This window comes from Streptomyces sp. NPDC051555, assembly GCF_044454405.1.
GTDB lineage: Bacteria > Actinomycetota > Actinomycetes > Streptomycetales > Streptomycetaceae > Streptomyces.
Window position 1 is genome coordinate 1 of record NZ_JBITDP010000012.1, and the last position, 224016, is coordinate 224016.

The 224016-nt window shown below is 72.4% G+C and carries 205 protein-coding genes and 2 tRNA genes; 128 read left to right on the forward strand and 79 right to left on the reverse strand.

Annotated elements, in window-relative coordinates:
* Positions 1–120: 120 nt before the first annotated feature.
* The 8 genes from ACIBEA_RS23520 to ACIBEA_RS23555 all read left to right on the forward strand — a co-directional run bounded on the left by ACIBEA_RS23520 (position 121) and on the right by ACIBEA_RS23555 (position 6910).
* The gene (locus ACIBEA_RS23520; protein ID WP_399263979.1) at positions 121–774 is read left to right on the forward strand and encodes an HAD family hydrolase; all 654 of its coding nucleotides are present in this window, start codon (positions 121–123) and stop codon (positions 772–774) included.
* Positions 775–817: 43 nt separating this feature from the next.
* A complete protein-coding gene (locus ACIBEA_RS23525; protein WP_399263981.1) occupies positions 818–2059 on the forward strand; it encodes an MFS transporter in 1242 nt (413 codons plus the stop codon).
* Positions 2031–3179, forward strand: coding sequence for an acetoin utilization protein AcuC (locus ACIBEA_RS23530; protein ID WP_399264389.1), 1149 nt, complete (start codon positions 2031–2033; stop codon positions 3177–3179). Before ACIBEA_RS23525 ends, ACIBEA_RS23530 begins: the two co-directional genes overlap by 29 nt.
* A gap of 105 nt (positions 3180–3284) precedes the next feature.
* Positions 3285–4100: a phosphatase gene (locus ACIBEA_RS23535; RefSeq protein WP_399263983.1), complete on the forward strand. Its 816-nt coding sequence runs from the start codon at positions 3285–3287 to the stop codon at positions 4098–4100.
* 141 nt (positions 4101–4241) lie between these two features.
* Positions 4242–4451 carry a helix-turn-helix domain-containing protein gene (locus ACIBEA_RS23540; RefSeq protein ID WP_008738568.1) on the forward strand — a complete coding sequence of 70 codons (210 nt, stop codon included), beginning with the start codon at positions 4242–4244 and terminating at the stop codon, positions 4449–4451.
* Positions 4452–4603: 152 nt separating this feature from the next.
* Entirely contained in the window at positions 4604–4702 is a 99-nt protein-coding gene (locus tag ACIBEA_RS23545; RefSeq protein WP_003948845.1) for a 30S ribosomal protein bS22, read from the forward strand.
* Between the two features lie 91 nt (positions 4703–4793).
* Positions 4794–5891 (forward strand): NAD-dependent epimerase/dehydratase family protein, encoded by a 1098-nt coding sequence (locus ACIBEA_RS23550; protein ID WP_399263985.1) that lies wholly within the window; start codon positions 4794–4796, stop codon positions 5889–5891.
* Positions 5891–6910, forward strand: a complete 1020-nt coding sequence (locus ACIBEA_RS23555; protein ID WP_399263987.1) for a lysophospholipid acyltransferase family protein — start codon at positions 5891–5893, stop codon at positions 6908–6910. Before ACIBEA_RS23550 ends, ACIBEA_RS23555 begins: the two co-directional genes overlap by 1 nt.
* Before the next feature lie 115 nt (positions 6911–7025).
* Here ACIBEA_RS23555 and ACIBEA_RS23560 read toward each other — a convergent pair whose 3' ends face one another.
* The 3 genes from ACIBEA_RS23560 to ACIBEA_RS23570 all read right to left on the reverse strand — a co-directional run bounded on the left by ACIBEA_RS23560 (position 7026) and on the right by ACIBEA_RS23570 (position 10650).
* Positions 7026–8237, reverse strand: a complete 1212-nt coding sequence (locus ACIBEA_RS23560; protein WP_399263989.1) for a DUF5667 domain-containing protein — start codon at positions 8235–8237, stop codon at positions 7026–7028.
* Positions 8238–8427: 190 nt separating this feature from the next.
* On the reverse strand, positions 8428–9249 hold the full coding sequence (locus ACIBEA_RS23565) for an ECF subfamily RNA polymerase sigma factor, BldN family (protein WP_399263991.1): 822 nt from the start codon (positions 9247–9249) through the stop codon (positions 8428–8430).
* Positions 9250–9633: 384 nt separating this feature from the next.
* Entirely contained in the window at positions 9634–10650 is a 1017-nt protein-coding gene (locus ACIBEA_RS23570; protein WP_399263993.1) for an HAD family hydrolase, read from the reverse strand.
* 70 nt (positions 10651–10720) lie between these two features.
* Here ACIBEA_RS23570 and ACIBEA_RS23575 point away from each other — a divergent pair, with 70 nt between their 5' ends.
* From ACIBEA_RS23575 to ACIBEA_RS23600, 6 genes are all read left to right on the forward strand, one after another.
* Positions 10721–10999, forward strand: a complete 279-nt coding sequence (locus tag ACIBEA_RS23575) for a glutaredoxin family protein (RefSeq protein WP_399263995.1) — start codon at positions 10721–10723, stop codon at positions 10997–10999.
* 273 nt (positions 11000–11272) lie between these two features.
* On the forward strand, positions 11273–12079 hold the full coding sequence (locus ACIBEA_RS23580; protein ID WP_399263997.1) for a redox-sensing transcriptional repressor Rex: 807 nt from the start codon (positions 11273–11275) through the stop codon (positions 12077–12079).
* Positions 12076–13839, forward strand: a complete 1764-nt coding sequence (locus tag ACIBEA_RS23585; protein WP_399263999.1) for a glutamyl-tRNA reductase — start codon at positions 12076–12078, stop codon at positions 13837–13839. The genes ACIBEA_RS23580 and ACIBEA_RS23585 overlap by 4 nt, the downstream gene beginning before the upstream one ends.
* Positions 13836–14804 carry a hydroxymethylbilane synthase gene (gene hemC, locus ACIBEA_RS23590; protein WP_399264001.1) on the forward strand — a complete coding sequence of 323 codons (969 nt, stop codon included), beginning with the start codon at positions 13836–13838 and terminating at the stop codon, positions 14802–14804. The genes ACIBEA_RS23585 and hemC overlap by 4 nt, the downstream gene beginning before the upstream one ends.
* Complete coding sequence (locus tag ACIBEA_RS23595; RefSeq protein WP_399264003.1) at positions 14801–16468, forward strand: uroporphyrinogen-III synthase; 1668 nt, start codon at positions 14801–14803, stop codon at positions 16466–16468. Before hemC ends, ACIBEA_RS23595 begins: the two co-directional genes overlap by 4 nt.
* Before the next feature lie 78 nt (positions 16469–16546).
* Complete coding sequence (locus ACIBEA_RS23600) at positions 16547–17776, forward strand: HEAT repeat domain-containing protein (protein ID WP_399264005.1); 1230 nt, start codon at positions 16547–16549, stop codon at positions 17774–17776.
* Here ACIBEA_RS23600 and ACIBEA_RS23605 read toward each other — a convergent pair.
* Together ACIBEA_RS23605 and ACIBEA_RS23610 are read right to left on the reverse strand one after the other, a co-directional pair.
* The gene (locus ACIBEA_RS23605) at positions 17754–17936 is read right to left on the reverse strand and encodes a DUF397 domain-containing protein (RefSeq protein ID WP_399264007.1); all 183 of its coding nucleotides are present in this window, start codon (positions 17934–17936) and stop codon (positions 17754–17756) included. The two genes, ACIBEA_RS23600 and ACIBEA_RS23605, sit on opposite strands and share 23 nt — an antisense overlap.
* Entirely contained in the window at positions 17933–18718 is a 786-nt protein-coding gene (locus tag ACIBEA_RS23610) for a helix-turn-helix transcriptional regulator (RefSeq protein ID WP_399264008.1), read from the reverse strand. The genes ACIBEA_RS23605 and ACIBEA_RS23610 overlap by 4 nt, the downstream gene beginning before the upstream one ends.
* A gap of 91 nt (positions 18719–18809) precedes the next feature.
* Here ACIBEA_RS23610 and ACIBEA_RS23615 point away from each other — a divergent pair, with 91 nt between their 5' ends.
* The 4 genes from ACIBEA_RS23615 (at position 18810) to ACIBEA_RS23630 (ending at position 21259) form a co-directional block, all read left to right on the forward strand.
* Complete coding sequence (locus tag ACIBEA_RS23615; protein ID WP_399264010.1) at positions 18810–19334, forward strand: ATP-binding protein; 525 nt, start codon at positions 18810–18812, stop codon at positions 19332–19334.
* A gap of 2 nt (positions 19335–19336) precedes the next feature.
* On the forward strand, positions 19337–20338 hold the full coding sequence (gene hemB / locus ACIBEA_RS23620; RefSeq protein WP_399264012.1) for a porphobilinogen synthase: 1002 nt from the start codon (positions 19337–19339) through the stop codon (positions 20336–20338).
* 70 nt (positions 20339–20408) lie between these two features.
* The gene (locus ACIBEA_RS23625) at positions 20409–20936 is read left to right on the forward strand and encodes a hypothetical protein (protein ID WP_399264014.1); all 528 of its coding nucleotides are present in this window, start codon (positions 20409–20411) and stop codon (positions 20934–20936) included.
* 50 nt (positions 20937–20986) lie between these two features.
* Complete coding sequence (locus ACIBEA_RS23630) at positions 20987–21259, forward strand: DUF1876 domain-containing protein (RefSeq protein ID WP_399264016.1); 273 nt, start codon at positions 20987–20989, stop codon at positions 21257–21259.
* Positions 21260–21271: 12 nt separating this feature from the next.
* Here the strand turns inward: ACIBEA_RS23630 and ACIBEA_RS23635 are convergent, their stop codons facing one another.
* A complete protein-coding gene (locus ACIBEA_RS23635) occupies positions 21272–22060 on the reverse strand; it encodes a VOC family protein (RefSeq protein WP_399264391.1) in 789 nt (262 codons plus the stop codon).
* A gap of 139 nt (positions 22061–22199) precedes the next feature.
* On the opposite strand from ACIBEA_RS23635, the gene ACIBEA_RS23640 reads away from it, so the two are divergent.
* A complete protein-coding gene (locus tag ACIBEA_RS23640) occupies positions 22200–22394 on the forward strand; it encodes a FitA-like ribbon-helix-helix domain-containing protein (protein WP_399264018.1) in 195 nt (64 codons plus the stop codon).
* Positions 22395–22508: 114 nt separating this feature from the next.
* Here the strand turns inward: ACIBEA_RS23640 and argS are convergent, their stop codons facing one another.
* Positions 22509–24287: an arginine--tRNA ligase gene (gene argS / locus ACIBEA_RS23645; RefSeq protein ID WP_399264020.1), complete on the reverse strand. Its 1779-nt coding sequence runs from the start codon at positions 24285–24287 to the stop codon at positions 22509–22511.
* 227 nt (positions 24288–24514) lie between these two features.
* Here argS and lysS point away from each other — a divergent pair, with 227 nt between their 5' ends.
* Positions 24515–26278 carry a lysine--tRNA ligase gene (lysS, locus tag ACIBEA_RS23650; RefSeq protein WP_399264022.1) on the forward strand — a complete coding sequence of 588 codons (1764 nt, stop codon included), beginning with the start codon at positions 24515–24517 and terminating at the stop codon, positions 26276–26278.
* Positions 26279–26359: 81 nt separating this feature from the next.
* Here lysS and ACIBEA_RS23655 read toward each other — a convergent pair whose 3' ends face one another.
* The 3 genes from ACIBEA_RS23655 to ACIBEA_RS23665 all read right to left on the reverse strand — a co-directional run bounded on the left by ACIBEA_RS23655 (position 26360) and on the right by ACIBEA_RS23665 (position 29808).
* Positions 26360–27772, reverse strand: a complete 1413-nt coding sequence (locus tag ACIBEA_RS23655) for a DUF2637 domain-containing protein (protein ID WP_399264023.1) — start codon at positions 27770–27772, stop codon at positions 26360–26362.
* 117 nt (positions 27773–27889) lie between these two features.
* A complete protein-coding gene (locus ACIBEA_RS23660; RefSeq protein ID WP_399264025.1) occupies positions 27890–28684 on the reverse strand; it encodes a DUF3558 family protein in 795 nt (264 codons plus the stop codon).
* A gap of 200 nt (positions 28685–28884) precedes the next feature.
* Complete coding sequence (locus ACIBEA_RS23665) at positions 28885–29808, reverse strand: DUF3558 domain-containing protein (protein ID WP_399264027.1); 924 nt, start codon at positions 29806–29808, stop codon at positions 28885–28887.
* 207 nt (positions 29809–30015) lie between these two features.
* Between ACIBEA_RS23665 and ACIBEA_RS23670 the strand changes: the two genes are divergently transcribed.
* Positions 30016–31209, forward strand: coding sequence for an RtcB family protein (locus ACIBEA_RS23670; protein WP_399264029.1), 1194 nt, complete (start codon positions 30016–30018; stop codon positions 31207–31209).
* A 151-nt stretch (positions 31210–31360) separates the two neighbouring features.
* Complete coding sequence (locus ACIBEA_RS23675; protein ID WP_399264031.1) at positions 31361–32113, forward strand: polysaccharide deacetylase family protein; 753 nt, start codon at positions 31361–31363, stop codon at positions 32111–32113.
* Between the two features lie 35 nt (positions 32114–32148).
* Here ACIBEA_RS23675 and ACIBEA_RS23680 read toward each other — a convergent pair whose 3' ends face one another.
* Both ACIBEA_RS23680 and ACIBEA_RS23685 read right to left on the reverse strand, forming a co-directional pair.
* A complete protein-coding gene (locus ACIBEA_RS23680) occupies positions 32149–32913 on the reverse strand; it encodes an SDR family NAD(P)-dependent oxidoreductase (protein WP_399264032.1) in 765 nt (254 codons plus the stop codon).
* A 70-nt stretch (positions 32914–32983) separates the two neighbouring features.
* Positions 32984–33319 (reverse strand): YnfA family protein, encoded by a 336-nt coding sequence (locus ACIBEA_RS23685; RefSeq protein ID WP_399264034.1) that lies wholly within the window; start codon positions 33317–33319, stop codon positions 32984–32986.
* A gap of 101 nt (positions 33320–33420) precedes the next feature.
* On the opposite strand from ACIBEA_RS23685, the gene ACIBEA_RS23690 reads away from it, so the two are divergent.
* Entirely contained in the window at positions 33421–33966 is a 546-nt protein-coding gene (locus tag ACIBEA_RS23690; RefSeq protein ID WP_399264036.1) for a hypothetical protein, read from the forward strand.
* A 42-nt stretch (positions 33967–34008) separates the two neighbouring features.
* Here ACIBEA_RS23690 and ACIBEA_RS23695 read toward each other — a convergent pair whose 3' ends face one another.
* The 3 genes from ACIBEA_RS23695 to ACIBEA_RS23705 are packed head-to-tail and all read right to left on the reverse strand — an operon-like array spanning position 34009 to position 36868.
* A complete protein-coding gene (locus ACIBEA_RS23695; protein ID WP_399264038.1) occupies positions 34009–35643 on the reverse strand; it encodes an FAD-dependent oxidoreductase in 1635 nt (544 codons plus the stop codon).
* Positions 35644–35674: 31 nt separating this feature from the next.
* Complete coding sequence (locus ACIBEA_RS23700; protein WP_399264040.1) at positions 35675–36412, reverse strand: Mut7-C RNAse domain-containing protein; 738 nt, start codon at positions 36410–36412, stop codon at positions 35675–35677.
* A 42-nt stretch (positions 36413–36454) separates the two neighbouring features.
* Positions 36455–36868 carry a winged helix-turn-helix transcriptional regulator gene (locus ACIBEA_RS23705; protein WP_399264042.1) on the reverse strand — a complete coding sequence of 138 codons (414 nt, stop codon included), beginning with the start codon at positions 36866–36868 and terminating at the stop codon, positions 36455–36457.
* 182 nt (positions 36869–37050) lie between these two features.
* Here ACIBEA_RS23705 and ACIBEA_RS23710 point away from each other — a divergent pair, with 182 nt between their 5' ends.
* On the forward strand, positions 37051–37959 hold the full coding sequence (locus ACIBEA_RS23710) for an NADP-dependent oxidoreductase (RefSeq protein WP_399264393.1): 909 nt from the start codon (positions 37051–37053) through the stop codon (positions 37957–37959).
* Between the two features lie 65 nt (positions 37960–38024).
* Here ACIBEA_RS23710 and ACIBEA_RS23715 read toward each other — a convergent pair whose 3' ends face one another.
* Positions 38025–38537, reverse strand: a complete 513-nt coding sequence (locus ACIBEA_RS23715) for a GNAT family N-acetyltransferase (RefSeq protein ID WP_399264044.1) — start codon at positions 38535–38537, stop codon at positions 38025–38027.
* A gap of 173 nt (positions 38538–38710) precedes the next feature.
* Positions 38711–39334 (reverse strand): hypothetical protein, encoded by a 624-nt coding sequence (locus tag ACIBEA_RS23720; protein WP_385787003.1) that lies wholly within the window; start codon positions 39332–39334, stop codon positions 38711–38713.
* 133 nt (positions 39335–39467) lie between these two features.
* Between ACIBEA_RS23720 and hemL the strand changes: the two genes are divergently transcribed.
* The 7 genes from hemL to ccsB all read left to right on the forward strand — a co-directional run bounded on the left by hemL (position 39468) and on the right by ccsB (position 47333).
* A complete protein-coding gene (hemL, locus tag ACIBEA_RS23725) occupies positions 39468–40802 on the forward strand; it encodes a glutamate-1-semialdehyde 2,1-aminomutase (RefSeq protein ID WP_399264046.1) in 1335 nt (444 codons plus the stop codon).
* Positions 40799–41479 carry a histidine phosphatase family protein gene (locus tag ACIBEA_RS23730; protein WP_385787000.1) on the forward strand — a complete coding sequence of 227 codons (681 nt, stop codon included), beginning with the start codon at positions 40799–40801 and terminating at the stop codon, positions 41477–41479. The genes hemL and ACIBEA_RS23730 overlap by 4 nt, the downstream gene beginning before the upstream one ends.
* Before the next feature lie 230 nt (positions 41480–41709).
* Positions 41710–42951 (forward strand): hypothetical protein, encoded by a 1242-nt coding sequence (locus ACIBEA_RS23735; protein WP_399264395.1) that lies wholly within the window; start codon positions 41710–41712, stop codon positions 42949–42951.
* A 132-nt stretch (positions 42952–43083) separates the two neighbouring features.
* Positions 43084–43719, forward strand: coding sequence for a TlpA family protein disulfide reductase (locus ACIBEA_RS23740; protein ID WP_399264049.1), 636 nt, complete (start codon positions 43084–43086; stop codon positions 43717–43719).
* A complete protein-coding gene (locus tag ACIBEA_RS23745; protein WP_399264051.1) occupies positions 43716–44462 on the forward strand; it encodes a cytochrome c biogenesis CcdA family protein in 747 nt (248 codons plus the stop codon). Before ACIBEA_RS23740 ends, ACIBEA_RS23745 begins: the two co-directional genes overlap by 4 nt.
* A gap of 13 nt (positions 44463–44475) precedes the next feature.
* Positions 44476–46248 carry a cytochrome c biogenesis protein ResB gene (locus ACIBEA_RS23750; protein WP_399264053.1) on the forward strand — a complete coding sequence of 591 codons (1773 nt, stop codon included), beginning with the start codon at positions 44476–44478 and terminating at the stop codon, positions 46246–46248.
* A gap of 2 nt (positions 46249–46250) precedes the next feature.
* Positions 46251–47333, forward strand: a complete 1083-nt coding sequence (gene ccsB / locus ACIBEA_RS23755; protein WP_399264397.1) for a c-type cytochrome biogenesis protein CcsB — start codon at positions 46251–46253, stop codon at positions 47331–47333.
* Between the two features lie 85 nt (positions 47334–47418).
* Here ccsB and ACIBEA_RS23760 read toward each other — a convergent pair whose 3' ends face one another.
* Complete coding sequence (locus tag ACIBEA_RS23760; protein WP_399264055.1) at positions 47419–47778, reverse strand: PLD nuclease N-terminal domain-containing protein; 360 nt, start codon at positions 47776–47778, stop codon at positions 47419–47421.
* Between the two features lie 88 nt (positions 47779–47866).
* On the opposite strand from ACIBEA_RS23760, the gene ACIBEA_RS23765 reads away from it, so the two are divergent.
* From ACIBEA_RS23765 to ACIBEA_RS23780, 4 genes are read left to right on the forward strand one after another with little or no spacing between them, the layout of a single operon-like run.
* Complete coding sequence (locus ACIBEA_RS23765) at positions 47867–49324, forward strand: menaquinone biosynthesis decarboxylase (protein WP_399264057.1); 1458 nt, start codon at positions 47867–47869, stop codon at positions 49322–49324.
* Positions 49321–49791 (forward strand): hypothetical protein, encoded by a 471-nt coding sequence (locus tag ACIBEA_RS23770; RefSeq protein WP_399264059.1) that lies wholly within the window; start codon positions 49321–49323, stop codon positions 49789–49791. The genes ACIBEA_RS23765 and ACIBEA_RS23770 overlap by 4 nt, the downstream gene beginning before the upstream one ends.
* Complete coding sequence (mqnP, locus tag ACIBEA_RS23775; RefSeq protein WP_399264061.1) at positions 49788–50711, forward strand: menaquinone biosynthesis prenyltransferase MqnP; 924 nt, start codon at positions 49788–49790, stop codon at positions 50709–50711. Before ACIBEA_RS23770 ends, mqnP begins: the two co-directional genes overlap by 4 nt.
* A gap of 21 nt (positions 50712–50732) precedes the next feature.
* The gene (locus ACIBEA_RS23780; RefSeq protein WP_399264063.1) at positions 50733–51416 is read left to right on the forward strand and encodes a UbiX family flavin prenyltransferase; all 684 of its coding nucleotides are present in this window, start codon (positions 50733–50735) and stop codon (positions 51414–51416) included.
* A gap of 16 nt (positions 51417–51432) precedes the next feature.
* On the opposite strand, the gene ACIBEA_RS23785 is transcribed toward ACIBEA_RS23780, so the two are convergent.
* The gene (locus ACIBEA_RS23785) at positions 51433–51567 is read right to left on the reverse strand and encodes a hypothetical protein (RefSeq protein WP_399264441.1); all 135 of its coding nucleotides are present in this window, start codon (positions 51565–51567) and stop codon (positions 51433–51435) included.
* A gap of 130 nt (positions 51568–51697) precedes the next feature.
* On the opposite strand from ACIBEA_RS23785, the gene ACIBEA_RS23790 reads away from it, so the two are divergent.
* The 6 genes from ACIBEA_RS23790 (at position 51698) to ACIBEA_RS23815 (ending at position 56250) form a co-directional block, all read left to right on the forward strand.
* Positions 51698–52153, forward strand: a complete 456-nt coding sequence (locus tag ACIBEA_RS23790; protein WP_399264065.1) for an Lrp/AsnC family transcriptional regulator — start codon at positions 51698–51700, stop codon at positions 52151–52153.
* 101 nt (positions 52154–52254) lie between these two features.
* Positions 52255–53418, forward strand: coding sequence for an aminofutalosine synthase MqnE (gene mqnE, locus ACIBEA_RS23795; RefSeq protein ID WP_354380388.1), 1164 nt, complete (start codon positions 52255–52257; stop codon positions 53416–53418).
* Positions 53419–53519: 101 nt separating this feature from the next.
* Positions 53520–54068 carry a GNAT family N-acetyltransferase gene (locus ACIBEA_RS23800; protein ID WP_399264067.1) on the forward strand — a complete coding sequence of 183 codons (549 nt, stop codon included), beginning with the start codon at positions 53520–53522 and terminating at the stop codon, positions 54066–54068.
* A 139-nt stretch (positions 54069–54207) separates the two neighbouring features.
* A complete protein-coding gene (locus ACIBEA_RS23805) occupies positions 54208–54516 on the forward strand; it encodes a DUF4229 domain-containing protein (protein ID WP_399264069.1) in 309 nt (102 codons plus the stop codon).
* Between the two features lie 203 nt (positions 54517–54719).
* On the forward strand, positions 54720–54797 hold the full coding sequence (locus ACIBEA_RS23810; RefSeq protein WP_330335068.1) for a putative leader peptide: 78 nt from the start codon (positions 54720–54722) through the stop codon (positions 54795–54797).
* 88 nt (positions 54798–54885) lie between these two features.
* The gene (locus tag ACIBEA_RS23815; RefSeq protein WP_399264071.1) at positions 54886–56250 is read left to right on the forward strand and encodes a dicarboxylate/amino acid:cation symporter; all 1365 of its coding nucleotides are present in this window, start codon (positions 54886–54888) and stop codon (positions 56248–56250) included.
* A gap of 72 nt (positions 56251–56322) precedes the next feature.
* On the opposite strand, the gene ACIBEA_RS23820 is transcribed toward ACIBEA_RS23815, so the two are convergent.
* Both ACIBEA_RS23820 and ACIBEA_RS23825 read right to left on the reverse strand, forming a co-directional pair.
* Entirely contained in the window at positions 56323–56514 is a 192-nt protein-coding gene (locus tag ACIBEA_RS23820) for a DUF397 domain-containing protein (protein ID WP_399264073.1), read from the reverse strand.
* Entirely contained in the window at positions 56511–57368 is an 858-nt protein-coding gene (locus tag ACIBEA_RS23825) for a helix-turn-helix domain-containing protein (RefSeq protein ID WP_399264075.1), read from the reverse strand. The genes ACIBEA_RS23820 and ACIBEA_RS23825 overlap by 4 nt, the downstream gene beginning before the upstream one ends.
* A gap of 157 nt (positions 57369–57525) precedes the next feature.
* Between ACIBEA_RS23825 and ACIBEA_RS23830 the strand changes: the two genes are divergently transcribed.
* Entirely contained in the window at positions 57526–57987 is a 462-nt protein-coding gene (locus ACIBEA_RS23830) for an ATP-binding protein (RefSeq protein WP_399264399.1), read from the forward strand.
* Positions 57988–58062: 75 nt separating this feature from the next.
* Here ACIBEA_RS23830 and ACIBEA_RS23835 read toward each other — a convergent pair whose 3' ends face one another.
* Together ACIBEA_RS23835 and ACIBEA_RS23840 are read right to left on the reverse strand one after the other, a co-directional pair.
* The gene (locus ACIBEA_RS23835) at positions 58063–58566 is read right to left on the reverse strand and encodes a nuclear transport factor 2 family protein (RefSeq protein ID WP_399264077.1); all 504 of its coding nucleotides are present in this window, start codon (positions 58564–58566) and stop codon (positions 58063–58065) included.
* 72 nt (positions 58567–58638) lie between these two features.
* Positions 58639–59715 carry a medium chain dehydrogenase/reductase family protein gene (locus ACIBEA_RS23840; protein ID WP_399264079.1) on the reverse strand — a complete coding sequence of 359 codons (1077 nt, stop codon included), beginning with the start codon at positions 59713–59715 and terminating at the stop codon, positions 58639–58641.
* A gap of 145 nt (positions 59716–59860) precedes the next feature.
* On the opposite strand from ACIBEA_RS23840, the gene ACIBEA_RS23845 reads away from it, so the two are divergent.
* Together ACIBEA_RS23845 and ACIBEA_RS23850 are read left to right on the forward strand one after the other, a co-directional pair.
* Positions 59861–60523: a TetR/AcrR family transcriptional regulator gene (locus tag ACIBEA_RS23845; RefSeq protein ID WP_399264082.1), complete on the forward strand. Its 663-nt coding sequence runs from the start codon at positions 59861–59863 to the stop codon at positions 60521–60523.
* 193 nt (positions 60524–60716) lie between these two features.
* Positions 60717–61820, forward strand: a complete 1104-nt coding sequence (locus ACIBEA_RS23850) for a helix-turn-helix domain-containing protein (RefSeq protein WP_399264083.1) — start codon at positions 60717–60719, stop codon at positions 61818–61820.
* A 9-nt stretch (positions 61821–61829) separates the two neighbouring features.
* Here the strand turns inward: ACIBEA_RS23850 and ACIBEA_RS23855 are convergent, their stop codons facing one another.
* The gene (locus ACIBEA_RS23855) at positions 61830–62780 is read right to left on the reverse strand and encodes a hypothetical protein (RefSeq protein WP_399264085.1); all 951 of its coding nucleotides are present in this window, start codon (positions 62778–62780) and stop codon (positions 61830–61832) included.
* A gap of 217 nt (positions 62781–62997) precedes the next feature.
* Here ACIBEA_RS23855 and ACIBEA_RS23860 point away from each other — a divergent pair, with 217 nt between their 5' ends.
* Entirely contained in the window at positions 62998–64863 is a 1866-nt protein-coding gene (locus ACIBEA_RS23860) for an AMP-dependent synthetase/ligase (protein ID WP_399264087.1), read from the forward strand.
* 147 nt (positions 64864–65010) lie between these two features.
* Positions 65011–66579: an alpha/beta hydrolase gene (locus ACIBEA_RS23865; RefSeq protein ID WP_399264089.1), complete on the forward strand. Its 1569-nt coding sequence runs from the start codon at positions 65011–65013 to the stop codon at positions 66577–66579.
* Positions 66580–66624: 45 nt separating this feature from the next.
* Here ACIBEA_RS23865 and ACIBEA_RS23870 read toward each other — a convergent pair whose 3' ends face one another.
* From ACIBEA_RS23870 to ACIBEA_RS23880, 3 genes are all read right to left on the reverse strand, one after another.
* On the reverse strand, positions 66625–67809 hold the full coding sequence (locus ACIBEA_RS23870; RefSeq protein WP_399264091.1) for a lipase family protein: 1185 nt from the start codon (positions 67807–67809) through the stop codon (positions 66625–66627).
* Positions 67810–67895: 86 nt separating this feature from the next.
* On the reverse strand, positions 67896–69134 hold the full coding sequence (locus ACIBEA_RS23875; RefSeq protein WP_399264093.1) for a lipase family protein: 1239 nt from the start codon (positions 69132–69134) through the stop codon (positions 67896–67898).
* Positions 69135–69237: 103 nt separating this feature from the next.
* Positions 69238–70377 (reverse strand): AraC family transcriptional regulator, encoded by a 1140-nt coding sequence (locus tag ACIBEA_RS23880; RefSeq protein WP_399264095.1) that lies wholly within the window; start codon positions 70375–70377, stop codon positions 69238–69240.
* 136 nt (positions 70378–70513) lie between these two features.
* Between ACIBEA_RS23880 and ACIBEA_RS23885 the strand changes: the two genes are divergently transcribed.
* Positions 70514–72286, forward strand: coding sequence for an AMP-dependent synthetase/ligase (locus ACIBEA_RS23885; protein ID WP_399264097.1), 1773 nt, complete (start codon positions 70514–70516; stop codon positions 72284–72286).
* Positions 72287–72324: 38 nt separating this feature from the next.
* On the forward strand, positions 72325–72963 hold the full coding sequence (locus ACIBEA_RS23890; RefSeq protein WP_399264099.1) for a DUF1707 domain-containing protein: 639 nt from the start codon (positions 72325–72327) through the stop codon (positions 72961–72963).
* Positions 72964–73214: 251 nt separating this feature from the next.
* Here the strand turns inward: ACIBEA_RS23890 and ACIBEA_RS23895 are convergent, their stop codons facing one another.
* From ACIBEA_RS23895 to ACIBEA_RS23930, 8 genes are all read right to left on the reverse strand, one after another.
* The gene (locus ACIBEA_RS23895; RefSeq protein ID WP_399264101.1) at positions 73215–73868 is read right to left on the reverse strand and encodes a contact-dependent growth inhibition system immunity protein; all 654 of its coding nucleotides are present in this window, start codon (positions 73866–73868) and stop codon (positions 73215–73217) included.
* A gap of 12 nt (positions 73869–73880) precedes the next feature.
* A complete protein-coding gene (locus tag ACIBEA_RS23900; protein WP_399264103.1) occupies positions 73881–74180 on the reverse strand; it encodes an RNase A-like domain-containing protein in 300 nt (99 codons plus the stop codon).
* 36 nt (positions 74181–74216) lie between these two features.
* Positions 74217–74831, reverse strand: a complete 615-nt coding sequence (locus ACIBEA_RS23905) for a hypothetical protein (protein WP_399264105.1) — start codon at positions 74829–74831, stop codon at positions 74217–74219.
* A 50-nt stretch (positions 74832–74881) separates the two neighbouring features.
* A complete protein-coding gene (locus ACIBEA_RS23910; RefSeq protein WP_399264401.1) occupies positions 74882–75172 on the reverse strand; it encodes an RNase A-like domain-containing protein in 291 nt (96 codons plus the stop codon).
* Complete coding sequence (locus ACIBEA_RS23915; RefSeq protein ID WP_399264107.1) at positions 75169–75540, reverse strand: WXG100 family type VII secretion target; 372 nt, start codon at positions 75538–75540, stop codon at positions 75169–75171. The genes ACIBEA_RS23910 and ACIBEA_RS23915 overlap by 4 nt, the downstream gene beginning before the upstream one ends.
* A 22-nt stretch (positions 75541–75562) precedes the next feature.
* A complete protein-coding gene (locus tag ACIBEA_RS23920; protein WP_399264109.1) occupies positions 75563–75970 on the reverse strand; it encodes a WXG100 family type VII secretion target in 408 nt (135 codons plus the stop codon).
* A gap of 133 nt (positions 75971–76103) precedes the next feature.
* On the reverse strand, positions 76104–76964 hold the full coding sequence (locus ACIBEA_RS23925; RefSeq protein WP_399264402.1) for a TIGR03619 family F420-dependent LLM class oxidoreductase: 861 nt from the start codon (positions 76962–76964) through the stop codon (positions 76104–76106).
* A 71-nt stretch (positions 76965–77035) separates the two neighbouring features.
* On the reverse strand, positions 77036–79876 hold the full coding sequence (locus ACIBEA_RS23930) for a toll/interleukin-1 receptor domain-containing protein (protein WP_399264111.1): 2841 nt from the start codon (positions 79874–79876) through the stop codon (positions 77036–77038).
* A gap of 86 nt (positions 79877–79962) precedes the next feature.
* Between ACIBEA_RS23930 and ACIBEA_RS23935 the strand changes: the two genes are divergently transcribed.
* The gene (locus ACIBEA_RS23935) at positions 79963–80586 is read left to right on the forward strand and encodes a hypothetical protein (RefSeq protein ID WP_399264113.1); all 624 of its coding nucleotides are present in this window, start codon (positions 79963–79965) and stop codon (positions 80584–80586) included.
* Here ACIBEA_RS23935 and ACIBEA_RS23940 read toward each other — a convergent pair.
* Positions 80571–81698, reverse strand: a complete 1128-nt coding sequence (locus ACIBEA_RS23940) for an ADP-ribosylglycohydrolase family protein (protein WP_399264404.1) — start codon at positions 81696–81698, stop codon at positions 80571–80573. The two genes, ACIBEA_RS23935 and ACIBEA_RS23940, sit on opposite strands and share 16 nt — an antisense overlap.
* 273 nt (positions 81699–81971) lie before the next feature.
* Between ACIBEA_RS23940 and ACIBEA_RS23945 the strand changes: the two genes are divergently transcribed.
* Complete coding sequence (locus ACIBEA_RS23945) at positions 81972–83075, forward strand: tyrosine-protein phosphatase (protein ID WP_399264115.1); 1104 nt, start codon at positions 81972–81974, stop codon at positions 83073–83075.
* A 46-nt stretch (positions 83076–83121) separates the two neighbouring features.
* Here ACIBEA_RS23945 and ACIBEA_RS23950 read toward each other — a convergent pair whose 3' ends face one another.
* The 3 genes from ACIBEA_RS23950 to ACIBEA_RS23960 form a co-directional block, all read right to left on the reverse strand.
* Positions 83122–85719, reverse strand: coding sequence for a bifunctional FO biosynthesis protein CofGH (locus ACIBEA_RS23950; protein WP_399264117.1), 2598 nt, complete (start codon positions 85717–85719; stop codon positions 83122–83124).
* A 52-nt stretch (positions 85720–85771) separates the two neighbouring features.
* Positions 85772–86554, reverse strand: coding sequence for an SDR family oxidoreductase (locus ACIBEA_RS23955; RefSeq protein ID WP_399264119.1), 783 nt, complete (start codon positions 86552–86554; stop codon positions 85772–85774).
* A 234-nt stretch (positions 86555–86788) separates the two neighbouring features.
* The gene (locus tag ACIBEA_RS23960; protein WP_399264121.1) at positions 86789–88021 is read right to left on the reverse strand and encodes a PLP-dependent aminotransferase family protein; all 1233 of its coding nucleotides are present in this window, start codon (positions 88019–88021) and stop codon (positions 86789–86791) included.
* Between the two features lie 76 nt (positions 88022–88097).
* Between ACIBEA_RS23960 and ACIBEA_RS23965 the strand changes: the two genes are divergently transcribed.
* A complete protein-coding gene (locus ACIBEA_RS23965) occupies positions 88098–88940 on the forward strand; it encodes a hypothetical protein (RefSeq protein WP_399264123.1) in 843 nt (280 codons plus the stop codon).
* Between the two features lie 212 nt (positions 88941–89152).
* On the opposite strand, the gene ACIBEA_RS23970 is transcribed toward ACIBEA_RS23965, so the two are convergent.
* From ACIBEA_RS23970 to ACIBEA_RS23980, 3 genes are all read right to left on the reverse strand, one after another.
* Complete coding sequence (locus tag ACIBEA_RS23970) at positions 89153–89365, reverse strand: DUF397 domain-containing protein (protein WP_354380417.1); 213 nt, start codon at positions 89363–89365, stop codon at positions 89153–89155.
* A gap of 208 nt (positions 89366–89573) precedes the next feature.
* Positions 89574–90458, reverse strand: a complete 885-nt coding sequence (locus ACIBEA_RS23975; protein ID WP_399264125.1) for a helix-turn-helix domain-containing protein — start codon at positions 90456–90458, stop codon at positions 89574–89576.
* 478 nt (positions 90459–90936) lie between these two features.
* Positions 90937–91683: a GPP34 family phosphoprotein gene (locus tag ACIBEA_RS23980; protein ID WP_399264127.1), complete on the reverse strand. Its 747-nt coding sequence runs from the start codon at positions 91681–91683 to the stop codon at positions 90937–90939.
* Positions 91684–91953: 270 nt separating this feature from the next.
* On the opposite strand from ACIBEA_RS23980, the gene ACIBEA_RS23985 reads away from it, so the two are divergent.
* The 7 genes from ACIBEA_RS23985 (at position 91954) to ACIBEA_RS24015 (ending at position 100510) form a co-directional block, all read left to right on the forward strand.
* The gene (locus ACIBEA_RS23985; RefSeq protein WP_399264129.1) at positions 91954–94758 is read left to right on the forward strand and encodes a hypothetical protein; all 2805 of its coding nucleotides are present in this window, start codon (positions 91954–91956) and stop codon (positions 94756–94758) included.
* A gap of 74 nt (positions 94759–94832) precedes the next feature.
* Positions 94833–96833, forward strand: coding sequence for an MFS transporter (locus tag ACIBEA_RS23990; protein ID WP_399264131.1), 2001 nt, complete (start codon positions 94833–94835; stop codon positions 96831–96833).
* Positions 96834–96970: 137 nt separating this feature from the next.
* A complete protein-coding gene (locus ACIBEA_RS23995) occupies positions 96971–97174 on the forward strand; it encodes a hypothetical protein (protein WP_399264133.1) in 204 nt (67 codons plus the stop codon).
* Positions 97175–97512: 338 nt separating this feature from the next.
* A complete protein-coding gene (locus tag ACIBEA_RS24000; protein WP_399264135.1) occupies positions 97513–97809 on the forward strand; it encodes a hypothetical protein in 297 nt (98 codons plus the stop codon).
* Between the two features lie 66 nt (positions 97810–97875).
* Positions 97876–98511 (forward strand): sortase domain-bontaining protein, encoded by a 636-nt coding sequence (locus ACIBEA_RS24005; protein WP_399264137.1) that lies wholly within the window; start codon positions 97876–97878, stop codon positions 98509–98511.
* The gene (locus tag ACIBEA_RS24010; protein WP_399264139.1) at positions 98508–99251 is read left to right on the forward strand and encodes a hypothetical protein; all 744 of its coding nucleotides are present in this window, start codon (positions 98508–98510) and stop codon (positions 99249–99251) included. Before ACIBEA_RS24005 ends, ACIBEA_RS24010 begins: the two co-directional genes overlap by 4 nt.
* Complete coding sequence (locus ACIBEA_RS24015) at positions 99251–100510, forward strand: ATP-binding protein (RefSeq protein WP_399264141.1); 1260 nt, start codon at positions 99251–99253, stop codon at positions 100508–100510. Before ACIBEA_RS24010 ends, ACIBEA_RS24015 begins: the two co-directional genes overlap by 1 nt.
* A 102-nt stretch (positions 100511–100612) precedes the next feature.
* On the opposite strand, the gene ACIBEA_RS24020 is transcribed toward ACIBEA_RS24015, so the two are convergent.
* Together ACIBEA_RS24020 and ACIBEA_RS24025 are read right to left on the reverse strand one after the other, a co-directional pair.
* A tRNA-Arg gene (locus ACIBEA_RS24020) sits at positions 100613–100685 on the reverse strand.
* Positions 100686–100781: 96 nt separating this feature from the next.
* Positions 100782–101510 carry a tyrosine-protein phosphatase gene (locus ACIBEA_RS24025; protein ID WP_399264143.1) on the reverse strand — a complete coding sequence of 243 codons (729 nt, stop codon included), beginning with the start codon at positions 101508–101510 and terminating at the stop codon, positions 100782–100784.
* A 238-nt stretch (positions 101511–101748) separates the two neighbouring features.
* Between ACIBEA_RS24025 and ACIBEA_RS24030 the strand changes: the two genes are divergently transcribed.
* Complete coding sequence (locus ACIBEA_RS24030) at positions 101749–102897, forward strand: XdhC family protein (protein WP_399264145.1); 1149 nt, start codon at positions 101749–101751, stop codon at positions 102895–102897.
* Between the two features lie 67 nt (positions 102898–102964).
* Here the strand turns inward: ACIBEA_RS24030 and ACIBEA_RS24035 are convergent, their stop codons facing one another.
* Together ACIBEA_RS24035 and ACIBEA_RS24040 are read right to left on the reverse strand one after the other, a co-directional pair.
* Complete coding sequence (locus ACIBEA_RS24035; RefSeq protein ID WP_399264147.1) at positions 102965–103975, reverse strand: zinc-binding dehydrogenase; 1011 nt, start codon at positions 103973–103975, stop codon at positions 102965–102967.
* Positions 103976–104233: 258 nt separating this feature from the next.
* The gene (locus ACIBEA_RS24040; protein ID WP_399264149.1) at positions 104234–105511 is read right to left on the reverse strand and encodes a M6 family metalloprotease domain-containing protein; all 1278 of its coding nucleotides are present in this window, start codon (positions 105509–105511) and stop codon (positions 104234–104236) included.
* Between the two features lie 357 nt (positions 105512–105868).
* On the opposite strand from ACIBEA_RS24040, the gene ACIBEA_RS24045 reads away from it, so the two are divergent.
* The 3 genes from ACIBEA_RS24045 (at position 105869) to ACIBEA_RS24055 (ending at position 109763) form a co-directional block, all read left to right on the forward strand.
* Entirely contained in the window at positions 105869–106624 is a 756-nt protein-coding gene (locus ACIBEA_RS24045) for a TetR/AcrR family transcriptional regulator (protein WP_399264406.1), read from the forward strand.
* Between the two features lie 131 nt (positions 106625–106755).
* On the forward strand, positions 106756–108288 hold the full coding sequence (locus ACIBEA_RS24050; RefSeq protein ID WP_399264151.1) for an MFS transporter: 1533 nt from the start codon (positions 106756–106758) through the stop codon (positions 108286–108288).
* Between the two features lie 488 nt (positions 108289–108776).
* Positions 108777–109763, forward strand: coding sequence for an RNA polymerase sigma factor RpoD/SigA (locus ACIBEA_RS24055; protein WP_399264153.1), 987 nt, complete (start codon positions 108777–108779; stop codon positions 109761–109763).
* 611 nt (positions 109764–110374) lie between these two features.
* On the opposite strand, the gene ACIBEA_RS24060 is transcribed toward ACIBEA_RS24055, so the two are convergent.
* A complete protein-coding gene (locus ACIBEA_RS24060; protein ID WP_399264155.1) occupies positions 110375–111322 on the reverse strand; it encodes a helix-turn-helix transcriptional regulator in 948 nt (315 codons plus the stop codon).
* A 63-nt stretch (positions 111323–111385) separates the two neighbouring features.
* On the opposite strand from ACIBEA_RS24060, the gene ACIBEA_RS24065 reads away from it, so the two are divergent.
* The 4 genes from ACIBEA_RS24065 to ACIBEA_RS24080 all read left to right on the forward strand — a co-directional run bounded on the left by ACIBEA_RS24065 (position 111386) and on the right by ACIBEA_RS24080 (position 116902).
* Positions 111386–112945: an MFS transporter gene (locus ACIBEA_RS24065; protein ID WP_399264157.1), complete on the forward strand. Its 1560-nt coding sequence runs from the start codon at positions 111386–111388 to the stop codon at positions 112943–112945.
* 134 nt (positions 112946–113079) lie between these two features.
* The gene (locus tag ACIBEA_RS24070; RefSeq protein WP_399264158.1) at positions 113080–113841 is read left to right on the forward strand and encodes a DeoR/GlpR family DNA-binding transcription regulator; all 762 of its coding nucleotides are present in this window, start codon (positions 113080–113082) and stop codon (positions 113839–113841) included.
* Complete coding sequence (gene pfkB / locus ACIBEA_RS24075) at positions 113838–114791, forward strand: 1-phosphofructokinase (protein ID WP_399264160.1); 954 nt, start codon at positions 113838–113840, stop codon at positions 114789–114791. Before ACIBEA_RS24070 ends, pfkB begins: the two co-directional genes overlap by 4 nt.
* Complete coding sequence (locus tag ACIBEA_RS24080; RefSeq protein ID WP_399264162.1) at positions 114788–116902, forward strand: fructose-specific PTS transporter subunit EIIC; 2115 nt, start codon at positions 114788–114790, stop codon at positions 116900–116902. The genes pfkB and ACIBEA_RS24080 overlap by 4 nt, the downstream gene beginning before the upstream one ends.
* 24 nt (positions 116903–116926) lie before the next feature.
* Here the strand turns inward: ACIBEA_RS24080 and ACIBEA_RS24085 are convergent, their stop codons facing one another.
* Complete coding sequence (locus ACIBEA_RS24085; RefSeq protein ID WP_399264164.1) at positions 116927–117691, reverse strand: DUF6227 family protein; 765 nt, start codon at positions 117689–117691, stop codon at positions 116927–116929.
* A gap of 192 nt (positions 117692–117883) precedes the next feature.
* On the opposite strand from ACIBEA_RS24085, the gene ACIBEA_RS24090 reads away from it, so the two are divergent.
* The gene (locus tag ACIBEA_RS24090; RefSeq protein WP_399264166.1) at positions 117884–118534 is read left to right on the forward strand and encodes a vitamin K epoxide reductase family protein; all 651 of its coding nucleotides are present in this window, start codon (positions 117884–117886) and stop codon (positions 118532–118534) included.
* A 93-nt stretch (positions 118535–118627) separates the two neighbouring features.
* Here the strand turns inward: ACIBEA_RS24090 and ACIBEA_RS24095 are convergent, their stop codons facing one another.
* Complete coding sequence (locus ACIBEA_RS24095; protein ID WP_399264408.1) at positions 118628–119035, reverse strand: rodlin; 408 nt, start codon at positions 119033–119035, stop codon at positions 118628–118630.
* 271 nt (positions 119036–119306) lie between these two features.
* Here ACIBEA_RS24095 and ACIBEA_RS24100 point away from each other — a divergent pair, with 271 nt between their 5' ends.
* Both ACIBEA_RS24100 and ACIBEA_RS24105 read left to right on the forward strand, forming a co-directional pair.
* Positions 119307–119819, forward strand: a complete 513-nt coding sequence (locus ACIBEA_RS24100; RefSeq protein WP_399264168.1) for a hypothetical protein — start codon at positions 119307–119309, stop codon at positions 119817–119819.
* A gap of 153 nt (positions 119820–119972) precedes the next feature.
* Positions 119973–120212, forward strand: a complete 240-nt coding sequence (locus tag ACIBEA_RS24105) for a chaplin (RefSeq protein WP_354380449.1) — start codon at positions 119973–119975, stop codon at positions 120210–120212.
* An 84-nt stretch (positions 120213–120296) separates the two neighbouring features.
* On the opposite strand, the gene ACIBEA_RS24110 is transcribed toward ACIBEA_RS24105, so the two are convergent.
* From ACIBEA_RS24110 to ACIBEA_RS24130, 5 genes are all read right to left on the reverse strand, one after another.
* Positions 120297–120641: a hypothetical protein gene (locus tag ACIBEA_RS24110; RefSeq protein WP_354380450.1), complete on the reverse strand. Its 345-nt coding sequence runs from the start codon at positions 120639–120641 to the stop codon at positions 120297–120299.
* 209 nt (positions 120642–120850) lie between these two features.
* The gene (locus tag ACIBEA_RS24115) at positions 120851–122089 is read right to left on the reverse strand and encodes a chaplin (protein ID WP_399264170.1); all 1239 of its coding nucleotides are present in this window, start codon (positions 122087–122089) and stop codon (positions 120851–120853) included.
* A 121-nt stretch (positions 122090–122210) separates the two neighbouring features.
* The gene (locus ACIBEA_RS24120; protein ID WP_399264172.1) at positions 122211–122444 is read right to left on the reverse strand and encodes a chaplin; all 234 of its coding nucleotides are present in this window, start codon (positions 122442–122444) and stop codon (positions 122211–122213) included.
* A 249-nt stretch (positions 122445–122693) separates the two neighbouring features.
* Positions 122694–123104 (reverse strand): rodlin, encoded by a 411-nt coding sequence (locus tag ACIBEA_RS24125; RefSeq protein WP_385779358.1) that lies wholly within the window; start codon positions 123102–123104, stop codon positions 122694–122696.
* Positions 123105–123222: 118 nt separating this feature from the next.
* Positions 123223–123477 carry a chaplin gene (locus ACIBEA_RS24130; protein ID WP_399264174.1) on the reverse strand — a complete coding sequence of 85 codons (255 nt, stop codon included), beginning with the start codon at positions 123475–123477 and terminating at the stop codon, positions 123223–123225.
* A gap of 175 nt (positions 123478–123652) precedes the next feature.
* Here ACIBEA_RS24130 and ACIBEA_RS24135 point away from each other — a divergent pair, with 175 nt between their 5' ends.
* The 9 genes from ACIBEA_RS24135 to ACIBEA_RS24175 all read left to right on the forward strand — a co-directional run bounded on the left by ACIBEA_RS24135 (position 123653) and on the right by ACIBEA_RS24175 (position 134814).
* Positions 123653–124768 (forward strand): DUF3344 domain-containing protein, encoded by a 1116-nt coding sequence (locus ACIBEA_RS24135; protein WP_399264176.1) that lies wholly within the window; start codon positions 123653–123655, stop codon positions 124766–124768.
* Between the two features lie 46 nt (positions 124769–124814).
* Positions 124815–126002 (forward strand): glycosyltransferase family 4 protein, encoded by a 1188-nt coding sequence (locus tag ACIBEA_RS24140; RefSeq protein ID WP_399264178.1) that lies wholly within the window; start codon positions 124815–124817, stop codon positions 126000–126002.
* Entirely contained in the window at positions 125999–127507 is a 1509-nt protein-coding gene (locus tag ACIBEA_RS24145; RefSeq protein ID WP_399264180.1) for an exopolysaccharide biosynthesis polyprenyl glycosylphosphotransferase, read from the forward strand. Before ACIBEA_RS24140 ends, ACIBEA_RS24145 begins: the two co-directional genes overlap by 4 nt.
* Positions 127508–127509: 2 nt before the next feature.
* Positions 127510–128868, forward strand: a complete 1359-nt coding sequence (locus tag ACIBEA_RS24150; protein ID WP_399264182.1) for an O-antigen ligase family protein — start codon at positions 127510–127512, stop codon at positions 128866–128868.
* Between the two features lie 113 nt (positions 128869–128981).
* On the forward strand, positions 128982–130898 hold the full coding sequence (gene murJ / locus ACIBEA_RS24155; RefSeq protein ID WP_399264184.1) for a murein biosynthesis integral membrane protein MurJ: 1917 nt from the start codon (positions 128982–128984) through the stop codon (positions 130896–130898).
* A complete protein-coding gene (locus tag ACIBEA_RS24160) occupies positions 130888–131670 on the forward strand; it encodes a polysaccharide deacetylase family protein (protein ID WP_399264186.1) in 783 nt (260 codons plus the stop codon). Before murJ ends, ACIBEA_RS24160 begins: the two co-directional genes overlap by 11 nt.
* The gene (locus tag ACIBEA_RS24165; RefSeq protein ID WP_399264188.1) at positions 131667–132908 is read left to right on the forward strand and encodes a glycosyltransferase; all 1242 of its coding nucleotides are present in this window, start codon (positions 131667–131669) and stop codon (positions 132906–132908) included. The genes ACIBEA_RS24160 and ACIBEA_RS24165 overlap by 4 nt, the downstream gene beginning before the upstream one ends.
* Positions 132909–132916: 8 nt before the next feature.
* A complete protein-coding gene (locus ACIBEA_RS24170) occupies positions 132917–133675 on the forward strand; it encodes a lipopolysaccharide biosynthesis protein (protein WP_399264190.1) in 759 nt (252 codons plus the stop codon).
* Complete coding sequence (locus ACIBEA_RS24175; RefSeq protein ID WP_399264192.1) at positions 133672–134814, forward strand: GNAT family N-acetyltransferase; 1143 nt, start codon at positions 133672–133674, stop codon at positions 134812–134814. Before ACIBEA_RS24170 ends, ACIBEA_RS24175 begins: the two co-directional genes overlap by 4 nt.
* Before the next feature lie 44 nt (positions 134815–134858).
* Here ACIBEA_RS24175 and ACIBEA_RS24180 read toward each other — a convergent pair whose 3' ends face one another.
* Positions 134859–136475, reverse strand: a complete 1617-nt coding sequence (locus ACIBEA_RS24180) for a glycosyl hydrolase (RefSeq protein ID WP_399264194.1) — start codon at positions 136473–136475, stop codon at positions 134859–134861.
* 318 nt (positions 136476–136793) lie between these two features.
* On the opposite strand from ACIBEA_RS24180, the gene ACIBEA_RS24185 reads away from it, so the two are divergent.
* The 4 genes from ACIBEA_RS24185 (at position 136794) to ACIBEA_RS24200 (ending at position 142197) form a co-directional block, all read left to right on the forward strand.
* Complete coding sequence (locus ACIBEA_RS24185; protein WP_399264196.1) at positions 136794–138233, forward strand: ATP-grasp domain-containing protein; 1440 nt, start codon at positions 136794–136796, stop codon at positions 138231–138233.
* Positions 138234–138369: 136 nt separating this feature from the next.
* A complete protein-coding gene (locus ACIBEA_RS24190) occupies positions 138370–139647 on the forward strand; it encodes an NAD(P)-binding domain-containing protein (protein WP_399264410.1) in 1278 nt (425 codons plus the stop codon).
* Positions 139648–139903: 256 nt separating this feature from the next.
* Entirely contained in the window at positions 139904–141970 is a 2067-nt protein-coding gene (locus tag ACIBEA_RS24195) for a SpoIIE family protein phosphatase (RefSeq protein WP_399264198.1), read from the forward strand.
* Between the two features lie 53 nt (positions 141971–142023).
* Positions 142024–142197: a hypothetical protein gene (locus ACIBEA_RS24200; RefSeq protein WP_354380465.1), complete on the forward strand. Its 174-nt coding sequence runs from the start codon at positions 142024–142026 to the stop codon at positions 142195–142197.
* A gap of 68 nt (positions 142198–142265) precedes the next feature.
* On the opposite strand, the gene ACIBEA_RS24205 is transcribed toward ACIBEA_RS24200, so the two are convergent.
* Positions 142266–142715 carry a DUF6299 family protein gene (locus tag ACIBEA_RS24205; protein ID WP_399264200.1) on the reverse strand — a complete coding sequence of 150 codons (450 nt, stop codon included), beginning with the start codon at positions 142713–142715 and terminating at the stop codon, positions 142266–142268.
* A gap of 154 nt (positions 142716–142869) precedes the next feature.
* On the opposite strand from ACIBEA_RS24205, the gene ACIBEA_RS24210 reads away from it, so the two are divergent.
* Together ACIBEA_RS24210 and ACIBEA_RS24215 are read left to right on the forward strand one after the other, a co-directional pair.
* Positions 142870–143484 carry a DUF4352 domain-containing protein gene (locus tag ACIBEA_RS24210; RefSeq protein ID WP_399264202.1) on the forward strand — a complete coding sequence of 205 codons (615 nt, stop codon included), beginning with the start codon at positions 142870–142872 and terminating at the stop codon, positions 143482–143484.
* A gap of 57 nt (positions 143485–143541) precedes the next feature.
* Entirely contained in the window at positions 143542–144048 is a 507-nt protein-coding gene (locus ACIBEA_RS24215) for a DUF5949 family protein (protein ID WP_354380468.1), read from the forward strand.
* 125 nt (positions 144049–144173) lie between these two features.
* Here the strand turns inward: ACIBEA_RS24215 and ACIBEA_RS24220 are convergent, their stop codons facing one another.
* The 3 genes from ACIBEA_RS24220 to ACIBEA_RS24230 form a co-directional block, all read right to left on the reverse strand.
* Positions 144174–145436: a cytochrome P450 gene (locus ACIBEA_RS24220; RefSeq protein WP_399264204.1), complete on the reverse strand. Its 1263-nt coding sequence runs from the start codon at positions 145434–145436 to the stop codon at positions 144174–144176.
* Positions 145437–145521: 85 nt separating this feature from the next.
* Positions 145522–146676: a low temperature requirement protein A gene (locus ACIBEA_RS24225; RefSeq protein WP_399264206.1), complete on the reverse strand. Its 1155-nt coding sequence runs from the start codon at positions 146674–146676 to the stop codon at positions 145522–145524.
* 28 nt (positions 146677–146704) lie between these two features.
* Entirely contained in the window at positions 146705–147427 is a 723-nt protein-coding gene (locus ACIBEA_RS24230) for a sirohydrochlorin chelatase (RefSeq protein WP_399264208.1), read from the reverse strand.
* 269 nt (positions 147428–147696) lie between these two features.
* Between ACIBEA_RS24230 and nirB the strand changes: the two genes are divergently transcribed.
* The 12 genes from nirB to ACIBEA_RS24290 all read left to right on the forward strand — a co-directional run bounded on the left by nirB (position 147697) and on the right by ACIBEA_RS24290 (position 163983).
* Positions 147697–150537 (forward strand): nitrite reductase large subunit NirB, encoded by a 2841-nt coding sequence (gene nirB / locus ACIBEA_RS24235; RefSeq protein WP_399264210.1) that lies wholly within the window; start codon positions 147697–147699, stop codon positions 150535–150537.
* A 231-nt stretch (positions 150538–150768) separates the two neighbouring features.
* Positions 150769–152193, forward strand: coding sequence for a NarK family nitrate/nitrite MFS transporter (locus tag ACIBEA_RS24240; RefSeq protein WP_399264212.1), 1425 nt, complete (start codon positions 150769–150771; stop codon positions 152191–152193).
* 165 nt (positions 152194–152358) lie between these two features.
* Entirely contained in the window at positions 152359–153663 is a 1305-nt protein-coding gene (locus tag ACIBEA_RS24245) for an anaerobic C4-dicarboxylate transporter family protein (RefSeq protein WP_399264412.1), read from the forward strand.
* A 207-nt stretch (positions 153664–153870) separates the two neighbouring features.
* Positions 153871–156141 (forward strand): formate C-acetyltransferase, encoded by a 2271-nt coding sequence (pflB, locus tag ACIBEA_RS24250; protein WP_399264214.1) that lies wholly within the window; start codon positions 153871–153873, stop codon positions 156139–156141.
* Between the two features lie 190 nt (positions 156142–156331).
* On the forward strand, positions 156332–157174 hold the full coding sequence (gene pflA, locus ACIBEA_RS24255) for a pyruvate formate-lyase-activating protein (RefSeq protein ID WP_399264216.1): 843 nt from the start codon (positions 156332–156334) through the stop codon (positions 157172–157174).
* A 94-nt stretch (positions 157175–157268) separates the two neighbouring features.
* Positions 157269–158384: an MFS transporter gene (locus ACIBEA_RS24260; protein WP_399264218.1), complete on the forward strand. Its 1116-nt coding sequence runs from the start codon at positions 157269–157271 to the stop codon at positions 158382–158384.
* On the forward strand, positions 158381–160681 hold the full coding sequence (locus ACIBEA_RS24265; protein ID WP_399264220.1) for a molybdopterin oxidoreductase family protein: 2301 nt from the start codon (positions 158381–158383) through the stop codon (positions 160679–160681). Before ACIBEA_RS24260 ends, ACIBEA_RS24265 begins: the two co-directional genes overlap by 4 nt.
* Before the next feature lie 7 nt (positions 160682–160688).
* Positions 160689–161288 (forward strand): 4Fe-4S dicluster domain-containing protein, encoded by a 600-nt coding sequence (locus ACIBEA_RS24270; protein WP_399264221.1) that lies wholly within the window; start codon positions 160689–160691, stop codon positions 161286–161288.
* Complete coding sequence (locus ACIBEA_RS24275; RefSeq protein WP_399264223.1) at positions 161285–161950, forward strand: Rieske (2Fe-2S) protein; 666 nt, start codon at positions 161285–161287, stop codon at positions 161948–161950. The genes ACIBEA_RS24270 and ACIBEA_RS24275 overlap by 4 nt, the downstream gene beginning before the upstream one ends.
* A complete protein-coding gene (locus ACIBEA_RS24280) occupies positions 161947–162315 on the forward strand; it encodes a hypothetical protein (RefSeq protein WP_399264225.1) in 369 nt (122 codons plus the stop codon). Before ACIBEA_RS24275 ends, ACIBEA_RS24280 begins: the two co-directional genes overlap by 4 nt.
* Before the next feature lie 2 nt (positions 162316–162317).
* Positions 162318–163745: a NarK family nitrate/nitrite MFS transporter gene (locus ACIBEA_RS24285; protein ID WP_399264227.1), complete on the forward strand. Its 1428-nt coding sequence runs from the start codon at positions 162318–162320 to the stop codon at positions 163743–163745.
* Between the two features lie 31 nt (positions 163746–163776).
* Complete coding sequence (locus tag ACIBEA_RS24290) at positions 163777–163983, forward strand: hypothetical protein (protein ID WP_354380481.1); 207 nt, start codon at positions 163777–163779, stop codon at positions 163981–163983.
* Position 163984: 1 nt separating this feature from the next.
* Here the strand turns inward: ACIBEA_RS24290 and mscL are convergent, their stop codons facing one another.
* The 6 genes from mscL to ACIBEA_RS24320 all read right to left on the reverse strand — a co-directional run bounded on the left by mscL (position 163985) and on the right by ACIBEA_RS24320 (position 170195).
* A complete protein-coding gene (gene mscL / locus ACIBEA_RS24295; RefSeq protein ID WP_399264229.1) occupies positions 163985–164485 on the reverse strand; it encodes a large conductance mechanosensitive channel protein MscL in 501 nt (166 codons plus the stop codon).
* 123 nt (positions 164486–164608) lie between these two features.
* Complete coding sequence (locus ACIBEA_RS24300; RefSeq protein WP_399264231.1) at positions 164609–165088, reverse strand: hypothetical protein; 480 nt, start codon at positions 165086–165088, stop codon at positions 164609–164611.
* 362 nt (positions 165089–165450) lie between these two features.
* A complete protein-coding gene (locus tag ACIBEA_RS24305; RefSeq protein ID WP_399264233.1) occupies positions 165451–166284 on the reverse strand; it encodes an S-methyl-5'-thioadenosine phosphorylase in 834 nt (277 codons plus the stop codon).
* A gap of 205 nt (positions 166285–166489) precedes the next feature.
* Complete coding sequence (locus tag ACIBEA_RS24310) at positions 166490–166822, reverse strand: FmdB family zinc ribbon protein (protein WP_399264235.1); 333 nt, start codon at positions 166820–166822, stop codon at positions 166490–166492.
* A 67-nt stretch (positions 166823–166889) separates the two neighbouring features.
* Positions 166890–168242 carry an MFS transporter gene (locus ACIBEA_RS24315; RefSeq protein ID WP_399264237.1) on the reverse strand — a complete coding sequence of 451 codons (1353 nt, stop codon included), beginning with the start codon at positions 168240–168242 and terminating at the stop codon, positions 166890–166892.
* Between the two features lie 396 nt (positions 168243–168638).
* Positions 168639–170195 (reverse strand): potassium/proton antiporter, encoded by a 1557-nt coding sequence (locus tag ACIBEA_RS24320; RefSeq protein WP_399264414.1) that lies wholly within the window; start codon positions 170193–170195, stop codon positions 168639–168641.
* 190 nt (positions 170196–170385) lie between these two features.
* On the opposite strand from ACIBEA_RS24320, the gene ACIBEA_RS24325 reads away from it, so the two are divergent.
* Complete coding sequence (locus tag ACIBEA_RS24325; RefSeq protein ID WP_399264239.1) at positions 170386–173271, forward strand: penicillin acylase family protein; 2886 nt, start codon at positions 170386–170388, stop codon at positions 173269–173271.
* Positions 173272–173287: 16 nt separating this feature from the next.
* On the opposite strand, the gene ACIBEA_RS24330 is transcribed toward ACIBEA_RS24325, so the two are convergent.
* Positions 173288–173893 (reverse strand): 5-formyltetrahydrofolate cyclo-ligase, encoded by a 606-nt coding sequence (locus ACIBEA_RS24330; protein ID WP_399264241.1) that lies wholly within the window; start codon positions 173891–173893, stop codon positions 173288–173290.
* A gap of 95 nt (positions 173894–173988) precedes the next feature.
* On the opposite strand from ACIBEA_RS24330, the gene galU reads away from it, so the two are divergent.
* From galU to ACIBEA_RS24365, 7 genes are all read left to right on the forward strand, one after another.
* Complete coding sequence (gene galU / locus ACIBEA_RS24335) at positions 173989–174891, forward strand: UTP--glucose-1-phosphate uridylyltransferase GalU (RefSeq protein WP_399264243.1); 903 nt, start codon at positions 173989–173991, stop codon at positions 174889–174891.
* A 4-nt stretch (positions 174892–174895) separates the two neighbouring features.
* Positions 174896–176272, forward strand: a complete 1377-nt coding sequence (gene glp / locus ACIBEA_RS24340) for a gephyrin-like molybdotransferase Glp (RefSeq protein ID WP_399264245.1) — start codon at positions 174896–174898, stop codon at positions 176270–176272.
* A 73-nt stretch (positions 176273–176345) separates the two neighbouring features.
* On the forward strand, positions 176346–176825 hold the full coding sequence (gene moaC, locus ACIBEA_RS24345; protein WP_399264247.1) for a cyclic pyranopterin monophosphate synthase MoaC: 480 nt from the start codon (positions 176346–176348) through the stop codon (positions 176823–176825).
* A 134-nt stretch (positions 176826–176959) separates the two neighbouring features.
* Positions 176960–177448: a molybdenum cofactor biosynthesis protein B gene (locus ACIBEA_RS24350; RefSeq protein WP_399264416.1), complete on the forward strand. Its 489-nt coding sequence runs from the start codon at positions 176960–176962 to the stop codon at positions 177446–177448.
* Positions 177449–177465: 17 nt separating this feature from the next.
* The gene (locus ACIBEA_RS24355) at positions 177466–178077 is read left to right on the forward strand and encodes a GNAT family N-acetyltransferase (RefSeq protein ID WP_399264249.1); all 612 of its coding nucleotides are present in this window, start codon (positions 177466–177468) and stop codon (positions 178075–178077) included.
* 195 nt (positions 178078–178272) lie between these two features.
* The gene (gene glpR / locus ACIBEA_RS24360; RefSeq protein ID WP_399264251.1) at positions 178273–179334 is read left to right on the forward strand and encodes a gephyrin-like molybdotransferase receptor GlpR; all 1062 of its coding nucleotides are present in this window, start codon (positions 178273–178275) and stop codon (positions 179332–179334) included.
* Positions 179335–179400: 66 nt separating this feature from the next.
* Positions 179401–179474: transfer RNA gene (locus ACIBEA_RS24365), tRNA-Ala, on the forward strand.
* Between the two features lie 33 nt (positions 179475–179507).
* On the opposite strand, the gene ACIBEA_RS24370 is transcribed toward ACIBEA_RS24365, so the two are convergent.
* From ACIBEA_RS24370 to ACIBEA_RS24390, 5 genes are all read right to left on the reverse strand, one after another.
* Positions 179508–180221 (reverse strand): Fic family protein, encoded by a 714-nt coding sequence (locus tag ACIBEA_RS24370; protein ID WP_399264253.1) that lies wholly within the window; start codon positions 180219–180221, stop codon positions 179508–179510.
* On the reverse strand, positions 180218–180892 hold the full coding sequence (locus ACIBEA_RS24375) for a hypothetical protein (RefSeq protein WP_399264255.1): 675 nt from the start codon (positions 180890–180892) through the stop codon (positions 180218–180220). Before ACIBEA_RS24375 ends, ACIBEA_RS24370 begins: the two co-directional genes overlap by 4 nt.
* 159 nt (positions 180893–181051) lie before the next feature.
* On the reverse strand, positions 181052–182677 hold the full coding sequence (locus tag ACIBEA_RS24380; protein ID WP_399264257.1) for a serine/threonine-protein kinase: 1626 nt from the start codon (positions 182675–182677) through the stop codon (positions 181052–181054).
* Positions 182678–182725: 48 nt separating this feature from the next.
* Positions 182726–183910 carry a cytochrome P450 gene (locus tag ACIBEA_RS24385; protein ID WP_399264259.1) on the reverse strand — a complete coding sequence of 395 codons (1185 nt, stop codon included), beginning with the start codon at positions 183908–183910 and terminating at the stop codon, positions 182726–182728.
* A gap of 44 nt (positions 183911–183954) precedes the next feature.
* The gene (locus ACIBEA_RS24390) at positions 183955–184824 is read right to left on the reverse strand and encodes a YwqG family protein (protein ID WP_399264261.1); all 870 of its coding nucleotides are present in this window, start codon (positions 184822–184824) and stop codon (positions 183955–183957) included.
* 66 nt (positions 184825–184890) lie between these two features.
* On the opposite strand from ACIBEA_RS24390, the gene ACIBEA_RS24395 reads away from it, so the two are divergent.
* Positions 184891–186267 carry a CoA transferase gene (locus tag ACIBEA_RS24395; RefSeq protein WP_399264418.1) on the forward strand — a complete coding sequence of 459 codons (1377 nt, stop codon included), beginning with the start codon at positions 184891–184893 and terminating at the stop codon, positions 186265–186267.
* 134 nt (positions 186268–186401) lie between these two features.
* Here ACIBEA_RS24395 and ACIBEA_RS24400 read toward each other — a convergent pair whose 3' ends face one another.
* Positions 186402–186899 carry a GNAT family N-acetyltransferase gene (locus ACIBEA_RS24400; protein ID WP_399264263.1) on the reverse strand — a complete coding sequence of 166 codons (498 nt, stop codon included), beginning with the start codon at positions 186897–186899 and terminating at the stop codon, positions 186402–186404.
* A gap of 84 nt (positions 186900–186983) precedes the next feature.
* On the opposite strand from ACIBEA_RS24400, the gene ACIBEA_RS24405 reads away from it, so the two are divergent.
* Positions 186984–187793, forward strand: a complete 810-nt coding sequence (locus ACIBEA_RS24405; protein ID WP_399264265.1) for an exodeoxyribonuclease III — start codon at positions 186984–186986, stop codon at positions 187791–187793.
* Here the strand turns inward: ACIBEA_RS24405 and ACIBEA_RS24410 are convergent.
* On the reverse strand, positions 187769–188434 hold the full coding sequence (locus ACIBEA_RS24410; RefSeq protein ID WP_399264420.1) for a MerR family transcriptional regulator: 666 nt from the start codon (positions 188432–188434) through the stop codon (positions 187769–187771). The two genes, ACIBEA_RS24405 and ACIBEA_RS24410, sit on opposite strands and share 25 nt — an antisense overlap.
* A 291-nt stretch (positions 188435–188725) precedes the next feature.
* Here ACIBEA_RS24410 and ACIBEA_RS24415 point away from each other — a divergent pair, with 291 nt between their 5' ends.
* Genes ACIBEA_RS24415 through ACIBEA_RS24425 form a run of 3 tightly spaced genes read left to right on the forward strand, consistent with a single transcriptional unit; the run spans position 188726 to position 192146 of the window.
* Positions 188726–190297, forward strand: a complete 1572-nt coding sequence (locus ACIBEA_RS24415) for a flavin-containing monooxygenase (protein ID WP_399264422.1) — start codon at positions 188726–188728, stop codon at positions 190295–190297.
* Positions 190294–191265, forward strand: a complete 972-nt coding sequence (locus ACIBEA_RS24420; protein WP_399264267.1) for an alpha/beta fold hydrolase — start codon at positions 190294–190296, stop codon at positions 191263–191265. The genes ACIBEA_RS24415 and ACIBEA_RS24420 overlap by 4 nt, the downstream gene beginning before the upstream one ends.
* Positions 191262–192146, forward strand: coding sequence for an SDR family oxidoreductase (locus ACIBEA_RS24425; protein WP_399264269.1), 885 nt, complete (start codon positions 191262–191264; stop codon positions 192144–192146). The genes ACIBEA_RS24420 and ACIBEA_RS24425 overlap by 4 nt, the downstream gene beginning before the upstream one ends.
* A gap of 123 nt (positions 192147–192269) precedes the next feature.
* Here the strand turns inward: ACIBEA_RS24425 and ACIBEA_RS24430 are convergent, their stop codons facing one another.
* Positions 192270–192455, reverse strand: a complete 186-nt coding sequence (locus tag ACIBEA_RS24430) for a hypothetical protein (protein WP_399264271.1) — start codon at positions 192453–192455, stop codon at positions 192270–192272.
* Between the two features lie 40 nt (positions 192456–192495).
* Positions 192496–195810 (reverse strand): S41 family peptidase, encoded by a 3315-nt coding sequence (locus tag ACIBEA_RS24435; RefSeq protein WP_399264273.1) that lies wholly within the window; start codon positions 195808–195810, stop codon positions 192496–192498.
* Between the two features lie 235 nt (positions 195811–196045).
* On the opposite strand from ACIBEA_RS24435, the gene ACIBEA_RS24440 reads away from it, so the two are divergent.
* Together ACIBEA_RS24440 and ACIBEA_RS24445 are read left to right on the forward strand one after the other, a co-directional pair.
* On the forward strand, positions 196046–196636 hold the full coding sequence (locus ACIBEA_RS24440; RefSeq protein ID WP_354380507.1) for a TetR/AcrR family transcriptional regulator: 591 nt from the start codon (positions 196046–196048) through the stop codon (positions 196634–196636).
* Positions 196637–196776: 140 nt separating this feature from the next.
* Positions 196777–198993, forward strand: coding sequence for an MMPL family transporter (locus ACIBEA_RS24445; RefSeq protein WP_399264275.1), 2217 nt, complete (start codon positions 196777–196779; stop codon positions 198991–198993).
* A gap of 117 nt (positions 198994–199110) precedes the next feature.
* Here ACIBEA_RS24445 and ACIBEA_RS24450 read toward each other — a convergent pair whose 3' ends face one another.
* Positions 199111–199518, reverse strand: coding sequence for an SsgA family sporulation/cell division regulator (locus ACIBEA_RS24450; protein WP_399264277.1), 408 nt, complete (start codon positions 199516–199518; stop codon positions 199111–199113).
* 202 nt (positions 199519–199720) lie between these two features.
* Between ACIBEA_RS24450 and ACIBEA_RS24455 the strand changes: the two genes are divergently transcribed.
* Genes ACIBEA_RS24455 through ACIBEA_RS24470 form a run of 4 tightly spaced genes read left to right on the forward strand, consistent with a single transcriptional unit; the run spans position 199721 to position 203528 of the window.
* Positions 199721–200791, forward strand: coding sequence for an energy-coupling factor ABC transporter permease (locus ACIBEA_RS24455; protein ID WP_399264279.1), 1071 nt, complete (start codon positions 199721–199723; stop codon positions 200789–200791).
* A 1-nt stretch (position 200792) separates the two neighbouring features.
* Positions 200793–201554: a cobalt ECF transporter T component CbiQ gene (gene cbiQ / locus ACIBEA_RS24460; protein ID WP_399264281.1), complete on the forward strand. Its 762-nt coding sequence runs from the start codon at positions 200793–200795 to the stop codon at positions 201552–201554.
* Positions 201542–202330 (forward strand): energy-coupling factor ABC transporter ATP-binding protein, encoded by a 789-nt coding sequence (locus ACIBEA_RS24465; protein ID WP_399264283.1) that lies wholly within the window; start codon positions 201542–201544, stop codon positions 202328–202330. Before cbiQ ends, ACIBEA_RS24465 begins: the two co-directional genes overlap by 13 nt.
* Before the next feature lie 28 nt (positions 202331–202358).
* A complete protein-coding gene (locus tag ACIBEA_RS24470; protein WP_399264285.1) occupies positions 202359–203528 on the forward strand; it encodes a serine hydrolase domain-containing protein in 1170 nt (389 codons plus the stop codon).
* Positions 203529–203924: 396 nt separating this feature from the next.
* On the opposite strand, the gene ACIBEA_RS24475 is transcribed toward ACIBEA_RS24470, so the two are convergent.
* Positions 203925–205553, reverse strand: coding sequence for a penicillin-binding transpeptidase domain-containing protein (locus ACIBEA_RS24475; protein ID WP_399264287.1), 1629 nt, complete (start codon positions 205551–205553; stop codon positions 203925–203927).
* Positions 205554–205632: 79 nt separating this feature from the next.
* Positions 205633–207414 (reverse strand): dolichyl-phosphate-mannose--protein mannosyltransferase, encoded by a 1782-nt coding sequence (locus ACIBEA_RS24480; protein ID WP_399264289.1) that lies wholly within the window; start codon positions 207412–207414, stop codon positions 205633–205635.
* Positions 207415–207523: 109 nt separating this feature from the next.
* On the opposite strand from ACIBEA_RS24480, the gene rsmI reads away from it, so the two are divergent.
* The 10 genes from rsmI to ACIBEA_RS24530 all read left to right on the forward strand — a co-directional run bounded on the left by rsmI (position 207524) and on the right by ACIBEA_RS24530 (position 220649).
* Positions 207524–208432, forward strand: coding sequence for a 16S rRNA (cytidine(1402)-2'-O)-methyltransferase (gene rsmI, locus ACIBEA_RS24485; RefSeq protein WP_399264291.1), 909 nt, complete (start codon positions 207524–207526; stop codon positions 208430–208432).
* 288 nt (positions 208433–208720) lie between these two features.
* On the forward strand, positions 208721–209095 hold the full coding sequence (locus tag ACIBEA_RS24490) for a hypothetical protein (protein WP_399264424.1): 375 nt from the start codon (positions 208721–208723) through the stop codon (positions 209093–209095).
* 376 nt (positions 209096–209471) lie between these two features.
* The gene (locus tag ACIBEA_RS24495; RefSeq protein WP_399264293.1) at positions 209472–210383 is read left to right on the forward strand and encodes a TatD family hydrolase; all 912 of its coding nucleotides are present in this window, start codon (positions 209472–209474) and stop codon (positions 210381–210383) included.
* A gap of 647 nt (positions 210384–211030) precedes the next feature.
* On the forward strand, positions 211031–212254 hold the full coding sequence (locus ACIBEA_RS24500; protein WP_399264426.1) for a ubiquitin-like domain-containing protein: 1224 nt from the start codon (positions 211031–211033) through the stop codon (positions 212252–212254).
* Positions 212255–212346: 92 nt separating this feature from the next.
* On the forward strand, positions 212347–213204 hold the full coding sequence (gene rsmA, locus ACIBEA_RS24505; protein ID WP_399264428.1) for a 16S rRNA (adenine(1518)-N(6)/adenine(1519)-N(6))-dimethyltransferase RsmA: 858 nt from the start codon (positions 212347–212349) through the stop codon (positions 213202–213204).
* Positions 213205–213224: 20 nt separating this feature from the next.
* Complete coding sequence (locus tag ACIBEA_RS24510; RefSeq protein ID WP_399264295.1) at positions 213225–214154, forward strand: 4-(cytidine 5'-diphospho)-2-C-methyl-D-erythritol kinase; 930 nt, start codon at positions 213225–213227, stop codon at positions 214152–214154.
* A gap of 162 nt (positions 214155–214316) precedes the next feature.
* Positions 214317–216116: an ABC-F family ATP-binding cassette domain-containing protein gene (locus ACIBEA_RS24515; RefSeq protein WP_399264297.1), complete on the forward strand. Its 1800-nt coding sequence runs from the start codon at positions 214317–214319 to the stop codon at positions 216114–216116.
* A gap of 154 nt (positions 216117–216270) precedes the next feature.
* Positions 216271–217953 carry a PQQ-binding-like beta-propeller repeat protein gene (locus ACIBEA_RS24520; protein ID WP_399264299.1) on the forward strand — a complete coding sequence of 561 codons (1683 nt, stop codon included), beginning with the start codon at positions 216271–216273 and terminating at the stop codon, positions 217951–217953.
* A gap of 85 nt (positions 217954–218038) precedes the next feature.
* Positions 218039–219757, forward strand: a complete 1719-nt coding sequence (locus tag ACIBEA_RS24525) for a PQQ-binding-like beta-propeller repeat protein (RefSeq protein WP_399264301.1) — start codon at positions 218039–218041, stop codon at positions 219755–219757.
* 130 nt (positions 219758–219887) lie between these two features.
* Positions 219888–220649, forward strand: a complete 762-nt coding sequence (locus ACIBEA_RS24530; protein ID WP_399264431.1) for a class I SAM-dependent methyltransferase — start codon at positions 219888–219890, stop codon at positions 220647–220649.
* Here ACIBEA_RS24530 and ACIBEA_RS24535 read toward each other — a convergent pair.
* On the reverse strand, positions 220633–221019 hold the full coding sequence (locus tag ACIBEA_RS24535; protein WP_399264302.1) for a hypothetical protein: 387 nt from the start codon (positions 221017–221019) through the stop codon (positions 220633–220635). The two genes, ACIBEA_RS24530 and ACIBEA_RS24535, sit on opposite strands and share 17 nt — an antisense overlap.
* Before the next feature lie 111 nt (positions 221020–221130).
* Between ACIBEA_RS24535 and ACIBEA_RS24540 the strand changes: the two genes are divergently transcribed.
* The 3 genes from ACIBEA_RS24540 (at position 221131) to galE (ending at position 223825) form a co-directional block, all read left to right on the forward strand.
* Positions 221131–221958 carry a helix-turn-helix domain-containing protein gene (locus tag ACIBEA_RS24540; RefSeq protein WP_399264304.1) on the forward strand — a complete coding sequence of 276 codons (828 nt, stop codon included), beginning with the start codon at positions 221131–221133 and terminating at the stop codon, positions 221956–221958.
* 135 nt (positions 221959–222093) lie between these two features.
* Positions 222094–222762: a response regulator transcription factor gene (locus ACIBEA_RS24545; protein WP_399264433.1), complete on the forward strand. Its 669-nt coding sequence runs from the start codon at positions 222094–222096 to the stop codon at positions 222760–222762.
* Positions 222763–222874: 112 nt separating this feature from the next.
* Positions 222875–223825, forward strand: coding sequence for a UDP-glucose 4-epimerase GalE (galE, locus tag ACIBEA_RS24550; RefSeq protein ID WP_354380523.1), 951 nt, complete (start codon positions 222875–222877; stop codon positions 223823–223825).
* Positions 223826–224016 lie beyond the last annotated feature (191 nt).

A 224016-nucleotide genomic window follows, 5' to 3' on the forward strand; every position in this document is an offset into this window, starting at 1 on the left:
CTGCAGGGGGGACCCTGTGGGAGAGTAGGACGCCGCCGAACAATTTTTCCGGGAAAGCCCCGCACCTTATGGTGCGGGGCTTTTCTGCGTTCCGGACCAGAAATACGTAGGGTCGGGTGCATGAGCTACGACCTCGTCATCTTCGACAACGACGGCGTGCTGGTGGACAGCGAGCCGCTCTCCAACACCATCCTCTCCGGGTACCTGACCGAGCTGGGGCACCCCACCTCCTACGAGGAGTCCCTGCGCGACTACATGGGGGCCGCGGTGCACCGGGTGCACGACACGATCCTGGAGCGGACCGGCGAGCGGCTGCCCGAGGACTTCGACGACACCCTCCACGCCCGGGTGTTCGCCGCCTTCGCGCGGGAGCTGCGGCCCGTCGCGGGCGCCGTGGAGGTCCTGGAGGAGCTCACCGCACGCGGGATCCCGTACTGCCTCGCCTCCTCCGGGAGCCACGAGCGGATCCGGGTCGGGCACCGCACCACCGGACTCGACGAGTGGTTCGAAGAAGAGTGGATCTTCAGCTCCGAGGACGTCGGCAAGGGGAAGCCCGCCCCCGACCTGTTCCTGCACGCCGCCGCGCGGATGGGCGTCGAACCCGCGCGCTGCGTCGTCGTCGAGGACAGCCCGCTCGGGGTGCGGGCGGCCCGGGCCGCCGGGATGGACGTCTTCGGCTTCACCGCGATGACCCCGGGCGATCGGCTCGCGGGCGCCACCGGCCTGTTCGGCGAGATGAAGGAACTCCCGGGGCTTCTCCAACTCGATATGTGATCGCTCTACCCACGGGTAGCACCCGCGCCTACGCTGAGCCGCCATGACAGCAGACGTGCGGCTGCGCCGTGGACGAGGGTCCCTGGGCTTCAGCTTCTTCGTGCAGGGCGTGACCTTCGCCCTGCTGGTGACCCGGATCCCCGCGATCCAGGACCAGTACGGGATATCCGACGGCCTCCTGCCCGCCTTCCTCGCCGCCGTCCCCGTCCTCGCCGGTGTGGCGAGCGTGGGGACCGAGCACCTGGTGAAGCGGGTCGCGCCCAGCACCGTACTGCGCTGGGCGCAGCCGCTCGTCCTGCTCGCGCTCCTCGGCGCCGGCGCCGGGACGCGGATGTGGCACGTCGCCCTCGCGCTCGGCGCGTTCGGGCTGGCGGTGGGCGCGCTGGACGCCTCGATGAACATGCTCGGGGTCAGCCTCCAGCAGACCTACGGCCGCAGCATCATGCTGGGCTTCCACGCCTCGTACAGTCTCGGCGGGATCGTCGGGGCGTCCGCCGCGTGGGCGGGCGCGCACTGGCACCTGTCCCTCTTCACCAGCTACCTGCCGGCCGTGGTGGTCCTGTTGCCGCTCGCCTTCGTGGGCAGCCGGTACTACGTCGACCAGCGCGCGGCCGACCGGGCGGACACCGGGCCCGCCGAGGCGGCGAAGGGATTGGGCACCGGCGGGTTCAAGCTGCTGCTGCCGCTCTGCCTGGTGATGGCCTGCGCCTACATCGGGGACTCGACCGTCTCCAACTGGGGTGCCAAGTACCTCAAGGACGTGCTCGGCAGCTCCGAGCAGCTCTCCACCGTCCCCTACAACGTGTACATGGTGATGACCCTGATCGGGCGGGCCGTCGGTGACCTCGGGGTGCGGCGCTTCGGCGCGGTGGCCGTCGTGCGCGCCGGGACCGTCATCGCCGCGGGCGGCTTCGCCGTGGTGGCCGGCGCGCCCGGGGCGTGGATCGGGATGCTCGGCTTCACCCTGCTCGGGATCGGGCTCTGCGTGATCGTGCCGCAGACCTTCGCCGCGGCGGGCCGGCTCTTCCCCACCGCCTCCGACACGGCCATCGCGCGGCTCAACATCTTCAACTACGTCGGGTTCCTGGTCGGGGCGCCGCTGGTGGGCGCGCTCGGCGACGCGTGGAGCTACCGGGGGGCCATGCTCGTCCCGATGGCGTTGGTCCTCGTCACACTCCTCTACGCCCGGTCGTTCGCCGCGGAGGGCGCCCGATACGGTGGCGGGCATGAGCGGCGAGTCGGTGACAGGGCTGTTGATGTGGGACGAGGCGGTAACGAAGTATGACTTCGGGCCCAGCCATCCGATGGATCCGGTGCGTCTGGCGCTGACCATGGGCCTGGTGCGTGCCTTCGGGCTCGACCGGGAGGTGGAGGTGCGCGCCGGCAAGGCGGCCGGTGACTCCACGCTGCGGTTGGTCCACCGAGAGGACTACGTCGCCGCGGTGCGGGAGGTCTCCGCCGACCCCGGGGTCGCCGACGGTTCGTACGGTCTGGGCACCGTGGACGATCCGGCCTTCCACGGGATGCACCAGGCCTCGGCGCTGATCGCCGGGCAGTCGGTGGCCGCGGCGGAGGCGATCTGGCGCGGGGAGGCGGCGCACGCCGTGAACTTCGCGGGCGGGCTGCACCACGCGATGCCGGGCGGGGCCGCCGGCTTCTGCGTCTACAACGACGCCGCCCTCGCGATCGCGCGGCTGCTGGAGCTGGGGGCCGAGCGGGTCGCCTATGTGGACGTGGACGTGCACCACGGGGACGGCGTGCAGGCGGCCTTCTGGGACGACCCGCGGGTGCTCACGATCTCCCTCCACGAGCATCCGCGGACCCTGTTCCCGCAGACCGGTTGGCCCGAGGAGACCGGCGGGCCCGCCGCCGAGGGATCGGCCGTGAACATCGCGCTGCCGGCCGGGACCGGGGACGAGGGGTGGCTGCGGGCCTTCCACGCCGTGGTGCCCGAGCTGCTCGCGGACTTCCGGCCGCAGGTGCTGGTGACCCAACACGGCGCCGACACGCACTTCGAGGACCCGCTCGCCCACCTCGCGGTGTCGCTGGACGCCCAGCGGGCCGTGCAGGAGGCCTGCCACGAGCTCGCCCACGCCCACGCGGACGGGCGGTGGCTCGCCCTCGGGGGAGGTGGTTACGCGATCGTGGACGTCGTACCGCGCTCCTGGACGCATCTGGTCGCGATCGCCGCGCACCGGCCGCTCGACCCGGAGTCGGCGGTCCCGGCGTCGTGGCGCGACGAGGCGTACGCGCGGACGCGGCAGTTGGCCCCGGCCCGGATGACGGACGGGCGCACGCCCGAGTGGCGGGAGTGGGAGTCGGGATACGACCCGGCGGACCGGATCGACCAGGCGGTGCTGGCGACCCGGCGGGCGGTCTTCCCGCTGCGCGGGATGCTGACCTGACCGAGCGCCCACAGGGGTGTCCGCGCAAGTGCGACATTAGGCCAACTGTGGGGGGCTTTCCGTGAAGTGATGATCCGTCGGATCGGGTGCGGCAGCATCGGAGGGGTGTTGAGCACCGGCGCCCTGCGTGCGCATCTGCTGGCCGCCCGGTTGGCCGGGCCCGTCGCCACCTCCCGTGAGGAGAGCCTGCGCAGCTACCGGCTGTTCGCCGCCCGTGATCCGCGGGCGCTGCTCGGGCTCGACCCGCGCGGGGGGTGGGCGCAGCCCGATCTGCTGCGGTTGATGGCGGACCGGTGCGGGGTCTCGGCGGATCCCGGGCACGTCAGCGGCCCGGACGTGATCGATCCCGAGCGGACGCTGGCCGGGCTGGACGCCTTCGCGGGGCGGTTGCGGGAGGCGGCGCTGACCCGGGCCCCCGTGCTGTTCGGCACCGGCCATCCGCACCGGCTCCTGGGCTTCTACGCCACATTGGCCGGTGCTTTGTCGGCGGTGGGATGTGTCGTCCTCACCCCGGCGCAGGGGGTGTCCGTGGACATTCCCACTCGCTTCGGCGTACGCACGCACCGCCTTGAGTACGTACGGGGGGTCGCGCTGGTACGGGAGCCGGGCGCGCGTCCGGTGGGGGGCGCCACCGGCGCACACAGTCATTCGCCGCTGCCGGTTCGGATCGCGCTGGGCGCCTTGGCGGAGTCCGGGGGGCCGCTTCCGGAACTGGTGGTGGGGGACCACGGTTGGGTCTGCGGGGCAGGTCAGCTGGGCTTCGCGGCCATCGGGCTGGCGGATACGGACGACCCCGCACCCTTCGTCGGGGAGGCCGAGGGGAGCGTGTGCGCCGTGGTTCCACTTGATGACGCGGTGCGCTCGGATTACTACCGTCCGCTCACCCGGTACGTGTTGGGGCGGGCGGGGCTCGCGGGCTGAGGTGTGGCCGGGACTGGTGCCTGTAGCTCCTCTTCCCCACTCGTATCACCCGCCCCTACTCTGGGGAGTGAGCGTGCGACGACGGGGCGTAACCGGAGGGGAAGCCGGTGCCCGTCATGCGCGGAAGGTCAAAGGTGTGTCATGGCTGCTGGCGAGAGGCCTCTCAGTGAGGTTCAGTTCCTGACCGTGGCGGAGGTCGCCTCGGTGATGCGAGTGTCGAAGATGACCGTGTACCGGCTGGTGCACAACGGTCATCTGCCCGCGATCCGGGTGGGCCGGTCCTTCCGGGTCCCCGAGAACGCGGTCCACGAGTACCTCCGAGAGTCCTATGTGGGGGTGGAGTCGGCCTGAGACTGAACTCCCCGGACACCCTCGGACACCCTCGGATTACGGGCTCAGAGTTCTGGCGGGTAGGCTAGGCCGACGTAGGTCGTGTGGGCCCAGACGCCCCGCACCGATCCCCGCTAGCGCGGGGATGTTCCGAGAAGTGAGCGAGGGTAGTCGTGGGCTCTGTCATTAAGAAGCGGCGCAAGCGGATGGCCAAGAAGAAGCACCGCAAGCTGCTCAAGCGCACCCGCGTGCAGCGCCGTAACAAGAAGTAAACGGCAGCTGTACGTGTTTTCCGCAGCCCCTCCACCATTCTGGTGGGGGGGCTGTGGTGCAGCCGGGGTACGACGAGGGAGGCGCTGAGCAGTGGGGAAGGTCGTGCTCGTGACCGGGGCAGCCCGGCAGCTGGGGGGCCGATTCGTACGCCGGATCCAGCGCGACCCGGAAGTCGAGCGGGTGATCGCGGTGGACGCGAACACCCCGCCGCACCGGCTGGGGTCGGCCGAGTTCGTCCGGACGGACATCCGGCAGTCGGCGATCGCCCGGGTGCTGGCCGAGTACGCCGTCGACACCGTGGTGCACCTCGCGGTCACCGGCGGCGGTGGCGTGGGCGCGGGCGGCGCGGGGAGCGCCGTGAAGGAAACGAACGTCATCGGGACGATGCAGCTCCTCGGGGCCTGCCAGAAGTCCCCGACGGTGCGGCGCCTGGTCGTGAAGTCCAGTACGAGCGTGTACGGGGCGGCTCCGCGGGACCCGGCCGTCTTCAGCGAGACCACCCAACCCAAGTCCTTGCCCGCCCTGGGCTTCGCGAAGGACGCGGTCGAGGTCGAGGGCTACGTGCGCGGCTTCGCGCGCCGCCGGCCCGACGTGGCCGTGTGCGTCCTGCGCTTCGCCAACATCCTGGGGCCCTTCGCGGATTCGGCGCTCGCCGAGTACTTCTCGATGCCGGTCATGCCGACCGTGCTCGGCTACGACCCGAGGCTCCAGTTCGTCCACGAGGACGACGTGCTCGACGTGCTGCGGCTGGCGGCGGGGGAGCCCCGGCGCGGCACCCTGAACAGCGGGACCTTCAACATCGCGGGGGACGGCGTCCTGCTGCTGTCCCAGTGCTCGCGGCGCCTGGGCCGACCCACGATCGCGCTGCCGCTGCCCGCGCTCACATGGGTGGGCTCCGCGCTGAAGGCGGTCGGGGTCACCGACTTCTCGCCGGAACAGACCAGACTGCTCACGCACGGGCGGGTCGTCGAGACCTCGCAGATGCGCGAAGTGCTGGGATTCAAGCCGATGTACACGACCGCCGAGACCTTCGCGGACTTCGCGCGGAGCCGGGGGAACGGGCTGCTGCCGCCGGAGCGGGCGGCGCGGGCCGTGGACCGGGTGGCGGGCGCGCTGAAGGTCGACGTCGCCGTGGCAGGAACCGGGTCCGGAGCCGGATCCGCGGCCGAAGAGGGAGCGCAGCGATAGTGGCGGACGCCAAGGTCATTCCGTTCGACGAGGACCGTCCGCGGCGGCGGGCCCGGCGGGTCCGGGCGGTCACCGCACCCGATGCCGGGGCGGGGCCCGTCGTGGCCGCCGGGTCCGTGGCGGCCGATCCGGACGCGGTGTCGGGCGGGGTGTCCGCCGTGCCCGCGCCGGCCGCCCCGAGCGGGTGGGAGCGGCGGCTCGCGGGCGGGCTGGCCTTCCTGCGGCGCCGGGTCACCGGTGACTACGAGGTCGACGACTTCGGGTACGACAAGGAGCTGACCGACCAGGTCCTGATGTCGGTGCTGCGGCCGGTGTACGACAAGTACTTCCGGGTCGAGGTCAAGGGCATCGAGAACATCCCGAAGGAGGGTGGCGCGCTGATCGTGGCCAACCACTCCGGGACGCTGCCGCTGGACGGCCTGATGATGCAGGTCGCGGTGCACGACCACCACCCCGCGCAGCGGCACCTGCGACTGCTGGCAGCGGACCTGGTGTTCATGCTGCCGGTGGTCAACGAGCTGGCGCGCAAGGCCGGGCACACCCTGGCGTGCGCGGAGGACGCGCAGCGGCTGCTGGAGGCCGGGGAGCTGGTCGGGGTGATGCCCGAGGGCTTCAAGGGGATAGGGAAGCCCTTCGAGGACCGCTACAAGCTCCAGCGGTTCGGGCGCGGGGGCTTCGTGTCGACCGCGTTGCGGGCGGGGACGCCGATCGTGCCGTGCTCGATCGTGGGGGCGGAGGAGATCTACCCGATGATCGGCAACGCCAAGACGGTGGCGCGGCTGCTCGGGATCCCGTACTTCCCGATCACCCCGACCTTCCCGTGGTTGGGGCCGCTGGGGGCGGTGCCGTTGCCGACGAAGTGGACGATCCAGTTCGGTGAGCCGATCGCCACGGACGGGTATCCGCCGGAGGCGGCGGAGGACCCGATGCTGATGTTCAACCTGACGGACCAGGTGCGGGAGCAGATCCAGCACACGCTGTACAAGCTGCTGGTGCAGCGGCGGTCGGTCTTCTTCTAGCGGTCTTCTCCCAGGTGCGCAGGTGCGTCCAGGCGCGTTTTTTCAGCGCGTCGTGGCACGGCGCAGCGCCGGCGGGGCGTGGTGCCCCGCCGGCGCTGCGCCGTGCCGGCCGTTGTCAGTCGGCGTTCTCGCCCTTGATGCCCAGGCCCGGCAGCAGGCCCGGGAGCAGGGGCGGGAGGGTGATCTCCGGGCGCGGGATCTCCGGTGCGACCGGTGGCAGCTGGTCGCCGTTGACCCCGGGCGGGTTGAGCAGGCCGTCGGCGCCGCCGATGAGGCCGCCCGTGCCCGCGGACGGGGAGCCCGAGGGAGACGGCGCGGGAGCCGCGGAGCCGCCGGACGGGCCGGTGCCCGTGGCCGGGGGCGCGGAGTGCTGCTTGCCGCTGGTGCCGGGCTTCGCCGGGGTGCCGGACGTGCCCGGTCCGCGGCTCTGCTCCGGTGGCTTGGGCAGCAGCCCCTGGTACGGCTCGACGTCATCGTCTATGGCCTGGAAGACCGACGTGACCTGTTCTCCCACGTCCGTGAGTTGGACCGGGAGCTTCTCGCGGAGCCTGCCCCACGCGTCGCGGTGGGAGCGGGAGAAGGACGACAGGGTCTGGATCGGACCGAGCGAGCCGTCCCGTTCGTGGGCGGACTGGAGGAGTCGGTGGCCCTCCTCCGCGTCGTGCTTCATGCCCGCGAGGGCCCGGCGGATCTCGCCCAGCACCTCGTGGTCCAGCGAGCCCGGCGACCTGCCGCGCTCCATCAGCCGACGGGCCTCCGACAAGCGGTTCGAGGCCTGGTCGAGATAGAGCTCGCCCCGGTCCGAATCGTCGTCGGCCATGCCCAGCTTGATGTCCTCCATGCCCAGTTTGACCGGGTAGAGGGAGTCACCGGGCAAGGCGTCGGTGCTGGCAGCGGCCACCCCACTGAAGGCTCCCGCGGCCACACCGACCGTGAGGCCGCCTGCTGCGATGCCCTTGGACCAGCGGGAGCGGGGCCGCAATTTCCGGAGCGAGGTCGCCCGGTGGGCGCCGCGACCGGTCCGCTGTTCGGGCACCAGAGGGTCCGAGGCGGCACCGCCCCCCGACCTCTCCTCCATCACCATGGTCTCCATGGCGGCCACGAGCTGCGCTCGTTGCACCACTTTGACGTCGGCGTCCATCTGCGGGCGTGGCATTTCGCCGAGCGCGCTCGCCAGGGCCAACAACCGGTCGCAGTCGGCAGGTTCGGCAGGTGCCTCGGACTGCTCGGCCGCCGGCTCCGGTTCCGAGGGTTCGGACGGGGTCCGATCCTCCAGGGCCTGGGCGAAGGCGTTCGCCCGCCGGTGCGGAGAAACGTTCGCGATCACTGGCGGCACCTCCTCTCGTCATGACGATCGACTCCCCGGGGTGTCCGGAAGGTTGCCTTCCTTGAGCGGATCCACCCTTTCGGGTGATCGCCTTCGGGCAGGGCATGTCCACAGGGAGCCTGCATTCCGCACAACGAGCGACGCGGCACTTGGGTTACGGACGAAGGATGATCGGACCACAGCGTCATGGTCAGCGGGCGTCGTCCGGGAGGAGTCGGGCCAGGGTCCGGACCGCCCGGTACTGCAGGGTTTTGATCGCGCCCTCGTTCTTCCCCATCACCCGGGCCGTCTCGGCGACCGAGAGGCCCTGTAGGAAGCGCAGGGTCACGCACTCCTGCTGTTGGGGATTGAGCTTCCGCACGGCCTCCAGCAGCGCCGCGTTGGAGAGGGACTCCAGGACGGAGTCCTCGGGGCTGCGCTCCACCTCGTTGGCGTCCAGCATCTCGCCGGTCGTGACTTCGAGGCGGAAGCGGCTGGACTTGAAGTGGTCCGCCACCAGGTTGCGCGCGATCGTCACGAGCCAGGCGCCGAAGTCGCGGCCCTGCCAGGTGAAGGTGGAGATGCGGCGCAGCGCGCGCAGGAAGGTCTCACTGGTGAGGTCCTCCGCGGTCGCCTTGCCGCCGACGCGGTAATAGATGTAGCGGTAGACGGTGTCGCTGTACTGGTCGTACAGCCGGCCGAAGGCATCGGCCTCACCGGCCTGGGCGCGCTCGACCAGGTCCATCATCCGGGCGCTGTCGCTGTCCGCGGTGGGACGGCGGGCGGTCGGCGTGGTCGTACCGGTGGCACTGCTTGAACCGGTTGATCCGGCGCCCGCGCGGCCGCGTCTGCCCACGGTCGCTCCGCCATCCGTCAGGGCATAGCAAGGACCTACGGGGCCGAGGCCGGCGGGAACCGAGGCGGCGAAAACGGGGACGGCGTACGCGGTGGGGACGAAGCCACGCAGGTGGTCGAAGACCGTTGCGCGCAGCGTAGCCAGGCCCGAGGCGTCAACCCCGACAGGTGGGTACACGAGACTCCCAGAGGCAGAGCTTCCATCACGTGCAGTGCGGGACCGTTCACTCGTCGTGGCGACGAATGGGCGGTGGCATGCGTTTGAGGAGAATAACGCTTCGTACAGGCAGCACTACACCTAGTTGCTCAAATCACCGGTTCCGTCGCTTCTGTTGCGTGTCCAGGGCATATTCAGTCGCACTCGGTGATCAGATATTGATCACTTCTGCACTCGGAATGGTGGCTTCCGGGGCGGCTCACGACCGAGTCGGGCATGCCGGAATGCCGCGCCCGGAGCGCGGGTAGACGGTGGGAATGCCCGTCGCGGGCCCGTGAGTCGGGCGCGCGGGACGCGGCGGACGGGCGGGACGCCCGTGGTTGCCGCAGGAGGGCCCGCTGAGGGCTACTTGCGGCGGCGGTGCAGGGCGATCGCGGCGGCCGCGCCGCCCGCGATCGCGCCGACCCCGGCGGCCGCCGGGACGCCGACCTTCACGGCCTTGCGGCCGGTGCGATAGTCGCGCAGTCGCCAGTCGTGCGCCCGGGCATGCTTGCGCAGTTTTGTATCGGGATTGATCGCATACGGATGTCCGACCAGTGACAGCATCGGAATGTCGTTGTGCGAGTCGCTGTACGCGGCGCAGTGCGCGAGGTCGAGGCCCTCGGCGGCGGCCAGCGCGCGCACGGCCTCGGCCTTGGCGGGGCCGTGCAGCGGCTCGCCCACGAGGCGGCCGGTGTAGATGCCGTCCACCGATTCGGCGACGGTCCCCAGGGCCCCGGTCAGGCCGAGCCTGCGGGCGATGATCGTGGCCGTCTCGACCGGGGCGGCCGTGACGAGCCACACCTTCTGGCCCGCGTCGAGGTGCGCCTGGGCCAGGGCGCGGGTGCCCGGCCAGATCCGCTCCGCCATGTACTCGTCGTAGATCTCCTCGCCGATCGACATCAGCTCGGAGACCCGGTGGCCCTTGACGATGGACAGCGCGGTGTCGCGGGCGTCCTGCATGTGCTCGGGGTCCTCGACCCCGGCGAGCCGGAACCACGCCTGTTGCCAGGCGAAGCGGGCCAGCTCGCGGCGGCGGAAGAACTCGCGCTTGTAGAGGCCGCGGCCGAAGTGGAAGATCGCGGCGCCCTGCATGACGGTGTTGTCGAGGTCGAAGAAGGCGGCGGCGAGCTCGTCGCCGGCGACCGGGAACTCGGGCTCGACGGGCTCCGGGGCCTCTGCGGCCTCGGTGTCCTCTGCGGCAGCGGTGTCCTGAGCGGCCACGGCGTCCTGTGGGTCCACTGAGTCCAGGGAGAAACCGATCGCGGCCGGATCATCGGCCAGCGCGGTCTTGCGGGCGGCCTCGGCAGAGGCCTCGCCGGCGAGCACGCTCCGCGCGGTGGCGGAGCGCCTACGGGGGGTGAGCCATCCCAGAGCGGCCATGACGCGAGCATAGCCACTGTGTTCGGAACTTCCCGAACCCGCCGGATTCCAGGGCGTGAACAATGGGTGCATGAGCCCTTTGCTGCGCCGCAAGGAAAAGAAGAGTCCGGCCGAGCGGATGGTCACCTTGATCGGTAAGCCCGGGTGCCATCTCTGTGACGACGCCCAGGAAGTGATCGGGAAAGTGTGCGCCGACACCGGTGCGCAATGGGAGAAGAAGGACATCTCGCAGGACGAGGAGCTGTACCGCTTGTACTGGGAGCAAATTCCGGTGGTCCTGATCGATGGCGAACAGCACACCTTCTGGAGGGTGAACCCTGACCGGCTCCGTCGGGCGTTGGAGGGCTGACCCCTTCGCCGGTTACCATCGTGGGCGATTTATGGGGTCTCGGGGGCGTATCGATGAGGGATGTGTGCGGTTTTGCCCCCTTCGGGATTTGAACGGGTTCGGCGCGGCGGTGGTTCCGCGTCGAGGTGCCCGGGGCGCGTGACCCCGGTCACTTTGCTCGGACAAATTGGACACTATCTTTGTGCACGCGTTCACAAAGACATAGCCTGCTTCCGACGGGGTGGTCCTGGGACAAGAGGCCACCTGCAGCCCCGCTCATCCCGCAGGAGCATCGTGGCAACTGGCCGAACTCACCGACCGGCGACCCGCAGCCGAGGTATTCCCGAGGCCACTGTCGCCCGGCTTCCGCTGTACTTGCGCGCCCTCACGGCGCTCTCCGAGCGCTCGGTACCCACGGTGTCCTCCGAGGAACTGGCGGCCGCCGCCGGAGTCAACTCCGCGAAGCTGCGCAAGGACTTCTCCTACCTGGGCTCCTACGGCACCCGCGGCGTCGGGTACGACGTGGAGTACCTCGTCTACCAGATCTCCCGCGAGCTCGGGCTGACCCAGGACTGGCCGGTCGTCATCGTCGGCATCGGCAACCTCGGCGCCGCCCTCGCCAACTACGGCGGCTTCGCCTCGCGCGGCTTCCGTGTGGCCGCGCTCATCGACGCCGACCCGGCCATGGCCGGGAAGCCGGTCGCGGGCATGCCGGTCCAGCACACCGACGAGCTGGAGAAGATCATTTCGGAGAACGGCGTCTCCATCGGGGTCATCGCGACCCCGGCGGGCGCCGCCCAGCAGGTCAGCGAGCGGCTGATCGCGGCCGGAGTGACCTCCATCCTGAACTTCGCGCCGACCGTGCTGTCGGTGCCCGAGGGCGTGGACGTGCGCAAGGTCGACCTCTCGATCGAGCTGCAGATCCTCGCCTTCCACGAGCAGCGCAAGGCCGGCGAGGGCGCCGCCGCGGCCGCGGCCGCCGACGAGGGTGCCGTCCCCGCTCCGCCGCAGCCCGCCGCTACCCGCGCCCCGGCCGCTCCCGCCGCCCCGGCGCGCAAGAGCGGCCCGGAGGGCGACGTACCGGCGGTGATGCCGGCATGAGTCTGCTCGTCGTAGGGCTGAGCCACCGCAGCGCGCCCGTCAGCGTGCTGGAGCGGGCCTCGCTCTCCACCGACGCCAAGGCGAAGCTGCTGCACGACACCCTGGCCGCCGAACCGGCGACCGAGGCGGCCGTGCTCGCCACGTGCAACCGGATCGAGCTGTACGCCGACGTGGACAAGTTCCACGCCGGTGTCGCCGAGCTGTCCACGCTCCTGGCGCAGCACAGCGGTGTCGCGCTGGAGGAGCTCACCCCCTATCTCTACGTGCACTACGAGGACCGGGCCGTCCACCACCTCTTCTCGGTGGCGTGCGGGCTGGACTCGATGGTCGTCGGCGAGGGCCAGATCCTCGGGCAGATCAAGGACGCGCTCGCGCTGGGGCAGGAACTGCACACCGCGGGCCGGCTGATCAACGACCTCTTCCAGCAGGCCCTGCGGGTCGGCAAGCGGGCGCACTCGGAGACCGGCATCGACCGGGCCGGGCAGTCGCTCGTCACCTTCGGGCTGGAGCAGCTGGCCGTGCGGGTGCCGGTGGCCGAGTGGGCCGTGGGCAAGCGGGCGCTGGTGATCGGTGCCGGGTCGATGTCCTCGCTCGCCGCGGCGACGCTGGCGCGGGTCGGGGTGGCGGAGATCGCCGTCGCGAACCGGACCGCTGCGCGGGCCGAGCGGTTGGTGGAGATCCTGCGGGTCGGTGGCGCCGTTGCGCGGGTCGTCGCCATGGCTGACGTGGCCGAGGAACTGACACGAGTCGACGTGGTCGTTTCCTGTACCGGGGCCACGGGGCTTGTCCTGACCGGGGACGACGTCGTCGGGGCGCTGGCCAAGGCCGAGGCCGAGGCCGGGGGTGCCCTGCGGGGCTTCCGGGGCTCCGCCCCGGACCCCGCGCCTCAAACGCCGGCGGGGCTGGATTCGGCGCAGCTGGATGTGGCTGTTCCGCAGGCCGTCGTTGGGAACGCCGAGGTCGTGGCGCGGCTCGTCGCCGCCGCCGCGGCCGGTGGGCGGATCGCCGATGCCGGGGCCGCGCGGACGTTGACCGCTGTCGCGGTGACCGAGCGGGACGGGTGTCCCGTCGGGCTCGACGCGCTCGCCGCCGATCCCGCGCGCAGCGCCGACGGGCGTTCCGCGCTCACCGGGGTCGACGCGACCGCACTCGAACTCCACGGCACCTGGGCCGACCAGGGCGAGGCCGCCGCGCAGCGCCAGCCGCGCCGCACCGGGCGGGCCCTGGACGCGCGGGTCGACGTACGGCTCGCGCTGCTCGACCTGGCGATGCCCCGCGACATCGACGCCGCCGTGCACCGGATCCCCGGCGTGCGCCTCGTCGACATCGAGTCGCTCGCCGAAGCCTCCGCCGACGCGCCGATGGCCGCCGACGTGGACGCCGTGCGCACGATCGTCGCGGACGAGGTGGCCGCCTTCGGGGCGGCCCAGCGCGCGGCGCACATCACCCCCACCGTCGTCGCCCTGCGCGCGATGGCCGCCGAAGTGGTGGCCATGGAAGTGGCGCGGCTCGACGGCCGGGTACCCGATCTCGACGAGCGGCAGCGGGCCGAAGTGACCCAGACCGTGCGCCGCGTCGTCGACAAGCTCCTCCACGCGCCGACCGTGCGCGTCAAGCAGCTCGCGAGCGAGCCCGGCGGCGCCGGGTACGCGGAGGCGCTGCGCGAACTCTTCGACCTCGACCCGCAGACGGTGGCATCCGTCAGCCGGGCTGACGCGGCCGATCCGAAGAACGACGACGACCCAGGACGGGCATCATGAACTCACGTCCCGACCAGCCGCTCCGGCTTGGGACACGGCGCAGCAAACTGGCCATGTCCCAGTCGGGACACGTCGCCGAAGCGGTCCGTGCCGTCACCGGCCGGCCCGTCGAACTCGTGGAGATCACGACGTACGGCGACGTCTCCAAGGAGCTGCTCGCGCAGATCGGCGGGACCGGTGTGTTCGTCACCGCGCTGCGCGACGCGCTGCAGCGGGGCGAGGTCGACTTCGCCGTGCACTCGCTCAAGGACCTGCCGACCACGCAGCCCGACGAGCTGGTGATCGCCGCGATGCCGCAGCGCGAGGACGCGCGCGACGCGCTCGTGGCGCGCGACGGCCTGACCTTCGAGCAGCTGCCCGACGGTGCGCGCATCGGTACCGGTTCGCCGCGCCGCATGGCCCAGCTGAACCACTACGCCCGCGCGCTGGGCAAGGTCATCGAGACCGTGCCGATCCGCGGCAACGTCGACACCCGCATCGGCTACGTGCACAGCGGCGAGCTCGACGCGGTGGTCCTGGCCGCCGCCGGGCTCAACCGGATCGGCCGCGGCGACGAGGCGACCGAGCTCCTGTCGGTCGACAACGTCCTGCCCGCCCCCGGCCAGGGGGCCCTCGCGGTCGAGTGCCTCGCGTCCGACGCGGACCTCATCGCCGCGCTCGGTGAGCTCGACGACCCGTACACGCGGGCCGCCGTCACCGCCGAGCGTTCCCTGCTCGCCGCCCTGGAGGCCGGCTGCAGCGCCCCCGTGGGCGCGCTCGCCGACCTGCTGGCCGACGGGCAGATTGTCAATGAAATGCGCCTGCGCGGCGTCGTCGGAACCCTCGACGGCTCGACGCTGGTGCAGCTGTCCACCACCGGACCCGTCCCCCACTCGTACGAAGAGGCAGTGGCCCTCGGCCGCGAACTCGCGGACGAGATGCTGGCCAAGGGCGCGGCCGGTCTGATGGGGGAGCGATCCCTGTGAACCCCTCACGTCCCACCAATCCCGCCTTCGCGGCCGTTCCGGCGCACGGACAGGTCATCTTCCTCGGTGCCGGTCCGGGCGACCCGGGCCTGTTGACCCTGCGCGCGGTCGAGGCCCTCGCGGCCGCCGACGTTCTGGTCGCGGAGCCGGAGGTGCTGGAAGTGGTCCGTACGCATGCGCGTACGGGCGTCGACACGCCTCAACTGACGGTCGCAGACGAGAAGTCGACGGCCGCCGGGGTCCCGGTCATCCGGGACGCGGCCAATATTGTCATGGAGGCCGCGCGCTCCGGCAGGCGGGTCGTCCGTGCGGTCGCGGGCGACCCCGGCCTCGACGGGAACGCCGCCGAGGAGATGCTGGCCTGCATCAACGAGGGCATCACCTTCGAGGTCGTGCCGGGCGTCGCGAACGCGGTCGGCGTGCCCGCCTACGCAGGTGTGCCGCTGCGCGGCCCGTCCGGCGCGGACGTGCGCTTCGTCGACGCGAAGAACGCCTCATCGCGCTGTTGGAGCGAGGTCGGCGCCAGCGACGGCACGGTCGTGGTCTCCGCGACCCTGGAGACCGTCGCGGCCGCCGCCGCCGAGCTGGTGAGCGCCGGGCGCAAGCCCGACACCGAGCTGACGGTCACCGTGGGCGGTACGACGACCCGCCAGCGGACCTGGACCGCGACCCTGGGCACCATCGCCCAGGTGTTCAAGCAGGGCAAGGTGCTCCCCTCGCCCGAGGGCTCCCGGCCGGTCATAGCCGTGGTCGGTGAGCACGGCGCCGCCGCGCGGCGCGAGGAGATGGCCTGGTTCGAGTCGAAGCCGCTGTTCGGCTGGCGGGTGCTCGTCCCGCGGACGAAGGAGCAGGCCGCCTCGCTCTCCGACCAGCTGCGTTCCTACGGCGCGGTGCCGCACGAGGTGCCGACCATCGCCGTGGAGCCGCCGCGCACCCCGCAGCAGATGGAGCGGGCGGTGAAGGGCCTGGTGACGGGCCGCTACGAGTGGATCGCCTTCACGAGCGTCAACGCGGTGAAGGCGGTGCGGGAGAAGTTCGAGGAGTACGGGCTCGACGCGCGCGCCTTCGCGGGCATCAAGGTCGCCGCGGTGGGCGAGCAGACCGCCGCCGCGCTGGTCGAGTTCGGTGTGAAGCCGGACCTGGTGCCGAGCGGCGAGCAGTCGGCCGCGGGCCTGCTGGAGGACTGGCCGCCCTACGACCCGGTCTTCGACCCGATCGACCGCGTCTTCCTGCCGCGCGCCGACATCGCGACCGAGACGCTGGTGGCCGGCCTGATAGAGCTGGGCTGGGAGGTCGACGACGTCACGGCCTACCGGACCGTGCGCGCGTCGCCGCCGCCGGCGGACACCCGCGAGGCGATCAAGGGCGGCGGCTTCGACGCGGTCCTCTTCACCTCGTCGAGCACCGTGCGCAACCTGGTGGGCATCGCGGGCAAGCCGCACAACGTCACCGTCATCGCCTGCATCGGTCCGGCGACCGCGAAGACGGCGGAGGAGCACGGCCTGCGGGTCGACGTCCTATCGCCCGAGCCGAGCGTCTCGAAGCTGGCGGAGGCCCTGGCCGAGTACGGCGCGGCCCGCCGCGACGCGGCGAAGGAGGCCGGCGAGGTCGTCTGCCGCCCGAGCGAGCGTCGGCCGGGGGCGCGGCGGCGTCGTACGACCTGACGGTCGTCGGTCGCGGAAGTCCTCCACTGGGGCCCGGGTGCGCACTGCGCGCCCGGGCCCCAGTGGCATGCTCAGGCCATGGATGAGCTGATCGCGGCGGTGGCGGCGTACGACTACGAGGCCGCCGGGGCGCTGGTGGCGGCCGGGGCCGACCCGGGCCGGGCGCTGCCCGACGGGACGACCCCGCTGCTGCGGGCGGTCGAGGGCGGCTCCCCGGCGGTGGTGTCGGCGCTGCTCGCCGAGGGGGCCGGGGAGCGGTTGCCGCAGGCGGAGCGGGACCGGCTGTTGGCGGCGGCCCGCCGGTGGTCGCTGGCGGGCGCGGAGGCGGAGCTGCGGCGGCTGACGGGGGCGCCGGGGCCGGTGGGCGTGCGCGCCGTCGAGGAGGAGTGGACCGACATCGAGGAGCTCACCCTCGGCGGATCGACGGTCCGGGACGGGCACCCGGGCGTGCTGACCGTGCTGGAGCAGGCGTTCGACATCGAGACGCCGTTGGCGGAACTGATCGACCGCGCGGCCCGTTACCCGGACGTGTGCCACGCGGTGTGGGCGGAGTCCCGGGCCGCGGTGAACTTCGGTGCCTACGCGCGGGGCTGGCCGGAGGTGGTGGCCTTCCGGGATCACCCGTCGCCCGGCCACCGCCTCTTCGCGGTGCACTGGTTGGCGTCCCGGGACTGGTGCGTGGACGCCGACGCGGACTCGTACCCGGAGCAGTGCCGGGTGCTGCTGGCCTGGGCGGCGGCGGAACCGGACGGGGGCGTGCTCGCCGCGCTCCTCGGTACCTTCGTGGGCGAAGAGGACCTGGACACCGAGGCGGCCGCCCTGCCCCACGCGGCCCACCCGGACGCGCGGGTGCGCCGCCAGGTGCCGTACTGCCTGCACCGGCACGTCGTTCCCCTGACACCCGTGGCCAGGACGGCCCTGCACGTCCTGGCGGGCGATCCGGACGCGGAGACGCGGTGCGCGGCGGCCGGTGTCCTCGGGCACGCGCGGGAGACGACGGCCGCGACCCGGGAACTGCTGCTCGCGCTGCTGGACGACCCCGAGTCCACCGTCCGGTTCGCCTCCGCCCTCGCGCTGGCGAGCGGGGTGCACCACGAGTCGGACGCGGTCGTGGGGGCGCTCGTGGCCCTGCTGGACGAGGAGGACCAGGAACTGCGCCTGGTGGGTGCCTACGGTCTGGCGCGGCGCGACGACCCGCGCACGCCGGAGGCGTACGAGCGGGTCGGGCCGCTGGGCCCGGAGTTCGAGGACGACTACCGGGCCGACGCGCTGTGGCGCTGGCGGGTCAGGCAGCGACCCAGCGAGTGAGGTTCGCCCAGGTGGTGGGGGTGAGGGTGATCGTGGGGCCGTCGGTGACCTTGGAGTCCCGGACGTGGACGGTGGTGTCTGCGCAGGCGGCCACTTCGAGGCAAGCGCCGCCCTCGCTGGTGCTGTAGCTGGACTTGAACCACGTCAGGGGGGTGCTCATGTCTCTCCTAGCAACCGGTCCAACAGGTCCTTTGTCTCCGCGAAGTTGAGGGCCTGTGACCGCAGCATCGCATACTTCTGAGTGAGGATGCTGACCTCGTTCGGGTCGCGCACGAGGAAGCTACCGCGCTGGGTTTCGGAGTAGGCGAGGTGCTGGAACTCGGGGGTTTCCAGCAGGATGAAGGCGCCGTCGAGGCCCGCGTGGGCGGTGATGCCGAGGGGCAACACCTGGAGCGAGACGGTCGGGCGGTCAGCGCAGGCGCGAAGGTGGCGCAGCTGCTCGCGGTAGACCTCGACGCCGCCGATGCGGTCCCGCAGGGCTGCCTCCCAGATGATGAAGCTGAGGGTCGGCGGGACCGGCCGGTCCAGGATCCGCTGGCGCTGGATCCGGTAGGCGGTCTGTAGCTCTATCTTCTGCTCGCCGACGAAGGGGACCCGGCAGCCGAGGACCGCGCGGGCGTAGCCCTCGGTCTGTAGGAGTCCAGGAACGGTCAGGGTGTCGTACCAGGACAGTGCCAGTGCCTCCCGCTCCCGCTCCATGTACTCCTCCGCCCAGGCGGGGATCATGTCGACCTCCGGCATCTTGTTCGCCGCCACCGTGAGGAGCCCCGGCAGGGCGAGGACGCGGTCCATCTTGTCGGCGACGTTCGGCATCAGGACGCGTCGGCCCTGCTCGATCGAGGCGACGGTCTCGATGTCGATGTGGAGCGCCTCGGCGAAGGCGCGTTGGGTCATCCCCGCGGCGACGCGGGCGGCGGCGACCAGTGCGCCGACCAACTTCATCGCGGTCTCGTTCGGCCGTGGCCTCTTGCGTGGTGGCATGTCTGTGAACTCCCCGTTCGGGCGCGAGAGATAGCCGTGCCTACCCGTACTCATGAAGGAGTACGGGTCGCTCACCTCCTCCACGCTAGTCACGCACCGCGACGATTTCGGCGTGATTCCGGAAATCGATGCCGCCCTGCTGCGCGAGCGGTGCTACCCCCGCAGCCGCCGAACCGTCCGCTCTGCCAGGGAGTTTGCGGAAGTGACATTGGACAGGTGGGGTGTGACATGCCGCCAGGATGACCTGTTGCTCTGCGTGAGCGAGCTGGCGACCAACGCCGTGCTGCGCGGGGTGCCACCCGGGCGCGGGTACCGGCTCAGGCTGCTGCGGTTCGGGGGGCTCGTACGGGTCGAGGTGCACGACAGCGGGGGCGGACGGCCGTGCGTGCAGGAACGGGACCTGGAGGCCGAGGGCGGGCGCGGGCTGTTGCTCGTGGCGGCGCTGGCGGACCGGTGGGGGGTCGGGGTGCGGGTGCCGGGGAAGGTGGTGTGGTGCGAGTTCGGGCTCGGGGAGGAGGCCGGTCGGGACCCCCTAGGCTGGGTCACGACTGCTGTCGATGCTCGAAGAGGCGACTGAAGATGAGCGCGTACGGATCCTTCCCCGGCTCGCGGCCCCGCAGGCTGCGCAGCACCCCCGCCATGCGGCGGATGGTCGCGGAGAACCGGCTGCACCCCTCGGACCTGATCCTGCCGGCCTTCGTCCGGGAGGGCATCAGCGAGCCCGTCGCGATCTCCGCGATGCCGGGCGTGGTCCAGCACACCCGGGACACGCTGCGGAAGGCCGCCGCGGAGGCCGTCGAGGCGGGCGTCGCGGGCATCATGCTCTTCGGCGTCCCGGCGGACGAGAAGAAGGACGCGCTCGGGACGGCGGGCACGGAGCCGGACGGCATCCTCCAGCTCGCGATCCGCGACGTGAAGGCCGAGGTCGGCGACGACCTCGTGATCATGTCGGACCTCTGCCTCGACGAGTTCACCGACCACGGTCACTGCGGGGTGCTCGACGCGCAGGGCCGGGTCGACAACGACGCGACGCTGGAGCGGTACGCCGAGATGGCGCAGGTCCAGGCCGACGCGGGCGTCCACGTGGTGGGCCCCAGCGGCATGATGGACGGGCAGGTCGGCGTGGTCCGCGACGCCCTGGACGAGACGGGCCACGAGGACGTCGCGATCCTGGCGTACACGGCGAAGTACACCTCCGCCTTCTACGGTCCCTTCCGCGAGGCCGTCGGCTCCTCGCTCCAGGGCGACCGCAAGACGTACCAGCAGGACCCGGCGAACTCCCGCGAGTCGATGCGCGAGCTGGCGCTCGACCTCGAAGAGGGCGCCGACATGGTCATGGTGAAGCCGGCGGGGCCCTACCTGGACATCCTGTACCGGGTCGCGCAGGCGGTGGACGTGCCGGTGGCGGCGTACCAGATCAGCGGCGAGTTCGCGATGATCGAGGCGGCGGCCGAGAAGGGCTGGATCGAGCGCGACCGGGCCATCCTGGAGACGCTGACCGGCATCAAGCGCGCCGGCGCCGACACGATCCTCACCTACTGGGCGACCGAGGTCGCCGGCTGGCTGCGCGAGGCGCGCTGAGCGGATCCCTGGCGCCCCGGCGCTAGATCTCGCTTTCTCAACGGGCCCGGCGCGGGCCACACTTGGACCCATGACCGGTGACGAGTCCGCCCCCGCGCCGGAGCCCTTCGAGTACCTGGAACGCGTCCAGTGGCAGGCCTTCCGCCGGGCGTGCGCCACCATGCGGCTGCACGACGCCCTCCAGCGCCGAATATGGGCCTTCCAGGCGCCGAAGGTGGAGGCGCTGGGCTGGTTCCCCGACGAGGGCGGGTCGGCGGACCTGACCCGGTACCTGTCGCGGCTGGGCGCCGAATGCGCCGTGTACGTAAGGGAGTCGACCGGGCCGTGGCCGCCGACCCGAGCCCGAACCCGGGGTGGGGGCGGGCGGCTGGTGGTGGCGGCCGCCGTCTGGCCGCGGGCGGGGCTCTCGGGGCTGCGGATAGCCGCCTACGGACGGGACCGCTCCCTGGAGGAGGTCGACACGGACGGCGTGCGGCTGGAGGACACCCACCTCGACGTGCCGTGGCTGCGGGCCTGCCTGCCGGGGCCTGATCAGCCCCCGCTGCGGGTGGTGGAGCGCTGGCGCCGGGCGGCCACGGCCCGCTTCGACTGGCTCTAGCGCGGGGCGGGGCGCAGGCTGGAGGGACAGAGCCTTGGAGGTGGTGCGTCATGTCCACGCTCGCCGGATGGCATGTGGAACTGGAATTCACCGAGGACGGCCACCGCACCAACACGGCGGCGCTGCTCAGGCTGGCCGACGGCTCGGAGGTGAAGGGGCGCGGCTACGCCATGCGACACCCCTCCGACCCGGAACAGCTGAGGGTCGGAGAGGAGATCGCGGGCGCGCGGGCGCTGATGGACATCGCGTCCCAGCTGTTGCAGAAGGCGCACGGCGAGATCGACGCGGCGACCGGCCGGCACTCCTACCCGCTCAACCACTGAGCCGCTGACCGGCTACTGCGGCATCGACGCCGTGATGACCGAGAAGGCGCCGCCCTGGGGGTCGGCGAGGACTGCCATGCGGCCCGCCGCCATGTCGAAGGCGGGGGCGAGGACGCTGCCGCCGGCGCGGACGGCGGCGGCCTGGACCTCGTCCACGTTGTCGACGTGGAAGTACGCCTGCCAGTGCGGGGGGACGCCCGGCGGGAGCGAGGACAGGTCCATCATCCCGCCGACCTCGCGGCCGTCGACCTTGAACTCGACGTACCCGTCGGCCCCCGGCATCTCGGAGACGGCGGTGGTGACGGGCAGGACGGACGAGTAGAACGCCGAGGCGGCCGCGAGGTCGGAGGTGACCAGCTCGTTCCAGATGAGCGCCCCGTGCTCGTTGACGATGCCCGCGCCGTCGAAGGTGCCGGGCTGCCACAGGCCGACGACCGCGCCCGTCGGGTCGGCGATGACCGCCATCCGGCCGAGGTCCATGACGTCCATCGGGCCCATCATGACGGTGCCGCCGCCGTCGCTGACGGACTTGAGGGTGCCGTCGATGTTGTCCGTGGACAGGTACGTCGTCCACACGGTCGGGGGCATCGGGTCGGGGACGGTGCCGTCCGGGTTCGACGCCTTCATGATGCCGGCGACGGGCTTGCCCTTGAGGGTGCAGACGGAGTAGCCGCCGGTCTCGGGCGGGCCGACCTCGCCCTGCCAGCCGAGGAGGTCGCTGTAGAAGTCGAGGGCGGCCTGCTGGTCGGGGACCATCAGGTCGATCCAACACGGGGTGCCGGGCTTGTAGGGGCCGCTCATGTCGGGCACGGATGCCTCCGGGTGGGGACTGCTCGGGGATGGACGGGCGGTCCCCTACCCACCCTGTACCGACCGAACCGGGCCGTACGGGTGAGGGTGCGTGCTGGCCGAATGCTCGCGCGGCCACCATCCTTGTCGCATGGCCACCTTGTACATCCGCGACCTGTCCGACGAGGCGCTCGCCGAGCTGAAGGTACGAGCAGCGCGTAGCCGCCAGTCTCTCCAGGCATATGTCCGGACCTTGCTGGAGGAGGAGGCGGCGACCCCGTCCGTCGAGGACGTCGTCGCGCGGATCCGCTCCCGGGTGTCGGCCGAGCTGAGTTCCGCCGGCTGAGTGCGGCACGCCGAGCCGTGGACGAAGACGGGATCGCGGTTGCGTGTCACGCGGCGTCCCACGAAACGCGACGGCCCCCGGCGCGGGTGCGTCGGGGGCCGTCGGGGTGGTGTGTCAGAGCTTCTCGGGGGTGCGGATGCCCAGGAGGGACATGCCCTTGGCGAGGGTGCTGGCGGTCAGGTCGGCCAGGAAGAGGCGGTTCTCGCCGACGGCGAGCTCCGGCTCGGGCTTGATGACCGGGCACTGCTCGTAGAAGGTGCTGAACAGGGAGGACAGCTGGTAGAGGTACGCGGCCAGCTTGTGCGGGGCGTACTCGGCGGCGGCCTCCTCGATCAGCTCGCCGAAACCGTCCAGGTGCAGGCCCAGCGCGCGCTCGGCCGGGGCCAGCTCCAGCTCCGGGTGGGCCAGCGGGCCGCGCTCGCCCGCCTTGCGCAGGATGGAGCGGATGCGGGCGTACGCGTACTGGAGGTAGACGGAGGTGTCGCCGTTGAGCGAGACCATCTGGTCCAGGTCGAACTTGTAGTCGCGCGCGGCCGAGGTGGACAGGTCCGCGTACTTCACCGCGCCGATGCCGACGTACTGGCCGTTCTCGACGATCTCGGCCTCGGTCAGGCCGACCTTCTCGGCCTTCTCGCGCACCACCGCGGTCGCCCGCTCGACGGCCTCGTCGAGGAGGTCCACCAGCCGGACGGTCTCGCCCTCACGGGTCTTGAACGGCTTGCCGTCCTTGCCGAGGACGGTGCCGAAGGCGAGCTGGACGGCCTTGGTGTCCTCGTTCAGCCAGCCGGCGCGGCGGGCCGTCTCGAAGACCATCTTGAAGTGCAGGGACTGGCGCGCGTCCACGACGTACAGCAGGGTCGACGCCTTGAGGTTGCCCACCCGGTCGCGGATCGCGGACAGGTCGGTCGCCGCGTAGCCGAAGCCGCCGTCGGACTTCTGGACGATCAGCGGGGTCGGGTTGCCGTCCGGGCCCTTGACGTCCTCGAAGAAGACGCACAGCGCGCCGTTGGAGCGGACGGCGACGCCCGACTCCTCCAGCAGGCGGCAGGTCTCCACCAGCATGTCGTTGTAACCGGACTCTCCGACCACGTCGGGGTCCTGGATGTCCATGTCCAGCTTGTTGAAGACGGAGTAGAAGTAGATCTTCGACTCGTCGACGAACCGCTGCCACAGGGCCAGGGTCTCCGGCTCGCCCGCCTGGAGGTCCACGACGCGGGCGCGGGCCCGGGTCTTGAACTCCTCGTCGGAGTCGAAGAGGGCGCGCGAGGCCTTGTAGAGGCGGTTGAGGCTGGACATCGCCTCCTCGCCGGAGATCTCCGCGCCGCCGGCCGCGGCGTCGTGGTCCAGCTCGTGCGGGTGCTCGATCAGGTACTGGATGAGCATGCCGAACTGCGTGCCCCAGTCGCCGATGTGGTGGCGCCGGACCACGCTCTCGCCGGTGAACTCCAGGATCTCGACCATCGCGGCGCCGATCACGGCGGAGCGCAGGTGGCCGACGTGCATCTCCTTGGCCACGTTCGGCTGGGCGTAGTCGATGACCGTGGTGCCCGCGGTCGGCGAGAGCGGCACGCCCAGGCGCGCGTCGGCGGCGCGGGCCGCCAGGGTCTCGACGATCGCGCGGTCGGTGAGGGTGATGTTGAGGAAGCCGGGGCCGGAGACCTCGATCTCCTTGATCAGGTCACCGGTGGGGATGCCCTCGACCACGGTCGTCGCGAGCTCGCGCGGATTGGCCTTGGCCTTCTTCGCGAGCGCCAGGATGCCGTTGGCCTGGAAGTCGGCCCGGTCGCTTCGTCGCAGCAGCGGGTCGCTCGCACCGGCGTCCGGCAGGGCGGAGGCGAGTGCGTCGGCGACGCGCTGGTTGACGGAGGAAGCGAGGGAAGGGACCGAGGCCATGAGCTGCCGTTCCTGTGAGGTCGTGCGCGAGCGTGTTCTTGGGCTTGTTCTTGGGCTTGTTCTTGGGGGTTCCGACAAGGACCGAGTATCCCATGCGGGGGCCCGGCGCTTCCCGGGATATCGGGCGGGACGCCGGGCGTGATGTCAGGGGGCGGGAGCAACCCCGGAGCGTTGTCTTCCGTCTGGGAGAATGGCCGAAGCCGGCATTCGAGATAGAAGGACGTGACGTGGCTCAGAGCGCCCAGAGCAACACCGAGACCGATTGGGTCTCCCGTTTCGCGGACGAGGTCATCGCCGAGGCGGAGCGCCGAGCCCCGGGCACGGCAACATCAGTCGCTACCGCTCCGGTCATCGTCGTCGCGTCCGGACTCTCCCCCTCCGGCCCGATCCACCTGGGCAACCTCCGCGAGGTCATGACCCCGCACCTGGTCGCGGACGAGATCCGCCGCCGGGGCTTCGAGGTCCGCCACCTGATCTCGTGGGACGACTACGACCGGTACCGCAAGGTGCCCAAGGGCATCCCCGGCGTCACCGAGGAGTCCCACGCCCAGCACATCGGCCGCCCGCTGACCGCCGTGCCCGCGCCCGAGGGTTCCGCGTACCCGAACTGGTCCGAGCACTTCAAGGCCGCCATGGTCGAGGCGCTGGCCGAGCTGGGCGTCGAGTACGACCCGATCAGCCAGACCGAGCAGTACACCGCCGGTACCTACCGCGACCAGGTGCTGTTCGCGATGAAGCACCGCGCCGACATCGACGCGATCCTCGACCAGTACCGGACCAAGCAGAAGCCGGGCGGCAAGAAGCCGCAGCAGAAGCAGGTCGACGAGGCAGAGCTGGAGGCCGCCGAGGGCTCGGGCGCCGCCGCCGAGGACGACGGCAGCGCGGACGGTACGGAGTACTTCCCGTACAAGCCGTACTGCGCCGAGTGCGGCAAGGACTTCACCAAGGTCACCGCCTACGACGACGAGAGCACCGAGCTCACCTACGTCTGCACCGAGGACGAGTTCACCGAGACGGTCAAGCTCAGCGAGTTCAACCGCGGCAAGCTGGTCTGGAAGGTCGACTGGCCGATGCGCTGGGCCTTCGAGGGCGTGGTCTTCGAGCCCTCGGGCGTCGACCACTCCTCGCCCGGCTCCTCCTTCCAGGTCGGCGGGCAGATCGTCGGGCTCTTCGGTGGCGAGCAGCCGATCGGCCCGATGTACGCGTTCGTCGGCATCAGCGGCATGGCGAAGATGTCCTCCAGCAAGGGCGGGGTCCCGACCCCGGCCGACGCGCTGAAGATCATGGAGCCGCAGCTGCTGCGCTGGCTGTACGCCCGCCGCAGGCCGAACCAGTCCTTCAAGATCGCCTTCGACCAGGAGATCCAGCGGCTCTACGACGAGTGGGACAAGCTGGAGTCCAAGGTCGCCGACGGCAGCGTGCTGCCCGCCGACGCCGCCTCGCACGCGCGCGCCGTGCGGACCGCCGCCGGTGAGCTGCCGCGCACGCCGCGGCCGCTGCCGTACCGCACGCTCGCCTCGGTCGTGGACATCACGGGCGGGCACGACGAGCAGACGGTCCGGATCCTGAACGACCTCGACCCGGCGAACCCGCTGGGCTCGCTGGACGAGGTGCGCCCGCGTCTGGACCGCGCCGAGAACTGGATCACCACCCAGGTCCCGGCCGACCAGCGCACGCTGGTGCGCGAGGAGCCCGACGCGGAGCTGCTCGGCTCGCTGGACGACGAGGGCCGGGAGTCGCTGCGGCTGCTCCTGGAGGGCCTGGACTCGCACTGGTCGCTCGACGGCCTGACCACGCTCGTCTACGGCGTGCCGAAGGTGATGGCGGGCCTGGAGCCGGACGCCAAGCCGACGCCGGAGCTGAAGGTCGCGCAGCGGACGTTCTTCGCGCTGCTCTACCGACTGCTGGTGACCCGGGAGACCGGTCCGCGCCTGCCCACGCTGCTGCTCGCGGTCGGGGCGGACCGGGTGCGCAAGCTGCTGGCGGTCTGACCGTACGTACGCACACGGAAAGGGCCCGCATCCCCCGATCGACCGGGGGATGCGGGCCCTTTCCGCGTAGCGCGTGCCGGGCTACGCGATGTGCTCGTTCTCCAGGTCGGTCTGGTAGCGCTGCTTCAGCTCGGGCATCAGCCGCTTGAGCGTGGTGGCGCTGCGCGGGTGGACGATGCCGTGGCCGTCCGAGAGGTGTATGTCGAGCTGCTCCGGGCTCGGCCAGTTGCCGTGCTCGTCGACGTAGGTGCGGAAGACCTCGTACGCCGCCTCGGCGAACTTCACCTCGTCGACCGGGCTCTCGTCCTGTGGCGAAGGCGTCGGTGCCGGTGCTGCCGTCGGTGCCGCTGCCTGGGGCTGGGGGGCCGGCTGGGGCTGCGGGGGCTGCTGCGGGTCCGCCGGGTCCTGTGCCTGGGCGTCCGGGCCGGTGGGGGGAAGGACCGGGGTGGGCTCCAGGCCCTCGACGTACTGCGGGTTGTAGCCGCCCTCGTACGCGGCCTGCGGGGCCAGCGGGGCCGCGAACCAGGCGCTGTTGTGGGCCGCGGGCATCGCCGTGGGGTCGACCGCGAAGGCCGGCGGGGCGTGCCCGGGGCCGGGCGCGGGGACAGGGCCGGCGGCGGTGCCGGGGCCTGTGCCTGTGCCGGGGCCGGTGACGGGCAGCCGCGGGCCGGGTACCGCCTGCTGCGCGGCCGTGGGCTGCGGGTGCGCGCCCGGTGCGGTGTGCGCCCGGTGCGCCTCCAGGGCCGCCGGGCCCGCCTCGGGGTCCGCGACCGCGACCGGGACGCTGACCGGGGGCAGCAGCGCGGGCTCGATGCCCGCGGCCGCCAGGCCCTCGGGGACGGTCTGGGACAGCGGGACGCCTATGCGGGCCAGGCGCAGCGGCATGAGGGCCTCGACGGGGGCCTTGCGGCGCCAGGCGCGGCCGTAGCGGGCCTGGAGGCGGGCCTGGTAGATGAGCCGGTCCTGTTCCATGCCGACCGCCTGCTCGTAGGAGCGCAGCTCCCACAGCTTCATCCGGCGCCACAGCTTGAAGGTGGGGATCGGCGAGAGCAGCCAGCGGGTGATCCGCACGCCCTCCATGTGCCGGTCCGCGGTGATGTCGGCGATCCGCCCCACCGCGTGCCGGGCCGCTTCGACGGTCACCACGAACAGGATCGGGATGACGGCGTGCATGCCGACGCCCAGCGGGTCGGGCCAGGCCGCCGCGCCGTTGAACGCGATCGTGGCGGCGGTCAGCAGCCACGCGGTCTGGCGCAGAAGCGGGAAGGGGATGCGGATCCACGTCAGGAGCAGGTCGAGCGCGAGCAGCACGCAGATGCCCATGTCGATGCCGATCGGGAACACCAGCGAGAAGCTGCCGAACCCCTTCTGCAGCGCCAGCGCGCGCACCGCGGCGTAGGAACCGGCGAAGCCGATTCCCGCGATGACGACGGCGCCGGCGACGACGACGCCGATGAGTATCCGGTGCGTACGAGTCAGCTGCATCGCGGCCACCCGCGATCCCCTCCCACTATCGAGCTATGGCAGGCACAGCGTACGGGTGACGCGATGTCCCCTGCTCCGCGCCCCCGTTCGCCCCTTCGCCCAGGTCGGTTCGCCCCTTCGGCCAGGTCAGGAGGAGACGGCCGACGCCGACGAGGACGGGGAGGCCGACTCGGAGGGCGCGTCCGAGGACGCCGGCTTCTCACCGGCGGCGGAGACCGCGTTCACGGCTTCGCGGATCGCGGCGACCGCGCTCTCCAGCAGCTTCGCCTGGTCGGGGGCGGCGGCGCCCTCGTAGGCGGCGCCGTTGTAGTCGAGGGAGACGACGACGTTCTGCGTGCGCACGATGACCGTGGTGTTGAAGAAGTCGGCGCCGTCCTTCTTGGTGGCGTAGGTGACCGAGGTGCCCTGGTCGCCGACGCCTCCCACCTGGTCGTTCTTCACGTTCTGGGCGCCTTCGACGGCCTTCGCGGTCTGGAGCTGCTTGTTGTACTGCTCCTCGGCGCGCTTGTTGCCGCTGCCCAGGGACTCGTGCGAGTCGTAGCGGACCAGGGAGACCGCGAGCCAGCGGTAGTCCGAGCCCTTGAGGCCGTTCTCGTCCAGGCCGTTCCAGGAGCAGCTGGCGCGGCTGGTCAGGTCGTTCGACTTGGTGGCGTTGCCGTTCTTGTCCTTGGCCTTCGGGACGAGGGCCTCGATGGTCTTGCTCTGGATCGTCTTGCACGGGTCGGGCAGCGTGGCGAAGGCGGCCTTCTCGGGGGCGGACGACGGCTTCGTGCTCGGCGACTTGGACGAAGCGGACGAGTCGGACTTCTTGCCCGTGTCTGCGCTCTTGCCCGAGTCGGACGAGCAGCCGGAGACGGCGAGGATCACCGGGACGGCTGCGCAGGCGATGACGCGGGTGAGGCGCGAGGCTGATCGGTGCATGATTCCTTCGTACGTTTGTGTGTCTATGGGCGCGGGGAACCGGGCAACGGTAGCCCGATCGGGGTGCGCCCTGCTGTGCCCGCGGTCACGCCGGGCTCCGGCGCGTGCGTCCCGGAGGTCTCCGGGAGCCCACCGGTCAGTCGCTGGTCAGCCGCCGATCGGCGGCTGACCAGGCACGCAGCCCTTCACCGGGTGGTGGGTCAGTCGTTGAATCGGTCGACCAGTGCCTCGGCCAACTGGTGCGCTTCGTCCTGCGTTTCCGCGCTGGAGGGGACCCCGCCGGGCAGTGCGGGCTGCACGCTGTACTCGACGGTGACGATGACGTTCGCGGTGCGGAAGACGATGCGCACGGTCCGCGACTGGGCCGCGGACCCCGCCGCGCTGAGCCGGTCCTCGACGAAGGCGGCGTCCCCGAGGCTGTCCAGGACGCGGGAGCCGAGCTCGGGCGGAGTGGGCGTGGTGGAGGGCGCGGGCGTGCCGGCGGGCGAACCGGCGGGGGCGCCGGCGGGCGGGGCCGAGGCTGCGGTGGACGGCGCGGTGGAGGGCGCGGTGGACGGTGCGGTGGACGGTGCGGTGGACGGCACCGCCGCGGCGCCGGGGTCCGGGCCGGGGGCGGGTGTCGTGCCCGGGGCGGGGCTGGTGGTCGCGCCGGGGGTCGGGTTGGTCGACGGTACGGGGGCCGGCAGGTGGGCGTCGGTCAGGCGGCGCTCGTACACCTGCTTCGCCTTGTCGTCGTCGCTGCTGGCGGCGCGGTCGTAGGAGACCACCCGCTCGAAGCCGACCGACAGCAGCCGGGTCTCCTCGGGGGTCTGCGCCTTCCAGCGGCAGCCCACGCGCCGGTCGCCGTCGTACGAGGTGTCCGCGCTCCCGGCGTAGAGCTGGTCGCGCTGCTCCGAGGTGAGCGTGGCGGCGGCCGGGAGCATGGCCTTCAGCCGCTTCGCGTCGACCGCCTTGCAGGGCGAGGGCAGGCTGCGGTACTTCCCGGGCGGCGCGGCGTCGGGCGTGGCGCCGCCCGCTTTGGAGTCGCTGGTGTCCCCGGCTCCGGCGCCGCCGGAGCACCCGGCCATCAGCGCGGTGAGCATCAGGATGCCCGGAAGGACTTGCCGTACCGCGTTGCGCTGCACGTCGTCTGGCTCCGTTCGACAGGCTTTCGACAGGCTCTGGGTGGGCCTTGGGTCAGGAAATTGCGTTGCCGCTGCTGGGCCGCGCGTGGACACAATGTCTATCGCACACGCTGGTGCTGACGCCGGTCCCATGTCGTCTTTGGGCCCTGTTGCGAGGCTTTTTGCGTATTGAGACTTTTCAGTAATTAACGGGGTGTTGGGGACGTTATGTCGTATGTAGAGGTACCCGGGGCGAAGGTCCCGATCCGGATGTGGACCGATCCGTCCACGGTCGAGGACAGTGCGATGCGGCAGCTGCACAACGTCGCGACCCTGCCCTGGATCAAGGGCCTGGCCGTCATGCCGGACGTGCACTACGGCAAGGGCGCCACCGTCGGCTCGGTGATCGCCATGAAGGACGCGGTCTGCCCGGCCGCGGTGGGCGTGGACATCGGCTGTGGCATGTCGGCGGTCCGCACCTCGCTGACGGCCAACGACCTACCCGGTGACCTGTCACGGCTGCGGTCGAAGATCGAGCAGGCGATCCCGGTCGGGGCGGGCCTGCACAAGGAGGCGGTGGATCCGGCGCGGCTGTACGGCTTCGCGGCCGACGGCTTCGACGACCTCTGGTCGCGCTTCGACTACATCGCGGACGCGGTCAAGTTCCGGCGCGAGCGCGCCGCGAAGCAGATCGGCACGCTGGGCGGTGGCAACCACTTCATCGAGTTCTGCCTCGACGAGACGGGCGCGGTCTGGCTGATGCTGCACTCCGGTTCCCGGAACATCGGCAACGAGCTGGCCGAACACCACATCGGCGTGGCCCGCGGGCTCGCGCACAACCAGGACCTGGTGGACCGCGACCTCGCGGTGTTCCTGGCGGCGACCCCGCAGATGCAGGACTACCGCAACGACCTCTTCTGGGCGCAGGAGTACGCGAAGTACAACCGCGCCGTGATGATGAGCCTGTTCAAGGAGGTCGTCCGCAAGGAGTTCCGCAAGGCGAAGGTCTCCTTCGACCACGAGATCAGCTGTCACCACAACTACGTGTCCGAAGAGCGTTACGACGGCATGGACCTGCTGGTCACGCGGAAGGGCGCGATCCGCGCGGGCAGCGGCGACTTCGGGATCATCCCGGGTTCGATGGGCACCGGCTCGTACATCGTGAAGGGCCTCGGCAACGCGAAGTCCTTCAACTCGGCCTCGCACGGCGCGGGCCGGAAGATGAGCCGGACCGCGGCGAAGAAGAAGTTCTCGGCGCGCGACCTGGCGGACCAGACCAAGGGCGTGGAGTGCCGCAAGGACTCCGGGGTCGTGGACGAGATCCCGGGCGCCTACAAGTCGATCGAGCAGGTCATCGACCAGCAGACCGATCTCGTCGCGGTCGTGGCCAAGCTCAAGCAGGTCATCTGCGTCAAGGGCTGATCGCGGCCCGTACGAAATGCTCGGGGGAGTGGAGGGGCCCGGACCGGTCAAACGGTCCGGGTCCCTCCGTATGTGCGGGTCGATCGGGGCCAACTGTTGGTGGTCGCATGGGGGTTGACGGTCAGAGTTGGTCTAGACCAAGGTGTGCGCCATGTGGAGATCTCGCGTGGTTCTCGGTGTGTTCGCTTCGCTGTCGCTCACCTTCGGGGTGGCCGGATCCGCCGTGGCGGGGGCGGGGGATCCGGCTGCTTCCGCTGCTGGTTCCGCTGCTGCTTCCGCGTCCGCGTCCGCGTCCGCTTCCGAGGTCGTGCGCGTGGGGCTGCCGCCCGTCGTCTCGCACGTACCGACCACCGACAAGGTCGTCTTCATCACCATCGACGACGGCTGGAACCACGACCCCGCCGCCGCGCGGACGCTGATCGACAAGCGGGTGCCTGTGTCCCTGTTCCTGTTGCCGGGGGCGACGTCCTACGACACCGGCTACTTCACGGACCTCATCGAGCAGGGCCGGGCCACCGTGGAGAACCACACCGTCAACCACCCGGACCTGACCACGCTCGACGCGGCCGGGAAGGACGCGGAGGTGTGCGGGGGGCGGGAGCAGCTGAGGGGGACCTTCGGACGGGCGCCGCAGCTGCTGCGACCGCCGTACGGGGCCGTCAACGACGACGTGCGGCTCGCGGCGAAGGCGTGCGGGGCGAAGGCGCTGATCACCTGGACCTACGACTTCACCACCTGGAGCCAGACCCCGCCGACCCCGCGGCTACAGGCGGGGGACATCGTGCTGCTGCACTTCACGCCCACGCTGGAGGCCGACCTGGAGCGGGCGCTGGGCGCGGCGAAGGCCGCAGGGCTGAAGCCTGCGGCCCTCCTGCCCCAGCTCAAGGCGGCCGGGCTGGCGTAGCCCCGGCGTCCGGGACCGGGGTCACGCGGCGGGTGTCACAGGTCGCGGTGGACCTTCGTGTTCGAGGCCTGGGCGCGCGGGCGGACCACCAGCAGGTCGATGTTGACGTGGCTGGGGCGGGTCACCGCCCAGGTGATGGTGTCGGCCACGTCGTCGGCGGACAGCGGGTCGGCGACGCCCGCGTACACCTTGGCCGCCTTGTCCGCGTCACCGCGGAAGCGGGTCGTGGCGAACTCCTCCGTCTTGACCATGCCCGGCGCGATCTCGATCACGCGGACCGGCTGGCCGACGATCTCCAGGCGGAGGGTCTCGGCCAGGATGCGGGCGCCGTTCTTCGCGGCGACGTAGCCTGCGCCGCCCTCGTACGTCGAGTGCCCGGCGGTCGAGGACAGGACCACGACGGTGCCGTCGCCGGAAGCGGTCAGGGCCGGGAGCAGGGCCTGGGTGACATTGAGCGTGCCGATGACGTTGACCTCGTACATCGTGCGCCAGTCGGCCGGGTCGCCGGTGGCGACCGGCTCCGCGCCGATGGCCCCGCCCGCGTTGTTGACCAGCACGTCGACGGAGGGGAACTGCTCCAGGAACGCGGCGAAGGCGTCGACGGCGGCGCGGTCCGTCACGTCCAGGGCGTGGGCGGTGGCGAGCCGGCCGGCCGCGGTGATCTCGGCGGCGAGCTGCTCGATGCGGTCCTTGCGGCGGGCGGTCAGCACGACGTGGTAGCCCGCGCCGGCGAGCTGCCGAGCGGTGGCCGCGCCGATTCCGCTGCTCGCCCCGGTGACGACTGCGATGCGGGGGGTCATGGGAGCGCTCCTCGTTCGGGTGATCGATACCCGGCCAGCATAGGCATGCGGACGGGACCCCGGGGGGCGCTCAGCGGCCGCGCGGGGCGTACATGATCAGGGCCATCCCGGCCAGGCAGACCAGGGCTCCGGCGATGTCCCAGCGGTCGGGGCGGTAGCCGTCGGCGACCACGCCCCAGGCGATGGATCCGGCCACGAAGACCCCGCCGTACGCGGCCAGTACCCGGGCGAAGTCGCCCTCGGGCTGGAGCGTGGCCACGAAGCCGTAGAGGCCGAGGGCGATGACCCCGGCGCCGATCCAGACCCAGCCCTTGTGGTCGCGCACGCCCTGCCAGACGAGCCAGGCGCCACCGATCTCCAGGACGGCGGCGAGGGCGAACAGGGACGCGGAGCGGACGATCAGCATGGGGGCAACCTTGGCACGCGCCCATCGCAGATGGCGGTGGGCGCGCCCTCGTTCGTGTGATGGTCCGACCGGCGGGGGGTGGGGGTCGTTAGCCTCCGCGCGTGGAGGTGGTGACGGTGGCGGTGTGCCGTGGCGTCGTACGAATCGTGGTGGCCCTCGGGCTGGTCCTGGCCGGGGCCGCGGCCCAGACCGGAGCCGCGCAGGCCGGGGTGGCACCGGCTGCTGGGGCGGGGGCCGAGCGGGCCGCTGCCGCTGTGCGGGTGCCCGAGGCCGACGTGTCCTACCGCGGGCGGGTGAAGCTGTCCGCGGGGCGGCTCGCCGTCTGGGTGGTCCCGGAGAACCAGGGGCCCGCCCCGCTCGCGAACACCACCCTGCGGCTGCGGTTCTCCGCGGCCCTCGCCGACGGCCAGGAGCTGGCGGAGGGCTGCGCCCGGGTCGGGCAGCGCGAGGTGATGTGCGAGACGGGGGCCCTGCCCGCGCACGGGCCTGGCCGCCACATCGGGCTGCGGCTGTGGCTGAAGGAGCGGCCGTCGGAAGTGGTGGTGCGCGTGGACACCTGGTGGAACGGCGGCGCGAACGACCGCAACCACGCCAACGACGAGCACACGGTGCTCGCCCTCGACACCGGCGACTCCTACTCCTTCTGAGGCCGCCGCTCCTTCTGGGGCCGCTTGCTCCTTCCGGGGTCGCTACTCCTTCTGGGGCCGCAGGATCCAGCGCGCGACGGCCCGGTCGATCTCGGCCGGAGTGGGGGCGGGGGCGGACCAGGCGACGTAACCGTCGGGGCGTACGAGCACGCAGGCGCTGCGTCCGGGGGTGCGCCAGGAGGCGTGGGTGAGCCCCGGCTCCGTCGCGGGTCGGGGTGCCGGGGCGGCGGATCCTTCGGTGCCGGTTGTGGTGGCGCCGGTTGTGGCGGTTGTGGTGGTGGCGCCGGTTCCGGGAGCCGTCCCGGGCGGGGTGATCAGGACGAAGGTGCCGGCGCGCAGCAACTCGTACAGCCTGCCCTCGCGCAGGACGGCGTCGGGTGCGCGACGGCCCACGGGGCGGGCGTCGCCGGGCGGCGGCGGGTAGGAGATGCCGATCCCGGAGACCATGCGGACCGCGCGGTCGCGCGCGGGGCGGATCCGTCCCAGCAGTGCGGCGCCGACGTTGCGGGCCGTGCGGCGGACCGGGGTGGTGGCCATCGTGATCCTGGTCAGGGCGCCGCTGCCGCGCAGTACGAGGCGGCCGACGGGATGCCGCTCGCCCTCGTAGCTGTCCAGCAGGGCCTCGGGGTCGGGGGCGCGTCCGAGGAGGACGGCCGTGAGCTTCCAGGAGAGGTTGGCGGCGTCCTGGAGGCCGGTGTTCATGCCCTGGCCGCCCGCGGGGGAGTGGACGTGGGCGGCGTCGCCGGCGAGGAAGACGCGGCCCACGCGGTAGTGCGGGACCTGGCGTTCGTCGGCGTGGAAGCGGGAGATCCAGCGGGGGTCGTGCATGCCGTGGTCGGTGCCGAGGGCGGTGCGCGTGATGGTGCGCAGTTCGTCGAAGTCGACGGGGTCGCCGTCCTGGGCCCGGCCGTCGCGGTGCCAGGCGATGGCCCGGTACCAGCCGTCGCCGAAGGGGACGAGGAAGGCGAAGGCCCGGCCGCTGCTGTTGACGGCGAGCTGGTCCGGCGGTTCCTCCGTCAGGCGTACGTCGGCCAGCACCATCGAGCTGACCACGGCGTGGCCGGGGAAGGGCAGGCCGAGTTCGCGGCGGACGGTGGAGCGGACGCCGTCGGCGCCGACGACGTGTCGGGCGTGCAGGGTGATCGCGGTGCCTGTGGTGTTCGTGGTGTTCGCGGGGGTGCGGAGGCTGAGGGTGACGGTGTCCTGACCCTCGGCCTGATGCAGTGCGATCAGCTCATGGTCGTACCGGAAGTCCACACCTGTGGACAACGCGCGACGCTCCAGCAGGCGTTCGGTCTCAAATTGAGGGGTGATGAGGACGAACGGGAAGCGGGTGGGGAGCGTGTCCAAGGAGAGGGTGAGTCCGCCGAAGAGGCGGAGTTGCCGGATCGGGCGGCCGGTGGCGACCAGGTCGTCGGCGAGTCCGCGCGCGTCGAGGAGTTCGAGGGTGCGGGCGTGGACGGCGAAGGCGCGCGTGAGGTTGGCGGCGGTCTGTGGGCGCCGTTCGATCAGGGCGACGGTCAGTCCGGCGGCGGCGAGATCTCCGGCGATGAGCAGACCGGTCGGACCGGCGCCGATCACCGCGACGTCCACGATGTCCATGACGTCCGCAACGTCCGCGACGGGTTCGGATTCGGGCGCGGGATCGGGCGCTGGGGCTGGGGCTTGGGATGTCATGGTGGAAGATCCTGCCCACCCCCGCCGGTCCCTACGCGGTGACGCCGCCGCCGAATTCGGCCAACGCCTCGCTGACGATCAGCTCCAGGCGGGCGTGGTGCGCGCCCCGCCAGTACACGCGCTCGCAGTCGGCGCATTGGGCGAACACGTCGTAGGAGCGCTGCGTGCCGCCCTCCAGGAGGTCGCCGACGCTGTCCTTGTCGGCCGCGCGCAGTGTTCCGTTGCAGGCGGTGCAGCGGGTCCAGGGGGTCAGCTCCGGCGCGAACCGGCCGAGGATGTCGCGCAATTGCTCGTCGGGGCTGTCGCTGTAGACGTAGGCGCCCGCCCAGATCTCGCGGCGCCGCAGCAGGCCGCGGTCGCGGGAGAGCAGGACGCGCCGCTCGGCGGCGGATCGGGTGGCCAGGGCGGGGTCGCCGATGTCCTCGTTCTCGTAGTCCGTGTCGATGCCGAGCAGGCGCATCCGACGGGCGAGCGTGCCGAGGTGGACGTCGAGGAGGAAGCGGAGCGGGGCGCCGGGGACCTCTTGCGGGCGGGGCGGACCGGAGACCTCGACGGACTCGCCGCCTCGGGGCACGTAGGAGACGGGCGCCTCGCGGCCGTCGACGAGCAGGCGGCCGACCTCGGTGAGCGGGACGCCGAAGGATTCGACGACGTGGCCCAGGCTGGAGGTTCCGTCGACCGTGGTGGGTACGCGCTCGCCGCGCCGACTGGGCGCGGTGAAGACGCGCAGCTCGGGGGCGAGGGTGAGGGTGATGTCCGGTCCGTTCACGGGGCCCAGCATGCCAGTTCGGGGCGGGGCGGCGAAGGTCAATTACGCGGGGTCGGCGGCTTCCTCGTCGTAGATCTCGCGGTGGGCGCTGACCTGGTCGAAGTGCTGCTCGGCCCAGTGCTTCACGGAGGTGAGGAGGCCGCCGAGGCTGTGGCCGAGGGGGGTGAGGCGGTAGTCGACGCGGACGGGCACGGAGGCGGTGACGGTGCGGCTGACGAGGCCGTCGCGTTCGAGGGCGCGCAGGGTCTGGGTGAGCATCTTCTGGCTGACCCCGGGGATGCGGCGGCCGAGGTCGCTGTAGCGCATGACCTCCGTCTCGTCGAGGGCGCTCAGGACGAGGCCGACCCACTTGTCGCTGATGCGGTCCAGGAGTTGGCTGGTCGGGCATTCCTTGAGGAAGGCGTCGTAGGCGTGGCGGGCCTCTTGGCGGCGGGTCTCGGCAGTGCGGGTGGCCATGGCGGGCTCACTTTCGGGTCGGGTACGCACCTTGCAGTGCGTACTTACGAAATGAAAGTACCTCTCCCTAAGTTAGTGCGCATCGGAGCGAACGAAATCGAGCGCAAGGGACGAGACCCATGAGCCAGAACCAGCACCAGACGCAGGGCCAGAAGCAGGGCCAGACGCAGGGCCGGAAGCTGATCGACGCGGCCGTCGTCACCGCCTTCGGTGGCCCGGAGCGGGTCGTGACGGCGCAGGTGCCGCTGCCGGTTCCGGGGGCCGGGCAGGTCCGGGTCCGGGTGCGGGCCGCGGGGCTCAATCCGGTGGACGCCCTGGTCCGCCTCGGGGTCTTCGGGGGCGAGGGGGAGCGGCTCGGCTTCGGGTGGGACGTGGCCGGCGAGGTCGATGCGGTCGGCGCCGGGGTGAGCGACTGGAACGTCGGTCAGCAGGTCGTCGGGCTGCACTACGGCGCGGTCAAGGAGCTCGGGACGCACGCGGAGTACGTGGTCCTCGATGAGGGCGCCCTCGCCGTCGCCCCCGAGTCCGTGGACGCGACCGCCGCCGCGGTGCTGCCGCTCAGCGGGCTCACGGCGGCCCGGGCCCTGGGCCAGTTGGGGCTGGCGGGCGGGGAGTCGGTGCTGGTCACCGGGGCGGCCGGGGTGATCGGCGGGCTGGCGGTCCAGCTCGCGGTGCACGCCGGGCTGAAGGTGACCGCGCTGGCGGCCCCGGCGGACGAGGAGCTGGTCCGGTCGCTGGGCGCCACCGACTTCGTGGCCCGGGGCACGGCCGGGGCGGATGCGGGGGTGCGGGTGGACGGGGTGCTGGATACCGCGGTGCTGGGGGAGGCCGCGCTGGACTTCGTCCGTGACGGCGGCGTCTACGTCGGGCTGCGGCCGGGCGGGGCCCCCGCTCCGGTCCGCGGGATCCGGGTCCTGGAGCAGGAGGTCGCGGCGGACGGGGCGCACCTGGCGCGGCTGGTGTCCTTGGTGGACGAGGGCGCGCTGACCCTGCGGGTGGGCGGGACCTACGCCCTGGCCGACGCGGCCGAGGCGCACGCCCGCCTCGCGGAGGGCGGCGCCCGGGGCCGGCTGGTCCTGACCGTGGCCTGAGCCCGCTCCGACGGTCGTGCCGGGCGGGCGGGCCGCGCAGGGTCAGGTGGGTGGTGCGGGTCGGGTCAGGCGGGCAGGGTGTAGCGCCAGTCGTGGCTCGGGTGGAACACGCCGGGCGGGTACTCGAAGTTGACGTCACCGAGCGACTCGAAGCCCGCCCGACGGCACACGGAGTTGGACGCGGCGTGATCCGTGCCGGGGAAGGCGTGCACGAAGCGTCGGGAGCCGTGTTCGGCGACGTACGCGAGGAGTTCGGTGATCGCCGCCACCGCGAGGCCGCGGCCCTGGTACTCGGGGAAGATCGCCCAGCCGCTCTCGTACACCTCTTCGTCGCGCCACTCGCGGGGCCAGAAGCCCACGGAACCGACGGTCTCGCCCGTCTCCGCCAGGCTGACCCGGAACATCCGTCCGGCGGCGGGTTCCCGGTCGCTCAGGGCGACGTACCGGCGCTGGCGGTCGGCCAGCTTCTCCTCGGACTCGGGTCCCCCCAAGTACTTGGTCATCTGGGGCTCGTTGGCCCGCAGCAGTAACCCGAGGTCCTCTTGGGACCAGGGGGTCAGACGCAGCGATATTTCCATGTTGAGGAGGGTACGAGGAACTCCTCCCCGCTGTCCGGGACTCGGCCCCATGTCGTGGCCGGAAGCGGTGAGAAGCGGAAGAGAGCGGAAGGGCGTCGAAGAAAGCGGAAGGGAGCCGGAGGGGGCCGAAGGAAGCGGAGCCGTCCCGGTCCCTCCCGGCCCGACGGGGTCCGTCAGGGCCAGACCAGGCAGTACGGCTGGTGGCCGGCCTCGTGCAGGCGGTGGGAGAAGTCCTGCCACTCGTGCAGCAGCTGGTAGACGTTGAAGGCGTCGCGCGGGCCGCCGCGATCGGGGACCGTGGACCAGATGAAGGCGGCCGCGCCGACGGACTCCTCGCCGATGCCGCGCAGCGGGTCGACCACCGTCATCGGGAGCTTGACCACCGCGTAGTCGGGGTGCAGGACCACGAGCTCCAGCGGCGGGACCTTGTGCAGGGGTATGCCTTCGATGCCGGTGAGGACCATCGCGGCCACCGTCTCCGGCTTGATCTTGCTGAACAGGCCGCCCATGCCGAGTTCGTCGCCGCCGAGCTGTTCCGGCCGCATCGAGATCGGGACGCGCGCCGCCGTGGCCCCGTCGGGGGCGCCGAAGTACTTGTAGGTCACTCCCATGCCGCGACCCCCCGGAACCGCGCTCGCGGGTGCTGGTACGCCGTCCACCGCGTCCGCGCCCCGGCGGCGGTGCTTGCCGCGGCGCCGGGCCTCTCGGGATGCCTCTCGGGAAGCGTCGCGGGCCTCGCGCGCACGCTCGGGCCCCAGGCCGTCCGTACCCTCGCCCGGTCCGCCACCGCGTTGCATATCTCCACCCGACTGGTCTTGCCTGCCCCGGCCCCGTGACCCCGGCCACGCGGCCTGATCATCATGGCAGTGACCTCCCCCGCGGCGGCGTGGTGAAACGCCCGTCCGCAAGTCTGTCGCGGCCTCTGAGACCATGGCTGGTGTGAGCTACCCGTATCCGTATGAAGCCCCAGTCTCGCAGAACCTGTTTGACCGCGCGTCCCTCGTGACCCCCGGCGGCGTGAACTCTCCGGTGCGTGCATTCCGCGCCGTGGGGGGAACGCCCCGGTTCATGGTGTCTGGTACCGGTCCGTACCTCACCGATGCCGATGGCCGCGAGTACGTCGACCTGGTCTGCTCGTGGGGGCCGATGATCCTCGGCCATTCCCACCCCGCCGTGATCGAGGCCGTGCAGGCCGCGGTCGCCCGCGGCACGTCCTTCGGCACCCCCGGCGAGGGCGAGGTCGCGCTCGCCGAGGAGATCGTCGCGCGGATCGCGCCCGTCGAGCAGGTGCGCCTGGTGTCCTCCGGTACGGAGGCCACCATGTCCGCGATCCGGCTGGCCCGTGGTTTCACCGGCCGGGCCAAGATCGTGAAGTTCGCGGGCTGCTACCACGGCCACGTGGACGCGCTGCTCGCCGCCGCCGGATCGGGCCTCGCGACCTTCGCGCTGCCCGACACCCCCGGTGTGACGGGTGCGCAGGCGGCCGACACGATCGTCCTCCCCTACAACGACCTCGAAGCGGTCCGTGCCGCCTTCGCCGCGCACCCCGGTGAGATCGCCTGTGTGATCACCGAGGCCGCGCCCGGCAACATGGGCGTGGTGACCCCCGGCGAGGGGTTCAACCAGGGCCTGGCCGACCTGTGCCGCGCGAACGGCGCGCTGTACGTCTCCGACGAGGTCATGACGGGCTTCCGCACCTCCCGCGCCGGATGGTTCGGCGTGGACGGGGTCGCGCCCGACCTGATGACCTTCGGCAAGGTCATGGGCGGCGGCTTCCCGGCCGCGGCCTTCGGCGGCCGCGCCGACGTCATGGGGCACCTGGCCCCCGTCGGCCCCGTCTACCAGGCGGGCACCCTCTCCGGGAACCCGATCGCCACCGCCGCCGGCCTCGCGCAGCTGCGGCTGCTCGACAACGCGGCGTACGCGAAGGTCGACGCCGTGTCGGCCGAGATCCAGGGCCTGGTGACGGACGCGCTCCGCAAGGAGGGCGTGGCGCACCGGCTGCAGACCGCGTCCAACATGTTCTCCGTCTTCTTCACCGAGGACGAGGTCAGGAACTACGACGACGCCAAGAAGCAGGAGAGCTTCCGCTTCACCGGCTTCTTCCACTCGATGCTGGCCCAGGGCGTCTACCTGCCGCCCTCGTCCTTCGAGTCCTGGTTCGTCTCCACCGCCCACGACGAGCGGGCGATCGAGCGCATCGCGGCCGCGCTGCCCGCCGCCGCCCGCGCCGCCGCCGAGGCCACCCCGGAGGCCACCGCATGAGCAGCAGCGACATCACCGTCGTCCACCTGATGCGCCACGGAGAGGTGCACAACCCGGACGGGGTCCTCTACGGGCGCCGCCCCGGCTACCACCTCTCCGAGCTGGGCCGCCAGATGGCCGAGCGGGTCGCCGAGCACCTGGAGAACCGCGACATCACCCATGTCGTGTCCTCCCCGCTGGAGCGCGCGCAGGAGACGGCGGCCCCGATCGCCAAGGCGCACAGCCTGGACCTGGCGACCGACGGGCGGCTGATCGAGGCGGGCAACGTCTTCGAGGGCAAGACCTTCGGCGTCGGCGACGGCGCCCTGCGCAAGCCCGCCAACTGGAAGCACCTGACGAACCCGTTCCAGCCGTCCTGGGGCGAGCCGTACATCGAGCAGGTGGTCCGGATGATGGGCGCGCTCGACGCGGCGCGCGACGCTGCCCGCGGGCACGAGGCGGTGTGCGTGAGCCACCAGCTGCCGATCTGGATCGTGCGCAGCTTCGCCGAGAAGCGCAGGCTGTGGCACGACCCGCGGCGCCGGCAGTGCACGTTGGCCTCGCTGACGTCGTTCACGTACCAGGGCGACAAGATCGTGTCGGTGGGCTACAGCGAGCCGGCCCGGGACCTGGTCCCGGCGCACCTGCTCGCGGGCGCGAAGCCGGTGAAGGGCAAGTCGAAGGCGTTCGGCGCCTGAGTCGTGACGCCGGCGGACCTGCCAGCCGGTCCGCCGGTCCGCGGGTCCGCCGGTCCGCCGGTTCGCGGGCCTGCGGGCCCGCGGTCCGGTCCGGAGGCGCTGCCTCCGATCGTCAAGATTCGACATGGCCAGACCTAATTTCATACAAGTAGCCGCGCTGCTGCCGATCTGACGCTCAGCCTGCGTTGGAATGTCCGTTTATACGACATTCCATCAGCGAGGTGAGCGACATGCGTGAGGTCAGCCGGAGGGGTGCGCTCGGACTCGGGCTCGGCGCCGTGGCCGCGATGGGGATCGCGGGTTGCAGCGGCGGGTCCGGCTCCGGGGGCGCCCACATGGGTGCGGGTTCCGGCAAGGCCGGCCCCGGCCCGAGCGGCGGGGCCGCCCACCCGGTCAGGCCCATCGGGGACGGTTCCACCGCGGACACGGGCCCCCAGCCCCACCAGCCCGCGAAGCCCGTCCCCCTCCAGCCCGGGGAGACCCCGCCGCAGTTCGTCGTCTTCAGCTGGGACGGCGCGGGCGAGATCGGCAACGGTCTCTTCCCGCGCTTCCTCAAGCTCGCCAAGGACCACCACGCGGGCATGACCTTCTTCCTCTCCGGGCTCTACCTGCTCCCCGAGTCGAAGCGGGAGCTCTACCGCCCGCCCAACAACCCGGTGGGCGCCTCCGACATCGGGTTCCTGAAGGACGAGAACGTCCGCAACACCCTGAAGTGCGTGCGCGCGGCCTGGCTCGACGGCCACGAGATCGGCACCCACTTCAACGGGCACTTCTGCGGCGGATCCGGCTCGGTCGCCCACTGGAGCGCGCAGGACTGGCACAGCGAGATCGAGCAGGCCGTGTCCTTCGTCACCAACTGGCGCACCAACACCGGCTTCACCGACCTCGAACCGCTGCCCTTCGACTACGCGAAGGAGCTCGTCGGGGCCCGCACGCCGTGCCTGCTCGGCCAGGACCAGCTGCTGCCCACCGCCGAGAAGCTCGGCTGGCGCTACGACGCCAGCTCGCCCGGCGGCCTCCAGCAGTGGCCGGAGAAGAAGGGGAAGGTGTGGGACCTACCTCTGCAGTCCATGCCCTTCCCCGGCCACTCCTTCGAGGTGCTCTCGATGGACTACAACATCCTCGCCAACCAATCGCAGAACACCACCCGGGGCGTTCCCTCCAACTACCCGGGCTGGCGCAGTCAGGCCACGGCCGCCTACCAGGGCGGCTTCCGGCGGGCGTACGAGACGAACCGCGCGCCGCTCTTCATCGGCAACCACTTCGAGGACTGGAACGGCGGCATCTATATGGACGCCGTCGAGGAAGCGCTCAAGTCGATGGCGGACAAAAGCGACGTACGGCTCGTATCGTTCAGGCAGTTCACCGACTGGCTCGACGTCCAGGACCCCAAGGTGCTCGCCAAACTGCGGGGCCTGGCCCCCGGTCAGCCGCCGACCGGCGGCTGGAAGACCTTCCTGACCGCGGCCTGACCAGCCCCTGACCAGCCCCTGACCAGCCCCGGACCACCCCCTGACCAGCCTCTGACCAGGGGGTGGTCAGGATCCGGCCGGGCGGCCGGGGGGCGCGCAAGATCCACAATTCGCCCATGCGAAACTTTTCACATGAGCCTTAGCCGCGCCCCCCGACGCCGCCGCTCGACCAGCGGCCGCGCCGCCTTGCTGACCGCGGTGGCCGTCGCAGGCGCCCTCACCCTCACCTCCTGCGGAGATTCGGCCGGTGGAGCCAAGTCCTCCGGCTCCGCGGGCGGCAACTACGTGACGGGCCCGGGCGGCATCTCCACCGTCGCCAAGGGCCGGCGCGACGACGCCCCCAAGCTCGACGGCGAGACCGTCGACGGCAAGACGCTCGACACGACCACCCTCAAGGGGAAGGTCGTCGTCCTGAACGTCTGGGGCTCCTGGTGCCCGCCGTGCCGCGCCGAGGCCCCCTACTTCGCCAAGGTCTCCAAGGAGATGGCCGACGCGGGCAAGGACATCGCCTTCGTCGGGATCAACACCCGCGACAACAGCAAGCAGAACGCGGTCTCCTTCGAGGAGAACTTCGGGATCACCTACCCGAGCCTCTACGACCCCGACGGCAAGCTGATGCTCCGCTTCCCCAAGGGCACGCTCAACGCGCAGTCGATCCCCTCCACGATCGTCCTCGACAAGGAGGGCAAGATCGCCGCCCGCACCCTCGTCGCGGTCAACGAGGAGCAGCTGCGCAAGATGATCGACCCGCTCCTCGCGGAGAAGTGACCGGCGTGAACGAGACCGTTTTCAGCGGCGCCCTGCTGCTCGCCCTGCCCATCGCCGTGCTCGCCGGGCTCGTCTCCTTCTTCTCCCCGTGCGTGCTGCCGCTCGTCCCCGGCTACCTCTCCTACGTGACCGGCGTCACCGGCGCCGACATGGCCGAGGCCCGGCGCGGCCGGATGCTGGCCGGGGCGAGCCTGTTCGTCCTCGGCTTCACCGCCGTCTTCGTCTCCACCGGCGCGCTCTTCGGGTTCTTCGGCGACGTCCTCCAGGACAACCGGACCCTGATCTCCCGGGTGCTCGGCGGCGTCGTCATCCTCATGGGGCTCTTCTTCATGGGACTGATCCCGGGCCTGACGATGCGGGAGTTCCGCTTCCACAAGAAGCCCACCGGGGGCCTGATCGGCGCGCCCGTCCTCGGAGTCCTCTTCGGCATCGGGTGGACGCCCTGCATGGGCCCGACCCTCACCGCCGTGAACACGCTCTCCCTGAACGAGGCGAGCGCCGGCCGCGGCGCGCTGCTGACCACGGCGTACTGTCTGGGCCTCGGCCTGCCCTTCATCCTCGCCGCGATCGCCTTCCGCAAGGCGCTCGGCGCCTTCGGCTGGGTGAAGAAGCACTACGCGTGGGTGATGCGGATCGGGGGCGGCATGCTGGTCCTGACCGGTCTGCTGCTCGTCACAGGTTGGTGGGACACGATCGTCAACGACATGCAGAGCTGGACACAGGGCTTCACGGTGGGGATCTGAGGACTAAGAGCACATGAGTACGAGCGACAAGGCGCCCACCGCGGCGTCGGACCCCGAACACGACGCGGCCGCCCCGGAAGCCGACACGGAAGCGGCGGCGGCCGCCACCGACGCCGCGGCGTCGGCCCAGTTGTCCACCGCCCCGCTGGAGGATCCCCCGGCCGGCGGCCCCGCCGTCGGCATCGGTGTGCTCGGCTGGGCCCGCTGGTTCTGGCGCCAGCTCACCTCCATGCGGGTGGCGCTGATCCTGCTCTTCCTGCTGTCCCTCGGCTCGATCCCCGGCTCGCTGATCCCGCAGAACCGGGTCGACCCGATGAAGGTCGCGCTCTGGAAGGGCAAGCACGAGTTCTGGGTGCCGGTCGCCGAGAAGCTCCAGCTCTTCGACGTCTACAGCTCGGTGTGGTTCTCCGCGATCTACATCCTGCTCTTCGTGTCGCTGATCGGCTGCATCATCCCGCGCACCTGGCAGTTCGTCGGCCAGCTCCGCGGCCGCCCGCCGGGCGCCCCCCGGCGCCTGGACCGGCTCCCCGCCTACACCACCTGGCGCACCGGAGCGGCCCCGGACGAGGTCCTCGCGCACGCCGAGGAGGTGCTCGGCGGGCGCCGCTTCCGTACCGCCCCCGACACCGCCGGGCACGCGGTGGCCGCGGAGAAGGGGTACCTGCGCGAGGCCGGGAACCTGGCCTTCCACATCGCCCTGATCGTGATGCTGGTGGCCTTCGCCACCGGCCAGCTCCTCAAGTCCGAGGGCGGCAAGCTCGTCCTGCGCGGCAAGGGCTTCGCCAACACGCTCACCCAGTACGACGACTTCAAGTCCGGCAGCCTCTTCGACTCGGACGACCTGCCGCCCTTCAGCTTCACCCTGGACAAGTTCGACGCGGAGTACGAGAAGAGCGGCCCGCAGAAGGGCACCCCGCGCGAGTTCAAGGCGTACGTCACCTACAGCAAGGGCGCGCACGGCGCCCCGACGAAGACCGAGATCGAGGTCAACAAGCCGCTCGACGTCGAGGGCTCCAAGGTCTACCTGCTGGGCCACGGCTACGCGCCGATCCTCTCGGTGACCGACCCCTCCGGCAAGGTGGTCTTCAAGGACGCCGTGCCGATGCTGCCGCAGGACGCGAACCTGACCTCCGCCGGAGCCGTCAAGGTCACCGACGGCTACCAGGACAAGAACGGCAAGAAGGAGCAGCTGGGCTTCAACGCCCGCTTCGTGCCGACCTTCGCGGGCAAGGGAGGGGGCACGATGCTCTCGCAGTTCCCCGCCGCGGACTTCCCGGTCCTGGCGCTCAACGCCTGGCACGGCAGCCTGGGCGTGGACTCGGGGCTGCCGCAGAACGTCTACCAGCTCGACACCGCCAAGATGCAGCAGTTCAAGAAGGAGAACGGCGACCCGTTCTCCCAGCTGATGCTCCCCGGCGAGACGATGACGCTCCCCGACGGTGCGGGCACCGTGAAGTTCGAGGGCATCGAGCGCTGGGCCACCTTCCAGATCTCCCAGGAGCCCGGCACCGGCTACGCCCTGGCGGGCGCGGTGGCGGCCATCCTGGGCCTGGCCGCGTCCCTCTTCATCCAGCGCCGCCGGATCTGGGTCCGGGCGGTGACCGGCGAGGACGGCGTGACCGTCGTCGAGATGGCGGGCCTCGGCCGCAGCGAGTCCGCCAAGCTCCCCGAGGAACTCGCCGACCTGGCCGCCCGGCTGAACGAGCGGGCGCCCACCGCACCCGCGCCCGAGGCCGTCCCCGGCAACAACCCTGTCGAAGCAACCGTTGAAGGAGGACGCGGATGACGCTGCTCGCAGCCGCCGCGACCAACACGAGCCTGGCCCACGCCAGCAACGTGCTGATCTATTCGTCGATGGCGGTCTACATGCTCGCCTTCTTCGCCCACATCGCCGAGTGGACCTTCGGCAGCCGCAGCAAGGTGGCCCGTACGGCCAACGCGCTGACGGCGGGAGCGGGCGCCGCGAAGGCCCCCGCCGTCCAGGTCCGCACGAAGGCGGGGGGCACCGCGGTCCTCGACAAGCCGCAGGTCGTCACCCGCTCCGCCACCGGCACGCGCGACGTGCCGGACGGCCCCGGCGCGGCCGGCGGCACGGTCAAGGGCGACCTGTACGGCCGGATCGCGATCTCGCTGACCGCCCTCGGCTTCCTGCTCGCGGCCGGTGGCGTGGTCAGCCGCGCCCTGTCGGTGCAGCGGGCGCCCTGGGGCAACATGTACGAGTTCTCGATCACCTTCTCCACGGTGGCCGCGGGCGCCTACCTGCTGCTGCTGGCCCTGGGCAAGAACGTCCGCTGGATCGGCCTGATCCTGGTCACCACGGTCCTGCTGGACCTGGGCGTGGCCACGACCTGGCTCTACACCGACAGCGCGGCGCTGGTCCCGGCCCTGCACTCGTACTGGCTGTGGATCCACGTCTCCACCGCGATCATCTGCGGCGCGGTCTTCTACATCGGTGCGGCCGGTACGGTCCTCTACCTGTTCCGCGACGGGTACGAGAACCACCTCGCCCAGGGACGCAAGCCCGGCACCTTCCGCACCTCGGTCATGGAGCGGCTGCCCTCGGCGTCCTCGCTCGACAAGTTCTCGTACCGGATCAACGCGGCGGTCTTCCCGCTGTGGACCTTCACGATCATCGCGGGCGCGATCTGGGCGAACGACGCCTGGGGCCGGTACTGGGGCTGGGACCCCAAGGAGGTCTGGTCCTTCATCACCTGGGTCGCCTACGCCTGCTACCTGCACGCGCGCGCCACGGCCGGATGGAAGGGCCGCAAGGCCGCCTACCTGGCGCTCTTCGCCTTCGCGTGCTGGATCTGGAACTACTACGGCGTGAACATCCTGCTCAACGGCAAGCACTCCTACGGCGGGGTGTAGTCGAGCGGCACGGCGAACGGCGATGGGCCCGGCCCCCCGAGGGGGGGCCGGGCCCATCGCCGTTCGCCGTGTTCCAACGCGTCGACTAGCCCTTGTCGGGGTCGTTGCGGTCCGTCCCGTCCTGCTTGCCCTGGCCGTCCTGCTTGCCCGGGCGGTCCTGTCGCTCCTGCTCCTCGCGCAGCGACTTCAGGAACTCCGGGTTGTCGTCCGGCGCGACCCACTGGGTCCGGCGCGCCCGGCCGCCGCCGAAGCCGCCGCCGACCGCGGAGCGCTTCTTCCCGGCGAACAGCCACACGACGGGGCCGACGATCGAGAACAGCAGGATGATGATCACCCAGACCACCTTCGGGAGGTGCTTGACCTCTTCCTCGGGCGTGTTCAGGCAGTCGATGAAGGCGTAGATGGTCAGCGCGATGATCAGCAGGAACGGCAGATAGCGCAGCACGGTGAGAGCCAGACCCCCAAGACGGTGGCGGGGCCGCGTCGGGCCCCGGTGACTCCCCCAGGGTAGTCCGTGGCCGATACTGGGTCGCATGGCTTACGACGATCTCCGCTCGCTGCTCCGGGCTCTGGAGCGGGAGGGCGACCTCAAGCGCATCAAGGCCGAAGTGGACCCGTACCTGGAGGTCGGGGAGATCGTCGACAGAGTGAACAAGGCGGGCGGGCCCGCGCTGCTCTTCGAGAACGTCAAGGGTTCGGCGATGCCGCTGGCCATGAACGTCTTCGGCACCGACCGCCGCCTGCTCAAAGCCCTCGGCCTGAAGTCCTACGCCGAGATCAGCGAGAAGATCGGCGGCCTGCTCAAGCCCGAGCTGCCGCAGGGCTTCATCGGGGTCCGCGAGGCCTTCGGCAAGCTCGGCTCGATGGTGCACGTACCGCCGAAGAAGGTGAAGGGCGAGTCCGCGCCCGTCCAGGAGGTCGTCCTCACCGGGGACGACGTGGACCTGGACCGGCTGCCGGCCCTCTTCACCTGGCCCAAGGACGGCGGCTCCTTCTTCAACCTGGGCCTGACCCACACCAAGCACCCCGAGACGGGCGTGCGCAACCTCGGGCTCTACCGTCTCCAGCGCCACGACAAGCGCACCATCGGCATGCACTGGCAGATCCACAAGGACAGCCGCAACCACTACGCCGTCGCCGCCAAGAAGGGCGAGCGGCTCCCGGTCGCGATCGCCTTCGGCTGCCCCCCGGCCGTGACGTACGCGTCCACCGCGCCGCTGCCCGGCGACATCGACGAGTACCTCTTCGCCGGGTTCGTCGCGGGCAAGCGGATCGAGATGGTGGACTGCAAGACCGTCCCGCTCCAGGTCCCGGCCCACGCCGAGGTCGTCATCGAGGGCTGGCTGGAGCCGGGTGAGACGCTCCCCGAGGGCCCCTTCGGCGACCACACCGGTTTCTACACCCCGCAGGAGCCCTTCCCGGCCCTGAAGATCGACTGCGTGACGATGCGCAAGCGTCCGCTGATCCAGTCGATCGTCGTCGGCCGCCCGCCGACCGAGGACGGTCCGCTGGGCCGCGCGACGGAGCGGTTCTTCCTGCCGCTGCTCAAGATCATCGTTCCGGACATCGTGGACTACCACCTGCCGGAGTCGGGCGGCTTCCACAACTGCGCGATCGTCTCGATCGACAAGAAGTACCCGAAGCACGCGCAGAAGGTCATGCACGCCATCTGGGGCGCGCACATGATGTCGCTCACCAAGCTGATCATCGTGGTGGACTCCGACTGCGACGTGCACGACCTGCACGAGGTCTCCTGGCGGGCGCTGGGCAACACGGACTACGCCCGCGACCTCACCGTCGTCGAAGGCCCGGTGGACCACCTGGACCACGCCTCCTACCAGCAGTTCTGGGGCGGCAAGGCGGGCATCGACGCCACGAAGAAACTGCCCGAAGAGGGCTACACCCGCGACGGCGGCTGGCCGGACATGGTCGAGTCCGACCCCGCGACCGCGGCCCTGGTCGACCGCCGCTGGAAGGAATACGGACTGTGAGCCCCATCGGAGTGAGCGGCCCGGAGCTGTTCATCGGCACCGACGCCGCCTACGTGGCCCTCGTCCGGCCGCAGATCGACCCGACGCTGGCGGAGGTCAAGCTCGCGGCCGAGGAGGCCGGGGTGACGCCCGAGGAGTTCGCGGGCCCCGGCAACATCTGGGCGCTGATGCTCGACGTGGACGGCGAGGGCGACGGCTTCGAGCTGCCCGGCGCGCGGGACGTGGAGGCTGACGACTTCGCGGAGCAGCTCCAGCGGGCGCTGGGGGCCGGCGGGCCGTTCACCGCGGAGGCCGGGAACTTCCTCTCCCTCGACGCGCGCCCGGACGGCGCCGACGGCTGGCGGCTGACCGCGAAGGTCACCCCGCCCGAGGGGCACGACCAGGGTCCCCGGACCCTGGAACTCGGCCCGCTCCGCACCGCGGAGCTCCTGGCCGACCTAGAAGACTTCCGGAGAAGCCTCGCATGATGACGACCGCCGACGGAGTGGTCGGCCCCGGCCCCGCGCCGCAGCCCACCGGCAAGGTGAAGGCGTTCCTGCGGCTGGTGATGATCGAGCACTCGGTCTTCGCGCTGCCCTTCGCCTACATCGCCGCCCTCACCGCGATGTTCCAGCTGGACCGCGAGGTCCACTGGATCAAGCTGCTGCTGGTCACCGTCGCCATGGTGGGCCTGCGCACCTTCGCGATGGCCGCCAACCGGATCATCGACCGCGAGATCGACGCCCGTAACCCGCGCACCGCGGGCCGCGAGCTGGTGACCGGCGCGGTCTCGGTGCGCTCCGCCTGGACCGGCGCCGGCGTCGCGCTCGCGGTGTTCCTCGGGGCGGCGGCGCTGCTGAACCCGCTGTGCCTGGCGCTCGCGCCCATCGCGGTGATCCCGATGGTGGTGTACCCGTACGGCAAGCGCTTCACGAACTTCCCGCACGCGATCCTGGGCCTGGCGCAGGCGATGGGTCCGGTCGGGGCCTGGCTGGCGATCACCGGCGAGTGGTCCTGGGACGCGGTCGTCCTCGGGCTCGCGGTCGGCGTGTGGATCGGCGGCTTCGACCTGATCTTCGGCTGCCAGGACGTGATGGCCGACCGTGCGGAGGGCGTCAAGTCCGTCCCCGCCCGCTTCGGTGTTCCGGCGGCGCTTTGGGGCGCGCGAGTCTGTCATGTCGTGACCACCGGACTGCTGGTCTGGTACGCGCTCGCCACCGGTGCCGGGGTCTTCTTCTGGGCCGGGATGATCGTCGTGGTGGCCGCCTTCGGCTACGAGCACTCGATCGTGACGCCCAAGGACCTGTCCCGGCTGAACCGGGCCTTCTTCACCGTCAACGGCTTCATCGGCATCGCGCTCTTCGTCTGCGCGCTGGGGGACCTGATGGTGCGGGGGCTGACGCTGTAAGTCCCGGATAGGCTCGGACGCATGAGTGAGGGCAAGCGCACCCCCTGGGTGGTCGGGGTTTCAGGGGCGTCCGGGACGCCGTACGCGGCGTCCGTGCTGCGGGGGCTGCTCGCGGCGGGGGAGAGCGTGGACCTGGTGGTCAGCCGGTCCGCGCGGCTCACGCTGCTCGACGAGACGGGGATCGCCTTCCGGGACGCGCACTGGCGCGCGGACCTGGAGCAGTGGCTGGAGCGGGGGGCCGACGGGAAACCGGGCACCTTCGCGGGCTTCGACCTGGACGCGGTGCGCTACTGGAACGCCGGGGACCTGGCGGCCGGGCCGTCGTCCGGCTCGTACCCGGTCAAGGGGATGCTGATCGTGCCCGCGTCCACGGCGTGCGTGGCGGGGGTGTCACTGGGGCTGTCGAAGGACCTGCTCCAGCGGGTGGCGAGCGTCACGCTCAAGGAGCGGCGCCGGCTGGTGGTCGTGGTGCGCGAGACGCCGCTGAGCGGTCAGACGCTCAAGGCGCTGGTGACGCTGGACGAGGCGGGCGCAGTGGTGCTGCCCGCCTCTCCGGCGTTCTACGCGGGTGCGACGCACATCCAGGATCTGGCTGACTTCGTCGCGGGGCGGGTACTGGACGCGGCAGAGGTGCCGCACCGGCTGTACCGCCGTTGGGACGGGGAGCTGGGCGCGGCCCGTGCTCCCGGTGCTGGTGAGGACTAGCCCGGGTGAACCGGTACTAGCGCTTCTTGGCGCCGAACGACTTGCGGGTCTTGTCGACACGCACGGCTGCGGCGGGCTGGTGGGCACGGGATCGGTTGGCCAGCTCCTGGAGCTGTCGCATGTGTGCGTAGGCCATCTCGATCGTGTACACGGTGAACCACTCCTGAAGATTGTCAGATCATCGTTGATCTGTTGAAAGATTCACAGGGCTTCGACCCTGTGTGCCTTAGATTCTATACGTAAACTTGCGGGATCGCCGAATAATGGAAGGCTCCAGGTATATGGACACCGTGGACAGGCAGCTCATCCAGGCCCTCCGGGAGAACGGCCGTGCCTCCTACGCGGAGCTGGGCCGGCTCGTGGGCCTCTCCGGCCCCAGCGTCACCGACCGGATCAACCGGCTGGAGACGGCCGGTGTGATCACCGGCTACCGCGCGACCGTGGACGCGGCCTCGCTCGGCCTCGGGGTCACCGCGCTGATCGGCATCTCCCTCTCCGACGCCGCGGACCACGAGGACGTGGCCCGGCGACTGCGCGACCTCGCGGAGATCGAGGACTGCTGGTTCATCGCGGGCGACGACTCCTTCATGCTCAAGGTGCGCGCGAGCGACGTGGACGGCCTGGAGAAGATCATCCGGCGGCTGTCCGGCACCAAGGGCGTCTCCCGGACCCGCACCACCATCGTGCTCTCCACCAAGTGGGAGAACCGGGTCGGGGAACTGCCGGAAGAGCACTGAGAGTACGGTGGGTCGGGGTTCCGCAGGCACAGGTACGGACGTCCGCAGGACAGACATAGCAGGACAGACGCAGCAGGACAGACACAGGAGGCGACCGGCACATGGACGCTGGGCTCAAGCGCGAGCTGGAGGAGAAGGTCCGCTCCGGCGAGCGGCTGACGCGTGAGGACGGCATCGCCCTCTACGAGTCGGACGATCTGGCCTGGCTCGGTGGCCTCGCCCACGAGGTGCGCACCCGCAAGAACGGTGACGTGGTCCACTTCAACGTCAACCGCCACCTGAACATGACCAACGTGTGCACCGCCTCCTGCGCGTACTGCTCGTTCCAGCGCAAGCCGGGCGAGAAGGACGCGTACACGATGCGCATCGAGGAAGCCGTTCGCCTGGCCAAGACCATGGAGAACGAGAACCTCACCGAGCTGCACATCGTCAACGGTCTGCACCCCAACCTGCCGTGGCGCTACTACCCGCGCTCGCTGAGCGAGCTGAAGAAGGCGCTGCCGAACGTCTCGCTGAAGGCGTTCACGGCGACGGAGATCCACCACTTCGAGACGATCTCCGGTCTCTCGGCGTCCGAGATCCTGGACGAGCTGATCGAGGCCGGCCTGGAGTCGCTCACCGGCGGCGGCGCGGAGATCTTCGACTGGGAGGTCCGCCAGCACATCGTCGACCACCGCACCCACTGGGAGGACTGGTCGCGCATCCACCGCCTCGCGCACGAGAAGGGTCTCAAGACCCCGTGCACGATGCTGTACGGGCACATCGAGGAGCCGCGCCACCGCGTGGACCACGTGCTCCGGCTGCGCGAGCTGCAGGACGAGACGGGCGGCTTCCAGGTCTTCATCCCGCTGCGCTACCAGCACGACTTCGTGGACATGCAGGACGGCAAGGTCCGCAACAAGCTCCAGGCGCGGACCACGATGGCCACCGGCGCCGAGGCGCTGAAGACCTTCGCGGTCTCGCGACTGCTCTTCGACAACGTCCCGCACGTGAAGGTCTTCTGGGTGATGCACGGCGTGCAGACCGCCCAGCTGGCGCTCCAGCACGGTGCGGACGACATGGACGGCTCGGTCGTCGAGTACAAGATCACGCACGACGCGGACAACTACGGCACGCCGAACAAGCTCGGCCGCGACGACCTGCTGGAGCTGATCCGGGACGCGGGCTTCCGTCCGGTCGAGCGCAACACGCGCTACGAGATCATCCGGGAGTACCCGGGTCCGGACGCGGGTCTGCGCGACGAGCCGCAGGCGATGCGCCTCTGACGTCCCGCTGTCGACGAGAAGGCCCCGACCTCCTGGGATTCGCCCCGGGGGTCGGGGCTTCTTCGTTGCCGAATGGCTGAGGTAATGGTTAGTCTGCACCTATGACCATTACGGCCCCCCTTCCGCTCCCGCTCACCTTCAGCGTCGACCCGGTCGTCGACCCGGCCCTGCACGCGCAGGTGCTCGACCTGTGGGTCGAGGTCAGCAACGCCGGTGGCGCCGTCGGCTTCGTGCCGCCCGTCCGTCACGAGGTCGTCCGCCCCGAGCTGCTCAAGCACCTCGTCGCGATGGCCGAGGGGCGGACCCGGCTGGTCGTCGGGCGCGACGGGGACGGCCGGGTCGTGGCGACCGCCTTCCTCGCCACCAACGCGCACGGGCTCATGAAGCACTGGCTCTGGGCGTACACGGTGATGGTCGCGCCCGGCCTCCAGGGGCGGGGCGTCGGGCGCGGGCTGATGGCGGCCGTCGCCGACGCGGCCCGCGCCATCGAGGGCATCGACGCGGTCCGGCTCGGCTGCCGGGGCGGCCTCGGCCTGGAGCGTTTCTACGCCTCCTGCGGATACCACGAGGTGGGGCGCGTGCCCGGGGCGATCCGGGTCGCCCCGGGCGACGACCGCGACGACGTCACCATGCTGCTGCGACTGCGCTGAGCCCGGAACGGGCGCCGGGCGACGCCGGTCGGGTGGGGCCCCGGCGGGCGGTGCGGGGGGCCCGGCATGCTTCACTGGTCGGGCACTTCCGGGCGTACCCGACGCTCACAGCCGACGAAGACAGAGAGAAAGGGTCACCGTGTCCCTCAAGCCGAGCGCAACGATCCGCTACACCACGATGCGGCTGGCCATCTTCGTGGGCTGCTTCGTCCTCGTCCTGGGCCTGGTCAAGGCCGGTCTCGTGCCGTCCTCCCTCGGTGACGCCAACCTCGCCTGGGTCGTGCTGCTCGCGCTGGTGCTGTCCGCCCCGCTCTCCTTCGTGCTGCTGCGCAAGCAGCGCGACGTGATGTCCGAGCAGATCTCCGGACGCATCGCGGGTGCGAAGGGTCGCCTCGCCGACAACCAGACGCAGGAGGACGCGGCGGACGACGCCGCCCGCGCGCACTGACCTCGACGTATTGCCGAAGCGCCCCTGCGGCGGGTTCCCTCCCGCCGCAGGGGCGCTTCGGCGTTTCCGGGGTCGAGGGGTCGACCGCGTTTCCGGGGTCGATGGGTCGACCGAGATCGATGCTCAAAGCAGTTCTTTGAGATTCTCAAAGGAAAAGTGTTAGCGTGTTCAACATGTTGACGTCAGCTGCGCCCTTCGAAGCCATGAGCACCCTGCTCGTGGCGCGCCTGCACGTCGACCTCTGCCGCCGCGCGTCCGCGGCCTGTTGCTGCTGTCGCTGATCCAGCCCACGCAACGCATGCAGCAGCGGTCCCGGCCGGCCACCTCCGGCTGCCGTACCGCATCACCACCACCTTCCGGAGAGTGTTCGTGTCCGCGACCCCCGAGGCCCCCGCCAAGGCCTCTTTCAAGTTCCCCTTCTGGGCCCAGATCGTCACCGGTCTCGTGCTCGGCGTGCTGTTCGGCTGGCTCTCGCGCAGCCAGGACATCAGCTGGCTGGCCACCACCCTGGAGAAGGTCGGCGACATATTCGTCCAGCTCCTGAAGCTGGCCGTCGCCCCGCTCGTCTTCTTCGCGATCCTGGTGTCCGTCACCAACCTGCGGAAGGTGAACAACGCCGCCCGCCTCGCCTCGCGCACGCTGCTCTGGTTCATGATCACGTCGCTGATCGCGGTCGGCATCGGCCTCGCGATCGGCCTGCTGACCAACCCGGGCTCGGGCACCGGCCTCACCGCCGCCGACGGCAAGGAGCCCAAGCGGCACGGCTCGTGGATCGACTTCCTGACCGGCATCGTGCCGAACGACATCGTCACGCCGTTCACCGAGCTGAACGTCCTCCAGATCGTCTTCCTGGCCGCCGTCGCCGGTATCGCCGCCCTCCAGCTCGGTGCGAAGGCGCAGCCCGTGCTGACGCTCGCCGAGTCCGTCCTGGAGCTGCTGCAGAAGGCCCTGTGGTGGGTCATCCGGCTCGCCCCGATCGGTACGGTCGGCCTCATCGGCACCGCCATCGCCAGCTACGGCTGGGACCTGATCGGCAAGTACGCCGTCTTCACCGCCGACGTCTACATCGGTTGCGCGCTCGTGATGTTCGGCGTCTACCCGCTGCTGCTGGCGACCGTCGCCAAGGTCAACCCGATCCAGTTCTTCAAGGGCGCCTGGCCCGCGATCCAGCTGGCCTTCGTCTCGCGCTCCTCGGTCGGCACCATGCCGGTCACCCAGAAGGTCACCGAGCGCCTCGGCGTCCCGAAGAACTACGCGAGCTTCGCCGTTCCCTTCGGTGCCACCACGAAGATGGACGGCTGCGCCGCCATCTACCCGGCGCTCGCCGCGATCTTCATCGCCCAGATCTTCGACGTGCAGCTGGGCATCGGTGACTACCTGCTCATCGCCTTCGTCTCCGTGGTCGGCTCCGCCGCCACCGCCGGTCTGACCGGCGCGACCGTGATGCTGACGCTGACCCTGTCCACGCTGGGCCTGCCGCTGGCCGGTGTCGGTCTGCTGATGGCGATCGACCCGATCCTCGACATGATGCGGACCGCCACCAACGTGGCCGGCCAGGCCCTGGTCCCGGTCATCGTCGCCGCCCGCGAGGGCATCTTGGACCGCACGGCCTACGCCACCGCCTCGTCCTCCCCGCTGGACGAGCTCCCGGCCGAGACCGAGTCGGTCGAGTCGGTCGAGTCGGTCGAGTCCGCCGAGGCCGCCGCCGAGGAGAAGGTCCCGGTCGCCGTCTGACCGTACGGCCCCACGCCGGCACGCACACTCATCGCAGCCTCCGCCCCCGTCCGGGCGGGGGCTGTGGTGCGTTCAGCGGCCGGAGGCGTGCGCCACGAAGTCCGCCCAGGTGCGGGGGGTGAAAGCGAGGTGGGGGAGCAGGGTGTCCTTGGAATCGCGGACGTGGACGGTGGCGAGGGTGGCGGCCACCTCGACGCAGGAGTCGCCTTCGCTGCCGCTGCTGTGACTGCTCTTGAACCAGGCGAGCTCGGGATTTTCGATCATGTTTCTCCCAGCAGTTCCTCGACGAAGTCCCGCGACTCCCGTGGCGGGAGGGCCTCGGCCCGGATGATGCCATAGCGCAGTTCGAGGATCCGGAGCTGCTTCGGGTCCGACACAGGGCGTCCGTTGAACGCTCCCTCTGAGCGTCCCACGGCGGTGCCGTCCTCGAACTTCAGGATCTCGATGCCGCCGTCCATGCCAGCGTGTGCCTCGCGGCTGTTCGGCATGACCTGGAGGGATACGTTGCGCAAGTGGCTTACCTCCAAGAGCCGTTGGAGCTGTCGGCGCCACACCATTGTGCCCCCGATGGGGCGGCGCAGCGCGGACGCTTCGTGGACGAAGCTGATCGCCGGGGCGGGGGCGCGGTCGAAGATGGCTTGTCGGGCCATGCGTGCTGCGGTGAACCGCTCCACCTCGTCCTGTGCATAGGCGGGCTGGCGCATCTCGAAGAGGGCCCGCGCGTGATCCGGTGTCTGCACCAGTCCGTGTACGACGTGCGTGCTGTAGACGCACACCTCCACCGCCCGGTTCTCCAACTTCGCGAGGTCGCGCACCTTCTTGGGGTAGCGGACCTGCTCCATGTCCGCCTTCATGGCGGCGATCTTCCCGCCCGCCCGAAGGGCCTCGTCCGTCCTGTCCAGGTACTCCGGGCGCGGGATGCGCTTGCCGGCCTCGACCTTGCGGACGAGGTCCTCGCCGTACCCGATGGCGGTGCCGAGGTCGGCGGCCCGGAGGCCCGCTTCCTCGCGCCAGGCCCTGAGCTGGCGGCCCAGTGCGGCCAGTACCGCCACTCCTTGCTCGTCCTCGGGGTCCACGTCCCAGCCCGCGTCCCGCGTACCGTCACTGTCCACGCTCATGCGCGCCCGCCTCCGACGTACCGATGTCCTCGACGCCCCCTGCCCGGCGGCCGGACAGGACAGCCGGGACAGCCCCGGACAAGAGCCGGACAAACGCGGGACGTACAGGTGTTGCCACTTCTCACGGTATGCGGACATCGACACGCTGAGTGACGTGATGAATCAAATCTGCAACCCCACCCGTCAATTCGTCGCCCAGCTCGCCGCCACTCCCCACGGAGCCCGCCGGGCCCGGTTGCTCGCCGTCGAGCGGATCGGTTCTTGGGGGGTCGCGACAGAAGGGCCCGGTCTGGTCGTGGCCGAGCTGGCGGCCAACGCGGTGACCCACGGTCGCGTGCCGGGGCGGAGGTTCCGGCTGCTGCTCACGCTGTACGGCGGTGTGTTGCGCATCGAGGTGGTCGATACCCGGGGTGACCGGGTCCCTGGTCTCCGCGACCCGGGTGAGGACGGGGAGGCCGGTAGGGGCTTGGTGCTGGTGACCGCGATCGCGGACCGCTGGGGGGTGGATCCGGGGCCCTCACCCTGCAAGGTGGTGTGGGCCGAGTTGGATGTGGTCGGGCGGCTGACCCGCTGGGACGTGGAGGGCCGAGACCCGGTGGGGGCGGACGTCAAAAGCTAAAGGACCGAGAGAAACCAACCAACCGCACCCCTCCGGCTCCCCGTCGCTGACCCCGGGGTCGCGGGGTCGTGGGGGTCACGGAGTGGGGGGCGTCCAGTCGGCGGGGAGGCCGGACTGGGCGAGGACGGCATTGAGGCTGTAGAAGTCCTGGTCGTGGGCGATCCGCGGGCCGTCGAGGTCGAGCAGGGTCGCCAGCGGCACGGCGAAGGGCTTGGGCGCGCCCTTGAGGTGCCCGGAGTAGACGGCCTCGATGGTGATGTGGTCACCGTCCCGGTGCGCGGCGCGCACGGTGACCCGGACGTTCTCGATCAGGGCGTCGGTGCGGGCCTTCCAGCCGGATATCTCCTGACGACCCGTGAACGTGACGCCTATGGCCTGGTCGGTGTAGGTCCCGCCGGAGATGAACAGCGCGCCGAGCGCGCCGGGCTCCGTGCCGTTCCAGGCGGTCTGCCATGCGGCGACCACCTTCGGCAGGTGCCGATCGCCGGGCGGCGAGGCGTAGGAGGCGGTGCTGAGCGCGACCGTGGCGGCCGCGGCGCAGGCGAAGGCGGTCAGGGTGTGGGCGGGGCGGGGCTTCATGGTGTTCGTCCTCCGTCGAGGTCTGCGGTCTTGGGGGCGGGGGGAAGGGGCTCAAGGAGTCAGCGGCAGGGGTCAGGGAGTCAGGACGACCTTGCCGGTGACGGTGCCGGACTCCGCCAGGGCGAGGGCCTCGGCGGCCCTGGCGAGCGGCAGTTGGGCAGCGATCCGGGCGGTGATCTCGCCGCGCTGGAGGGCGCCGAAGACCTCGGTGAGATCGCTCCGCAGCCGGGCGCGGAAGCGGTCCTGGTTCAGCGCGCGGCCGGCCCAGATGTTGTAGAAGTGCGCGCGGCGGCCGTTGGGCAGGGCGTTCCAGAGCCAGGTGCGGGCGAGGATCTTCAGCACGGGAAGCTGCTTGGAGCCGCTGTCGTCGCGGGTGGAGGCGCTGCCGTAGGAGACGAGGGTGCCGCCGGGGGCGAGCAGCTGCCAGGAGTCGATGACGCTGCGGCCGCCGACGTGGTCGAAGACGGCGTCCACCCCGCCGGGGGCCAGCTCCCGGGTCCTGGCCGCCACATTCCCCACGCGGTAGTCGATCGGGGTGACGCCCAGCTCGCGCAGTGCTTCGTGGTGGCGGGCGGAGGCCGTGCCGATCACCTTCACGCCGGCCGCGCGGGCCAGCTGGACCAGGACGGAGCCCACTCCGCCGCTGGCGCCGTGCACCAGGATGGTCTGCCCGGCGCGCACGCGGGCCGTGCGGTGCAGCATCTGCCAGGCGGTGATGCCGTTGACCACGACCGTCTCGGCCTCCGCCGCGCTCAGGCCCTCCGGCACCTCGACTGCGTCCTTCGCGTCGACGACCACATGGCTGGCCCAACCGCCGACCTTGACCAGCGCGGCCACCCTCCGGCCAGTCAGGTCCGGGGCGACTCCCGGGCCGGTCGACACCACGCGGCCCACCAGGTCGTAGCCGGGCACGAAGGGGAACGGCGGCTGGTCGTAGTACCGCCCGCGGCGCATCTGCTGCTCGGCGAAGGAGACGCCGGTCGCCTCCATGGCGATCACCAGCTGACCCGTGCCGGGCTCCGGCACGGAGGTGCGCATGACTTGCAGGCCCTCCGGGGCCACGACGCCCGGCAGGACGACCTGGGTGGCCTGGGTGGTCTGGGTGGTCTGGGTGGTCTGCGGGGTCTGGGTGAGGTGGTCGGTGCTCATGTCGCTCACTCGTTTCGTAGGAGATTTCGTAGTGGGTTTCTCGTTCGTTAGAAGTTGTAACCCATTCGAGTCGCGAGAGTCAAGAGCTTTCGTGATACCTTCTAACCAACAAGCTGGCGAGAGATCGAGAGAGTGGAGGCAGGCCATGAGCGAGTCGGATGCGAGGACACCCCGGGAGCGGTACCGCACCCAGGTGCGGGAGGAGGTCAAGCAGCACGCGTGGGGGCAGATCGCCACGGCCGGGGCCTCCGCGCTGTCCCTCAACGCCATTGCCAAGCAGATCGGCATGAGCGGGCCGGCCCTGTACCGGTACTTCGCCAACCGTGACGAGCTGATCAGCGAACTCATCAGGGACGCCTACCGCAGCCTGGCCGACGCCTTCCGCGTCCGCGCCGAGGCCGGCACCGACCTCGCCGACCTGGCGGACACCCTGCGCGCGTGGGCCCTGGCGGACCCCCAGCGGTACCTGCTCGTCTACGGCACCCCTGTGCCCGGCTACGAGGCGCCCGAGGACACGACCCGGATCACCGCCGAGATCATGGCCGTCCTCCTCGACGCCTGTGCCGCCGAGGAGCCCGCCGCCAGACCCCCGTCACCGCTTGAGGCGCATCTGGAGGCGCACCTGGCGGAGCACCGGATATGGGCCGCCGAGCATCCGGGCCCGCCGTCGACCCTGCACCGCGCGCTCACCTTCTGGACCCGGCTGCACGGCACGCTCTCGCTCGAACTCTCCGGCCACTTCACCGGCATGGGATTCGATCCGGCGCTGCTCTACACCGCGGAGGCGGAGGCGCTCACCGGCCGCTGACGGCGGCCGCGCGCCGCCGCGTCACACCGGAAGGAGGTTGGTAACTCGCATGGGTGAACTGTTCCAACTCGGCTGGATTTCCGAGGGGTTGCCGGGCATATGCTCGCCGCACACCGTCCAGACATGAGACGGCCCCCGCCGGGACTGGCATCCCGAACGAGGGCCTGACCAACTAGGAAGTAGACGCTTCCCAATGGCTCCCGAGCACCCTAGCGCGGCCTCGCGCGCGTCGTCCCGTCTTCCCGCCGGGACCCCTCGATCCGGTGTCTTCCACGTCAAGGTCCGGCACTCCTCGGAGTTCGTGGTCGTGGGCAACCACCTAGCCCAGAACTACGGCATGTCGCTGATGGCGATCGGCCTCGCCACCCACATCCAGTCGCTGCCCACCGGTGCACCGGTCGGCATCAAGCGCCTCGCCGGGCGGTTCCGCGAGGGGGAGGTGCGGATCGCCTCGGCGCTGCGGGAGTTGGAGGCGCACGGGTACCTGGAGCGGGTGCGCGTGCGGTTGGAGACGGGGCAGGTCATCACCCGTACGGTGTCCTACAACCAGCCGGGCGCGGCGTACCCCGAAGGGGCGACGACCGACCACGTACCGCCGCTGTTCCGGGCGGGCGCCCCCACGGCCGAGCCGGAGCCGGGTCCCGTGCCGGACGCCGAGCCGCCTCCGGAGCCCGAAGCCGAGCCTGACGCCGAGCCGGATCCCGAGCCCGACCCCGAGCCGCAGGGGCCCGCGCCGGAGCCCGGGTCCCGGCCGGCCTCCCGCCTGACCTCCCGCTCGGGGTCCCGCCCGGCGTCCCGGCCGCGGTCCCGGGGGGCGTCGCTGGGGCCGTTGCCCGGGGCTGGGATCGGTCCCGTGGGCGGGCCCGGGTGCGGCCAAGGGGGTGGTGCCGCCGGTCCGGTGGGCGCGGGTGGGGTGCCCGCCGGGCAGGTCCGGCAGGAGGCGTTCGACCTGCTCGCGGAGTTGCGGCTGCGCGATCCGCGGCTGTTGCTGCCGGAACGGGCGGTACGCCAGTTGGCGCCGGAGGTGTCGGGGTGGCTGGACCTCGGCGTCGAGCCCGAGGCCGTAGCGCACCTGCTCGCCGGGAACCTGCCCGCGGAGCTCGGCAATCCGGCGGCCCTGATCGGGTACCGCCTGAGAGCGCAGGTCCCGCCGCGGCTCCCGGCGCCCCGGGGCGCCCCGCCGACCGCGCGGCCGGACCCGTTCCAGACGTGCGACGGGTGTGAACGGGCTTTCCGGGCTCCGGTACCGGGCGGCTACTGCCGGGACTGCGGACCGGTGGCGCAACGGGCCGCCTGATCGCCCCGGTCAGGCGGCGGCGGACCCGTCGTCGCGGTGCCTTCCGCGCCGGAAGCGCACGACGAGGGGGCCGCCCACGATGAGGGCGACCCCGGCGCCGCCGAGGGCCCATGCGGTGGCAGCGTCCACACCGGTGCTGGCGAGCGGGCCGGAGCCCGGCGGGACCGGCTGGTCCGGCCCGGTCCCTGCCCCAGCTCCTGAGTCGCCGCCCGGGCCCTGGCCGCTTCCGGCGCCCGGGTCGGGTGTGGGGCGGGGGGTCTGTTCGGGGTCCGGGGTCGGGGTCGGGGACGACGTGGGCTCGGGGTCTGGTGTCGGCTCGGGGTCCGGGCCGGGCTCCGGGTCCTGGGTCGGCTCCGGTGTGGGGTCGCCGCCCCCGGTGGGCGGGCCCACGACGCGGGCGACGGCGTGTTCAGACGGTTCGACGCGGTCGGGGGTGCTGGACATGGACGTTTGGAGGGTGAAGGCGTGCAGCTCGGCCTCCTCCCGGAAGCGCATCCGCACCTGCACCTCGGTCCGGCCGGTGGGGAACGCGCGGTCCACGGGCCACAGGTCGTAGTAAGCGCTCCAGTCGTTCGAGAGGTCTGTGGCGGCGACGTTCTTCCAGAGGCTGCCGTCGAGCACCTGTACGACGTAGTCATCGGGCGTGAGGGTCTCGTCGGGCAGGGCCGCGACTTCCAGGGAGAGCTCCCGGCCCTCGGCCGGCTCGTCGCCCTTGACGTCGACGACGACGGTGAAGGTCCCCCAGTCGCCGCCCGCGACGAACTCGGGGGGTACGGATCTCAGGCTGAGCGAGATGTTCTTTCCCGCCGCCGCACGGGTCGCGATCGGGGTGGCGGTGGCGGTGGCCGAGGCGGTTGCTGTCGGCTCGGGGATGTCGGATGGGGTCGCCTGGGCCGGGACGCCGATGAGGAGGGTCGGGCCGGCGAGGGCTACGACGAGGGATGCGCGGGGGAGCTGCACGGAGGGGTTCCGTTCTGTGTCGGGGTCTCCCTTTTGACCTTGTTGTCGTGGGATCGGCATCGGTACCCGTGCCGGTTCGATGCACCCATAAGCCGGCTTTTGGGGCTCCCGGGCTGCTCACGAGGCTGGAAAAAGGGGCCCGGGGGCTGGTCGGACGCTGTTACCGCTGGGTAGATTACCGGCGGTAACAGCCGAGCCGGGTCGAGGAGCGTGCACCGTGGAAGCCGAGCAGCAGCAGCCCCCGCAGCTGGTGGAGCCCGTCAAGACCGTGATCGACGGGGTGGTCCGGCAGGTGGAGGTCCCCGCGCTCGTCGGCCCCTCGGCCCACGGGACCCTCGGGGACATCCCCTTCGACAACGCCCGGCAGGCGCCGCACGAGCCCGTCCTCGCCCGCAAGGACCGCGACGGGGTCTGGCACGACGTGAGCGCCGCCGCCTTCGCCGCCGAGGTGCTCGCCGTGGCCAAGGGCCTGATCGCCGAGGGCCTGCGGCCCGGCGACCGGCTCGCCATCATGGCCCGCACCACCTACGAGTGGACCCTGCTCGACTTCGCCGGCTGGGCGGCCGGGCTGGTCACCGTACCCATCTACCCCACCTCCTCCGCCCACCAGGCCCGCTGGATCATCGAGGACTCCGGCGCCGTCGCCTGCGCCGTCGAGGACACCGCGCAGGCCCGCGTGATCAGCGGCGAACGCGTCGCCCTGCCCGGCCTCGCGCACCTGTGGGAGTTCGACACCGGCGCCCTCGCCCGGCTGGTCAAGGCGGGGGAGCGGATCCCGGACGCGCTCGTGCACGAGCGCCGCGAGCGCTGTGCGCCCGACTCCGTCGCCACCCTCATCTACACCTCGGGCACCACCGGCCGCCCCAAAGGCTGCGTCCTGACCCACGGCAACTTCCTCGCCGAGGCGGACAATTCGGTCGCCCTGCTGCACCCCGTCTTCCGGTCCGTCAGCAAGGACCCGGCCTCGACGCTGCTCTTCCTCCCGCTCTCCCACGTCTTCGGCCGGACCGTGGCCATCGGCTGCCTGCGCGCCCGCGTCAAGCTCGGCCACGCCCCGAGCATCCAGACCGACGACCTGCTCGCCGACCTGGCCGGATTCCGCCCGACCTTCCTCCTCGCCATCCCCTACGTGCTGGAGAAGGTCTACAACACCGCCCGCGCCACCGCCGAGAAGATGGGCCGCGCCGCCTCCTTCGACCGGGCCGCGCGCATCGCCCGCAGCTACGGCGAGCTGGTCGAGGGCAAGTCCCCGGGACTCGGCCTGCGCGCCGCCCGGGCGCTCTACGACCCGCTGGTCTACCAGCGGATCCGGGCCGCCCTCGGCGGTCGGGTGCGCTACGTGCTGAGCGGCGGCTCCCCGCTCGGCCGCCGCCTCGCCGCCTTCTACACAGGCGCGGGCATCGAGGTCTTCGAGGGGTACGGGCTCACCGAGACGACCGGGGCCAGCACGGTCACGCCCCCGCTGCGACCCCGCCTCGGCACGGTCGGCTGGCCGCTGCCCGGCACCGCCGTGCGGATCGCGGACGACGGCGAGGTGCTGTTGCGCGGCCGGCACGTCTTCGCCGGGTACTGGAACAGCGGCGCGGGCCTGCCCGAGGGCAGTTGGTTCGCCACCGGGGACATCGGCGAGCTCGACGTCGACGGGTACCTGAGCATCACCGGCCGCAAGAAGGACATCATCATCACCTCGGGCGGCAAGAACGTGGCCCCCGCGCCGCTGGAGGATTGGCTCCGCGCCCACCCGCTCGTAGGCCAGTGCATGGTCGTGGGCGACAACCGCCCGTACGTCACGGCGCTGATCACCCTGGAGCCAGAGGGGTTGGTGCACTGGCGGCAGATGCACAAGAAGCAGCGGATGCCGCTCACGGAGCTGGTGCACGACGACGACCTGCGCGCGGAGTTGCAGAAGGCGGTGGACGAGGCGAACAAGCTCGTCTCGCGCGCCGAATCGATCCGTCGCTTCGCGGTGCTGCCCGCCGACTTCACGGAGGAGCGCGGCCACCTCACCCCCTCGATGAAGCTCAAGCGGTCGGCGGTCGCCCGCGACCACGAGCGGGAGATCGAGGAGCTCTACCGCCGCTGAGCCGGGGCCGTACCGCTGCTGTCCCGGGGGCCGTACAGGCGCTGGCCGGGGCCGTGCCGGGGCCGTACCGCTGCCGTCCCGCGTGGGCGGGCGGGAGGCGGGCGACCCGCTTATGGTGGTCCGGGGGCAGCCGCCGAGGAGGGCGCCGTGCACCGGTTCCGTTCCCGCCGTACCGCCGTCGTGTGCGCCGCCGCCGTGGTGGCGCTGACCTCGCTCGGCGCGAGCCCCGGCCCCGGCGCGAGCCCCGGCTCCGATCCCGCCGCCCCCGATTCCGCCCCCCTCGCCCGCTTCTACGGGCAGCACGTGCGCTGGGGCGGCTGCCCGGACCAGCCCGGCGCGCCCGCCGCCATGCGCTGCGGCACCCTCACCGTGCCCCTCGACCACGCCGACCCCGCCAAGGGCACGATCGAGCTGGCCCTGGCCAAGATCCCGGCCAACGGCCGCAAGCGGCTCGGCTCGCTGCTGCTGAACTTCGGCGGGCCCGGCGCTCCCGGCATCGAGGGGCTGGCCGCCGATCCCACGGCCTTCGCCGACCTCGGCGAGTCCTACGACCTGGTCGCCTTCGACCCGCGCGGGGTCGGCCACAGCGCGCCGATCAGCTGCGGCGGCGCCCTCGACGCGGACCACGGGGCCGGCGACGACGACCCCGCCGCGCAGCTCGCCGCCCTGCGCGCGGTGGCCGAGCGCTGCGCCGAGCGTTCCGGGCCCGTGCTGCCGTACATCGGCACCGACCACGCGGCGCGGGACCTGGACGTGATGCGCCAGGTGCTCGGCGACCCGAAGCTGAACTACCTCGGCTTCTCCTACGGGACCCGGCTGGGCGCCGCGTACGCCGCCCTGTTCCCGCGCCGAGTCGGCCGGATGGTCCTCGACGGGGTGGACACGCTGACCGAACCGCTGGCCCAGCAGGCGCTCGTATCGGCCCAGGGCCAGCAGCAGGCGCTGGAGAACTTCCTGCGCTGGTGCACCCGGCAGAGCGGCTGCGCCCTCGGGAGCAACACCCGCAGCGCCAAGGAGAACCTGACCGATCTCGTCGCGCACCTCGACCGGCATCCACTGGTCGGCGAGGACGGCTCGCACTTCACCGGGCAGGACGTCGTCGAGGCCATCGGCGGCGCGCTCTACTCCGAGAAGAGCTGGCCCGGGCTCGCCGAGGGCCTGGCGATGGTCGACCGGGAGGCCGATGCCACCGGGCTGCTGCAACTGGGCGGGCCGATCGGGCCGCCGCCCCCGCAGGTGAGCCCGCCGCCCGGGGCGACACCGGTGCCCGCGGACAACATGCAGGCCGCGCTGATCGCCGTGAACTGCGCCGACGACCCCGACCGGGGCGACGCGAAGGCCGCTCCGGCGGTGATCGAGAAGGAGATCGACGCCCGGGCGGCCGAGTTCCGCGCCGCCTCGCCGCTCTTCGGACCGCACCAGCTGATGACGGTCCTGTCCTGCTACGGGCGCCCCGCCGGCAGCGACTTCCTGCGCGGGATCGACCGGCCGGGCGCCCCGCCCGTACTGCTGGTCGGCACGCGCGGCGACCCGGCGACCCCGTACCGCTGGACCGAGGAGACCGCGGCGCGGCTCGGCTCGGCGGGGGTGCTGGACTACAAGGGCGACGGGCACGCCGCCTACATCCACTCCGGATGCGTGCGCGAGCGGGTCAACGCCTTCCTCGTCGAGGGGGAGCTGGCCACGGGGACGCGCGCGTGCCCCGCCGGCGAGTGACCGGCGGGGCTGCTGGCGGAACTCCTGGCAGGGATGCCGGCGCGCTCAGCAGTTGCCGGTCGTCGGACGCCCGGCGAAGCGGTCCGCGAGCCAATTGCCGGCCGCGAGGGACTGGCTGATCGCACCGGTGACGTGACCGCCGATCCAGATCGTGGTCCAGTCGACGTCCGCGCCCTTCGCGCACCAGTCGGCGCGCAGCTGCTTGCCGACGGCGTACGGGATGAGCTCGTCGCCGAGCGCGTGGTACTGGTACACCGGCGCGGCCGGTGCGCTCCCGCCGAGCCTGGACTGGTTCAAGCGGGCCTGCCAGTCGGGCTGGGAGAGCGGGTTCGTCGTGGTCATGTCGGCGATCCGCTTGAAGGAGCCGGTGACCGCCCCGGCGGCGACGCAGGTGGTCTTGAGCTGGTCGACCAGGGTCCTGCCGGCCGGGTTGAGGTAGGAGTCCAGCTCCAGCTCCGGGAAGGCCGCGTCCTGGCCCGCCGCGGCCATGAAGACGAGGCCCGAGCCGTAGGAACCGTCGTTGGCGGCCGCGACCTTGAGCAGGTCCGCCGGCACCCCGCCCGTCGCGGTCCCCTTCACCTGGAGTTCGGGGGCGTAGGAGTCCTGCAGCTCGGCCGCCCAGCTGGAGGCCTGGCCGCCCTGTGAGTACCCCATGATGCCGACCGGGCCGGAGGCCGACAGGCCGGCCTCCGGCAGCCTTTGGGCCGCGCGCGCCGCGTCGAGGACGGCGTGGCCGGCCGAGCGGCCGACGGTGTAGGTGTGCAGGCCGGGGGTGCCGAGGCCCTCGTAGTCGGTGACGACCACCGCCCAACCGCGCGCGGTGAGTTGCTGGAGGAGGTTGGCCTCCATGCTGGTGCCCTTGGGGAGGTTGTTGCTGGGGGCGCAGGAGTCGTCGAGGCCGACCGTGCCGACGGCGTAGGTGACCAGGGGGCGGGGGCCGCTGCGGCCGTCCTGCGGGACGATCACGGTGCCGGAGACGACGTTCGGCGTGCCGTCGGCGGTGGTGGAGCGGTAATGGACCTTCCAGGCCCGGGTGTTGGTGGGCTGGTCCGGCAGCGGGTGGAAGGCCGAGGGGGCGACGGCGACCACGTCACCGGGCCGGCCGGTGGGTTGAGCGGCGGCGGCGGGGGCGGCGGCGGGGGCGGTGGTGGCGTGTGCGGTGGTGGCGGGGATCGCGCCGGCCAGGGCCAGGGCGGCGACGGCGGCGAGCGCGGTGCTTCGGATGCGCATGGGGCGGCTCTCCCGAGGGGTCCGGTGGGGGGTGTGGTGAGGAGACCGTAGTGACCGACCGGTAGGAAGGTCGCTGACCGGGCCGCTCACCTTTGCTGACCCGAGCCCGCACGTCCCCCACCGCCGGCGCCGGGCCCGGCGGTCGCGCAGTCGCCGTCCGAGGGGCGGCCGGCGAAGCGGTCGGCGAGCCAGTCGGCCGCCGCGGGTGCGCCGTTGTTCCCTCCGGTGATGTGGCCGCGGTTCGGGATCGCGCGCCAGCGGACGTCCGCGCCCTTGGCGCACCAGTCGGCGCGCAGCTGCTGGGCGACCGCGTACGGGATGAGCTCGTCGCTGATCGCGTGGTACTGGTACACCGGCGCGGCGGGCGCGCTCCCGCCGAGCCTGGACTGGTCCAAGCGGGCCTGCCAGTCGGCCAGGGTCAGCGGGTCCGTCGTGGTCAGGTCGGCCATCCGCTTGAAGGAGCCGACGACGGTGTCGATCGCGGCGCAGTGGGTCCTGAGGTAGTCGACCAGGTCCTTGCCGGCCGGCTTGAGGCGGGAGTCCAGCTTCAGTTCCGGGAAGGCCGCGTCCTGGCCCGCGGCGAGCATGAGCACGACGCCGGAGCCGCCCCGGCCGTCGTTGGCGGCCGCGACCTTGCGCAGGTCCGCGGGGATCCCGCCGGCCGCCACCCCCTTGACCTGGAGTTCGGGGGCGTACGCGCGCTGCTGCTCGGCCGCCCAGCCGGTGGCCTGGCCGCCCTGCGAGTACCCGAGGAGGCCGACCGGCCCGGCGGTCGACAGGCCCGCCTCCGGCAGCTGTTGGGCCGCGCGCGCCGCGTCGAGGACGGCGTGGCCGGCCGAGGGGCCGACGCTGTAGGTGTGCGGGCCCGGCGTCCCGAGGCCCTCGTAGTCGGTGACGGCCACCGCCCAACCGCGCTGGAGCAGCCGCTGGATGATGCCGCCCTCCGCGGAGGTGCCCTTGGGGAGGTGGGCGCTGGGGGCGCAGGAGTCGTCCAGGCCGACCGTGCCGACGGCGTAGCCGATCAGGGGGCGGGGGCCGCTGCGGCCGTCCTGCGGGACGATCACGGTGCCGGAGACGACGTTCGCGGCGCCGGTGGCGGTGGTCGAGCGGTAACTGATCTTCCAGGCGCGGGTGTTGGTCGATTGGATCGGCGTGGGGCGGAAGGCCGAGGGGACGGCGGAGAGCAGGTCGCCGGGCCGGGCGGCGCGGTCGCCCGCCCCGGCCGGGGCGTGGGCGGCGCTCGCGGGGATCGAGGCCGCGACGGGCAGGGCCAGGGTGATGGTCAGGGCGGTCGCGGTGACGAGTGCGGTGCTGCGGATGCGCATGGGTGGTTCTCCCGAGGGGCCGGGTGGGGCGTGCGGGGTGCCCCACCCTTCCGCACCCGACCCCACGATCCCGTCCCACCCGGTGGCGGGCACGCCGGAAACTTCACCCGAAAGAGGGACCCGGCGGCTGGTCCATCGAGGCCGCAGGGGGCGCGGCGGCCACCGGGTCCGTCGGCGCGTCCAGGGACGCCGGCTGCGCGCGGTAGGCGCCCGGGGTGGTGCCCGTCCAGCGGCGGAACGCCCGGTGGAAGGCGGTGTCCTCGGAGAACCCCAGCCGCGCCGCCAACTCCGCGATCGGCTCCCCGCCCTCGGCCAGCCCGGCGATCGCCGCGTCCCGTCGCACGTGGTCCTTGAGCTGCTGGAACGAGGTCCCCTCCGCATGCAGCCGGCGCCGCAGCGTCGCCGGTGACACCGCGAGCCGCCCCGCCACCTCCGCGACCTCCGGCAGGCGCGGGGACACCCGCAGCTGCCGGGCCAGCGCCCGGCGCACCTGCTCGGCGACCGTGGTCCCGTACTCCGGACGCGACAGCAGGTCGAAGGGGGCGCGGCGCAGCATCGCGTCCAGCGCGGCCTCGTCCCGCACGAGCGGTGCGCCGAGCCAGCGCGCGTCGAAGGCGGCCCCGGTGCGGGGCTGCCCGAAGCGCACCGGGCAGTCGAAGAGCAGGGCGTACTCGTCCTCGTGGGGCGGCGCGGGATAGCCGAAGGAGGCGTGGGCGAGCGGGATGCGCCGCCCGATCAGCCAGCTGCACAGCCGGTGGAAGATCGCGAGCAGGCACTCGGTGAGGAAGCGGTCCTCGTCCCGCCCGAAGTCGTTGTGGACCCCGAACCAGGCCAGCGCTCCAGCCGTAGCCCCAGCCGTAACCCCACCCGTAGCCCCGCTCGTAGCTCCGCCCCCCGCTTCGAGGGTCAGTTCCGGGCCGCCGGGGAAGAGCCGGTAGAAGGCGGCCCCGCGCTCGATCGCCGCGCCCAGGTCCCGGCAGCCCAGCGAGGCGTGGCACATCATGGCGAAGGTGCCGGGGCGGCTCGGGGCCGTGCCGAGGCCGAGGAACTCGTCCTGCGTGACCCGGTACAGGGCGCGGAAGAGCCGGGCGAACTGCGCGGGCGTGACCCGCGCGCGGTCGTCCCCCAGCAGCAGCGGCGGAATCTGCGCCTCCTGGAGCAGCGGCACGACGTCGACGCCGGTGGTGCGCGCGCCCGCGAGCACGGCGCGCACCTGGTGCACGGTGACCGTCCGCCTCCCCATGCCCGCGACGGTAGCCGCAATGAGCGCTGGGGTCAGCCGGGGTGACGTTTCCGGTCATGTCCCCGGGGGCGATCGGCTGCCTAGCGTCGTCCGTACGTACCCCCCGTACCCGCTGGTAGCCCTGGAGGCGATACCGATGGACGCTGTGCGACCGGACACGCTGGCGGTGTTCACCCGCTGGACCGCACGGCGGTACGGGCCGGAGCCGGCCCAGCGCTTCCGGCGCGCGGGGAGCTGGCGGACCCGGACGTACGCCGAACTGGACGCCCTGGTCGAGGAGGCGGGCCGGGCGCTGCTGGCCCTCGGGGTGGCGCCGGGCGAGCGGGTCGCCGTGCTCGCCGAGACCCGGCCGGAGTGGACCTGCACCCACTTCGGGGTGCTCGCGGCGGGGGCGGTCATCGTGCCGGTGTACCCGACGGCGGGCGCCGAGGAACTGGCCTGGGTGCTCTCCGACTCGGGGTCGGTGGTCGTCGTCTGCGACGACGAGGCGCAGGCGGCGCGGGTGACGGCCCTGCGGGACCGGCTGCCGGACCTGCGCGAGGTGGTGCTGATGGACCCGGCGGACTCGGCTGATCTGTCGCTGGTTCGCACCCCGTTCCTGTCCTCCTTCGCACCGGAGGGCGGAGCCACGGGGGAGCTCGACGCCCGCGCGGCGGCGGTCGGCGCGGAAGACGACGCCTCCATCGTCTACACCTCGGGCACCACCGGCCTGCCCAAGGGCTGTCGCCTCACCCACGGCAACCTCGGCGCCATCCAGGACGCCACCCTCCCGCTGATCAAGGGCGGCCCGGGCGACTCGACGTACCTCTACCTGCCGCTCGCCCACCTGCTGGCGCAGCTGATCCAGTTCACCACCCTGCTGGAGGGCGGGGAGCTGGCGTACTTCGGGGGCCGGATCGAGGACGTCATCTCGGAGCTGGCCGAGGCCCGGCCGACGCACCTGCCGTCCGTGCCGCGGCTGTTCGAGAAGCTGCACTCGGTGGTGCTCTCGCTCGCCGAAGCGCAGGAGGGCGGCCGGGAGCGCTTCGAGGAGGCGGTCCGCCTCGGGGTGTCGGCGGCGAACGGTGAGCTTCCGGCCGCCTCGCGGGACGCGTACGAGGCGGCCGAGAAGTCCCTCTACTCCCTGGTGCGGGGAGCTCTCGGCGGGCGGTTGCAGTGGGCGCTGACGGGCGGCGCGCCCATCGCGCCCGCGACCCTGGACTTCCTACGGGCCTGCGGGATCGCGGTCTTCGAGGGGTACGGGATGACCGAGTCCGCCGGGGTGATCAGCCTCAACCATCCGGCGGCCGTGCGGTATGGGACGGTCGGGCGGCCCATAGCGGGCTGCGAGGTGCGGATCGCGGACGACGGGGAGGTGCTGGCCCGGGGGCCCATGGTCTTCCCCGGCTACCACGCGGACCCCGTTGCCACGGCCGCGGCCGTGGACGGCGACGGCTGGCTCCACACGGGCGACACGGGACGTCTGGACGAGGACGGCTTCCTGAGCATCACCGGCCGGAAGAAGGAGCTGATCATCACCTCGTCGGGCAAGAACATCACCCCGACGGAGGTGGAGTTCGCCATCCAGCGCTCCCGCTTCGTCTCGCGCGCGGTGATGGTGGGCGACCGCCGCCCCCACCCGGTCGCCCTGATCGCCCTGGACACGGAGGAGGTCACGGCCTGGGCCGCCCGCGAGGGCCTCGACCTGGCCGGTGCGCCGTCCGCGCACCCGGCGGTCCGCGCGCTGGTGGAGGCCGCGGTGAGCGAGGCCAACGCGTCGGTCTCGCGGCCCGCCCGGATCCGTGCGTTCCACGTCCTGGAGGGGGAGTTCACGGTGGAGTCGGGCGCCCTGACCCCGACGTTGAAGCTGCGCCGCAAGGTGGTGACCGAGCGCTACGCGGCCGAGATCGACGCCTTGTACGGGGGCTGACCTGGTCCGTCGGGAAGCCGCCTCTTTAGGGTGTGTACATGACGAACCAACTCCCTGAGATGCGTGCCTCCGATGCCGAACGCGAAGAGGTGACCGAGACGCTCCGGCAGGCCGTCGCGGAGGGCCGCCTCGACATGGAGGAGTTCGACGAACGCCTGGGCGCGGCGCTGAAGGCGCGTACCCGGGGCGAGCTGGCCACCTTGACCAGTGACCTCCCGGTGCGGTGCGGGTCCGCCACTTCGGTCGTCGCGGCGTCGGGGAGCGGCTGGGGCGAGCGCACCGGTGGGCGGGCGACCTCGTCCGGGGCCTTCGCGGTCTGGGGCGGCTTCGCCCGGCGGGGCCACTGGACGGTGGGGCGGACCTTCACCGCCTTCACCCTTTGGGGTGGCGGGGTCATCGACCTGCGCGAGGCGCGCTTCGAGGGGGCCGAGGCGAGCATCCGTTGCTTCGCGCTCTTCGGCGGGATGTCGGTGGTGGTACCGCCGGACCTGGAGTGCGAGGTCAAGGGCATCGGGATCCTGGGCGGCTTCGGTGACCGCGCGAGCGGGCCCGGGACGGCCGGCTCGCCGCGCGTCACCGTCACGGGGCTCGCGCTCTTCGGTGGCATCGGCGCCGAACGCAAGGAGCGCAAGGCGGTCAAGGCCGCCGCCAAGGCCGCCCGCAAGTCCCTGGCCTAGCCGCTGCGCATTCAGCCTCGCCCGGGGGCCCCTCCCAGCGGTAGCTGGGGGAGTTTGAGGCGCGGGTCCGGGCGGAGCCCGGGACGACGCGCGGCAGCCGGATCCCGGAGCCCGGAGCCTGGTGCGGCGCACCCCGGGCTCCGCCCGGACCCGGTCCTCAAACGCCGGACGGGCTGAAGTGGCCGGGGTCCGTTGCTCGGGTGCCGGACGGGCTGGGTTGGCCGGGGGCCGGTGCTCGGGGTCGGGCCGGGTCAGGCGGTGAGGTCGGCGGCTACCAGGCTCAGCCAGGCGCCGTAGGAGAAGGGTTCCGGGACGCCCACCTCCATGCCCAGTTCGGCCACGGCCACGGCGTAGTCGCTCTCCTCCAGCGGGAGCGCGACCAGCTCGTTCAGTTCGCCGACCAGGCGGGCCACCAGGTGCGGGTGGGTGGTCGCGGCGTAGTCCGCGATGGCCGCGTCGTGGTCGTCGAACTGGTCCACGATGTCCTGGGAGAACCAGCCGCCCAACAGCTGCCCCGTCTCCGGGAAGCGGGCGTGCCACTCCCAGTGGGTCCGCGGCGTCGCGGGCTCCGGCACCTCGCCGTTCTCGACGCTCGCCTTGAGGTGGTCGGCGAGGACGAGCAGCCACGCGCCGACGGCGGACTCCGCCATGCCGGTGTCGGGGACCGCGTAGTACTCCCCGAGGCTCAGGCGCAGCCGGCCCGGGGGCGTACGCCCGTACTCGCGCAGCTGGCGCTCCGCCTCGGCGATGGCCCAGGGGCGGGTGTGCCAGGTGTGGCGGAGGTAGGCGTCGAGGGCGGTGCTGCGCCGTTCGGGCGTGTCATCGGCGGGCTGGCCGAGGTAGGCGCGCATGACCTGGTCCAGCTCGCCGTAGCGCCGGTCGTGTTCGAGGGGCTTCATGGACACGGGGGCGGGCCTCTACAGGTAGATCGGGACGGTGGTCAGTACGACGAACCCGTGCGGGGCGGCCGGTTCGCGCCGCAGCACGATGCGGGCCGCGCGGACGTCGACCGGGTCGCGCCCGGCGAGCAGCATCGCTTCGAGCAGCACCCGCCCGACGGGCTCCTCCCGCGAGGGCCAGGCGGCCTCGATGGTGAGCCGCTGCCGGGTGCCCTGGGCCAGCCAGCGGTGGATGGCCTGCTCGTTGGCGGTCACGACGCGCTGGGTGGCCCACTGGGCGGTTTCCCGGTCGGGGTAGCTGGCGGATCTGGTGAGCATGGGGTCATTGTCTCCCGATGGCGGATTCCGGTCGGTTCACTGCGCGTTGAAGGACCAGAAGACGCCCACCTCGGCCGCGCTCACCACGACCAGGCCGAGCTCTTCGAGGTAGTCGGTCCAGCGGGCCCCGCCACCGGCCAGGCGCTCCCGGAGGAAGTCGGGGGTGGCGCTCGTACGGGCCGACGGCGAGGTGGTCCAGTAGGCGGGGGATGTCCCCTCGGCCCCCGCCCCGCCACCGTCGAAGCGCCGCAGCAGGGTGCGGGCGTCCTCCCGCACCGCCTCCAGCGCCGCGGCCGGGCGTCCGTGCAGCGGGGCCGTCGCGAAGGTCCACTCCTGCGTGAACGAGGCGAGCAGGTCCGTCGCGGCGGCGCGCTCCAGCGGGTACAGCGTCGCGGGCAGGGCGGCGGCGGTGAGGTCCGCGCGGAAGGGGAAGGAGGGGCCGGCCGCGGCCCGCTCCTCGCCGTCCCGGTCCCAGTCGAGGCCGGTCCAGCCCCGCGGGTCGGCGTGCTCGCGGCGCAGCACGGCCAGGACGTCCTCGGCCCAGTCGGGGCGCAGCCGCGGCCCGACCGAGGCGAAGACGTACGGGTCGTCGAGCAGCCGCAGCGCGGCCCCCTCCCAAGCGTCCGCGGCCGTGCTTCCGGGTGCGTTCATCGGGGGTCCAAGGGGTTCGGGGCCGGTCACGGGACCGGTCACGGGTCCGATCACGGCGCGGGCATCGAGGTGTAGATGATGTACGGCGGATCGAGGCGGGAGTCGTATTTGAGCACCGTTTTGACGTTCTTCACGTCGACGGCCTTGGCGTTCAGGCCGTTGTCCTTGTAACCGGACCCCGGGTGGGCGGGGTCGGGCTGCTTGGAGACGTAGCGGCCGCTGTTCTCACCGTTCGGCGCGGTACTGGTGAAGTCCTTGTTGGTGCCCTCGGCGGGCGGCGGCGGCCCGGTGAGCCACGCCTGGATCTCGGAGCGGCGGTTCTTGAGGTTGTACTCCGTCAGCGACTGGGCGTGCGTAGTCGGTGAAGGTCGAGGAGCCGCCGATCTTCGGCTTGTTGTGCGGCCAGGCGGCGGTCGGCGGGTCGGACTGGCACGGAGCGGTTGGCCGCGTCGTAGTTGAGGTGCCCCTTGAGGACCACCTCGTGCAGCCAGGCCTGGGCCGCGACGAGGTCCTGCGCGGAGCGGTCCCACGTGTCCAGCTCGTCGACGAAGGCGTCGCGGGCCTCGCCGTCCCAGCTCAGCACCACCTCGGTGGTGCGCTCGTACAGGCCGTCGAGCTTCTCGTTGAGCGTCTTGAGGATGCTTTCGAGCTCGCCCGACAGCCTGCGCAGCGTCGCGAAGTCGACGGTTATGCGGTCGTCGTCCGTCATGGTGTCGCTGATCCCCCGTGGTTCACATGTCCAGGATCCGGCTCTGGGGACGCGCGGGCGGCGCGGCCGGGGCCGGGGCCGGGTCGGGCGACTCCAGGGCGCGGGCCGCCGCGGGGACGTCCTCGGTGTCCCGCATCCTCTTGAGCCGTGACAGGGTCTCCAGCTCCTGCTCGGTGAAGCCGTCCCGGCTGGCCCGGGTGGCCGCTTCGAGCAGGACGAGGACCTGGCGGATGCGGACGGCGTCCTGCGCCACGCCCCGGTGGAGACTGCGGTAGGTGGTGGCGGTGGGGCCCTGCCAGCCCGCCGCGATGCCGTCGACGTCGCCGTCCATGCGGCGCGTCTGCTCCTCCAGGTACGACTGCATCGCGTCGAGGTCGTCGGCGAGCCGGCCGAGGTCGTCCTGGGACACGTCGAGATCGGAGTTCCGCATCCCGGCCCGGCCCCCGTCCGTCGCGTGTGCGGGCCGATTCCCGCCCATGGCTCATTTCAGACGGGAAGTCTAGGTGCGCGGGTCAAGAGGGCCGGGATCGGGGGTCGTTCGGAGGTTTCGAGTTCCGGTGGTATCAGAGGTACTGGGCGTACTCGTCCAGTGTCCGCATGACCTCGGCCCCGTCCGCGGAGGGCAGTTGCAGGACGACCTCGTCGAGGCCGAGGTCCGCGTAGTGGGCCAGCTTCCCGGGAGTGGGCCGGACGGCGTACGGAACCACCTGGAGGGACTTCGGGTCCCGCCCCGCGGCCTCCCACACCGCGCGCAGCGCGGGGAGGGACTCGGTCAGCCCGCCGCCGCCGATGGGCATCCAGCCGTCGGCGTGGTCGGCGATCGCGGCGAAGAGCTTGGGCCCGGCCTGGCCGCCGATCAGGGTGCGGGGGCCGTGCAGCGGGACGCCGGAAGCGAGCTCACGGGCGACCTGGGCCGGCTTGGGGAAGGCCGAGCTGGCCCGGACCCCGGAGAACTGGCCGACGTACGCGGTGGGTTCGGGCGCCCACAGCGCGCGCATCAGGGCCATCCGGTCCCGCACCAGCTCGCGCCGCTCCCGCCACCGCACCCCGTGGTCGGCGGCCTCCTCGACGTTCCAGCCGTAGCCGAGGCCGAGGGTGAAGCGGCCGCCGGAGAGGTGGTCGAGGGTGGCGATCTGCTTGGCCAGCCCGATCGGGTCGTGCTGGGCGACCAGGGTGATCCCGGTGCCGAGGTGCAGCCGCTCGGTGACGGCGGAGGCCTGGCCGAGTGCCACGAACGGGTCGACGGTGCGCCCGTACTCCTCGGGCAGCGCGCCGCCCATCGGGGCCGGGGTGTCGCGGCTGACGGGGATGTGGGTGTGCTCGGGCAGGTAGAGCCCGGAGAACCCCCGCTCCTCCAGGGCGCGGGCGAGCGGCACGGGCGCGATGGTCCGGTCGGTGAGGAAGATGGTGGTGGCGATCCGCAGGTTCGGTGTGCTCGGCATGCTCGGCATGTGGACGGAGACCTCCGTGACGTGGGTGGGGTCACGGTACGGGCTCACGTGCGAGGTGGGCAGGGCGCCGAGACGTCCAACTCCGAGAGGTAGCGGTCGTGTTCGTTCCTGCTCAGCGGATCGGACACGACCCCGCAGAGGATCCGGCGCCAGGACGCGACGTCGATGGCGCGGCGGACGAGGGAGCCGTCGGTGCCGAGGGTCAGGATCTGGCCGGTGGGGTCGTTGAGGACGGAGCGGTCGTGCCACTCCGTTCCCAGCGGCTGGTTGTCGAGCGCCCAGGTGCCCCGGGCCTCGCCGGTCTCGGAGTCCCAGAACTGCAGGAAGGAGTCCTTGCCCTTCGGGATCGCCTGCACGAGCAGGCGGCCGTCGGGGCTGAAGGCGACGGCGGAGCTGCCCTTCTGGGTGACGGACGTGCTCTCGACGGCGCGGCCCGAAGCGACGTCGAGGAGGTGCACGCGCCCGTCCGTGTCCACGGCGGCTGCCTTGGCACCGTTGCGGGTGAACGCCACGGTGTGGATGGCGAGGGGACCGGGCATCTCGAAGGGCTGCTTGACCAGCTTCCCTCCCGACCACCGCCATATGGTCGTGGTGTCCCTCCCGGTGAAGGCGAAGGTGGTGCGGTCCCCGCTGATGCCGACCCGGAGGAGCGGGTCCGTGGCGTGTGGGATGCGCTGGACGCCTTCCCAGCTGCGGGTGTCGACCACGGATACGTCCTTCTTCCACTGGACCAGGGCGTGGACGTCGTCCTGAAGGAAGGACAGGAACCGGGGCTCGTCGTCTTCGATCGGCATCTCGGCGCCGATCCGCTTGCCCGTGCGTAGGTCCCACAGGGACATCTTCGCCGCCTGGGAGACCGCAGCCTTGGTGCCGTCGGCGGTGACCACCACGGAGTCGGTGGAACCGGGCTTGCGGCTGATGGCGACGGGCAGGTGCCCCAGCCGCTGGAGGTCGCCCGGGGGCGCGGCGGAGACCCGCCAGACGTCCGTCCCTCCGTCGACGTCGCGCAGCGCGAGCCCACGGTCCTCGGTGAACTCCTCGCGCTTCAACTGCTGCGGGTTCGCGACGGGCGCGCCCGTTTGTGTCCCGGTGGTGGAGAAGACCGTGAGCGCGCCGTCCTCCGCGATGGCGGCCATCCACCGCCCGTCGCCCGACGTGGCGATGTCCATCACGGGCCAGCCGAAGGAGCCGATGACCCGCTGGCGCTTGAGGGTCGTGTCGTAGAGCGACAGGGTCTGTTCGTCCACGCCCAGGGCCATGCCCTTGCCCTCGGCCGGCACGACGAGACGGCCGGGGCCCTCGGCCACGGAGGCGGTGCGCCGCCCGCCCTTGAGGTCCCACAACTCGTCGCCCGCCTTGCCGGTGACGTAGGCCCAGGACCCGTTCCCCAGGGCGGTGGCGTAGCGGTCCTTGTCCAGGGCCATTCCGCCGATGGTGCGGGTGGGGGCCCAGGTGTTGGTATCCAGACGCAGGGTGTTCAACCGCGCCTGCTGGGCGTCCAGGACCTGGAGCTGACCCGGCTGGATGAAGGACAGTTCGCTCGACTGGTCCTGCACCTCGCCATCGGAGAGGCGGGCGCCGGTTCCGGTGTTCCAGACGCCGTAGTACACCGTCTCGTGGGAGTCGGGCTTCAGGTAGGTGACCGCCACGTGTTGTCCGTCGGCGGAGAGAGCCGTGCTCTTGAAGCGCGCGCGGGCGTTGTCGAGGCCACTGCTGTTGGGGTCGGGGACCAGGGTCCGGGTCAGTCGTCGGCCTGGCACGTCCCAGATCTCGATCTGATTGGGGTAGACCTCCACGGCGAGGATCTTGCCGTCCGCACTCAGCATCAGCCCTCCGCCGTTCATAGGCCAGCCCTCTCCTCTGAGTTCGGGCAGTGAGGTGCGGGTCTGGAGGTCGTAGAGGTTGATGTGTCGGTCGTTGATGTCGCTGGCCGTGACGTCGTAGTCCGAGTAGTAGGCGAGGAGCCGGCCGTCCTGGCTGATCGCGACCCGGTTGGAGGTCGTATGGCTGGGGCCGTGCCACAGGGCGGTCTGCTCCCGCCCGCCCTGTACGTGCCAGACCACCGGGCCGTTCGCCGCCACCGCCCGCCCCAGAGCCTGTGCGGATTCGCCCGTGGACTCCACCCGGTCGGCGTAGAGCGCGAACTGGGCCGCCTTGCGGGGGTCGGAGCCCGCCATCTCCAGGGAGCGGGCGGCCAGGGCCTGGGAGGCGGAGGTGCGGGCGCGGGCCAGGGCCGTGTTGCGCTGCTGCCAGGCGAAGACGCCGGCGATCAGGGAGGTCACCAGGAGCAGGGCGAGGGTGACGACGGCCGTGCGCAGGACGCGGGTCGCGAGGCGGTGCTGGCGTAAGTCCTCGCCGTCGAGCGCGTCCTTGGAGCGGCCGTGCAGTGGGGCGGCGAGGGTGGCGACGGCGTCCCGGAAGTCGGCCTGGCGGAGGGAGAACTCGCCCCTCTCCCGGATCTCCGTGAGGTTCACCCACAGGGGTTCGGTGGCGAACCGGCCGCGCAGGGCCTCGGGGAGGACGTCGGTCTTCTCCCAGTCGAAGTCACCGGCAGCGGGGTCCCAGGCGATGTTTCCTTCGCTGACCGCGATGAGGAAGTGGTCCATCTGCCGGTGGGTGATCCAGAAGTCGATCTCCTCGCGGACCCAGCGGGACGCGGCGGCCGTGGGCGATGCCAGGTAGATGAAGTAGCGGGAGTTCGCCAGCTCCTTCTGGATGGATCCGCCGAGGTCGCTGCTGGCGGCGAGGCTGGTCGTGTCGCGGAAGACGTTGACCGTCTGGCGGCGCGTCCACGGCCGGGCGAGGTGGTGCAGCCCCCGTTGGAGCCCTTGTGCGAGTGCTGCGTCCTGCTTGTGGCTGTACGAGATGAACGCGTCGCGTTCCATGGCTGCCCCCCGGAGCCCGGCACTTGTGTGATCCCACGCAACTCGTAGGGTGACATGCAGAGTTCGCGATCGGGGAGGGGTTCGGCATGCGTCGTTGGCTCAGGCGGGGAAGCACGCTGGCGGGCGGGGCGACGAAGGCGCTCGCTCCGCAGCAGATCAGCGTCAAGTTAACGATCCCGTTCGTCGCGGAGATCAGCGGCACCTGGGAACCGGTGGCGGTCGAGCGCGAAGCGGCCTGGGAGCTGTACGTCGAACTCGCCACCCGGATCTCGGTCGTCGAACTCGGCGAGGACGAGGGGTTGTTGCGCGAGGCGCTGTCGTCCCTCTACACCGTCTTCGCGACCACTCGGGAGATCCTGCGCCGCTACGGTCCCGCCGTGGCCCCGCGCGTGTCGCCCGGGCACGTCACCTTCGGTGCGCTCGCGGTCAACGTGCTGAACCTGTCGATCAGGCCCCTGCTGAGCCGCTGGCACCCGCTGCTCGCGGGCCATGAGGGGCAGCGGGGCCCCGGCGTCGATGCCGTCGCCCACGAGCGGAGTTGGGATCGGGCGCCGGAGCTGCGGCGCGAGATCGAGGACGTGCGCAAGGTGCTCCTCGCGCTCGCCCAGGCCCTCAACGAGGTCGCGGGGGTCGGGGACCTGATCACGGTCCGGATCCCGAACCAGGCACCCGCGGAGGCCGTGGACGAGACCGGTCAGGCTCTGGGGTAGCGGGTCAGCCAGCCCGGGGAGGAGGTCGTCGGGCCGTGGAGGGTGGGGCCCTGGGTCATCTCCAGGGCGAAGTCGTCGGCGAGTTCCAGCAGGGTGGGTCGGCCCTCCAGGTCGGCCAGCCAGGGCGCCGGGAGGGCGGTCTCGCCGTGCAGGGCGCCCAGTAGGGCTCCGCAGACGGCGCCGGTCGCGGTGGAGTTCCCGCCGTGGTTGACCGCGAGGCGCAGGCCGTGGCGGACGTCCTCGGCGACGAGGGCGCAGTACACGGCCACGGCGAGGGCGTCCTCGGCGCCGTGGCCGTCGCCGGGCGAGAGCGACGCGATGATCTCGGGGGAGGGGACGCTTCGGGTCACGGCGGCCATGGCCCGCTGGAGGGCGTCGGTGACGGGCTGCTGTCCGGCCCGGGAGCCGAGCAGGCCCAGGGCCCGCTGGACGGCCGCGTCGAGGCTCTCGCCGCGGGTCAGACCGTGGACGATGACCGCGAGCGCGCCCGCCGACAGGTAGGCGGTGGGGTGGCCGTGGCTCTGCGTGGCGCACTCGACGGCCAACTGGAGGACCAGGGCCGGCTCCCAGCCGACGAGCAGTCCGAAGGGGGCGGAGCGGACCATCGCTCCGGCGTCCCGGGCGGTGGGGTTCTTGGGCTGTTCCAGGGTGCCGAGGATCTCGTCGCCGAAACCGGTCATGCAGGCGCGGTCGGGGCCGCGGCGGGCGTAGAGCCACTCCTCGTGGGCGAGCCAGCCGTTCTCCTTGCGCCGCTCGTCCGGGCCCCAGTCGTGCTGGGTGGCGGCCCACCGCAGGTAGGCGCGGTGGACGTCGGTGGGCGGGTGCCAGGCGCCGGTGTCCCGGCGCACGTGGGCCCGTATCAGACCGTCGACGGTGAAGAGGGTGAGCTGGGTGGAGGCGGTGACGGCGCCGCGCCGGCCGTGGGCGGGGGCGGGTTCGGTCAGGCCCTGCGGGCCGTGGGTCTCGCGGATCCCGTCGAGGGAGAGCCCGGCGATCGGCGCGCCGAGGGCGTCGCCTAGGGCGGAGCCGAGCAGGGCGCCGCGCACCCGGCTGCGGAAGTCCTGCTGTTCGACCCGGCCCCACAGGGCCGTGGCCACGCTCCCGGTGGTCATGCTTCCCGTCGTCACGTCCGCCGCCGCCAAGTCCATGGACACATCCCCCCGCTGGCTCTGGCGGGCACTGTAGTGGACCGGCCCGTTCGATTTCGGAGAGATGCTTTCAAGCGGCCCGTATGTGTGCGGAGAAAGGCCGGAATAGGGGTACTTCCGGCCTCGCATGCCCTGTGATCGGCCAAGTGGCACGTTTTGCCACTCGCCTTCGAGGTGGCTGTTTCCGGCCATGCCTCGTTCACGCGACGTTCGCGCCGGGCCCACAGATTCGACGGCATGAAGAAGGCACTCCTCGCCGCGACCGCCGCCGCCGCCGCGCTCACCCTCACCGCCCTCGTCGCCCCGGCCGCCGCCGCCCACGGAAGCCACGGGGACCACGGGGACCAGGCCGAGCGGAGCCGCTCGGCGATTCCGTTCACCGCCGCCACCGTCACGGCCGGCGCCGACGGCTCGTTCACCGTGAAGTGGGACGCCGGCAGTGCCAGTAGGGCCAAGGGCGTCGAGCGGGTCGAGATCAAGGCCAACGGCAAGGTCGTCGCGAAGGGCGGCGCCGCCGGTCAGGCCGTGGTCAAGGGCCTGCCCGCCGCCGACCGCCAGTGGTTCGACCTCGTACCGGACCGCGGCCAGGGCCTGCACCTCGCCGACCGCCTGATCAAGCTGGACGGCACGGCCAACTTCCGCGACGCGGGCGGCTACCGCACCACCACCGGCCAGTGGGTCAAGATGGGCGAGATCTACCGCTCGGACGCCCTCGACAAGCTCACCGAGGGCGACCGGGCCAAGCTCGGCCGGCTGCGCGTCAAGACCGTCTTCGACCTGCGCATGGAGGACGAGCGGACCAAGGGACCCGACAAGGTCCCGGCGGGCGCCACCTACGTCGTCGCCGACGTCTTCGCGGGCTCCGGCTCCTTCCAGACCCTGCCCAAGACCCCCGACGAGGCCGTCAAGGCCATGACCGAGGCCGAGAAGGTCATGGTCAGCGGCGCGGGCGGCAAGAAGGCGTACGCGCAGGTCTTCGAGGGCATCGGCAACGACCGCTCCCGCGCCGTCCTCTTCCACTGCACCGCGGGCAAGGACCGCACGGGCTGGGCGAACGCCTCCCTGCTGACCGCGCTCGGCGTGCCGGCCGATACCGTCATGGCCGACTACCTCGCCAGCAACGACTACCGCAGGGCCGCCAACGACGCGGTCCTCGCGCACCTGCCGGCCCAGCAGGCCGCCGTCTACAAGCCGATGCTCGACGTCCGCCCCGAGTACCTGAACGCCGGCTACGCCGAGGTCGAGGCCCGCTACGGCTCCTTCGACCGCTACCTCGACAAGGGGCTCGGCATCGACGCGCGCGAACTGAAGCAGCTCAAGCGGGACCTGCTCGTCGGCTGACCCGCCACGACGCCGAGCGGCCCGTCGGCCGCTCGGCGTCCCGCGCCTACTCCAGGACCGGCAGCAGCTCGGGCAGGTGCCCGTCCGAGGCGTGCGCCGCGCGCAGGCGCTCCTCGGGCACCTCGCCGTACAACGTCGTACGGGCCCGGGCCGGCCGCCCGGCGGCCTCCGCGATCGCGACCAGGTCCCGGATCGACTTGTACGAGCCGTAACCCGAGCCCGCCATCCGGGAGATGGTCTCCTCCATCAGGGTCCCGCCCAGGTCGTTCGCCCCCGAGCGCAGCATCTCGGCCGCGCCCTTCGCGCCGAGCTTGACCCAGCTGGTCTGGATGTTGGTGATGTGCGGGTGGAGCAGCAGCCGGGACATCGCGATCACCGCCCGGTTGTCGCGGTCCGTCGGGCCGGGCCGGGCGATGCCCGCCAGGTAGACGGGCGCGTTGGTGTGGATGAAGGGCAGCGTCACGAACTCCGTGAACCCGCCCGTCCGCTGCTGGATCCGGGCCAGGGTGCGCAGGTGGCCGAGCCAGTGCCGCGGCTGGTCCACGTGCCCGTACATCATCGTCGACGAGGAGCGGATGCCCAGCTCGTGCGCGGTGGTGATGACGTCGATCCAGTCGGCGGTGGGCAGCTTCCCCTTGGTGAGCACCCAGCGGACCTCGTCGTCCAGGATCTCCGCCGCCGTCCCCGGGATCGAGTCCAGCCCGGCCTCCTTGGCCGCCGTCAGCCAGTCGCGGACCGACATCCCGGTACGGGTCGCGCCGTTGACGACCTCCATCGGGGAGAAGGCGTGCACGTGCATGCCGGGCACCCGCGCCTTCACCGCGCGCGCGATGTCGAAGTACGCCGTCCCGGGCAGGTCCGGGTGGATGCCGCCCTGCATGCACACCTCGACCGCGCCCACGTCCCACGCCTGCGCGGCCCGGTCGGCCACCTGGTCGAGGGAGAGGGTGTAGGCGTCGGCGTCGGTGCGGCGCTGCGCGAAGGCGCAGAACCGGCAGCCGGTGTAACAGACGTTGGTGAAGTTGATGTTGCGCGTGACGATGTACGTCACCTCGTCGCCCACGACGGACCTGCGCAGGTCGTCGGCGATCCGGCAGAGCGCGTCCAGGGCTGGGCCGTCCGCGTGCAGCAGGGCGAGGGCCTGGTCGTCGGTGAGCGCCGTCGGGTCGTCGGCGGCCTGCGCGAGGGCCGCGCGGACCTCGGTGTCCAGCCGCTCGGGGTCGCTGCGCCCGGGGTCCGCGGCCATGCCGGGGGCCGCGGCCTCGCGCAGCGCCTCCCAGTCGCCGTAGACGTGGTCGAAGTCGTCCCGCCGGTCGGAGGTGCGGCCCTCGGTGTCGATGGTGGCGTGCAGATCGGTGCGGCCGGTGCTCGTGAACCCCTCGTCGGGCTCCTGCCACGGCCGCCCCTCGACCCGGGCGCGCTCGTCCGCGAGCCCGGTCTCCCCGTCGGCCAGCGCGCGCACGTGCGGCAGCAGCCGGGGGTCCAGCCAGGGCTCGCCGCGCTGGAGGAACTCCGGGTAGATGGTCAGGCGTTCGCGCAGCTCGAAGCCGGCGGCGGCGGTCCGCGCGGCCAGCTCCTCGACGTGCGGCCAGGGCCGTTCCGGGTTCACGTGGTCGGGGGTGAGCGGGGAGACCCCGCCCCAGTCGTCGATGCCCGCGCCGATGATCAGGGCGTACTCGGCGTCCACCAGGTTCGGCGGCGCCTGGATCCGGGCGGCCGGGCCCAGGACGTGCCGGGCGACCGCGATGGCGGCGGCCAGCTCCTCCAGCTCCGCGTCGGGCATCGCGCGCATCGCGGTGTCCGGCTTGGCACGGAAGTTCTGGACGATGACCTCCTGGATGCCGTGGTAGGCCCGCTGGATCCGGCGCAGCTCGAAGAACGCGTCCGCGCGCTCCTCGTACGACTCGCCGATGCCGATCAGCACCCCGGTGGTGAAGGGGACGTTGGAACGGCCCGCGTCCTCCAGGACGCGCAGTCGCACGGCCGGCTCCTTGTCGGGGGAGCCGTGGTGCGGGCCGCCCGGCTCCGACCACAGCCGGGTCGCGGTGGTCTCCAGCATCATGCCCATCGAGGGCGCGACCGGCTTGAGGCGCTGGAGGTCGGACCAGGTCAGCACGCCGGGGTTGAGGTGCGGGAGCAGGCCCGTCTCCTCCAGCACCCGGATCGCCATCGCCCGGACGTAGGCGAGCGTGTCGTCGTAGCCGTGCGCGTCGAGCCACTCGCGGGCCTCGGGCCAGCGGTCCTCGGGCCGGTCGCCGAGCGTGAAGAGCGCTTCCTTGCACCCCATCGCGGCGCCCTGGCGGGCGATGTCGAGCACCTCGTCGGGGGAGAGGTACAGGCCGTGGCCCGCGCGGCGCAGCTTGCCGGGGACCGTGACGAAGGTGCAGTAGTGGCACGTGTCGCGGCAGAGGCGGGTGAGGGGGATGAAGACCTTGCGGGAGTACGTGATGACCCCGGGGCGGCCCGCGGCGGCGAGCCCGGCGTCCCTGACCCGGGCGGCGGAGGAAGCGAGGTCCCGCAGGGCCTCGCCGCGCGCCTGGAGCAGAACGGCCGCCTCGGCCGCGTCCAGCGCGACGCCGTCGCGCGCCCGCTTGAGGGCGCGGCGCATGGAGTTGTCGGTCGGAGCGGTGCTCGGAGTGCTCATGGCGTGAGCATACGATCCGAGGATCGGGGTGCGTGGGCTGCTGTGACGGGCCTCATCGCATCAGCTCACCGGCGTTGACCAGCAGCGACTGGCCGGTTATCGCCCGGGCGCGGTCGGAGGCGAGGAAGACCGCGGCGTCCGCGACGTCCCCGTCGGTGGCCAGCTCGGGCAGTGCCATCCGCTGGGTGAGGCGCGCCAGCACCTCCTCCTCCGGAACGTTCTCGGAGTGCGCGCTGAAGGTCACGAAGGCCTGCACGGGCGGGCCCCACATCCAGCCCGGCAGCACGGTGTTGACCCGGATCCGGTCCGGGCCGAGTTCGCGGGCCATCGAGTACATGGCCGAGGTCAGCGCGCCCTTGGAGGCGGCGTACGCGGCCTGCTGGACCTCGGAGGGGGCGGCGACGGCGGACTGCGTGCCGATGATGACGACGGCCCCGCCGTCGGCCTTGAGCGCGGGCAGGCAGGCGCGGGTCATCCGCAGGGTGCCGAGGAGATTGACGTCGAGGATCTGCTGCCAGGTGCCGAAGTCGGCGTCCTGGAGGCCGCCGAAGTAGGAGTCCCAGGCGGCGACGTGCACGACCGCGTCGATCCGGCCGAAACGGTCCTGGGCGAGGGCGGCGAGGGCGGCGCACTGCGCCTCGTCGGTGATGTCGGTGGGGAGGTAGGCGGTGTGCGTGCCGTCGGGGTCGATCTCGGCGGCGGACTTGGCGAGGTTGGCCTCGGTGCGGGCGCCGAGGACGGCGTTGCCGCCGTCGCGCACGACGGTGGCGGCGACCTGGTGGCCGAGCCCGGCGCCGACGCCGGAGACGATGACGGTCTTGCCTTGCAGCAGCATGCGGGCTCCTGGTGGGGCGGCGGGGCCTGGGCGCGCGGGGTGCACGCACAGATCTGACGGGGCGTCAGGCTACGGTGATCGGGGTGGGGTGTGAAGCCTTGTGGCGTGGTCGGATGTGGGTGGGTGCGGTGGGGTGGGCGGGTGCGGCGGCTCTGCCCTCCGGGGGCGCCTCAATCTCCCCCAGCTACCGCTGGGAGGGGCCCCCGGGCGGGGCTTGAAGTGGGCAGGGCCCGTTCAGAACAGGGCGGTCGACAGGCGGGTCAGGCCCTCGGCTATTTCGGTGGGGGTGTGGGTCGTGAACGACAGGCGCAGGGTGCGCGGGTCCGCGGGGCCGGTGAAGAAGGCGGCCCCCGGCACGTACGCCACGTCGTGTTCCACCGCGACCTTCAGCAGGGCGCCCGCGTCGTACCCCTCCGGAAGCCGCGCCCAGACGAACATGCCGCCCTCCGGCCGGTTCCAGTGCGACCCCGCGGGCAGGGCGCCCGGCAGTCCCGCGAGCAGCGCGTCCCGCCGCTCGCGGTAGGCCCGCCGGACCACGCCCACGTGTGCGTCCAGGTCGTTGGCTGCCAGGTAGTGCGCCGCCGCCAGCTGGTCCACCGTCGAGGTGTGCAGGTCGCTGGCCTGCTTCGCCACCACCGCGGCCCGCCGCAGGGCGGCCGGGGCCCGGAGCCAGCCGAGCCGCAGCCCGGGCGCCATGACCTTGGAGAAGCTGCCGAGCAGCGCCGTACGGTCCCGCGCTCCCGGGTGCGCGGCCAGCCATGGGACCTCCGCCCCCTCGTAGCGGAGTTCGCCGTAGGGGTCGTCCTCGACCAGCCAGGTCCCGAGCCGCTCGGCGATCCGGGCCACGGCGGCGCGGCGGGCGGCGGGCAGGGTGCGGCCGGTCGGGTTCTGGAAGGTGGGCACGGTGTACAGCAGCTTCGGCCGCTCGCGCCGCACGGCCTCCTCCAGCGCCTCCGGCACGATCCCGTCCGCGTCGCAGTCCACGGCCACCACGCGCGCCCCGGCCAGTCGGAAGCACTGGAGGGCCGCCAGGTAGGTCGGGTTCTCGACCAGGACCACGTCCCCCGGCTCCACCAGCGTGGCCGTGACGAGCGCGAGGGCCTGCTGTGAACCGGTGGTGACCAGCACGTCGTCCGGCCCGGTCGGGAGCCCGCGGGCGCTCGCCCGGGCGGCGACGGCGGCGCGCAGTTCGGGGGCGCCCTCGGTGGTCGAGTACTGCAGGGCCCGGGCGGCCGAGGTCGCGAAGGCGGCGTCGTACGCGGCCCGCAGGCCCTCGGTGTCGAAGAGCTCCGGCGCCGGCAGCCCGCCCGCGAAGTTGATCACGCCGGGCCGCTCGGTGAGGGCGAGGATCTCGCGCACGGGCGAGCCCGCGACTCTGACGGCCCGTGCGGCGAAGGGGGGCGGGGATGCGGGCACGGTGACTCCTTCGGGAGGCGGATGGGCGCAGCGTAGCGGCGGAAGATGCATATGGCACCCACCTGTCCACAACCTGAACTCGCCCCCACCACTCCACATCTGATGAATCATCAGCTAGACCGGTCCCATGACGACAGAAGACACCCGCCCCGACGACTACGCCGCGCTCGCGTCGGTCGGCCCCTACGGCGTCCACCCGGGCCACGCGCTCATCACCATGGTCGAGCCGCACCCGGGGCACGAGTTCGCGTACAACCGCTGGTACGAGGACGACCACTACTACGCGGGGGCCATGGCCATGCCGTGGATGTTCGCCGGGCGCCGCTGGGTCGCCACCCGCGAACTCCAGGAGCTGCGCTACCCGGAGAAGTCGGCCGTCGCCCAGCCGGTCACCGCCGGCTGCTACCTCTCGACGTACTGGGTGACCGAGGGCCGCTACGACGAGCACATGAAGTGGACCGTCGGCATCAACAAGCGGCTCAACCGCGACGGGCGCGTCTACCAGGACCGCACGCACGTCTTCACCGCCTTCCAGGACCACGAGGCGACCGTCTACCGCGACGGGGCCGCCGGGCCCCGGGACTACCACGCGATGGACCACCCGTACGCCGGGCTCGTCCTCCAGGTCATCGACACGGAAGGCCCCGAGCAGCGGGCGGAACTGCTGGAGTGGCTGCGCTCGCGGCACCTGCCGCAGCGGCTGCACGGCTCACCGGCCGCGATGGTGACGGTCTTCCGGCCGACCCCGCTGCCGGGCGACCGGATGACGTACGTCAAGCAGGTCGAGGGGGTCGACACCCGGCTGACGCTGCTGTGGTTCCTGGAGGCCGACCCGCGCACCTGTTGGGACCGCTTCCAGGGGCTGGACGCGGAGATCGCGGCGGCGGGGCCGGGTGGGAAGGTGGAGCTGGTGGCGCCGTTCGTCCCGACCGTGCCGGGGACGGACCGGTACGTCGACCAGCTCCGCTAGGGCGACGGCGTCGTGGCCCCGGCGCCGGCCGCGGCCCCGGCCCTGGTCGCGGCCGGGGGTGCGGACATGGCCGAGCCCCCTCGGCCGGGACGGCGGGCCAGTCGAGAGGGCTCCAGTCAGTACTGCGGGTCCTGCGGTTACTGCGGGTCCTGCCGGTCCTACGGGTCCTGCCGGTGGTGCGGGCAGGTCGGTCGGGGAGCTCGTCGTGAGGCTCAGACGAGCTGTCCCAGCCGGCCTTCGTTGACCTCGTTGACGAACGAGGTCCAGGAACCCGGCGCGAAGGCGATGGACGGACCGTCCTGCACCTTCGAGTCGCGGACCGCGATGGCCTCGGTGACGGGGGACTTGACTTCGACGCACGCGCCGTTGCCGCCGGAGTACGAGGACTTCGTCCAGTTTTCCGTGGCGCCCAGTCGAATAGCCATGTTTTTCTCCGGTTCAGCGAGTCGTTCCGAATTGACGCCAGCCAATTTCCTGTTCCTGGCTGACGTGATCGACGCTACCGGCACCGCCCGACGGGTGAAGGGGCCATTCACCCGTCCGGATGGCATATTCAGGCCAGGTCTTCCATGGCCGGGTGGTGACGGTGTACCGTACCGGCGCCCAGCGCCACCTGCCCGGTTTGCTCCACTTTTATCGACGCTTGCCCGCGTGGTCGTTGATGATGTCGGAGATGAACTCCCGCGTCTGGTCCGCATTCAGGGCCTGGGCGCGCAAGTGCTCGTACATCACGCTGTACTTCTGGACGTCATTCGCCTTCTCCAGGTACAAATCGCTCGTGACGCCCTCGATGTACACGACCGTCGAGTCGGAGGCGTCCGGGAATTCCAGAATCGCGTACTGGCCGTTCACGCCGGGGTGCGCGCCCATGGAGAAGGGCATCACCTGGACGGTGACGTACGGCTGTTCCGACTGCTCTATCAAGTACTCCAGCTGTCGGACCATCAATTGTCCGTCGCCCACGCGCCGGCGCAGAGCGGCCTCGTCGATGACCGCCCACAGGCGCAGCGGACCGACGTCGACGTTGCTGTTGTCGGTCTCCGAGAGCCGTTTCTGCCGGTGCATCCGCACCTGTACGCGTTTCTCGATGTCGACCGGCGCGGTCTCCGGCAGCGCGCCGCGGATCAGCGCCTGGGCGTACTCCGGTGTCTGGAGCAGCCCCGGGACCACCTGGGGCTCGTAGGTCCGCAGGCTGGCCGCGTCCGTCTCCAGGCCGATGTAGACGCTGTACGGGATATCGCCGAAGGCGTGCCACCAGCCCTGTTGGCGGGAATCCTTGGCCATCTGCATCAGGGAGTCGACGAGCCGGCGGTCCTCGACCTCGTAGACGTCGCACAGGTCGCGGACGTCGCGCTGGCTGATGGAACGGCGGCCGTTCTCAAGCCGACTGATCTTGGACTGGGAAACGAGCAGGCGTTCGGCGACCTGTTCGGCCGTCATGCCCTTGTCCTCACGGAGCTTGCGCAGCTCCATGCCCAATCGGCGGCGTCGGACGGTGGGGTTGACATTGGACGCCACGATTACGGCACCTCCGCTTGCTTGCTGTTTGCTTACTGTCTCTCTGCGTGTCTGATGATGAGCAGACTGCCATCGAAGGGCGCGGCCTCGCTGGGGAACGGGCCGGAACGGTTCCGCGGGACCCGGGACGCGGGACGCGTGGTGGCGCGGACGGTGCCGGGCGGGGCCGGTGGGGCCCGGCGATGCCGGTGGGGCGCCAGTGGTTCCCGGGGGCCCTGTGGTGCCTGGGAACGCAGGCGCGCGGGGTGGCGGTGCCGGTGGACCGGCCCCGCCACCCCGCGCGCTGGCGGTGTCCGCACCGGGTCCTTGGGGGATGCCGGTGGCGGCCGTGGCGTTCGTCGTGCGTCGCGCGCCGCCCGGTGGGGTGTACCGGTGACGCGTTCGTGCGTTCTGCGTTGGTGCGGTCGTTCGGTGGCGCGTCGGGCCCGTGATGCGTTGGGCCCGTGGTGCGTTGGACCGTGGTGCGTGGCGCGGTGGATCAGTGCGCGGCGGCCCGGGCCATCGCGCCCGTGCGGCGCGGTTGCAGCGGAACGCTGGTCGCTGTCGCGCGGGCGGTCGGCTGCGAAGCCGGTGCCGGAGCACGGTCGCGGCGCGGCTGTGCGGCCACACCGTTCTGAACGTCCATCACGGCGTGCGCCACGAGGCCGCCCATGGGGTCGTGTCGAATCAGGTCCCGCAGGCGGGACCTGGACGAACGCCCCTCATTGCCGGGGTAGAGGTGCTTGCCGAGTCCGACCGCGTGGGCCAGCGCGGCGAGCGCCGCGGTCCGCGGGTCCGGCGGTACACCGGTGCGGATCGCACTGTCCAGCCGGGCACGGATCTCCCGGCTGATCGTCGTGTCGGTCGCTTGGTAGCGAGTCGTCGGCAGAACCCCGCACATCTGGCCCGCGACGGCATGCACCATGCCGCAACGCTCCAGGTGAGCGAGGTACACCTGGCGGAGCCCCAGTCGGGGTCCGCCGATCCAGTGGACCGCCCGAACCGGGCTGCCGCGACGGCGCAGCAGTTCCAGTGCGGAGTCCAGGGTCGGATCTCCTGTCGGCCGTGGCATCACCACGGCGATACGATCCCCGTCTGGGGCTATCCGTCCTGCCAGAGCCAGCTCCACTAGCTGTGCCCCGGCCAGGCCGAGGTCGAGCGACTGCGGCTGCGCCGTGGTGCCCGTTGCCGGGTCCAAAGCGAGCAGCAGAAGCTCCTCCGGAATTGTTCTGCGGCTCCTGCCCATCCATGCCTCCCCGCGTGGATGAGTGACAGGGTGACCCCTCTCACATTCATCTGTCGAGAGTGCCTGGTCGCTTTGTGAGGGAACCGGCAAGTATGTCGTACTCGTCTAGCACGGGGGCGATGCCCCCTAGACGGGACACTGTTAGACGGTTCGGACAGCGGTCCGGGTAGCGGCCGGACGTCGATCGAGGAGGAACTGGTGGCGGGCGAGTCCCCCGACAAGTCGGTAAAGCAAGGCGCGGGGGCGGCGGAATCCGACCCTCGTCTGTCGGTGTTCCGCCCCCGGGATCCGGAGGCCGCTCCCGAAGGGAAGGACGATCCCCTGCGCGCCGCGGTTGCGGCGTGGGTGGGGAAGTCCGACGAGCCGGACGCGGAGGGCGCCGCGGACGCCGACGCGGATGCGGGCGAGCCGGAAGCGGTCGAGGCCGACGCGCCCGAGGCCGCCCGTACGGACTCCCCCTCGGCCCGCGCCGCGGACCCGGAATCGGAAGCCGACCTGGATTCCGCTTCGGCGTCGGCGGACGCGGCGGACGCGGCTGACGAGGTTCCGGCCGAGTCGGAGCCGACCCCGGCCAAGGGTGCCGAGCGGGATGCTCCCGAGGATTCCGCTTCCTCGGACGAAACTGCTGACCCCGAGCGCACCTCGGTGTTCCGGCTGCCCGCCAAGGATTCCGAGAAGGCCGCCGCACCGGCTCCCGCGGAGGAGGCGCCGCCGGTGTTCGAGGCCTTCCGCCGCAACACCGGCGTCGGTGGAAGTTCTCCGAAGCGGGATTCCGCTTCGCGCCTCGACCCCCGCCTCCCAGCACCTTCCGCCGCCCCCGCCCCCGCCGCCGCGAAGCCGGATGCCGCCGAGCCGGTCGAGAAGCCGGCCGCGAAGGCTCCGGCCGCCGCAGACAGCGACCGCACCGCCGTCTTCCGCGCGGTCCGCCCGGAAGCGAAGCCGGACGCCGAGCCGGAAGCGAAGCCCGAAGCGAAGCCGGATGCCGCCGAGCCGGTGGAGAAGCCGGCCGCGAAGGCTCCGGCCGCTGCCGACAGCGAGCGCACGGCCGTCTTCCGCGCGGTCCGCCCGGACGCGAAGCCCGACGCCGAGCCGGAAGCGAAGCCCGAGGCGAAGGCTCCGGCCGCCGCCGCCGCCGACAGCGACCGCACCGCCGTCTTCCGCGCGGTCCGCCCGGAAGCCAAGTCCGACGCGAAGCCCGACGCGAAGCCCGACGCGAAGCCGGAAGCGAAGCCGGAAGCCGAGCCGGTCGAGAAGCCGGCCGCGAAGGCTCCGGCCGCCGCCGCCGACAGCGACCGCACCGCCGTCTTCCGCGCCGTCCGCCCCGACGCCGCCCCCGCGGACGCGAAGGGTCCGGCCAAGCCTGAAACCAAGCCGGAGCCCAAGCCCGAGGCCCCGAGCGACAACGAACGCACGGCCGTCTTCCGTGCCGTCCGCCCGGACGCGGCCCCGGCCGACGCCACGGGCCGGACCACCGGCACCGGCCCGTCGACCACCAAGCCCAGCGCCAGCGACAAGGGCAGCGACAAGGGCGGCGACAAGGCCGGCGGCGAGCCCGGCGAGCGGGCCAGCACCTTCGTACCGCTGCGCGGCGAGGGCGCACCCAAGGCGGGTCCCAAGGCGGAGCCCAAGGCGGGTCCCAAGGCGGGTCCCAAGGCGGAGCCCAAGGCACCGGCCAAGGCGACCCCGCCCACGGCGCCGAAGCCGCCCGCAGGGCCCGCGGCGCCCGTGGCCCCCAAGCCGCCCGTCACCCACACCGGCTCCGAGCGGACGACGCAGCAGCCGCTCCCGCCCCGGCCCCCGCTCGACCTGCTCGCCGAGCTGACGAACAACCCGCCCCCGCCGCCCAGCCCGATGCGCACCACCGTGCGCCGGGTCAAGATCTACGCGCCGCTGCTCGTCCTGCTGGTGGTCATCCTCGGCATCGTCCAGCTGGTGCGCCCGCTGCCCGCCCCGACGCTGAAGATGACGGCGAAGACCTCGTACGCCTTCGAGGGCGGCAAGCCCGATCTGCCCTGGCCGACCGAGGGGCAGGCGTACATGGCCGCCGCGGGCCTCGGCACGCTCGGCTCGTCCGGCGAGATGAAGCCCGTACCGATCGCGAGCGTCACCAAGTCGATGACGGCGTACATCATCATGCGCGACCACCCCTTCAAGAAGGGGGAAAAGGGTCAGATGATCGACATCGACAAGACGGCCGAGACCGAGGGCAAGAAGAACAACTCCACGGACAACGAGTCGACCCTCGACACGGTCCAGGAGGGTCAGAAGATCACGGAGTACGACGCGATCGCGGCCCTGATGATCCCCTCGGCCAACAACATCGCACGGCTCCTGGCCCGCTGGGACTCGGGCACCCAGGAGGCGTTCGTCGCGAAGATGAACGCCACCGCCAAGGAACTCGGCATGACCAACACGACGTACACGGACCCCTCGGGTCTGGACGCGACCACGGTCAGCACCGCCGAGGACCAGGTGAAGCTGGGTCTCAAGCTCGTCGAGATGGACGCGCTGCTCGACATCACGAGGAAGCCGAGCTGGGTCGACCCCTCCGGCAAGACGTGGCCCAACTGGAACCGACTGGTCCCCTACAACGACTCGCTCGGCATCAAGACCGGTACGACGACCAAGGCGGGCGGAAACCTCCTCTTCGCCGCGCAGAAGAAGGTCGGCAACACCAACCAGCTGATCGTCGGGGCCGTCCTCGGCCAGCACAAGCCGCCGATCATCGACACGGTGGTCGACGCCAGCCGGAAGCTGCTGATCGCCACCCAGAAGTCGCTCCAGGGCGCGACGGTCGTGAAGAAGGGCGATGTCGTCGGGTACGTCGACGACGGGCTCGGCGGTCGCACGCCGGTCGTCGCGACCGCGGACGTCCAGGCCGTCGGGTGGTCGGGACTCACGGTCACCGTCAAGCTGGGTGACGGCGGTACGAAGCTGCCGGAGACGGCGAAGGCGGGCGCCCAGGTGGGCGTGCTGACCGTCGGCGAGGGTGCCAGCCAGGTCAAGGTGCCGGTGGCGCTCCAGCGCGAGCTGGCCGCGCCGGGCATCGGCAGCAAGCTGACGCGCGTCGGCTGACAGCAGGTGCGGGACGGGCTCACGGCGCTCCGGGCAACCCCGGGGCGCCGGGTCGCGTCTTGGCACCGGGACGGATGTTGGGGAGTGCGGCAGTGACCACCGCTGAGCAGGGCCATGAGCCGGCGCGAACGCAGACGCAGGACGGCGGCCGCCACCGGGACGACGGTGGCGCCGATGCCGGCATCGGCGACGGCAATCGCATCGGCGACGGCATCGGCGACGGCGCCGCGGGCGACCCCGGGGAGCCCGGGATACCGGGCGGCCCGGGTCCGGGCCGGTCCGGGCTCCGGCGCCGGCTGGGGATCCGGTGCCGCGCCGCGGTCGACTTCGGACACCGGCACCCGATCGGCGTGACGACCGCCCTCGCGGCCCTCGTCCACGTCGCCTGGTTCTTCAGCTTCGCGAACAGCGGCGGCGACCTCGCCGCCCAGGACGCCTGGGCCGAGTTCGTCGGCCGCCACCCGGACTCCGCGTACAACCTCGCCTGGTACGGCGGCATGCACCCGGTGTCCTACAGCGTCGTCTCGCCGTACCTCATGCACGTCCTCGGCGTCCGCACCACGATGATGATCGCCGGGACCGTCTCCGCGGCCCTCCTGGCGCTGGTCCTGACCCGCTGCCGGGGCGCCGTGCGGCATCCGTTGTGGCCCGCACTCGCCGGGTTGTTCGGGCTGTTCTGCAACGCGGTATCCGGCCGGGTGACCTTCGGGCTCGGGGTCCTCTTCGCGCTCGGCGCGGTCGCAGCCGCCTTCTGCTGGCCCCGCAAATGGGCCGAGCGGCGCTGGGCCAAGGCATCCGTCGCCGCGGTGCTGGCGGCCCTCGCGACCGCGTCCAGCCCGGTGGCCGGGCTCTTCCTCGGGGTGATCGCGGCCGCCCTGTTCCTGAGCGGGCGGCGCCCGGGCGCGTACGCCATCGGGCTGCCCCCGGTGGCCGTCGTCGGGCTCTCCGCGTGGCTGTTCCCCTTCTCGGGGACGCAGCCGATGGGGTTCGGATCGGCCTGGCTGCCGTTCCTGTTCGGGGTGCTGGCGGCGGTCCTCGTACCGAAGGGGTGGACGACGGTCCGGATCGCCGCGTCCGTCTACGCCTTCGGGGTCTTCCTCACCTGGGCCATCGATTCCCAGATCGGCTCGAACGTCACCCGCCTCGCCATGCTCTTCGCCGGCGCCGTCCTGGTCGCGGCCCTCCCGCACGCGCTCCCGCGCTCGCGCCGCTGGTGGGTGCTGGTGTCGGCCGTCGTCGGGGTGAGCGTCTGGATCGGCACGAACAGCGTGATGGACATCGTCCGCACCACCCCCGTGGCCTCCTGGAACCGCGAGCTGGCCCCGCTGATCGACCAGCTGCAGAAGGCGGGCGCGGACCGCGGCCGGGTCGAGGTGGTCCCGGTCAGCAGCCACCGCGAGTCCTCGGCGATCCCCTCGTACGTGAACCTCGCCCGCGGCTGGAACCGGCAGGCCGACCTGGAGCGCAACCCGGTCTTCTACGACGACACGCTCACCGCCGACACGTACCGGACCTGGCTGGAGCGCTGGGCCGTGCACTACGTGGTGCTGCCCGCCGACAAACCCGACAACGGCGGCGAGGCCGAGGCGAAGCTGGTGCGCGCGGGCCTGCCGTACCTCCAGCAGGTGTGGGGCGACGCGAACTGGCAGCTCTTCAAGGTCGACAGCCCGACCGCGCTGGTCTCGGGCCCGGCGACGGTGGTCCGCGCGGGCGCGGACCAGCTGGTCGTCGACGTGCGCCAGCCCGGCCGGGTGCTGGTACGGATCCCCCACTCGCCCTGGCTGGGCCTGGTCGACGCCGCGGGCAAGCCGGTCGAGCCGCCGCAGGAGACCGATGCCTCGAAGGCGCGGGCCGCGGCGACCGTCAAGGGCGCGGTGAAGCCGCCGAGGGAGTACGCGAACACCTCCGGCTGCCTCTTCAAGGCGGAGCCGGACGACTCGGGCGACGTGTGGACCGAGCTGCTGGTCCCGGCGCCGGGGGAGTACCGGGTGGCGGCGAAGTACCAGCTGCCGCGCGGCACGCCCTGCCCGGAGGACCTGGTCCGCACGGTCGTGGGAACGCCCGAGCTGCCGTAGCCGCGCTGCGAGGGGGCGTGGTCCGCCCAGGTGCGTTCATCCTCATATCTGCATACGATCCCCATAGGCCCGATATAGGTCCGATGAGCCGTTTGGTCGATGTCGATGGAATGCCCCCCGAGGGAGTTGACGGCGGGATGAGCGAAGAGCAGAAGCAGGATTTCCGTGCGGCGGTCGCCAAGGCGCTGGAGATGGCCCAGGCGCCGAAGGGGCCGGGGCACGGCTACGAAGGTGAACTGCGGAGCAAGGTGAAGGGCGGAGCGCACACGAAGGCAGCCCTGAAGAGGTCGGGAACCCCGCAGGGCGACCGCATCGGAGAGCGCAGCAGGGGCCTCAGCTGACGGAGGGACCGTGGTGGCGCTCGGAAGTCCTCCCGACCATCGGTCGGGAGGACTTTCCCGTCCCGTCCCTTTCCCGTCCCTCTCTCCTCCCTCTCTCGTCCTTAAGGCCTAGGGGGGAGCGCGTTCAGGAGTCCTCGGGTATGACTCGCCGCGGCCCTTAACGCCTTCGCCTTCACGCATCCGGCGAACTGTTACCTCGCCGAGGGGTGACCAGAACATGACCCTCGTAACGTCTCTCGTGTCGCCAGGAGATCCGGCACGCCGGACAACCGCTCGAACGGGTGGTCGGCCCGGACCCGGACCGAGACCACGGGCGACGCCGACGAGGGGAACCACTCATGCGCGCCACCTTCCGTACCGCGGCCGTCGCCGCCGGTGCCCTGACCGCCCTGGCCCTCCCCGTGGGCGCCGCCGTCGCCGCCGAGGCGCCGACCCGGACCGGGCCCGCCGCCCCGGCCCCGCAGCCCACGGCCACGACGACGGTCACGCCGAAGGGTCCGGTACGGGCCGGAGCCGAGGGCGTCGGCGTGGCGAGCAGCAGCACCACGCTGATCGCCGGCAGCGCGGGCATGGCCGCCGTCGGCGCCGCGGGCCTCGGCTTCGCGATGCTGCGCCGCGGCCGCTCCAGCCGCTGACCCCGCCCCGTACCGCCCCGTACCGCCCCGTCCCGCCCCGTCCCTGTCCCCGCCCGGAGTACCTCGATGACCCACACCAGCACCAGCACCCGCACCCGCCGGAGGGTCCTCACCACTGCCGTGGCGTTCGCCGCCACGGGGGCGCTGGCGGCCTGCGGGGCCGGGTCCGGCGGCCGGCCGGCCCCGGACCCGAAGGTCGCCAGCACGGCGGCCGCCGCCGAGCCCGTGTCGAACGCGGCGCACGCACTGCCGAGGTCCCGGCCCACCGGGATGAAGATCGACGCGGCCGGGGTGGACGCGAAGAAGATGGTGGACCTCACCGTGGACGCGGCGGGCGAGCTGGGCGTGCCCGACGCCGAGACCGAGGCCGACGCGCCCGGGTGGTGGGCGGCCGGGGCGGCCCCGGGAGAGCAGGGCGTATCCGTGCTCGTCGCGCACTTCGACACGAAGTACGGCCCCGCACTGATGAAGGACGTCGAGAAGATCAGGCTCGGTGACCTGGTCGAGGTGCCGCGCGAGGACGGGAGGACCGCCAAGTTCAAGATCCGCGAGATCGAGGACGTCAACAAGAAGGACTTCCCGACGGACAAGGTCTACGGCGATACGACCCGCCCCGAGCTGCGCCTGCTGACCTGCGGCGGCGAGATCAAGGACGGCCACCGCACCAACAACGTCATCTTCTACGGCGACCTCGTGGCGTGAGCACGACCCCCGGGGACCCGCCCGCCCCGAACCCCCGCCGCACCCCGCGCCCCCGGCGCGCGGCCGCCGCGCTCGCCCTCCTCGCCCTGCCCGTCACGGCCCTGGCCCCGGCCCTGGCGGGCTGCGGCGCGGAGCAGGACGTGGTGGGCGAGCGCGGGCGACCTGCGGCGCGTGCGCAGGGCCCGTACCGGCTGTGGCCCGAGCGCCCGCCCGCCGAGCCGGACGCGGGCGCGGCGGACGCGGGGGACCGCCCGGTCGGCGTCGCCGTGCCCGGCTTCGCGGACGGCGACGGGGGCATGTACGCGGTGGACCCTATGGAGCTGGTCACGGCCGACCTGCTGGCCGAACCGGGCCACCGCGGGGACCCGCGGGAACGCGATCGGCTCGTCGAGGAGCTGGGCGGCTGCGAGCAGCCGGGGGCTGCCGGGTGCCCGCTGCACTCGGCGCACTACCGTGATCTGACGGGGAACGGCGAGGACGAGCTGATCCTCGGCCTCGGGGTGTCACCGGACGTCCTGAACCTTCGCATCTACGCCTGCCGGGACGGCCGGGTCCTGAGGATCATGAACACCTACGAGCGGGCCGTGAGCATCGAGCTGGCCGAGCGGGACGTGATCGTCCGTACCCACGAGGGCGCGCCGGGCACCGAGAAGCGCGAGGTGTGGAGCTGGTGCCCGAGCCGTCAGGCCCTGCTGCCGCGCCTGACGGAGATCATCCGCCCGGACCGGGAGTCCCGCTGATGAGGCACCGGATCCGCCTCCCGGCCTGGACGGCGACGCTGACCTGGAAGGCAGCGGTCTTCATCACCCTCATGTGCTGCGGCCTCGCCGCCCTCCTCGGCGGTCTCGTCCACAGCGCCATGACCAACCAGACCATCGGCGCCGCCCGCGAGAAGGCCCTGGACCGCCTCGACCGGATCACGCAGGCGTACGAGGCCGGCACGCGCACCCCCCGCGGCGAGGGCATCGACCCCAAGGCCCTGCCCGCGGAGCTGCGCGCGTACGCGTCGACCGGGCGGCGCGGCACCCGCGTCGGCGAACTGCGCGACAAGCGGGTCATGTGGGCGGCCGGACCCGCCGACCGGGACGGCGTGATCGCCGCCGCCGTCGACTACAGCGCCAGCGAACAGACCATCGCCGACCTGGACCGGGCCATCCTCGGCTCGTCGGTCCTCGCCATCGGCGGCACCCTCCTCATCGGCGCCGTCGGCGTCACCCGCATCACCCGACGGCTCCACCAGACCGCCCAGGTCGCCCGGCGGATCAGCGCGGGCGACCTGGACGCGCGGGTCGACGACGCGGCGCGGGCCCGGGACGAGGTGGCCGCCGTGTCCGACGCCCTGGACATCATGGCGGCGTCCCTCCAGCGCAAGCTCGAAGCGGAACGCCGCTTCACCGCCGACGTCGCCCACGAACTGCGCACCCCGCTGACCGGGCTCAACGCCGCCGCCGAACTCCTCCCGCCGGGCCGCCCCGCCGAGCTCGTACGGGACCGGGTGCAGGCCATGCGCGCCCTGACCGAGGACCTGCTGGAGATATCGCGGTTGGACACCCGCAGCGAACGCCCCGAGCTGGACTCCTACGACCTCGCCGAGCTGGCGGCCCGTACGATCCGGGCCTCGGGCACGGACACCCGGCTGACCGTGCTGTCCTCCCGCGTGGTGGAGACGGACCACCGCCGGGTCGAACGCATCCTGGGCAACCTGGTCGCCAACGCCCACAAGCACGGGGCGGCCCCGGTCACGGTCACGGTGGACGCCGCCACGGTGACGGTGACGGACGCGGGACCCGGCTTCCCGGACTACCTGCTGACGAGCGGACCGCAGCGGTTCCGCACGGAGGGCATGAACAAGGGCCACGGTCTGGGCCTGACCATCGCCGCGGGCCAGGCCCGCGCCCTGTCCGCCACCCTGACCTTCACGAACCGCCCCGAAGGCGGCGCCGAAGCCACCTTCACCCTGACCCCGCCCCCACCGCTCCCACCGACCCCCCACCCCTGAGCCCTGAGCCCTGAGTCCTCGGCCCTCGGCCCGCGGCCCCGGACACGACGAAGACCCCCCGACCGCGAACGGTCGGGGGGTCTTCGTCGTACGTGTCTCGCGTGCCCTCGGCAGGATTCGAACCTGCGACACCGGCTTTAGGAGAGCCGTGCTCTATCCCCTGAGCTACGAAGGCGGGCCCGTCGGCGACAGCCTAGCGGATCGTGCTGGGCGTGGTCGCACGGATTGCTGCCGTAGCGGGGCTGCGCCGGGGGTCCCCGGTGCGTTCCGTTCAGGCCGACAGGAGGCGGGCGCGCAGGGCCGCGGTGGTGGCCGTGGTGATCCCGACGCGGTCGGTCAGATAGGCGTCGACCGAGCCGTGACGGGCGCTCAGGTCGGCCAGCACCAGCTCCATGACCTCGGCGGGGGCGCGCCCGTAGGAGGGCCAGTTCAGGGTGCGGTCGGGGTGGGCGGCGCGCCAGTCGTCGGCGAGGCGGGCGGTCGCGAGTTCGGTGAGGGCGAAATCGGCGAGCACCTGCTCCTCGGGGACGCCGAGGTGGGTGAGGACGAGGGCCGCGATGAGCCCGGTGCGGTCCTTGCCGGAGGTGCAGTGGAAGACGGTGGGGCCGGGATCGGCGGCGATCAGTTCGATGGCGCGGCGGATCTCGTCGACGCCGTCCTCGGCGACCTCCGCGAAGCGGTCGGCGAGGTAGCGCCAGGGGTCGACCCCGGGGTCGATCTCGGCCTGGTCGTAGGGGCGGTGCTCGATGCTGAAGTTGGCGTAGGCGAAACGATCGACCTCGGGCACGCGGCCCTTGGCGTCGATCTCCCACGGGTAGCGCAGGTCGATGACGGTCCGGATGCCGAGTCCGAGGAACCGCTCCCAGTCGTCCCCGGCGAGCTTGCCGAGCGAGTCCGCGCGGTAGAGCCGCCCCCAGCCGAGGGTGCTCCCGTCGGCGGTGCGGTAGCCGCCCAGATCGCGGAAGTTGTGCAGCCGGTCGAACTCGATGTGCCGTTCCATGCCCGTGTCCCCCGTGCGTAGACGTGCGTATACGTGCTGATCAACTGCGCAGGCTACCCAGTCGGTCGACGGCGCGCGGTCATCGGGCCCCGCGGGTGGCTGGCCGGAAGTGGCGAAGTCGTGGGGGAAGGCGGACATCCGCTCGCGCAATCGGGGGAGTTGTCGGAAAGTGGGGGGCGACCTGGCCCTTCCCGCTGCCGCGGGCCGCCGACCGCGGACGGCAGAGCGGAGACCGAGCATGCTGGACATCGCCGACGAGCTGCACCGGTGGGCCGGGCAGGGGCGTGATTTCGCCGTCGCCACGGTCGTGGCGGTCGGCGGCAGCGCGCCCCGGCAGCCCGGAGCGGCCCTCGCCGTCGACAGCGGGGGCACCGTGATCGGTTCGGTCTCCGGCGGGTGCGTGGAGGGCGCGGTGTACGAGCTGTGCCAGCAGGCGCTCGAAGACGGCGAAACCGTCCAGGAGCGCTTCGGGTACGGCGACGACGATGCCTTCGCCATCGGCCTGACCTGCGGCGGGACCATCGACGTTCTGGTCACCCCGGTCCTCGTGGGCGGCGGGGCGCGCGCGGTGTTCGAGGCCGCGCTCGCCGTGGCCGCGCGGGGTGGGGCGGCGGCCGTCGCGCGGGTCGCCGAGGGACCCGCCGAACTGCTGGGCCGCCCGTTGCTCGTGCACCCGGACGGTACGTACGAGGGGACGCTCGGCGGACATCCGGGGCTGGACGCGACCGCGGCGGCCGAGGCCCGGGCGATGCTCGACGGGGGTCGGACGGGTGCCGTGGAGATCGGCGCGGAGGGGGCCCGCTGCGGGCGGCCGGTGCGGCTGCTGGTCGAGTCGAGCGTGCCGCCGCCGCGGATGATCGTCTTCGGTGCCATCGACTTCGCCTCCGCGCTGGTGCGGGTGGGCAAGTTCCTCGGGTACGAGGTGACGGTGTGCGACGCGCGGCCGGTGTTCGCGACGAAGAATCGTTTCCCCGATGCCGACGAGATCGTGGTCGACTGGCCGCACCGGTACTTGGCGGCCACCTCGGTGGACGCCCGTACGGTCCTGTGCGTGCTGACGCACGACGCCAAGTTCGATGTGCCGCTGCTCGAACTGGCCCTGAAGCTCCCGGTGGCCTACGTCGGCGCGATGGGATCGCGGCGCACGCACGAGGACCGCAACGCGCGGCTGCGCGAGGTCGGCGTCACCGAGCTGGAGCTGGCGCGGCTGCGCTCGCCCATCGGCCTCGACCTGGGCGCCCGTTCGCCGCAGGAGACGGCCCTGTCCATCGCCGCCGAGATCGTCGCCAGCCGGCGCGGCGGCAGTGGGCGTTCGCTGACGGGCGCGCACACCCCGATCCACCACGACGCCGCCGCCGCGACCACCCCGGTGGCCCGGATCGCCTGAAGCGGGGCCGGGGGAGCGGGCCGGGGGAACGCACTGCCCGGCCCCACGGACCACTCGGCCCCACGGACTACCCGGCCCCCGGGGGCGGGAAGACGATCAGTGGCTTGATGATCCCGTCCGCGCGCCCGGCGAGCAGTTCGTAGGCCCGCTCGACCCGGTCGAAGTCGAAGGCGTGCGTGGTCATCGCGGTCGGTTTGATCTGCCCGCTCTCGATGAGCCGCAGGATCCGACCGGTACGGGCGCCCTCGGGCCCGGTGTCCGCCGCGCAGCCGGCGTGCACGACCCGGCCGCCCCGGGACACGATCCGACGGGCGGTGTCCGCCGCGTGGGGGCGGACGTCCGCCCCGACCGCCTCGATCGCGACGTCCACGCCCGTCCCACCGGTCAGTTCCATGATCCGCTCGACCGTGTCCTCGTACGCGGGGTCGACGACCACGTCCGCACCGAAGTGCAGGGCCAGCTTCTGCCGCCGGATCCGGGACTCCACCGCGATGATCGGGCCCGCACCGCCCAGCCTCGCGGCGATGGTGGTGCTGAGTCCCACCGCGCCCTGGCCGAGCACCGCCACCGGGTGGCCCGGGCGCAGCTCCGCGCGATCGGCGGCCGCGAAGCCGCCGGAGAGGGGGCCCGTCGCGTAGAGGGCCTGGTGGTCGCTGACCGCGTCCGGGACCGGGACCGGGGTGAGGGTCTCCCGGGCCGGTGTGGTCTGCGGGGCCTGAGTGGCGTCTGGGGCGCCGGGGGCGTTCGAGGCGTCCGGGCGGCTCGCTGGGCACGGGACCAGGACGTATTCGGCGAGGCTGCCGTCGCTCACGGAATGCGGGCCGCCGCCGCCGACGGCGACGCGCTGGCCGACGTACAGCCCGGTGACCTCGGACCCGAGGGCGTGCACGACGCCGACGGCCTCGTGGCCGAGGGTCGTGTCGGGTCCGGCGGGCAGGCCGCGGCGCGCGCCGCGCACGTCCGAGGCGCACAGGAGGGCCGCCGTGATCCGTACGACCACCTCATGGGGCCCCGGCTCCGGAACGCTCTTGGCGATGACCGCGACCTCGCCCGTCCGGCGCAGCACGAAAGCCTTCATCCCGGCTCCCTCGTCCCTCTCGTTCGCTCCCCTTTCTGCTCGCGCGGGCTGCTCGCGCGAGCTGCTCGCACGTCCTCCTCACGCGTTCTCCTCCCGCGCTTCCACTGTCGCCGCGCGCCGGCGACCGGAGAGGGGGCCGGAGGTCGGGAGGGGCCGGGTCGAGGGGCCGGCCCGTGTTCCGCGGGGCGCGGCCCGGTCGGGACCCGGTCGGGACCTCCTCCCGACCGGCCCGCGCCCCGGCCACCCGCGTGGCCCGCCCTAAGGGCGGGTCACGCGGACCTGGTACTTGCCGGTGCGCAGCTCACCGACCACCGAGATGCTGATGCCCGCCGCCGAGTCGGTGAAGGTCTCGCCCGGCTTGTAGGGCGCGTCCGAGAGTTCGCCGTGCACGTTGGCCCGCCGGGTGCAGCCGCCGCTGGTGGCCGTGCTGTCGGCGACGGTGACCGGGCCGCGGCCCGTGTCCACCTCGGAGTCCACCTTGTAGATGAGGACCCCGGGCTTGCAGACGGCCTCGTCGTTCCCGGTCTGGGTACGGACCTCGACGGCGTAGCCGGCGCTCTCCGAGGTCGGTACGAAGGCCAGCTTCACCCCGCCCTCGGTGCCGAGCGGGGACAGGATGTGGTCGCTGGTGCCGGACTTGGCGGCGCAGCTGATCTGGTTCGCGTCCAGCCAGCCGAGCTTCCACTTGTGCCAGCCCAGCAGGTCGTTGTTGGACCCCCAGTCCTCGCTCATGATGTCCCAGTGGCCGACGCTGCCCCCGCCGTCCTGGGTGTAGAGGTCGGGGAGCCCGAAGACGTGGCCGTTCTCGTGGGGGAGCACCCGGTAGCCCGTCTCGCGGTACGAGCCGGAGCCGTCGTCCTGGCGGCTGTAGACGAAGGACGTGTTCGCGAGCGGCACGCCGTCGGCGATCGGGGCCTCGCCGTTGCCGGAGAAGGTCACCGAGAGCACGGTGTCGAGGGCGGACGGTCCGGCGTTCGGCGTGACCAGGATGTTGATCAGGTCGTACCGGCTGAAGTCCACCTGGGCGTCCGCGGCCCGGGCTATGTGCTCGACGAGCTGGCGGTAGCCGGGCTCGTAGGCGGATCCGCGCTCGATGCCGTACGACGCGAACGGCATCGGCATCCGCAGCCAGGTCCGTATCGGGGCCTCGGGCTTGTAGCTGAGGCGCCCGTACGAGCTGGTGCGGAACCAGTCGGAGGTCTGCGGGAAGAACTCGGACAGCCGGTCGAGGGCCGAGCCCTCGCCCTTGGCGTCCGGGAAGTCGATCATCAGGTTCAGTGCGCGGACCTCGCCGGTCGAGCGGGAGTACCCGGGTGCGGTCGGCAGACCCTCGGACAGCTGCACGCCCATGGCGCCGGAGATCCGGCAGGGCGCGAGGGCCGATTCGTTCGTCGCGGCCGCGGGGCCGGCCGCCGTGTGCGTCCGGCTCGATATACCGACGCCCGCGGTCGCCGTGATGCCGATGGCGAGCGCGGTGAGGCCGACGTAGGCACTAGCGCGGCGGGGTGTGCGTATCCGGTGGCGGATCTGCGGCATGGAGAGCGCCTTCGGGTCCGCGGCAGCCGGCCGGGTCCGGTCTGCGCTCTGTGCGCCCACCCTCTGACGGGTACGGCGCGCCCGCGCGTCGGGAGCGGCCATCCGGGCGGGGCGGGGCCGAAGGAGATGTGACCCAGGTCACATGGTGGCGCGAAATAACCGGGGACCGAATCCCCGTTTGCATGTGAGTCGACGTAACCGGGGACTGCCTCCCCGGTTACCGAAGACCCGAGAACCGTAAGAACCAGGAATCAGGGACCAGGGAGGCCAGGAGTGAAGCGTTCGTCGAGCACCCCGCCCGCGGAGCTCGCGGCCCCGGCCGCCGCGCCGCGCCTTTCGGAGGCCGCCGCCGCACCCATCCCGTGCGCCGCACCCACCCCGTGCGCCGCGCCGGTCGCCGGTGAGCGGGTGCCGCGTCCGCGGGCGGACGCCGTGCGCAACCGCGAGCGGATCCTGCTGGCGGCCCGCGAGATGTTCGTCGAGTTCGGTGCGCACGCGCCGCTGGACGAGATCGCGCGGCGGGCCGGCATCGGCAACGCCACCCTCTACCGGCACTTCCCCGAGCGGGCGGACCTCGTGCACCGGGTCGTCCTCTTCGTCATGGACCGGGTCGCCGCCCACGCCGAGGACGCCCTGGCCGCGACACTGGCTCCCGCGACGCTGGCCCCCGCGACGGCGGATCCCGCGACAGGCACCCCCGTATCAGGGGCTCCCGCGACGGCGGCTCCGGTGGACGCCTTCGAGGCCCTCTGCCGCTTCACGCACGCCGCCGCCGACGAGCGGATCGGCGCCCTGTGCCCCATGCTCGCGGGGGACTTCGACCGCGAGAACCCCGAACTCCTCGCCGCGCGCGACGCGTTGGCCGAGGCCGTGGAGAACCTGCTGGTGGCGGGCCAGCGCGCCGGCCTGGTGCGCACCGACATCGCCGCCGGCGACCTGATGGTCGCGCTGTCGCAGCTCAGCCGCCCGCTGCCGGGCATCGCCTGCCTCGACGCGGACCACTTCGCGCACCGCCATCTCCAGCTCTTCCTGGACGGGTTGCGGGCTCCGGGCCACTCCGTGCTGCCCGGCTCCGCGGCCACGCTCGAAGACCTCAGGCAGAAAACCATGTGACGCCCGGGGTCGCTCCCACTAGCGTCGAACACTGCCCGGAACGCAGTCATTCGCCTGGTTAGCGCACTTCACCTCATTCGCCTCAGCTGATTCACCTTTACGTCATTCCGCACCGTGAGATAGGTACCCCCATGTCAAAAACAGCCGCGAGCCTGCCTCAGGCTGACCCCAGTCGCTGGCGGGCGCTGGTCTTCATAGCCCTGGCGCAGCTGATGGTCGTCCTCGACGCGACCATCGTGAACATCGCCCTGCCGTCCGCCCAGCTGGACCTCGGGATCTCCGACGGCAACCGCCAGTGGGTCATCACGGCCTACGCCCTCGCCTTCGGCGGACTGCTGCTCTTCGGCGGCCGGATCGCCGACCTGTGGGGCCGCAAGAACGCCTTCATCGTCGGCCTCATCGGCTTCGCCCTGGCCTCCGCGCTGGGCGGCGCCGCGAGCGGCGAGGCGATGATGCTCGGCGCCCGAGCCCTGCAGGGTGCCTTCGGCGCGCTGCTCGCGCCCGCCGCCCTCTCCCTCCTCGCGGTGATGTTCACCGACGCCAAGGAGCGGGCGAAGGCCTTCGGCATCTACGGTGCTATCGCGGGCGGCGGCGGCGCCGTCGGCCTGATCCTCGGCGGGTTCCTCACCGAGTACCTGAACTGGCGCTGGACCTTCTTCGTCAACATCCCGTTCGCGATCATCGCGGCCGTCGGTGCCTGGATGGTCATCCGGGAGCCCGCGGGCACCCGCAACCGCTCCGCGCTCGACATCCCGGGCGTGGTCCTGTCCACCGTCGGTCTCGTCTCCCTCGTCTACGGGTTCACCCGCGCCGAGTCGAACGGCTGGACCGACCCGCTCACCCTGGGCCTCTTCATCGGCTCGGTCGTCCTGCTGGGCGCCTTCGTCCTGATCGAGTCCAAGGTGAAGTCCCCGCTGCTGCCGCTGCGCGTCCTGATGGACCGCAACCGCGGCGGCGTGTACCTCTCGCTGGGCCTGGCCGTCATCGCGATGTTCGGCCTGTTCCTCTTCCTGACGTACTACCTCCAGGTCGTGAAGGGCTTCTCGCCGGTCAAGACCGGCTTCGCCTTCCTGCCGATGATCGTGGGCATGATCACGGGCTCCACCCAGATCGGTGCCCGTCTGATGACCCGCGTCCCGCCGCGGCTGCTCATGGGCCCCGGCTTCCTGGTCGCGGCCTCCGGCATGCTGCTGCTGACCCAGCTCGAAGTGGACTCGTCCTACCCCGCGCTGATCCTCCCGGCGCAGCTGCTGCTGGGTCTGGGCATGGGCTCCGCGTTCATGCCGGCGATGTCGCTGGCGACGTACCGGGTGAACCCGGCCGACGCCGGCGTGGCCTCCGCGATGGTCAACACCTCGCAGCAGGTCGGCGGCGCGATCGGTACCGCACTGCTGAACACGATCGCCGCCTCCGCCACCACGGCGTACCTCACCGCGCACGCCGCCGAGGCGGCCGGTGGCGGCGCCGCCGCGAAGCTGGTGCAGGCCCGCGCGATGGTCGAGGGCTACTCCTCGGCGATCTGGTGGGCGGTCGGCATCCTGGCGGCCAGCTCGCTGATCGCGCTGACCCTGATCAACACGGGCCGTCCCGACACCGGGGCCACGGCCACCGGTGAGGGCGCGGACGCGGAAGCGGAGAACAGGATCCCGGTCATCGCGCACTGACGCCCGGGCGCCCGGGCGCGCACCGCGGGGCGACCGCGGAATGACGACGACCCCACCCCGTTCGCACGCGAACGGGGTGGGGTCGCTCCGTTTCCACCGACCTCCACCGACCTCCACCGACCTCCAGCGGACTCCAGCGGACAATCCGGTCATCTGCGCAGGCAACCAGAACCCGGTACGGGCCGTCTTCAGGGGTGGAAGTGCAGCCGGGGGCGGCGCTGACCGAGCCCTTCGAGCGGCCTCGGTTCCGGGCCTGACCTGCGCCTCCGCGGGATCTGACGACTCCGGCACCGCTTCGCGGCGGGGCAGGATACTGCAAGATCTCGAAAAAGGGATGCGGCGCGGGAATTCTGTCCCGATTCCAGTCGTTGTTTCCTTCGGATGCGGGCACTCGGGAGAGTGTTCCGGGGGCCGCAGCCAGCCGTACCGCTACATCGCCACACCAGCAGCAGCCGCACAGCGACCGAACTCATTGCTAGGGAGCACGCATGGCAACCCGCGCCGTCGCCCGTCGTCAGTCCTCCAGCCGCAGCACCGCGCGCGCCGTGGGCCGGGAGATAGCCGATCGCGACCTGGTCGGCATGTACCTGGACGAGATCGCGCGCACCCCGTTGCTCGACGCGGCGAAGGAAGTCGAGCTCTCCCAGATCATCGAGGCGGGCGTGTACGCCCAGCAGATCCTCGACGGCCGGATGGAGCGCGCGGAGAAGGCGCTCCCCACGACGGAGGAGCTGGAAGTGCTCGCCGCCGATGGCGAGCGCGCCAAGGAAGTCTTCATCCGCTCCAACCTGCGCCTCGTGGTCGCCGTGGCCCGTCGCTACCCCCGCAGCGGCCTGCCCCTGCTCGACCTGATCCAGGAGGGCAATGCGGGCCTGGTGCGCGCGGTGGAGAAGTTCGACTACGCCAAGGGCTTCAAGTTCTCCACGTACGCCACGTGGTGGATCCGCCAGGCGGTCACCCGCTCCATCGCCGACCAGTCCCGCACGATCCGCCTCCCCGTGCACCTGGTGGAGGAGCTGGGCCGCATCCGCCGGGTGCAGCGCGAGTTCAACCGTGAGAACGGCCGGGACCCGGAGCACGCGGAGATCGCCGCCGAGCTGGAGACCACCGAGAAGCGCGTCGGTGACGTCCTGGACTGGGCGCGCGACCCGGTCAGCCTGAACATGTCGGTCGACGACGAGGGCGACACGCAGTTCGGTGACCTCCTGGAGGACACCTCCGCCGTGTCGCCGGAGCAGTCGGTCATGTCGCTGCTGCGGAGCGAGGAGCTGGAGGACCTGATCGCCAAGCTCGACCAGCGCACCGCCTCGATCATCAAGATGCGGTACGGGATCGAGGACGGGCGGGAGCGGACGCTGACCGAGGTCGGCAAGCAGCACGGGCTGACGCGCGAGCGGATCCGGCAGATCGAGAAGCACGCGCTACTGGAGCTGAAGCGGATGGCCCGCGACACGGGCTTCGACGCGGTCGCGTAACCCCCCCCATACGGCCCCGGTACCTATCCCCCCCAGGTACCGGGGCTTCCCCGTACCCCGACCACACGCCCTGGCAGCACCAGGCATCCCGGCCCCCGCGCGGCCCGGGTGCCCTCGGCCATGCCCTCAATCGCCGGGCAGGCTGGGTCGACCCCGGCCGGGTGCGCGCCTGCGGGCCGCGCGTGCCTCCGGCGGGCCCTCAATCGCCGGGCAGGCTGACGTGGCCCTGGGCGTGCCCGTGCGGCCTGGGTGCCCTCGGCCATGCCCTCAATCGCCGGGCAGGCTGACGTGGCCCCGGGCGGCCGGGTGTGCCCGTGCGGCCCGGGTGCCCCTCGGCCTTGCCCTCAATCGCCGGGCGGGCTGACTGTGTCGCCTGCGGGCCGGGTGTGCCCCTGTGGGGCTTTCGGGTCACTGATCGGTCGGCGGGGCCGGCCAGATCCAGCCTGCCCGGCGTTTGAGGGCCCGCCGGAGGCAGCGCCAGCCGGCGCGCCACCCGCACCCGGCCCACACCCCGCCGCCGGGAGGCACCCGCACCCGGCCCACACCCCGCCGCCGGGAGGCACCCGCACCGGCCCCCACCCCGCCGGGACGCCGGAAGGGCACCCGCCCCGTTAAGGGGACGCCGCCGTGAGGCGGGTGCCGAGGGTCAGGGCGGTGGCCGCCAGGGACGCCGGGGACAGGACCGTGAACGGCAGCCCCGTCAGGGCGAGCCGCGCCGCGAGCCACTCCGGAGCGTCGCCGCAGGCGAACCGCACCCGACACCCCCCGGCAGGATCCGGCTCCGCGACCCCCACCCACCCCGGCACCGCCTCCGGCGCCGCCGCGAAGTGGAGCTCCACCTCGTACGTCTCGCCGGGCCCGTGCCGCAGGCCCCGCTCCACGAAGGCCACGGCGTCCATCGGCAGCTCCCGCGGCGCGAACCTGGCCCCCGTCGGGAAGGGTTCGCTCACCCGGTCCACCCGGAAGGTCCGCCAGTCGTCCCGGTCCAGGTCGAAGGCGACCAGGTACCACCGCCGCCCGGTGCTCACCAGCCGGTTCGGCTCCACCAGCCGCCGCGTCCCGGCGCCGTCCGCCGCCCGGTAGGCGAACCGCAGCCGCTCCTGCCCGGCCGTCGCCGAGGCGATCGTCGTCAGCGTCCGTGGGTCGATGCTGGCCCCGTCCCCCCGGGTCAGCGCGACCGTCGCCGACTGCAGGGAGCTGACCCGGTGCCGCAGCCGCGAGGGCAGTACCTGCTCCAGCTTGGCCAGCGCCCGTACGGACGCCTCCTCGACGCCCTCGATCGCGTGCCCGGCCCCGGCCCGCAGCCCCACCGCGATGGCCACCGCCTCCTCGTCGTCCAGTACCAGCGGCGGCATCGCCGCCCCCGCCACCAGCCGGTACCCGCCCTCCGCGCCCAGCGTGGCCTCCACCGGGTATCCCAGGTCCCGCAACCGGTCGATGTCGCGGCGGATGGTTCTGGAGCTGACCCCGAGCCGGCCCGCCAGCTCGCTCCCGGGCCATTCGCGGGGTGTCTGGAGCAGGGACAGCAGGGTCAGCAGCCGTGCCGGGGTGTCGGTCATGCAATCCAGATTGCCAGGGAAATAGGACACCAACTGACCTACATGCCGTCTAGGTTTCTCCTCATGAGCACGGAGACATCCAAGACATCGCCCGAGAACGAGACCGGGCCCGAACCAGCAGAACGGAAGTCAGTCGAAGGGTGGGACGACGCCCCGCTGGACGCCAAGGCCGACCGCAGGCGCTGGCTGGCGCTCGCCATCGTCATGACCGCGGCCTTCATGGACCTGGTCGACGTCACGATCGTCAACATCGCGATACCCAGCATGCGGGGCGACCTGCACGCCTCGACCAGCGCCATCCAGTGGATCACCGCGGGCTACGCGCTCGCCTTCGCCGCCGGCCTGATCACCGGTGGCCGCCTCGGTGACATCTACGGACGCAAGCGCGTCTTCCTCCTCGGCATAGCGGGCTTCACCGCCGCGTCGCTGCTGTGCGGCATCGCCGCCAACCCGGCCATGCTCGTCACGTCCCGCCTGCTCCAGGGCGCGATGGCCGCCATGATGGTCCCGCAGGTGCTGGCCATCATCCACGTCACCTTCCCCCCGCACGAGCGCGGCAAGGTCTTCGGCATGTTCGGCGCGATCGTCGGTCTCGGCGCCGTCTCCGGCCCCATGCTCGGCGCGCTGCTCACCGAGTGGAACATCCTCGGCCTCGAATGGCGCCCGATCTTCCTGATCAACCTGCCGGTCGGCGTCGCGGGCGTGATCCTCGGCCGCAAGTTCATCAGCGAGTCCAAGGCCCCCAAGGCCCTGCGCCTCGACCTGGTCGGCGTCCTCATCGCCACCGCGGGCATGGTCATGCTGATCTACCCCCTCACCCAGGGCCGCGAGAACGACTGGCCGCTGTGGGGCTTCCTGTGCATGGGCGCGGTCCCGTTCCTGATCGCCGGGTTCATCGCCTACGAGAAGTACAAGATCCGCAAGGACGGTTCGCCGCTCGTCGAACTGTCCCTGTTCAAGGTCAAGAGCTTCGCGGCGGGCATCGCCGTCCAGCTCACCTTCGGCATCGCGACCGGCATCTTCTTCCTGGTCTGGACGCTCTACATGCAGATGGGCCTCGGCTGGAGCGCCCTGCGCGCGGGCACCACCGGCATCCCCTTCTCCATCGCCGTCTCGGCCGCCGCGGGCCTCTCCGTGCAGAAGCTGGTGCCGCGCTTCGGCCGCAAGGTGCTCCAGGCGGGCGCCCTGACGATGGCCGCCGGTCTGCTCCTCTACATCTGGGAGTCGAAGCACTACGGCATGGAGATCGCCTCCTGGCAGATGGCCGCGCCGCTCGTGGTGATGGGCCTCGGCATGGGCCTGATCGTGGCCCCGCTGACCGACGCGGTCCTCTCGGAGGTGCCGCGCGAGCACGCCGGCTCCGCCTCCGGCCTGATCAACACCACGAACCAGATGGGCAACGCGCTCGGCCTCGGCCTCACCTCGGTCGTCTACTTCGGCGTGATCGAGAACGACGCGATCTTCGGGCCGCAGTACGTCGAGGCCTTCCGCAGCGCGCTGTGGTGGGTGGTCGCGGTCCTCGTCGTGATCTTCGCGGTGATGTTCGCCCTGCCGCGCAAGCAGGCCGAACCCTCCCACGAGGGCGAGGGCGAGGTCGCCCTGGAGAAGGTCCCGGTCTCCTAGGTCGTCCGGCTCCACTTCACGGGCATGTCCGCCTTTGTTGGCGGGCATGCCCGTTTTTGTTTGTTTGGTCGTCGATTCGGGCGTACGGTACAGGGGAACCCACTGAGTCGGGCATCGAACGGACGTAAACCCACATGTACGCACCGGAGCGCCAGCAGGAGATCCTCCGCCTCGCCCGCGAGGTGGGACGGGTCGAGGTGCTCTCCCTCGCCGAGCAGTTCCAGGTCACCGCCGAGACGGTGCGCCGCGACCTCACCGCACTGGACCGGGCCGGGCTCGTCCGCCGCGTCCACGGCGGGGCCATCCCGGCCGGCCGCCTGGACTTCGAGCCCGACCTCACCGAGCGCGAGTCCACCGCCGCCGACGAGAAGGACCGGATCGCGGCCGCCGCCCTCGCCGAGCTCCCCGACGGCGGCAGCGTGATCCTCGACGCCGGCAGCACCGTCGCCCGCCTCGCGGCCGCCATCCCGGTCGACACCGCGCTCACGGTGGTCACCCACGCGCTGCCCGTCGCCGCCCGGCTCGCCGACCACACCGGCATCGATCTGCACCTGGTCGGCGGCCGGGTCCGCCACCGCACGCGCGCCGCCGTCGACGCCTGGGCGCTGCGCGCGTACGCCGAGATCCGCGCCGACGTCCTCTTCCTCGCGACGAACGGCTTCACCGCGGACGGCGGGCTCACCACCCCCGACCTCGCCGAAGCCGCCGTCAAGCGCGCCGCCGTCGCGGCCGCCCGCCGCGTCGTCGTCCTGGCCGACTCCTCGAAGTCCGGGCAGGAACAGTTCGCCCGCTTCGGCTCCTTCGCCGAGGTGGACCTCCTCATCACGGACCGGGGCCTGGCCCTCGAAGACAAGGCGGCGATCGAGGCCGCCGGTACGGAAGTCGTGCTCGTATGATCCTCACCGTCACCCCCAACCCCTCCCTGGACCGGACGTACGAGGTCCCCGCGCTGGACCGCGGCGAAGTGCTCCGGGCCACCGCCGAGCGGGTCGACCCCGGGGGCAAGGGGGTCAACGTCTCCCGGGCCGTCGCGGCCGCGGGCGTCCGTACGACGGCGGTCCTCCCGCTGGGCGGCGCCCCCGGCACGCTCATCGCCGAACTCCTCGGCTCCCAGGGCGTGGACGTCACCGCGGTCACCGTCACGGGCCAGACCCGCTCCAACATCTCCGTCGCCGAACCCGACGGCACCCTGACGAAGATCAACGCGGCCGGTCCCGAACTCAGCGCGGCCGAATCCGCGCTCCTCCTGGAGACCGTCCGCGGCTGCTCCGTCGGCGCCGACTGGATCGCCTGCTGCGGCAGCCTCCCGCGGGGCCTCGCCCCCGAGTGGTACGCCGAGCTGGTCGACCGGGCGCACGCGGCCGGGGCCCGGATCGCCCTCGACACCTCCGGCCCGGCCCTGACGGCCGCGCTGGCCGCCCGCCCGGACGTCATCAAGCCCAATGCCGAGGAGCTCGCGGCGGCCGTGGGCCGGCCGCTGGCCACCCTGGGCGATGTGGTCGAGGCGGCCGAGGAGCTGCGCGCCCGGGGCGCCCGAGCGGTACTGGCCTCCCTCGGCGCGGACGGCCAGCTCCTGGTCGAGGCCGACGGCGCGTACTACGGCACGGCGGCCGTCTCGACGGTACGCAGCAACGTGGGCGCCGGTGACGCCTCCCTGGCCGGGTTCCTGATCGCGGGCGGCACGGGGCCCGAGGCCCTCGCCTCGGCCCTGGCCCACGGCGCGGCCGCGGTCCAGCTCCCCGGCAGCGCCATGCCGACCCCCGCGGACCTGCGCCCCGACGCGGTCCGCGTCACCCGGGACGTCCCCCTGGACCTTCCGCTGTCCGAACGGAGCGACGAGCGATGAGCGAGACGACCACGATGATCACCGCGGAGCTGGTCGACCTCGACCTCGCCGCCGACTCCAAGGAAGCGGCGGCCCGGTCCCTGGCCCTGCGCATGGCCGCGCTCGGCCGGGTCACGGACCTGGAGGGCTTCCTCGCGGACGTGGCGGCGCGGGAGGCGCAGATGCCGACCGGGCTGGAGGGCGGGATCGGCATCCCGCACTGCCGCAGTGCGCATGTGGCGGCGGCGACGCTGGCCTTCGGCCGGGCGCCCGCGGGGGTGGACTTCGGTGCGGCGGACGGGCCCGCGGACCTGATCTTCCTGATCGCGGCGCCCGCGGGGGCCGATGACGCGCATCTGACGATCCTGTCGTCCCTGGCCCGCCGCCTGATGCGGCCCGACTTCGTGGCCGCCCTGCGCGCCACCACCTCCCCGGCCGAAGCCGCCACCCTTATAGCCGGCCCGAGCAAGCCCTCAAACGCCGGGCAGGCCGAATCCGGCGCCCCCGAGGCCACCTCAGCCTCGCCGGCGTTTGAGGCGCGGGTCCGGGCGGAGCCCGGGGCGGCGGCCGCGCCGCCTTCTCCGGCCGGTGCTGCCTCCGGCGGGCCCTCAATCGCCGGGCAGGCTGGAAATGCCGGGCCCGGCGTCGGAGAGGCTGGAAGTGGTGGGTTCAAGGTCGTCGCCGTCACTTCCTGTCCCACCGGGATCGCGCACACCTACATGGCCGCCGAATCCCTTCAGCGCGCCGCCGCGGCCGCCGGCATCGAGCTCCTGGTCGAAACCCAGGGCTCGGCCGGATTCACCGCCCTGGCCCCCGCCGACATCGCCGCCGCCGACGCGGTCGTCTTCGCCCACGACGTGCCCGTCCGCGACCGCGCCCGCTTCGCGGGGAAGCCCACCGTCGACGTCGGGGTGAAGGCCGGGATCAACCGCCCCGCCGAACTCCTCGCGGAGGCCCGTGACAAGGCCGCCCGCGGCGACACCGGCGACACCACCGCGCCGACCCCCGTCGAACGGGTGGACGGACAGGGCGGCGAGGGCTACGGATCGAAGCTCCGCACCTGGCTCATGTCCGGCGTCAGCTACATGGTCCCCTTCGTCGCCGCCGGCGGCCTCCTGATCGCCCTCGCCTTCGCCATCGGCGGCTACGGCATCAACGAAGCGCCCTCCGTCGCGGAGCACTTCGTATGGACCGAGTCCGCCAGCTGGGCGGCCCTCCTCTTCCAGACCGGCGGCCTCGCCTTCGGCTTCCTCGTCCCGGTCCTCGCCGGCTACATCGCCTACGGCATGGCCGACCGCCCGGGCCTGGTCCCCGGCTTCGTCGGCGGCGCCGTGGCGCTCACGATCAACGCCGGCTTCCTCGGTGGCCTGATCGCCGGTCTGATCGCCGGTGGCACGGTCCTGGCCGTCCAGCGGGTGAAGGTACCGGCCGCGATGCGCGGGATCATGCCCGTGGTGGTCCTGCCGCTGATCGGCTCGGCGGTGACCGCCTTCCTGATGTTCCTCGTCATCGGCAAGCCCGTCGCCTCGCTCCAGCAGGCCCTGACCGACTGGCTGTCCGGCCTCTCCGGCGCCAACGCGATCATCCTCGGCGTGGTCCTCGGCATGATGATGTGCTTCGACCTCGGCGGTCCGCTCAACAAGGTCGCGTACGCCTTCGCCATCGGCGGCCTCGCCACCCCCAACGAGGGCAGCCTGAAGGTCATGGCCGCCGTGATGGCCGCGGGCATGGTGCCGCCCCTCGCCATGGCACTGGCCACCACCGTGCGCGGCAAGCTCTTCTCCACGACGGAGCGCGAGAACGGCAAGGCCGCCTGGTTCCTGGGCGCCTCGTTCATCAGCGAGGGGGCCATCCCCTTCGCCGCGGCCGACCCGCTCCGGGTGATCCCGGCCGCCATGGCCGGCGGCGCGGTCACCGGCGCGCTCTCGATGGCCTTCGAATGCACGCTGCGGGCCCCGCACGGCGGCATCTTCGTCATCCCGCTGATCGGCAACCCGCTGCTCTACCTGATCGCGATCGCCGCCGGTACCTGTGTCGCCGCGGGCCTGGTGGTCCTCCTCAAGGGCATGCGCCGCCCGGCCCCGGCGGCCACCGGTGCCGTCACCGAAGCGGAGGTCCCGGTCGCCGCCTGACCCGACGGGCCGCGGCGACCCGGCTCACCTCACCCGTGCGCGGAGCTCCATGGCTCCGCGCGCGGCCGTTTCCGTCTCGTAGACCTCGCACATGTGCCGCCCGTCCGGGGTGGCCGTGTGCTCGACCTCCCACAGGCTCAGCTCGCTCCCGTCCAGCAGGACGAAGGCGTGTTCGTAGAGGCTGAAGCCGGCGCCCCGGCCGTCCGCGAGGCACTGCCGGGTACCGAACGCCTGGGTGATCCGGTGCGCGTACGCCGAGGTCAGCCGCCGGGCGATCGCCTCGCCCGGCCGGTCGGCGTTCTCCGCCCGACGCAGCACCCGGCGGGCGTGGTCGGCCGACTGCTCCACCGCGTACTCCCGGTGCTGGACGGGGGAGGAGGCGGCGAAGAGGGCGCTGAGCACGCCGTGGTCACCGAGCTCGCCCTCGGCTTCCTCCATCAGTGTGAAGTCCCGGGCCGCGGCCGGGTCCTCGCCGAACAGCCGGACCGCCGCCAGCGCGGCCTCCGCCTTGCTGACGAAGACCTCGTGCCGGGTCGCGCGATCGTGCTCCAGGCGGTACACGAGCTCCCACAGCGTCGCGGGCTCGCCGTCGGCGAGCAGGTAGGCGTGCCGATGGGTCTCCCGCCAGCGGCCTGCCGCCGGGCCGTGCTGCGTGCTGTGGAGCGAGGAGCTGTGGGCGAGCGCCGTGCCGAGGCGCTCGACCAGCCGGTCCGGCAGGTCGAAAGAGTTGAGGGCGCGGCCCAGGAGTCGCTCGAGGTGCGCCTCGGTTGTCTCGTACGGATCGCTCAAGGTGGGTCTCCAGGCCGTCGCAGCTTGTTACGTCACGGAAGCTCAACGTAGCCCCTGGTTCTGACATCACGTCCGGGGTTCGGTAAAACGTCCGGGAAGTGACGGGGGTTCCCGGCACTCCATCCGGTCAACTTGCGTACGGATAGCCATGGTTCGCCATGATCAATGCCGAAGTGCGGGATTATGAACCGTATGGCAACGAATACAGTGGGCGTCCCCCGCCAGCAGGGGCAGCCCCGCGCTCCACATGAAGGCGAGCCGGACGAACGGGTCGCGGCCCCTCGCGGACTCGCCCGGCTGCTGGTTCTCACGGGGGCGGCCGGGCTGCTCGCCTCGTGGGTGATCACCCTCGACAAGTTCCTCCTGCTGGAGGACCCGGACTTCAAGCCCGCGTGCAGCCTCAACCCGGTGGTCTCCTGCGGCAGCGTGATGCAGAGCGAGCAGGCGGCTGCTTTCGGCTTCCCCAACCCGATGCTGGGCCTCGCGTGTTACGCCGTCGTGCTCTGCGTCGGCATGTCCGTCCTCGCGGGCGCCCGGCACCGTGGCTGGTTCTGGCTCGGGCTCAACGCCGGGACCCTGTTCGGCGTCGGCTTCTGCACCTGGCTGATGGTGCAGTCGCTGTACGAGATCAACGCGCTGTGCCTGTGGTGCTGTCTGGCCTGGGTGGCGACGCTGGTGATGTTCTGGGCCGTCACCGCGCACAACGTCCGCACCGCGGTCCTGCCCGCGCCGGGCCCGGTCAAGAGCTTCTTCGCCGAGTTCGGTTGGGCTCCGCCCGCCCTGCACATCGGCGTGATCGGGATGCTGATCCTCACCCGCTGGTGGGACTTCTGGACCAGCTGAGACGAGCAAGGGCCCCGGCAGCTGGAAGCTGCCGGGGCCCTCGTCACTTCGCTCCACGGGCGCGGGGGCCCGGACCGGAATCGAGTGCGGTGATCAGCTGCCCGCGGACAGGTTGCCCGAGAGGACCGGGATGTTGTCCAGGATGTGCGAGAGGGACTCGTCGCCCTTGGCCTGGGTGGAGTTCTCGGTGCACTGCTGGTTCATCGGGTTGGACAGGACGTTGATGTCCTGGACGCCGACGTTGACCAGGGCCACCAGCGACTGGGCGTTGATCTTGGCCGGCAGGCCGATGCAGGGCTTGTTGGCGGAGCCCTGGACCAGGCTGAGCTGCGGGCTCATGTCGCCCGTGGTCTTCTGGTTGCCGTACACCTGGGAGGCGCCGTTGCCGTTCACGGTGTTGATGCCGTTGTCGTTGCCGATGGCCAGGGCCGGGGCGGCCGTGGCGACACCCGCGGTGAGCACGGACGCGCCGATCAGGGTGGCCTGGACGAGCTTGTTCATCATGTTCCTTTTGTCGCACGAGTGCCCGCAAGTGGAGCGCCCTGATCAACTGCCCGGTCCCGGGGTTGGTTCCGCTGCTTCACTCAAACGGCCCGTTCCGGACCGGGATTTCCCCAGCCCGGGTGAGAGCGCCCCGGACGCCTGCGCGAAGCCCGTACGCAGCCCGCAGTGGTCCATGATCCGGTTGCGGTCCGTAGAACCTATTAGCACGGTGGGTAAGAGAAGCGGACTGACATGGTCCGATTTGGCCCGACCATCCGAAGGAACCGCCATGCACCCCACCAAGGCGTCCCGCGTCCGCATCCTCGTCCCGACGGCCGTCACCGCGGCCATACTGTTCGGTGCCGCGGCCCCGGCGAGCGCCCTCGACGGTGAGAGGGGTGCCGCGCTCACCGAGCGGGTCGCCACGGCCCAGCAGCAGATCGACGAGCGCGTGGCGGCGGCCGGTCCCATCGACGACCTGCTCGCGAGCCTGACCAAGACCCTCACGGACCTGCTCGCGTCCCTCTCCGGGCTGATCAAGATCCCGGAGATCAAGTTGCCGGAGATCAAGCTGCCGGAGGTGCCGGGCGTCAAGCTGCCCCCCATCCAGCTGCCGAAGATCCCGGAGATCAAGCTCCCCGACGTCAAGCTGCCCACGCTCCCCAAGCTCCCGGTCGTCCCCGAGGTTCCCGCCGTCCCCGCGGTCCCGGCCGTTCCCGCCGTGCCACCGGTGGAGAAGCTGGTGCCCGAGGTGCCCGCGGTACCGGACATTCCAGAGATCCCGGACGTACCCTTCCGCTAGTCCCATACCGGGGCGGATGTCGCGTCGCGGTTACGACTATTGCTCTGAACAGGTCTGATTCTGTTCGGAGCCGTGTCGTCTGGGGAGTTGGAGCGTTTCGTTCGTTGTGAGCCCCGGTTCGGGGCAGGACATCGAACAGAAGGTGCAATTCCCATGAACTCTGCCAAGAAGGCCGCCCTGGTCATGGCCGCCGCTGGTCTCGCCGCGGCCGGTGCCGCCGGTTCCGCCGCCGCCGACTCCTCGGCCGAGGGCGCGGCCGTGGGTTCCCCCGGTGTCCTGTCGGGCAACCTCGCCCAGGTCCCGGTCCACGTTCCGGTCAACGTCTGCGGTAACTCCGTGAACGTCATCGGCCTGCTGAACCCGGCGTTCGGCTCGGTCTGCGTCAACGACTGACGTCAGCCACCGCATGTGACTGTGGGCGCCACCGGCATCGCCGGTGGCGCCCACAGTCGTTGGTGCGCGGGTGGTGCGAAGGCGTCAGTTGTGGCCGTTGTTGAGCTTCACGCCGCCCAGCATCGGCGTCACCTTGGTGAGGCCGTTGGCGGCGCCCAGCGCCTCGGTCGGCCCAGCGTTGCGCAGCTGGTTCACCTTCTGCGCGGTGCCCACCACCTTGCCCACCGTGTCGCCCTGCTCGGCCAGCCCGTTGCCCACGGTCTGGGGGAGCGAGGCGGAGACGGGGGCGGCCGCGTTGAGGACCTCGGTCACCCCGCCCGTGAGGCTCATGGGGGGCATCGCGCCGGCCTCGGCCGCGAAGGCGGGGGTCGCGGCGCCGAGGGCGGCGACGGAGCCGGCGATCACAGCGGCGACCTTCGTGTACTTCATTATCGAAATCCTTTTCCAGTGACGACCGTCGCGTCACTTTCGCCCTGGGTAACGATTCCTTGGGGCTGCGGAAACTCTGTCGCCCGAACTGTCCGCAAGTTCCTCGAACGCGGGCCGAACGAAATCGGCCGGAGAATCCGCTGAGGGATTCTCCGGCCGATGTCTTTTCGAATCTTTTCCGATGACCGCACGTCCCGGACCGCTCCGGGTCAAGAGACGCGGGACCTCCGGTAGAGGATCGAACCGCCGAGCAGCAGGGCGGCGGCGAGGGCCGCGGCCGCCGCGGGCTGACCCGCTCCCGTCTCGGCCAGCATCGGCGCTCCCATGGGGGCGCGGGCCGGAGCCTGCGGGGCGGGGGCCGGGAGGGTGACCGCGGGCCGCTCGGGGACCGGTGCGGGTGCGGGTGCCGGCAGCAGGTGGATCGGGGCGTCACCCGCGGGAGCGGCCGGGGGCTGGTCCGCCGCGGGGGCGGCCGGTGCCGGTGCGGGCGGGCGTACGGCCTCGGGCACGGGCAGCGGCGCGGGGACCGGTGCGGGCGCCGGCGCGGCGGCGGGGGCCGGGGCCGGAGCGGGTACGGCCGCGGGCGCGGGGGCCGGAGCCGCCCGGGGGGCGGGGGCCGGCTGCGCGGCCGGGGCGGGCGCCGCGGGGTGCTCGCCGAACTGGCTGCCGTGCTGCTGCGGCCGGGGCTCGGGGGCCTCGTGGACGGCGGGCGCGGGCCGCGGGGCCGGCTGGGGGGCCGGGGCCGCGTGGTGGACCGGGGCGGGCTTCGGCTTCGGGGCGGGCGCCGCGTGGTGGGCCGGCTTCGGCTTGGCGTGCGCGGGACGGGGCGCGGGGGGTGCGTGGTGGGCCGCCGGGGGCGGGGTGGCCCCGGGGTGCTCGTCGCAGTCCTCGTCGGGTCCCTTGCCGTGGCCGCCCTGGTGGACGCCCTCGTGGCGGTCCTGCGCGTGCTCCTGGCCGTGCTCCTGGCCGCGCTGGTCCGGCATCCGGTGTCGGCCGCTGCCCGCGCGCTCGTCGTGCCGCTCGGGCTCGCGCTCGGGCTCGCGCTCGGGCTCGCGCTCGGGCTCGCGCTCGGGCTCGCGCCCGGTGCCGTGCTCGCGCTCGTCGAGGTAGCGCTCGAACGCCGCCGCGTGCTCCGGGCTCAGGTAGCGCTCGTACTCGGCACGGTCGGCATGGTCGGAGTGGCCGCCGCCGTCGGTGGTCACGCAGGTGCCGCCCATGGCCGGGTTCAGCCCGGCTCCGGCGTCCACGCTGTTGCCGCAGACGTTCGGCGAGAACGTGATCGGTACCGAGACGCTGTTCCCGGCGAGCACACCCGGCGAGTGGGCGGCCTCGGCGCTCGCTCCGGGGTGTGCGTAGGCCGCACCGGTCGCGATCGACAGCAGGCTCGACGCAGCCGCGGCCGTGAGCACTCCCTTGCCCAGTACCTTTCGGCTCAGTACCTGTCGCATGGGTCCTTCCCTGTCTACCGGCGGGGCCGCCGGTGCTGAATCGAAGGTGGCCTCGGAGTGCACCGCCGTGCACTCCGAGGCCACCCCGAGGAGGTCTGCCCTTGCGGGCTCAAGCGCTTCGTCAGGCGTTGACGCAGGTGGAGCCGAAGGCCGGGTTGAGCAGCGCGATCACGTTGACGGTGTTGCCGCAGACGTTGACCGGGATGTGGACCGGCACCTGGAGCACGTTGCCGGACAGGACGCCGGGGGAACCGACGGCCTTGCCTTCGGCGTTCGCGTCGGCCATGGCGGGGGCGGCGGCACCAACGGCCATCAGAACGCCGGCGGCCAGCACGATTGCCTTCTTGTACGTCATGAGAATTTCAATCCTTTCCCGCAGAGGCGTATCCACTGCATGAATAACAACGAGTGGTCCCGGGAAAAGAAACCGCGAGATCCCGGAAAGTAGGTGCAGTTCGCGGGGTCGGATCGAATTCACCCCGATGCCGGTGGTGTTCCGGATCGGCGGGAATGTGCGGGATATGTCGTGCATTCCCGCGGGCCGGATACACGGCAGGGCCGCCGCGACCCGAAGGTGCGGCGGCCCCGACTGCGCGTCCTGCGATCAGCTGCCGCTGGAGGCGTTGCCCGAGAGGACCGGGATGTTGTCCAGGATGTGCGAGAGCGGCTCGTCGCCCTTGGCCTGGGTGGAGTTCTCGGTGCACTGCTGGTTCATCGGGTTGGACAGGACCGGGATGTCCTGGACGCCGACGTTCACCAGGGCCAGCACCGACTGCACGTTGGCCTTGGCCGGCAGGGCGATGCAGGGCTTGTTGAGCGAGCCCTGGACCAGCGCCATCTGCGGGCTCATGTTGCCGTAGGTGGCCTGGTTGCCGTAGATCTGCGCCGAGTTGTTGCCGTTGGTGGTGTTGACGCCGTTGTCGTTCCCGATAGCCATCGCCTGCGGGGCCATGGCCGCACCCATGCCCACGACGGAGGCGGCAACAGCCGCGGTGGCCATCATCTTCTTGATCACAATCGTCCCTTTTCTGCAAGATTGCCCGGTACAGGAGCACCCGGAACAACGGCCCCGCCCCGGTTTGGGTTGCGTGGCTTCACTCGGATGCCGACGTTTCGGGCGGCACGGTTGACGGTCAGGCGTTCACACAGGTGGTGCCGAAAGCCGGGTTCAGCAGGCCGACCAGGTTCGCGGTGTTGCCGCAGGCGTTGATCGGAACGTCGATCGGGACCTGGAGCAGGTTGCCGCTGAGCACGCCCGGGGAGCCCTCGGTCACGCCGTGGGCGGAGGCGCCGTCGCCGCCGTGCGCGGAGGCGAGGCCCGCGCCGCCCATCAGGATCGCAGCGCCCGCGACCGCGAGCGTGGTGCCGCGCATCAGCCTCTTCTTCATCTCCGTTATCCCTTTCGGTTCGAACAATGGTGCACCCCCATAACGACGTGCCATCCGCGAGGGTGCGTGGTATCGCCCAAAAGGCCGTACGCGCGAGTCCGGCGTGATTTCCAGCTTGATTTCTGACAAAGTTCAGTCCTGTTTTGTCCCCTTGATCGAAAATGGAGACAGGGTCATGGGTTCCTCCCGCAGAATCCTCGGTTCGCTCGCCCTGCTGTCCTGCCTCGCACTTTCGGTGAACGTTTCTGCGGCAGGCGCCGCGGGCTCGCCCCCGAAGGCTCCGGCCGGGCGGGAAAAGGCCCGCATCCCCTTCACCCAGCGTTATCAGGCCGAGCTGCACGGCGGCCTCGCGCGGGCCTCCAACGCCGGCATCAGCTGCCGCCCGGAGGAGTCCGCGCAGGTCGAGTCGTGCGAGGACGTCAAGCGCGGCGCCGCCGGGGTGAACGGCGACTTCGAGATGTTCTACACCGAGGTCGACAAGGACCCCGACACCTACAACTCCACCCGTGCCGAGCTGAAGATCCCCAAGGGGGCGAAGATCGCGTACGCCCGCCTGTACTGGGGCGGGAACCTGCGCGTGGGGGAGCAGAAACCCCCGGAGGACAGCGGTCGGGTGCTCGTCGCCGAACCGGGCGGCGCGTACAAGGAAGTGCTGGCGGACACCGTGATCGGGCACCGTTCCGACGCGGGCAGCGATGCCTACCAGGCGTCCGCCGATGTCACCCCGATGATCCGCAAGGGGGGCGCCGGAATGTGGACGGTGGCCCAGCTGAACATCGCCATGGGGAACTCCCCGGTGGGTGCGTGGGGCGGCTGGACGCTGGTCGCGGCCTACGAGCAGCCGCAGGAGCCGCTGCGCCGGGTCGCGGTGTGGGACGGCTTCGAGGAGCTGCGGGCCGGGGCCGGTGCGCAGGCCGCCGAGACGGTGGAGGTCGCCGGTCTGGACGCGCCCGTCGGGGCGTCGGGCCGGGTCGGGGTGGTGGGCTACGACGGGGACCGAGGGGTCCTCGGGGACTCGCTCACAGTGACCGCGGACAGTGGTCGGCGGTTGAACCTGAGTGACGGAGAAAACCCGTTCAACGACGTGATGAATTCGACCATCACCGATTTCGGGCATTCCGCGTCAGTACGACAGCCAGAAAATATGAATAATCTCGGATATGACGCGGACGTGTTCGACCTGAGTCCCGCCCTGTCCGGTGGTGCCCGCAATCTGACCTTCAGGTTCACGGGCGAAAGCCAGGGTCATTTCCTCGGTGTGCTCTTCGTTCAGACAGACGCGCGCCGCTGATCGCAGGAGACCGCTCCACGTGCCGTCAGAACAAGTGCCGGAGCATGTGTCAGAACATGTGACCGTCTTCCATCTCGTCCAACCCGTGGAGGGCGGTGTCGCGCGGGTCGTCATCGACCTCGTCCGCGCCCAGACCGCCGCGGGCCTGCGCGTCGTCGTCGGCTGCCCCGACGGCGGACAGCTCGCCGACGGCGCCCGGGAAGCCGGGGCGGAGGTGCTCGCCTGGCGTGCCGGGCGGTCCCCCGGCCCCGGGCTCGCCGCCGAGGTCGCCGGCGCGGCCCGGCTGATCCGCCGGGCCCGTCCCGACCTGCTGCACGCGCACAGCGCCAAGGCGGGACTGGCCGGGCGGCTCGCCGTGCGCGGCGCGCTGCCCACCGTCTTCCAGCCGCACGCCTGGTCCTTCGACGCGGCCGGCGGAGCCACCGGAGCGCTCGCCCTGCGCTGGGAGCGCCTCGGCGCCCGGTGGGCCGACCGGGTGCTCTGCGTCAGCGAGGCCGAACGGCGCGCGGGCGAGTCGGCGGGCATCACCGCGCGCTGGTCCGTGATCCGCAACGGCGTGGACCTCGACCACTTCCGGCCCGGCGGCCGGGGCGGCGCCGACCGCGCCTCCCAGGACCGGGACAAGAAGGAGGCCCGCGCGCGGCTCCCGCTGCCCGCCGGCTTCGCGGACGAAGGGCCGCTCGCCGTCTGCGTCGGCAGGATCTGCCAGCAGAAGGGCCAGGACGTGCTGTTGCGCGCCTGGCCCGAGCTGCTCGGCACGGTCGCGGGCGCGCGCCTGGTCCTGGTCGGCGACGGCCCCGACACCGAACGCCTGCGCCGGACCGCACCCCCCGGTGTGCACTTCGCCGGAGCCGCCGCGGACATCCGACCGTGGCTTCGGGCCGCCGATCTCGTTGTACTTCCGTCGCGGTGGGAAGGGATGGCGCTCGCCCCGCTCGAAGCCATGGCCTGTGGTCGCCCGGTCCTGGTCTCCGACGTGAGCGGCGCCCGGGAGAGCCTGCCGCCAGGCCAGGGCGGCTCGTGCCTGGTGCCGCCGGAGGACCCGACGGCGCTGGCGAAGGCGCTCGGTCGGTTGCTGGCAGAACCGCGGCTGCTCGCCGAGTTGGGCGAGCGGGCGCAACAGCACGCGCGGACCGAGTTCGACGTGCGGCGGACCACGGACGCGGTCACCGGCCTGTACCACGAACTGCTGGGCAGGCCCCGGCCCTTGAACCAGGAGCGCATCAGCCGATGACGATGGACAGCGCACACGCCCGGCCCACCGGGCAGAGCGGTACGGGGCCCGCGGGCACCACCGCGGTCCGGCGCTCCACGGCCGCCATCCACCCGCCCCGCGGCCCCAAGGCCGAACAGGCCCGGCCCGTCCTGCGGCCGCAGCGGGTCCGCCGCCGCGACGGGATCGGCCCGCTGCTGACCGTCGACGCGCTCGCCGCCGTGCTCACCACGACCACCCTGCCCGGGCTGGGCCTGCCCGGTCAGGCGGCCGCCCCGATCGCCCTCCTCACGGCCGCGCTGCACGCCCAGGCCGGGCTCTACCGGCCCCGGCTGGCCCCCTCGGCCCTGCTCGAACTGCCCACGCTGGCGGGCCGGGCGGTGGTGCTGTGGTGCGGGGTCGCCGCCGTCGTGGCCGCCGTCGCGCCGCACCAGGTGCTCGGCTGGAACCTCCTGCTCGCCTGCGTCTGCCTGCACTTCCTCCTCGCCTGCGCGGGGCGCGGGCTGGTCAACCAGATCCGCCGGCGCACGGCCGTACGCGCCCCCCGCTCGGCCCTGGTCGTCGGACCCGGCGCCGGCGCGGGCGCGGTGGCCGCCGCCCTGCAGGGACGCCCCGAGTACGGGCTGCGCCCGGTGGGGCTCGCCGACACCGCCGGCGGCGCCGACGACCTCACCGGATCCGGCCTGCCCCTGCTGGCCACCCACGAGGACATCCGGCGCGCGGTCATCCAGAACTCCGTGCGCCACGCGGTCTTCACCCGCCCGCCCGAGGCCGACGAGCGCACCGCCTCGCTGGTGCGTCTCTTCCACGACCACGGCTGCCGCCTGTGGCTCGCCGACCCGGCCGGCACCGCCAAGGTCACCGGCATGCGGGTGGCGCAGCCCGCGGACCACCTGTGGGGGTACGCCGTACAGCCGATGCTGCCGCGTCCGGCCCGCACCCTGGAGCGCTGCGGCAAGCGGATCATCGACTCCACCCTCGCCGCCCTCGCGCTCTGCGCCGCGGCGCCCGTCATGGGCGCGTGCGCGCTGGCCGTACGGCTCAGCGACGGACCGGGGGTGATCTTCCGTCAGGAGCGCGTGGGCCTCTACGGGCGCCCCTTCACCCTGTTGAAGTTCCGCACCCTGCGTCCGGCGGACGAACACGAGTCCGCCACCCGCTGGACCGTCGCCAACGACAACCGGATGGGGCCCGTCGGCTCCTTCCTGCGCAAGTCCTCGCTCGACGAGCTGCCCCAGCTGTGGAACGTGCTGCGCGGTGACATGAGCCTGGTCGGGCCCCGCCCGGAACGGCCCTTCTTCGTCGCCAAGTTCGCCAGCGTCCACCCCGGCTACGAGGCCCGCCACCGGATGCCCGTCGGCATCACCGGCCTGGCCCAGATCAACGGGCTGCGCGGGGACACCTCCATCGAGGACCGGGCCCGCTTCGACAACCACTACATCGACACCTGGTCGCTCTGGCAGGACCTGTGGATCCTGGCCCGCACCGCGGCCTCCTTCTTCCGCTTCCGGCTGGGAGGCAGCTGAGCATGAGCACCGCCCACGCCTCACCCCCGATCCCCTTCGATCTCCCCGGCGCCCTGCGCCGGCACTGGCCGCTGCTGCCGCTCGCCGCGACCGTCCTGCTGCTCTGCGCCCCGCTGCCCGCGGGGGACGCGACCGCCTCCGGCAAGGTCACCCCGGCCGACGCGGCCTCCCTGCTGCTGGTGTTCTGCTGCGCGGTGCAGGCGCTGCGCGGGCAGACGCGCCGGCTGAGCGCGCTCGGCGCCTTCCTGCTCGGGCTGCCCGCCGCCGGGCTGGCCGTCGCCACCGTGACCGCCGCCGATCCGTACGCGGCGCTGCCCGGCTTCGTGCGCTACCTCCAGGTGTTCGTGCTGGTCCCGGCCGCCGTGGTGCTGCTGTTGCGCGACGCGCGGGAGTTCCGGCTCGCCGGGGGCTGCTTCGTGGCGCTGGCGCTGGTCCAGGGCGCGGTGGGCGTCGTCCAGTTCGCCACCCACACCGGGGCCTCCTACCAGGGCGCGGACATCCGGGCGGTGGGCACCTTCGGTCCCGGCGACGTCATGGGCATGGCCACCGTGGTGGCCTACGGGCTGATCATCGCCACCGCCGCCGCGCTGACCCCCACGCTCACGCACCGGGTCCGGCGCGCGGCCACCGTCTCGGCGCTGGCCCTGCTCGTCCCGCTCGGGCTGTCCTTCAGCCGTGGCGCGTGGATCGCGACCTTCGGCGCCGCGCTCGTCGTGATGCTGATGGCCGGGGTGCGGCGGGCGCTGAAGGTGCTCGTGGCGCTCGGCGCGGCCGCGGTGGTGCTGGTCGGCGGCCTCGGCTTCGGCTCCGAGATGATCACCGAGCGGCTCAGCTCCATCACCCAGGTCTCCAGCGCCCCCGACCAGTCGGTGACCGACCGCTACACGATGTGGGCCGCCGCCGAATCCATGTGGCGCGAGCGCCCAGCCGCCGGGGTCGGTCTCAAGGGCTTCCCCGCCAACCGCGACAGCCACTCCTCGCTGGGGCTGTCCTCGGGGAGCGACACGGCCGGGGCCGGCCAGGCCTTCATCCGCCAGCCGCTGCTCTCCCCGCACAACATGTACCTGCTGGTCCTCAGCGAGCAGGGGCTGATCGGGCTGACCGCGCTCGCGGGCGGCTGGGCGGCGCTGCTGGTCGCCGGGGCACGGCGGGTGCTCGCCCCGGATCCGGCCGCTCGCCGGATCCGGGACTGCGGGCTGGTCGCGGTCGGACTCTTCGTCTGGCAGCTGACCGACTTCCTGTACGCCGACATCGGCGGCCCCTCCACCGTCCTCACCGGAGTGATCATCGGCCTGGCCGCGTGGTGGGCGCTCCCGTCCCCGACCGCTGACGGCGCCGTGGACCGCGCGGCCGCCGCGTGACCGATACGACGCCCGAGACGGGCGCCCGGAGGCCCGCTCCCGCCCCTGTGGCCGGGGCGGGCCCCGCCCACGTTCCCGCCGGAACCCGCGCCCCGGGGGAGGACCAGGCGCCGGTGGGGCTCCCGCCGGGGGCCCCCGCCCCGGCGCCCCGCCCCGCCGCGGTCCGCGCCCCGGACCCCGGCCCCGCCCCGGGCCGCGGGCACATCCTCGGCACCGGCCCCAACACGGGCCTGCGGCCGCCGCAGCCCGGCCACGCCCCCGCCGGTCTCGCCCCCGCCGGTCTCGTCCGCGCGGGCGGCCCGGTCCGGCCCGCGGCGCGCCGTACAGCCGTGCGGGCGGCCGTACGGGAGGCCGTACGGGAGGCCGAGCCGCCGGTGGACGGCCCCGCCGGGCCCGGCGCACGACCGGGCGGCCCGGACGACGGCGACCCCGGCGCGGGGGCCCCGCTCGGGCGCTTCCTCGCCAAGGCCGCGGCCGTCACCGCCGGACTCACCGCCGCCGGGGCCGTCTTCGGGCTGTTCCGGGACCAGACCATCGCGCACCTCTTCGGCGCCGGGCACGACAGCGACGCCTTCCTGATCGCCTGGACCGTCCCGGAGATGGCCTCGACCCTGTTGATCGAGGACGCCATGGCGCTGCTGATGGTGCCCGCCTTCAGCCACGCCCTGGCCCGGCGCGCGGCCAGCCGGGCCGGGCTGACGCGCAAGCAGGCCCGCGCCCAGGACCCCGTACGGCTGCTGGTCGGGGCGACGCTGCCGCGGCTCGCCGTCCTGCTGGCCGCCGTGGCCTGCGTGCTCGTCGTCGCCGCGCCGCTCGTCGTCGCCGTGCTCGCCCCCGGGCTGCCGGACCCCGAACTCGCCATCCAGTGCACCCGGCTGACCGCGCTCACCGTCCTCTCCTTCGGCATCGCGGGCTACTTCAGCGCCGCGCTGCGCGCCCACCGTTCCTTCGTGCCCCCGGCGGCGATCTACGTCGCCTACAACGTCGGGATCATCGGCGGGATGCTGGCCCTGCACGCGGTGTGGGGGGTGCGGGCGGCCGCCGCGGGCGTCGCCGTCGGCGGCCTCCTCATGGTCCTCGTCCAACTGCCCGCCTTCATCCGGCACGTCGGCTTCGGCCCGCCCCGCGCCAAGGGCGCCAGCCGCCGCCAACAGGGCCGCGACCGGCCCACCCTGATCGCCTTCGGCGTGATCGCCCCGGTCATCTTCTTCGCCGTGTTCCGCCAGTCCCAGGTCCTCGTCGAGCGGTTCCTGGCCGCCTCCCTGCCGCCCGGCGCGATCTCGCACCTGAACTACGCGCAGAAGGTCGCGCAGATGCCGATGGTGCTCTCGCTGATGATCTGCACGGTCACCTTCCCCGTGGTCGCCCAGGCCATGGCCGGCGGCGAGCGCGAAAAGGCCCGCCGCCGCGTCGAACAGGACCTCGCGCTCGCCTCCCTCGCCGTCCTGATGGGCACCGCGATGGTCATCGGCTACGCGCCCCAGATCATCCAGGTCCTCTTCGAACGCGGCGCCTTCACCCACCAGGACACCCTCGCCACCGCCTCCGTCATGCGGGTCTACGGCCTCGGGCTCCTCGGCCACTGCCTCGTCGGGGCGCTGAGCCGGCCCTTCTTCTCGACCGCCCGGCCCACCTGGTTCCCGGCGCTCGCGATGGGCGCCGGACTCCTCGTCAACATCGTCGCCGGGGCCTTCGCGGTCGGCTGGTGGGGGACCTACGGGATCGCCGCCGCCAACGCCGCGGGCATCTCCACCACCGCGGCCCTACTGCTCACCGGCCTCGGCTCGCGGATCGTCGCGATCCAGGTCCGCCGGGTCGCCACCAGCATCGGCCGGCTCGCCGCCGCGGCCGCCGCTGCCTGCGCCACCGGCTGGATCGCCGGTCCCCTCATCCCCGACCCCCTGCTCAGCGCCGCGCTCGGCGCGCTGCTGGTCCCGGCCATGTTCGGGGCCTCCGGCATGGCCATACGGGCGCTCGAGATCACCGCCCTGCCCGCCCTGATCACCCAGAGGTTCCGTCATGTCCGCTGACACCGACACGGCGCCCACCGCCGCGACGGCCCCCGCCCGCAAGGCCGCCCACGGCTCGCCGTGGGTCCTCATGTACCACTCGGTGGCCGAGTTCACCGACCCCGCCGAGGACCCCTACGGCATCACCGTCACCCCCGCCGCCCTGGCGGCCCAGCTCGCCTGGCTGCGCTCGCGCGGGCTGCGCGGGGTCTCGGTCGGCGAACTGCTGCGGGCCCGCGCGCACGGCCGGGCCGCCGGGCTGGTCGGCCTGAGCTTCGACGACGGCTACACCGACTTCCTCACGCGGGCCCTGCCGCTGCTCCAGCGGCACGGCTGCACCGCCACCCTGTTCGTGCTCCCCGGGCGGCTCGGCGTGGACAACGTGTGGGACCCGCTGGGCCCGCGCAAGCCGCTGCTCAGCGCCGAGGGGATCCGCGCGGTCGCCGAGGCGGGCCAGGAGATCGGCTCGCACGGGCTGCTCCACCAGCACCTGACCGACGTACCCGACGACGTCCTCCAGCAGGAGCTGCGCGGCAGCCGCGAACTGCTGCGGGAGCTGACCGGCACCCTGCCCGAAGGATTCTGCTACCCGTACGGATCCCTCGACTCCCGGGTCGTCGAGGCGACCCGGGCGGCCGGCTACGGCTACGCGTGCGCCATCGACCCCGGGGCGCTCGCCGGCCCGCACGCCCTGCCCCGCACCCACGTCAGCCAGGCGGACGGCGCGGCCCGACTGCGGATCAAGCGGCTGCGCCACCAGGTCGCCGAAGTGCGCCGGGCGGTGCGCCGGTGAAGACGCTCAAGGCGCTCCACATCATCACCGGGCTCGGCGTCGGCGGCGCCGAACAGCAACTGCGGCTGCTGCTGCGCCACCTGCCGATGCGGTGCGACGTACTGACCCTCACCAACCCCGGGCCCGTCGCGGAGGGGCTGCGGGCGGACGGGGTCCGCGTGGTCAACCTCGGCATGCGCGGCAACCGCGACCTGGGGGCCCTGCCGCGCCTGGTGAAGTTCATCCGGCGCGGCGAGTACGACCTGGTGCACACCCACCTCTACCGGGCCTGCGTGTACGGCAGGCTCGCCGCCAGGCTCGCCGGCGTCGGCACGACGGTGGCCACCGAACACTCCCTCGGCGCCGGGGAGATCGAGGGCCGTCCGCTCTCGGGCGGGGTACGGGCCCTGTACCTGGCGAGCGAGAAGCTCGGCGCGGCGACGGTCGCCGTCTCGGACACGGTGGCGGCGCGGCTGGAGGGCTGGGGGGTCCCCGCGGCCCGCGTGCACGTCGTACCCAACGGGATCGAGGCGGTCCGCTTCCGCTTCGACGCATCGGTGCGCCGCGCCACCCGCGGCCGGACCGGCCTGCCGGAGCGGGCGTTCGTGGTCGGCGGGGTCGGGCGGCTCGTACCGGGCAAGCGCTTCGACGTCCTGGTGCGCGCGGTGGCGGCGCTCCCCGGCGCGCACCTGCTGCTCGCCGGCGACGGGCCCGAACGGCCCGCGCTGCGGCTGCTCGCCGCCGAACTCGGCGCCCAGCACCGGATCCACCTGCTGGGCGAGCGCGACCCGCTCGGCGACAGCGGCGACGGGCGCACCCCCGGGATCCCGGCGCTGCTCGCGGCCATGGACGTCTTCGTCTCGCCCTCGCGGGAGGAGGCCTTCGGGCTGGCGGTGGTCGAGGCGCTGGCCGCCGGACTGCCGGTGCTGCACGTCACCTGCCCGGCGATCGACGACCTGCCCGCGACACAGGCCCCCGGCGCGCGCCGGATCGGCCCCGGGCAGGAGGAACTGCTCGCGGCCCTGCGCGGCCACATGGAGGCCGGCGCCCGGCGGCTGCCGCCACCGCCGGTGGTCCGCCGCTACGACATCGCGCGCAGCGCCGAACAGCTCCTGCACGTCTACGCGCAGGCCCTCGGCCCCACCCGGCCGGCGGCCCCCGCCGGGCCGGCGTCACGGGCCGGTGACCCGGCCGACACGAACCACCGGACCCGCACACCGCGGGCACCGGAAACCGAACTCCCCTCCACGAGGAAGTGAGCACGCACATGGCCGAGACCCCCGACCACAAGAAGAAGTCCGACCGCACGCCGGAGAAGGACCCGGCGCCCCGCGGGCGGCGGGGGCACCGCGTGGCAGGACGGCTGCGGCCGCTGCCCGTCTGGTGGCCGCTGCCCGCCTGCGCCGTGCTGGGCCTGGCCGCGGGCGGGGCGTACGGGGTGCTGAAGGCCCCCGAGTACGCCGCCACCAGCTACGTCGTCGCCGTTCCGAACGACACGACCGAACCGGCGACCGCCCTCGGCTTCGCCCAGGCCTACGCCCGCATCGCCACCAGCAGCTCCACCCTCGCCTACGCCCAGCCGCGCGCGGGCCTCGGCGTCGCGCAGCTGCGCACGCAGGTCCGCGCGGAGACCTCCCCCGAGTCCCCGATGATCGCGATCACCGGCACCTCGCGGACCGCCGCCGGCGCCGCCGACATCGCCAACGCGGTCGCCGATGCCCTGTCCCTGAGCAGCAACCAGGCCGCGAAGAACACCGGCGTGCAGCTGCTCCTCTTCAACCAGGCCGTCGCCCCCAGCGACCCCGCCTCGCCGTCCGCCCCGCTCAGCGGAGCCGTCGGGCTCTGCGCGGGCGGGCTGATCGGCGGGCTGTGGCTGCTGGCCAAGCCCGGCCGCAGGCGCCGTACGGACGAGCCCGCGGCGGCCGTCGCCGGACCCGCCGAGTCCGGCTACGTGACCTCGCTGCCCGCCCAGGGCGAGGCCGCCGACGCCACCGCCTCCGCGAAGGAGAAGGAGCCGGTGCGTTGAGCGCGGGCTCCACCGGGGCCCTGTCGGTGACGCTGTGCCGCGACCCCCGGCAGTTCGCCGCGCTGGAGGAGCCGTGGAACCGGCTCGTGCGCAGCTGCCCCACCGCCACCCCGTTCCAGAGCCACGCCTGGCTGCACTCCTGGTGGCTGTCCTACGGCCGGGAGGGGCGGCTGCGCGTCCTCCTGGTCCGGCGCGGGGACGAACTCGTCGGCGCGGCCGCGCTGATGCTCGTCCACCGGCCGCTGCCGCTGCTCGTGCCGCTCGGCGGGGGCATCACCGACTACTTCGACGTCCTGGCCGACGCCCGGTGCGCCGACGAGGTCGTTCCCGCGCTCGCGCGCGGCCTGCACCGGGCCGCCCGCGGCGCGGTGGTCGACCTGCGCGAGGTGCGGCCCGGCGCCGCGGCCGAGCGGCTCTACGCGCACTGGTCCGGCGCCCGTACCCGGCTGGCCGACTCCACCTGCATGGAGTTGCCCGTGCTGCCCTTCGACGAGCTGGTCAAGCGGATGCCGAAGGCGGGCGCCCAGCGGGTGCGCGCCAAGCTCCGCAAGACCGACGCGGCGGGCATCGAGGAGCGCGAGGTCACCGAGGAGGAGGTGCCGCGCGCGGTGCGCACCTTGCTGCGGCTGCACGAGAAGCAGTGGCGCGGCCGCGGGGTCACCCCCGAGCACCTGCGGCCCCGCTTCGCCGAGCACCTGACCCGGGCCACCCGGCGGATGGTGCGCTGCGGGGAGGGACGGCTGACCGAGTTCCGGCTGGAGGGCAAGGTCGTGGCCGCGAACGTCACGCTGCTGTCGGCGGGGCTGAGCGGGGGCTACCTGTACGGGGCCGACCCCGGGCTGAGGGACAAGAAGGTGGACGTGGCGACCCTGTTGCTGCGCCACGAGGCGGGGCGGGCGCTCGCGGAGGGCCGGCCGGTGGTCAGCTTCCTGCGCGGGTCCGAACCGTACAAGAACCACTGGCGTCCCGAAGTCGTGGTCAACCAGCGGTTCTTGCTGGCCACGACCGCGCTCGCGCCCCTGCTGCGACTGCACGAGTCGCAGCTGACGGGGCGCGAGCGGGCGGTGGAGGCGCTGCGCGAGTCCCTGCCGGCGGCCCGGGACTGGCGGGCGCGGCTGAACGAACTACGCGTCCGGTGACGCCGGTCCCGTGGCCGTGGCCGTGGCCGCGACCGTGTCGGCGACTAGAACGGCCACCAGTTGCTGTCCTCGCCCAGGTCGATCTTGACGCAGACCGACTGCTTGCCGACCAGCTTGGACAGCCACTCGCCGAAGTTGATCGGGACGCACCACTCCTTCGGGGCGGCCGGCGGCTTGGGGGCCACCGGGGGTGTGACCGGCGCGGGCACGGGAGCGGGCGAGGGCGCCTCGGGCAGCGGCACGGCCGGGGACGGCGACGGGGAAGGCGACTGCGGCAGCGGGACCACGACCGGCGCCTCGGGGCTGGGTGCGACGGGGCTCGGTGCGACCGGGCTCGGTGCCTCGGGGCTGGGTGCGATCGGGCTCGGGGCTTCGGGGCTCGGTGCGACGGGGCTCGGGGCTTCCGGGCTGGGCGCGAGTGGCGAGGGGACCAGGGGCGACGGCTCCGGGAAGGGGCTGGGCGCCTCGGGCGACGGGACGACGGGCGACGGAACGACCGGCGACGGGACGACCGGCGACGGGACGACCGGCGACGGGACGACGGGCGGGACCTCGGGCGAGGGCACGGCCGGGCTCGGGACCTGGGGGGTGGGCAGCTGCGGGGTCGGGACGGCCGGCGTGGGCACGACCGGGGTCGGGATGACCGGGGTCGGGATCACGGGCGTCGGGATGACCGGCGTCGGGATCACGGGCGTCGGCAGCGGGTTCGGCTTGGCGGCCAGCGCGTCGCGGAACACCCGCGAGGAGCGCGGGTTCTGCTTGCACTGCCACACGCCGTGCGGGCAGTAGTCCGTGATGGTGTGGTAGATCGGCTTCTGCTGCTCGATCCACTGGAGCATGCGCCGCACGTAGTCCGGATTGTCCCCGCGCCGGAAGAGCCCCCACTCCGGGTAGGAGATCCGCTTGCCGTGTGCCTTCGCGAAGTCGACGTGCTGCTGGAGCCCGTACGGCTGGCTCACCTGGTCGTCGAAGGTGGCGCCGGGCCCCTGGTCGTAGGAGTCCATCCCGATGATGTCGACGACGTCGTCACCGGGGTAGCACTTGGTCCAGCCGATGGCGTCCGTGCCGCGGTTCGGCGCGAAGTCGAACTGGAACTCCTGGCCGGGCACCGAGCGCATCGCGGTCACGATGCGCTTCCAGTACGCCTTCCAGCGCTCCGGGTCGGGCCCGCAGCGGTGGGTGTAGGTGGTGCCGTTCATCTCCCAGCCGAGCACGACGACCGTGTCCGGCACACCGAGGGACACCAGCCGCTCGGCGAGCTTCTTGAAGTGCCCGTCGAAGTCGCCGTCCGCGCCCGCGCGGATCAGCCGGGCCACCTGGTAGTCGGGGATCCGGCCCTCGTTGCGCTCCTGCATGGGCACGTTGAGGACGAACATCCGGTCCTTGGCGGCCCGGCGCCAGGTGGCCCAGTCCTCCAGGAAGTCGGTGCCCTCGATGTTGGACCACCGGTCGCCGGGCAGGTAGGTGTGCCCGACCCGGATCTGCTTGCCGCCCAGCCAGTGCGACAGGAACGGGATCCGCGCCACGCCCGACGGGCCGTAGTCGAGATAGGCACCCATCGCGATGTCGGAGCCGGTCCTGTCGTCGTCCTTCTCGGGTGCCGCGAGCGCGGCGCCGGTGGCGAGCAGTCCGGCCGTGACCGTACCGATGCAGGTGCTCACCAATCTGCGGTGTGGTCTGGACATGGCGTCTCCCGAGCTTCCCCGAATCGGTGTGCTTACCAAAGACGTTAGGCATCACATCTGACGAATGGCCTGTCCGGTGGCCGCAGCGTAGGCCATTCGCAGCTGCGCACTCTCTCCGCTTGGTCCGACTAGGTGAAAGACACCGTTTCCATGCACGCGTTCGCCAGCCATGTGCCCGCTGTTCTGCTCAGACTCGATCGGAATCCGTTCCACCACGGAACCCTCGGCGCCGTCAGATCCCTTGGGCGCAGGGGCGTGGAGGTCCATGCCGTCGTCGAGACCGGGGGAGGTCCCATGGGTCGCTCGCGCTACTTGCGCGCGGTGCACCCCGGTCCGTCCGGCGGGCTCGACCCCGAGCGCCCCGAGGAACTGCTGGAGTGCCTGACCGGTGTCGCGGAGCGGATCGGCCGTCCCGCGGTGCTCATCGCCATGGACGACCTGAGCGCCATCGCGGTGTCACGGATCGCGCCGATGCTCCAGGACCGGTTCCGGATCCCCCATCAGCCCGACGGCCTGCCCGCCCGGGTGGCCGACAAGGCGGAGCTCTCGCGGCTCTGCGCCCGCTGGGAGATCCCGCACCCGGAGACGGTGATCCCGGCGAGCGGGGCCGAGGCGGCCGAGGCCGCCTGGCGGCTCGGACTGCCGGTGGTCGCCAAGTGGAGCCGGCCCTGGCTGCTGCCCGCGGGCGACGGCCTGCGCAGCACCACGCTGGTGCACACCGCTGCCGAGGCGCGCGGGCTGTACGAGCGGTCCGCGGAGGCCGGCAGCCCGTTGCTGCTCCAGCGGTTCCTGCCCGCCGGGCCCGACACGGACTGGTTCTTCCACGGCTGCTTCACCCGGGACGGGCACCCGCTGCTGGTCGGCTCCGGGCGCAAGGAGCTGTCGTGGCCGGTGCGTACGGGGCTGACGGCGATGGGTCGTTGGCTGCCCGACCCGGCGGTGGAGGAGGCGGGGCTGCGGCTCGCGCGACGGCTCGGCTACCAGGGGATCCTCGACCTGGACTTCCGGCGGGACGAGCGGGGCTGCTTCCGGCTGGTCGACTTCAACCCCCGGCCCGGCGCGCAGTTCCGGCTCTTCACCGACGGGGCCGGGCTGGACGTCGTACAGGCGCTCTACCTGGATCTGACGGGGCAACGGGTACCGGAGCCGGTGGGCGGTCCGGGGCGGGTCTTCGTCGCGGAGAACTACGCGCTGCTGGCGGGGCTGCGGGGGCCGCTGCCGCAGCGGCGGTCGGCCGCGGCGGCGGTCGCACCGGTTCCGGCCGTGCCGCCGGCTCCGGCGCCGGCTCCGGCCGCCGCGGCCGCCACGATCCCGGCGCAGGAGGCGGCGCCCGGGGCGGCGGGCCGAGCTGGTGGGGTCGGTGAGTCTGGTGGGGCCAGTGGGTCCGGTGGGGTCGCCCGGCCCGGGCCGGTGCGGGCCGCGCCGCCCGTCGAGCGGGGGCGGGTCGAGCTGGCCTGGTTCGCGGCCGACGACGTACTGCCCTTCCTCGCGATGATCGCGGCCTTCCTGGGGCGCGGCGCCGGCAAGGGGGCGCGCGGGGCGTGGAACAGGCTGAGCGGTGTCCCCGCGCGCGGGCGGCGCACGGCGCGCGCGGTGGCCCGCGCGCCCCGCCAGCGCGGCGGGCCCGAACGCGCCGCCCCGCCCGACGCGCAGGGCCCGGGCGCACCCCCGGGCGCCGCGGAGCAGACCGGAACGGCCGAAACGGCCGAGCCCGACGGGTTGGTGACGCGGTGACCGGATGATCCGGTGACGACCCGGGGCCCCGCCCCGCCGCCCGCCCCGACCCTCGCGGCCGGCCCCGGACCCCGGGGCCGGCCGCCCACACGACGCATGACACCGGTAAGAGACTGGAGGGACAGCCGTGACGCGCATGGAGGATCTCGTGGTGGTCGGCGCGGGCCCGTACGGGCTGTCGGTCGCCGCCCACGCGGCCGCGGCCGGGCTCGACGTACGGGTGCTCGGCCGCCCGATGGCCTCCTGGCGGGACCACATGCCCGACGGCATGTTCCTCAAGTCGGAGCCCTGGTCCTCGAACCTGTCCGCGCCGGACGGGCGCTACACCCTGGCCGACTACTGCGCCACCCGCGGCACGACGGCGGAGCACGGCACTCCGCTGCCGATCGGGACGTTCAGTGAGTACGGGCTCTGGTTCGCCCGGCAGGCGGCGCCGCCCGTCGAGGAGGTGACGGTCACCGACGTCACCCCGCAGGGCAGTGGATTCCGGATCGCCACGGCGCAGGGCGAGCCGCTGCTGGCCCGGACCGTCGCCCTCGCGGTCGGCGTCATGCCCTTCGTGAACCACCCGGCCGCGCTGCGCGAGCTACCGCCGACCCACTACTCGCACAGCAGCGACCACCGCGACCTGAGCCGGTTCGCCGGCCAGGAGGTCGCGGTCCTCGGCGCGGGCCAGGCCGCGCTGGAGACCGCGGCCCTCCTCGCCGAGGCCGGGGCCCGGCCCTGCCTGGTCGCCCGGCGCGCCCGGCTGAACTGGAACACCCTTCCGCAGCCGCTCCGGCGCCCGCTGCCGCGAGCCCTGCGCGACCCGCACAGCGGCCTCGGCACGGGCTGGCGCAGCTGGGCCTGGTCGGAGCTGCCCTGGGCGGTGCGCCGGCTGCCCGCCCACGTCCGGGAGCGGATCGCGGCCACCGAGCTGGGCCCGGCCGGGGCCTGGTGGCTGCGGGACCGCTTCGAGCGGCAGGTGCCCGCCCTGATGGGGCACGCCCTGCACCGGGCGGTGCCGGTCGGGGCCCGCACCCGGCTGGGGCTGACCACCGCCGCCGGCGAGTCCGTGGTCCTGGACGTCGCCCACGTGATCGCCGCGACCGGCTTCCGCCCAGGCCTGGGGCGGCTGGGGCTGCTGGACGCGGGGCTGCGCACGGCGGTGGACACGGTCGGGGAGGCGGGCACGCCCGCGCTCGGCCCCCACTTCGAGTCCTCGTGGCCGGGCCTCTTCTTCGCGGGGCTGCTCACGGCTCCCTCGTTCGGCCCTTCCATGCGATTCGTGCACGGCGCGGGCTTCACGGCGGGGAGACTGGTGACAGGAGTCCACAAGCGCCTGCGCGCCCAGGGCCGGCCGCCGCGCTCCGGTGGCGGCGAAGGAGCCCTGCGGGGCCAGGGCGCCGGGCGCCAGAAGACCTATCCGGTGTGAGAAGGGGTCCGCGATGAGCCCGGAGAGAGCACAGGGTCGGGGCTGGGTGCGCATTCCCGCGAGCCGAGCCGAACAGTCCGCGGGGCCCCGTCGCGCCGGGCCACCGCAGGCCCCGCATCCCGACCAGCCGACGATCTACCTCTCGCTCGTCCAGCGCTGGCGGGAGGCCGGGCGCACCCTTCCGGGGCATCCTGACGAAGAGTGGGAGAGGCTGATCTCCCAGCCGTGCTGGCCCGGCCGATAGGTGGTGTGACGCGTGGCAGCGGCGGAGCACGACGCACCGGAACCGGGCGTGATCAGCGCCTCGGACCGGCTCGCGCTGAACGGCATGGGCAGCTTCGAGTGGGACCTGGGAGCCGGGGCCCTCACGCTGGACCCGGCCGGGATGGGCGTCTTCGACCTGGAGCCGGAGGAGTTCGACAACACTCCGGAGGGCCTGGGCGTCCGGATCCCGGCCGATGACAGCGCCCGCCTGGCGGACGCGGTCCTGGCGGCCCTGGACGGCGGCGGGGAGACGTACGGCTCGTACTTCACGGTGCAGCGGCGCGACGGCCGCGACCAGTGGACCCACACGCAGGGCCGGGTGCTGCGCGACCCCGACGGACGACCCCGGCGGATCGTCGGGATCGTCCGGGACGCGACCGCCGAGCTGGCCCACGCCACGCTGCTGCGCCGGCTGGAGTCGGCGCGGGCCAAACAGGCCACGATCGTGCAGCGCACCACGGAGGCGCTGTCGCGGGCGGTGACGGTCGACGACGTCACCGCCACCCTGACCGGCGCGGGCGCGCTGGAGCGGCTCGGCGCGGACGGCCTGGCGCTCGGGCTGGTCGAGAACGGCGCCATGAAGATCATCGCGCTGAGCGGGGAGTCGCTGGAGATCCTCAGCGAGCGCAAGTTCACCCGGTTGGACGGATCGCTGCCGCTCTCGCAGACGGTCCTCACCCGCAAGGCGCGCTTCGTGACCGACCTGGACGAGCTGGCGGACGAGTTCCCGCTCTTCGCGCCCTACCTCGGCCGGATCCTGTTCAAGGCCGCCGCCTATCTCCCGCTGATCGCGCAGGCCAAGGCGATCGGCGGGCTCGTGCTCTTCTACCGGCAGCGCAGTGACTTCAGCCCCGAGGAGCGGAACCTGTCCCTGGGCCTGGCGGGCATCGTCGCCCAGTCGCTCCAGCGCGCGCTCCTCTTCGACCAGGAGCGCGAGTTCGCCACCGGCCTCCAGGCCGCCATGCTGCCCCGGCGGATCCCCGAGATCACCGGCGGCGAGATCGCGGTCCGCTACCACTCCGCCTGGAGCGGCCGCGAGGTCGGCGGGGACTGGTACGACGTGATCGCGCTGCCCCGGGACCGGGTCGGCATCGTCGTCGGCGACGTCCAGGGCCACGACACGCACGCCGCGGCCATCATGGGCCAGCTGCGGATCGCCCTGCGGGCGTACGCGGGGGAGGGCCACTCGCCCTCCACGGTCCTCGCGCGGGCCTCGCGCTTCCTGGCCGAACTGGACACCGAACGCTTCGCGACCTGCACCTACGCCCAGGTCGACCTGGAGACCGGCGGCGTACGGGCGGTGCGCGCCGGCCACCTGGGCCCGCTGATCCGGCACACCGACGGGCGGACCGGTTGGCCGAACCTGCGCGGCGGCCTGCCGCTGGGCCTGGCCTCCGTCTTCGAACAGGAGGACTTCCCCGAGACCCGCCTCGACCTGGTCCCCGGCGAGACCCTCGTGCTGTGCACCGACGGGCTGGTGGAGGAGCCCGGCGCGACGATCACCACCGGGATGGACGCGCTGGCGCACGCGGTGCGCACCGGCCCCCAGGAGTCGGGGGCGCTCGCCGACCACCTGTTGGACCGGCTGTGGGAGCGCTGGGGCTCGGGCGACGACGTGGCCCTGCTGGTGCTGCGCCGGGCCCCGGACCCGGGGACGCACCGGGCGCCGCGGATCCACCAGTACGTCCACCAGGCGGACCCCGAGGGGCTCTCCGAGGCCCGTTACGCGCTGCGTCAGGCGCTGCGCGACTGGGGGGTGCCGGCCCTCGCCGACGACGTGGAGCTCGCGGCGGGGGAGCTGCTGGTCAACGCCCTGCTGCACACCGACGGGGGTGCGGTGCTGACGATGGAGGTGCTGCCGGAGCCGGTCCGGCGGATCCGGCTGTGGGTCAAGGACCGCTCCAGCGTCTGGCCGCGCAGGCGGACGCCGGGGGAGGCGGCGACCACGGGACGCGGGCTGCTGCTCGTCGACGCGCTGGCCACGCACTGGGGCGTGGAGTCCCGGGGCGACGGCAAGGCCGTGTGGTGCGAGTTCGACACCCCTGCTGACCCGGAGTGAACGAGTGGTCACGTCGAGTTGTGGCGGGCCGCGGCCGGGGTGATGATCCGGTCATGGAAAGGATGCGGCCGTGGGGGCTCGTACTGCTGGCGACGCTGGTGCTCGCGGTGATCGCGGCGGGTGTGCCGAGGCTCCTCGACTGGACGGCGGGCCGCGCGCACGCGGCGCCGGCGTGCCGGTCGGTGGCCTTCATGTCGATGACCGGTGCGGCGCCGGACTGCCGGTAGCGGCGGCTACCGGGCGGATCGGCCCGCGGGTGCGGGGTCGACGGGGCGGGTCGGCGGGACCGGGCCCGTCAGTGGCGGTCGAGGGTGACGTGCCCGCGGTGCTCGGCGAGGGTGCTCTGCGAGATCGCGCGCGGCACCAGGTACGCGCCGTGGAGGCGGGCGACGGTCAGGGTGGCCTGGACTTCGGCGTCGCCGGGGTGGAAGCCGGAGTCGACGCCGATCGCGCCGCTGACGGACCACTCGTGGACCGCGCCGTCGCAGACGGCGTCGCCCGCGTTCATGCCGAGCCGGTTGTGGTCCTGACCGACGGCGGTCTGGATCTGCACTCCCTCGGGTGACCCGGGTTCACAGCGGTAGGACCCGGAAAGAGTGACGCGGCCGTCCTGGGAAACCCGCGCGTGGTCCTCCACGGAAATCGCATTGGCGCGCGAATCGGCGCTCGCGGGCACGGCGCAGGCGGCGGTGGCGGCCAGTGCGGACAGTGCCGCCACGGCGATTCGGGATACGGGCAGGCCCATCGTTTCCTCCAGGTGGATGCGGGCGGGGGATTCCGCCGGAACGAATTGTGCAGGTCACCCGGCGGTATCTCGCTCCGTCGAATCGTGTCGGTGTGTGCAATTGCCCGCTCGGGCGCGTGAGACTGACCGAAATACGTCCCCGAAGGGATCCCGCATGCGCCAGTCCGCCCCTGTCCTCGCCCTCGCCCTCCTTCCGCTCCTGCTGTTCGGTTCCACCGCCTGCCAGAGTGCCCACGAGGGGGCCGCCCTCGCGCCCGCCGCCGCCCCGGCCGTCCCGGTCGACGACGGCGCCCCGGGCGGCGCCGACGAGGACGCCCCCGCGCCGGCGCCGGGGGCGGTGGCCGGGTCCGCCGTCAAGGACGCCCGGGTGGGTGACCCCGTACGGGTGCGCGGCCAGCAGGTGGGCCGCCACCTGCAGGCCGTCCTCACCGCCTACGTCGATCCCGCGGTCAGTGTGGACGCGACCTTCACCCCCGCCGCGGGCAAGCGCTGGGTGGGCGCCGGGATGTCCTTCGTCAACGTGGGCGGTGCGACCTACGGGGCGCTCGGGCGCATGTGGGCGTACGACAGCGCGGGGCAGCGCTATCCGGCGGTCAAGACGGGCGAGCTGACCACCGGAAAGCCCCTCGTCTTCGATTCCCTCTCCGTCGGGCAGCGGGCCGAGGGATGGGTGGTGTTCGAAATCCCGGAAAACGCGCGGATCGTGCGCCTCCAGTACCAGGACGCGAACACGCAGGCGAATTCCGGAGAGGGATTCTGGACGGTCTGACCCACCCGGGTGAAGGGCCGGGAAATGGCGGGGTGAAAGAGCACTAAGGTGCCGCCCATGACTTCGACTCACACCGAAATCGACCGGTCCCACCTCGGCACCCTTTCGGTGCTCGCGTGGATCGGCGATCCCGAGGACGGGCACGACATCCCCTACCTCATCGCCTACACCTTGGGCGACTGCCCGCACGGCCACGAGGCCGGCGAGGCGTCCGCCCGCGGGCTGCTGGACCACCTGGGGCTGCGGATCGGCGACGAGGTGCTGGACGGCACCGTCCACCCCCACAAGTTCCCGGTGAAGATCCTGGTCGAGGGCGACCAGGTCGCGCTCACCGTGGAGGGCGAGGACATCGGCCTCAACGCCCGCTGCACCGCGCCGCCGGAGTGGGTGGCCGCCGCCGCCGACAGCGAGCAGGTCTACTTCCTGTTCGCCACCCGCCCCTGGCCCCAGGCCAAGCCCGGGGTGCCCGTCGACGCCGACACCCTGAAGGAGTTCGTCGGCGACGAAGAGGTCCTGACCAGCAGCGCGCACGCCGTACTGCGCGTGCAGCGGCTCAAGAAGTAACCACCGCTCGCGGGGCGCCGACCGCCGGCCGCCGGGCTCCCAGCCTGCCCGGTGGCCGGCCCGCGCCGCTCTGCTCAGGTCCGTGCAGGACCGCACCGGTCCGCACCGGTCCGCGCCGCTCCGGGTCAGACGTCGAACGCGAACCGCAGGGACCGGACCCGGTTGTCGAAGTTCGACCCCACCAGCTCCGGCAGCCCGATCGCCCGCAGCCCGACCGGCCGGGTCAGCAGCTCCCGGAACAGGGCCTTCATCTCCACCCGCGCCAGGTGCGCCCCCAGGCAGAAGTGCGGGCCGCCGCCGCCGAACCCCAGGTGCGGATTGGGCGAGCGGGTGATGTCGAAGGCGTCCGGATCCGGGAACACCGCCTCGTCCCGGTTGGCCGACGCGTAGTACAACACCACCTTGTCGCCCGGCACGAACAGGTGCCCGCCCAGGCGGTGTTCCGCGACCACCGTCCGACGGAACTGGATGATCGGCGTCGCGTGCCGGACCATCTCGTCCACCGCGCCGTCGGCGTGCGCCTCGAAGTCCCCGAGCAACAGCTCCCGCTGCGCCGGATGTTCCGTGAGCAGCGCCAGCCCGTGCGTGATCGCATTGCGCGTGGTCTCCACCCCGGCCACCATCAACAGCGAGAAGAACGCGCCCAACTGCCGCACGCCCAGGGCCTGGCCGTCCACGTTCGCGCAGACCAGCGCCGAGATCAGGTCGTCGGTCGGGTTCTTGCGCCGCTCCTCGGCGATCCCCGCCACCATCCGCTGCATCCGCGCCAGCGCCCGCAGCCCCCGCCCCGGCATCCGCAGGCGCGCCGCCAGCCCGCGCTCCACGCCGATGTTCTCCGACGCGTGGTTGACCCGGTCCGCGATCTCCGCCCGGTACTCGTCGGGGATCCCCATCATGTTGCAGATGACGTCCAGCGGCAGCCGCGAGGACACGGCCGAGACGAACTCCTCGGGCCGCTCGGCCAGTACGTCGTCCACGATCCGCGCCGCCACCGCGTGGACGTCCGCCTCCGCGGCCGCCAACAACCTCGGTGTGAAGGCGCGCTGCACGATCTTGCGCAGCTGCGCGTGGTCCGCCCCGTCGAGATTGACCATCGAATCCCCGAACAGCGCCCGCACCCAGCGGGCCGGCTCCGGCGTCGTCACCCCCGGAGCGCTCGCGAACACCTTCGGCAGCCGGCTCGCCTCCTGCACGTCGGCGTGCCGCACCAGCGCCCAGTGCGCGCGCTCCGGCCCCCGCCAGGACGCCGGGCGCTCGACGAACCGGCGCGGGCCCTCCAGCGCCCGCAGCCGGGCGAAGGCCGCCAGCCGCGCCTCGGGGGGAAGCTGCCAGAACGCCGGATCGGCGAGATCGATGTCGGCCGCGTGCCGCTGTGCCGGAACCGTCATGGCCCGCACCTTCTTCCCAATGGTCAGGGTGTCCAGGGCGCCCTGGACCCTTGCGGGCCCCCGCCGCTCCCCACGGCTCCCGCACTCACGCTTCTGAACGCGCCCGGTGCCGCAAGGTCACGCCCGCCGCGACCGCCAGCGCGGCCACCAGCCCCGCCCACAGCACCGCGTGCCCACCCGTCCACGCGCAGCCCAGCACCAACAAGGCCGTGACCGGCAGCAACAGCTGCTGCGCCGCGCCCCGCTTGAAGTGCCGCGAATGCAGGAGCCACACCACCGCGAGGAAGATCGCCGCGGGCACGCACACCGCCAGGTTCGCCGCCAGCGTCGACACGTGAGCCTTGCCCACCGCCTGCTCGACCGCCACCTCGATGCCCGCACCGATCGCCGCCGCCGACCCGAGGATCACGAAGTGCCCGTACCCCCAGGGCAGCGCCGACCGGTTGCCCGTCACCCGCTCGTGGGCCGGCACCGCGAAGTAGATCCACCAGGCCGCGTACACCAGCAGCAGCCCGCCCGCCGCGATCGGCAGCAACGCGCCCAGCGCCTCGTGCTCGTCCAGCGCCGACTGCACCGCGACCGTGCTCGCCGAGATCGTCTCGCCGAGCACGATCAGCGTGAACAGGCCGTACCGCTCCACGATGTGGTGCGCGTGCCACGGCGTCTGGTGCGAGCGCTCCGCGATCAACGGCACCGACAGCTCCGCCACCACCATCACCAGGAACAGCCAGCGCCGCATCCCCTCAGGGGCCACCAGCAGCGCCACCCAGCCCGCCTGGCAGACCAGCAGCCCCACCGCGTACGTCAACGCCGTGCGCCGCGCCGGACCCCGCTCGCCGGCCGCCGCCCGCAACCACTGCACGGTCAGCGCCACCCGCATCACCAGGTAGCCGACGACCGCGATCGTCCAGTCGTTCGCGTCGAACGCCCGCGGCACCCCCGCCGCGTAGATCAGCACGCCCGCGATCTGCACCAGCACAGCGATCCGGTACGGCACGTCGTCCGTGTCGTAGGCGGAGGCGAACCACGAGAAGTTGACCCACGCCCAGAACACCCCGAAGAACACGAACAGGTAGCCGCTGATACCGGCCCCCACGTGCCCCTCCGCCAGCGCGTGCACCAACCGCGCCCCCGCCTGCGCCACCGCGACGACGAAGCACAGGTCGAAGAACAGTTCCAGCGGGGTCGCGGCCCGGTGACCCTCGTCGGGGCTCCGCGCGATCATCGGTACGTATGCCATACCGCCCAGCACACCAGTGCCGCGCCCCCTAACAAGCGAGGCGCGCGGCCCGTAGCACCCGGGTGCCCCGGGCGGACTCGTAGCGGTCGACCACCGACCGGGCCAGCAGCGGATGATCGGCCAGCGGCTCCGACACCGTCCACGCCCCGACCCCCGCCAGCGCGTGCGTGAAGCGGCCCGGAGCCAAGAGGTGCGCCCCGACCGCCACCCGCCCGAAGCCCGCACCGCGCAGCGAAGCCAGCGCCTCGGGCACCGTCGGCCCCGCCGACGTCAGGTACGCCGGTACCACCGGGACGGGAACGGGCCCGCCGTCCGCCTCCAGCAGCGCCGCCAGCCGCGCCGCGCAGAGCCGGGTGCCGTCGTTCCCGCCCGGCCGCGAGGAACCGGCCCCCGCCACGATCACCGCGTCCGCCCGCGCGTACGGGCCGCGGCGTCGCTCCGCCTCCCGCAGGCGCCCGTACAACGCCTGCGCGACCCCGCGCTCCCCGCTCAGCCCGGGCGTGAGCACGCACCCGGTACCCTCCAGGACCGCCGGGACGTCGACCCGGCGGTGGTAGCCGTCGCCCAGCAGCAGCGGGACCACCACGGCGCCCGGATGCTCGCGCACCACCTCCGCGAGCGAGGGGCGCTGCACGTCGAGATGGCCCACGACCGCGCGGATCCCGCTCAGCGCCTCCACCGTCGCGGTCAACCGCGAAACCGTTGCGGCCGCGGCCGGGACGGCACTTCCGTGCACGGCGAGAACGAGCATGACGGCCACCTCCACGGCTGTGCGCCGAGCCCTGAGCCGGCGCCTACCCCCCCGCCCCCACGCTAGGCCCCGGGCGCCCCCGCCACACGCCCCCCAAAGACCTTCGCCGCAGGTCACAGGTCCTGTGCGGAACGGGACCGGCGACCCCCCTGCCCGGGCCCTTTACGGCAGTCCGGGACCACCGCGCGGTCCTACCGTCGAAAGGGTCGGAAGTGGTGGCGGCCGACGCGCGACACACGCGCGGCCCCGGGAACGGACGGAGTGGGACCATGGCGCAGACGCTGGTCGTCATCGGCCACGGCATGGTGGGACACCGCCTGCTGGAGGCCCTCGCCGAGCGCGACGCACTGGCCGGCCCCGGCCGCACCGGCGCCGGCGGCTGGCACGTCGTCGTCCTCGCCGAGGAAGCGCGCCCCGCCTACGACCGCGTCCACCTCTCCGCCGCCTTCACCGGATCCACCGGCGAAGAGCTGGCCCTCGCCGCACCCGGCTTCTTCGAACGGCACGGCATCGACCTGCGCCTCGGCGACCCCGCCGCACACGTCGACCCCGTCGCCCGCACGGTGACCAGCGCCTCGGGCGATGTCATCGGCTACGACGCCCTCGTGCTCGCCACCGGGTCCTACCCCTTCGTGCCGCCGATCGACGGCGCCGACGCGGAAGGCTGCTTCACCTACCGGACCCTCGACGACGTCGAGGCCCTCACCGCCTACGCCGCCGACCCGGCCGTCTCCACGGGCGTCGTCATCGGCGGCGGACTCCTCGGCCTCGAAGCGGCCGGCGCCCTGCGCACCCTCGGACTGACCACGCACGTCGTCGAGTTCGCGCCCCGCCTGATGCCCCTCCAGGTCGACGACGGCGGCGCCGCCGCGCTGCGCGCCACCATCGAGTCGATGGGCGTCGCCGTGCACACCGGAGTCGGCGCCGGCGGCGTACAGATCCACCCCGACGGTCGCGCCCAGGCCCTGCGGTTGACCAACGGCCAGGAGATCGGCGCGGACGTCGTCGTCTTCTCCGCCGGAGTGCGCCCCCGTGACCGCCTCGCCCGCGAGTGCGGACTCGCCGTCGGTGACCGCGGCGGCGTCGTCGTCGACGCCCACTGCCGCACCAGCGACCCCTACGTCTACGCGGTCGGTGAATGCGCGCAGAGCGTCGACGGCAAGGTCTACGGGCTCGTCGCCCCCGGCTACCAGATGGCCGAGACCGTCGCCGAGGCGCTCGCCGGGGCCGGCGAACTCACCTTCACCGGAGCGGACACCTCCACCAAGCTCAAGCTGATGGGCGCCGACGTGGCCTCCTTCGGCGACCCCTTCGCCCCCGAGGGCCGCGACGGCGCCGTCTCCGTGGTCTTCTCCGACGCCCGCGAAGGCGTGTACAAGAAGCTCCTGCTCGGCCCCGACGGCGCACTGCTCGGCGGGATCCTGGTCGGCGACGCGGGCGCGTACGGCTCGCTCAGGCCGCACGCCGGACGGATGCTGCCCGGCCCCGCCGAGGCCTTCATCCTCCCCTCCACGGAGGGCATGGAGCTGCCCGGCGCCGACGCCCTGCCCGACGACGCGGTGGTGTGCAGCTGCCACAACGTCACCAAGGGCCAGGTCCGCACCGCCGTGGCCGAGGAGTCGCTGACCGACCTCGGCGGCATCAAGAAGTGCACCAAGGCGGGCACCGGCTGCGGCGGCTGCCTCGGCACCCTGCAGGCCGTGCTCGACGCCGAGATGGCCGCGGCCGGCATCGAGAAGGCCCGCGGACTGTGCGAGCACTTCACGCTCACCCGCGCCGAGATCTACGAGAAGGTCGCCACCGAGCACATCCGCAGCTTCAGCGAACTGCTGGAGACCCACGGCGCCGGCGGCGAAGGCTGCGCCGTCTGCAAGCCGGTCGTGGCCAACATCCTCGGCACCCTCGCCCCCGACCTCGGCCTCGGGCACATCCTGGAGGGCGAGCAGGCCGCGCTCCAGGACTCCAACGACCTCTTCCTCGCCAACCTGCAGAAGGACGGCACCTATTCGGTCGTCCCGCGGGTCGCCGGCGGCGAGATCACCGCCGACCAGGTCATCGCCATCGGCGAGGTCGCCCGGGACTACGGGCTCTACACGAAGATCACCGGGGCCCAGCGGATCGGCCTCTTCGGCGCCCGCGCCGAACAGCTGCCCGACATCTGGCGCCGCCTCGGCGGAGCCGGCTTCGAATCGGGCCAGGCCTACGGAAAGTCCCTGCGCGCGGTCAAGTCCTGCGTCGGCGCCCGCTTCTGCCGCTTCGGGCAGGGCGACTCCATCCAGCTCGCCATCGACCTGGAACTGCGCTACCGGGGACTGCGCACGCCGCACAAGTTCAAGGGCGGGGTCTCGGGCTGCGTGCGCGAATGCGCCGAGGCCCGCGGCAAGGACATCGGGATCATCGCCACCAGCAAGGGCTGGAACCTGTACGTCGGCGGCAACGGCGGCGCCGTCCCGCGCCACGCCGACCTGCTGGCCGCGGACCTGGCGACCGGCGAACTCTTCGCCCTGATCGACCGCTTCCTCATGTACTACGTCCGCACCGGCGAACGCCTGGAGCGCACCGCCGCGTGGGTCGAACGGCTCGGCGGCAGCGGCGCGGGCCTGGACCACCTGAGGTCGGTGCTGATCGAGGACGAGCTCGGGATCTGCGCGGAGCTGGAGGCGCAGATGGAGCGGCACGTGTCCGCCTACCAGGACGAATGGCAGGCAGTGCTGGAGGACCCGGCGGCGCTGGAACGCTTCGGGGCCCCGGCGCGCGGCGCCGTCACCACCGACGGCGTGGACGCGGCGCCCGACGGCTCGGGTGTCGGGGGAGTGGACTTCGGCGGGGCCGGTGCGCTGGAGCCGGGGCGCGGGCGCGCGGTGGTGCTGCCCGACGGCAGCCGGGCGGCCGTCTTCAAGGACCGCGCGGGCACGGTGTACGCGGTCGGCGACCGGGACCCCTTCTCCGGGGCCGACGTGATCGCCAACGGCATCATGGGCACCCGGGACGGCGTCCCGGTGGTGACCTCGCCGATGCACAAGCAGGTCTTCGACCTGCGGACCGGGATCTGCCTGGACGACCCGGACGTCGCCCTGCCGGTCCTGCCGGTCCTGCGGACGCAGCCGTGACGGCGCCGCGCGGCGGGGCGCGGAACGGCGCCGGGCGGGCGTAGGGGCGGGCACAGCGGCCGGCCGCGGGTAGCCGTACGGCACGTCGCGGGCGCGACCAACGCACTGTGGGCGGCAGGACCTTGTCCTGTCGCCCACGCGACGTTCTCCCCTGACGCGCGGCGGGTCGGCGAGCGGATCCTGGATACGTCAGGACCCTCAGCACCAGTTCACAACGTTCAGGACACTGCCATGAGTTCCGCCACCCAGGATGCGCCCCCGGCAACGACCGGCCGCGCCCTCGCGCCCGACCCGGCGCAGTACCGGCCCGGCCGCACCATCACCGAATGGACTCCGGAGGATCCGTCCTTCTGGCAGTCCACGGGCAAGAAGGTCGCCACGCGCAACCTGTGGATCGCGGTTCCGGCGCTCCTGGTCGCCTTCGTCGTCTGGCAGGTCTGGAGCATCACGGCCACCAACCTCAAGGACGTCGGCTTCGGCTTCAGCCAGTCGCAGCTGTTCTGGCTGACGGCCGTCCCCGGCATCACGGGCGGCACCGCCCGCATCTTCTACACCTTCCTCGGCCCGATGATCGGCCAGCGCCGCTTCACCGCGCTCTCCACGATCGTCCTGATCGTGCCGCTGATCTGGCTGGGCTTCGCGGTCCAGGACACCTCGACCTCGTACACCACCATGGTCGCGATCGCCGCGCTCTGCGGCATCGGCGGCGCCAACTTCTCCTCCTCACTGGCCAACATCGGCTTCTTCTACCCGAAGCAGGAGAAGGGCAACGCGACCGGCATCAACGGCGGCCTGGGCAACCTGGGCGTGTCCGTGGTCCAGCTGCTCACCCCGATCCTGATCACCACCTCGGTGCTGGCGATCGGCGCGGGCCAGAAGAAGGCGAACGGCTCGGAGATCTACCTCCAGAACGCGGCCTTCGTCTGGGTGCCGGTGCTGGTGGTCCTCGCGGCGGTGGCCTGGTTCGGCCAGAACGATCTGAAGGTCGCCTCCACCCCCTTCAGCCAGCAGAAGGTCATCTTCAAGCGCAAGCACAACTGGGTGATGACCTGGCTGTACGTCGGCACCTTCGGCTCCTTCATCGGCTTCGCGGCGGCCCTGCCGCTGCTGATCAAGACCACCTTCCCGGCGTACTCGGTCGCCACCTACGCCTGGATGGGCCCCGCCCTGGGCGCCCTCGCCCGCTGGGGCGGCGGCTGGATCGCCGACAAGCTGGGCGGCGCGCGGGTCACGATCCTGTCCTTCGTGGGCATGGGCGCCTCGATCATCGGTGTGATCACCTTCCTCCCCGCGGGCTCCGACACCGGCTCCTTCTACGGCTTCTTCTTCTGCTTCCTGTCGGCGTTCTTCTTCTCCGGCATCGGCAACGGCTCGACCTTCCGTCAGATCCCGGTCATCTTCCGCGGCCAGCACCTGAAGGGTCTGACCGAGGGCACCCCGCAGTACGCGGCCGCGCTCAAGCAGGCTGAGATCGAGTCCGGCGCGGTCACCGGCTTCACCGCCGCGATCGCCGCCTACGGCTTCTTCTTCATCCCGGCGATGTTCGCGAACTTCGCGGTGACCAGCGCGATGTGGGGCTTCGTGGCCTTCTACGCGAGCTGCGTGGTCGTGGCCTGGTACTTCTACGCCCGCAAGGGCGCCGAGGCCCCCAGCTAGGACCCCCTAGCCCCCCACTGGGCCGTCTCCTGGCCTGAGCTGGTCCGACGGCCGGGCCGTCTCCTTCGTATCGCGCGCGCCCGATCCGCGCGATCCCCAGGAGGGGGCCCGGTCCGTTCGTCCGTCCCCCCACCGCTCGATCGGAAGGTCACGTCCGTGCTCGGCATGTTCTCGCAGCTCGCCGTCATGGTGGCGGCCATCGCCCTCGGGTCCCGCAAGGGCGGTGTGGCCATGGGTCTCTGGGGCGCCGTCGGGGTCTTCGTGCTCGCGACCTTCTTCGGGGTCACGCCCGCCGACACCTCGGGCATCGTCGACGTCATGCTGATCATCCTCGCGGTGATCATGGCCGCTGCGGCGATGGAGGCGGCCGGTGGCATCGACTACCTCGTCGGGCTCGCGGAGAAGGCGATCCGGCGCAAGCCCAGCCGGGTGGTCTTCGTGGCCCCCCTGGTCTCCTGGGCCTTCACGCTGGGCGCCGGCACGGCCCACGTCTTCTACCCCCTCCTCCCCGTGATCCACGACGTCGCCCGCGAGGGCGGTGTCCGTCCGGAGCGGCCCATCGCCGTCTCCTCCATCGCCGCCACCTTCGGTATCACCGCGTCCCCCGTGTCCGCCGCCATGGCCGCCATGATCGTGATGTTCGACGGCGACGGCTGGAACCTGCCGCGGATCATGGCCGTCGCCGTACCGGCCACCCTGCTCGGCGTCATCGTCGCGGCCACCGTGCAGTCGCGGATCGGCAAGGAGCTGGGGGAGGACCCGGAGTACCTGCGCCGACTGGCCGCCGGGGAGATCGAGCCGCCCGCCGCGGCCGCCGCCGCGCCGGCCCTGCGGCCCCGGGCGCGCTGGTCGGCGTATCTCTTCATGGGTGGGGCCGTCGCGGTCGTCATCAGCGGTCTCTTCCCGGGGCTGCGCCCGGAGACGGCCAAGGGGCCGCTGTCGATGCCCGCCACCATCGAGATCCTGATGATGGCCGTGGCCGCGCTGATCCTGCTGCTGTGCCGGGTCGACGCGCTGCGGATACCCGGCACGGAGGTGGCCCGGTCCGGGCTCGTCGCCGTCATCGGTGTCTTCGGGCTGTCCTGGCTGGGGCTGTCCTTCATCGGCGCCAACGAGGCCCGGATCACCGGTGCGCTCGGCGGGGTCGCGCAGGACCACCCCTGGTTCTTCGCCATCATGCTGCTGCTCCTCTCCGCGTTGCTCTTCAGTCAGGCCACGACCACCAAGGCGCTGATGCCGCTGGGGATCGCCCTCGGTATCCCGGCCCCCCTCCTCATCGCGATGTGGCCGGCCGTGAACGGCTATTTCCTCCTCCCCACCTACGGCACCTTCATCGCGGCGATCAATTTCGACCGGACCGGCACCACCCGGGTCGGCCGCTTCGTGGTGAACCACTCCTTCATGCTGCCGGGGCTGATCACGACGTGCGTCGCGGTATCCACAGGCTTCGCTCTGGTTCAGATTGTCTGACCGGTCCGAGATTCTTGTGAAAGCTTTCACAAGCGCACGAAGGACTTCCGACCTGCTCAAAATGCCAGGTCAGTGCGGGTAGGGGACCCTTGAGGTCGGGGATGAGGGGACTTTCGGGCTCCAGCTCAGGACCAACGCCGCGCCAAATGATCGATCAAAAGGCGTGGAATGGAGGTAAGCAATGAGGCGACTCGGAAGGTGCGGGCGATGACTGTCACCCCTGCGGAAACCACGAAGAACGACGGAGCCTGGAACGGCTTCAAGGGCGGTCTGTGGCGCGACGCCATCGACGTCCGTGACTTCATCCAGCAGAACTACACGCCGTACGAGGGTGACGATTCCTTCCTCGCCGGCCCCACCGAGCGCACCACCGCTGTGTGGAAGGCGATCACGGACAAGTTCCCCGAGGAGCGCGAGAAGGGCGTCTACGACGTCGCCCACGACATCCCCTCGACGATCACCGCCCACGCCCCGGGCTACATCGACCGCGACAAGGACCTGATCGTCGGCCTCCAGACGGACGCCCCGCTCAAGCGCGCGATCATGCCGAACGGTGGTTGGCGCATGGTCGCCGGCGCCCTGGAGACCTACGGCTACCCGGTCTCCGCGGAGCTGGAGAAGGTCTTCACGGAGTACCGCAAGACCCACAACGCCGGTGTCTTCGACGCCTACACCCCCGACATCCGTGCCGCCCGCAAGGCCGGCATCGTCACCGGCCTGCCCGACGCCTACGGTCGCGGCCGCATCATCGGCGACTACCGCCGCGTGGCCCTCTACGGCGTCGACCGCCTCATCGCGGTGAAGAAGGACGAGAAGGAGGAGCTGAACGCCCTCCCCGCGGGAAACCGCTCGCTGGAGGAGACGATCCGGCTCCGCGAGGAACTCTCCGAGCAGATCCGCTCGCTCGCCGAACTGAAGGCGATGGCGGCCTCCTACGGCTACGACATCGCCGGCCCGGCGACCAGCGGCCGCGAGGCGATCCAGTGGCTGTACTTCGCCTACCTCGCCGCCGTGAAGGAGCAGAACGGCGCGGCCATGTCGCTCGGCCGCACCTCCACCTTCATCGACGTCTTCCTCCAGCGCGACATCGAGGCCGGCCTCCTGACGGAGGAGCAGGCCCAGGAGCTGGTCGACGACTTCATCATCAAGCTCCGCATCGTGCGCTTCCTGCGGACCCCCGAGTACGACGAGCTCTTCAGCGGCGACCCCACCTGGGTCACCGAGTCGATCGCGGGCATGGGCGAGGACGGCCGTCCGCTGGTCACCCGGAGCTCCTTCCGCTACCTCCAGACCCTCTACAACCTCGGTCCGGCGCCCGAGCCGAACATGACGGTCTTCTGGTCGCCGCAGCTGCCGCAGGGCTTCAAGGAGTACTGCGCCCGCGTCTCGATCGACACCTCGTCGGTCCAGTACGAGTCGGACGAGCTGATGCGCCCGCGCTTCGGCGACGACACCGCCATCGCGTGCTGTGTCTCGGCGATGCCCGTCGGCAAGCAGATGCAGTTCTTCGGCGCCCGAGTGAACCTCGCCAAGACCCTGCTCTACGCGATCAACGGCGGCCGGGACGAGAAGTCCGGCGCCCAGGTCGGCCCCTCGACCGGCGCGCTCGACGCCGAGGTGCTCGACTACGACCAGGTCATGGCCAAGTTCGACGAGCAGATGGAATGGCTCGCCTCGACCTACGTCCACGCGCTGAACGTCATCCACTACATGCACGACCGGTACGCCTACGAGCGCATCGAGATGGCGCTGCACGACCGTGACGTGCGCCGCACGATGGCCTGCGGCATCGCGGGCCTCTCGGTCGCCGCCGACTCGCTGGCCGCGATCAAGTACGCCAAGGTCACCCCGGTGCGCGACGAGACGGGCCTGGCCACCGACTACACCATCGAGGGCGAGTACCCGGCCTTCGGCAACAACGACGACCGGGTCGACGCCATCGCGGTGTGGCTGGTCGAGGAGTTCATGAAGAAGGTGCGCAAGCACCCGACCTACCGGGACGCCGAGCACACCCAGTCCGTGCTGACCATCACCTCGAACGTCGTCTACGGCAAGAAGACCGGCAACACGCCGGACGGACGCCGGGCGGGCGAGCCGTTCTCCCCGGGCGCCAACCCGATGAACGGCCGTGACACCCACGGCTACGTCACCTCCGCGCTGTCGGTCGCGAAGCTGCCGTACGAGGACGCCGAGGACGGCATCTCGCTGACCAACACGGTCACCCCCGACGGTCTGGGCCGCACCCCCGAGGAGCGGATCAAGAACCTGGCGGGCGTGCTCGACGGCTACATGGCCAGCGACGGCTTCCACATGAACGTGAACGTCCTCAACCGCGACACGCTCATGGACGCCATGGAGCACCCGGAGAACTACCCGCAGCTGACCATCCGGGTCAGCGGGTACGCGGTGAACTTCGTCCGGCTGACCCGCGCCCAGCAGATGGACGTGCTGAACCGCACCTTCCACGGCTCGCTCTAGAGCCGGTCCGCCCGGCCGGGTCCCCACGGGATCCGGTCGGGCGCCCACAGACCGCGCGGCCCGGGGCCGGGCTCCCCCGCACCGGCCCCGGGACCGCGCGCATCCAACCGTCGACCGCCCCATTCCGGGGGACCACACCGGGGTCGACCGCCCGACACCAGATCAGCCCCTCGAATCTGGAGCACCTGCCATGACCGTCCTGCTCGGTACGAACATCCCCGTCGGCGCCGCCAACGCCGTCCCCTTCGGAGCCGCCCCCGTCAGCGCGGGGCAGACCCCCGCCGCCGCCGCGACCCAGCGGCCGAGCGAGGGCTCCGTGCACTCCTGGGACCTGTCGACGGGCGTGGACGGTCCCGGTACCCGCTTCGTCACCTTCCTCGCGGGGTGCCCGCTGGCCTGCCTCTACTGCCACAACCCCGACACCATGCGGATGCGCAGCGGCAAGCGGACCTCGGCCGACGACGTGATCGCCGAGGCGCGCAAGTACACCCGCTTCATCACCGCCTCCGGCGGCGGCGCCACCATCTCCGGCGGCGAGCCGCTGCTCCAGCCCGTCTTCGCGGGCGAGCTGCTGCACCGGATGAAGCACGACCTCGGGCTGCACACCGCGCTGGACACCTCCGGGTTCCTGGGGGCGCGCGCCACCGACGCGCTGCTGCGCGACGTGGACCTGGTCCTGCTGGACATCAAGTCCTGGGACCGGGAGACCTACAAGAAGGTGACCGGCCGCCCGCTGGAGCCCACCCTCGACTTCGCCCGGCGCCTGGCCGACCTCGGCAACGAGGTGCACCTGCGGTTCGTGCTGGTGCCGGGGCTGACCGACGCCCAGGAGAACATCGAGGGCGTCGCGGCCTTCGCCGCGGGCCTCGGCAACGTCTCGCGGGTCGACGTACTGCCCTTCCACAAGCTGGGGGAGAGCAAGTGGGAGGCGCTGGACATGGAGTTCTCCCTGCACGACACGCCCTCGCCCAGCGCCGAGCAGGTCGCGCGGGCCAAGGCGGTCTTCGCGGCGCAGGGCCTGCTGGCCGTCTGATGGCCCATGCCTCGTGAACGCCCCTCCCTCCAATGGCTCAACGCGAGAGGGTTCATAGCGGGCTGAATCAGGACATACGGCCTAGCGTGGTCCTGTGCCCGAGCCTTCAGAAGTACTCGCCGAAGCGCCACCCCCCGACGAGGCGCCCCCGCCGCAGGTGCGGCCGGGGCCGCGGCCCGCGGTCGGGCGGTCCGTCACCGCCCGGGCCACACTGGCGGGCGCCACGGTCTCGCTGCTGCTGATCGTGGCGATCGTGCTCGGCAGCCGGCTGCTGCGGGACTTCGACTCCGCGCTGCTGCCGTACGCCGTCGCCACCGTCTTCCTGGCCTTCGGCGTCGCCTACCGCTACACCGTGTGGGTCTCCGCGCCCGGCGCGCGCCGCCTCTTCAAGAAGGGGTTCGGCAGCCTCTTCTCGGCCGCCAACTTCCGCAAGGCCCCCACCGCCCTGCCGAAGATGATCGCCACCTACCTGGGCTTCCAGAAGTTCCTCGGCGCCCGCTCGCACGCCCGCTGGGCCGCCCACCAGATGATCTTCTGGGGCTGCATCCTCGCCGCGGCGATCACCTTCCCGCTGACCTGGGGCTGGTTCACCTTCACCTCCGGCAACGCCACGGGCCCCGGCTACGAGATGCGGATCTGGGGCTTCAAGGTGCTCGGCTACGACGCGCTGAGCGTGGCGGGCTGGCTGATGTTCCACGGCCTGGACATCGCCGCCGTCCTCGTCATCCCCGGCGCCTCCTACTTCCTGTGGCGCCGGATGAAGGACCGCGGAGCCATCACCGGGCAGCGCTTCGCCTACGACCTGCTCCCGCTGATCATGCTCATCGTCATCTCCGTGACCGGGCTGCTGCTGACCTTCTCCTCGATCTTCCTGCACGGCGGCGGCTACGAGTTCCTGGCGATCCTGCACATGGTCTCGGTGGTCTTCACGCTCATCTACATCCCCTTCGGGAAGTTCTTCCACATCGTGCAGCGGCCCGCCGCCGTCGGGATGCAGCTCTTCAAGTACACCGCCCGCCAGGACGAGCAGATCTTCGCCTGCAAGCGGTGCGGGGAGCCCGTGGACACCGCCCCGTACGTCGAGAACCTGCGCGGCACGATGAAGGACCTGAACCTGAACTTCGACGCCTGGGCCGAATACTGCCCCCGCTGCAAGCGGGTGCTGCGCGGCGGCGCGTACCTCAACCACGTGAAGAAGGGCTTCAAGTGAGCACGCGGCGCATCCCGCTCGACCCTTCCCTCGCCCCGCCCGGCACCCGCAACTTCCGCGACGCGGGCGGCATCCCGGCCGACCAGTGGCACGCGGACCAGAACGGCGAGACCCTCGTCCCCACCCACTGCTGCTTCTGCGGCGTGCAGTGCGGGATGTACCTGCGCGTCGACAAGGGCGGCAAGGTCTTCGGCGTCGAACCGCGCAACCACGACATCAACCGGATGCGCCTGTGCCCCAAGGGCATCAACGCCTACCAGCAGGTCAACCACCCCGACCGGCTGACCGCGCCGCTGCTGCGCCGCTCCCGGGACGAACCCTTCAAGGAGGTGTCCTGGGACGAGGCGCTGGACCACACCGTCGCCGAGATCCGGCGCATCCAGGGCGCACACGGCAACGACGCCTTCGGGCTGCTCGGCGGCGCCAGCCTGTACTCGGAGAAGACCTACCTGGTCGGCAAGTTCGGCCGGGTCGCGCTCAAGACCCGGCACGTCGACTACAACGGGCGGCTGTGCATGGTCAGCGCGGCCGGCGCCAACAAGCTCGCCTTCGGCATCGACCGGGCGGGCAACCCCTTCTCCGACATCCTGCTCACCGACTGCCTGCTGATCGCCGGGTCGAACGTGGGGGAGTGCTTCCCCGTCATGACCCAGTACGTGTGGGGCGCCCGGGACCGCGGGGCCTCGCTCATCGTGGTCGACCCGCGCGAGACGGCGATCGCGCGCACCGCCGACGTCCACGTCGCCCTCAAGCCCGGTACCGACTCGGCCTTCTTCAACGCCGTCCTGGGCGTGGTGGTCGCGGAGGGCCTGACCGACGAGGCCTTCCTCGCCGAACACACCACCGGCTGGGCGGAGGTCAAGGCCACCGCCGCGCAGTACCCGCCCGAGCGCGCCGCCGAGATCTGCGGGATCCCCGCCTCCCAGGTCGTCCAGGTCGCCCGGATGTTCGCCGGCGCCGGCAGCGCGATGGCCATGCACGCGCGCGGCGTCGAGCACCACTCCCAGGGCGTCGAGAACTGCCTGTCGATCATCAACCTCTGCACGGCCACCGGGAACCTCGGCAAGCCGGGCGCCGGCTACGGCACGATCACCGGCCAGGGCAACGGCCAGGGCGGCCGCGAACACGGCCAGAAGTCCGACCTGTTGCCCGGTGGCCGCTCCATCATGAACGAGGAGCACCGCCGCCAGATCTGCGCGATCTGGGGCATCGAGGAATCGGAACTCCCGCACGCCGGCACCTCCATGATGGAGATGGTCTGGCAGATGCAGCGGCGCGAGATCCGCGGTCTGATCGGCATCTGCAACAACCCCTTCGTCTCGCTCCCGAACTACGCGACGGTCAAGGAGGGCTACGACACCCTCGAATTCCACGCGCAGTTCGACTTCTTCCTCTCCGAGACCGCCGAGAACGCGCACGTCGTCTTCCCGGTCACCGTCTGGGCCGAGGACGAGGGCGTCATGGCCAACACCGAAGCCCGCGTCGTCAAGCACAACAAGGCCCAGGAGCCGCCCGCCGGGGTCCGCACGGACACCTGGGTGATGTGCGAACTGGCCCGCCGCCTCGGCGTCGGCGACAAGTTCGACTTCCCCGGCTCCCGCGAGGTGTTCGAAGAGCTGCGGATCGCCTCCGCCGGCACGGTCAACGACTACTACGGGATCACCTACGAGCGGCTGGAGGAGACCGGAGGCATCGCCTGGCCCTGCCCCACCACCGACCACCCGGGCACTCCCCGGCTGTTCGAGGGCGGCAAGACCTTCCACCCGGACGGGAAGGTGCACATGCAGGTCGTCGAATGGCATCCGCCGATGGACGCCTACACCGAGGAGTACCCGCTCTCCCTCACCACAGGCCGCACCGTCGCGCACTTCCTCTCAGGCAACCAGACCCGCCGGCTGGGGGCCCTGGTCGAGCAGACCCCGCGCCCGTGGGTGGAGGTCCACCCCTCGCACGGCTTCCGCAACGGCGATCCGGTACGGGTGGTCACCCGCCGGGGCAGCGAGGTCTTCCCGGCCCTGGTCACCGAGGCGATCCGGCCGGACACGGTCTTCATCCCCTACCACTGGCCCGTCCCGACGGCGGCGAACGCCCTGACCATCGACGCCCTGGATCCCCGTTCCAAGATCCCCGAGTACAAGGTCTGCGCCGCCCGGATCGAGTCGGCCGAGCGGGTCGACGAGGTCCCCGCCCCGCCCACGGCCCCCGGTCGCGAGGCCTACCCGGAGACCCAGGTGTCCCGCACCGACCCCCTGCCCCCCACGGCCCCCCAGGGTCGCGGCACGGCGGAGAGGAGCTGATCGCGCCATGATGGGCAGAACGATCTTCATCGACCCCGGACGCTGCATCGGCTGCCAGGCCTGCGTCTCCGCCTGCCGCGAATGCGATTCGCACCGCGGCAAATCGATGATCCACCTGGACTACACCGAGCCCGGCATGTCCGTCGCCTCCCTTCCCACGGTGTGCATGCACTGCGAGGACCCGGTCGCGCCCTGCGCCGAGGTCTGTCCCGCCGACGCGATCCTGGTGACCGCCGACGGCGTGGTGCAACAGGCCGACACCACCCGCTGCATCGGCTGCAGCAACTGCGTCAACGCCTGTCCCTTCGGGGTCCCGAAGATCGACCTCCAGGCGAAGCTCCAGATGAAGTGCAACCTCTGCTACGACCGCACCGCCTACGGCCTGGCCCCCATGTGCGCCACGGTCTGCCCGACCGGCGCCCTGTTCTACGGAACCCTGGAGGAACTCCAGGCCGAGCGCCCCGGCGTCCAGGTAGCCGATTCCTTCGTCTTCGGCGACGTGGTCGTCCAGACCGGCGTGGCGATGGTCGTGCCCGCCGACAAGGTGCAGTGGCCCGTCCCGGGCGGGCTCCCCGTCGTCGAGATCAACGGAGTGGATGTCCGATGAGCGTCACCGAACAGCCCGCTCCCGCGCCGGGAGGCGACCACGGCCCCGATACGGGGGTGGACGCCGCCGCCGAGCAGCTGCGCGACCGGATCAGCGCCGACTCGCTGACCACCCGGCGCGACTACCTGCGCATCGTCGCCACCGTCTCCGGCGGCCTGGCCATCGGCGGGGTGGGCGTCGCCGCGGGCATCCTGCACCGGCACGGCGACAACGAGACGCTGCCGAAGGCCAAGAAGGTCGCCGACCTGCTCCCGCCGGGGGAGGCCGTGGCCTTCCGCTTCCCCGGCGACGACGACCGGGCCGTGGCCGTACGCCTCAAGGACGGCAGCCTCGTCGGCTACTCCGCCGTCTGCACCCACCTGGCCTGCGCGGTGCTGTGGCGCGAGGACCGAGGCGTCGACGGGGAGCTCTACTGCCCCTGCCACGAAGGGGTCTTCGACGCCCGCACCGGCGAGGTCACCGCCGGCCCGCCGCCCCGCCCGCTCCCCAAGGTCTTCCTGAGCGAGGAGGTCGACGGGAGCGTCTGGGCCGTGGCCACCGCCCGGTCCGGAGAGCCGGCCAAGGACGCCCTGTGCCGGCAGTTCAGCGACGCCCGCCCCGAGATGGCCGCCCGGTTGGGCTGCCCGGGCGGCGACCGCGCCACCGAGAGCAGGCGGACATGAGCGACCCCCAGCTGCCTCCCCCGCCCGACTACCGGCCGGGCAGCGCCCAGCCCCGGCTCAACCGGCCGGTCCGGGACCGCTACCCGCAGATCCGCGCCACCAGCGGCTACGGCGACCCCCGGATCCGGCACACGGGCCCCGGTCCGGGAGCCGGGACCGAGCAGGAACCGGAGCGCTCCTCGAAGCTCAACGCCCGTCTCGCCCTGGCCCTCACCGTGGTGATCGGCCAGCTCTGGGCGCTGACCGTGACCGTCAACGAGTGGATGAAGGGAAACACCCACACGGCCTGGTGGGGAGCGGGATTCCTGTTCCTGTCCTTCCTGGTCGTGCTGGGTCTGTGGATCCTCGACCCGAAGGACCGATGACCATGTCCATACCCACGCCCGTCACACCCGCGCCCCGTTCGCACCGGGCCGAGAGCTACAGGCCCGGCTCGACCATCGCGGACTGGCGCCCCGAGGACGACGGCTTCTGGCAGTCCACCGGCCGCAAGGTGGCCCAGCGCAACCTGTGGGTCTCGGTCCCCGCGCTGATGCTCGGCTTCGTGGTCTGGCAGGTCTGGTCGGTCACCGTCGTCAAGCTCAACGACGTCGGCTTCGGCTTCTCCAAGTCCCAGCTCTTCTGGCTGACCGCCATCCCCGGCATCACCGGCGGCACCTTCCGGATCCTGTACACCTTCATCGGGCCGATCTTCGGCGAGCGGAAGTTCACCGCGATCAGCACGCTGGTCCTGGTCGCCCCGATGCTCTGGCTGGGCTTCGCGCTCCAGGACACGGGCACCCCGTACTGGGAACTGGCCCTGATCGCAGCGGTCTGCGGCATCGGCGGCGCCAACTTCGCTTCCTCGATGGCCAACATCGGCTTCTTCTTCCCCAAACGGGAGAAGGGCAGCGCCAACGGGCTCAACGGCGGCCTCGGCAACCTCGGCGTCAGCGTGGTCCAGCTGGTCGCACCGCTGGTGGTCACCGCGGCCGTGCTCGGCGCCCCCGCCGGCGGTCCGCAGCACGACGCCAAGAAGAACACCGACATCTGGCTCCAGAACGGCGCGTTCCTCTGGGTGCCGCTGCTGGTCATCATGGCGCTGCTCGCGTGGTTCCTGATGAACGACCTGAAGGTGGCCGCCGCCCCCTTCAGCCAGCAGAAGATCATCTTCAAGCGCAAGCACAACTGGCTGATGACCTGGCTCTACGTCGGCACCTTCGGGTCCTTCATCGGCTTCGCCGCGGGTCTGCCGCTGCTCATCAAGAACAACTTCGAGACCCAGGGCTACCAGGCCACCACCTATGCCTGGATCGGACCCTTCGTCGGCGCGATCATGCGCTGGGCCGGCGGTTGGCTCTCCGACAAGATGGGCGGGGCCAGGGTCACCATGCTCTCCTTCGTCGGCATGGCGGCCGCGCTGGTCGTGGTGATCTTCGCGCTGCCCTCCGGCGGCGACCAGGGAAGCTTCTGGACCTTCTTCGTCGGCTTCCTGGTGGCCTTCTTCTTCTCCGGCCTGGGCAACGGTTCGACCTTCCGGCAGATCCCGGTCATCTTCCGGGACCAGCACGCGAAGGAGGCCGAGGGGCAGGGCCCCGAGGCGCAGGCCGCGGCCCTCAAGCAGTCCGAGATGGAGGCGGGCGCGGTCACCGGCTTCTCCTCCGCGATCGCCGCCTACGGCTTCTTCTTCATCCCGGCGATGTTCGCGAACCTCCAGGTGACGACCGCCCTGTGGATCTTCATCGGGTTCTATGCGACCTGCCTGGTCGTCTGCTGGTGGTTCTATGCCCGCAAGGGTGCCGAGGCGCCCAGCTGAGCCGTCGCGGGGGCGGCCGTACCCTTGAGGCATGAGTACCGCCCCCGCCTCCGGCCCGCAGTCGCCCCAGCCCGCCGGGACCCGGCCGAAGCCGAAGCCGAAGCTGGACTTCGGCGACCCGCTGGACCGGCAGTCCTCGGACGACACGGACCGGGGCTGGGGAGAACGGCCCCCCGCCGCGGACAGCGCGGCCGACCTGGCCCGCTTCCTCGACGAGAAGCCGCCGCACCACATCTGAGTCAGGCCGAGCCGTCCCGGCCCTGGCCGCCCTGACCGGCCGCGCCCCCGCCCCGCTGGGAGACGAGCGCGTCGCGGATCTCCTTGAGGACCTCCAGCTCGCTGATCTCCATGGTCTCCTGGACGCCTTCCTTGGCCTTGCGCCGCAGCTCCTGCTTGGCGAGGTACTTCGCCATCGGCAGCACCATCAGGAAGTAGACGACGGCCGCGGTGATCAGGAAGCTGAGCGTCGCATTCAGCACCGAGCCCCACATGATCGGGATGCCGGAGACGACCTCGCCCGTCGCGTTCGTCTCGCAGGGGCTCTTCAGGCAGGACGAGTACTTGTCCAGGTCCTTGGTGCCGATCGCGCCGACCAGCGGGCTGATGATGCCCTTGACCACCGAGTTCACGATGTTCGTGAACGCCGCACCGATGACCACGGCCACCGCGAGGTCGACCACGTTGCCGCGCATCAGGAAGGCTTTGAAGCCTGCCAGGAGGCCGGTGTTCTTCTCGCTCACCACTGCATCTCATTTCGCTCGTACTGCACTCGGAGCCAACGGTTCCGAAAACTACGGCAGTCCGGGCCCGGCGTGTCCAATCGGGGCACACCATCAGGCGACTTGATCGGGTGTGTGTACGAGTCAGCACCGGGTCACGGCCAATCGCGCCACCGTGCCCGTGCCCACGAGGGCCCGCGCGGTGTCCCGGGGCACGGACAGGACCACCAGCGCCCCGGCGTCCCCCACGCCCTTCTCCCCGGGCGGCACTTCGGCAACCTTGGCGGACTCCGCCAGCACCCGCGGCGGACCGTCCCGCTCCGCGGCCACCACGTCCACCCGGTCCCCGACCCGCAGGAGCCTGACCGTCGCCGCGTCCGCGATCCGCACCGGCGCCGACACCAGCGGTACGGGAACGGCCCGCCCGGCGGCGGAGTCCACCGGGGGCGGTGGTGGAGGTGCGGCCCGCGAGGCGCTGGCCTCGGCCCCGGCGGCAGCGGCCAGCGCGGCCGCCGCCACGGCGAGCCCCGCGCCCACCACCCGGCGCCTGCGCCGCACCGCCCTGCGCAGCCGGTCCCCGCTCCGCCCCACCCGCAGCGGGGCGAAGGCCGGAACGGCGTGCACGGGTCCGCAGGCAGTGGCAGAACCGCTGCCGCAGCCGGTGCCAGCACCGGCGCCGGCGCCGGCACCGGCAGCGGAGGAGGCGGCAGCGGAGGAGGCGGAAGAAGAGGAAGAAGAGGACGAAGAGGAAGAAGCGCAGGAGGAGGAACGAGCGTAAGGAGAAGCGGACATGACCGTCACACCCTTCGTCAGGTGAGCCCGGGCGATCTGCCCGGACCCCCTCACGATCCGCCCGTCCGCCGGATCCCGCTCCGGCCTGTGGACGGTCCCCAGGTTGTGGACAACCCCGTCACCCACACGAGCGAGCGAGCCGCCGCGAGCCCGCCCGCCGCCCCGATCCCGCCCGCCGCCGCGAGCCCGCCCCGCTACGGCAGTTCGATGCCCAGGTCCCAGCCGTCGTGCGCGTGCGTGCACAGGCAGTCGCGCGACTCCGTCGCCGGGAGGGCGGCCACCGCGTCGAAGAGGACCTCGCGCAGCCGGCCGACGTTCTCGCCGAAGACCCGCAGGACCTCGGTGTGGGACACCCCTTCGCCCGTCTCCGCGCCCGCGTCCAGGTCGGTGACCAGGGCCATCGAGGCGTAGCAGAGACCCAGCTCACGGGCGAGGACGGCCTCGGGGTGGCCCGTCATGCCGACCACCGACCAGCCCGCCGCCGCGTGCCAGCGGGATTCGGCGCGGGTCGAGAAGCGCGGGCCCTCGATGACGACCATGGTGCCGCCGTCCACCGGCTCCCAGTCCCGTCCCCGCGCCGCGGCCAGGGCGGCCGCGCGGCCCACGGGGCAGTAGGGGTCGGCGAAGGTGGTGTGCACGACGTTCGGGACGGATCCCCCGGGCAGCGGCTCGCCGTCGAAGAAGGTCTGGGCGCGGGACTTCGTACGGTCGACCAGCTGGTCGGGGACGAGCAGGGTGCCCGGGCCGTACTCCGGGCGCAGGCCGCCCACCGCGCAGGGGCCGAGCACCTGGCGGACGCCCACCGAGCGCAGGGCCCAGAGGTTGGCGCGGTAGTTGATCTTGTGCGGCGGGACCTTGTGGCCACGGCCGTGGCGGGGCAGGAACGCGACCTGGCGGCCGGCCAGCTCGCCGAGGAAGAGGGAGTCGCTGGGCTTGCCGTACGGGGTGTCCACCTCGATCTCGGTCACGTCCTCCAGGAAGGAGTAGAAGCCCGAGCCGCCGATGACACCGATCTCTGCGTTCGCCATGGCCCCACCCTAAAGGCAGCCCGCCGAACCCTCGCGGGGGGTTGTGGATCACCCGTGCGGGGGGCCCGGGAAACGGACGCACGAAGGGCCCCGCCGCCGGTGGTGACCGGTGGTGGGGCCCTTCGCGAAGCATGGTGCTCCGTGGCGCGTGGTGCTGCGCGGTACGTGGCGCCGCGCAGCACTGAGCGCGGTGCCGCGCGGAACGTCAGGCGGCGGAGGTGGTGCCGCTGCTGCTGGAGGAACCGCTCGACGACGAGGTCGAGGACGACGACGTCGAGGAGGAGGACGAGGCCGAAGCCGCCGGAGCGGACGCGGTCGTCGAGGACGCGGGCTTGGAGGCCGGCGTGCTGCTCGACGAGGAGCCGCGACTGTCGTTCCGGTAGAAACCGGATCCCTTGAAGACGATGCCGACCGCGGAGAACACCTTCTTCAGGCGTCCGTCACAGCTCGGGCACACGGTCAGTGCGTCATCGGTGAACTTCTGCACGGCCTCAAGGCCCTCACCGCACTCGGTGCACTGGTACTGGTAGGTCGGCACGAATTTCCTCCTGGCACTCTCACTCAATGAGTGCTAACGACGTTCCATGGTGACGTATTCCGGCGGATCAGTCCACCGTCACCGGTACGCGGTGACCCACGACACGCTCATTCACCCGCACGGTAGCCCCCGGCTTCGACGTGCCGGAGGGCTTCTGCGACGGCTTTTGTGACGGCTTCTGGGACGAGCTGATGACCCGGCTCGGAGCCTTCGGCGCCAGCTTGGAGCGCAGTGCCAGCAGGGTCAGCAGCGCCAGCGCGGTGGCCGCCGCCGGGACCAGGAAGCCGTACGAGGACCCGTAGGCGTCGGTCAGCCGGCCCGCGACGGTGACCGCGGCGGCCTGCCCGAAGGCGACCGCACCGGTCAGTGCCGTGAAGGCCTCGGTCCGCGAGGCGGCCGGGACCAGCTGCTCGATCATCGTGTAGCCGGTGATCAGGGCCGGGGCGATGCACAGGCCGACGACGAGGCCGAGCGCGCCGAGGAGGAAGACCGAGTTCACGGTCCACAGCACCGACGCGGCGGCGGTGAGGCCGACGTAGCCGAGGATCAGGCGCCGGCGCGGGCCGATCTTCCAGGCGATCGTGCCGCAGGCGATGCCCGCGATCATGTTGCCGCCCGCGAAGATGCCGTAGAGCAGGCCGTTCGCGCCCGGGTTGCCGATCTCCTCGGAGAAGGCGGCGAGCGAGATCAGCATGCCGCCGAAGACGGCGCCGATGCCGACGAAGGCGACGATCAGGACGCGGAGCCCCGGGAAGGACAGCGCCGAGGCGTGCTTCTCGCCGCCCGCGAGGCGGGGCACCGGCTTGGGCTGGGTGCCGCGCTGCGCGGCGAAGAGCAGGCCGCCGATGAGGGTCAGGCCCGCCTCGGTGAGCAGACCGGCCGAGGGGTGGACGGTGGTGCACAGGAAGGTCGCGAGCACCGGGCCGACGACGAAGGTCAGCTCGTCGGTGACGGACTCCCAGGCGGCGGCCGTCGACAGCAGCGGCGAGCCTTCGAGCTTGGCGGCCCAGCGGGCCCGGACCATCGGGCCGACCTGCGGGACCGAGGCGCCGGCCGGGACGGCCGCGAGCGCGAGGGCCCACAGCGGGGCGTCCAGCAGGGCCAGCGAGGTCAGGCCGACGACGGACGCGGCGTGCACGAAGACGGTGGGGATGAGGACGGCGCTCTGGCCGCGCCGGTCGGCGAGCTTGCCGATCTGCGGGGCGAACAGCGCCATCGCGATGCCGGTGACGGTGGCGACGACGCCCGCGTCACCGAATGAGCCGGTGGTGTGCTGGACGAGCAGGACGATGCCGATGGTGAGCATCGCGAAGGGCTGTCGTGCGGCGAAGCCGGGGATCAGGAAGCTGAGGGCACCGGGCGTGCGCAGGAGCTGGCCGTAGCCGGGGCGGGACTTCTCGGTCGTGACCGCGGATGTCACGGCCTTGCCTTTCCGCTGCCTGGTAGAACTCCCCGACTGCGGACGGTGCGGCGCCTTGTGAGCGAGTCGCACCCGTACATGTGGGAGCCCCGAGAGCTGTCCTCTTGCGCCGAACCGAGTGATACCTGGGCGCCCCACTGCGGGAGGGTGCCACGGCCGCCGAGCGGTCGCGCCAGCTCTGCGTCAGACAGAGTTGGTTCGATATGGTGTGCCTTCATGGTACAGGCACACTGCCCACCGTGCCCTGTGATTGTGGCGACATCGCATCTCTTCACCTGCGATTAACGGGAACTTCGCCTTCCGGTCCCCCCGAAAACAGGGCAGAACCAGCCACTCGGCATCGAACCTGTCTTATTTCGGGCCCTACTGCGGGCCCTACTGCGGGCCCTGCGGGTCCTACTTCGGACCCCGCTGCGTGACCGCGGTCGACCCGCCCGTCCCGAGCCAGCCCGCCAGCTTGCCGCCGCGGGCCACCGCCCGCAGTCGGGCCTCCGTGGCGTCGCGCACCGGATCCGTCGCGACCACCAGCAGCTCGTCCCCGCGCCGCAGCACGGTGGCGGGCAGCGGTACGAAGCTCTTCTCGTCCCGCACCACCAGCGTGACGGCGGCCCCGGCGGGCAGTCGCAGCTCGCTGACCTCGACCCCGTTCATCCGCGAGCCCTCGGGTATGCCGAAGGACAGCAGGTGCCCGCGCAGCCGCTCCAGCGGCGCCGATTCGATCCCGAGGTCGGCAGCCCCGGGCCCCTGGTCGCCGAGCTTGAGCTTGCGGGCCAGCCATGGGAGCGTCGGGCCCTGCACCAGGGTGTAGACGACGACGAGCACGAAGACGATGTTGAAGACCCGGTCGCTGCCCTCGATCCCGGACACCATCGGGATGGTGGCCAAGATGATGGGGACGGCGCCGCGCAGCCCCGCCCAGGACATCAGGGCCTGCTCCTGCCACGGCAGCCGGAAGGGCAGCAGGCTGAGGAAGACCTCCAGCGGGCGCGCCACCATCGTCAGCACCAGGCCGATGATCACGGCCGGCCAGAAGTCGTGGACCAGGTCGTGCGGGGTGACGAGCAGGCCCAGCAGCACGAACATGCCGATCTGGGCGATCCAGCCGAGCCCGTCCGCGAACCCCCGGGTCGCGGGCCAGTGCGGGAGCTTCGCGTTCCCCAGCACCATCGCCGCCAGGTAGACCGCCAGGAAGCCGGAGCCGTGGGCCATCGCTCCGGCCGCGTACGCCGTCACGGCGATCGCCATCACGGCGATCGGGTAGAGGCCGGAGGCGGGGAGCGCCACGTGCCGCAGGCCGTAGGCCCCGAGGAAGCCCACGGTCAGGCCGATCGCGACGCCGATGGCCAGTTCGAGGGCGATCTTCCCGAGCAGTACGTACCAGTCGTCCACCGGGCCGACCGTGGCGAAGGCCACGACGAGGATCACCACGGGAGCGTCGTTGAAGCCGGACTCGGCTTCCAGTACGCCGGTGATCCGCGCGGGCAAGGGCACCTTGCGCAGGACGGAGAAGACGGCGGCGGCGTCCGTCGAGGAGACGACGGCCCCGATCAGCAGCGCCTGGCGCCACTCCAGCCCCACCAGGTAGTGCGCTCCGGCGGCCGTGACGCCCACGCTGACCGCGACGCCGACCAGCGAGAGCACGATCGCGGCGGGCAGGGCCGGTTTGATCTCTTTCCACTTCGTGCCCAGACCACCCTCGGCGAGGATCACCACGAGGGCCGCGTAGCCGATGACCTGCGTCAGCTCCGCATTGTCGAAGACGACGTTGCCGATGCCGTCCTGGCCTATCGCGATGCCTATGCCGAGGTAGATGAGCAGACTGGGGAGCCCGCTGCGCGAGGAGATGCGCACCGCCGCGACGGCTATGAGCAGCACGAGCGAGCAGACCAGCAGAAGCTCATTGAGCTGGTGGACAGTCAGCGGGCGATCCTTCCCTCGGAGCGCCTGCCGGATCGTTGCTCCGGCGGCAAGTACTTCGTTACCTTACCTAATATTTGACGATTTCTTGACGCTCTCCTCACATTGTGAAACGGCCATCGCCCCTGCTGCCAGCCGCCGGGACCCCTCGCGGATCACTCCCGGGCGCCCTGCGCCTATGGTTGCTCCAGCACTCCAGGACCACCCTGCCCCGCGAAGGACAGCGATGCCCGCCAAAGAATCCGCCCCTTCCGTCAAGAAGAAGGGACGACGCGCCCGTCTGATCGTGCTCACGCTGGTGCTGGCGCTCGTCGCGGGCCTTGGCTACGGGGCGTACTGGAGCGCGGACACGCTGCGCGCTTCCTACCCGCAGACGACCGGCACCCTCAAGCTCGCCGGACTCACCGCGCCCGTAGAGGTGAAGCGTGATGCCAAGGGCATCCCTCAGCTCTACGCCGACACCGACCAGGACCTCTTCCGTGCGCAGGGCTTCGTGCACGCGCAGGACCGGTTCTGGGAGATGGACGTACGCCGTCACATGACCTCCGGCCGTCTCTCCGAGATGTTCGGGGCCGGCCAGGTCGAGACCGACGCCTTCCTGCGCACGCTGGGCTGGCGGCAGGTCGCGCAGACCGAGTACGACACCAAGCTCTCACCCGAGACGAAGAAGTACCTCCAGGCCTACGCCGACGGGGTCAACGAGTACCTCAAGGGCAAGTCCGGCAAGGACCTCTCCGTCGAGCACGCCGCCCTCAAGCTCAGCGACGACTACAAGCCCGAGCAGTGGACCCCGGTCGACTCCGTGGCCTGGCTCAAGGCGATGGCCTGGGACCTGCGCGGCAACATGCAGGAAGAGATCGACCGCTCGCTGATGACCGGCAAGCTCACGCAGGCCCAGATCGACGAGCTGTATCCGCCGTACCCCTTCGACCGGAACAAGTCGATCGTCGACGGCGGCAAGGTCGAGGGCGGCAAGTTCGTCAGCCAGGGCGCCTCGGGCACGGGCACCACCTCGGGCACGGGCACCACCTCGGGCACGGGCACCACCTCGGGCACGGGCTCCACCTCGGGCACGGGCACGGGCACCGGAACGGGCACCGGTACCGGCTCCTCCTCCAGCCCCGCCACCAACGGATCGAACGCCTCCGCCAACACCAGCGCCGTGGACAACACCACCGTCCAGGGCGCCAGCGCGGGCCTGCGCACCCAGCTCACCGCGCTGGCCTCGACCCTGGACCAGATCCCCGCCCTGCTCGGTCCCAACGGCAGCGGCATCGGATCGAACTCCTGGGTCATCGGGGGCAAGTACACGACCACCGGCAAGCCGCTGCTCGCGAACGACCCGCACCTGGCCCCGCAGCTCCCCTCGGTCTGGTACCAGATGGGCCTGCACTGCCGGACGGCCTCGGCGTCCTGCCAGTACGACGTGGCCGGGTTCTCCTTCTCCGGCATGCCCGGCGTGGTCATCGGCCACAACGCCGACATCGCCTGGGGCATGACGAACCTCGGCGCCGACGTGACCGACCTCTACCTGGAGCAGGTCAAGCCCGAGGGCTACGTCTACGACGGCAAGGTGCTCCCCTTCACCACCCGCGAAGAGGTCATCAAGATCGCGGGCGGCACCTCGAAGAAGATCACCGTGCGGACTACGAACAACGGCCCGCTGGTCTCCGACCGCAGCGACGAACTGGGCACCGTCGGCGCCCGCGCCCCGGTCGGCGGCGCGGCCCCCGACCGCGGCAACGGCTACGCCGTCGCCCTGCGCTGGACCGCCCTGGACGCGGGCAAGTCGATGGACGCCGTCTTCAAGATGAACCGGGCGAAGGACTGGCCGAGCTTCCGGGCCGCCGCCGCCGACTTCGAGGTCCCGTCGCAGAACCTGATCTACGCCGACAACAAGGGCGCGACGGGCAACATCGGCTACCAGGCCCCGGGCAAGATCCCGCTGCGCACCACGGGCGACGGCCGGATGCCGGCGCCGGGCTGGGACTCGAAGTACGCCTGGAAGGGGTTCATCCCCCAGAACGAGCTGCCCTCCGAGTTCAACCCGCAGCGCGGCTACGTCGTCACCGCCAACCAGGCGGTCATCGAGAGCGGCACCGGAGCGGGCAAGTACCCGTACACGCTGACCACCGACTGGGGCTACGGCGCCCGCAGCCAGCGGATCAACGACCTCATCGAGGCGAAGATCAAGGACAGCGGCAAGATCTCCACCGACGACATGCGCACCATGCAGATGGACAACAGCAGCGAGATCGCCACGCTGCTCGCGCCCATGCTGACCAAGATCCGCGTCTCGGACCCGGACGTGCGTTCCGCCCAGAAGCTGCTGGAGGGCTGGAACTACACGCAGGAGCCCGACTCGGCGGCGGCCGCCTACTTCAACGCGGTCTGGCGCAACATCCTCAAGCTGTCCTTCGGCGACAAGATGCCGAAGGAGCTGCGGGTCAAGGGCAGCTGCATGAACGTCAAGGGCAACGGCACCGGCCCGGCGGACGACCTCGCCACGGTGGTCCGCGAGTGCGGCGAGCGCGACTCGGACTCGGCGCAGCCCGACGGCGGCGACCGTTGGTTCGAGGTGGTCCGCAAGCTGGTCAAGGACGAGAAGTCCGCCTGGTGGCAGTCGCCCGCCCTGTACTCGGACAAGGCGACCACCACCCGCGACGAGCTCTTCGCGCGGGCCATGAAGGACGCCCGCTGGGAGCTGACGGCCAAGCTCGGCAAGGACCAGTCCAGCTGGAGCTGGGGCCGGCTGCACCAGCTGACGCTGAAGAACCAGACGATCGGCACCGAAGGCCCCGGCTTCATGAAGTGGCTGCTCAACCGCGGCCCCTGGAACCTGGGCGGCGGCGAGGCCACGGTCAACGCCACCGGCTGGAACGCCTCCAGCGGCTACGACGTCACCTGGGTCCCCTCGATGCGCATGGTCGTGAACCTCAACGACCTCGACAAGTCGAAGTGGATCAACCTCACCGGCGCCTCGGGCCACGCGTACGCCGACCACTACACCGACCAGACGGACATGTGGGCCAAGGGCGAGCTGCTGGACTGGGCGTTCGGCAAGGAGGCGGTCGCCAAGGCGACGGTCGAGACGCTCACGCTCAAGCCGTGAATCCCTTCGGCAGGCTCTAGGGGCGCAAGCGGCGCACCCCCGACGGGGTGACCACGGCGTGCACGGGGTGGTCGTGCGGTTCCTCCGGGACCCGCGCGACCACCTCTTCGTCGTAGAGGAGCACCACCAGCGCCGGATGGGCGTCCGCGCGCTCCAGCCGGGCGAGCACCCGGTCGTACGAGCCCCCGCCGCGCCCCAGCCGCATCCCGCGCCCGTCCACCGCGAGCCCGGGCAGCAACACCGCGTCCGCGTCGGTGACCGCGTCGGGGCCCAGCCGCGGGCCGGCCGGTTCCAGTAGGGTCATCTTCCCGGCGTGGGCGGCCGCGGCCAGGCTCGCGGGACCTTCGTACGCGGCCCAGTCGAGGTCGTTGTCCGGGAGCAGGACGGGCAGCAGGACGCGGACTCCCCGCCCGCGCAGCGCGTCGAGCAGGTCCCGGGTGCCGGGTTCGGAGCCGATGGAGACGTACGCGGCCACGGAGCCGGCGTCGGCCAGCTCGGGCAGGTCGAGCGCGCGCTCGGCCAGTGCGCGGGCCGACCTGCGCAGGGTCTCGTCGGGCAGGGCGCGGCGGGCGGCCAGAAGTGAGCGCCGCAACTCCGCTTTATTGGAACGGTTCTGTACCACAGCTGGTTCTCAGACCCTTCTATTTCAGGACAAGTGCGGATCAATTCACCCGGGTGTTCGCAAGGCATTCAGAGCCACCGACTATCGTTCTGCCCATGACTCAGTTGCACCCCGTGATCAAGAAGGCCGTCATCCCGGCCGCGGGCCTCGGTACTCGCTTCCTCCCGGCGACGAAGGCCACCCCGAAGGAAATGCTCCCGGTCGTGGACAAGCCGGCCATCCAGTACGTGGTCGAAGAGGCGGTCGCAGCCGGTCTCGACGACGTCCTCATGATCACTGGGCGTAACAAGCGGCCCCTGGAGGACCACTTCGACCGCAACTACGAGCTGGAGTCGGCCCTGATCGCCAAGGGCGACGACGACCGGCTGAAGAAGGTCCAGGAGTCCAGTGACCTGGCCACCATGCACTACGTCCGGCAGGGCGACCCGCGCGGACTCGGTCACGCCGTGCTGTGCGCCGCCCCGCACGTGGGCGACGAGCCCTTCGCCGTCCTCCTCGGCGACGACCTGATCGACCCGCGCGACCCGCTCCTCCAGCAGATGGTCGAACTCCAGCAGCGCACCGGCGGCACCGTCATCGCGCTGATGGAGGTGGACCCCCGGTCCATCCACCTCTACGGCTGCGCCGCCGTGGAGAAGACCGGTGACGACGACATCGTCAAGATCACCGGCCTCGTCGAGAAGCCGGACGCGGACGAAGCGCCCAGCAACTACGCGATCATCGGCCGGTACGTCCTCAGCCCCGCGATCTTCGACATACTGCGGGAGACCGAGCCGGGCCGCGGCGGGGAGATCCAGCTCACCGACGCCCTGCAGAAGCTGGCCGCCGACGAATCCATCGGCGGCCCGGTGCACGGCGTGGTCTTCCGGGGCCGTCGCTACGACACCGGGGACCGCGGGGACTACCTGCGGGCCATCGTCCGCCTCGCGTGCGAGCGCGAGGACCTGGGCCCGGAGTTCCGCACCTGGCTTCACAGTTACGTCACGGAGGAGATGTAGCACCTTGACCAGTTCAGCACCGCATCCTCGACCGGCGGGCGACCAGCAGCGTCTGTGGTCGGTCGACGAGCACCTCGAGGACGTCCTCGCCGCCATCCGGCCGCTGGAGCCGATCGAGCTCCAGCTGCTGGACGCCCAGGGCTGTGTCCTGGTCGAGGACGTCACCGTGCCCGTCGCCCTCCCGCCCTTCGACAACAGCTCCATGGACGGGTACGCCGTCCGTGTGGCCGACGTCCAGGGTGCGGGCGAGGAGTTCCCCGCGGTGCTGACGGTCATCGGGGACGTCGCGGCGGGCAGCGGGGGGCTGCCCGGTGGCGGCGCGGTCGGGCCCGGCGAGGCCGCCCGCATCATGACCGGCGCCCCGCTGCCCCAGGGCGCGGAGGCCGTCGTACCGGTCGAGTGGACCGACGGCGGTACGGGTGGCGGCGCGGCCGCGGGGATGACCCCGGCCAGCGAGGCCCCCGAGGGCGCGCGCGGCGAGGTCCGGGTGTACCGGGCCGCCGAGGCCCGCGCCCACGTCCGCGCGCGCGGCAGCGACGTACAGGCGGGCGACCTCGCACTGCGTGCCGGGACCGTGCTCGGCCCGCCGCAGATCGCCCTGCTGGCCGCCATCGGACGCGGCACCGTCCGGGTGCGCCCGCGCGCCCGGGTCGTCGTCATGTCCACCGGCAGCGAGCTGGTCCAGCCCAGCGAACCGCTGACCGAGGGCCGGATCTACGACTCCAACAGCTTCGCGCTGGCCGCCGCGGCCCGTGACGCCGGAGCCATCGCCTACCGGGTCGGCGCGGTCGCCGACGACGCCGACACCCTGCGCTCGACCATCGAGGACCAGCTCATCCGGGCGGACCTGATCGTCACGACGGGCGGCGTCAGCGTCGGCGCGTACGACGTGGTGAAGGAAGCCCTGACGCCGGTGGCGAGCGCCGCGTCGGGCGCCACCGACGAGGAGGACGTCGACACCACCCGGGTCGACTTCCGCAAGCTGGCCATGCAGCCCGGCAAGCCGCAGGGCTTCGGCACGGTCGGCCCCGACGCGACCCCGCTGCTCGCGCTGCCCGGCAACCCGGTGTCCTCGTACGTCTCCTTCGAACTCTTCGTCCGGCCGGCCATCCGGGCCCTGATGGGCCTGCCCGCGGCGGACCTGCACCGCCCGGTGGTCCGCGCGGTGCTCGAAGCCGACAAGGCGCTGCGCTCACCGGCCGGGCGCCGCCAGTTCCTGCGCGGCAAGCACGACCCGGAGCGGGGGACGGTGAGCCCGGTCGGCGGATCGGGATCGCACCTGATCGCGGCGCTCGCGCACGCGGACTCGCTGATGGTGGTGCCGGAGGACGTCACCTCGGTGGAGCCCGGCAGCGAGCTGGAAGTGGTCCTGCTCGGCTGAACCCCGCCCGGTGCGGGTAGCGTGTTGCACCACACAGGCCCTTGCGGGGCCCGGACGGGAGCAGCACGCACTTATGAGCACGCAGAGCAGGCTGACGCACATCGACGAGGCCGGCGCGGCCCGGATGGTCGACGTGTCGGAGAAGGACGTCACGACGCGGACGGCCCGTGCCAGCGGCCGGGTGCTCGTCTCGCCCCGGGTGATCGAACTGCTGCGGGGCGAGGGCGTACCCAAGGGCGACGCCCTCGCCACCGCGCGGATCGCCGGGATCATGGGTGCCAAGCGCACACCGGACCTGATCCCGCTGTGCCACCCCCTCGCCGTCTCGGGCGTCAAGGTCGACCTGTCGGTGACGGACGACGCCGTGGAGATCCTGGCCACCGTCAGGACGACCGACCGCACGGGCGTCGAGATGGAGGCGCTGACCGCCGTCGCGGTCGCCGGACTCACCGTGATCGACATGGTCAAGGCCGTCGACAAGGGCGCGGTCATCACCGACGTCCGGGTGGAGGAGAAGACCGGCGGCAAGTCCGGCGACTGGAACCGCGCGTGAACCCCCCGCGCGGCGGCGAGGTCCACGGCCACCGTCACGGCGACGACCACGGCGACGACCAGGGTCATGGCGACGACCAGGGTCACGGCGACGGGCCCGTCGGATCCGCCGCGTCGCAGAGCACGTCCGCGCCGCTGCGCGCACTGGTCGTCACCGCCTCCAACCGTGCCTCGCGGGGCGTGTACGCCGACAAGGGCGGCCCGCTGCTCGCGGACGCCCTCGCCCGGCTCGGCTTCGTGGTGGACGGCCCGCGCGTGGTGCCCGACGGCGACCCCGTCGAACAGGCGCTGCGCGAGGGCGTGGCCGCCGGGTACGACGTCATCCTCACCACCGGCGGGACCGGGATCTCGCCCACCGACCGGACCCCGGACGCCACCGCGCGGGTGCTGGACCACGAGATCCCCGGCATCCCGCAGGCGATCCGCGCCGAGGGCCTGGCGAAGGTGCCGACCGCGGCCCTGTCCCGGGGCCTGGCGGGCGTCGCCGGGCACACGCTGATCGTCAACCTGCCGGGTTCGACCGGCGGCGTACGGGACGGCCTGAGCGTCCTGGACCGCATCCTGCTCCACGCCGTCGACCAGATCCGGGGCGGCGACCATCCCAGACCCGGGAGCCCGAGCTGAACGGACCCACCTGGCCGGTGGTGCTGGCGGACGGCGATGTCACGCTCCGGCCGATAAAAGTCCGTGACCAGCGTGCCTGGCGCGAGGTGAACCGGCGCAACCGCGACTGGCTGCGGCCGTGGGAGGCGACCATTCCGCCGGCCGCGCCCTGGGGCCCGGCCGTGCAGCGGCCGACGTACCGCCAGATGGTCCGCCACCTGCGGGCCGAGGCGAACGCGGGCCGGATGCTGCCCTTCGTCATCGAGTACCAGGGCCGCCTGGTAGGGCAGCTGACGGTCGCCGGCATCACCTGGGGCTCCATGTGCGCGGGCCACGTCGGCTACTGGGTGGACCGTGACGTGGCCGGGCGGGGCGTGATGCCGACGGCGGTGGCGCTGGCGGTGGACCACTGCTTCCGCCAGGTCGGGCTGCACCGCATCGAGGTGTGCATCCGGCCCGAGAACGGGCCGAGCCGGCGGGTCGTGGAGAAGCTGGGCTTCCGCGAGGAGGGCATGCGTCCGCGCTACCTGCACATCGACGGTGCCTGGCGGGACCACCTGGTCTTCGCGCTGACGGCGGAGGAGATGCGGGACGGATTGCTGAACCGCTGGCACCGCGAACGCCACGGGCACGCTCCGCCGCAGAAATAGCGCCGGCGCCGGGCGGTCAATGGTCGCCATTGGCAACCAGGACCCGATTGTTCGAATAAAGGTTCGAATATCCGGCGGAGTATCCATAACCTGATCCGAAGAATCACAAAAAAAGTCCGTGATATCAGCCGGATCGTGCGACACACCGGTCCAATTGGCGGATGCCTCCGGCCGTACCCCTCTACGGTGTGGGGTGTGAGCAGCAGCGGCCTCATCTACGCAGTCATCGTGGGGGCCTGGGCCGCCTACTTGGTGCCCATGTGGCTCCGGAGGCAGGACGAGCTGAACGAAGCCCGTCCGACGGAACGCTTCTCCACCGCCATCCGGCTGCTTTCCGGCCGGGCGGGAATGGAGCGCCGTTACGCCAAGGGGCTGCGTGAGCGCGGTGACGAGGAGGCGGAAGCCCAGCACCACGCGGACCCGGACGCCGCGACGGAGAAAGTGAATTCCGTCGACGCCGACGCCCGGGTCAATGCCGTGCCCAGAACCAGGGCGGAACCGCGGGGCGCGAGTGCCGAACGGGCGGACCGCGCCGAGCGCGCCCGGCGCGAACAGCGCCTCCAGGTCCTCGCCCGGCGCCGGCGCACCACCGCGATGCTCTTCCTCGTCTTCACCTTCGGCGCGGTCGTCGCCGCCGTCGGCGGGCTGCGCTACCTCTGGGCCCCGGCGGTCCCCGCGATCCTGCTGAGCGCGTACATCGTGCACCTGCGGGTGCAGGAGCGGCGGCGGTTCGTCTTCACCATGGACCGGCGCCGCGCCGAGAGCGCCGCCCGGCGGCTGCGCGAGAACCGCCCCCGGCGCCGCGAACCCGAGGCCGCCGCGGGCTCCGAACCGGACCCCGCGCCACCGGTCTCCCCGCAGGAGGCCGGCCGGCGCGCCCTGGTCGAGCAGACCGACCACGCGGAGTGGGTGGACCAGCAGCGCGAGCGTGAGCGGGGCCCGGCGCGCGGCGACAGTTGGGAGCCGGTCCCGGTCCCGCTGCCGACGTACGTGACGGCTCCCGTGGCCCCCCGGGCCACCGGACCGGCGTCCTCGGACGCCTGGAGCTCCTCCCGCTCCAGCGCGGCGGAGCCGACGGAACCCCGCCTGCGCGCCCAGCAGCCGCACCAGCAGGCGGCGCCGCACGCGGCCGTCCCGGACCCGCGCGCGGACCAGCGGGCGACCCCGCCGACCCCGCGCCGCAGCCGCGACCGCGGCCGCACTCCGCTCTTCGACCAGTACGAGGGCGACGACCGCCCGCGCGCCGCGAACGAGTGACGTGACCTGCGGGACAACGGATTTCCGTGCACCCCGGATGGGGTGCTAATGTTTCACACGTCGCAAGGGCCTGTGGCGCAGTCTGGTAGCGCACCTCGTTCGCATCGAGGGGGTCTGGGGTTCAAATCCCCACAGGTCCACAAACGACAGTTCACGGGTTGCTCCCGAGAACGTCATGAGATCCCGTCCGGTCGAAAGACCGGGCGGGATCTCTGCGTTTGGGGGGCGGGGCCGTGGTGCCCCCCGTTGGACGCGCGGCGCTCCGCCGTGGTGAGCAGGATCCCCAGCAGTACCGCCAGATCAGCCGATCCTTCGGCGTCGTCGGCCCAGCGGGTGACGTGCAGCGGGTGCACTTGATCGAGGGCGACGTCCTCGCGGGCGAGGACGAAGGCCAGCGCCAGCATGGCCGCGCGGGCGTTGCCGTCCTCGAACGGATGGAAGAAGAGGACGTCGAGATAGGTGCGGGCGGCGCGCGCGGGGAGGGACAGGCCCGCTTGCGTGCTCTCGGACAGGCAGTGTGCGAACCGCACTTGCGTATCGGGTGCCAAACCGTAGCGCTCCCGGCCGCCCTTCGCGAAGGCCGGCGTCGTGCGGAACCCCGGGGTGGTTCGGCGAAGGACCGTCCGCTGCCAGTTCGCCATGAGGGCGAAGCTCAGCGACTCTCCCCGTGCCGCGTCGGCGCGAGCCAGGTCGAGGGCGGTCAGGACCCGCTCGGTCCCTTCGGGGTCGCGGCTGCCGCGCGTGGTGGTGAAGAAGTCCCGGAAGCCGTCGCGCGCCGGTGCTCCCGCGTCGGGGCGCGTGCTGCTCCAGGACGGCCAGGAGATCCGCGTGCGAACGCGCAGCCAGTCGGCGAGGGCGTCCTGTTGGTGGCCGGCGCCGGACGTCACCGCTTTTCGTCCGTGGTCCGGGCGAACCGCGAACTCACCGCATCGACCACGACGACGTCCGGTGAGCTCCAGCTACCGAACCGGCCGCTGATCGAGGCGTCCACGATGTCACGGGCGCGCTCCTCGTCGATGCCGCTGTAGGCGAGGAACCATCCGAGGACCTGCTTGCAGTGGCCGTACCAGGCGCTCTCGGCCCGCGTCCGATCGGCCACCACGGTCACCAGCCGCGTGCACGCCCGTTCCCAGTACCAGGGATCGACATCGCAGGACGCGTCGGAGCGCGACGGCGGCGCCAAGGCGGAGAAGCGCTCCGCCAGATCCTCGATCCAGTCACGCCATTCGAGCAGCGCCGCGACGGCCAACGGGGCAGTCGCGTCCGGCGTCGTCACGGTGTGGCCGGCACAACACCACGCGTCGACGACCCCGCCATCGACGTCGCCCTCACCCACCGACCAATTCCAGCCGCAGGCCCAGCGGCCGTACCGGCTCGCCATGAGCTCGGTGACGGGGTCCATCGCGCGGAACCGGCGCTCTTCGACGACCTCGGGGCTGGGCACCAAGGGCGCGACGAGACGGGCCAGTTCCTCCGCCGCATCGTCGTCCAGTGCGAACGGATGCCGCAAGGGATCCACTTCTGCCCAGGTCAGGGTGCATGGCCACAGTTCGTTCACCACGTCACTCTGCCCTTCACCCGTATGAACTCCAACCGGTTTGCCGTGGGCGGCGACAACGGTCCCGCCGATGCGCGTCGCTGCAACGCACAACACCGAGTTCCGTGACGAGTCCGTCGAGCACCCCGGCGAGATCGTTGGTGAAGGCGACGAGATCAGTCAGTTCGGTTTGCGGCACACGTAGGTGCCCGCGTAGCCGGTGCTCGGGGCGACGTGGGCCTTGACGGACAGGACCAGCGGGTCCGAGCCGGACGGACAGAGGATCGGGAGGTTGATGTCCGACGTGGACAGCGGGCCGGTGAGGACCTCGTACTGGCTCGCGGCGGACCAGCAGGGGACCTTCACCCAGGGGTGGCCGGAGCGTGTCGCCGGCGCTCCTTCTTCCGTCTTTCGGCGGGTGTCGGCGAAGAGGCAGTCGCCGCGCTGCGGGGACGCGACCGGATCGTTCAGGTAGTGGCTGACCCAGCCGGAGAAGTCGGCGCTGGTCGTGTACTGCAGGACGGCGAGGGCCAGCGCCAAGAGGACGATGTAGACGGCCTTGTCGGTGGGCCTTGCCCGTGACGTCGATGGGCGCGGCGCGGGTGGGTCGTGGAGTTCGGCCTTCGCCTTCGGGGTGCCGGCGGTGGGCGGGCGGGGCTTCGGGCGGGCGGGGGCGTCAGGGATGCCGTCACTGGTCAGGTGCAGGGCGCCGGCCTCGCTGCGGACGGTGATGTGGACGGGGTGGCCGGCGCGCGGGCGGACCACGCAGGAGGTGGCGGCCAGGCCGGTGGCCCGCACCCGCAGGGTCCGGGCGGAGAAGGGTTCGATGGTGTGGCTGGCCGTCTGTGCGCCGGCTATCTCGCCGAGGCCGGTCACGCCGAGGTCGGCCTGGACGGGGACGGGGCAGGCGTTGGTGATGTCGAGCGTCACCCGGTCGCTCCGGGGCCCGAAGTCCTCCGTGGGCGGCGGCTCCGGTCGCTCGCGCGTCCCGTCGTCTTCGAGCAGGGCCAGGGCCGCGGCGATGGTCGGGCGGGCCTCCGGGGTCTTTGCCAGGAGGGCGGCGATCAGCGGGGTCAGGGGGCCCGCGTGGTGCATCGGCGGGTACGGGTCGTAGCGGACCGCGTGGGCCGAGGCCAGTGGGGAGTCGCGTAGGAACGGGGAGACGCCCTCCACCGCCTCGTACAGCGTCACTCCCAGCGAGAACAGGTCGCTGCTCGCCCGGCCCGGCTGGCCCGCGGCGCGCTCCGGGGCGAGGTAAGGGGCGGAGCCGATGACCGCTCCGGTCGAGGTGAGCCCGGTGCCCGTCTCGGGAGCGGCGATGCCGAAGTCGGCGAGGAGGACCTGGCCGCCCGTGGTGATCATGACGTTCGCCGGTTTGACATCGCGGTGCACGATGTCCTGTTCGTGCGCGGCGGCGAGCGCGCGCAGGAGCGAGACGGCCAACGACTTGGCCTCGGGGACGGCCAACCGGGCTCCCTGTAAGCGCTGCTGGAGGGTGCCGCCGGAGACGAGCTGCATCACGATCCACGGGACGCCGTGCTCGACGACGACGTCGTGCACCGTGACGATGTTCGGATGGTCGCGCAGCCGGGCGGCGTTGAAGGCCTCCAGCTCGGCGCGCCGCAGGGCCGTGGCCCGTTGCTCGGGGGACATGGGACCGGTGAGCCAGAGTTCCTTGACCGCCACCTCCACCTGGAGGCGGAGGTCCGACGACTTCCAGACGCGGCCCATGCCGCCCGAGGCGATCGGCGCGACCAGTTGGTAGCGACCGCCGACGACGTCCCCGGCCCGTGTCTCCCGTGTCACTTTGCCTGCCCCCGCTCGGCGTTCGTGTGCCGGGAGTATAGGCGGGGGCTAGGGGGTGCGGTACGTCACCGGGAGTTCGAGCAGGCCGCGGGCGCGGGTGGACGGGCGCCACCGGGGGTGCTGGGCGGCCAGGCGCAGCTCGGGGAAGCGGTCGAGGAGGGCGGCCAGGGCGATCTCGGTCTCGGCGCGCGCGAGGGGGGCGCCCAGGCAGTAGTGGATGCCGTGCCCCAGGGCCAGGTGGCCGGAGGTGTCCCGGTCGATGTCGAGCAGGTCGGGGCGGTCGAAGCGGGCGGGGTCGCGGTTGGCGGCGGCCAGGGACAGCAGGACCGTCTCGCCCGCGGGGACGGTGGTGCCTCCGATGGACACGTCGGTGGTCGGGAAGCGGCGGATCGCGACGAGCGCCGGCCCCTCGTGGCGCGCGAGTTCCTCCACGGCCGCCGGGAGCTTCGAGGGGTCCCGGCGCAGCCGTGCCAGCTGCTCGGGGTGGCTCAGGAGGGAGTGGACGGCATTGCCGATGAGCTGGACGGTGTTCTCGTAGCCCGCGATGAGGATGAGGAAGGCGAGCGAGACCAACTCGTCCTCGCTCAGCCGGTCCCCGTCGGTGTCCCGGACGGCGATCAGGTCGGACAGCAGGTCGTCGGCGGGGTGGCGGCGCTTGTGCGCGACGAGTTCGACGAAGAAGGACAGCATCGCCCCCACCGCCTCCTTGGCGGCTCCGGGGCGGGCGGGGTCCGGGGCGACGAGCGCGTCCGTCCAGGCGCGGAAGTCCGTGCGCTGCTCCTCGGGCACGCCGAGCAGTTCGCAGATGACGGTGATCGGCAGCGGCGCCGCGTAGGCCGGGATCAGATCCGCGGTGCCGTGCGGGCCGAGGGCGTCGAGGAGGCGGTCGGCGGTCCGGCGGACGGGGGCCCGTAGTTCCGCGACCCGGCGTGGGCCGAAGGCCCGGCCCACGAGCCCCCGCAGGCGGGCGTGGTCGGGCGGATCCATGTTCAGCAGGTTGGCGTCGAGGGCGGGCGGCAGCGAGAAGCCCTGGTAACCGCCTCCCGTGGAGCTCTTCTTGTCGAGGGAGAGCCGCGGATCCGCGAGCGCCGCGCGCACGTCGTCGTAGCGCGTGACCAGCCAGACGGGTCTGCCACCGGGCCCGGGACCGGGAACGCGGTGCACCGGGGCCGCTTCGCGCAGGTGCCGGTTGGTGGCGTGCGGATCGTCGACGGACTCGCCCTGAAGGTTCATGCGACCCACCCTAGGCGGGCCCGGTCACGTCGAGGGGCGGGAGGTCAGCCGCACTGCCAGGTGAAGGCGGCACGGTCGAAGCGGCGGGCGGCGAGGTCTTCGGGGCGGATCATCCAGTACAGGGCGCCGCAGTCGCCCCACATCATGTCGGCGGAGTCCTCACTGTCGAACTGGGCCAGCAGCACCCAGCGCTCGACCTCGTCGGGCATCCGCTCGTCGTCCCAGGCGGCGCCGTCGCCCAGGGCGGCGTGGGCGACCTCCATTTCCACCGGGTTCTGCACGGCGTGCGCGTGGCCGCCGATCTGGTGGCCGACGTCGCCGTCGAAGTCCCAGATCGCGTCCAGGAACGGCTCCTTGCACACCGGGTGGTCGTACGCCTCGCCGAAGGCGGCCCGCGGGGCGAACGCCCGCTGGGTCCTGGGGTGCCAGGGTTCGGTGGCGGTCATCGTCGGACGGGCCGTCAGGTTTACGACGGGGTACGCGCTCAGCCCGGGCGGGGCCGGGCGCTCCACGGCATCGGCGTCGGCGGCGACGTGGAGCACGCGGGCGCCCGCCTGGCTCTCCGGGTCGTCGGCCAGGACCAGGGCGTCGCCGTCGTCCACCTGGCCGTCGAAGTAGAAGAACAGCAGGGTCCCGTCGGCGGGGAGCGCGATGTCGAGGCCGTCGGCGGGCAGCGCCGCGCAGTCGACCGAGGCGACGAAGGACAGCGGTCCGTGCCCCTCCCAGGTCGGCCACTCGACGCCGGCCGGGAGCGGCGGCAGTCCGCCGAGCCGGCCGATGACGGCGTCGCCCGTACCGACCGCCGCTTCGAGCCGCACCCCGGGGCGCAACAGCTCCATCCACCGCTCGGCCGCGTCGGCGGGGAGGTGCTGCTGGGCGAGGTCGCGGAAGGCCGCGGTGGTTCCGTGCGTCATGGTCCGATCATGCCGGAGGCCACTGACAGCGGGGCGGGGGCCGTCGTCCGGGCCCAGAATGGGCGGATGGCGAGCAGTGGGAACGGCGGGGGCGGGGACCGGGCAACCGCCGGTGCGTGGGCGGCACTCGGGGGAGCGGAGGGGTTGGCCGAGCGGGTCGGCTACCGCGGGACGGGGCCGCTGGGCGGCGGGCGGCTGCCGGTGCGGGAGCTGGCGCGGGCCACCGTGGGGGTGTGTTCGCTGGCCGCCGCGGAACTGGCCGCCGTACGGGCGGGGCGCGGCGTGGACGACGTGGCGCCGCTGGTGGTGGACGAGGGGGCGGTGGGCACGGCGTTCGTCAGCGAGCGGCACCTGCGGGTGTGGGGTCGGGCCACGGTGTCCTTCGCGCCGCTGTCCGGCTTCTGGCGGGCCGCGGACGGGTGGGTGCGGACGCACGCGAACTATCCGCACCACCGGGAGGCGCTGGTCGGCGCGTTGGGGCTGGCCGCGGGGACGCCGGAGGAACTGCGCGCGGCGGTGGCCGGGCGGGGCGCGGTCGAGGTGCAGGAGACGGTGTACGCGGCGGGCGGGCTGGCCGTCGCGGTGGCGCCGGAGTACGGGGCACCCTTGCCGTTGGTGGAGCGCTGGGACGGTGACGTGCGCGGGCGGCGGCTCGGGCCGGGCGCGCTCGCGGCCTCGGGGGTGCGGGTGCTCGACCTGACGCGGGTCATCGCCGGTCCCGTGGCCACGCGGACGCTGGGCCTGCTCGGGGCGGACGTCCTGCGGATCGACTCGCCGCGGCTGGCGGAGGCGCAGGACGCGTACGCGGACACCGGCTTCGGGAAGCGGTCCGCGCTGCTGGACCTGGCGGCGGCGGGGGACCGGGAGGTCTTCGAGCGGCTGCTGGCGGAGGCGGACGTGGTGGTGACCGGGTACCGGCCGGGGGCGCTGGAGCGGTACGGGCTCTCGGCCGACGAGCTGATGGAGCGGCGCCCGGGGGTGGTGGTGGCCCAGCTGTGCGCGTGGGGGTGGAGCGGGGACGGTCCGTGGGCCGGGCGGCGGGGGTTCGACTCGCTGGTGCAGGCCGGGTACGGGATCGCGGCGCGCGAGGCGGGGTCCGACGGGGTGCCGGGGGTGCTGCCGGCGCAGGCGCTGGACCACGGGACGGGGTACCTCGTGGCGGCGGGGGTGTTGCGGGCGCTGGCGGACGGGGGCGGGCGGGTGTTGCGGTACTCGTTGGCGGGGACGGGGTCGTGGTTGGTACGGGGGGTTCCCGTGGGGGCGGGTCCCCTGCGGGGGGCGGGGGAGGTGGGGGTGTACGACGCGGGGGCTTGGCTGCGGGAATCCGGTTCGGGGTACGGGGGGCTGCGGCATGCGGTGTCGCCGGTTGTCGGGGGGCCCGGGGGTGGGTGGTCCCGGGGGCCGTCCCGGTGGGGTAGTGACGGGGCGGTGTGGGTGGGGTGAGGGTGGCCGGTGGGCCGGTGGCCCTCGGGGCTCCGCCCCGGACCCCGCGCCTCAAACTCCCCCAGCTACCGCTGGGAGGTGCCTCCGGGCGGGGCTGGGTTTGGCTCGGCGGGGGTGGATCGGGTCCGGTGGGGTCAGGGGGTCAGCGGCTTGGTCATGCAGCGGCTGGAGTCGTAGGTGCGGTAGTGGCCGAACTTGGTGGGGGCCGGGGTGTAGCCCTCCGAGGCGTAGAGGGCGATGGCTTCCGGCTGCTGGTCGCCCGTTTCCAGGACCATGCGGACGCGGCCCGCGGTGCGGGCGTCCGATTCGAGCCTGGCCAGGATGCGGCGGGCCAGGCCGAGGCCGCGGGCTTCGGGTATGACGTACATCCGCTTCAGCTCGGCGTCGCCGTCCGCGTAGCCCTCCTCGTTCTCGTCCATGGCGCGCCAGCCGCCGCTCGCGACGGGGGCGCCCTGGGCGTCGTAGGCGAGGAGGTAGAGGCCGTTCGGCGGGGCGAACATGGCCGGGTCGAGGGGCGTGACGTCGCCGTCGCCCTCGTAGCGCGCCTGGTATTCGAGCTGGACCTGGTCGTTGAGCTTGACCGCGTCCGGGTGGTCGTACGGCACGGCGCGGAGCTGGATCCCGTGAGGCATTCGGACATCGTACGGCCGTCGCCCGCGGGGGTACGCTGGGGAGCGTTTTGTTGTCGTGGGGGCGCGATGTTGTGGAGCTGAGCCTTGATCACTGTGACGTCCGTGAACGTGAACGGCATCCGCGCCGCCGCCAAGAAGGGGTTCGGGGCGTGGCTCGCCGGATCCGGCGCCGACGTGGTCTGCCTCCAGGAGGTCAGGGCCGAGGAGGGCCAGATTCCGGAAGAGGTGCGCCGGCCCGAGGGATGGCACACCGTCTTCGCGCCGGCCGCCGCGAAGGGGCGGGCGGGGGTCGCGCTGTACACGCGGCGCGCGCCCGAGCGCGTACAGGTCGGCTTCGGGAGCGATGAGTTCGACGCCGCCGGGCGGTACCTGGAGATCGACCTCCCCGGGGTGACCGTCGCCAGCCTCTACCTGCCGTCGGGCGAGGCCGGGACCGAGAAGCAGGACGAGAAGTACCGCTTCATGGCGGAGTTCCACACCTACCTCGTCGCGCTCAAGGAGCGCGCCGCCGCCGAGGGGCGCGAGGTGCTGGTCTGCGGGGACTGGAACATCTGCCACCGCGAGGCCGACCTGAAGAACTGGAAGACCAACCGGAAGAACGCGGGCTTCCTCCCCGAGGAGCGCGAATGGCTCGGGGAGGTCTACGACCGGGCCGGATACGTGGACGTGGTGCGCGCGCTGCAGCCCGAGGGCGAGGGGCCGTACTCCTGGTGGTCCTACCGCGGGCGGGCCTTCGACAATGACGCGGGCTGGCGGATCGACCTGCACGTGGCCACGCCGGGACTGGCCGAGCGGGCCGTCAAGGCGTTCGTCGAGCGCGCCGAGACCCACCCCGAGCGGTGGTCGGACCACGCCCCCGTGACCGTCGTCTACGAGCTGGGCGCGCTGGGCTGAGCCGCGGGGGCCCGCGCCCCCCGGCGCTCCCGGGCCGCCATCAGGCGGTCCATGGCCATCGTCAGCTCCGCCTCGACCACGCTCTTGGCGAGCGGGCGCAGGCGCTCCGCGGCCCCCTCGGGCAGGTGGGCCTCCATCAGCTCGGTGAACAGCACGGCCAGGTCGTCCGCGTGGGCGCGCACCCGGCGGCCCGTCTCCAGCACGGCGGCCAGCGGGATGCCCTCGCGGACCAGGGCCGAGGACACGTCGAGCAGGTTGCGGCTGACGTGGACGATCTCGTCCCCGTCGGTGGCGAGGTAGCCGAGGTCGAGGGAGGCCGCCAGGTTCTCCGGGGTGACCTCGCCCTCGAAGTAGTCGGCCAGCGCCTGCGGGGTGAGGCGGACCGGGGTCTCCTGGGACCAGCCCATGCCGAGCAGTTCGCCGAGCTGGCCGACGTCGCGGCCGTTCTCGAAGGCCGCCGTCAGCTCGGCGATGCCGCCGAGGGTGTGGCCGCGCTCCAGCAGGGCGGCGATGGTGCGCAGCCGGGCCAGGTGGTGGTCGTCGTACCAGGCGATGCGGCCCTCGCGGCGCGGCGGCGGGAGGAGCTTGCGCTCGCGGTAGAAGCGCAGGGTGCGCACGGTGATGCCGGCCGCCTCGGCCAGTTCCTCCGTGCGGTACTCGCGCGCCGGCTCCGTACGCTCCGCCGGGTCGCCGGAGTCCGCCGGGTCCGCCCGGTCCGTCGGGTCGGCCGCCGGGTCGGCCGCCGGGTCTGCCTCTCGCGCCTCTTTGTCCGCCACAGGCGCACCCTAAGGCGTACCGACGGTAACTTTCCCTTCGCGCCCCCTACCCATGAGTACGGAGCTGCTCTACGCTCCAACCGTGCCAGTGATTGCTGGCGCGATTGTGGGGTGCAGGCTGTGAGTGAAGCGGAAGCGGAAGCGGAGGCGGCGGGCATGGGCGGACACGCGGATGAGCGTGAGCACGTACGGGTGGCGGTGGTCGGGTCCGGTTTCGGCGGGCTCGGAGCGGCCGTCCGGCTCCGGCGCGAGGGGGTCACGGACTTCGTGGTCCTGGAGCGCGCGGACTCGGTGGGCGGGACCTGGCGCGACAACGAGTACCCGGGGTGCGCCTGCGACGTGCCCTCGCACCTCTACTCCTTCTCCTTCGCCCCCAACCCCGACTGGCCGCGCACCTTCTCCGGTCAGCCGCACATCCGGGCCTACCTGGAGCACGTCGCCGACACCTTCGGCCTGCGCCCGCACCTCCGGCTGAACACCGAGGTCGAGATGATGCGCTGGGACGCCGAGGCGCTGCGGTGGGAGATCGAGACCTCGAAGGGTGATTTCACCGCCGACGTGGTGGTCTCCGCGACCGGACCGCTCTCCGACCCGAAGACGCCGGAGGTGCCGGGGCTCGCCGGCTTCCCCGGCAAGGTCTTCCACTCCGCGCGCTGGGACCACGACTACGACCTGCGCGGCAAGCGCGTCGCGATGATCGGGACCGGGGCCTCGGCCATCCAGATCGTGCCCGCCATCGCGCCCGACGTGGAGCGCCTCACCCTCTTCCAGCGCACCCCGCCGTGGGTGATGCCGCGCACGGACCGCGCCATCAGCGCCGGGGAGCGCTGGCTGCACCGCCAGCTGCCCTTCACCCGCGCCGCGCGCCGCGGCCTGCTGTGGGGCATCCGCGAGCTCCAGGTCGGCGCCTTCACCAAGCACCCGAACCGGCTCGGCCTGATCGAATCCCTGGCCAAGGCCAATATGGCCCGTTCCATCAAGGACCCGGCGCTGCGCGCCAAGCTGACGCCGTCGTACCGCATCGGCTGCAAGCGGATCCTGTTGTCGAGCGAGTACTACCCGGCGCTGGCCCGGCCGAACGTGGACCTGGTGGCCTCGGGGCTCAAGGAGATCCGCGGCTCGGTACTGGTCGCGGCCGACGGCACGGAGACCGAGGTCGACGCGATCGTCTTCGGTACGGGCTTCCACGTCACGGACATGCCGATCGCGGACCGCGTGGTCGGCGTCGAGGGCAGGACGCTGGCGGAGGAGTGGAAGGACGGGATGCAGTCGCTGCGCGGGGCGACCGCGGCGGGCTTCCCGAACTGGATGACGATCATCGGGCCGAACACCGGGCTCGGCAACAGCTCGATGATCCTGATGATCGAGTCGCAGCTGAACTACCTCGCCGACTACGTCCGTCAGCTCGGCCTCCTCACGCCGGGCGGCCGCGGCGGCGCGGGCGGGCGCACCGCACTCGCCGCGCGCCCCTCCGCCGTGCACGCCTGGAACCGGCGCGTGCAGGAGCGGATGAAGCGGACCGTGTGGAACACCGGTGGCTGCACCAGCTGGTACCTCGACGCGAACGGGCGCAACACCACCGTGTGGCCCGGGACGACGGGCGAGTTCCGGCGCGAGACGCGGCGGGTGGACCTCGCCGAGTACGAGGTGCTGCGCGGCCGGGACACGGGCGCCGGGTCCGCCGCCGCGGACCCGGTCCCCGTCGGCGCCGAAGAGGGCGCCGCGTGAGCGCCCGGCGCACGCCCCACGTCACCACCGGGCCGTACGCGCCCCCGGCGGCGCGGCGCACCCTGGAGGTCGTCTCCGCCGACGGCTCCCGACTGCACGTCGAGGTGCACGGCGAGGAGGGCGCCCCCGCCGTGGTCCTGGCCCACGGTTGGACCTGCTCCACCGCCTTCTGGGCCGCGCAGGTCCGCGACCTGGCTGCCACCCACCGGGTGATCGCCTACGACCAGCGGGGCCACGGCCGCAGCCCGGCCGCCCGGGCCTACGGCACGGGGGCGCTCGCCGACGACCTGGTCGCCGTCCTCGCGGCCACCTTGGCCCCCGGGGAGCGCGCGGTGGTCGCCGGGCACTCGATGGGCGGGATGACGGTCATGGCCGCCGCCGGTCGGCCGGAATTCGACGAGCGGGTCGCCGCCGCGCTGCTGTGCAGCACGGGCAGCTCCCGGCTGGTCGAGGAGGCCTTGGTGGTGCCGCTGCGCGCCGGGCGCACCCGGACCCGGATGACCGGCGCGGTCCTCGGCTCGCGCGCCCCCTTGGGTCCGGTCACGCCGGTGGCCCGGAAGGTGCTCAAGTACGCCACGATGGGCCCCGGTTCGGCGCCGGACCGGGTCGAGGCGTGCGCCCGCATCGTGCACGGCTGTCCTACCGGGGTGCGGCACGGGTGGTCGCAGGTGCTCCACGGGCTGGATCTGGACGACCGGCTCGCGCACCTCACCGTGCCGACCGCGGTCATCGGTGGCACGGCCGACCGGCTCACCCCTGTGGTGCACGCCCGTGGGCTGGCCGCCGCGCTGCCGCACTGCGTCGGGCTCACCGAGCTGACCGGCATGGGCCACATGACCCCGATCGAAGCCCCCGAGGCGGTCACGCGAGTCATCCGGGAACTGGCCGCGCACTACCTCGGGCCGGACCCCGGTGCGATCCCGAGCACGACCCCGCGCACGAAGGACACGAAGGAGAAGACGCCGTGAGCGAGTCCAGGAGTCTGGAAGGCCAGGTCGCCGTCGTCACCGGCGCCGCCCGCGGTGTCGGCGAGCTGTTGGCCCGCAAGCTGTCCGCGCGCGGGGCCCGGGTCGCGCTGGTGGGCCTGGAGCCGGATGCCCTCAAGGAGGTGGCCGACCGGCTGCACACCGACAGCGACCACTGGTACGCCGACGTCACCGACCACGAGGCGATGGCCCGGGTGGCCCAGGAGGTCAAGCAGCGTTTCGGCAAGGTGGACATCGTCGTCGCCAACGCCGGGGTGGCGGCGGGCGGTCCGTTCACCGACTCCGACCCGGACGCCTGGCGCCGGGTGATCGAGGTCAACCTGATCGGCGGGGCCGTCACGGCCCGGGCGTTCCTGCCGGTGCTGATGGAGAGCCGGGGGTACTTCCTCCAGATCGCCTCGCTCGCCGCGATCACCCCCGCCCCGATGATGACGGCGTACTGCGCCTCCAAGTCCGGGGTGGAGGCCTTCGCGCACTGCCTGCGCGCCGAGGTCGGCTACAAGGGCGTCAAGGTGGGCGTCGGCTACCTGTCCTGGACCGACACCGACATGGTGCGCGGGGCCGACAGGGACGAGGTCATGCGGGAGCTGCGCCAGCGGCTGCCGTGGCCGTCGAACCGCACGTACCCGCTCGGGCCCGCCGTGGACCGGATCGTCGCCGGCATCGAGCGGCGCTCGGCGCACGTGTACGCGCAGTGGTGGCTGCGGGGGATGCAGGGCGTGCGCGGCTACCTGCCGGGGCTGATCGCCTCGGTCGGACAGCGCGAGATGAAGCGGTTCGAGCCGCGGCTGGCCAGTGTGTCGCGGGGGCTGGTGGGCGCGGGCGGAGCCGCGGACGAACAGGAACGCGCCAAGCACCTCTGATGCGGATGCGGGAGGGGCACGACCCGTGGACGGTCGGGTCGCGCCCCTCAGCCGGTGATTGCCGTGCTCAGCTCGCTGTGCTCAGTGCTCAGTGCTCAGTGCGCCGTGCTCAGCTCGCCGTGTTCATCGCTCGGAGGCTTCTTCGTAGGGCTGGTCGAAGGCCGTGCGTGCCCGCTCCTTCGCCCGCTCGGATATCTGTGCCGCCCGCTGGGAGCCTTCGCCCTGTTGCTCCTGCTGCTCCTGCGCGGCTGCCCCGGCCCGCTCGGCCAGCTCCTTCGCCTTGTCCTGGAACTGCTCTCTGATTCCCATGCGAACAGACTTCCACGACCGGATATACCGCGCATTTCGATCAATCGTCCGACCGGGGCGGCAGCTGCGGACGGCGCCGGTCCGGTACGTCCGCGTAGCCGGGCGGCACGGCCGCCGGGTCCTGTTCCAGCAGCTCCAGCGCCAGGTGCACCGCGTCGTCGAGCTGCGCGTAGCGCCCCTCCGCCCAGTCGAGCGGGGTGCGCAGGATCGCCAGGTCCGGTTCCACGCCGTGGTTCTCCACCGACCAGCCGTACTCCGGGAACCAGGCCGCGTTCATCGGGACCGTGATCACCGTGCCGTCCCCGAGGGTGTGACGGCCGGTCATGCCGACCACCCCGCCCCAGGTGCGCTGGCCGACCACCGGTCCCAGACCCAGGAGTTTGAAGGCCGCGGTGATCATGTCCCCGTCCGACGAGGTCGCCTCGTCGGCGAGCGCGACGATGGGACCGCGCGGCGCGTTCGAGGCGTACGAGACGGGCTGGGCGTTGCGGGTCAGGTCCCAGCCCAGGATCGAGCGGGTCAGCTTCTCCACCACCAGCTCGCTGATGTGCCCGCCCGCATTGCCGCGGACGTCCACGAGGAGGGCGGGCCGGGACACCTCCAGGCGCAGGTCCCGGTTGAACTGGGCCCACCCGGAGCCGCCCATGTCGGGGATGTGCAGGTAGCCGCACTTGCCGCCGCTCAGCTCGCGGACCACCGCGCGGCGCTTGGCCACCCAGTCCTGGTAGCGCAGCGGGCGCTCGTCGATGAGGGGGACGATCGCGACCCGGCGGGAGCGCCCCTCGCCCTCGGCGGGTCGGAAGGTCAGCTCGACCGTGGTCCCGCCCGCCGCCGACAGCAGCGGATAGGGGCCGGCCAGCGGGTCCACCGGCCGGCCGTCCACGTGGGTGAGTACCGCGCCCTCGCGGATCCCGGTGCCCGCCAGGGGCGAGCGGGCCTTGGAGTCGGAGGAGTCGCCGGGCAGGATCCGGGCGACCACCCAGGCGCCGTCCCGGGGCACCAGGTCGGCGCCCAGCAGCCCGATGGCGCGCTGGTAGTGCGGCGGGCCCTCGTTGCGGCGGGCGGGGGCGACGTAGGCGTGCGAGGTGCCCAGCTCGCCGAGGACCTCGCGCAGGAGGTCGGCGAACTCGTCCGGGGACGCGACGCTTTCGACCAGGGACCGGTACTGGCGCAGGATGCCGTCCCAGTCGATGCCGCACATCTTCGGTTCCCAGAAGTAGGCGCGGATGATCCGCCCGGCCTCCTCGAAGGCCTGGCGCCACTCGGCGGCCGGGTCCACCTCATGCAGGATCCGGCGCAGGTCGAGGTAGACCGTCGAGTCGCTGTCCCCCGACTCCGTCGCGGGGACGGCGCGCAGGTCCCCGTCGTCATTGACGACGAGGCGGGTCCCGTCGCCGCTGACCGCGAACCAGTCCAGCCCGGAGGCCAGTTCGGTCTTGCGCGCCTTGGTGATGTCGAAGTGCTCCAGCGTCGGTTTCCCGCTGGTGTCGGCGGGGTTGGCGAAGGTCTCGCCGAGCGCGCCGGAGATGGGCCAGCGCAACCACACCAGCCCGCCACCGCTCACCGGGTACAGGGCGGAGTACTTGGAGGCGGTCACCGGGAAGGGCGTGACCCGGCTCTCCAAGCCTTCCACCTCCACCGTCACCGCCCCGTCACCCGCATCGGCGTCCCCCTCGACCGGATCGAGTCCGCCCGCCGCCGGGCGCCCGTCCGGCGACAGCGCGAAGGGCGAGGGGGTCGCCGAGGACAGCGGCACCAGGTACGGGCGGCAGCCCAGCGGGAAGGACAGGTCCCCGGTGTGCACGTCGTAGACCGGGTCGAAGCCGCGCCACGACAGGAACGCCAGGTAGCGCCCGTCCCGGGTGAAGACCGGGTTCTCGTCCTCGAAGCGGCCGTTGGTGACGTCGACGATGGTCCGCCCGCCGGGACCGGCGATCCGGGCCATCTTGATCTGCCGCAGCGAGCGCCCGATGCCCGGGTGCGACCAGGTCAGCCAGCACCCGTCGGGGGAGAAGGCGAGGTCGGTCACCGGCCCGTTGATCGACCGGATCAGCTCGGTGACCTCTCCGTCGGACTCCTCGGTCCCCGCGGTGGCAGCCGCTTCTTCGGACACCGTGATGAGCAGGACCCGACCGTCGTTGGAGGCGATCGCGAGCCGTTCCCCCTCCGGGTCCGACACCAGCTCCAGCACGCGCCCGAGCGCGCCCGAGGCGAGCCGGCGCGGCTCCCGCTCGCCGCTGGCCCGGGGCAGGTAGGCGATCTCGACCGCGTCCTCGCCCTCCGCGTCCGTGACGTAGGCGACCTGCCCGCCGCTGCCCAGCATCTCCGGCATCCGCACCCGCACGCCGGGGGTGTCGGCGATGGTCCGCGCGGGCCCGTCGCGGTGGGTGAGCCAGTACAGGCTGCCGCGCACCACGACCGCGCTGGCCCGCCCGGTGGCGTCCACGGAGAGGGAGTCGACGTGGCTGGCCGCCGGGACCTGGTAGGTGCGCCGCCCCGCGCGCGGGCCGCCGAGGCGCACCTCCAGCTTGCGCGGTACGGAGCCGGGCGCGAGGGAGTCGACGAGCCAGAGGTCGCCCGCGCACTGGTAGACGACGCGGGTCCCGTCGCTGGAGGCGTGGCGCGCGTAGAACTGCGCGTGGTCGGTGTGGCGGCGCAGCCCGGTGCCGTCGGGCAGGCAGGAGTACAGGTTGCCGATGCCCTCGTGGTCGGAGAGGAAGGCGATCCGGCCGTCCACGAACATCGGGGAGTCGAGGTGGCCCTCGATGCCCTCCAGCAGCCGCTCGCCGTGCAGCCACAGCCGTCCGGTGGCGCCGCCGCGGTAGCGCTTCCAGGCGGCGGGTTCGTGCGGGGGCTTGCCGGTCAGCAGCAGGGTCCGGCGCTCTCCGCCGTCCGCCTCCTGGACGGCGATGTCGGACACCGGGCCCCAGGGCAGGCGACCGCCGGGGCTGCCGTCGGTCGGCAGGCTGTAGGCCCAGGCGAAGTACGAGAAGGGCTGGCCGTGGGAGGAGACGGCCAGGATGTCGCTGCGGCCGTCCTTGTCGGGCGGGGTCCAGCCGCAGACCCGGGTGTCGGTGGAGCCCCAGTGGGTCAGGCGGCGCGCGGGGCCGCCGTCGACGGGGGCGAGATGGATCTCGGGATCGAGGCTGCGCCAGGTGGTGAAGGCGATGTGGCGGCCGTCCGGGGAGAAGCGGGGGTGGCCGACCCGGGTCCGGTCGACGGTGATCCGCCAGGCCCGGCCGACCGGTTCTCCAGGAGGAACCAAGGGCGCCACCCAAAGATCGTCCTCAGCGGCGAAACACAGCATGCCGTCGTGCAGGTGCGGGAACCGGAGGTACGAGACGTCGTGACTCACCCCCCAATGCTTTCCGCGCCGAGGGGGCCCGGCAACTCGGGCCCCGTAACTCGTACAGGTGATCCCCACGTGGCGCACCACGCGCCGCACCACGTGGCGCGCCGCGCGCCGCGCCGCGTGACGCACGCCACTGGCTAATCGAAACGGAACGGTTTCGTTTCGCTAGCGGCGCGGGTATCGTCTGTGGAGTACGAGGTGTGTCCGTTCGGGAAGCGACCGGTGGAAGGACGTGGAAATGACCGAAGAGGTCTTGTCACGACGCAGCCGGATCACCCCCGAGCGGGAGGCCGAGCTGCACGGAGCGGTCCTGGACCTGCTGCGCGAGGTCGGTTACGAAGCACTCACGATGGACGCCGTCGCGGCGCGCACCAAGTCCAGCAAGGCCACCCTCTACCGCCAGTGGGGGAGCAAGCCGGAGCTGGTCGCCAAGGCCCTGCGGTGCACCCAGCCGGTCTCGCTGCGGGACATCGACACGGGCAGCCTGCGCGGCGACTTCGCCGTCATGATCGAGAACTCCGACGACGCCCAGATGGCGAAGGACACCGCGCTGATGCGCGGGCTGGCGCACGCGGTCCACGAGAGTCCCGAACTCCACAAGGCGCTGCGCGAACTGCTCGTCGACCCGGAGATCAGTGGTCTCCAGTCGATGTTGCAGCGGTCGGTGGACCGGGGCGAGATCGCTCCTGACTGTCCGGCGCTCGACTTCGTACCCCACATGCTCATCGGGGCGTTCATCGCGCTCCCGCTGATCGAGGACCGCTCGGTGGACCGGGTCTTCCTCGCCGACTTCATCGATGCCGTGGTGTTCCCCGCCCTCGGCGTCTGAGCCAACCCTCTCGACCTTCTCGGCCCTTTCGACCCCTTCCTGCTGCTGCTCCTGACACGCCGCTCTCGTCGTCGGGCCGGCTCATCACGCCCTGATCCATCACGGATCCATCCCACGACCCGAACGGGAGAACCGCCGACGTGGCCACCTTCCTCTACCGGCTCGGCCGGGGCGCCTTCCGGCGCCGCCGCTTCGTCGCCCTCGCCTGGGTGGCATTGCTCTTCGTCGCCGTCTTCGGCGCGGCCAGCGCGGCCGCACCGACCTCCGGATCCTTCTCGATACCCGGAACGGAGGCCCAGAAGGCCTTCGACCTGCTCGACCAGCGCTTCCCCGGCATGTCCGCCGACGGTGCCACCGCCCGCGTGGTGATCAAGGCCCCGGCGGGCCAGAAGGTCGGCGACCCCGCGCACAAGGCCGAGGTCGAGAAGATCGTCTCGGGGCTGAAGTCCGGACCGGGCGCCGACCAGGTCGCCTCGGTCACCGACCCCTTCCAGGCGCAGGCCGTCAGCCAGGACGGTTCCACCGCCTACATCAGCACGAAGTACAAGGTCAGCGGCATGGAGCTGACCGACAGGACCCGTGACGCGCTGAAGGAGTCCGGCAAGGACGCCCAGGCCCACGGGCTGACCGTCGAGATCGGCGGCGACGCGCTGATGACGGCGCCCGAGACCGGTCCCGGCGAGATCGTCGGCGTCGTCATCGCGGCGATCGTCCTGGTCATCACCTTCGGCTCGCTGATCGCGGCCGGACTGCCGCTGCTGACCGCGCTGATCGGCGTGGGCATCGGCGTCTCCTCGATCACCGCGCTCGCCAACGTGCTGGACCTCGGCTCCACCACCTCCACGCTCGCGATGATGATCGGCCTCGCGGTCGGCATCGACTACGCGCTCTTCATCGTCTCCCGCTACCGCGTGGAGCTGGCCGAGGGCCACGAGCGCGACGAGGCCGCCGGCCGGGCCGCCGGAACCGCGGGCTCCGCGGTCGTCTTCGCCGGTCTGACCGTGGTCATCGCCCTCGTGGGGCTGGCCGTCGTCAACATCCCGATGCTCACCAAGATGGGCTTCGCGGCCGCCGCGACCGTGGTGATCGCGGTCCTCGTGGCCCTCACGCTGGTCCCGGCCATCCTCGGCTTCGCGGGTCGCAAGGTGCTGCCCGCCGGTACGAAGAGCAAGCTCTTCGGCAAGGGCAAGCCGGCCCGTAAGGCCGCGGACGGCAGCGTCGAGGAGCGGCCGAACGGCGGCACGCGCTGGGCCCGCTTCGTCCTGCGCCGCCCGATCATGGTGCTGCTGGTCGGCGTGATCGGCCTCGGCGTGATCGCGATCCCGGCGACCAGCCTGGAGATGGGCCTGCCCGACGACGGCGCCCAGCCGGTCTCCACCTCCCAGCGCAAGGCCTACGACCTGCTCTCCGACGGCTTCGGTCCGGGCTTCAACGGCCCGCTGATGGTCGTCGTCAACGGCGGCCAGAGCCTCGCCGACAGCACGGTCGAGCGGATCAAGAAGCTCGACGGGGTCGTCGCGGTCACCAAGCCCGTCCTGAACGAGGCCGGCGACGCCGCGATCGTCACGGTCATCCCGCAGGACCGCCCGTCCTCCGCGAAGACCGAGGACCTGGTGCACGAGATCCGCGCGGGCAGCGACGAGAACGTCTACGTCACCGGCGCGACCGCGATGAACATCGACTTCTCGCAGAAGATGAACGACGCGCTGCTGCCGTACCTGGCGCTGGTCGTCGGCCTCGCCTTCCTGCTGCTGATGCTCGTCTTCCGCTCGATCCTGGTCCCGCTCAAGGCGGCCCTCGGCTTCCTGCTGTCGGTCGTCGCGGCCCTCGGCGCGGTCGTCGCGGTCTTCCAGTGGGGCTGGCTCGGCTCGCTCTTCGGGGTGGAGCAGACCGGTCCGATCATGTCGATGATGCCGATCTTCATGGTGGGCGTGGTCTTCGGTCTGGCCATGGACTACGAGGTCTTCCTGGTCACCCGGATGCGCGAGGCGTACGTCCACGGCGAGCGTCCCGGTCAGGCCATCGTGACCGGCTTCCAGTACAGCGCGCGGGTCGTCGTGGCCGCGGCCGTCATCATGATCGCGGTGTTCTCCGGCTTCATCGGGGCCAGCGAGCAGATGATCAAGATGATCGGCTTCGGCCTCGCGATCGCGGTGTTCTTCGACGCGTTCGTGGTCCGCATGGCCATCGTCCCGGCCGTACTGGCCCTGCTGGGCCACAAGGCCTGGTGGCTGCCGGCCTGGCTGGACCGGATCCTGCCCAATGTGGACGTGGAGGGCGAGAGCCTGCGCAAGCACCTCGCCGGTTCCGCCGCCGCCGAGGGCCCGGACGCGGACCGCGAGCTGGTCAAGGTCTGAGTCCGGCGCCGCGAAGGGCCCGGCCCGCACCCCCGATCAGGGGTGCGGGCCGGGCCCTTCGTCCTGTCCGCCGCGGTGCGGCTGGGCCTATCGGGTGAGGGGCGCGTACGTATGGGCCTATCGGGTGAGGGGCGCGTACGTACGTCGCAGGAAGCGGCGCAGTGCCGCGATGTCGAACTGGACCACCGCGACCCCTTCGGGCGAGTGGAACTCGACGACCGCCTGTACCCGCCCGCACGGCCAGACGCGGACGTCGCCGCTACCGGTCGGGGCCTGGAGACCGGCCTCCAGCAGGGCGCGGGGGAAGACCCACTCGTTGTCGGTGCCCTCGGGGGAGAGGTCCGCGGGGAAGACGATCCGGACGGCCAGGGGTTCGTCGGGGGCGAAGCGCAGGGCGACGGGGATCTTGCGGTAGAGGGGATCGTCGGTGATCACGCGTGCGGTGACCCGAACCTCGACGGGCGTTTCGGGTGCGTCGGGCGTGGCGACGGCGGTCGCGCGGGGATTCTCGGCGGTGGCAGACATCGACCGGTCTCCTCAAAAGCGGAACATATGCGTCCGTATTCACCCCAGAATCGCATATTCCGACGAACATGCGAGACGCCTTTTGTGGTGCGTACGCTCTTGCCAACCCTTTGCAACTGGGCACTACTCTTGAAAGGTTCTCGAACGGCCGGGGAATCCGGCCGTTCACCGCAAGATCACCGCAGGAAGCGGAGCAGCGCCCATGCATGTGCCCGACGGCTTCATCAACGCCCCCGTCTCGATAGCCGCCGGAGTCGCCGCCGCGGGCGCCGTCGCCGTCAGCCTCCGCGGAGCCCGCCGGGAGCTGGACGAGCGCACCGCGCCGCTCGCCGGGCTCGTCGCCGCCTTCATCTTCTCCGTCCAGATGCTCAACTTCCCGGTCGCCGCCGGTACCAGCGGCCACCTCCTGGGCGGTGCGCTCGCCGCGGTCCTCGTCGGCCCCTACACCGGGGTGCTCTGCGTCTCGGTGGTGCTGCTGATGCAGGGCCTCCTCTTCGCCGACGGCGGCCTGACCGCGCTCGGCGTGAACGTCATGAACATGGCCGTGGTCACGGTGATCGTCGCCTACGCCGTCTTCCGCGGCCTGGTCAAGATCCTCCCCGACACCCGCCGCTCGGTGACCGCGGCCGCCTTCACCGGCGCGCTCCTCTCGGTCCCGGCCGCCGCCGGCATGTTCACCCTGCTCTACGCCCTCGGCGGCACCACCGACGTGCCCGTCGGCAAGGTCTTCACCGCGATGGTCGGCGTCCACGTCCTGATCGGCATCGGCGAGGCGGCGATCACCGCTCTCACCGTCGGCGCCGTGCTCGCCGTCCGCCCCGACCTGGTCCACGGCGCGAGCGCGCTGGTCACCCCGCTCAAGCTGCGCGTGGACGGTCGACTCGTCGACGCGCCGGCCGCCGCCCCGGTCCGGACCCCGGCCCCGGCCGCGGCCCGCTCGACCAGGAAGGTCTGGGCGACCGGCCTGGTCACCGCCCTGCTGCTGGCCGGGTTCGTCTCCTTCTACGCCTCCGCCAGCCCCGACGGCCTGGAGAAGGTCGCCGCCGACCAGGGCATCGACCGGAAGGTCACGGCGCACGCCGCCTCGGACTCCCCGCTCGCCGACTACGGCGTCAAGGACATCAGCGACGCCCGCCTCTCCGGCGGCCTCGCCGGGGTCATCGGCGTCGGCGCGACCGTCGCGGTCGGCTCCGGCATCTTCTGGGCCGTCCGCCGCCGCCGCGCCGAAGGCCACGGCGCCGACGACCGCACCGCCGCGTCCGCGGCGCTCTGACATGGGCGCGGGCCACGCCCACAAGCTCTTCCGGCACGGACACACCTCCGTCCACGCGCTGCCGCCGCACTGCAAGCTGGCCGCCGCGTTCTGCTTCGTCGTGGTCGTCGTGTCCACCCCGCGCGAGGCGGTGTGGGCCTTCGGCCTCTACGCCGTCCTGCTCGCGGGGGTGGCCGCGGCGGCCAGGATCCCCGCCGCCTTCCTCCTCAAGCGGATGCTGATCGAGGTCCCCTTCGTCGCCTTCGCCGTCCTGATGCCCTTCGTGGCCCAGGGCGAGCGGGTCGAGGTGCTCGGCATGTCGCTGAGCGTCTCGGGCCTGTGGGGCGCGTGGAACGTACTGGCCAAGGGCACCCTCGGCGTCGCCGCGTCCGTACTGCTCGCCTCCACCACCGAGCTGCGGGCGCTGCTGCTGGGCCTCCAGCAACTGAAGCTGCCGCCGCTGCTCGTCCAGATCGCGTCGTTCATGATCCGCTACGGCGACGTGATCAGCGACGAACTGCGCCGGATGACGATCGCCCGCCGCTCCCGCGGCTTCGAGGCGAGCGGCGTACGGCACTGGGGGGTGCTCGCCAAGACCGCGGGCGCGCTCTTCATCCGCTCCTACGAGCGCGGCGAGCGCGTCTACCTGGCGATGGTCAGCCGCGGCTACGCCGGTTCCATGCCGGTGATCGACGAGGTGAGCGCCACCCGCGCCCAGTGGGCGTACGCGGCCGTGCTCCCGGTGACGGCCCTGGCCGTCTGTCTGATGGGATGGACCCTGTGACCCCAGCCGTTCCCGCCTCCGCCTCCGCCTCCGTGCCCTCCCTTGAAGTGGCCGGCCTCGCCTACGCCTATCCCGACGGGCACCAGGCCCTCTTCGGGGTCGACCTCACCGTCGGGCGCGGGGAGCGCGTCGCGCTGCTCGGGCCCAACGGCGCGGGCAAGACCACGCTCGTCCTGCACCTCAACGGCATCCTGACCGGCGGGGTCGGTTCCGTCACCGTCGCCGGGCTGCCCGTGCAGAAGCGGAACTTCGCCGAGATCCGGCGCCGGGTCGGGATCGTCTTCCAGGACCCCGACGATCAGCTCTTCATGCCGACCGTGCGCGAGGACGTCGCCTTCGGACCGGCCGCCGCCGGACTGCGCGGCGCGGCGCTGGAGACCCGGGTGCGGGGCGCCCTGGAACAGGTCGGCATGGCCGACTTCGCCGACCGCCCGCCGCACCACCTCTCCTTCGGGCAGCGCCGCCGGGTCGCCGTCGCGACCGTGCTGGCCATGGAGCCGGAGATCCTGGTCCTGGACGAGCCCTCGTCCAACCTGGACCCGGCCTCGCGGCGCGAGCTGGCCGACGTCCTGCGCTCGCTGGACGTCACCGTGCTGATGGTCACCCACGACCTGCCGTACGCCCTCGAACTGTGCTCCCGCGCCGTGATCCTCAGCGAGGGGGTCATCGCGGCCGACGGGCGCACCCAGGACCTCCTGTGCGACGAGGAGCTGATGCGGGCGCACCGGCTGGAGCTGCCCTTCGGCTTCGACCCGCGCTCGGTGTCCGTGGCATAAGCACGGATGCTCGGGCGTTGCACCGCTCGTGAACATTCAGGGTGAGGTGGCGGACGGCTTCGAACCGGTCCGGGACGCTTTCGTGCGCAACTTCGAGGCGCTCGGGGACCGGGGTGCGGCCCTCGCCGTCTACCGCGACGGGCGCAAGGTCGTCGACCTGTGGGGCGGCGTCCGGGACGCCGACGCCACCGGCGCTGACGCGGCCCCCTGGGAGCGGGACACCGCGCAGATCGTCCGCTCCGCCACCAAGGGCGTCGCCGCCGCCGTTCCGCTGCTCCTGCACCAGCGGGGGCTGCTCGACCTGGACGCGCCGGTGGCGGAGTACTGGCCGGAGTTCAAGGCGGGCGGCAAGGAGCGGGCCCTGGTCCGCGACCTGCTCTCGCACCGTACGGGCATACCGGCGCTGGACCGCCCGCTGAGCCCCGCCGAGGCCACCGACGGGAGCTCGGGACCGCGCGCCGTCGCCGAGCAGAGCGCCTTCTGGGCGCCCGGTACGGAGCACGGCTACCACCCCCACACCTTCAGCTGGCTGCTCGGCGAGCTGGTGCTGCGGGTCACCGGGGCCTCGCTGGGCAAGTGGCTGGCCGAGGAGGTCACCGGGCCGCTCGGGCTGGACTTCTGGATCGGGCTGCCGGAGGCGGCGGCGCACCGGGTGGGGCGGAGCGCGGCGCTGGAGGCGCCGCGGACCACGGGTGGGCTGCGGACCCGACCCAAGCGGAACGTCTCCGAGGCCTACGCCGACCCCGACTCCCTCACGCGGCGCGCCTTCGCCGCGATCAGCCCGCTGCCGGACGAGAACGACCCCGGCTACCGGGCGGCCGAGCTGCCCGGGTCCACGGGGATCGGTACGGCCCGTGCGCTGGCCGGGTTCTACGCCGCCACGCTCGGCGAGGTGGCCGGCCGACCCCGGCTCTTCACCCCGGAGACGGTGGCGCTGGCGGGGCGGGAGCTGTCCGCCGGCCCCGACCGGGTGCTGGTGGTCAACACCCGCTTCGGCCCGGGCTACATGCTGCACGGGCCGGCCTCGCCGCTGCTGTCCCCGGCGTCCTTCGGGCACCCCGGCCGGGGCGGCTCCCTCGGCTTCGCGGACCCCGAGGCGGGCGTCGCCTTCGGCTACGTCACCAACGCCCTGGCCGCCTCGGTAACGGCCGACCCCCGGGCCCAGGCCCTGGTCCGGGCGGTCCGCACGTCCCTGTAACCGCCTCAAACGCCGGCGGGGCGGGTTCGCGGGGCTCGGGGGTCGCGCCTCAAACGCCGGCGGGGCGGGTTCGCGGGGCCCGGGGGTCGCGCCTCAAACGCCGGCGGGGCTGGATTGTGGAGCCTCTGGCTCCCGGCTCAAGTGCCGGCGGGGCCGGAGTGGGCCCCATCAAGCCGGCCCGCGCCAGATCAAGCCCGCCCGGCGTTTGAGGGCACCTGCCCGGAGGGCACACGGTTCGCACCCGGCGGCTCCGCCCGGGGCAGCGCCTCAAACGCCGGCGGGGCTGGATTGTGGGGCCTCGGGCTCCCGGCTCAAGAGCCCGCCCGGCGTTTGAGGGCCCCGCCCGGAGGGCACGCGATCCGCGCCTCGAACGCCGGCGGGGCTGGATGGGCCGGGCTAGCCGGCGTTCAGGACGCGGGCTACCAAGGGGCCCGCCGCGTCGACGCCGTGGCCCCCGGACTGGACCATGGCCGCGGCCGCCACGTCGTCGCTGAAGCCGGTGAACCAGCTGTCCGGGGCGGCCGCGCCGTCGACCTCGGCCGAGCCGGTCTTGGCCCCCTTGTCCCCGCCGACCGAGGACATCACCCGGGCCGCCGTGCCGCTGGCCGCGGTCTGGCGCATCATCTGGACCAGCTGGCGCGAGGTCCCGGACCGCATCTGCCGCTCGGCCCGGGCCAGTACGCGCTCCCCGACGCCCTCCTCGACGATCACCGGCTGGTGGAAGACCCCCGTCTTCGCCGTCGCCGTGACGGAGGCGACGTTCAGCGGGCTCATCCGCACCCGGCCCTGGCCGATGTACGCGGCAGCCGCCTCGGGCCCCGAGGCCGCCGGCACGTCACCGTCGAAGACCGGGACGCCCGCCTTCCACTCCAGCCCGAGCCCGAAGACCTGGCGCGCCTCGTCCGCCAGCGCGGACTCGTCGCCGACGGCCTTCATCTGGCCGATGAAGGCCGTGTTGCACGACACGGCGAAGTCGGTCGCGAAGCTCGCGCCCTTGAGCTCCATGTTCTCCAGGTTGTGGAAGGAACGGCCGCCCCCGGAAACGGTCTTGGGACACTCCACCGGCTTGTCCGCGCTCACCACGCCCCGGTCGATCAGCATCGCGGCCGTCAGGACCTTCAGTGTGGAACCGGGCGCCCGGGTGCCGTGGAGGGCCGCGTCGAAGCCGTCCGCCCGGTTGTTGGCGACCGCCAGGACGTGCCCCGTGCTCGGCTGGACCGCGACCACCGAGGACTCCGGGTAGGCCGCGACCGCCTTCTCGGCGGCCGCCTGCACGTCCGCGTCGAGCACGGTCTTCAGCAGGCCGGGCTCGCCCTCCGCCAGCGTGAGCAGGACCCGCTTGGGCGCGTCCCGCGCGGCCGGTTCGATCCAGGTCTCGACGCCGGGCTTGCCGCCCACCGTCTGCCCGTACGTCTTGCGCAGCTGTTCCAGCACCGGCTTGAGCGAGGGGTACTTCTGCGCCGTCAGCTCCTGGCCGTCCCGGTCCACCGCCTTGACCGGCGCGGCCGCGGCCGCGCCGGTGCGCAGCTTCTCGTCCCGCTGGAGCTGCGGGTGGAGCACCGAGGGCTGCCAGTCGACGAGCGCCTTCCCGGTGGTCAGCCCGCGGACCACGGTCAGCTTGGACTCGTACGCGAGGGGCTTGGTGACCCCCTCGAAGGTGACCTCGGCCGCGACCGTGAAGGGGACGGTGGTCCCCGTCGGCGTGCCGGGGGTGATGACGGCCTTCGACACGTACGCCTTGGTCCTGAACTCGCCCACCGCGGGCTGCGCGAGCGCCGGATTGTTCGTCAGGTCCGCCGCGGCCCGCTCGTCCCCGGCCGCCCACGCCGTCAGGAACGCCTTGGCCGTCCGGGCGGTCTCCTCGGCGTCGGGCGGCCCGGTCCGGCGCTCCGCCCGGGTCGCCGTTCCCCCGCCCGCCGCGCCGCCGTCCTCCCCGCCGACCAGCGTGTACACCCCGTACCCGGCCGCCCCGACCATGGTCAGGAACACCCCGCCGACGATGGCACCCTTCGCCGCCCCGTTCATACAGCCCCCTCCCCAGGAGTAACTTCTGTCTGAACATGCTCAATGGGCGAGACCCGACTGTCCAGCCGCCGCCGGCGCGCTACACCCAGGTGTCCAGCCACATGCGGCCGCGCCAGGAGTCCATGGGGATGGACTGGCCGGTGTAGATGGGCCAGAAGTAGATGAAGTTCCACACGATCAGCAGGACCAGGACGCCCGCTCCGATCGCGCCCACCGCCCGGCGGCGTTCCGAGGAGCCCGCCGGGCCCAGTAGGGCCCCGATCGTCATCGCCACCGCCAGGCACAGGTACGGGACGAAGACGACCGCGTAGAAGTAGAAGATGGTCCGCTCCTGGTAGTTGAACCAGGGCAGCAGACCCGCGGCCAGTGCGCAGGCGATCGCGCCGGCCCGCCAGTCGCGGCGCAACAGCCAGCGCCACAGCACGTACAGCAGGGCGAAGCAGCCCGCCCACCACAGCAGCGGGGTGCCCATCGCCAGGACCTCGCGGGCGCACTTGCCCGCCGCGGTCGTCGGGCAGCCGTCGGTGCCGGGGGCGGGGGACTCGTAGTAGTACGAGACCGGGCGGCCCAGGACCAGCCAGCTCCAGGGGTTGGACTGGTAGGTGTGGCCCGAGGTCAGGCCCACGTGGAAGTCGTAGACGGCCGTCTCGTAGTGCCACAGGCTGCGCAGCCACTCCGGCAGGAAGGACATCGAGCTGCCCTGGTCCTGGGTGCGTGCCCAGTCGCGGAAGTAGCCGCCCTTGCCGTTGTCCGGGCTCAGGATCCAGCCCGTCCAGGAGGCCAGGTACACCGCGACCGCCACCGGCACCGTGGAGAGGAAGCCGGGCAGCGCGTCCCGGCGCAGCATCGACGCGTACGGGGTGCCCGCGCCCGCGACGCGGCGCGCGGAGGCGTCCCACAGCACGGTCAGCACGCCGAAGAAGGCGAGGACGATCAGGCCGTTCCACTTGGTGCCGAAGGCCAGGCCGAGGCTGATCCCGGCGAGGATCCGGTACGGGCGCCAGCCCAGCTTCAGCGTCTCGGCGATCCGTGGATCGGGCCGGGTGCGGCCCTCGTCGTCCACCGGGAGCGCCGCCGCGAGTCTGGCCCGGGCCTTGTCACGGTCGATCAGCAGCGCCCCGAAGGCGCCGAGCACGAAGAACATCAGCACCAGGTCGAGCAGCGCGGTCCGGCTCATCACCAGGTGCAGGCCGTCCACCGCCAGCAGGGCGCCCGCCAGGCAGCCCAGGAAGGTGGAGCGGAACAGCCGCCGCCCGATCCGGCACAGCATCAGCACCGACAGGGTGCCGAGCAGCGCGGTCATGAAGCGCCAGCCGAAGGGGTCGAAGCCGAACATCCACTCGCCGAGCCCGATCACCCACTTGCCGACGGGCGGGTGCACGACGTACCCCGGGTCGCTCGGCAGCACGACCCCGTTCGGGTTCGCCAGGATCGCCTTGTCGATGTCCTTGGGCCAGTTGGCCTCGTAGCCCTGCTGGATCGTGGCCCAGGCGTCCTTCGCGTAGTACGTCTCGTCGAATATCACCGCCTTCGGGGTGCCCAGGTGCACGAACCGCAGCACGCCGGCCACCAGCGTCACCAGCAGCGGACCGGCCCACGCCAGCACCCGCAGCCAGGTCGCGGTCGCGGCGGCGGGCACGCCGAGCGCCGTCCACAGCGCCACCGAGGGCTTCGCGTACGGCGGCACCAGGCGGCTGCGGACATCGGCGCGCGGTCCCGCACCGCCGCCCGGCCCGCCCGGCGGTGCGTAGCCGAAGCCGCGCAGGCGGCGCAGCCAGGTCGACGGCTCGTTCTCGCCGCCACCGGGCGGCGCGGGCGGGGCCCCGGCGGGGCTGGGTTGCGGCGTCGCGGTACTGGTCACCGGGTCATCGTAGGGAACAGCGCTGTGCGAACCCCAGTAGCGGGGGCGACCGGGTCGATCAAGGGGGGAGTGGCCGGGGCACGGGGCCCCGGGCTGAGAGGATGTGCGGGTGACCACTGCGCAGCCCCGAGGTACCGAAGCCACCCACCCGACCACCGACGCGGCGGGCGTGCTCGTCCTCGCCGGCACCCCGATCGGGGACCTCGCGGACGCGCCGCCCCGGCTCGCCACCGAGCTGGAGCGCGCCGACGTGATCGCCGCCGAGGACACCCGGCGGCTGCGCCGCCTGACCCAGGGCCTCGGCGTGCACACCACCGGTCGCGTCCTCTCCTACTTCGAGGGCAACGAGTCCGCGCGCACCCCCGAACTGGTCGAGGCGCTCCTCGCCGGCTCCCGGGTCCTCCTCGTGACGGACGCGGGCATGCCGTCGGTGTCCGACCCGGGCTACCGGCTCGTCGCCGCCGCCGTGGAGAAGGACATCAAGGTGACGGCCGTGCCCGGCCCGTCCGCCGTGCTGACCGCGCTGGCCATGTCCGGGCTGCCGGTGGACCGTTTCTGTTTCGAGGGCTTCCTGCCGCGCAAGGCCGGCGAGCGGCTGAGCCGGCTGCGCGAGGTCGAGGGGGAGCGCCGCACCCTCGTCTACTTCGAGGCCCCGCACCGCCTCGACGACACCCTGGCCGCGATGGCCGAGGTCTTCGGACCCGACCGGCGCGCCGCCGTCTGCCGCGAGCTGACCAAGACCTACGAAGAGGTCAAGCGGGGCGGCCTGGCCGCGCTCGCGCAGTGGGCGGCCGAGGGCGTCCGTGGCGAGATCACGGTGGTCGTCGAGGGCGCGCCCGCCGCGGCGCCCGGTGACGTCGACGCCGACGAGCTGGTGCGCAGGGTGCGGGTGAGGGAGGAGGCGGGGGAGCGGCGCAAGGAGGCCATCGCGGCCGTCGCCGCCGAGGCCGGCGTACCCAAGCGCGAGGTGTTCGACGCGGTGGTCGCGGCAAAGAATGCGGCACAAAAGGTGCCGTAGGTCGGTAAAGAGCTAGGCTGAAAAGCAAAGCTCAGACCGGGCACAGGGCGTTTTGGGCATGCCTTGCCCAAAGGCCGTCCAACACTGGACAGGGCCTGATGCGCTCCCGCCGGAACAGGCGTCCACTGGTGAGTGAACTACCAGCGGACAAGAGGAGCTGGCATGAGTGAGATCGCAGACACCCCGGTTCCCGCGGCCCCGCCGGTCGCGACCGCACCGACCGTCGCCGCCGTCAGGACCACCCCGCCGCCCGTACGCACCGCTCGCGAGGCGTACTCCTTCGCCTGCATGAAGTGCGGGTACGGCTGGGAGCAGGCGTACGAGATCGAGCACCACGTGGACGGCAGGGGCCAGCCGTTCATCGTCTATACGGTCAAGGGCGGCGAACGGGTCCCGTCCCCGCTGTCCAACCCCACCTGCATGAACTGCGGTGGGCACGTGGTGCGGATCATGCGGGAGGGGCAGGTGTCCTCGGTCCTCGGCATGCTCGACCAGCTCCACCACCACCATCACCGGCCCGCTCCGGCGCGGATGCCGAAGCCGCGCAAGCGCTCCCGGCTGCACGACGCCCCCGGGCCGGTCGCGATCGACCCCGACGCGCGGGACGCGAGCGAGGGCGGGGGCCTGCTGGGCCGCCTGTGGCGGCGGATCCGCGGAGCCTGAGCCCTCCGGGCGGGCTCGATGTGGCCCCCTCCAGCCTCGCCGGCGTTTGAGGCGGTGCCCCAGCCGGAGCCCCCGGGTGCGGGTCGTGTGCCCTCCGGGCGGGTGCCCTCAATCGCCGGGCGGGCTTGATGGGGCCCCCTCCAGCCCCGCCGGCGTTTGAGGCGGTGCCTCGGGCGGAGTCGCTGGGTGCGGGTCGTGTGCCCTCCGGGCGGGTGCCCTCAATCGCCGGGCGGGCTTGATGTGGCCGGGCGGGCTTGATGGGGCCCCCTCCAGCCCCGCCGGCGTTTGAGGCGCGCCTTTACAGCCCCGCCGGGGCGGGAGGCGCGGCTACCCCGGCCTCGCCGGGGCGTGAGGTGGGGACCATAGGATCGGTCGTATGAGTGCCAGCCCCGCCGTTCCGTCCGGCTCCCGTCGCAAAGACGATGACCGGGACACCCCGCCGCCGCTCCCGGAGCCCCTCCGGGTCGCGGTGGCGGACTCCCACACCCACCTCGACATGCAGCGCGGCACCGTCGAGGAGGCGCTGCGCAAGGCCGCCTCGGTGGGCGTCACCACCGTCGTCCAGGTCGGCTGCGACGTGAAGGGCTCCCGCTGGGCGGCCGAGACCGCCGCCGCGTACGAGAACATCCACGCGGCGGTGGCCCTCCACCCGAACGAAGCCCCCCGCATCGTCCACGGGGATCCCGACGGCTGGTCCCGCCAGGGCGCGAGGCCCGGCGGCGGCGAGGCGGCCCTGGACGAGGCCCTCGCCGAGATCGAGGCGCTGGCCGCCCTCGACCACGTCAAGGCGGTCGGCGAGACCGGGCTCGACCACTTCCGCACCGGACCCGAGGGCATGGCCGCGCAGGAGCGTTCCTTCCGCGCGCACATCGAGATCGCCAAGCGCCGGGGCAAGGCGCTGGTCATCCACGACCGCGAGGCCCACGCCGACGTCCTGCGCGTGCTGCGGGAAGAGGGCGCGCCCGAGCGGACCGTCTTCCACTGCTACTCCGGCGACGCCGAGATGGCCCGCGAGTGCACGGCCGCGGGCTACTACATGTCCTTCGCCGGGACGGTCACCTTCAAGAACGCGGCGGCGCTGCGGGAAGCGGTCGCGGTCGCCCCGGCCGAGCTGCTGCTGGTCGAGACGGACGCGCCGTACCTGACCCCCGCGCCGTACCGCGGACGGCCCAACGCGCCGTACCTGATTCCGCTCACGGTGCGTGCGATGGCCGCGGCCCGCGGCATCGACGAGGACGCGATGGCCACCGCACTGGCGGCGAACACGGCCCGCGCCTTCGCCTACTGACGTCCGATCGGCCCGCACCCGGTGACACGCTGGGTAGCGGGGCGACTTTGTTGAGTGACGAACGCTCCGCTAGGGTGCCGTGCCCGAACCAACGGGACCGGACCAGTGGAGCGAGCGTCGTGAGCGATACCCAGGGCGGCCACCGCCGTGGCGGCCGGGACGAGCCGGACGCGGCGGCACCCGCGGGCTGGCTGGACTCGGCGCTGTCCGCCGACCCGACGCCCGCCCCGGACGAGCGGGACGCGGCCGTCCCGGCCCCCCGCGCCGGTGAGCGGCGGGCCGCGCGCCGGCGCAAGGCCGACGGCCCCACGGGGCGCCGGGCCCGCGGCCGGTCCCCCCTGCCGGCGGCCCCGCCGGGAGGGGCGGCCGTCGGCACGGCCTGGCCGGACACGGCCGCGGACGGCGGTGCCGGCGCCGGTGCCGACGGCTCCTTCGGCCCGGACCTCGCCCTGGAACTGGGCCTGGAACTGGACCTCGTAGAGCTCGAACGCGACCTGGACCGAGACTTCGCCCGCGACCTCGACCTCGGCTACGGCGGAGACCTCGGCCCCGACGGCGCCCCCGGCTTCGGTCGCGGCCCCGGCCTGGACCTCGGCCCCGGCTTCGACCCGGCCCCCGCCCCCGCCCCCGCGGGCTGGCCCGAGCCGCTGCTCCCCGGACCCGCCCGGCCGGAGGGCACGGGCACCCCGCCCCGCCCCGAGCCCGGCGGATCCCGGCGGGCCGGACGCGGCGGGGCCACCGCCACCCGGGCGCGCCGGGGCACCAAGGCCGGGCGCGGCACCGCCAGCTGGCGCCGGATCGTCCCGCAGGCCCTGGTCGTCGCCTTCCTCGCCGGCGGCACCTCCGCCTTCGTCGCCGCCGACAAGGCGGTCCGCCTCACCGTGGACGGCGTGCCCCGCACCCTGCACACCTTCGCCGACGACGTCGACGAACTGCTCGACGCGGAGGGCCTGGGCGTCGGCGCCCACGACCTCGTCGCCCCGGCCCGCACCACCGCCCTCGACGACGGCGACGAGATCGTCGTCCGCTACGGCCGCCCCCTCCAGCTCACCCTCGACGGCCAGCGGCGCCAGGTGTGGACCACCGCCGCCACCGTGGACGGCGCGCTGCGCCAGCTCGGCGTCCGCGCGGAGGGCGCGTACCTCTCCGCGCCCCGCACCGCCCCCGTACCGCGCCGCGGCCTCACCTTGAACGTGCGCACCGAACGCAGCGTCACCTTCATGGCCGACGGCCGCGAACGCACCATCCGCACCAACGCCGCGACCGTCCAGGAGGCCCTGGACCAGGCCGGGATCACCCTGCACGCCCAGGACACCACCTCCGTGCCGGCCGCCTCCTTCCCCCGGGACGGCCAGACCGTCACCGTGCTGCGCATCACCGGTACCCGCGAGGTCCGCGAGGAGCGCATCCCGTTCGAGATCGAGAAGGTGAAGGATCCGGAGCAGTTCGCCGGGACCGAGGTCGTCGAGCGCGTCGGGCGGCCCGGCGCCCGCCGGGTCACCTACAGCCTGCGCACCGTCAACGGGGTCCGGCAAAAACCCCGCCGGATCGCCGAGGAGACCCTGCGCGAGCCGGTGACCCAGCTGGTCAAGGTCGGCACCCGGCCGCTGCCCGACTCGGTCGCCGGGGCCGACGGCCTGGACTGGGGCGCGTTGGCCCAGTGCGAGTCCGGCGGGCGGGCCGCGGCCACCGACGCGTCCGGCACCTACGGCGGGCTCTACCAGTTCGACGTCCAGACCTGGCAGAGCCTCGGCGGCACCGGCAGCGCCCAGGAGGCGACCGGTGCGGAGCAGACCTACCGGGCCAAGAAGCTCTACGTGCAGCGGGGGGCGAGTCCGTGGCCGCACTGCGGCCGTAGGCTTTACCGGTGAGCACCGCAGAGCACGACACCGCAGAGCACGGCAACGAGAAGCATGACGGCGAGCAGTCGCCGGAGGTCACCCCGGCGCAGGGGGGCGACGCGCTGTTCGGCGCGGCCGACATCCGGGAGCTGGCGAGCGTACTCGGGGTCCGGCCGACGAAGCAGAAGGGGCAGAACTTCGTCATCGACGCCAACACCGTGCGCCGGATCGTGCGCACGGCGGAGGTGCGGCCCGACGACGTCGTCGTCGAGGTCGGTCCGGGCCTCGGCTCGCTGACGCTGGCGCTGCTGGAGGCCGCGGACCGGGTCACCGCCGTCGAGATCGACGACGTGCTGGCGGCCGCGCTGCCCGCGACCATCGAGGCCCGGATGCCCGCGCGCGCGGACCGCTTCGCGCTGGTGCACTCCGACGCGATGCTCGTGAAGGAACTGCCCGGCCCGGCGCCGACCGCGCTGGTCGCCAACCTGCCGTACAACGTGGCCGTGCCGGTGCTGCTGACGATGCTCGACCGCTTCCCGACCATCGAGCGGACGCTGGTCATGGTGCAGGCGGAGGTCGCCGACCGGCTGGCCGCCAAGCCCGGCAACAAGGTCTACGGCGTGCCCTCGGTCAAGGCCGCCTGGTACTGCGACGTCAAGCGCGCCGGGTCCATCGGGCGCAACGTCTTCTGGCCCGCGCCGAACGTCGACTCCGGCCTGGTCTCCCTGGTCCGGCGGGCCGAGCCGGTCAAGACCACCGCCACCAAGCGCGAGGTCTTCGCCGTGGTCGACGCCGCCTTCGCGCAGCGCCGCAAGACGCTGCGGGCCGCGCTGTCCGGCTGGGCCGGCTCCGCCGCGGGCGCCGAGAGCGCGCTGGTCGCGGCCGGGATCTCGCCGCAGGCCCGCGGCGAGGGGCTCACGGTCGAGGAGTTCGCGCGGATCGCGGAGAACAAGCCGGTGCACGAGCAGGCGGCGTTGTGACCGGCGCCGGGACCGGTGCTGTGACCGGTGCTGTGACCGGCCCACCGGAGGCCGCGGGCGTCACGGTCCGGGTGCCCGCGAAGGTCAACGTGCAGCTGGCGGTGGGCGCGGCCCGCCCCGACGGCTTCCACGACCTGGCCAACGTCTTCCTGGCCGTCTCCCTCTACGACGAGGTCACGGTCACCCCGGCCGACGCCCTCACCGTCAGCTGCTCCGGTCCCGACGCCGACCAGGTCCCCCTGGACCGGACGAACCTGGCGGCGCGGGCCGCCGAGCTGCTCGCCGCCCGGCACGGCCTGGACCCGGCCGTCCACATCCACATCGCGAAGAACATCCCCGTCGCGGGCGGCATGGCGGGCGGCAGCGCGGACGGCGCGGGCGCGCTCCTCGCCTGCGACCTGCTGTGGGGCCTGCGGAGCACACCGGCCGAGCTGCTGGAGATCTGCGCCGAGCTCGGCAGCGACGTCCCCTTCAGCCTGGTCGGCGGCGCCGCGCTCGGCACCGGACGCGGCGAGCAGCTCGCCCCGCTGGAGTCCGGGATCTTCCACTGGGTCTTCGCCGTGGCGGACGGCGGCCTGTCGACCCCGGCGGTGTTCCGCGAGTTCGACCGGCTGGCGGCCGAGGCCGGTACGGACATCCCCGTGCCCGAGGCCGCGCCGCGGCTGCTGGCCGCGCTGGCCACCGGGGACCCGGACGCGCTGGCCGCCACCGTGGTCAACGACCTCCAGCCGGCGGCGCTCTCGCTGCGCCCGCAGCTGGGACGGACGCTGGACGCGGGTCTGGGGGCCGGGGCGCTGGCCGCCCTCGTCTCGGGCTCCGGGCCGACGACCGCCTTCCTGGTGCGGGACCCCGAGTCCGCGGCGAAGGTCGCCGAGGCGCTGTCCGCCTCCGGCACCTGCCGGACCACCCGCGTGGCCACCTCCCCGGCCCCGGGCGCCACCCGGCACTGAGCCCGACCGCCGCGCGGGGGCCCGTACGACCGGCCGCGCGGGGGCCCGTACGGACTCCCGCGCGGCCCCCGCGCACCCGCGCGGCCGCTCGCGCAGCGGTCGGGTCCGGCCGGGAAGGTTAGGGTGGGGGGCTGATCCACCCCTTTCCCTGGAGCGCGTCTGATGGCCGTCAATCTGGTCAATGTCGAGGCAGTCAGCAAGGTGTACGGAACCCGTGCCCTGCTCGACGGCATCTCCCTCGGCGTGTCCGAGGGGGACCGGATCGGCGTCGTCGGACGCAACGGCGACGGCAAGACCACCCTCATCCGGATGCTCGCGAAGCTGGAGGAGCCCGACACCGGTCGGGTCACCCAGAACGGCGGACTGCGGATGGGCGTGCTCACGCAGCACGACTCCCTGGACCCCGCCGCCACCATCCGCCACGAGATCATCGGCGACATGGCCGACCACGAGTGGGCGGGCAACGCGAAGATCCGCGACGTGCTGACCGGCCTCTTCGGCGGCCTGGGCCTGCCCGGCTTCGAGCACGGCCTGGACACCGTCATCGGCCCGCTCTCCGGTGGCGAGCGCCGCCGGATCGCGCTCGCGCAGCTCCTGATCGCCGACCAGGACCTGCTCGTCCTCGACGAGCCCACCAACCACCTCGACGTCGAGGGCATCTCCTGGCTGGCCCAGCACCTCCAGGCCCGCCGCTCCGCGCTCGTCTGCGTGACCCACGACCGGTGGTTCCTCGACCAGGTCTGCACCCGCATGTGGGACGTGCAGCGCGGTGACGTGCACGAGTACGAGGGCGGCTACAGCGACTACGTCTTCGCCCGCGCCGAGCGCGACCGGATCGCCGCCACCGAGGAGTCCAAGCGGCAGAACCTGATGCGCAAGGAGCTGGCCTGGCTGCGCCGCGGCGCCCCCGCCCGCACCTCCAAGCCGCGCTACCGCATCGAGGCGGCCAACGAGCTGATCGCCGACGTGCCGCCGCCGCGCGACACCAGCGCGCTGATGAAGTTCGCCAACGCGCGCCTGGGCAAGACGGTCTTCGACCTGGAGGGCGTCACCGTCCAGGCCGGCCCCAAGACCCTGCTCCAGCACCTGACCTGGCACCTCGGCCCCGGCGACCGGGTCGGCCTGGTCGGCGTCAACGGCGCGGGCAAGACCTCGCTGCTGCGCGCGCTCGCCACGGCCGCCCGCACCCAGGGCGACGAGCAGCCCGCGGCCGGCAAGGTGACCGTCGGCAAGACGGTCCGGCTCGCCTACCTCTCGCAGGAGGTCGGCGAACTCGACCCGTCCCTGCGCGTCCTGGAAGCCGTACAGCGCGTGCGCGACCGGGTCGACCTCGGCCAGGGCCGCGAGATGACCGCGGGCCAGCTGTGCGAGCAGTTCGGCTTCACCAAGGAGAAGCAGTGGACGCCGGTCGGCGACCTCTCCGGTGGCGAGCGCCGCCGGCTGCAGATCCTGCGCCTGCTGATGGACGAGCCCAACGTCCTCTTCCTCGACGAGCCCACCAACGACCTCGACATCGAGACCCTGACCCAGCTGGAGGACCTCCTCGACGGCTGGCCCGGGTCGATGATCGTGATCTCCCACGACCGGTTCTTCATCGAGCGCACCACCGACACCGTGATGGCGCTGCTCGGCGACCAGAGCCTGCGGATGCTGCCGCGCGGCCTGGACGAGTACCTGGAGCGCCGGAAGCGGATGATCGCCGAGGCGGCGCCCGCGCCCGCCCCGTTCGCGGCCAAGGAGAAGACCTCCTCGGGCGACGCGCGCGCCGCGAAGAAGGAGCTCCAGAAGATCGAGCGCCAGCTCAACAAGATGTCGGACCGCGAGACGAACCTGCACGCGCAGATCGCGGAGAACGCCACCGACTTCGACAAGGTCGCCACGCTCGACGCGGAGCTGCGCGAACTCATCACAGACCGGGACGAGTTGGAAATGCGCTGGCTGGAGCTGGCCGAGGACGCGTAGGTTCCGCCTCAGCCGGGCACCAACTGGCCGGATAACGACCACGTCACGGGCCGGTCCTCCCTTGGGCACAGGGGCTGGACCGGCCCGTCCGGCGTGCGCCCGCAGTGATAGAAAGGGCATCCCCCACGCCCGACCGACCCCGAAGGTACCGCTGATGACCGAGCCGCCGAGTCCGCCGACGCCGCCGAACCAGCCAGCTGTACCTCCCGGTTACGGACACCTGCCCGGCCCGCCGCCGCCCTCCGCGTACGGCTTCCCGCCGCAGGGCGACAACCCGTACGCGCAGGCGCCGCCGCAGCAGCCCGGTCAGCCGCCGCAGCAGCCGCCGGCCCCGCAGGGCCCGTACGGCCAGCAGCCGCAGCCCGGATACGGATATCCGCAGCCCCCGACCGCGCCGATCGGGATGCCGCCCACCGGGCCGACCCCGCCCCGCGGCCGGACGCAGCTCCTGGTCACCGCCTCCGTGGTCGTCACGCTGGTGCTCGGCACCGGCGCGTACTTCGCCTTCGCCGGCGATGACGGCGACGGCAAGAAGCCGGCCGCGGCCGGCAGCTCCGCGCCCGTGACCCAGCCCTCCGGCTCGCCCTCCGTCGACAAGGGCGACGGCAAGGGCGGCAACGGCATGAGCGACGTCGACCTCAACTCCGGCCGCAAGCCCGGCGAGGGCAAGGTGCTGTGGCTGAAGACCAACGCCACCGAACTGCCCGGCGGCGGCGGGGACGCCACGGGGCAGTGGATCGTGGGCGACACCGTCGTCAAGTCCCTCTTCAAGTCGCTCATCGGCTACGGCGTGGCGGACGGCAAGCAGAAGTGGAAGCTCGACTTCCCCGTCAAGGTCTGCAGCACCCCCTACCAGACCACCACCGACGGCAAGGTCGTCGTGGGCATCATGAACGGCGAGTCAGAGCAGGCGAGCTGCAACCAGCTCACGATGGTCGACCTCAAGACGGGCAAGAGGGGGTGGACGAAGGAGATCCCCAAGGAGGGGATGTTCGACATCATGGTCACCCCCAGCCTCGCCATCACCGGTGACACCGTCACCGCCAGCCGCGTCGGCGCCGCCAGCGCCTTCAAGGTGAGCACCGGGGACCGGCTGTTCGGCTCCAACGTCCCCGAGGGCTGCACGCCCGGCTCCTACGCGGCCGGTCAGGGCAAGGTCGTCGCCGTCGCCACCTGCGCCGACGGCATCGAGGAGCTCCAGGGCACCGACCCGGTCAGCGGCCAGAAGAGCTGGACGTACCGCTTCCCGCAGGGCTGGAAGGTCAGCAAGGTCTACTCGGTCAACCCGCTCGTCGTCGACGTCAAGGAGCGCGACAAGAGCCAGCGCTCCATCATGGTCATCGGCCCCGACGGCAAGCAGCGCTCGCAGCTCAGCGGCGAGGGCCAGTTCACCCCCCGCTGCGACGACCCGATCCTCGACCGGCCGCTCCAGGACTGCTGGGGCATCGTCGTCGACGCGGGCTCCGACACGATCGTCCTGCCGACCGAGGGCGTCTCCAACGAGCTGGTCGCCTTCGACATGGGCACCGGCAAGGCCAAGTGGCGCACCCCGGCCGGCGACAAGCGCGTCCTGGTCCCGCTGAAGGCCGAGGGCGGCAAGCTCTACGCCTACAACAGCGCGGCGGACAGGGCCACCGGCGGCGAGGTCATCTCGGTCCCGCTCGGCGGCGGCAAGCCCACCACGGTGCTGCACAACCCGTCCGGGCCCGCCGCGCCGCTGGAGAACTCCTTCTACACCCCGCAGATCGCCTTCGCGGACGGGCGGCTCTTCATGTCCTCCACGCACATCACCGGCGAGGGCAAGGACGAGAAGTTCCTGATGGTCTTCGGCAAGTGACCGTGCCCGTGCCCGTGTCCGTGACCTTGTTCGCGTCCGTAGTCCCGTCGTCCACCCGGCCGCCCACGAGAGGCAGTAGCACCCGATGAGTACCCCGCCGCCCCCGCCGAACCAGCCCCCGTCGGGCGGCTTCGGCGCGCCCCAGGACCCGCCGCCGGGCGGCTTCGCGCCGCCGCCGCCGGCCGCGCCGCCCGCCCCGCCGGCGCCCCCGCAGCAGCCGCCGGGCCCGGCCTACGGCTACCCGCAGCAGCAGCCGCAGCCCGGTTACGGCTATCCGCAGGCGCCGCCGGTCGCGCCCGCCGCACCCGCCTACGTCCCGCCCGCGAGCGGTGGCGGCGGTGGCGGCGCCAGCAACGACCTGCGCAACCAGCTCCTCATCGTGGTCGCCGCACTCGTCGCCATCGCCCTGATCGTGGGCGGCGGCTTCTGGTACGTCTCCGGTGACGACGGCAGCGCCAAGAAGGACGTCGCCAACGGCCCGACCGACGGCAAGAGCCCCGGCGCGGGCGGCGAGGGCGACAAGTCCGGTGGCGGGGTCGCCAGCGAGAAGCCCCCGGCGAACACCAAGGCCAAGACCCTGGTCAACCTCCCGCAGCCGCAGGTCGCCGACCTCGCGCACGTCGAGGGCTCCTGGGTCACCGACACGCTCTACGTGAAGTCCGACGTCGCCAAGGTCGTCGGCTACGACCTGAACACCGGCGCCCAGAAGTGGTCCATCGCGCTCCCGGCCGAGCTGTGCGGGGCCACCGCGCACATCAGCGGCGGAAAGAGCGCGATCCTCTTCAAGGAAGCGCTGGCCAGCGACGCCAACAAGTACCCCCGCTGCAACCAGATCGGCGTCATCGACCTGAACGCGGGCAAGCTGGCCTGGTCGACCACCATCAAGGCCGCCACCAGCGGTGACAAGCCGGTGGAGTTCAAGGAGGTCACCCTCAGCGGCAACACCGTCGCCGCGGGCGGCCTCCAGGGCGGCGCGGGCTGGAACCTCGCCGACGGCAAGAACCTGTGGCCCGCCAAGGTCGACGGCGAAGGCTGCTACGACCTCGGCTACGCCGGTGGCCCGGCCCTCGCGGTCATCCGCAAGTGCGGCCCGTACGGCAGCCAGTACCTGCTCGCGCAGAACCTCGACCCGACGACCGGGGCGCCCAAGTCCTCGTACAAGATGTCGCAGGGCATCGACTACGCCGCGATCGTCTCCACCAAGCCGCTGGTCGTCGCCGCCGACGTCGGCGACGCGGCCAAGGGCGGCAGCGGGGTCAGCGACCTCTTCGTCGTCGACGACGCGGGCGCGCTGAAGACCCGTATCCCGGTCTCCTCCGGCAACTACTCGGTGCGCTGCGACGGGCTGTTGGTCGAGGGCTGCAAGAAGATGGCCGTCGGCAACGGCAAGGTCTACCTGCCGTCCGTCGAGCACCAGGGCAAGGACCAGTACGGCCGGACCAACGAGCTGCTGTCCTTCGACCTGACCACCGGCAAGCAGACCACCGACCGGGCCGACGCGGGCGAGCAGTACACGATCATGCCGCTGCGCATGGACGGGCCGAACGTCATCGCCTACAAGCTGCCCCCCTACAACAAGGGCGGCCAGGTCGTCAGCATCGACACCGCGACGATGAAGGAAACGCTCCTCATGGAGATGCCGGAGGACAAGAACATCCGGCGCCCCGAGACCAGCATGTCCGCGATGGGAGCCGAGTTCCGTTACCACAACGGGCGGTTCTTCATCTCCCAGACGCTGATCAGCAAGCCCTACTCGGCGACCGCCGACCCGTCGTACCTGTTCGTGTCCTTCACGACCGGCTGACCCGGCCGGACCGCCCCCGCCCCCCGGAAGTCGTTCTCCTCCGGGGGGCTTCGGCGTGCCGGTGTCCCGGGGCCGGGCTACCGTGGCGAGGGTGACGGGAATCGACGCCGACCGGCTGTGGTCCAGGTCCATGCCGCAGGCCTACGAGCGGTACCTCGTGCCGGTCCTCTTCCGGCCCTTCGCCGAGGACCTCGCGGCCCGGGCGGCGGCGCTGCGCCCCGGACGGATCCTCGAACTGGCCGCGGGCACCGGCGTGCTGACATCGGAGCTGCTCGCCGCGGCGCCGTCGGCCGAGGTGACGGCCACCGACCTGAACGAGGCCATGGTCGACTTCGGGTCGTCCCGGGCGCCGGGGGCGCTGTGGCGACAGGCCGACGCGCAGCGGCTGCCGTTCCCGGACGGGGGCTTCGACCTGGTGGTCTGCCAGTTCGGCGTGATGTTCTTCCCCGACCGGGTCGCGGCCTTCACCGAGGTCCGCCGGGTGCTGGCCGCCGGCGGCCGGTTCCTGTTCAACACCTGGGGCCCGATCGCCGCGCACGCCTTCGACGCCGCGGTGCAGGCCGGGCTGGAGCGGGCCTTCCCGGACGACCCGCCGCGGTTCCTCCCCACGGTCCCGCACGGCTACGCCGACCCCGCGGTCGTGGCGGCCGACCTGGCGGCCGCCGGGTTCGTCGTGGAGGAGGAGCGGGAGCTGACGCTGGAGGGCCGGGCCGCGTCGGCCGCCGACGTCGCCACCGGCTTCCTCACCGGGACGCCGGTGCGCGGTGCCTTCGAGGAGCGCGGCGGCGGCCCGGCCGCCCGGGCGGTCATCATCGAGGAGACCACGGCCCGACTGGGCCCGGGCCCGGTCGTCGCCCCGATGACGGCGTACGTCTTCACCGGCGCGGCCTGACCGCCCATCGCTCGTACACGGGGTCGCCGACCTGCCAGGTGTGCCCGCCGGGGTGGAACCGGAACTCCGCGCACCCGGCGCCGGTCCCGCCCGGGGCGGTGTCGCCGACCGGGCAGTCGGGGCGGACGAAGACCGCCTGGCACGACCTGCCCTCCGGCCAGCGGGCCCATAGGGCGGTCGCGTCCTGGTTGTCCACGATGAGGGACCAATGCGGGCCCGTGGCGTGTTCGAGGGTGCAACGGATCCGCTGTGGGATGGGGACGAGTTCGCGGTACGGGGCGTGACCGGGCCCGAGCGCGTCCAGGGCGGCCACCAGAGCCGGGCCGAGCAGGAGGGTCTGGGCGCCGCAGATGTGGCGTTCGTGGGGCATGGGGGTGCCTCTCCGTGTCCGAACAGCTACCGGGGAGAGCCAGGTTGGCCTAAGGTCAGAAATTCTTCAACGTGTCAACCTGTCGGATGTGAAGGAAGGGATGGCGCGCCCGTGAACCGCAAGGAGTTGAGCCCGGACAGCTCGCCGCGGGCCGCGTTCGGGGCGCGTTTGCGCAGTGCCCGGGAAGCGCGGGGCTGGACGCAGGATGAGCTGGCCGAGCGGACGGGGTACTCCAGCCAGCACGTCTCAGCAGTCGAAACCGGTCGGAAGCCGCCGACCCTGCGGTTTTCACGCAGTGCGGACCGAGTGCTCGAAACCGACGACGCTTTCGAGCGTGCGTGGCGCGAGATTCGACACGGTTCGCTACTGGAGGGCTTCCAGGAGTACGTCGACTACGAGAGCCGGGCCGTGGAGATCCGGAAGTTCGAGATCGGCATCATCCCGGGTCTGTTGCAGACGCCCGAGTACGCGCATGCGCTGGCGGAGAGCGATGTTCGGCGGGGCGCCATCACCGCCGAACGCGCAGCCGCGCGCGTGGCGTTGGTGGCGAAGCGGCAAGCTGCGCTGGAGCGGGCCCGACCACCCATGATGTTCACGGTGCTGGACGAGAGCTGTCTCCGTTGGCTCGTCGGTGGCCCCCAGGTCATGGCCGCTCAGCTCGAACGGTTGAAGGAATTCGCCGGCCGCCCGAACACGGTGCTTCAGGTGGCCCCGTTCAGCATGGGCACGCGTCGCTCGATTGGCATGGCGGTGATCTTGTTGACGCTGCCCGACCGGTCCGTGGTCGGCTATGCCGAGTCCTGGTTCCGGGGGTACCTGGATCGGGAGAGTACAAAGGTGCTGCCCGTTCTGAGGGCCTTCCATCAGCTGCAGGCCGAGGCGCTCTCCCAGGCGGAGTCCGTGGCCTTGATCGAAGAGCTGGGCAGGGGCGCCGCATGACGACCGGACCCCCGGCCGATGTCAAGGCCCGCGGGGGCGGTCGCCACTGACGGGGGCTTCTGTTCCGTATCCACCTCGCGGCGTCGAACAAGCGTGTAGCTTGCCGGGTCAGAAGGGTCGGGGGTGAGCGCCGCAATGGGCGTACGGGTCATGGTCGTTGACGATCACCGGCTGTTGGCCGAGGCGCTCGCCTCGGCGTTGAAGCTGCGCGGGCACCGGGTGCTGGCCGCGGCCGCGCCGGCCGCCGGGGCGGCCGAGTTGGTGATCAGCCGCGCCCCGGAGGTCTGTCTGCTGGGCACCGCCACCCCCGCCGAGCCGGGGATCTTCGAGCCCATCGTGCGGATCCGGCGCGAGAGACCGCAGATCGCCGTCGTCGTGCTGGGCCCGGTGCCCAGTCCGCGGGGGATCGCCGCCGCCTTCGCCGCAGGCGCCTGCGGGTACGTGCGCCAGGACGAGCGGATCGAGGGTGTCGAGCGGGCCCTGGCCAAGGCGCGGGCCGGGGAGGCGGCGGTGTCGCCGCAGCTGCTCCAGAGCGCCTTCGCGGAACTCCTCAACCCCACCGCCCAGCCGGACGACGAGGGCAGCAGGCTGCTCGGGCTGCTCACCCCGCGCGAGGTGGAGGTCCTGGTCCGGGTCGCCGAGGGCGAGGACACCCGGCTGATCGCGGCCGGGATGGCGATCGCGCCGAGCACCGCGCGCACGCACGTCCAGCGCGTGCTGATGAAACTCGGCGTGGGCTCCCGGCTGGAGGCGGCCGCGCTGGCCGCCCGTACGGGCCTGTTGGACCGGGCGGCCCGCCTGTAGACGTCGTCGTCGCGGGCGCGCGATTTCCCCGTGGGTGCGGACATGCGGTAAGCCAGGGGGGAACGGGTCGCGACACGCGAGCGGCCGTGCGACTTCGAGAGGTAGTAGGCGAGTGAGCAAGTACCTGGTCACCGGTGGCGCCGGATACGTGGGCAGCGTGGTCGCGGCCCACCTGCTGGAGGCCGGACACGAGGTCACCATCCTCGACGACCTCTCGACCGGCTTCGAGGCGGGCGTGCCGCAGGGCGCCACCCTCGTCCACGGTCGGATCCAGGACGCCGCCCGCCACCTCGACGCCTCCTTCGACGCGGTGCTGCACTTCGCGGCCTTCTCGCAGGTCGGCGAGTCCGTGGTCAACCCCGGCAAGTATTGGGACAACAACGTCGGCGGCACGCTCGCGCTGCTCACCGCGATGCGCGAGGCCGGGGTGAAGAAGCTCGTCTTCTCCTCCACCGCCGCGACCTACGGCGAGCCCACCGAGGGGCTGCTGACGGAGGAGTCGGTGACCAAGCCGACCAACCCCTACGGCGCCTCCAAGCTGGCCGTCGACCACATGATCAGCGGCGAGTGCGCGGCGCACGGGCTGACCGCGGTCTCGCTGCGCTACTTCAACGTGGCCGGTGCCTACAAGGAGTTCGGCGAGCGGCACGACCCCGAGACCCACCTGATCCCGCTGGTGCTCCAGGTCGCCCTCGGGCAGCGGGAGTCGATCTCGGTGTTCGGCGAGGACTACCCGACGCCGGACGGCACCTGCGTGCGCGACTACATCCACGTCGCCGACCTCGCCGAGGCGCACCTGGCCGCGGTGGCCGTGCCCGCCTCGGGCGAGCACCTGATCTGCAACCTGGGCAACGGCAGCGGCTTCTCGGTGCGCGAGGTCATCGACACCGTCCGCAAGGTGACCGGGCACCCGATCCCGGAGGTCGTGGCCCCGCGCCGGGCCGGTGACCCGGCGGTCCTGGTGGCTTCCGCGGCCAATGCCAAGGAGCGGCTCGGCTGGACGCCCTCCCGTGCGGACCTCGCGGGCATCGTCGCGGACGCCTGGGCCTTCGCCCAGCGCTGACCCGCCGGCCCGGCGAAGCCATTCCGGCCCGGGGGGCTCTACTGTCCCCCCGGGCCCGTTCCGGCCTCGCCTGAGCTGCCCCGGCCGTCCGGGATGGCCCCGACTGGCCCGGCCACCTCAGCCTCGCCGGGGGTGGGGGGGCGGGGGGCGGGGGGGGCCCCGGGGGCCCCCCCGGGGGGCGGGGGCCCCGC

Excerpts from the sequence above, each read along its gene's own strand:
- ACIBEA_RS23520 (WP_399263979.1), top strand. The coding sequence starts at position 121 with ATGAGCTACGACCTCGTCATCTTCGACAACGACGGCGTGCTGGTGGAC.
- ACIBEA_RS23525 (WP_399263981.1), top strand. The coding sequence starts at position 818 with ATGACAGCAGACGTGCGGCTGCGCCGTGGACGAGGGTCCCTGGGCTTC.
- ACIBEA_RS23530 (WP_399264389.1), top strand. The coding sequence starts at position 2,031 with ATGTGGGACGAGGCGGTAACGAAGTATGACTTCGGGCCCAGCCATCCG.
- ACIBEA_RS23540 (WP_008738568.1), top strand. The coding sequence starts at position 4,242 with ATGGCTGCTGGCGAGAGGCCTCTCAGTGAGGTTCAGTTCCTGACCGTG.
- ACIBEA_RS23570 (WP_399263993.1), bottom strand. The coding sequence starts at position 10,650 with ATGGCCGCTCTGGGATGGCTCACCCCCCGTAGGCGCTCCGCCACCGCG.
- ACIBEA_RS23575 (WP_399263995.1), top strand. The coding sequence starts at position 10,721 with ATGAGCCCTTTGCTGCGCCGCAAGGAAAAGAAGAGTCCGGCCGAGCGG.
- ACIBEA_RS23585 (WP_399263999.1), top strand. The coding sequence starts at position 12,076 with ATGAGTCTGCTCGTCGTAGGGCTGAGCCACCGCAGCGCGCCCGTCAGC.
- hemC (WP_399264001.1), top strand. The coding sequence starts at position 13,836 with ATGAACTCACGTCCCGACCAGCCGCTCCGGCTTGGGACACGGCGCAGC.
- ACIBEA_RS23600 (WP_399264005.1), top strand. The coding sequence starts at position 16,547 with ATGGATGAGCTGATCGCGGCGGTGGCGGCGTACGACTACGAGGCCGCC.
- ACIBEA_RS23605 (WP_399264007.1), bottom strand. The coding sequence starts at position 17,936 with ATGAGCACCCCCCTGACGTGGTTCAAGTCCAGCTACAGCACCAGCGAG.
- ACIBEA_RS23610 (WP_399264008.1), bottom strand. The coding sequence starts at position 18,718 with ATGAAGTTGGTCGGCGCACTGGTCGCCGCCGCCCGCGTCGCCGCGGGG.
- ACIBEA_RS23615 (WP_399264010.1), top strand. The coding sequence starts at position 18,810 with ATGAAGGAGTACGGGTCGCTCACCTCCTCCACGCTAGTCACGCACCGC.
- hemB (WP_399264012.1), top strand. The coding sequence starts at position 19,337 with ATGAGCGCGTACGGATCCTTCCCCGGCTCGCGGCCCCGCAGGCTGCGC.
- ACIBEA_RS23625 (WP_399264014.1), top strand. The coding sequence starts at position 20,409 with ATGACCGGTGACGAGTCCGCCCCCGCGCCGGAGCCCTTCGAGTACCTG.
- ACIBEA_RS23630 (WP_399264016.1), top strand. The coding sequence starts at position 20,987 with ATGTCCACGCTCGCCGGATGGCATGTGGAACTGGAATTCACCGAGGAC.
- ACIBEA_RS23635 (WP_399264391.1), bottom strand. The coding sequence starts at position 22,060 with ATGAGCGGCCCCTACAAGCCCGGCACCCCGTGTTGGATCGACCTGATG.
- ACIBEA_RS23640 (WP_399264018.1), top strand. The coding sequence starts at position 22,200 with ATGGCCACCTTGTACATCCGCGACCTGTCCGACGAGGCGCTCGCCGAG.
- argS (WP_399264020.1), bottom strand. The coding sequence starts at position 24,287 with ATGGCCTCGGTCCCTTCCCTCGCTTCCTCCGTCAACCAGCGCGTCGCC.
- ACIBEA_RS23660 (WP_399264025.1), bottom strand. The coding sequence starts at position 28,684 with ATGCACCGATCAGCCTCGCGCCTCACCCGCGTCATCGCCTGCGCAGCC.
- ACIBEA_RS23670 (WP_399264029.1), top strand. The coding sequence starts at position 30,016 with ATGTCGTATGTAGAGGTACCCGGGGCGAAGGTCCCGATCCGGATGTGG.
- ACIBEA_RS23675 (WP_399264031.1), top strand. The coding sequence starts at position 31,361 with ATGTGGAGATCTCGCGTGGTTCTCGGTGTGTTCGCTTCGCTGTCGCTC.
- ACIBEA_RS23680 (WP_399264032.1), bottom strand. The coding sequence starts at position 32,913 with ATGACCCCCCGCATCGCAGTCGTCACCGGGGCGAGCAGCGGAATCGGC.
- ACIBEA_RS23685 (WP_399264034.1), bottom strand. The coding sequence starts at position 33,319 with ATGCTGATCGTCCGCTCCGCGTCCCTGTTCGCCCTCGCCGCCGTCCTG.
- ACIBEA_RS23695 (WP_399264038.1), bottom strand. The coding sequence starts at position 35,643 with ATGACATCCCAAGCCCCAGCCCCAGCGCCCGATCCCGCGCCCGAATCC.
- ACIBEA_RS23705 (WP_399264042.1), bottom strand. The coding sequence starts at position 36,868 with ATGGCCACCCGCACTGCCGAGACCCGCCGCCAAGAGGCCCGCCACGCC.
- ACIBEA_RS23715 (WP_399264044.1), bottom strand. The coding sequence starts at position 38,537 with ATGGAAATATCGCTGCGTCTGACCCCCTGGTCCCAAGAGGACCTCGGG.
- ACIBEA_RS23720 (WP_385787003.1), bottom strand. The coding sequence starts at position 39,334 with ATGCAACGCGGTGGCGGACCGGGCGAGGGTACGGACGGCCTGGGGCCC.
- hemL (WP_399264046.1), top strand. The coding sequence starts at position 39,468 with ATGGCTGGTGTGAGCTACCCGTATCCGTATGAAGCCCCAGTCTCGCAG.
- ACIBEA_RS23730 (WP_385787000.1), top strand. The coding sequence starts at position 40,799 with ATGAGCAGCAGCGACATCACCGTCGTCCACCTGATGCGCCACGGAGAG.
- ACIBEA_RS23735 (WP_399264395.1), top strand. The coding sequence starts at position 41,710 with ATGCGTGAGGTCAGCCGGAGGGGTGCGCTCGGACTCGGGCTCGGCGCC.
- ACIBEA_RS23740 (WP_399264049.1), top strand. The coding sequence starts at position 43,084 with ATGAGCCTTAGCCGCGCCCCCCGACGCCGCCGCTCGACCAGCGGCCGC.
- ACIBEA_RS23750 (WP_399264053.1), top strand. The coding sequence starts at position 44,476 with ATGAGTACGAGCGACAAGGCGCCCACCGCGGCGTCGGACCCCGAACAC.
- ACIBEA_RS23765 (WP_399264057.1), top strand. The coding sequence starts at position 47,867 with ATGGCTTACGACGATCTCCGCTCGCTGCTCCGGGCTCTGGAGCGGGAG.
- mqnP (WP_399264061.1), top strand. The coding sequence starts at position 49,788 with ATGATGACGACCGCCGACGGAGTGGTCGGCCCCGGCCCCGCGCCGCAG.
- ACIBEA_RS23780 (WP_399264063.1), top strand. The coding sequence starts at position 50,733 with ATGAGTGAGGGCAAGCGCACCCCCTGGGTGGTCGGGGTTTCAGGGGCG.
- ACIBEA_RS23790 (WP_399264065.1), top strand. The coding sequence starts at position 51,698 with ATGGACACCGTGGACAGGCAGCTCATCCAGGCCCTCCGGGAGAACGGC.
- mqnE (WP_354380388.1), top strand. The coding sequence starts at position 52,255 with ATGGACGCTGGGCTCAAGCGCGAGCTGGAGGAGAAGGTCCGCTCCGGC.
- ACIBEA_RS23800 (WP_399264067.1), top strand. The coding sequence starts at position 53,520 with ATGACCATTACGGCCCCCCTTCCGCTCCCGCTCACCTTCAGCGTCGAC.
- ACIBEA_RS23810 (WP_330335068.1), top strand. The coding sequence starts at position 54,720 with ATGAGCACCCTGCTCGTGGCGCGCCTGCACGTCGACCTCTGCCGCCGC.
- ACIBEA_RS23820 (WP_399264073.1), bottom strand. The coding sequence starts at position 56,514 with ATGATCGAAAATCCCGAGCTCGCCTGGTTCAAGAGCAGTCACAGCAGC.
- ACIBEA_RS23825 (WP_399264075.1), bottom strand. The coding sequence starts at position 57,368 with ATGAGCGTGGACAGTGACGGTACGCGGGACGCGGGCTGGGACGTGGAC.
- ACIBEA_RS23830 (WP_399264399.1), top strand. The coding sequence starts at position 57,526 with ATGAATCAAATCTGCAACCCCACCCGTCAATTCGTCGCCCAGCTCGCC.
- ACIBEA_RS23835 (WP_399264077.1), bottom strand. The coding sequence starts at position 58,566 with ATGAAGCCCCGCCCCGCCCACACCCTGACCGCCTTCGCCTGCGCCGCG.
- ACIBEA_RS23840 (WP_399264079.1), bottom strand. The coding sequence starts at position 59,715 with ATGAGCACCGACCACCTCACCCAGACCCCGCAGACCACCCAGACCACC.
- ACIBEA_RS23845 (WP_399264082.1), top strand. The coding sequence starts at position 59,861 with ATGAGCGAGTCGGATGCGAGGACACCCCGGGAGCGGTACCGCACCCAG.
- ACIBEA_RS23850 (WP_399264083.1), top strand. The coding sequence starts at position 60,717 with ATGGCTCCCGAGCACCCTAGCGCGGCCTCGCGCGCGTCGTCCCGTCTT.
- ACIBEA_RS23870 (WP_399264091.1), bottom strand. The coding sequence starts at position 67,809 with ATGCGCATCCGAAGCACCGCGCTCGCCGCCGTCGCCGCCCTGGCCCTG.
- ACIBEA_RS23875 (WP_399264093.1), bottom strand. The coding sequence starts at position 69,134 with ATGCGCATCCGCAGCACCGCACTCGTCACCGCGACCGCCCTGACCATC.
- ACIBEA_RS23880 (WP_399264095.1), bottom strand. The coding sequence starts at position 70,377 with ATGGGGAGGCGGACGGTCACCGTGCACCAGGTGCGCGCCGTGCTCGCG.
- ACIBEA_RS23885 (WP_399264097.1), top strand. The coding sequence starts at position 70,514 with ATGGACGCTGTGCGACCGGACACGCTGGCGGTGTTCACCCGCTGGACC.
- ACIBEA_RS23890 (WP_399264099.1), top strand. The coding sequence starts at position 72,325 with ATGACGAACCAACTCCCTGAGATGCGTGCCTCCGATGCCGAACGCGAA.
- ACIBEA_RS23900 (WP_399264103.1), bottom strand. The coding sequence starts at position 74,180 with ATGCTCACCAGATCCGCCAGCTACCCCGACCGGGAAACCGCCCAGTGG.
- ACIBEA_RS23905 (WP_399264105.1), bottom strand. The coding sequence starts at position 74,831 with ATGAACGCACCCGGAAGCACGGCCGCGGACGCTTGGGAGGGGGCCGCG.
- ACIBEA_RS23915 (WP_399264107.1), bottom strand. The coding sequence starts at position 75,540 with ATGACGGACGACGACCGCATAACCGTCGACTTCGCGACGCTGCGCAGG.
- ACIBEA_RS23920 (WP_399264109.1), bottom strand. The coding sequence starts at position 75,970 with ATGCGGAACTCCGATCTCGACGTGTCCCAGGACGACCTCGGCCGGCTC.
- ACIBEA_RS23930 (WP_399264111.1), bottom strand. The coding sequence starts at position 79,876 with ATGGAACGCGACGCGTTCATCTCGTACAGCCACAAGCAGGACGCAGCA.
- ACIBEA_RS23935 (WP_399264113.1), top strand. The coding sequence starts at position 79,963 with ATGCGTCGTTGGCTCAGGCGGGGAAGCACGCTGGCGGGCGGGGCGACG.
- ACIBEA_RS23940 (WP_399264404.1), bottom strand. The coding sequence starts at position 81,698 with ATGACCACCGGGAGCGTGGCCACGGCCCTGTGGGGCCGGGTCGAACAG.
- ACIBEA_RS23945 (WP_399264115.1), top strand. The coding sequence starts at position 81,972 with ATGAAGAAGGCACTCCTCGCCGCGACCGCCGCCGCCGCCGCGCTCACC.
- ACIBEA_RS23950 (WP_399264117.1), bottom strand. The coding sequence starts at position 85,719 with ATGAGCACTCCGAGCACCGCTCCGACCGACAACTCCATGCGCCGCGCC.
- ACIBEA_RS23955 (WP_399264119.1), bottom strand. The coding sequence starts at position 86,554 with ATGCTGCTGCAAGGCAAGACCGTCATCGTCTCCGGCGTCGGCGCCGGG.
- ACIBEA_RS23960 (WP_399264121.1), bottom strand. The coding sequence starts at position 88,021 with ATGCATCTTCCGCCGCTACGCTGCGCCCATCCGCCTCCCGAAGGAGTC.
- ACIBEA_RS23965 (WP_399264123.1), top strand. The coding sequence starts at position 88,098 with ATGACGACAGAAGACACCCGCCCCGACGACTACGCCGCGCTCGCGTCG.
- ACIBEA_RS23970 (WP_354380417.1), bottom strand. The coding sequence starts at position 89,365 with ATGGCTATTCGACTGGGCGCCACGGAAAACTGGACGAAGTCCTCGTAC.
- ACIBEA_RS23980 (WP_399264127.1), bottom strand. The coding sequence starts at position 91,683 with ATGGGCAGGAGCCGCAGAACAATTCCGGAGGAGCTTCTGCTGCTCGCT.
- ACIBEA_RS23990 (WP_399264131.1), top strand. The coding sequence starts at position 94,833 with ATGTTGGGGAGTGCGGCAGTGACCACCGCTGAGCAGGGCCATGAGCCG.
- ACIBEA_RS23995 (WP_399264133.1), top strand. The coding sequence starts at position 96,971 with ATGAGCGAAGAGCAGAAGCAGGATTTCCGTGCGGCGGTCGCCAAGGCG.
- ACIBEA_RS24000 (WP_399264135.1), top strand. The coding sequence starts at position 97,513 with ATGCGCGCCACCTTCCGTACCGCGGCCGTCGCCGCCGGTGCCCTGACC.
- ACIBEA_RS24005 (WP_399264137.1), top strand. The coding sequence starts at position 97,876 with ATGACCCACACCAGCACCAGCACCCGCACCCGCCGGAGGGTCCTCACC.
- ACIBEA_RS24015 (WP_399264141.1), top strand. The coding sequence starts at position 99,251 with ATGAGGCACCGGATCCGCCTCCCGGCCTGGACGGCGACGCTGACCTGG.
- ACIBEA_RS24025 (WP_399264143.1), bottom strand. The coding sequence starts at position 101,510 with ATGGAACGGCACATCGAGTTCGACCGGCTGCACAACTTCCGCGATCTG.
- ACIBEA_RS24030 (WP_399264145.1), top strand. The coding sequence starts at position 101,749 with ATGCTGGACATCGCCGACGAGCTGCACCGGTGGGCCGGGCAGGGGCGT.
- ACIBEA_RS24035 (WP_399264147.1), bottom strand. The coding sequence starts at position 103,975 with ATGAAGGCTTTCGTGCTGCGCCGGACGGGCGAGGTCGCGGTCATCGCC.
- ACIBEA_RS24040 (WP_399264149.1), bottom strand. The coding sequence starts at position 105,511 with ATGCCGCAGATCCGCCACCGGATACGCACACCCCGCCGCGCTAGTGCC.
- ACIBEA_RS24050 (WP_399264151.1), top strand. The coding sequence starts at position 106,756 with ATGTCAAAAACAGCCGCGAGCCTGCCTCAGGCTGACCCCAGTCGCTGG.
- ACIBEA_RS24055 (WP_399264153.1), top strand. The coding sequence starts at position 108,777 with ATGGCAACCCGCGCCGTCGCCCGTCGTCAGTCCTCCAGCCGCAGCACC.
- ACIBEA_RS24060 (WP_399264155.1), bottom strand. The coding sequence starts at position 111,322 with ATGACCGACACCCCGGCACGGCTGCTGACCCTGCTGTCCCTGCTCCAG.
- ACIBEA_RS24065 (WP_399264157.1), top strand. The coding sequence starts at position 111,386 with ATGAGCACGGAGACATCCAAGACATCGCCCGAGAACGAGACCGGGCCC.
- ACIBEA_RS24070 (WP_399264158.1), top strand. The coding sequence starts at position 113,080 with ATGTACGCACCGGAGCGCCAGCAGGAGATCCTCCGCCTCGCCCGCGAG.
- pfkB (WP_399264160.1), top strand. The coding sequence starts at position 113,838 with ATGATCCTCACCGTCACCCCCAACCCCTCCCTGGACCGGACGTACGAG.
- ACIBEA_RS24080 (WP_399264162.1), top strand. The coding sequence starts at position 114,788 with ATGAGCGAGACGACCACGATGATCACCGCGGAGCTGGTCGACCTCGAC.
- ACIBEA_RS24090 (WP_399264166.1), top strand. The coding sequence starts at position 117,884 with ATGGCAACGAATACAGTGGGCGTCCCCCGCCAGCAGGGGCAGCCCCGC.
- ACIBEA_RS24095 (WP_399264408.1), bottom strand. The coding sequence starts at position 119,035 with ATGAACAAGCTCGTCCAGGCCACCCTGATCGGCGCGTCCGTGCTCACC.
- ACIBEA_RS24100 (WP_399264168.1), top strand. The coding sequence starts at position 119,307 with ATGCACCCCACCAAGGCGTCCCGCGTCCGCATCCTCGTCCCGACGGCC.
- ACIBEA_RS24105 (WP_354380449.1), top strand. The coding sequence starts at position 119,973 with ATGAACTCTGCCAAGAAGGCCGCCCTGGTCATGGCCGCCGCTGGTCTC.
- ACIBEA_RS24110 (WP_354380450.1), bottom strand. The coding sequence starts at position 120,641 with ATGAAGTACACGAAGGTCGCCGCTGTGATCGCCGGCTCCGTCGCCGCC.
- ACIBEA_RS24115 (WP_399264170.1), bottom strand. The coding sequence starts at position 122,089 with ATGCGACAGGTACTGAGCCGAAAGGTACTGGGCAAGGGAGTGCTCACG.
- ACIBEA_RS24120 (WP_399264172.1), bottom strand. The coding sequence starts at position 122,444 with ATGACGTACAAGAAGGCAATCGTGCTGGCCGCCGGCGTTCTGATGGCC.
- ACIBEA_RS24130 (WP_399264174.1), bottom strand. The coding sequence starts at position 123,477 with ATGAAGAAGAGGCTGATGCGCGGCACCACGCTCGCGGTCGCGGGCGCT.
- ACIBEA_RS24135 (WP_399264176.1), top strand. The coding sequence starts at position 123,653 with ATGGGTTCCTCCCGCAGAATCCTCGGTTCGCTCGCCCTGCTGTCCTGC.
- ACIBEA_RS24145 (WP_399264180.1), top strand. The coding sequence starts at position 125,999 with ATGACGATGGACAGCGCACACGCCCGGCCCACCGGGCAGAGCGGTACG.
- ACIBEA_RS24150 (WP_399264182.1), top strand. The coding sequence starts at position 127,510 with ATGAGCACCGCCCACGCCTCACCCCCGATCCCCTTCGATCTCCCCGGC.
- ACIBEA_RS24160 (WP_399264186.1), top strand. The coding sequence starts at position 130,888 with ATGTCCGCTGACACCGACACGGCGCCCACCGCCGCGACGGCCCCCGCC.
- ACIBEA_RS24170 (WP_399264190.1), top strand. The coding sequence starts at position 132,917 with ATGGCCGAGACCCCCGACCACAAGAAGAAGTCCGACCGCACGCCGGAG.
- ACIBEA_RS24185 (WP_399264196.1), top strand. The coding sequence starts at position 136,794 with ATGGGTCGCTCGCGCTACTTGCGCGCGGTGCACCCCGGTCCGTCCGGC.
- ACIBEA_RS24190 (WP_399264410.1), top strand. The coding sequence starts at position 138,370 with ATGGAGGATCTCGTGGTGGTCGGCGCGGGCCCGTACGGGCTGTCGGTC.
- ACIBEA_RS24200 (WP_354380465.1), top strand. The coding sequence starts at position 142,024 with ATGGAAAGGATGCGGCCGTGGGGGCTCGTACTGCTGGCGACGCTGGTG.
- ACIBEA_RS24205 (WP_399264200.1), bottom strand. The coding sequence starts at position 142,715 with ATGGGCCTGCCCGTATCCCGAATCGCCGTGGCGGCACTGTCCGCACTG.
- ACIBEA_RS24210 (WP_399264202.1), top strand. The coding sequence starts at position 142,870 with ATGCGCCAGTCCGCCCCTGTCCTCGCCCTCGCCCTCCTTCCGCTCCTG.
- ACIBEA_RS24215 (WP_354380468.1), top strand. The coding sequence starts at position 143,542 with ATGACTTCGACTCACACCGAAATCGACCGGTCCCACCTCGGCACCCTT.
- ACIBEA_RS24220 (WP_399264204.1), bottom strand. The coding sequence starts at position 145,436 with ATGACGGTTCCGGCACAGCGGCACGCGGCCGACATCGATCTCGCCGAT.
- ACIBEA_RS24225 (WP_399264206.1), bottom strand. The coding sequence starts at position 146,676 with ATGGCATACGTACCGATGATCGCGCGGAGCCCCGACGAGGGTCACCGG.
- ACIBEA_RS24230 (WP_399264208.1), bottom strand. The coding sequence starts at position 147,427 with ATGCTCGTTCTCGCCGTGCACGGAAGTGCCGTCCCGGCCGCGGCCGCA.
- nirB (WP_399264210.1), top strand. The coding sequence starts at position 147,697 with ATGGCGCAGACGCTGGTCGTCATCGGCCACGGCATGGTGGGACACCGC.
- ACIBEA_RS24240 (WP_399264212.1), top strand. The coding sequence starts at position 150,769 with ATGAGTTCCGCCACCCAGGATGCGCCCCCGGCAACGACCGGCCGCGCC.
- ACIBEA_RS24245 (WP_399264412.1), top strand. The coding sequence starts at position 152,359 with ATGTTCTCGCAGCTCGCCGTCATGGTGGCGGCCATCGCCCTCGGGTCC.
- pflB (WP_399264214.1), top strand. The coding sequence starts at position 153,871 with ATGACTGTCACCCCTGCGGAAACCACGAAGAACGACGGAGCCTGGAAC.
- pflA (WP_399264216.1), top strand. The coding sequence starts at position 156,332 with ATGACCGTCCTGCTCGGTACGAACATCCCCGTCGGCGCCGCCAACGCC.
- ACIBEA_RS24270 (WP_399264221.1), top strand. The coding sequence starts at position 160,689 with ATGATGGGCAGAACGATCTTCATCGACCCCGGACGCTGCATCGGCTGC.
- ACIBEA_RS24275 (WP_399264223.1), top strand. The coding sequence starts at position 161,285 with ATGAGCGTCACCGAACAGCCCGCTCCCGCGCCGGGAGGCGACCACGGC.
- ACIBEA_RS24280 (WP_399264225.1), top strand. The coding sequence starts at position 161,947 with ATGAGCGACCCCCAGCTGCCTCCCCCGCCCGACTACCGGCCGGGCAGC.
- ACIBEA_RS24285 (WP_399264227.1), top strand. The coding sequence starts at position 162,318 with ATGTCCATACCCACGCCCGTCACACCCGCGCCCCGTTCGCACCGGGCC.
- ACIBEA_RS24290 (WP_354380481.1), top strand. The coding sequence starts at position 163,777 with ATGAGTACCGCCCCCGCCTCCGGCCCGCAGTCGCCCCAGCCCGCCGGG.
- ACIBEA_RS24305 (WP_399264233.1), bottom strand. The coding sequence starts at position 166,284 with ATGGCGAACGCAGAGATCGGTGTCATCGGCGGCTCGGGCTTCTACTCC.
- ACIBEA_RS24325 (WP_399264239.1), top strand. The coding sequence starts at position 170,386 with ATGCCCGCCAAAGAATCCGCCCCTTCCGTCAAGAAGAAGGGACGACGC.
- galU (WP_399264243.1), top strand. The coding sequence starts at position 173,989 with ATGACTCAGTTGCACCCCGTGATCAAGAAGGCCGTCATCCCGGCCGCG.
- moaC (WP_399264247.1), top strand. The coding sequence starts at position 176,346 with ATGAGCACGCAGAGCAGGCTGACGCACATCGACGAGGCCGGCGCGGCC.
- ACIBEA_RS24385 (WP_399264259.1), bottom strand. The coding sequence starts at position 183,910 with ATGAACCTTCAGGGCGAGTCCGTCGACGATCCGCACGCCACCAACCGG.
- ACIBEA_RS24390 (WP_399264261.1), bottom strand. The coding sequence starts at position 184,824 with ATGACGCACGGAACCACCGCGGCCTTCCGCGACCTCGCCCAGCAGCAC.
- ACIBEA_RS24395 (WP_399264418.1), top strand. The coding sequence starts at position 184,891 with ATGGCGAGCAGTGGGAACGGCGGGGGCGGGGACCGGGCAACCGCCGGT.
- ACIBEA_RS24400 (WP_399264263.1), bottom strand. The coding sequence starts at position 186,899 with ATGCCTCACGGGATCCAGCTCCGCGCCGTGCCGTACGACCACCCGGAC.
- ACIBEA_RS24415 (WP_399264422.1), top strand. The coding sequence starts at position 188,726 with ATGGGCGGACACGCGGATGAGCGTGAGCACGTACGGGTGGCGGTGGTC.
- ACIBEA_RS24430 (WP_399264271.1), bottom strand. The coding sequence starts at position 192,455 with ATGGGAATCAGAGAGCAGTTCCAGGACAAGGCGAAGGAGCTGGCCGAG.
- ACIBEA_RS24440 (WP_354380507.1), top strand. The coding sequence starts at position 196,046 with ATGACCGAAGAGGTCTTGTCACGACGCAGCCGGATCACCCCCGAGCGG.
- ACIBEA_RS24450 (WP_399264277.1), bottom strand. The coding sequence starts at position 199,518 with ATGTCTGCCACCGCCGAGAATCCCCGCGCGACCGCCGTCGCCACGCCC.
- ACIBEA_RS24455 (WP_399264279.1), top strand. The coding sequence starts at position 199,721 with ATGCATGTGCCCGACGGCTTCATCAACGCCCCCGTCTCGATAGCCGCC.
- cbiQ (WP_399264281.1), top strand. The coding sequence starts at position 200,793 with ATGGGCGCGGGCCACGCCCACAAGCTCTTCCGGCACGGACACACCTCC.
- ACIBEA_RS24465 (WP_399264283.1), top strand. The coding sequence starts at position 201,542 with ATGGACCCTGTGACCCCAGCCGTTCCCGCCTCCGCCTCCGCCTCCGTG.
- ACIBEA_RS24475 (WP_399264287.1), bottom strand. The coding sequence starts at position 205,553 with ATGAACGGGGCGGCGAAGGGTGCCATCGTCGGCGGGGTGTTCCTGACC.
- ACIBEA_RS24490 (WP_399264424.1), top strand. The coding sequence starts at position 208,721 with ATGAAGTGCGGGTACGGCTGGGAGCAGGCGTACGAGATCGAGCACCAC.
- ACIBEA_RS24495 (WP_399264293.1), top strand. The coding sequence starts at position 209,472 with ATGAGTGCCAGCCCCGCCGTTCCGTCCGGCTCCCGTCGCAAAGACGAT.
- ACIBEA_RS24515 (WP_399264297.1), top strand. The coding sequence starts at position 214,317 with ATGGCCGTCAATCTGGTCAATGTCGAGGCAGTCAGCAAGGTGTACGGA.
- ACIBEA_RS24520 (WP_399264299.1), top strand. The coding sequence starts at position 216,271 with ATGACCGAGCCGCCGAGTCCGCCGACGCCGCCGAACCAGCCAGCTGTA.
- ACIBEA_RS24525 (WP_399264301.1), top strand. The coding sequence starts at position 218,039 with ATGAGTACCCCGCCGCCCCCGCCGAACCAGCCCCCGTCGGGCGGCTTC.
- ACIBEA_RS24530 (WP_399264431.1), top strand. The coding sequence starts at position 219,888 with ATGCCGCAGGCCTACGAGCGGTACCTCGTGCCGGTCCTCTTCCGGCCC.
- ACIBEA_RS24535 (WP_399264302.1), bottom strand. The coding sequence starts at position 221,019 with ATGCCCCACGAACGCCACATCTGCGGCGCCCAGACCCTCCTGCTCGGC.
- ACIBEA_RS24545 (WP_399264433.1), top strand. The coding sequence starts at position 222,094 with ATGGGCGTACGGGTCATGGTCGTTGACGATCACCGGCTGTTGGCCGAG.